Source organism: Pseudoduganella lurida (assembly GCF_007830455.1).
Classification (GTDB): Bacteria; Pseudomonadota; Gammaproteobacteria; order Burkholderiales; family Burkholderiaceae_D; genus Rugamonas; species Rugamonas lurida.
The window spans coordinates 1-230686 of record NZ_VLLB01000002.1 but is presented as its reverse complement, the minus strand read 5'-3'; the positions used below and the strand labels follow the sequence as shown (position 1 = coordinate 230686).

General features: G+C 67.6%; 175 protein-coding genes (1 of these 175 cut by a window edge). 106 read left to right on the top strand and 69 right to left on the bottom strand.

Annotated features, from left to right (window positions below; all coding sequences use genetic code 11):
* The 4 genes from galB to IP91_RS07685 form a co-directional block, all read left to right on the top strand.
* Positions 1 to 2212, top strand: the 3' portion of a protein-coding gene (gene galB / locus IP91_RS07700) for a beta-galactosidase GalB (RefSeq protein ID WP_229474090.1). It extends 599 nt beyond the left edge of the window; only the last 2212 of its 2811 coding nucleotides appear in the window; its start codon lies beyond the left edge, outside the window; its stop codon occupies positions 2210 to 2212.
* 29 nt (positions 2213 to 2241) lie between these two features.
* Positions 2242 to 5169, top strand: a complete 2928-nt coding sequence (locus tag IP91_RS07695) for a glycosyl hydrolase 115 family protein (protein ID WP_229474080.1) — start codon at positions 2242 to 2244, stop codon at positions 5167 to 5169.
* Positions 5170 to 5411: 242 nt separating this feature from the next.
* A complete protein-coding gene (locus IP91_RS07690; protein ID WP_145648295.1) occupies positions 5412 to 6371 on the top strand; it encodes an extracellular catalytic domain type 1 short-chain-length polyhydroxyalkanoate depolymerase in 960 nt (319 codons plus the stop codon).
* 111 nt (positions 6372 to 6482) lie between these two features.
* Positions 6483 to 6896 (top strand): response regulator, encoded by a 414-nt coding sequence (locus IP91_RS07685; RefSeq protein ID WP_145648294.1) that lies wholly within the window; start codon positions 6483 to 6485, stop codon positions 6894 to 6896.
* Between the two features lie 81 nt (positions 6897 to 6977).
* Here IP91_RS07685 and IP91_RS07680 read toward each other — a convergent pair whose 3' ends face one another.
* Positions 6978 to 8303, bottom strand: coding sequence for an MFS transporter (locus tag IP91_RS07680; protein ID WP_145648292.1), 1326 nt, complete (start codon positions 8301 to 8303; stop codon positions 6978 to 6980).
* A 113-nt stretch (positions 8304 to 8416) separates the two neighbouring features.
* Between IP91_RS07680 and IP91_RS07675 the strand changes: the two genes are divergently transcribed.
* The 4 genes from IP91_RS07675 (at position 8417) to IP91_RS07660 (ending at position 13091) form a co-directional block, all read left to right on the top strand.
* Positions 8417 to 10216, top strand: a complete 1800-nt coding sequence (locus tag IP91_RS07675) for an amidohydrolase (RefSeq protein WP_145648290.1) — start codon at positions 8417 to 8419, stop codon at positions 10214 to 10216.
* A 71-nt stretch (positions 10217 to 10287) separates the two neighbouring features.
* Complete coding sequence (locus IP91_RS07670; protein ID WP_145648287.1) at positions 10288 to 11064, top strand: MipA/OmpV family protein; 777 nt, start codon at positions 10288 to 10290, stop codon at positions 11062 to 11064.
* A 7-nt stretch (positions 11065 to 11071) separates the two neighbouring features.
* A complete protein-coding gene (locus IP91_RS07665; protein WP_145648285.1) occupies positions 11072 to 11797 on the top strand; it encodes a response regulator transcription factor in 726 nt (241 codons plus the stop codon).
* A complete protein-coding gene (locus IP91_RS07660) occupies positions 11790 to 13091 on the top strand; it encodes a sensor histidine kinase (protein ID WP_145648284.1) in 1302 nt (433 codons plus the stop codon). The genes IP91_RS07665 and IP91_RS07660 overlap by 8 nt, the downstream gene beginning before the upstream one ends.
* Positions 13092 to 13098: 7 nt before the next feature.
* On the opposite strand, the gene IP91_RS07655 is transcribed toward IP91_RS07660, so the two are convergent.
* Both IP91_RS07655 and IP91_RS07650 read right to left on the bottom strand, forming a co-directional pair.
* Positions 13099 to 14844, bottom strand: a complete 1746-nt coding sequence (locus tag IP91_RS07655) for a methyl-accepting chemotaxis protein (RefSeq protein ID WP_145648282.1) — start codon at positions 14842 to 14844, stop codon at positions 13099 to 13101.
* Between the two features lie 263 nt (positions 14845 to 15107).
* Positions 15108 to 15668 (bottom strand): Lrp/AsnC family transcriptional regulator, encoded by a 561-nt coding sequence (locus tag IP91_RS07650; protein ID WP_145648280.1) that lies wholly within the window; start codon positions 15666 to 15668, stop codon positions 15108 to 15110.
* A 393-nt stretch (positions 15669 to 16061) separates the two neighbouring features.
* On the opposite strand from IP91_RS07650, the gene astA reads away from it, so the two are divergent.
* The 7 genes from astA (at position 16062) to IP91_RS07615 (ending at position 27091) form a co-directional block, all read left to right on the top strand.
* A complete protein-coding gene (gene astA / locus IP91_RS07645; RefSeq protein ID WP_229474078.1) occupies positions 16062 to 17069 on the top strand; it encodes an arginine N-succinyltransferase in 1008 nt (335 codons plus the stop codon).
* 298 nt (positions 17070 to 17367) lie between these two features.
* Positions 17368 to 19593 carry a TonB-dependent receptor gene (locus IP91_RS07640; protein ID WP_145648276.1) on the top strand — a complete coding sequence of 742 codons (2226 nt, stop codon included), beginning with the start codon at positions 17368 to 17370 and terminating at the stop codon, positions 19591 to 19593.
* Positions 19590 to 21098 carry an APC family permease gene (locus IP91_RS07635; protein ID WP_145648274.1) on the top strand — a complete coding sequence of 503 codons (1509 nt, stop codon included), beginning with the start codon at positions 19590 to 19592 and terminating at the stop codon, positions 21096 to 21098. The genes IP91_RS07640 and IP91_RS07635 overlap by 4 nt, the downstream gene beginning before the upstream one ends.
* On the top strand, positions 21082 to 22521 hold the full coding sequence (locus tag IP91_RS07630) for an amidase family protein (RefSeq protein ID WP_145648272.1): 1440 nt from the start codon (positions 21082 to 21084) through the stop codon (positions 22519 to 22521). The genes IP91_RS07635 and IP91_RS07630 overlap by 17 nt, the downstream gene beginning before the upstream one ends.
* A 26-nt stretch (positions 22522 to 22547) precedes the next feature.
* On the top strand, positions 22548 to 24182 hold the full coding sequence (locus tag IP91_RS07625; protein ID WP_145648270.1) for an alpha/beta hydrolase fold domain-containing protein: 1635 nt from the start codon (positions 22548 to 22550) through the stop codon (positions 24180 to 24182).
* On the top strand, positions 24179 to 26377 hold the full coding sequence (locus tag IP91_RS07620) for a prolyl oligopeptidase family serine peptidase (protein WP_145648268.1): 2199 nt from the start codon (positions 24179 to 24181) through the stop codon (positions 26375 to 26377). Before IP91_RS07625 ends, IP91_RS07620 begins: the two co-directional genes overlap by 4 nt.
* 165 nt (positions 26378 to 26542) lie before the next feature.
* On the top strand, positions 26543 to 27091 hold the full coding sequence (locus tag IP91_RS07615; RefSeq protein WP_145648266.1) for a glutathione peroxidase: 549 nt from the start codon (positions 26543 to 26545) through the stop codon (positions 27089 to 27091).
* A 12-nt stretch (positions 27092 to 27103) separates the two neighbouring features.
* On the opposite strand, the gene IP91_RS07610 is transcribed toward IP91_RS07615, so the two are convergent.
* The 12 genes from IP91_RS07610 to IP91_RS07555 form a co-directional block, all read right to left on the bottom strand.
* The gene (locus IP91_RS07610; RefSeq protein ID WP_145648264.1) at positions 27104 to 28039 is read right to left on the bottom strand and encodes a type II secretion system F family protein; all 936 of its coding nucleotides are present in this window, start codon (positions 28037 to 28039) and stop codon (positions 27104 to 27106) included.
* Between the two features lie 9 nt (positions 28040 to 28048).
* Positions 28049 to 29023 carry a type II secretion system F family protein gene (locus tag IP91_RS07605; protein ID WP_145648262.1) on the bottom strand — a complete coding sequence of 325 codons (975 nt, stop codon included), beginning with the start codon at positions 29021 to 29023 and terminating at the stop codon, positions 28049 to 28051.
* Positions 29020 to 30390, bottom strand: a complete 1371-nt coding sequence (locus IP91_RS07600; RefSeq protein WP_145648260.1) for a TadA family conjugal transfer-associated ATPase — start codon at positions 30388 to 30390, stop codon at positions 29020 to 29022. The genes IP91_RS07605 and IP91_RS07600 overlap by 4 nt, the downstream gene beginning before the upstream one ends.
* A 32-nt stretch (positions 30391 to 30422) precedes the next feature.
* Positions 30423 to 31607: a CpaE/TadZ family protein gene (locus tag IP91_RS07595; RefSeq protein ID WP_145648258.1), complete on the bottom strand. Its 1185-nt coding sequence runs from the start codon at positions 31605 to 31607 to the stop codon at positions 30423 to 30425.
* A gap of 10 nt (positions 31608 to 31617) precedes the next feature.
* Positions 31618 to 31878 carry a hypothetical protein gene (locus IP91_RS07590; protein WP_145648256.1) on the bottom strand — a complete coding sequence of 87 codons (261 nt, stop codon included), beginning with the start codon at positions 31876 to 31878 and terminating at the stop codon, positions 31618 to 31620.
* On the bottom strand, positions 31875 to 33398 hold the full coding sequence (locus IP91_RS07585) for a type II and III secretion system protein family protein (protein ID WP_145648253.1): 1524 nt from the start codon (positions 33396 to 33398) through the stop codon (positions 31875 to 31877). Before IP91_RS07585 ends, IP91_RS07590 begins: the two co-directional genes overlap by 4 nt.
* Positions 33399 to 33402: 4 nt before the next feature.
* Complete coding sequence (gene cpaB, locus IP91_RS07580) at positions 33403 to 34251, bottom strand: Flp pilus assembly protein CpaB (protein WP_145648251.1); 849 nt, start codon at positions 34249 to 34251, stop codon at positions 33403 to 33405.
* Positions 34238 to 35626 (bottom strand): DUF8689 domain-containing protein, encoded by a 1389-nt coding sequence (locus IP91_RS07575; RefSeq protein ID WP_229474076.1) that lies wholly within the window; start codon positions 35624 to 35626, stop codon positions 34238 to 34240. The genes cpaB and IP91_RS07575 overlap by 14 nt, the downstream gene beginning before the upstream one ends.
* 2 nt (positions 35627 to 35628) lie before the next feature.
* The gene (locus IP91_RS07570; protein ID WP_145648249.1) at positions 35629 to 36192 is read right to left on the bottom strand and encodes an A24 family peptidase; all 564 of its coding nucleotides are present in this window, start codon (positions 36190 to 36192) and stop codon (positions 35629 to 35631) included.
* Between the two features lie 87 nt (positions 36193 to 36279).
* Positions 36280 to 36447, bottom strand: a complete 168-nt coding sequence (locus IP91_RS07565; RefSeq protein ID WP_145648247.1) for a Flp family type IVb pilin — start codon at positions 36445 to 36447, stop codon at positions 36280 to 36282.
* 353 nt (positions 36448 to 36800) lie between these two features.
* A complete protein-coding gene (locus IP91_RS07560; protein ID WP_145648245.1) occupies positions 36801 to 37487 on the bottom strand; it encodes a response regulator in 687 nt (228 codons plus the stop codon).
* Between the two features lie 24 nt (positions 37488 to 37511).
* Positions 37512 to 39218, bottom strand: a complete 1707-nt coding sequence (locus IP91_RS07555; RefSeq protein ID WP_145648243.1) for a sensor histidine kinase — start codon at positions 39216 to 39218, stop codon at positions 37512 to 37514.
* Positions 39219 to 39353: 135 nt separating this feature from the next.
* On the opposite strand from IP91_RS07555, the gene IP91_RS07550 reads away from it, so the two are divergent.
* The 3 genes from IP91_RS07550 to IP91_RS07540 are packed head-to-tail and all read left to right on the top strand — an operon-like array spanning position 39354 to position 41759.
* Entirely contained in the window at positions 39354 to 39818 is a 465-nt protein-coding gene (locus IP91_RS07550) for a TadE/TadG family type IV pilus assembly protein (RefSeq protein ID WP_145648242.1), read from the top strand.
* A gap of 8 nt (positions 39819 to 39826) precedes the next feature.
* Positions 39827 to 40420 carry a TadE/TadG family type IV pilus assembly protein gene (locus tag IP91_RS07545; RefSeq protein WP_158643108.1) on the top strand — a complete coding sequence of 198 codons (594 nt, stop codon included), beginning with the start codon at positions 39827 to 39829 and terminating at the stop codon, positions 40418 to 40420.
* Position 40421: 1 nt separating this feature from the next.
* Positions 40422 to 41759 carry a VWA domain-containing protein gene (locus IP91_RS07540; protein WP_145648239.1) on the top strand — a complete coding sequence of 446 codons (1338 nt, stop codon included), beginning with the start codon at positions 40422 to 40424 and terminating at the stop codon, positions 41757 to 41759.
* 7 nt (positions 41760 to 41766) lie between these two features.
* Here IP91_RS07540 and dctA read toward each other — a convergent pair whose 3' ends face one another.
* Positions 41767 to 43080 (bottom strand): C4-dicarboxylate transporter DctA, encoded by a 1314-nt coding sequence (dctA, locus tag IP91_RS07535; protein ID WP_145648237.1) that lies wholly within the window; start codon positions 43078 to 43080, stop codon positions 41767 to 41769.
* Between the two features lie 144 nt (positions 43081 to 43224).
* Positions 43225 to 44391: a mandelate racemase/muconate lactonizing enzyme family protein gene (locus IP91_RS07530; protein WP_145648235.1), complete on the bottom strand. Its 1167-nt coding sequence runs from the start codon at positions 44389 to 44391 to the stop codon at positions 43225 to 43227.
* A 117-nt stretch (positions 44392 to 44508) separates the two neighbouring features.
* Here IP91_RS07530 and IP91_RS07525 point away from each other — a divergent pair, with 117 nt between their 5' ends.
* The 4 genes from IP91_RS07525 to IP91_RS26625 all read left to right on the top strand — a co-directional run bounded on the left by IP91_RS07525 (position 44509) and on the right by IP91_RS26625 (position 50169).
* The gene (locus tag IP91_RS07525; RefSeq protein ID WP_145648233.1) at positions 44509 to 45408 is read left to right on the top strand and encodes a LysR family transcriptional regulator; all 900 of its coding nucleotides are present in this window, start codon (positions 44509 to 44511) and stop codon (positions 45406 to 45408) included.
* Between the two features lie 126 nt (positions 45409 to 45534).
* Positions 45535 to 46872, top strand: coding sequence for a family 43 glycosylhydrolase (locus tag IP91_RS07520; protein WP_145648231.1), 1338 nt, complete (start codon positions 45535 to 45537; stop codon positions 46870 to 46872).
* A gap of 260 nt (positions 46873 to 47132) precedes the next feature.
* Entirely contained in the window at positions 47133 to 49880 is a 2748-nt protein-coding gene (locus tag IP91_RS07515) for a TonB-dependent receptor (RefSeq protein ID WP_145648229.1), read from the top strand.
* 163 nt (positions 49881 to 50043) lie between these two features.
* Positions 50044 to 50169 carry a hypothetical protein gene (locus IP91_RS26625; RefSeq protein WP_259772444.1) on the top strand — a complete coding sequence of 42 codons (126 nt, stop codon included), beginning with the start codon at positions 50044 to 50046 and terminating at the stop codon, positions 50167 to 50169.
* Positions 50170 to 50184: 15 nt separating this feature from the next.
* On the opposite strand, the gene IP91_RS07510 is transcribed toward IP91_RS26625, so the two are convergent.
* The 3 genes from IP91_RS07510 to IP91_RS07500 are packed head-to-tail and all read right to left on the bottom strand — an operon-like array spanning position 50185 to position 53287.
* On the bottom strand, positions 50185 to 51198 hold the full coding sequence (locus IP91_RS07510; protein ID WP_145648227.1) for an EthD domain-containing protein: 1014 nt from the start codon (positions 51196 to 51198) through the stop codon (positions 50185 to 50187).
* On the bottom strand, positions 51195 to 52247 hold the full coding sequence (locus IP91_RS07505) for an Lnb N-terminal periplasmic domain-containing protein (protein ID WP_371860602.1): 1053 nt from the start codon (positions 52245 to 52247) through the stop codon (positions 51195 to 51197). The genes IP91_RS07510 and IP91_RS07505 overlap by 4 nt, the downstream gene beginning before the upstream one ends.
* Positions 52244 to 53287 (bottom strand): patatin-like phospholipase family protein, encoded by a 1044-nt coding sequence (locus IP91_RS07500; RefSeq protein ID WP_229474072.1) that lies wholly within the window; start codon positions 53285 to 53287, stop codon positions 52244 to 52246. Before IP91_RS07500 ends, IP91_RS07505 begins: the two co-directional genes overlap by 4 nt.
* A gap of 297 nt (positions 53288 to 53584) precedes the next feature.
* On the opposite strand from IP91_RS07500, the gene glf reads away from it, so the two are divergent.
* Positions 53585 to 54739 carry a UDP-galactopyranose mutase gene (glf, locus tag IP91_RS07495; RefSeq protein ID WP_145648226.1) on the top strand — a complete coding sequence of 385 codons (1155 nt, stop codon included), beginning with the start codon at positions 53585 to 53587 and terminating at the stop codon, positions 54737 to 54739.
* Between the two features lie 323 nt (positions 54740 to 55062).
* Here the strand turns inward: glf and IP91_RS07490 are convergent, their stop codons facing one another.
* From IP91_RS07490 to IP91_RS07480, 3 genes are all read right to left on the bottom strand, one after another.
* Positions 55063 to 56124, bottom strand: coding sequence for an AI-2E family transporter (locus IP91_RS07490; protein WP_145648224.1), 1062 nt, complete (start codon positions 56122 to 56124; stop codon positions 55063 to 55065).
* 100 nt (positions 56125 to 56224) lie between these two features.
* Entirely contained in the window at positions 56225 to 56752 is a 528-nt protein-coding gene (locus tag IP91_RS07485) for an arsinothricin resistance N-acetyltransferase ArsN1 family B (protein WP_145648222.1), read from the bottom strand.
* Positions 56749 to 57372, bottom strand: coding sequence for a helix-turn-helix domain-containing protein (locus IP91_RS07480; RefSeq protein WP_145648220.1), 624 nt, complete (start codon positions 57370 to 57372; stop codon positions 56749 to 56751). The genes IP91_RS07485 and IP91_RS07480 overlap by 4 nt, the downstream gene beginning before the upstream one ends.
* Before the next feature lie 184 nt (positions 57373 to 57556).
* Here IP91_RS07480 and IP91_RS07475 point away from each other — a divergent pair, with 184 nt between their 5' ends.
* Positions 57557 to 57913 (top strand): carboxymuconolactone decarboxylase family protein, encoded by a 357-nt coding sequence (locus tag IP91_RS07475; protein WP_145648218.1) that lies wholly within the window; start codon positions 57557 to 57559, stop codon positions 57911 to 57913.
* Between the two features lie 8 nt (positions 57914 to 57921).
* Here the strand turns inward: IP91_RS07475 and IP91_RS07470 are convergent, their stop codons facing one another.
* Positions 57922 to 58266, bottom strand: a complete 345-nt coding sequence (locus IP91_RS07470; RefSeq protein ID WP_145648216.1) for a hypothetical protein — start codon at positions 58264 to 58266, stop codon at positions 57922 to 57924.
* Positions 58267 to 58413: 147 nt separating this feature from the next.
* On the opposite strand from IP91_RS07470, the gene IP91_RS07465 reads away from it, so the two are divergent.
* The 6 genes from IP91_RS07465 to IP91_RS07440 all read left to right on the top strand — a co-directional run bounded on the left by IP91_RS07465 (position 58414) and on the right by IP91_RS07440 (position 64693).
* On the top strand, positions 58414 to 61131 hold the full coding sequence (locus IP91_RS07465) for a bifunctional diguanylate cyclase/phosphodiesterase (RefSeq protein ID WP_145648214.1): 2718 nt from the start codon (positions 58414 to 58416) through the stop codon (positions 61129 to 61131).
* Positions 61132 to 61237: 106 nt separating this feature from the next.
* A complete protein-coding gene (locus tag IP91_RS07460) occupies positions 61238 to 62470 on the top strand; it encodes a SpoIIE family protein phosphatase (protein WP_229474062.1) in 1233 nt (410 codons plus the stop codon).
* 23 nt (positions 62471 to 62493) lie between these two features.
* Positions 62494 to 63051: a SiaB family protein kinase gene (locus IP91_RS07455; protein WP_145648212.1), complete on the top strand. Its 558-nt coding sequence runs from the start codon at positions 62494 to 62496 to the stop codon at positions 63049 to 63051.
* Between the two features lie 27 nt (positions 63052 to 63078).
* The gene (locus tag IP91_RS07450) at positions 63079 to 63474 is read left to right on the top strand and encodes a DUF1987 domain-containing protein (RefSeq protein WP_145648210.1); all 396 of its coding nucleotides are present in this window, start codon (positions 63079 to 63081) and stop codon (positions 63472 to 63474) included.
* Complete coding sequence (locus tag IP91_RS07445) at positions 63467 to 64177, top strand: GGDEF domain-containing protein (protein WP_145648208.1); 711 nt, start codon at positions 63467 to 63469, stop codon at positions 64175 to 64177. Before IP91_RS07450 ends, IP91_RS07445 begins: the two co-directional genes overlap by 8 nt.
* Before the next feature lie 135 nt (positions 64178 to 64312).
* Positions 64313 to 64693, top strand: a complete 381-nt coding sequence (locus IP91_RS07440) for a cupin domain-containing protein (protein WP_145648207.1) — start codon at positions 64313 to 64315, stop codon at positions 64691 to 64693.
* Positions 64694 to 64708: 15 nt separating this feature from the next.
* Here IP91_RS07440 and IP91_RS07435 read toward each other — a convergent pair whose 3' ends face one another.
* Entirely contained in the window at positions 64709 to 65632 is a 924-nt protein-coding gene (locus tag IP91_RS07435) for a LysR family transcriptional regulator (RefSeq protein WP_145648205.1), read from the bottom strand.
* 99 nt (positions 65633 to 65731) lie between these two features.
* On the opposite strand from IP91_RS07435, the gene IP91_RS07430 reads away from it, so the two are divergent.
* Positions 65732 to 66985 carry an SGNH/GDSL hydrolase family protein gene (locus tag IP91_RS07430; protein ID WP_145648204.1) on the top strand — a complete coding sequence of 418 codons (1254 nt, stop codon included), beginning with the start codon at positions 65732 to 65734 and terminating at the stop codon, positions 66983 to 66985.
* 23 nt (positions 66986 to 67008) lie between these two features.
* Here the strand turns inward: IP91_RS07430 and IP91_RS07425 are convergent, their stop codons facing one another.
* Together IP91_RS07425 and IP91_RS07420 are read right to left on the bottom strand one after the other, a co-directional pair.
* The gene (locus IP91_RS07425) at positions 67009 to 69201 is read right to left on the bottom strand and encodes a TonB-dependent siderophore receptor (RefSeq protein ID WP_145648202.1); all 2193 of its coding nucleotides are present in this window, start codon (positions 69199 to 69201) and stop codon (positions 67009 to 67011) included.
* 164 nt (positions 69202 to 69365) lie between these two features.
* Positions 69366 to 70262, bottom strand: a complete 897-nt coding sequence (locus IP91_RS07420; RefSeq protein ID WP_145648200.1) for a LysR family transcriptional regulator — start codon at positions 70260 to 70262, stop codon at positions 69366 to 69368.
* Between the two features lie 103 nt (positions 70263 to 70365).
* Here IP91_RS07420 and metE point away from each other — a divergent pair, with 103 nt between their 5' ends.
* From metE to IP91_RS26195, 3 genes are all read left to right on the top strand, one after another.
* Complete coding sequence (metE, locus tag IP91_RS07415) at positions 70366 to 72657, top strand: 5-methyltetrahydropteroyltriglutamate--homocysteine S-methyltransferase (RefSeq protein WP_145648198.1); 2292 nt, start codon at positions 70366 to 70368, stop codon at positions 72655 to 72657.
* 77 nt (positions 72658 to 72734) lie between these two features.
* On the top strand, positions 72735 to 73826 hold the full coding sequence (locus IP91_RS07410; RefSeq protein WP_145648196.1) for a GDSL-type esterase/lipase family protein: 1092 nt from the start codon (positions 72735 to 72737) through the stop codon (positions 73824 to 73826).
* 261 nt (positions 73827 to 74087) lie between these two features.
* Positions 74088 to 74846: an MHFG family PEP-CTERM protein gene (locus IP91_RS26195; RefSeq protein ID WP_199754531.1), complete on the top strand. Its 759-nt coding sequence runs from the start codon at positions 74088 to 74090 to the stop codon at positions 74844 to 74846.
* 312 nt (positions 74847 to 75158) lie between these two features.
* Here IP91_RS26195 and IP91_RS07400 read toward each other — a convergent pair whose 3' ends face one another.
* Complete coding sequence (locus IP91_RS07400) at positions 75159 to 77966, bottom strand: glycosyl hydrolase (protein WP_229474060.1); 2808 nt, start codon at positions 77964 to 77966, stop codon at positions 75159 to 75161.
* Positions 77967 to 78311: 345 nt separating this feature from the next.
* Between IP91_RS07400 and IP91_RS07395 the strand changes: the two genes are divergently transcribed.
* The gene (locus tag IP91_RS07395) at positions 78312 to 80540 is read left to right on the top strand and encodes a family 1 glycosylhydrolase (protein ID WP_145648194.1); all 2229 of its coding nucleotides are present in this window, start codon (positions 78312 to 78314) and stop codon (positions 80538 to 80540) included.
* A gap of 268 nt (positions 80541 to 80808) precedes the next feature.
* Here the strand turns inward: IP91_RS07395 and IP91_RS07390 are convergent, their stop codons facing one another.
* The 3 genes from IP91_RS07390 to IP91_RS07380 are packed head-to-tail and all read right to left on the bottom strand — an operon-like array spanning position 80809 to position 85558.
* Positions 80809 to 82392, bottom strand: coding sequence for a family 43 glycosylhydrolase (locus tag IP91_RS07390; RefSeq protein ID WP_145648193.1), 1584 nt, complete (start codon positions 82390 to 82392; stop codon positions 80809 to 80811).
* A gap of 34 nt (positions 82393 to 82426) precedes the next feature.
* Positions 82427 to 85336, bottom strand: a complete 2910-nt coding sequence (locus IP91_RS07385; protein WP_145648191.1) for a TonB-dependent receptor — start codon at positions 85334 to 85336, stop codon at positions 82427 to 82429.
* A 30-nt stretch (positions 85337 to 85366) separates the two neighbouring features.
* Positions 85367 to 85558 carry a hypothetical protein gene (locus IP91_RS07380; RefSeq protein ID WP_145648189.1) on the bottom strand — a complete coding sequence of 64 codons (192 nt, stop codon included), beginning with the start codon at positions 85556 to 85558 and terminating at the stop codon, positions 85367 to 85369.
* A gap of 405 nt (positions 85559 to 85963) precedes the next feature.
* On the opposite strand from IP91_RS07380, the gene IP91_RS07375 reads away from it, so the two are divergent.
* The 7 genes from IP91_RS07375 (at position 85964) to galK (ending at position 95602) form a co-directional block, all read left to right on the top strand.
* Positions 85964 to 87661, top strand: coding sequence for a methyl-accepting chemotaxis protein (locus IP91_RS07375; protein ID WP_145648188.1), 1698 nt, complete (start codon positions 85964 to 85966; stop codon positions 87659 to 87661).
* A complete protein-coding gene (locus tag IP91_RS07370; protein WP_145648186.1) occupies positions 87658 to 88488 on the top strand; it encodes a CheR family methyltransferase in 831 nt (276 codons plus the stop codon). The genes IP91_RS07375 and IP91_RS07370 overlap by 4 nt, the downstream gene beginning before the upstream one ends.
* A gap of 10 nt (positions 88489 to 88498) precedes the next feature.
* A complete protein-coding gene (locus IP91_RS07365; protein ID WP_158643107.1) occupies positions 88499 to 89122 on the top strand; it encodes a chemotaxis protein CheD in 624 nt (207 codons plus the stop codon).
* The gene (locus IP91_RS07360; protein ID WP_145648183.1) at positions 89109 to 90713 is read left to right on the top strand and encodes a chemotaxis protein CheW; all 1605 of its coding nucleotides are present in this window, start codon (positions 89109 to 89111) and stop codon (positions 90711 to 90713) included. Before IP91_RS07365 ends, IP91_RS07360 begins: the two co-directional genes overlap by 14 nt.
* An 814-nt stretch (positions 90714 to 91527) precedes the next feature.
* Positions 91528 to 93198 (top strand): sodium:solute symporter family transporter, encoded by a 1671-nt coding sequence (locus IP91_RS07355; RefSeq protein ID WP_145648181.1) that lies wholly within the window; start codon positions 91528 to 91530, stop codon positions 93196 to 93198.
* A gap of 147 nt (positions 93199 to 93345) precedes the next feature.
* A complete protein-coding gene (locus IP91_RS07350) occupies positions 93346 to 94398 on the top strand; it encodes a UDP-glucose--hexose-1-phosphate uridylyltransferase (protein ID WP_145648180.1) in 1053 nt (350 codons plus the stop codon).
* A gap of 40 nt (positions 94399 to 94438) precedes the next feature.
* Entirely contained in the window at positions 94439 to 95602 is a 1164-nt protein-coding gene (gene galK, locus IP91_RS07345; RefSeq protein ID WP_199754530.1) for a galactokinase, read from the top strand.
* Between the two features lie 130 nt (positions 95603 to 95732).
* Here the strand turns inward: galK and IP91_RS07340 are convergent, their stop codons facing one another.
* The gene (locus IP91_RS07340) at positions 95733 to 98576 is read right to left on the bottom strand and encodes a glycosyl hydrolase 115 family protein (protein WP_145648178.1); all 2844 of its coding nucleotides are present in this window, start codon (positions 98574 to 98576) and stop codon (positions 95733 to 95735) included.
* A gap of 231 nt (positions 98577 to 98807) precedes the next feature.
* On the opposite strand from IP91_RS07340, the gene IP91_RS07335 reads away from it, so the two are divergent.
* The 9 genes from IP91_RS07335 to IP91_RS07295 are packed head-to-tail and all read left to right on the top strand — an operon-like array spanning position 98808 to position 111496.
* Entirely contained in the window at positions 98808 to 100196 is a 1389-nt protein-coding gene (locus tag IP91_RS07335) for an LLM class flavin-dependent oxidoreductase (protein WP_145648176.1), read from the top strand.
* Positions 100193 to 101974, top strand: a complete 1782-nt coding sequence (locus IP91_RS07330; protein ID WP_145648687.1) for an ABC transporter ATP-binding protein — start codon at positions 100193 to 100195, stop codon at positions 101972 to 101974. Before IP91_RS07335 ends, IP91_RS07330 begins: the two co-directional genes overlap by 4 nt.
* 4 nt (positions 101975 to 101978) lie before the next feature.
* The gene (locus tag IP91_RS07325) at positions 101979 to 102968 is read left to right on the top strand and encodes an ABC transporter permease (protein WP_145648174.1); all 990 of its coding nucleotides are present in this window, start codon (positions 101979 to 101981) and stop codon (positions 102966 to 102968) included.
* An 8-nt stretch (positions 102969 to 102976) separates the two neighbouring features.
* Positions 102977 to 103786, top strand: coding sequence for an ABC transporter permease (locus IP91_RS07320; protein ID WP_145648172.1), 810 nt, complete (start codon positions 102977 to 102979; stop codon positions 103784 to 103786).
* Position 103787: 1 nt separating this feature from the next.
* A complete protein-coding gene (locus tag IP91_RS07315; RefSeq protein WP_145648170.1) occupies positions 103788 to 105122 on the top strand; it encodes an SfnB family sulfur acquisition oxidoreductase in 1335 nt (444 codons plus the stop codon).
* An 11-nt stretch (positions 105123 to 105133) separates the two neighbouring features.
* Complete coding sequence (locus IP91_RS07310) at positions 105134 to 106777, top strand: ABC transporter substrate-binding protein (protein WP_145648168.1); 1644 nt, start codon at positions 105134 to 105136, stop codon at positions 106775 to 106777.
* Positions 106778 to 106794: 17 nt separating this feature from the next.
* Entirely contained in the window at positions 106795 to 107817 is a 1023-nt protein-coding gene (locus tag IP91_RS07305; protein ID WP_145648166.1) for an aldo/keto reductase, read from the top strand.
* Complete coding sequence (locus tag IP91_RS07300) at positions 107814 to 109679, top strand: ABC transporter ATP-binding protein (RefSeq protein ID WP_145648164.1); 1866 nt, start codon at positions 107814 to 107816, stop codon at positions 109677 to 109679. Before IP91_RS07305 ends, IP91_RS07300 begins: the two co-directional genes overlap by 4 nt.
* Positions 109676 to 111496, top strand: a complete 1821-nt coding sequence (locus tag IP91_RS07295) for an ABC transporter ATP-binding protein (protein WP_145648162.1) — start codon at positions 109676 to 109678, stop codon at positions 111494 to 111496. Before IP91_RS07300 ends, IP91_RS07295 begins: the two co-directional genes overlap by 4 nt.
* A gap of 39 nt (positions 111497 to 111535) precedes the next feature.
* On the opposite strand, the gene IP91_RS07290 is transcribed toward IP91_RS07295, so the two are convergent.
* From IP91_RS07290 to IP91_RS07270, 5 genes are all read right to left on the bottom strand, one after another.
* Complete coding sequence (locus IP91_RS07290) at positions 111536 to 112135, bottom strand: hypothetical protein (RefSeq protein WP_145648160.1); 600 nt, start codon at positions 112133 to 112135, stop codon at positions 111536 to 111538.
* An 83-nt stretch (positions 112136 to 112218) separates the two neighbouring features.
* A complete protein-coding gene (locus IP91_RS07285) occupies positions 112219 to 112815 on the bottom strand; it encodes a hypothetical protein (protein WP_145648158.1) in 597 nt (198 codons plus the stop codon).
* Between the two features lie 128 nt (positions 112816 to 112943).
* Positions 112944 to 113432: a hypothetical protein gene (locus tag IP91_RS07280; RefSeq protein ID WP_145648157.1), complete on the bottom strand. Its 489-nt coding sequence runs from the start codon at positions 113430 to 113432 to the stop codon at positions 112944 to 112946.
* A 148-nt stretch (positions 113433 to 113580) separates the two neighbouring features.
* On the bottom strand, positions 113581 to 114021 hold the full coding sequence (locus IP91_RS07275; protein WP_145648155.1) for a hypothetical protein: 441 nt from the start codon (positions 114019 to 114021) through the stop codon (positions 113581 to 113583).
* 494 nt (positions 114022 to 114515) lie between these two features.
* The gene (locus IP91_RS07270) at positions 114516 to 115439 is read right to left on the bottom strand and encodes a CysB family HTH-type transcriptional regulator (protein ID WP_145648153.1); all 924 of its coding nucleotides are present in this window, start codon (positions 115437 to 115439) and stop codon (positions 114516 to 114518) included.
* A gap of 283 nt (positions 115440 to 115722) precedes the next feature.
* Between IP91_RS07270 and IP91_RS07265 the strand changes: the two genes are divergently transcribed.
* Complete coding sequence (locus IP91_RS07265) at positions 115723 to 118053, top strand: TonB-dependent receptor family protein (RefSeq protein ID WP_199754529.1); 2331 nt, start codon at positions 115723 to 115725, stop codon at positions 118051 to 118053.
* Between the two features lie 9 nt (positions 118054 to 118062).
* Positions 118063 to 119331, top strand: a complete 1269-nt coding sequence (locus IP91_RS07260; protein ID WP_145648152.1) for an acyl-CoA dehydrogenase family protein — start codon at positions 118063 to 118065, stop codon at positions 119329 to 119331.
* Positions 119332 to 119428: 97 nt separating this feature from the next.
* On the opposite strand, the gene IP91_RS25990 is transcribed toward IP91_RS07260, so the two are convergent.
* Positions 119429 to 119569 (bottom strand): hypothetical protein, encoded by a 141-nt coding sequence (locus tag IP91_RS25990; RefSeq protein ID WP_158643106.1) that lies wholly within the window; start codon positions 119567 to 119569, stop codon positions 119429 to 119431.
* A 402-nt stretch (positions 119570 to 119971) separates the two neighbouring features.
* Here IP91_RS25990 and IP91_RS07255 point away from each other — a divergent pair, with 402 nt between their 5' ends.
* On the top strand, positions 119972 to 120391 hold the full coding sequence (locus IP91_RS07255; RefSeq protein WP_145648150.1) for a KGG domain-containing protein: 420 nt from the start codon (positions 119972 to 119974) through the stop codon (positions 120389 to 120391).
* Positions 120392 to 120535: 144 nt separating this feature from the next.
* Positions 120536 to 121366 carry a ferritin-like domain-containing protein gene (locus tag IP91_RS07250; RefSeq protein ID WP_145648148.1) on the top strand — a complete coding sequence of 277 codons (831 nt, stop codon included), beginning with the start codon at positions 120536 to 120538 and terminating at the stop codon, positions 121364 to 121366.
* Between the two features lie 39 nt (positions 121367 to 121405).
* Here the strand turns inward: IP91_RS07250 and IP91_RS07245 are convergent, their stop codons facing one another.
* Positions 121406 to 123184 (bottom strand): putative bifunctional diguanylate cyclase/phosphodiesterase, encoded by a 1779-nt coding sequence (locus tag IP91_RS07245; RefSeq protein ID WP_158643105.1) that lies wholly within the window; start codon positions 123182 to 123184, stop codon positions 121406 to 121408.
* A 211-nt stretch (positions 123185 to 123395) separates the two neighbouring features.
* Here IP91_RS07245 and IP91_RS07240 point away from each other — a divergent pair, with 211 nt between their 5' ends.
* On the top strand, positions 123396 to 124700 hold the full coding sequence (locus tag IP91_RS07240; RefSeq protein ID WP_229474057.1) for a sugar MFS transporter: 1305 nt from the start codon (positions 123396 to 123398) through the stop codon (positions 124698 to 124700).
* 69 nt (positions 124701 to 124769) lie between these two features.
* Here IP91_RS07240 and IP91_RS07235 read toward each other — a convergent pair whose 3' ends face one another.
* Both IP91_RS07235 and IP91_RS07230 read right to left on the bottom strand, forming a co-directional pair.
* Positions 124770 to 126929, bottom strand: coding sequence for a TonB-dependent siderophore receptor (locus tag IP91_RS07235; RefSeq protein ID WP_145648142.1), 2160 nt, complete (start codon positions 126927 to 126929; stop codon positions 124770 to 124772).
* Positions 126930 to 127119: 190 nt separating this feature from the next.
* On the bottom strand, positions 127120 to 127449 hold the full coding sequence (locus IP91_RS07230; RefSeq protein ID WP_145648140.1) for a hypothetical protein: 330 nt from the start codon (positions 127447 to 127449) through the stop codon (positions 127120 to 127122).
* A 183-nt stretch (positions 127450 to 127632) separates the two neighbouring features.
* On the opposite strand from IP91_RS07230, the gene IP91_RS07225 reads away from it, so the two are divergent.
* The 13 genes from IP91_RS07225 to IP91_RS07165 all read left to right on the top strand — a co-directional run bounded on the left by IP91_RS07225 (position 127633) and on the right by IP91_RS07165 (position 150556).
* Positions 127633 to 128292, top strand: a complete 660-nt coding sequence (locus IP91_RS07225) for a flavin reductase family protein (protein WP_145648685.1) — start codon at positions 127633 to 127635, stop codon at positions 128290 to 128292.
* A gap of 170 nt (positions 128293 to 128462) precedes the next feature.
* A complete protein-coding gene (locus IP91_RS07220; protein ID WP_145648138.1) occupies positions 128463 to 130679 on the top strand; it encodes an ATP-binding protein in 2217 nt (738 codons plus the stop codon).
* 125 nt (positions 130680 to 130804) lie between these two features.
* Entirely contained in the window at positions 130805 to 131020 is a 216-nt protein-coding gene (locus IP91_RS07215; protein ID WP_145648137.1) for a hypothetical protein, read from the top strand.
* 236 nt (positions 131021 to 131256) lie between these two features.
* Complete coding sequence (locus tag IP91_RS07210; RefSeq protein ID WP_145648135.1) at positions 131257 to 133638, top strand: TonB-dependent receptor; 2382 nt, start codon at positions 131257 to 131259, stop codon at positions 133636 to 133638.
* Between the two features lie 32 nt (positions 133639 to 133670).
* A complete protein-coding gene (locus IP91_RS07205) occupies positions 133671 to 137018 on the top strand; it encodes an exo-rhamnogalacturonan lyase family protein (RefSeq protein ID WP_199754528.1) in 3348 nt (1115 codons plus the stop codon).
* Positions 137019 to 137198: 180 nt separating this feature from the next.
* Positions 137199 to 139394: an NADP-dependent malic enzyme gene (locus IP91_RS07200; RefSeq protein WP_145648133.1), complete on the top strand. Its 2196-nt coding sequence runs from the start codon at positions 137199 to 137201 to the stop codon at positions 139392 to 139394.
* 182 nt (positions 139395 to 139576) lie between these two features.
* Positions 139577 to 141376, top strand: coding sequence for a family 43 glycosylhydrolase (locus tag IP91_RS07195; protein WP_158643104.1), 1800 nt, complete (start codon positions 139577 to 139579; stop codon positions 141374 to 141376).
* 80 nt (positions 141377 to 141456) lie between these two features.
* Positions 141457 to 143409, top strand: a complete 1953-nt coding sequence (locus IP91_RS07190) for a glycoside hydrolase family 2 protein (RefSeq protein WP_145648129.1) — start codon at positions 141457 to 141459, stop codon at positions 143407 to 143409.
* Positions 143410 to 143455: 46 nt separating this feature from the next.
* Entirely contained in the window at positions 143456 to 144898 is a 1443-nt protein-coding gene (locus IP91_RS07185; RefSeq protein ID WP_229474055.1) for an extracellular solute-binding protein, read from the top strand.
* A gap of 8 nt (positions 144899 to 144906) precedes the next feature.
* On the top strand, positions 144907 to 145758 hold the full coding sequence (locus IP91_RS07180; protein ID WP_229474053.1) for a carbohydrate ABC transporter permease: 852 nt from the start codon (positions 144907 to 144909) through the stop codon (positions 145756 to 145758).
* Positions 145755 to 146588, top strand: a complete 834-nt coding sequence (locus IP91_RS07175; RefSeq protein WP_145648126.1) for a carbohydrate ABC transporter permease — start codon at positions 145755 to 145757, stop codon at positions 146586 to 146588. The genes IP91_RS07180 and IP91_RS07175 overlap by 4 nt, the downstream gene beginning before the upstream one ends.
* Positions 146589 to 146740: 152 nt before the next feature.
* A complete protein-coding gene (locus tag IP91_RS07170; RefSeq protein ID WP_145648125.1) occupies positions 146741 to 149575 on the top strand; it encodes a TonB-dependent receptor in 2835 nt (944 codons plus the stop codon).
* Positions 149576 to 149584: 9 nt separating this feature from the next.
* Complete coding sequence (locus IP91_RS07165; RefSeq protein ID WP_145648124.1) at positions 149585 to 150556, top strand: glycoside hydrolase family 43 protein; 972 nt, start codon at positions 149585 to 149587, stop codon at positions 150554 to 150556.
* A 62-nt stretch (positions 150557 to 150618) separates the two neighbouring features.
* On the opposite strand, the gene IP91_RS07160 is transcribed toward IP91_RS07165, so the two are convergent.
* Positions 150619 to 150804, bottom strand: a complete 186-nt coding sequence (locus IP91_RS07160) for a hypothetical protein (RefSeq protein WP_145648123.1) — start codon at positions 150802 to 150804, stop codon at positions 150619 to 150621.
* Positions 150805 to 151119: 315 nt separating this feature from the next.
* Between IP91_RS07160 and IP91_RS07155 the strand changes: the two genes are divergently transcribed.
* Positions 151120 to 151437 carry a hypothetical protein gene (locus tag IP91_RS07155; RefSeq protein ID WP_145648122.1) on the top strand — a complete coding sequence of 106 codons (318 nt, stop codon included), beginning with the start codon at positions 151120 to 151122 and terminating at the stop codon, positions 151435 to 151437.
* On the opposite strand, the gene IP91_RS07150 is transcribed toward IP91_RS07155, so the two are convergent.
* The 5 genes from IP91_RS07150 to IP91_RS07130 form a co-directional block, all read right to left on the bottom strand.
* Positions 151434 to 153650 carry a xanthine dehydrogenase family protein molybdopterin-binding subunit gene (locus IP91_RS07150; protein ID WP_145648121.1) on the bottom strand — a complete coding sequence of 739 codons (2217 nt, stop codon included), beginning with the start codon at positions 153648 to 153650 and terminating at the stop codon, positions 151434 to 151436. The genes IP91_RS07155 and IP91_RS07150 overlap by 4 nt on opposite strands.
* Positions 153647 to 154105, bottom strand: coding sequence for a (2Fe-2S)-binding protein (locus IP91_RS07145; RefSeq protein WP_145648120.1), 459 nt, complete (start codon positions 154103 to 154105; stop codon positions 153647 to 153649). The genes IP91_RS07150 and IP91_RS07145 overlap by 4 nt, the downstream gene beginning before the upstream one ends.
* Positions 154102 to 155415 carry a cytochrome c gene (locus tag IP91_RS07140; RefSeq protein ID WP_145648119.1) on the bottom strand — a complete coding sequence of 438 codons (1314 nt, stop codon included), beginning with the start codon at positions 155413 to 155415 and terminating at the stop codon, positions 154102 to 154104. The genes IP91_RS07145 and IP91_RS07140 overlap by 4 nt, the downstream gene beginning before the upstream one ends.
* Before the next feature lie 169 nt (positions 155416 to 155584).
* Positions 155585 to 156979 carry a branched-chain amino acid transporter BcaP gene (gene bcaP / locus IP91_RS07135; protein ID WP_145648118.1) on the bottom strand — a complete coding sequence of 465 codons (1395 nt, stop codon included), beginning with the start codon at positions 156977 to 156979 and terminating at the stop codon, positions 155585 to 155587.
* Positions 156980 to 157211: 232 nt separating this feature from the next.
* Positions 157212 to 157412 carry a hypothetical protein gene (locus IP91_RS07130; RefSeq protein ID WP_145648117.1) on the bottom strand — a complete coding sequence of 67 codons (201 nt, stop codon included), beginning with the start codon at positions 157410 to 157412 and terminating at the stop codon, positions 157212 to 157214.
* A 309-nt stretch (positions 157413 to 157721) separates the two neighbouring features.
* On the opposite strand from IP91_RS07130, the gene IP91_RS07125 reads away from it, so the two are divergent.
* Complete coding sequence (locus tag IP91_RS07125; protein ID WP_145648683.1) at positions 157722 to 158426, top strand: Crp/Fnr family transcriptional regulator; 705 nt, start codon at positions 157722 to 157724, stop codon at positions 158424 to 158426.
* Between the two features lie 355 nt (positions 158427 to 158781).
* Here IP91_RS07125 and IP91_RS07120 read toward each other — a convergent pair whose 3' ends face one another.
* From IP91_RS07120 to IP91_RS07110, 3 genes are all read right to left on the bottom strand, one after another.
* On the bottom strand, positions 158782 to 160728 hold the full coding sequence (locus IP91_RS07120; RefSeq protein ID WP_145648116.1) for a bifunctional diguanylate cyclase/phosphodiesterase: 1947 nt from the start codon (positions 160726 to 160728) through the stop codon (positions 158782 to 158784).
* A gap of 3 nt (positions 160729 to 160731) precedes the next feature.
* On the bottom strand, positions 160732 to 160968 hold the full coding sequence (locus tag IP91_RS07115) for a hypothetical protein (protein ID WP_145648115.1): 237 nt from the start codon (positions 160966 to 160968) through the stop codon (positions 160732 to 160734).
* A 110-nt stretch (positions 160969 to 161078) separates the two neighbouring features.
* Positions 161079 to 161873 carry a response regulator transcription factor gene (locus IP91_RS07110; RefSeq protein WP_145648114.1) on the bottom strand — a complete coding sequence of 265 codons (795 nt, stop codon included), beginning with the start codon at positions 161871 to 161873 and terminating at the stop codon, positions 161079 to 161081.
* 256 nt (positions 161874 to 162129) lie between these two features.
* Here IP91_RS07110 and IP91_RS07105 point away from each other — a divergent pair, with 256 nt between their 5' ends.
* Genes IP91_RS07105 through IP91_RS07090 form a run of 4 tightly spaced genes read left to right on the top strand, consistent with a single transcriptional unit; the run spans position 162130 to position 166733 of the window.
* Positions 162130 to 162654 (top strand): Csu type fimbrial protein, encoded by a 525-nt coding sequence (locus tag IP91_RS07105; protein ID WP_145648113.1) that lies wholly within the window; start codon positions 162130 to 162132, stop codon positions 162652 to 162654.
* Positions 162654 to 163385 (top strand): fimbrial biogenesis chaperone, encoded by a 732-nt coding sequence (locus IP91_RS07100; RefSeq protein ID WP_145648112.1) that lies wholly within the window; start codon positions 162654 to 162656, stop codon positions 163383 to 163385. The genes IP91_RS07105 and IP91_RS07100 overlap by 1 nt, the downstream gene beginning before the upstream one ends.
* Positions 163386 to 163404: 19 nt before the next feature.
* Positions 163405 to 165726 (top strand): fimbria/pilus outer membrane usher protein, encoded by a 2322-nt coding sequence (locus IP91_RS07095; protein ID WP_145648111.1) that lies wholly within the window; start codon positions 163405 to 163407, stop codon positions 165724 to 165726.
* Positions 165723 to 166733 (top strand): Csu type fimbrial protein, encoded by a 1011-nt coding sequence (locus IP91_RS07090; RefSeq protein ID WP_145648110.1) that lies wholly within the window; start codon positions 165723 to 165725, stop codon positions 166731 to 166733. Before IP91_RS07095 ends, IP91_RS07090 begins: the two co-directional genes overlap by 4 nt.
* A gap of 128 nt (positions 166734 to 166861) precedes the next feature.
* On the opposite strand, the gene IP91_RS07085 is transcribed toward IP91_RS07090, so the two are convergent.
* Positions 166862 to 167116: a Csu type fimbrial protein gene (locus tag IP91_RS07085; RefSeq protein ID WP_145648109.1), complete on the bottom strand. Its 255-nt coding sequence runs from the start codon at positions 167114 to 167116 to the stop codon at positions 166862 to 166864.
* A gap of 466 nt (positions 167117 to 167582) precedes the next feature.
* On the opposite strand from IP91_RS07085, the gene IP91_RS07080 reads away from it, so the two are divergent.
* The 3 genes from IP91_RS07080 (at position 167583) to IP91_RS07070 (ending at position 173255) form a co-directional block, all read left to right on the top strand.
* Positions 167583 to 167891 carry a hypothetical protein gene (locus IP91_RS07080; protein ID WP_145648108.1) on the top strand — a complete coding sequence of 103 codons (309 nt, stop codon included), beginning with the start codon at positions 167583 to 167585 and terminating at the stop codon, positions 167889 to 167891.
* 241 nt (positions 167892 to 168132) lie between these two features.
* Positions 168133 to 172266 carry a PAS domain S-box protein gene (locus IP91_RS07075; RefSeq protein WP_158643103.1) on the top strand — a complete coding sequence of 1378 codons (4134 nt, stop codon included), beginning with the start codon at positions 168133 to 168135 and terminating at the stop codon, positions 172264 to 172266.
* On the top strand, positions 172263 to 173255 hold the full coding sequence (locus IP91_RS07070) for a diguanylate cyclase domain-containing protein (RefSeq protein WP_145648106.1): 993 nt from the start codon (positions 172263 to 172265) through the stop codon (positions 173253 to 173255). The genes IP91_RS07075 and IP91_RS07070 overlap by 4 nt, the downstream gene beginning before the upstream one ends.
* 202 nt (positions 173256 to 173457) lie before the next feature.
* Here IP91_RS07070 and IP91_RS07065 read toward each other — a convergent pair whose 3' ends face one another.
* Both IP91_RS07065 and IP91_RS07060 read right to left on the bottom strand, forming a co-directional pair.
* Positions 173458 to 174870, bottom strand: coding sequence for an amino acid permease (locus IP91_RS07065; protein WP_145648105.1), 1413 nt, complete (start codon positions 174868 to 174870; stop codon positions 173458 to 173460).
* Between the two features lie 33 nt (positions 174871 to 174903).
* Positions 174904 to 175947 carry an AraC family transcriptional regulator gene (locus tag IP91_RS07060; protein ID WP_145648104.1) on the bottom strand — a complete coding sequence of 348 codons (1044 nt, stop codon included), beginning with the start codon at positions 175945 to 175947 and terminating at the stop codon, positions 174904 to 174906.
* Positions 175948 to 176087: 140 nt separating this feature from the next.
* On the opposite strand from IP91_RS07060, the gene IP91_RS07055 reads away from it, so the two are divergent.
* Together IP91_RS07055 and IP91_RS07050 are read left to right on the top strand one after the other, a co-directional pair.
* Positions 176088 to 176936, top strand: coding sequence for a class I SAM-dependent methyltransferase (locus IP91_RS07055; RefSeq protein WP_145648103.1), 849 nt, complete (start codon positions 176088 to 176090; stop codon positions 176934 to 176936).
* A gap of 76 nt (positions 176937 to 177012) precedes the next feature.
* Positions 177013 to 178404, top strand: coding sequence for an MFS transporter (locus IP91_RS07050; protein WP_229474050.1), 1392 nt, complete (start codon positions 177013 to 177015; stop codon positions 178402 to 178404).
* 37 nt (positions 178405 to 178441) lie between these two features.
* On the opposite strand, the gene IP91_RS07045 is transcribed toward IP91_RS07050, so the two are convergent.
* Positions 178442 to 179029 (bottom strand): hemerythrin domain-containing protein, encoded by a 588-nt coding sequence (locus IP91_RS07045; protein WP_145648102.1) that lies wholly within the window; start codon positions 179027 to 179029, stop codon positions 178442 to 178444.
* A gap of 234 nt (positions 179030 to 179263) precedes the next feature.
* Here IP91_RS07045 and IP91_RS07040 point away from each other — a divergent pair, with 234 nt between their 5' ends.
* Positions 179264 to 180976 carry a putative bifunctional diguanylate cyclase/phosphodiesterase gene (locus tag IP91_RS07040; RefSeq protein WP_229474048.1) on the top strand — a complete coding sequence of 571 codons (1713 nt, stop codon included), beginning with the start codon at positions 179264 to 179266 and terminating at the stop codon, positions 180974 to 180976.
* A 191-nt stretch (positions 180977 to 181167) separates the two neighbouring features.
* On the opposite strand, the gene IP91_RS07035 is transcribed toward IP91_RS07040, so the two are convergent.
* Positions 181168 to 182517, bottom strand: a complete 1350-nt coding sequence (locus tag IP91_RS07035) for an MFS transporter (RefSeq protein ID WP_145648100.1) — start codon at positions 182515 to 182517, stop codon at positions 181168 to 181170.
* Positions 182518 to 182724: 207 nt separating this feature from the next.
* On the opposite strand from IP91_RS07035, the gene cyoA reads away from it, so the two are divergent.
* From cyoA to IP91_RS06960, 15 genes are all read left to right on the top strand, one after another.
* Complete coding sequence (cyoA, locus tag IP91_RS07030; RefSeq protein ID WP_145648099.1) at positions 182725 to 183777, top strand: ubiquinol oxidase subunit II; 1053 nt, start codon at positions 182725 to 182727, stop codon at positions 183775 to 183777.
* On the top strand, positions 183761 to 185761 hold the full coding sequence (gene cyoB, locus IP91_RS07025) for a cytochrome o ubiquinol oxidase subunit I (RefSeq protein WP_145648098.1): 2001 nt from the start codon (positions 183761 to 183763) through the stop codon (positions 185759 to 185761). The genes cyoA and cyoB overlap by 17 nt, the downstream gene beginning before the upstream one ends.
* A complete protein-coding gene (cyoC, locus tag IP91_RS07020) occupies positions 185754 to 186395 on the top strand; it encodes a cytochrome o ubiquinol oxidase subunit III (RefSeq protein ID WP_145648097.1) in 642 nt (213 codons plus the stop codon). Before cyoB ends, cyoC begins: the two co-directional genes overlap by 8 nt.
* Positions 186392 to 186841 (top strand): cytochrome o ubiquinol oxidase subunit IV, encoded by a 450-nt coding sequence (gene cyoD, locus IP91_RS07015; protein WP_145648096.1) that lies wholly within the window; start codon positions 186392 to 186394, stop codon positions 186839 to 186841. Before cyoC ends, cyoD begins: the two co-directional genes overlap by 4 nt.
* Positions 186842 to 186849: 8 nt before the next feature.
* Positions 186850 to 187728, top strand: coding sequence for an SURF1 family protein (locus IP91_RS07010; protein ID WP_145648095.1), 879 nt, complete (start codon positions 186850 to 186852; stop codon positions 187726 to 187728).
* On the top strand, positions 187697 to 189049 hold the full coding sequence (locus IP91_RS07005; protein WP_145648094.1) for an ATP-binding protein: 1353 nt from the start codon (positions 187697 to 187699) through the stop codon (positions 189047 to 189049). Before IP91_RS07010 ends, IP91_RS07005 begins: the two co-directional genes overlap by 32 nt.
* Before the next feature lie 35 nt (positions 189050 to 189084).
* Positions 189085 to 189657 carry a response regulator transcription factor gene (locus tag IP91_RS07000; protein ID WP_145648093.1) on the top strand — a complete coding sequence of 191 codons (573 nt, stop codon included), beginning with the start codon at positions 189085 to 189087 and terminating at the stop codon, positions 189655 to 189657.
* A 323-nt stretch (positions 189658 to 189980) separates the two neighbouring features.
* Complete coding sequence (locus tag IP91_RS06995) at positions 189981 to 191762, top strand: putative bifunctional diguanylate cyclase/phosphodiesterase (protein WP_145648092.1); 1782 nt, start codon at positions 189981 to 189983, stop codon at positions 191760 to 191762.
* 118 nt (positions 191763 to 191880) lie between these two features.
* Positions 191881 to 192708: a DeoR/GlpR family DNA-binding transcription regulator gene (locus IP91_RS06990; protein ID WP_145648091.1), complete on the top strand. Its 828-nt coding sequence runs from the start codon at positions 191881 to 191883 to the stop codon at positions 192706 to 192708.
* Positions 192709 to 193287: 579 nt separating this feature from the next.
* Positions 193288 to 194187, top strand: coding sequence for a DMT family transporter (locus tag IP91_RS06985; RefSeq protein ID WP_145648090.1), 900 nt, complete (start codon positions 193288 to 193290; stop codon positions 194185 to 194187).
* Between the two features lie 55 nt (positions 194188 to 194242).
* Positions 194243 to 195535, top strand: coding sequence for a D-tagatose-bisphosphate aldolase, class II, non-catalytic subunit (locus tag IP91_RS06980; RefSeq protein WP_145648089.1), 1293 nt, complete (start codon positions 194243 to 194245; stop codon positions 195533 to 195535).
* Positions 195532 to 196695 carry an SIS domain-containing protein gene (locus IP91_RS06975; RefSeq protein ID WP_145648088.1) on the top strand — a complete coding sequence of 388 codons (1164 nt, stop codon included), beginning with the start codon at positions 195532 to 195534 and terminating at the stop codon, positions 196693 to 196695. Before IP91_RS06980 ends, IP91_RS06975 begins: the two co-directional genes overlap by 4 nt.
* Complete coding sequence (locus tag IP91_RS06970; protein WP_229474036.1) at positions 196692 to 197660, top strand: N-acetylglucosamine kinase; 969 nt, start codon at positions 196692 to 196694, stop codon at positions 197658 to 197660. The genes IP91_RS06975 and IP91_RS06970 overlap by 4 nt, the downstream gene beginning before the upstream one ends.
* On the top strand, positions 197657 to 198757 hold the full coding sequence (locus tag IP91_RS06965; protein WP_199754527.1) for an amidohydrolase family protein: 1101 nt from the start codon (positions 197657 to 197659) through the stop codon (positions 198755 to 198757). Before IP91_RS06970 ends, IP91_RS06965 begins: the two co-directional genes overlap by 4 nt.
* Positions 198758 to 198921: 164 nt before the next feature.
* Positions 198922 to 199371 (top strand): carboxypeptidase regulatory-like domain-containing protein, encoded by a 450-nt coding sequence (locus tag IP91_RS06960; protein ID WP_145648087.1) that lies wholly within the window; start codon positions 198922 to 198924, stop codon positions 199369 to 199371.
* Positions 199372 to 199447: 76 nt separating this feature from the next.
* Here the strand turns inward: IP91_RS06960 and IP91_RS06955 are convergent, their stop codons facing one another.
* The 4 genes from IP91_RS06955 to IP91_RS06940 all read right to left on the bottom strand — a co-directional run bounded on the left by IP91_RS06955 (position 199448) and on the right by IP91_RS06940 (position 204865).
* Complete coding sequence (locus IP91_RS06955) at positions 199448 to 201238, bottom strand: PHA/PHB synthase family protein (protein ID WP_145648086.1); 1791 nt, start codon at positions 201236 to 201238, stop codon at positions 199448 to 199450.
* A 16-nt stretch (positions 201239 to 201254) separates the two neighbouring features.
* Positions 201255 to 202091 carry a universal stress protein gene (locus IP91_RS06950; RefSeq protein WP_145648085.1) on the bottom strand — a complete coding sequence of 279 codons (837 nt, stop codon included), beginning with the start codon at positions 202089 to 202091 and terminating at the stop codon, positions 201255 to 201257.
* 214 nt (positions 202092 to 202305) lie between these two features.
* Positions 202306 to 203760 (bottom strand): PA domain-containing protein, encoded by a 1455-nt coding sequence (locus IP91_RS06945; protein WP_229474033.1) that lies wholly within the window; start codon positions 203758 to 203760, stop codon positions 202306 to 202308.
* 22 nt (positions 203761 to 203782) lie between these two features.
* Positions 203783 to 204865, bottom strand: a complete 1083-nt coding sequence (locus IP91_RS06940) for a choice-of-anchor J family PEP-CTERM protein (protein WP_158643102.1) — start codon at positions 204863 to 204865, stop codon at positions 203783 to 203785.
* A gap of 385 nt (positions 204866 to 205250) precedes the next feature.
* Between IP91_RS06940 and msbA the strand changes: the two genes are divergently transcribed.
* On the top strand, positions 205251 to 207068 hold the full coding sequence (gene msbA, locus IP91_RS06935; RefSeq protein ID WP_145648083.1) for a lipid A export permease/ATP-binding protein MsbA: 1818 nt from the start codon (positions 205251 to 205253) through the stop codon (positions 207066 to 207068).
* 120 nt (positions 207069 to 207188) lie between these two features.
* Here msbA and IP91_RS06930 read toward each other — a convergent pair whose 3' ends face one another.
* Positions 207189 to 208052, bottom strand: a complete 864-nt coding sequence (locus IP91_RS06930; protein ID WP_145648082.1) for a c-type cytochrome — start codon at positions 208050 to 208052, stop codon at positions 207189 to 207191.
* 183 nt (positions 208053 to 208235) lie between these two features.
* Between IP91_RS06930 and IP91_RS06925 the strand changes: the two genes are divergently transcribed.
* Genes IP91_RS06925 through IP91_RS06910 form a run of 4 tightly spaced genes read left to right on the top strand, consistent with a single transcriptional unit; the run spans position 208236 to position 212410 of the window.
* Entirely contained in the window at positions 208236 to 208631 is a 396-nt protein-coding gene (locus IP91_RS06925; RefSeq protein ID WP_229474031.1) for a c-type cytochrome, read from the top strand.
* Positions 208628 to 209584: a cytochrome c oxidase subunit II gene (gene coxB, locus IP91_RS06920; protein ID WP_145648081.1), complete on the top strand. Its 957-nt coding sequence runs from the start codon at positions 208628 to 208630 to the stop codon at positions 209582 to 209584. The genes IP91_RS06925 and coxB overlap by 4 nt, the downstream gene beginning before the upstream one ends.
* Positions 209581 to 212097, top strand: a complete 2517-nt coding sequence (locus IP91_RS06915; RefSeq protein ID WP_145648080.1) for a cbb3-type cytochrome c oxidase subunit I — start codon at positions 209581 to 209583, stop codon at positions 212095 to 212097. The genes coxB and IP91_RS06915 overlap by 4 nt, the downstream gene beginning before the upstream one ends.
* A gap of 10 nt (positions 212098 to 212107) precedes the next feature.
* Positions 212108 to 212410 (top strand): hypothetical protein, encoded by a 303-nt coding sequence (locus IP91_RS06910; RefSeq protein WP_145648079.1) that lies wholly within the window; start codon positions 212108 to 212110, stop codon positions 212408 to 212410.
* Between the two features lie 145 nt (positions 212411 to 212555).
* On the opposite strand, the gene IP91_RS06905 is transcribed toward IP91_RS06910, so the two are convergent.
* Complete coding sequence (locus IP91_RS06905) at positions 212556 to 213302, bottom strand: DUF481 domain-containing protein (RefSeq protein ID WP_145648078.1); 747 nt, start codon at positions 213300 to 213302, stop codon at positions 212556 to 212558.
* A 213-nt stretch (positions 213303 to 213515) separates the two neighbouring features.
* Between IP91_RS06905 and IP91_RS06900 the strand changes: the two genes are divergently transcribed.
* Positions 213516 to 214745 (top strand): DNA topoisomerase IB, encoded by a 1230-nt coding sequence (locus IP91_RS06900; protein WP_145648077.1) that lies wholly within the window; start codon positions 213516 to 213518, stop codon positions 214743 to 214745.
* A gap of 83 nt (positions 214746 to 214828) precedes the next feature.
* Here IP91_RS06900 and IP91_RS06895 read toward each other — a convergent pair whose 3' ends face one another.
* Positions 214829 to 215857, bottom strand: a complete 1029-nt coding sequence (locus IP91_RS06895) for an alpha/beta hydrolase (RefSeq protein ID WP_199754526.1) — start codon at positions 215855 to 215857, stop codon at positions 214829 to 214831.
* 295 nt (positions 215858 to 216152) lie between these two features.
* On the opposite strand from IP91_RS06895, the gene IP91_RS06890 reads away from it, so the two are divergent.
* Positions 216153 to 216959 (top strand): hypothetical protein, encoded by an 807-nt coding sequence (locus tag IP91_RS06890; RefSeq protein WP_145648076.1) that lies wholly within the window; start codon positions 216153 to 216155, stop codon positions 216957 to 216959.
* Positions 216956 to 217918 carry an NAD(P)/FAD-dependent oxidoreductase gene (locus IP91_RS06885; protein WP_145648075.1) on the top strand — a complete coding sequence of 321 codons (963 nt, stop codon included), beginning with the start codon at positions 216956 to 216958 and terminating at the stop codon, positions 217916 to 217918. Before IP91_RS06890 ends, IP91_RS06885 begins: the two co-directional genes overlap by 4 nt.
* An 84-nt stretch (positions 217919 to 218002) precedes the next feature.
* Here the strand turns inward: IP91_RS06885 and IP91_RS06880 are convergent, their stop codons facing one another.
* The 5 genes from IP91_RS06880 to IP91_RS06860 all read right to left on the bottom strand — a co-directional run bounded on the left by IP91_RS06880 (position 218003) and on the right by IP91_RS06860 (position 227362).
* Positions 218003 to 219256, bottom strand: a complete 1254-nt coding sequence (locus IP91_RS06880) for a glycosyltransferase (RefSeq protein ID WP_145648074.1) — start codon at positions 219254 to 219256, stop codon at positions 218003 to 218005.
* A 102-nt stretch (positions 219257 to 219358) separates the two neighbouring features.
* On the bottom strand, positions 219359 to 221152 hold the full coding sequence (locus IP91_RS06875) for a glycoside hydrolase family 2 protein (RefSeq protein WP_145648073.1): 1794 nt from the start codon (positions 221150 to 221152) through the stop codon (positions 219359 to 219361).
* Positions 221153 to 221681: 529 nt separating this feature from the next.
* Positions 221682 to 222974 (bottom strand): NCS2 family permease, encoded by a 1293-nt coding sequence (locus IP91_RS06870; RefSeq protein ID WP_371860607.1) that lies wholly within the window; start codon positions 222972 to 222974, stop codon positions 221682 to 221684.
* A gap of 75 nt (positions 222975 to 223049) precedes the next feature.
* Positions 223050 to 224852, bottom strand: coding sequence for a phytase (locus IP91_RS06865; protein ID WP_145648071.1), 1803 nt, complete (start codon positions 224850 to 224852; stop codon positions 223050 to 223052).
* Positions 224852 to 227362 carry a TonB-dependent receptor gene (locus IP91_RS06860; protein WP_145648070.1) on the bottom strand — a complete coding sequence of 837 codons (2511 nt, stop codon included), beginning with the start codon at positions 227360 to 227362 and terminating at the stop codon, positions 224852 to 224854. The genes IP91_RS06865 and IP91_RS06860 overlap by 1 nt, the downstream gene beginning before the upstream one ends.
* Positions 227363 to 227646: 284 nt before the next feature.
* Between IP91_RS06860 and IP91_RS06855 the strand changes: the two genes are divergently transcribed.
* Together IP91_RS06855 and IP91_RS06850 are read left to right on the top strand one after the other, a co-directional pair.
* Positions 227647 to 228537, top strand: coding sequence for a GGDEF domain-containing protein (locus IP91_RS06855; RefSeq protein ID WP_145648069.1), 891 nt, complete (start codon positions 227647 to 227649; stop codon positions 228535 to 228537).
* Positions 228534 to 229562, top strand: a complete 1029-nt coding sequence (locus IP91_RS06850) for an AraC family transcriptional regulator (protein WP_145648068.1) — start codon at positions 228534 to 228536, stop codon at positions 229560 to 229562. The genes IP91_RS06855 and IP91_RS06850 overlap by 4 nt, the downstream gene beginning before the upstream one ends.
* Before the next feature lie 52 nt (positions 229563 to 229614).
* Here IP91_RS06850 and IP91_RS25985 read toward each other — a convergent pair whose 3' ends face one another.
* Both IP91_RS25985 and IP91_RS25980 read right to left on the bottom strand, forming a co-directional pair.
* Positions 229615 to 229767: a hypothetical protein gene (locus IP91_RS25985; RefSeq protein ID WP_158643101.1), complete on the bottom strand. Its 153-nt coding sequence runs from the start codon at positions 229765 to 229767 to the stop codon at positions 229615 to 229617.
* Positions 229768 to 230461: 694 nt separating this feature from the next.
* Positions 230462 to 230686, bottom strand: a 225-nt coding sequence (locus IP91_RS25980; RefSeq protein WP_199754525.1) for a hypothetical protein, incomplete at its 5' end; no start/stop codon positions are given.

The following is a 230686-nucleotide window of genomic DNA, read 5'->3' as shown; positions in this document are numbered from 1 at the left end:
GGACAAGGGCAAGTCCCTGTTCCTCGACGTGGATGGCGCCATGTCGTACGCCACCGTATGGCTGAACGGGAAGCTGGTGGGCGGCTGGCCCTACGGCTACACGTCCTGGCGGGTGGACCTGACGCCCTATGCCAACCCGGGCGGCCGCAACCAGCTCGTGATCCGGCTCGACAACCCGGGCGAATCGGCGCGCTGGTATCCCGGTTCCGGCATCTATCGCAATGTATGGCTGACGAAGACGCAGCCCGTGCACGTGGGCCAGTGGGGCACGGTGATCACCACGCCGCAGGTCTCGAAGGCAGCGGCGCAGGTGCGCCTGGCGGTCACCGTCGACAATGCCGGCAGCGATGCCGCAGCGGTCGATGTGGGCACGGACATCTACGCGCTGGACGACGCCGGTGCCAGGACCGGCGGCATCGTCGCACGCACCGCGCGCGCCAGGCTGGCCGTGCCGGCCGGCGGCAGCAGCGTCACGCAGGCCGCCGTCACCATCGACAAGCCGCGGCTGTGGGGACCGCCGCCCACGCAGCAGCCGCACCGCTATCTGGCCGTCACCACGGTGTACCGCGACGGCCGCGCGGTGGACCGTTACGAAACGCGCTTCGGCGTGCGCTCTTTGCGCCTGGATGCGAACGAAGGCCTGTCCGTCAATGGCGAGCGCCTGCCAATCCGCGGCATCAATGCGCACCAGGACCTGGGCGCGCTGGGCACCGCCTGGAACTACCGGGCGGCCGAGCGGCAGCTGGAGATCCTGGCGGGTATGGGCGTCAACGCGCTGCGCATGAGCCACTACCCGCATGCGCCGGAACTGATGGAACTGGCCGACCGGATGGGCTTCCTCGTGTTCGACGAAGTGTTCGATGCCTGGGAACGCCGCAAGACGCCGCTCGACTTCAGCCTGGTGTTCCCCGACTGGCACGAGCAGGACCTGCGCTCGCTGATCCGCCGCGACCGCAACCATCCATCCGTGATGGCCTGGAGCGTGGGCAACGAGGTGGGCGAGCAGTACACGGGCAAGGACGGCGCCGCGATCGGCGCGAAACTGGTCGCCATCGCCCATGCGGAGGATCCGACCCGCCTGGCCAGCAGCGGCATGAACTTCGCCAAGCCGGAGATGGCGCTGCCGGCCACGCTGGACTTCATCAGCCTGAACTACCAGGGCGAAGGCATCCGCCAGGACCCGGAATTCGAAGGCACGGACCGCATCCGCACGCCGCCGCAGTTCCCCCGCTTCCACGACAGATTCCCGGACAAGCCCGTCCTGTCCAGCGAATCGGCCTCCGCCTTCAGCAGCCGCGGCGTGTATCTCTTCCCCGTGACGCGGGCGAACAGCTCCATCACGCGCGATGGCCGTGGCGGCGATTCGGTCAACCACCAGGTCAGCGCCTATGAACTGTACGCGGTCGATTTCGGCTCGTCTGCCGACAAGGTGTTCGGTTCGCTGGACCAGCACCCGTTCGTGGCCGGCGAATTCGTCTGGACCGGCTTCGACTACCTGGGCGAGCCCACGCCGTACTACACCTCGCGCAGCGCGTACACCGGCATCGTCGACCTGGCCGGCTTTCCGAAGGACCGCTACTACCTGTACCAGTCGCGCTGGCGGGCCGGCCTGCCGATGGCGCACATCCTGCCGCACTGGACGTGGCCGGAGCGCCAGGGCGAGGTCACGCCCGTGCACGTGTTCACGTCCGCCGACGAGGGCGAGCTGTTCGTCAACGGCCAGTCGCAGGGCCGCCGCAAGAAGGGGCCGTCCGAGTACCGCCTGCGCTGGGACGACGTGGTGTACGCACCCGGCGAAGTGAGCGTCGTCACCTACAGGGACGGCAAGGAATGGGCGCGCGACCGCGTGGTGACGGCCGGCGCGGCGGCGCGGCTGGACCTGAGCGCCGACCGCACCGCCATCCGCAACGACGGCAGCGACCTGTCCTTCGTCACGGTGCGCGTGGTGGACGATCAAGGCAACCTGGCGCCGCGGGCGAACCAGCGGGTACGCTTCGAGGTCACCGGGCCGGGCGAGATCGTCGCCACGGACAATGGCGATCCGACGGACCTGGAAGCGTTCAAGGCGCCCGAGCGCCGCGCCTTCAACGGCCTGGCGCTGGCCATCGTGCGGTTCAAGCCGGGACAGGCCGGCACCGTCACGGTACGGGCCAGCGCGGATGGCCTTAAGTCAGGGACCGCGACGCTGCAGGCGGCACCCGTTCGCAAATAATTCCTACCCAATAAAAAGATGGAGACACCATGCACAATTCGACCCGCCGCCCCCAGCGCCGGTGGCGCAGCCTCGCACTGGGGCTGCTGCTCTCGGCCGGCGCCATGTCGGGCGCCCTTGCCATCGGCAGGGCGCCGATCGTCGTTGCCGACCAGCCGGGTGCCGATGGCCTGACGCTGTTCCGCGCCGGCTACAGCGCGACCCTGCAGGTGGATGCCGGCGAATCGGCCGGCGTGGCCCGTGCCGCGCGCGACCTGCAGAAGGATCTGGAGCGTGTCGGCGCCAGCGGCGTGCAACTGAAACGGGACGCCGCAGTGCAGGGGGGCGACGTGGTCCTGATCGGCACGCTGGGGCAGGGCGGCGCCATCGACCGGCTCGCCGCAGCCGGCAAGATCGATGTGGCCAGTCTCCGCGGCAAATGGGAAGGCTATCTGATCCAGGTGGTCGAGGATCCGCTGCCCGGCGTGCAGCGCGCGCTCGTGATCGCCGGCAGCGACCGGCGCGGCACCACGTTCGGCATCTACGAGCTCTCCGAGCAGGTCGGCGTGTCGCCCTGGTACTGGTGGGCGGACGTGCCAACGGTGAAGCGCAATGCCATCGTCGTCCCGGCCGGCACGCGCGTCACCGATGCGCCCGTGGTGCAGTACCGCGGCATCTTCCTCAACGACGAAGCGCCGGCGCTGTCGAACTGGGCGAAGGAGCGCTTCGGTGGCCTGAACCACGAATTCTACGAGCACGTGTTCGAGCTGATGCTGCGCATGAAGGCCAACTACCTGTGGCCGGCCATGTGGAACAATGCGTTCTACGACGACGATCCGCAGAACGGCAAGCTGGCCAGCGAGATGGGCATCATCATGGGCACCTCGCACCACGAGCCGATGATGCGCGCGCAGCAGGAATGGCAGCGGCACGGCAAGGGTGCGTGGGACTACCAGAAGAATGCGGCAACGCTGGAGCGCTTCTGGGCGGGCGGCCTGCGCAACACCCGCAGCTACGACAAGGTGATCACGCTGGCGATGCGCGGCGACGGCGACGAACCGATGTCGGACGACACCAATGTGGCGCTGCTGGAGAAGATCGTGGCGCGGCAGCGCGCGCTGATCCGGCAGGAGCTGGGCGTGGCGCCGGACCAGGTGCCGCAACTGTGGGCCCTGTACAAGGAGGTGCAGGACTACTACGAGCAGGGCATGAAAGTGCCGGACGACGTGCTGCTGCTGTGGTGCGACGACAACTGGGGCAACATCCGCCGGCTGCCCACGCCGCAGGAGCGCAAGCGCGTTGGTGGCGCCGGCATCTACTACCACTTCGACTACGTGGGCGGCCCCCGCTCGTACAAGTGGCTGAACGTGACGCAGATCGCGAAGGTGTGGGAGCAGATGCACCTGGCGCACGGGTACGGCGCCAACCGGCTGTGGATCGTCAACGTGGGCGACCTGAAGCCGATGGAGGTGCCCACCGAATTCTTTTTGACCTATGCGTGGAATCCGGACGCGTGGCCGGCCGAGCGGCTGCCCGCGTACCTGCGCGGCTGGGCGGCACGCGAATTCGGCGCCACGCACGCAGCGGACATCGCCGACATCGTCAACCTCTACACCCGCTACAACGCGCGGCGGCGTCCCGAGCAGCTGGAACCCGGCACCTACAGCCACCACTACAACGAGGCGGAACGGGTGGTCGCGGACTACAACGCACTGGCAGTCCGGGCGCAGGGCATCGCCGACCAGCTGCCGGCCGAGGCCAAGGACGCGTACTTCCAGCTGGTGCTGTACCCGGTGCGCGCCGCCGCCGCGGCAAACGACATGTACTACGCCGCCTACCGGAACCGCCTGTACGCCGCGCAGGGCCGGGTGACGACGAACGACATGGCGCAGCGCGTGCGCGAACAGTTCGACCTGAACCTGGCGCTGGCGCGCCAGTACCACCAGGACGTCGCCGGCGGCAAATGGAACCACATGATGTCGCAGACGAAGTTCGGGTACACGGGCTGGGACCAGCCGTTCCGCGACGTGGTGCCGGCGGTGAGCCAGATCCACATTCCCGCACCGTCCGCGGCCGGTGGCGTGCAACCGGCCAGCCAGATGGGCGTGGCGGTGGAAGGCTCCGAGATCGCCTGGCCGAAGTTCGGCATGAAGCCGCTGACCTTGCCGGCGCTGGACGGGTACGAGAAAAAGGCCCGCTATGTCGAAGTCTTCAACCGCAGTGCGGAACCGTTCGATGTCACCGTCACGGCGGACCAGCCATGGGTGAAACTCGCCCAGCGCGGCGGCAGGGTCGAGAAGGATCTGCGCATCCCTGTCGACATCGACTGGGCGCGTGCGCCGGCCGGTACGAGCAGCGCACAGCTCACGATTGCAGGGCCGCGCGGCGCGAAAGTGAACGTGGCCGTGCCCGTGTCGAACCGGCGCAGTCCCGGCGGGCCCCTGGTCGGCCACGTGGAAACGGGCGGCGTGGTGGCCATCGAGGCCGCGCATTACACGCGCGCCGTGGCGCCGGCCGGCCGCCGCTGGCTGGAGATCCCGGACTACGGTGCCACGCTGTCCGGCATGACCACGCTGCCGGCCGCGGCCGCCGCCCTCGAGGTGCGGGACGGCATGCGGCTCGAGTACCAGGTGAATCTGGTCAAGCCGGGCACGGTGACGGTGCAGGCGATCCTCGCGCCGACGCTGAAGTTCCAGCCCGGCGAAGGCTTCCGCTACGCCATCTCGTTCGACGACGAGGCGCCGCAGGTCGTGAACGTGCATCGCGACGCGTCCGCGCAGCATTGGGAAACGATCGTGTCCGACGGCGTCGCGAAGTTTGCTACCACCCACACGTTGGGGGGCAAGGGCCCGCACGTACTGAAATTCTGGGCCCTCGATCCCGGTCTCGTGCTGCAGAAACTGGTGGTCGACAATGGCGGCCTGCAGCCCAGCTACCTGGGCCCGCCGGAGAGCCCGTACGCAGGCGTGCGACGCTGATCCCGAATTGGGCGGGAGGCGCAATGCCTCCGCCCTGGGACGCGCAAGGGCGGGGATTGCCGCCGGACCAACATCAATTCCTTGTGGTAACATGCTGCACCGCAACGAGAGTTTCCCGCCGCATGTGCGCTCGGCATTCTCTCCTACAGGCACGCATGGCATCCACTGGCATGGTGCGATGCAGCATGCGGGGATAATCGACAAAAACCCGGAGACTCCAGCGCACTCGTAAGGAGCCTGAAATGATCAATACCATGATGGACGCATGGGCCGCCATGGCGTTCGGCGGCATGACCCTGCTGCCCCGCACCACCAAATCCGCACCGAAGCATCCGCCCGGCCGGTTCTCGGCCGGCGAGTATCGCAGCGCCGCAGGCACGCTGCGCTACAAGCTCTTCGTGCCCGGCAGCTGGGACGGCACGCCGATGCCGCTGATCGTCATGCTGCACGGCTGCGGCCAGGATGCCGACGATTTTGCGCTGGGCACCGGCATGAACGAGCTGGCCGAGGAATCGGGCTGCCTGGTGCTGTATCCGGAACAGTCGCGCAGCGCCAACTGGCACGGCTGCTGGAACTGGTTCGACGCCGCCCACCACGACCGCGGCCAGGGCGAACCGGCCCTGATCGCGGGGCTGACGCGCTCGATCGTGGACGTATACGCCGCGGATGAACGCTACGTCAGCGTGGCCGGCCTCTCGGCCGGCGGGGCCATGGCCGTCATCCTGGGCCGCACCTATCCGGACCTGTACACGGCCGTGGGCTGCCATTCCGGCCTCGCCCATGGCTCGGCGACCAGCGGCCACGATGCGCTGGCGGCGATGCGCGACGGGCTCCAGGGCCGCGCGCTGTCGGCCACCGTGCCGGCCAGCGCCGTGCCCATCATCGTCTTCCACGGCGACCAGGACGAGACGGTCCACCTCAGCCACAGCAGCGGCGTGGTGCGCCAGTCGATCGGCGCCTGCGGCACCTGCGGGGCCGGCAAGGCGGCCGAGACGGTGCATTCGGCCGGCGGCGGCACGTCGAAGCATGCCTTCACCTGCAGCATCCACCGCGACGAGGCCGGCGAAGTGCTGGCCGAGCAGTGGACCGTGCACGGCGCCGGGCACGCCTGGTCCGGCGGCAGCGTGCGCGGCACGTACACCGACTGGAACGGGCCGAATGCCAGCCGCGAAATGCTGCGCTTCTTCACCACCGCCAGGTGAGTACGGCACCCGCCGTCCAGGCGTGACGGCGTGGCTGCGCGGTGCAGGCTAGAATAGCCCCGGCCGACGCGCGGCGATGACGCCGGGCGCGCCCGGAGACTCCCTGGAACCATGAAAATTCTTGTCGTCGAAGACGATCCCATGCTGGCGATGATGGCCGAAGAGGCGCTCACCGATGCGGGCCACGCGGTGGCCGGGCCGGCCGCCACGGTCGCGCAGGCGATCGCGTGCCTGGCGGGCGAGGCGGTGGATTTCGCCATCGTCGACATCAACCTGGAAGGGCACAACGAAGGCATCGCGCTGGCGGCAGTGCTGAAGGAAACCTACGGCATCCCCTCCATGTTCCTGAGCGCGAAGGTGGAGGTACTGGCGGGCGAGGCACCGGCGGCGCTGGGCTTCCTGCCGAAGCCCTATGTGCTCGATGATCTCGTGCTGTGCGTGGAAGGCCTGCACGCCGTCGCGCGTGGCGAAACGCCGGCCCGGCCATTTCCCCGCGCGCTGAAGCTGTTCACGCCTGGCAGCTGATATTCAGCGGGCATCCGGCTGACACCGGGATGCTTACTCAGCCGGCACTGAGCCGACACGCAGCCGACACTGAGCCGACACTCATGCCGCGGCGCGGCGTCCGCGCATGCACAGCGCCGTCACCATCCCCAGCCCGCACAGGGCGATCACGTACCAGGCCGGCGCCAGGGGCTGGTGCTTCAGCATCAGCGTCACCATGATCGGCGTAAGACCGCCGAAGATCGCATATGCCAGGTTGTACGAGAACGACAGCCCGGAAAAGCGCACGGGTGCCGGAAACGCCCGCACCATCACGCTCGGCACCACGCCCACGACCCCCACGCTGAACCCCAGCACGGCATAGAGCGGCAGCAGCAGTTCGCGCTGCGTCTGCAGCGTGGTGTAGAACGCATACGTGCAGAGGGCCAGCAGCAGCGCGCCGCCGAACAGCACGCGGCGCGCCCCCAGCCGGTCGGCCAGCACGCCGGCCGTGACGCAGCCGACGGCCAGGCACAGCGTGGCCAGCGTGTTGGCGGCCAGCGCACTGCGCGCATCGTAGCCGTAGATCTTCTGCAGCAGTGCCGGCGTCATCAGGATCACCACCACGATCGCGGCGGACAGCATCCACGTCAGCAGCATCGACAGCGCCACGGCGCGGCGGTGCTCGCGCAGCACGGCTTTCAGGGGCAGTTCCGCGGCCAGCGCCTTGCGCTGCTGCAGCTCGGTGAAGACAGGCGTCTCGTGGAGCCAGCGCCGCAGGTACATCGCCCCCAGCCCGAACATCCCGCCCAGCAGGAAGGGGATGCGCCAGCCGAAGCCGGCTACCTGCTCCGGCGTGAATACGCTGTTGATCGCTGTGGCCATCAGCGACCCGAGGAGGATGCCCAGCGTGAGGCCGGCAGTGAGCGTGCCGCAGGCATAGCCGATATGCCGCGCCGGCACGTGCTCGGCGACGAACACCCAGGCCCCCGGCACTTCGCCACCCACCGCGGCGCCCTGCAGCACGCGCAGCAGCAACAGCAGCAGCGGCGCGGCCAGCCCGGCGCTCGCATAGGTCGGCAGCAGGCCGATCAGCAGGGTCGGCACGGCCATCAGCAGGATCGACAGGTTGAACATCTTCTTGCGGCCCAGCAGGTCGCCGAAGTGCGCCATCACCATGCCGCCCAGCGGGCGCACCACGTAGCCGGCCGCGAAGATGCCGAAGGTCTGGAACAGCCGCAGCCAGTCCGGCATGTCGGGCGGGAAGAACAGCGCGCCGATCGTCGTGGCGATGAACACGAAGATGATGAAGTCGTAGAACTCCAGCGCGCCGCCCAGGGCCGCGAGCGACAGCGTCTTGTAGTCCTGGCGCGAGAGCGCACGGGGACCGCCTTGCAGGTCGCCAGCGGGTGCGGCGGTGGTGGCGTCGAGGGAGTCGTTCCGGTGCATGGTGGCTTCTCGCTGGAAGGGGTGGCAGTGATGGGATAATCCGGGCTGCGGGCGCAGGCCATTATACAAAGCGCGGCCGCGCCGTCCGATGCATCCACCAGCCAGGGAGGGGTATGACCCGCAGCACGCACTTCGCAGCAGCCGCACTGTTCGCACTGTCCGCATCGATCGCCGGGCGTTCCGGCGCCGCCGAGGCGCCCGCCGATACCGTCTACCGCAACGGCTACGTCTACACGGTGGACCGCAAGGACAGCGTGCACCAGGCCCTGGCCATCCGCGCCGGCCGCATCGCCTACGTGGGCACGGACGCCGGCGCGAAAGCCCTCACGGGCAAGGCGACCAGGGTGATCGACCTGCGTGGCCGCATGCTGATGCCCGGCCTGATCGACGCCCACATGCACCCGCAGTCCGGTGGCAGTCGCCTGCTCAACTGCAGCCTCGATTACGCACCGCTGACGGTACCGCAGTTCCAGGCGCGCATCCAGGCCTGCCTCGACAAGGATGCCGATCCCGATCCGCATCGCTGGCTGCTGGTGGTGAACTGGTTCCAGCAGGGCATGCTGCCGGACGGCGTGGGCACCAGCGCCGCCACGCTCGACGCCCTGAAGACGGACCGGCCCGTCATCGTGCGCTCCTCGTTCGGCCATTCCGTGCAGCTCAATACGAAGGGCATCGCGGTGGCCGGCATCAAGGCGGAGACGCCCGACCCGATCGGCGGCCGGATCGTGCGCGATGCGAACGGCGCGGCCACCGGCCTGCTGGAAGACGCCGCCCAGGACCTGGCCATGAACCTGCTGCCGCCGCTCACCGAAGCGGAAAACCTGGCCGCCTCCGCGAAAGCCCTGGAAGCGCTGCGCCGGCAGGGCATCACGAGCTTCCTCGATGCCTACACGGATCCCGAAACGATGACGGCCTTCACGGCACTGCAGCGCGCCGGGCAGCTCACGGCACGCGCCCACTTCGCCGTGCTGATCGACCTGGACAAGGGCGCCACGCCGCAGTCGGCTGTCGCCGACCTGCTGAAGCAGCAGAAGCAGTTCGACCAGGGACCGGCCACCGTGGCGCCCACCCTGCAGGTGCGGCACGCCAAGCTGTTCATGGATGGCGTGATCGCCGCGCCCGCCTTCACGGGCGCGATGCTGGAACCCTATCTCGTCAACCGCGGCACCACGGCGCGGCCGGACTGGCAGCCGGGAACCAGCAACGGACCGGCCAGCTATTTTTCGCAGGACGCGCTGCGCACCACGCTGGCCGAACTGGCGCGGGCCCGCGTCGATCCGCACATCCACGTCGATGGCGACCGCGCCGTGCGCGAAGCGCTGGACGTGATCGCTACGCTGCGCGCTACGCCGGAAGGCAAGGCCATGCGGCCGGCCCTGGCGCATGACGAGATCGTGGCGCCGGCCGACTATCCCCGTTTCGCGCAGCTGGACGTGACGCCGGTGCTGTCCTTCCAGTGGGCCAAGCCGGCCGCCGATACGGTGGGCGCGCTGAAGGAGTATCTGGGGCCGGCGCGTTATGCGCTGGTCGAACCGCAGGCGCTGCTGCTCGCGGCGGGCGCGCGCATCGCCTACGGCAGCGACTGGCCCGTCGACCCGCTGGACGTGTGGTTCGCGCTGAAGGTGGGCGTCACGCGCACCGCTGCGCCGGATGCGGGCAAGGAATACGCGGGCCGGCTGACGGCGCAACCGGGCCTGCCGCGCGCCGCGGCCCTGCGCGCGATCACGCTGAACGCGGCCTACACGCTGCGCCAGGAGGCCACCACCGGCTCGCTCGAAGTGGGCAAGTTCGCCGACCTGGTCGTGCTGGACCGGAACTTCTTCACGATTCCGGCCGAGGACATCGCCAACATCAAGGTGCTGCAGACGGTCGTCGGCGGGAAGGTGGTGTACCAGGCGGAGGGCATGCAGTGACGGGTGGCGTTGACATTCCGGCGACATGCCTGGTGCATAGTGCGTGCACCCCCACTGACCGATGCCCATCCATGAAACCAGTCCTGCCAGCCCTGCTGATCTCCTTCCTCGCTTCCCACCACGCCATGGCGCAGCAGCAGCAACAGCAGCGCTGGGGCCTCGGCCTCGGCGCCGCCGTTTCCGACAGCGTGTATGCCGGCGAGGGCACCCGCGTGCGGGCCGTCCCCCTGCTGACGTATGAAGGCGAGCGCTTCTTCTGGCGCGGCATCGGCGGCGGTGCCCACCTGCTCCGGCAGGGCGGGCTGTCCCTCGATGCCACGCTGTCGGCCCGCTTCGACGGCATCGACCGCAAGGACTTCGGCACGGCCGAACTGGCCCGGCGCGGCGTCGACCGCGCGCTGGTGGACGACCGCGACGATGGCCTGGACCTGGGCCTGGCCGCCAGCTGGCGCGGCGCATACGGGCAGATCGAAGTGGCCGTGAAGGGCGACGTCACCAGCGCCAGCAAGGGCTACGAGGCCGGCCTGCGCTATGCATACCCGCTGCAGTTCGGCGGCACGCGCATCACGCCGAACGCCGGCGTGTCCCATCTGTCGAAGAAACTGGCGAATTACTACTACGGCACCCTGGCCGCGGAAGCGGCGCGCGGCGTGCCCGATTACGGGCCCGGCGGCGCCACGGTGCCCCGCATCGGCATCGACGTGTTCCACCCGTTCGCGGGCCGCTGGGCCGTCATCGGCAATGTCTCGTACCGCCGCCTGCCGGACCGCCTGCAGGACAGCCCGCTGGTGGAAGAGGGCAAGGACGGCGCGGCATCGGCCTTCATCGGCGTGGCCCGTCAGTTCTGACCAGGCCATGCTCCAGCAACCGCTCAGCATCCTGATCATCGAGGACAATGCCGCGCTGGCAGCCAATATCTACGACTACCTGGAAGCCTGCGGCCACGTGCCCGATGCGGCGCCCGATGGCGAAGCGGGCCTCGGCCTGCTGGCGCTGCACCGCTACGACGCCATCGTGCTGGACTGGATGATGCCGCGCATGGACGGCATGGCCATGCTGGCGCGGCTGCGCGGCGAATGGCAGTCGACGATTCCCGTCATCTTCATCACGGCGAAGGACCAGGTGGAGCACAAGATCGCCGGCTTCATGGCGGGGGCGGACGACTATATCGTCAAGCCCGTGGCGCTGGCCGAGCTGGAGATCCGCCTGCGTGTCCTGGTGCAGCGCGCCCGCGGTGCGGTGGCGCCGGCCCAGGTGCTGGTCGTGGACGACCTGCGCTTCGACCTCGCCACGCTGGCAGTCACGCGGGCCGGCAGGGCGCTGGCCATGACGCCGGTGCGCCGCAAGCTGCTGGAACTGCTGATGCGCCGCTCGCCCGGCGTGGTGCGGCGCGAGGAGCTGGAAGCGCTGATCTGGCAGGACGACGTGCCGGACAAGGACGTGCTGCGCTCCCACATGCACACGCTGCGCAAGGCCGTCGATGGCGTCGCGCCCCGCAAGCTGCTGCACACCGTGACCGGCAGCGGCTACCGGCTGGCCGTGGGGGACGATGCCAGTGCGCAGGATGCCGACGATGACTGACTCCACCAGCTCCTTGTGGCGCACCTATAGCCTGCAGCGCAAGATCGGCGCGCTGTTCGCGCTGTTCATGGTCGTGCTCATGCTTGGGTTGACGATCCAGGGCACGCTGAGCCAGCAGATGATCGTGCACCCCATGTGGCGCGACCTGCTGCAGTCGGCCACGGCCCGCTACCTGGCCGGGGGGCGGGCGGCGTCGCTGCCGGCCAGCGGCCCGTTGCGCGGCTGGCGCATCGAGGAGAGCGCCGTGCCGGCCGACATGCCGGCATTCTTCGCCACGCTGGCACCCGGCTACTACGACGAGGAGCAGACCGACCCCCATGAAAGGGAGCGCAGTCACGCGGTGCTGGTGACGCGCGATGGTACGGCGCGCGTGGTCATGGCGATCGACATCACGGACCTGGAGGACTACCAGAACCGTATTTCGCTGGCCAGCGTGCTGGTCGCGCTGGTGAGCGCCGCGATGATCGGCGGCTCGCTGCTGTGGCTGTACCGCAGCATGCGCGGGCCGATCCGCCTGCTGGCGCAGCGCATGGACGAACTGGATCCCGCGCAGCCGGCCCAGCGCCTGCGCACCGATTTCACGCTGGTCGAGCTGCACGACATCGCCGTCGGCGCCAACCGCCACCTGGACCGCGTGGAGCGCTTCATCGAGCGGGAACGCACCCTGCTGGACCAGGCCAGCCACGAATTCCGCACGCCGGTCGCCGTGATCGCCGGCGCGGTGGATGTGTTGCGGCTGCATCCGCTGCCGGCAGCGGCGGAAGCGCCCCTGTCCCGCATCGCGAACGCGGCCGATAACCTGGCCGAGATCATGTCCGCGCTGCTGTACCTGTCGCGCGAACCGGATGGCCGCGTGCTGACGGAAACCACGCGGCTCGACACCCTCGTCACCGTGCTGGTCGAAGACCACCAGCATCTGCTGGAAAGGAAGGAGGTTCGCTTCGTCGTGGGGCGGCTCGATCCGCTGAGCCTGGCGTGCCCGGAAGCGCTGGTGCGCATCGTGGTGGGCAACCTGCTGCGCAACGCGGCGGAGAACAGCTTTCGGGGGACGATCGCCGTGACGCTGGCGGATCGCCGCCTGGCGATCCAGGACAGCGGCAGCGGCTTCGACACGGTGGCCGCGGCACGGCGCTACACGCAGGCGCTGCGCGGCTCGACGCGGCTGGGCGGCGGGCAGGGTCTCGGGCTGTTCCTCACGCGCCGCGTCTGCGAGCGCTTCGGCTGGACGCTGGCCATCGCGTCCGACCCGGCGCGGGGCACGCTGGTGGAGATGCAGTTCCCCGCGCCGGACTGACGGCCTGTCAGAACTCTTCCCACTCCTCGTTCGACGCCAGCGCTTTCTGCTTCACCGGGGCCTTGGCAGCACTTGCTTTCGCCGCCGGCGGGACTGCGGGACGCCGAGAGGCCGGCAGGGCAATACGCGCCGGTGCCTTGGCGAATACCTGCTGCTTCGGCACCGGCAGCGCCGCCTGCGCGCCACCATCGATCCTGAACACGCTGACGATGCCGGCCAGGTGCCCCGCCTGGTGTTCCAGCGCGTCCGCGGCGGCGGCGGCCTGTTCGACGAGCGCCGCGTTCTGCTGGGTGACGGCATCCATCGTGCCGATCGCCTGGTTGACCTGTTCGATGCCGGCCGTCTGCTCGTGGCTGGCCGCGGAGATCTCGCTCATGATGTCCGTCACGCGGCGCACGCTGCTGACGATCTCCTGCATCGTCTCGCCCGCATCGTCGACCAGCTTGGCGCCGGCTTCCACCTTGTCCACCGAGTCGCCGATCAGCGTCTTGATTTCCTTGGCAGCCGTGGCCGAGCGCTGCGCCAGGCTGCGCACTTCGCTGGCCACCACGGCAAAGCCGCGGCCCTGTTCGCCCGCACGGGCCGCCTCGACGGCCGCGTTCAGCGCCAGGATATTGGTCTGGAACGCGATGCCGTCGATGACGCCGATGATGTCGACGATCTTCTTCGACGAGTCGTTGATCGAGGCCATCGTGTCGACCACGCGCTCGACGATGGCGCCGCCCTTGACGGCCACCTCGGACGCCGACAGCGCCATCTGGTTGGCCTGGCGGGCGTGCTCGGAGTTCTGCTTCACGGCCGAGGTCAGCTGTTCCATCGACGCGGCGGTCTCCTCCAGCGTGCCGGCCTGCTGCTCGGTGCGGCCCGACAGGTCCAGGTTGCCGGCCGCGATTTCCGCGGACGCCTGGGCGATCGTCTGGCTGCCGCTGCGCACCTGGGCGATGATGTCGACGAGGCTGTCGCGCATCACGCGCATCGCATGCAGCAGGCTGGTGGTGTCGCCCGGCCGCGTGTCGATGGCAACGGCGAGGTTGCCGGCGGCGATGCTGCCGACGATGCCGACCGCGTAGGCCGGTTCGCCGCCCAGTTCCTTCAGCAGAGCGCGGCTGATGCGCCACGCGGCGAACATGCCGACCGCGATCGCGGCCGCGCACAGCACCACCATGAACACGAGGAAGCTGCCGGCCACCGAACGTGCCCCGGCCGCCTGTTCCTGGCTCATCTTTTCTTCCAGGTCGATCATCACGTTGATGGAGGCCAGCCAGCCGAGGAAGGCCGGCGCGGCCTGCGCCTGCAGCACCGTGGTGGCACCGGCGATATCGCCCGCCTTGCGCAGGGCGATGATCCGGTCGAGCAGCGCCACGGTGCGGTTTTCGTTCTCCTTGATGGCGGCGAGGGCGGCACGCTCTTCCGGCTTCACGTCGCCGGCCTGGGCGAAGATGGCGTCCATCGGGCCGGCCGACTTCGCATAGGCGGCCGACAGCGTGGCGACCTTCGCCAGCTCGGCCTGCAGCGCCGCATCGTCCGGTGCCAGCACGATGTCGCGCGCGGCGATCGAGCGGTCATGCACGCTGCCGCGGAAGTTGATGGCATGGCGCTGCTTCACGCCATTGACGTCGCTGATGGTGGTCAGCATGCGGTCGATGCTCGAGACGCGGCCCGTGGCCAGCGTCGTCAGCCCGATCATCAGTGCAAACACGGCGCCGAAGCCGATGGCCAGGCGCGTGCCGATCTTCATGTCCTTGAACCTCATGGTTTTTCCTGTAGAAGGCAGGCGGCGAATGCCGGTGCCGGTCGTGTCGCGAATCGGAGAGCGCGGACCGAGGACCGCGCGGCCGACACGCATGCGCGCCGGCCGAAGATGGCGATCATACTACTGAAGTTGCGCTAAGGAAATGAAGATTGTGTAGGACAAATGCTCGTCATGCATTCCGGCGGCGCGGGTGTGGCGGATTTGCCCCGGCAGATGTTTCGAACGGCGTTCCCGGCGGGGCGCCGGGAACCGGGCACGGCGTGTCAGCGTGCGCCGGCCGTTTGCGTGCGGGGCACATGGGCCGCCGCCGGTTCGCCGGCCCGGGGCGCCTTCCGCGCCGCCGTCTCCGCCGTCGGCATCAGCTGGTAGCCGCAGAAGGACTTCATCTCGTCCATCAGGAAATGCGAAACGATCTTCTCGACGCCGAAGCCGCCATCGAGCAGCACCAGCATCAGGCGCTTCCATTCCTGCATGTCGTCGACGACGGCGCGCAGCATATAGTCGTACAGGCCGCTCACGCGGCAGGATTCCACGATCTCCGGCATCGCCGCCACGCAGTCGTCGAACGCGCAGAAGTCGTTCAGCGTGTGGCGCTCGAACGAGACCTGGGCCATCACGATCAGTACATTGCGCATCCGGTCCACGGCGATCTGCGCACGGTAGCCGGTGATGAAGCCCCGTTCCTCCAGATCGCGCACGCGGCGCAGGCAGGCGCTGGGCGACAGCGCCACGCGGTCCGCCAGGGCCTGGTTGGTGATGCGGGCATCCTGCTGGAGCAGATCCATAATCTTGCGATCGATGCGATCGATGTCTTTCTGTGTCATGCAGCGAGCTCCTGGTTAAAAGGCGCCTCCACGTGCGTGGTAGAACGGCAACCTCACTTTGTTTTATGCAAGAACTGTACCGGTCATGTCAAAGCGTCCAGACATGGCGGAAGACCGATTCTAGCGCCACGGACGAGTGCAGGAACTGCGAATTTGCCCGGACTTACACGTGGCTTCTGCGGTTGTTGCCCGTCCGGGCTGCCGGAATGTTGTGCGCCCATCAAATTCTTCAATGGAATCAGCAGCTTGGCGCTTCGACACCAGCAGCGTGCCGGCTGGACGGCGCTTTCCGCTCACTCTACAGTAGTGGATCGCCACCTCTGCAGGAGTTCCCATGGAGACCGCTCTCGTCCGACGCCGCTTGGCCTGTCATGGCAGGCGGCTGTGCTAGTCGTGCGGGCTGCCCGCGCCGCGGACCTCGATGCCGTGCATGCGCTGGCCCTCGCGGCCGGACCGGGCATGACGACGCTGAAGGCCGACCGGGCGGCGCTGGCCGAACGCCTCGCCATTGCGGAGGCTTCGTTCGCCGGTGCGCTGCCGTCCACCGCGCGCGATTACGTGTTCGTGCTCGAGGACCTGGCACACGGCCGCGTGGCCGGTATCGCGGCCATCAAGGCAGCCGTCGGCATGGACGAGCCGTTCTACAGCTTCCGCCTCGGCGCGCTGGTGCACTCGGCACCGTCGGTGGGCGTGTATGCCCGGCATGAGGTGCTGTACCTCACGCACGATCTCACCGGCTGCGCCGAACTGTGTTCGCTGTTCCTCCATCCCGACTACCGGCACGGCCGCAACGGCCGGCTGCTGTCAAAGAGCCGCTTCCTGTTCATCGCCCAGTTCCCGCAGTTGTTCACCCAGCCGGTGTTTGCCGAGATGCGCGGCTTCCAGGATGCCGCGGGCCGCTCGCCGTTCTGGGAAAGCCTGGGCCGCCAGTTCTTCGCCATGGACTTCGACCGGGCGGACGACCTCTGCCAGCCGGGCCGCAAGAGCTACATCGCCGAGCTGATGCCCCGTTATCCGATCTACACAGGCTTCCTGAGCGAAGCGGCGCGCGCGGCGATCGGCACCACGCATGTCGCCACGGCGCCGGCGCGCCGCCTGCTGGAACAGGAAGGCCTGGCCGCGGGCACCTACATCGATATCTTCGATGGCGGTCCGGTCCTGCAGGCGCAGGTGCGCGACCTGCGTGCCACGCGCGAGAGCGTGCTGGCAACGGTCGATCCGGCAGCGCGGGATGCCAGTCCCGGCGCGCCGGCGCTGGTGTGCAACGGTTCGATGACCGATTTCCGCGTGGCGCTGTGCGCGGTCGACGTTGGCGGGGGCAAGGCCGGGTTGCCGGAAGCGGCGCGGCGCGCGCTGGCAGTGGAGACCGGCTGCACCATTCGGGTGCTGGAAAACGCCTGATGGTCCATTCCGGGGCTCGGCTGCACCGTGGTGCAGGAACTGCTTATTTCGGCGCCTCCGCGCGCAAAATTTGCGTTTGACGGCCCGCGCGGAAGCAAATCTTGTGCAACACCGGAAAAAATCCAGGCAAGTCAGTGACTTAGCGAGGCAGCTGCGGCGGGGCGTCCGGTGGACCGGCTGGCGCTTTGCCCCTACAGTTGAGCAGTGCCCGGGTGGAACGACCCGCCGGCGACAGCCGGTTGACCCCTGCGGGCCCATTCACATCACGCTGCCCCACCGCTACGGAGAGTTGCCCAGAATGAAACCAAGATCCTCAATCCTGCTGCGCCGCAGCGCCATGTCGTTGGCCCTGCTGGGCGCGTTTGCCGGCGCTGCCCACGCGCAAACCGGCACCGTACAACCGGATGGCGCGGCCGCTGTCGAACCCGTTGCGGCCGATGGCGCCGCGCCGAAGGCCCAGGCCGTGGTCGTCGTCGGCAAGCGCGGCCAGACGGTCGCCAACACGCCCGGTGGCGCCAGCGCCGTGAGCGGCGAGGCGCTGACGAAGATCGGTGCCGAATCGTTTGCCGACTACCTGGGCAAGCTGCCCGGCGTGGTGTTCAACGCGGGGCCGAACGGCAATTCCACGGCCGTCATCCGCGGCGTGGGCACCACGGCCGGCCTGGACCAGGGGCAGGGCACCACCGGCTACTACATCAACGAAATTCCGCTCTCCGAAGTGGGCTACACGATCTCGATCCCCGACATCGACACGTTCGACGTGAGCCGCGTGGAAGTGCTGCGCGGCCCGCAGGGTTCGCTGTACGGCTCGTCCTCGCTGGGCGGCGCCATCAACTACATCGCCAAGGAAGCCGATACCAGCGGTCTCGATGCCGCGTTCGAAACCGTGTTCAGCAAGACGGCCCACGCCGGCGAGCTGGGGTTTTCGGCCAAGGCCATGCTGAACGTGCCGCTCATCCAGGACAAGCTCGCCGCCCGCGTCGTGATGGTCAAGCGCGAAATGCCCGGCTACCTGGACAACATCGGCATCGGCAGGAAGGGCAGCAACGACAACCGCGTGACCGATGGCCGCGTGTCGCTGGTGTGGACGCCGGATGCGCTGACCAAGCTGAGCTGGATGAGCCTGCGTCAAAGCTCCTTTGCCGACGACAGTTCGTACCGCATGACGCGCTACGGCGAACTGGCCCGCTCGACCACGCTGCCGACCAGCTTCGAGCAGGACTTCTCGCTGCACAGCGCGCGCCTGGAGCGCGACTTCGGCGCGGCGAAGCTGACGGCCATCGCCTCGTACAACAAGAAATCGCAGGAACTGCACGACGACTTCACGCCGTACTACGGCGGCTTCATGGGCACCAGCGACCCGCAGCTGTTCCGCCAGCTGGGCACCAGCAAGAACAAGAACTATGAAGTGCGCCTGGCCTCGCCGGATGGCGGCCGCTTCGAGTGGCTGGTGGGCGTGTCCTACCAGAAGACCGACAAGCGCTTCGACGAAGACCTGTCGGCACAGGGCGCCAACGCCGTGCTGGCCCCGCAGGTGCCGGCCGAGCAGCTGCGCGGCGACTATTACTACTGGGGCTACGGCGGCACGTACGGCACCGACAAGGGCCTGTTCGGCGAGGCGTCCGTCAACTTCGGCGATGGCTGGAAGCTCACGGCCGGCGGCCGCCGCTACGACACGCGCCTGAGCACCGACGGTGCGCGCGACGGCGTGCTGTACCCGGGCGGCGTGCTGCTGCCGGACGGCTACCAGCAGGAGAGCGGCTTCTCGCCGAAGATCTCGCTGAGCTACAAGCCGAACGCGCAGACGATGGTGTACGCGCTGGCTTCGGAAGGCTTCCGCTTCGGCGGCGCCAACATCCTGCTGCCGCTGGCCGGCTTCGACACGCCCACCGGCTGGGGCAGCGATTCGCTGCGCAACTACGAGATCGGCGTGAAGTCCTCGCTGTTCAACCGCCGCCTCACGTTCGACGTGGACGTGTTCAATATCGACTGGAGCGACCTGCAGGTGCGCCTGTACCGCCCGGACGACCTGAGCTACGGCACCAATGCGGGCCGGGCCCGCCTGCGCGGACTGGAATTCTCCGGCAACTTCCGCGCCACCGACCAGCTGGACGTAGGCCTGAACTACACCTTCCTGGACGCGAAGCTGACGGAAGACCTGCTGGAAGCGGCCGTGCCGCTGCACAAGGGCCAGCAGCTGCCCGGCTCGTCGAAGCACCAGCTGTCGACCACGGCGACCTATAAATTCGACGGCAAGTACAGCCCGACGGCCACCGTCAGCGGCCGCTACCTGTCGGATGCGCCGGCCAACCTTCAGGGCACGGGCCAGCGCATCAACGGCTTCGCCCAGTTCGATGCCCGCTATGCGATGTGGTTCGATAACCTGGAGCTGAGCCTGTTCGTCAACAATATCGCCGACAAGCGCGGCGTGACGTTCACCTACGGCAGCGACGCCAACCTGGGCAACCAGGAGTTCATCATCCGTCCCCGTACCGCGGGCGTGCGCCTGCACTGGCAGTTATGAGCGAAGCTGCAGCTTCCACCGGCAGCCTGCGCCCGAGTCTCGGCTGGGGCGGGCTGCTGGTGCTCGGCATCGCCAACATCCTAGGTGCCGGTGTCTACGTGATGACCGGCACGGCGGCGGCGCGCTTTGCCGGACCGGCCGTGACGGTGTCGTTCGCCATCGCCGGCGCGGCCTGCCTGCTGGTGGCGCTGTGCTATGCCGAGCTGGCGTCCAGCATGCCGGAATCCGGTTCCGCATACTCTTACTGCCGCCGCGCGCTGGGCGGCGGGCCGGCCTGGTCGCTGGGCTGGCTGCTGTTCCTCGAATACAGCGTGGCCGCCTCGCTGCTGGCGGTGGGCTTTGCCGGTTACCTGGGCAGCATGCTGGCCGATTTCGGCCTCCACTTCCCGGCCGCGCTGTCCACGCCACTGATCCATTCCGTGATCGTCGATGGCAAACACGTGCTGTCGCTCGGCGCGGGCTTCAATCTCGTCGCGGCGCTGGCCGTGCTGTGCGCCGGCGGCATCGCCGCGCTGGGCATGTCGCGCTATTCGCTCGTCAACACGCTGCTGGTGGTGGTGAAGGTGGGCGTGCTGGTGAGCTTCATCGTCGTCGGCGCCGGTGCCGTCAATCCCGCCAACTGGACGCCGTTCGTGCCGCCCAACGAGGGCGGCTTCGTGTATGGCTGGGAAGGCGTGGCGCGTGGCGCGTCGCTGCTGTTCTTTGCCTTCCTGGGTTTCGAGACGGTGTCCACCGCGGCGGCGGAAACCCGCAAGCCGCAGCGCGACGTGCCGATCGGGATCCTCGGTTCGCTGGTCGTCTGCACGACGCTGTATGTGCTGAGCGGCTTCGTGCTGACCGGCCTGGTGCCGTTCCGCGAACTGGGCGTGCCCGATCCGATCGCCATCGCGGTGGACCGCATCGGCTATCCGGCCATCGCGCTGGTAATCAAGATCGGCGCGCTCGCGGGCCTCGCCTCGGTACTGCTGGCCAATGCGTTCGGCCACTCGCGCATCTGCTATGCGATGGCGCGCGACGGCTACCTGCCGCCCGTGTTCTGCGCCGTGCACAGGACCCGCAACAGCCTTTGCTACGGCAACCTGCTGCTGGCCGGGATCGCCGCCGTCAGCGCGGCGCTGCTGCCGATCTCCGTGATGTCCGACCTGATCTCGTTCGGCGTGGCGTTCATGTTCGCGATGGTGGCCGTCAGCCTGATCCACATGCGCAACACGCATCCGGATCTGGAACGCAAGTTCCGCGTGCCGTTCGGCGGCGTGACGATCCGCGGCATGTGGATCGGCTACGTGCCGGTCGCCGCCATCGTCACCAGCTTCGTCATGACGCTGCCGGTGGCGCTGGACATCCTCGACCAGGCGCGCCGCGGCGACTGGCTGGCCGTGGGCCTGCTGGGCGCCTATGCGCTGATCGGCGTCTCGATCTACCAGTTCTATGGCAAGCCGCGGGCCCGCGCGCTGCTCTCATCCCTGAACCAGAAGGAACCACCGAAGTATGCTCAATCTCACTGACGCTTTCGCGCTCGGGCGGCTGGATGCCCATGACCAGGCCGCCCTGGTGCGCCAGGGCGAGCTGGCCGTTGCCGACCTGGCGGAAGCGGCGCTGCTGCGCATCGAAGCGCTCGATCCGGCGCTGCGCGCCACCAGCCACTTCGCGCCGGAGCTGGCGCGCTCGCGGGCTGCGCAACTGGCCAGGGATCAAGGTCCGAGCCAGGACAGTCCGATGCGCGGCGTGCCCTGGATGCCAAAGGATTCGCTGGACTATCCCGGCATGCCGACGCGTTCCTGCTCGCGCAGCCGCACCGGCGCGCTGGCCCATGGCGGCTATCCGTTTACCGCGCGGCTCGATGCGGCCGGCCTGGTCGCCGTCGGCAAGACGTCGATGCCGGAATTCGGCCTGCTCGGGTCCACCGAACCGCTGGCCGGCCCGATCCCGCGCAATCCCTGGTCGCTGGCCCATTCACCCGGCGGTTCCAGCGGGGGCGCCGGTGCCGCGGTGGCAGCCGGCCTGGTGCCGTTCGCGCAGGGGAGCGATGGCGGCGGCTCGATCCGGCTGCCGGCATCCTGCTGCGGCATCGTCGGCCTGAAGCCGGGCCGCGATGCGACCGTGCGCGTGCGGTCCCGCCACAACGTGGAAGACCTGCTGGTGGGCGACAGCCTGATGTCGCGCAGCGTGCGCGATACGGCGTGGGCGTTCGCGGCCACGCACCTGCAGCCGGACCGGCCGATGGTGAGGGGCCCCTCGACGCGGCGGCTGCGCATCGCCGTCATCGAGAACGGCCTGCGCGGCGCCGCGCCGCACGCCGACGTGGCGTCCACGATCCGCCGCACGGCCGACCTGTGCGCCGCGCTGGGCCACCACGTGGAAGCGGCGCAGTGGCCGATCGACGGCGGCGCCTTCCTGCAGTCGTTCGAGGACCTGTGGACGCACCTGGGTGCCGACTGCGTGGACGCGGTGCGGGCCGCCAGCGGCGGGCGCCGGCTGGAAGACCTGCTGGAACCGTGGACGCTGGCGCTGGGCCGCCGTGCCGAGACGCTGCCGACCACCGCGCTGGAAGCGGCGTTCCGGCAGCTGGCCGGCCTGCCGGTGCAATTGTCCGCCTTCTTTGCCGACTACGACGTGGTGCTCTCGCCCGTCGCCGCGACGCCGCCGCCCCTGCTGGGCACCTATGCGCCGTCGATCCCTGCCGACACCCTGATGACGACCATGTTCGAGTGGATCGCCTACACGCCGCTGCAGAACCTGGGCGGCACGCCGGCCATTTCGCTGCCCCTGTTCAGCAGCCCCGACGGCCTGCCGGTGGGCAGCCAGTTCGCCGCCGACCGCGGCCAGGAAGACCTGCTGCTGGCGCTGGCCTACGAGCTGGAAGTGGCGCTGCCGTGGCAGGCGCGCTGGCCGTCCGTCTCCGTGGCCACGCCACCGCAGGCCGCGTGATTTTCAACCGATTCCCTCCCCAAGCAATGACCGACAAGTTTTCTCCCCGCAGTCCCCAGGATCTCGCCGACCTGGTCCTTGCCCAGCCACTGGCCTGGATCGTGTCCGGCCCGGCCGACGCCCTGCAGGCCACCGTGCTGCCGATCCAGCTCGAATGCGACGAGGCCGGCCAGCCGCAGCGGCTGCTGGGCCACTTCGGCCGCAGCAATCCCCAATGGGAGCAGCTGGCGCAGTCGCCGCACGCCACCGTGCTGCTGATCGGCCCGCAGGGTTATATCTCGCCATCGTGGTTTGCCGACCGCACGCAGGCGCCCACCTGGAATTACACGACGGCCCGCTTCGATGTCGAAGTCGATATCTGCGACACGCCGGAAGACGCCGATGCGCTGCTGCGCCGCCTGGCCGGCCAGATGGAGGACGGCCGCCCGAACGCCTGGCATGTCGAGGACATGGGCGCGCGCTACCAGAACCTGTCGCGCGGCGTGGTGGGCTTCGATGCCCGCATCGTCGGCAGCAGCGCCCGTTTCAAGCTGGGCCAGGACGAGCGCGACGACGTGTTTGCCGACATCGTCCGCGGCCTGCAGGCCGGTGCCCAGGCGGGAAGCGCCGAGGTGCTGGCCGACTGGATGCGCCGCTTTGCCGACCGGCCCGCGCCCATCGTGGCGCCACCCGCGGTGCCCGCGCCGGCAGCGCTGGATCCGCACATCATGCGTTTCATCGACGACGTGCGGGACCGCGGACGTGCACTGACGGCCGGCCGCACGCTCGGCTGGCCGGAACGCCGCATCGTCGCCGAACAATCGCGCCTGCCATGGCAGGAGGGCGGTCCGGTCATGGCCAGCACCGTCGAACGGGTCGCCGACACCGCTGCGGGACCGGTGCGCCTGCGCTTCTACGATCCGGGGACTGCTGAGGGCGAAACGAAGCCGGCACTAGTCTACATGCATGGCGGCGGCTGGGCCCTGTTCGGCCTCGACACGCATGACCGCCTGATGCGCGAGTTCGCGGCACGCAGCGGCATGGTCGTGATCGGCGTCGATTATGCGCTGGCGCCGGAGGCCCGTTATCCGGTCGCATTGAACCAGGTCGTCGGCGTGGTGCGCTGGCTGCGCCAGCATGGCGGCGCGTTCGGTGTCGATGTGGACCGCCTGGCGCTGGGCGGCGATTCGGCCGGCGGCAGCCTGTCGATGGGCACCGTGCTGAAGCTGCGCGACGCGGGCGAGGGCGCTGCCGTCAAGGCCGTGCTCAGCATCTACGGGGCATTCTCGCCGTATTGTTCGCCCGCCTCCCGCCAGCGCTACGGCACGCCGCAGGACATGCTCACGGCGGACGAGGTGGACGAATTCTGGAACGTCTACGTCGGCAGCACGGCCGACCGCAACGATCCGTACCTGAACAGCGTGCTGGCGCCGCTGCACGGCCTGCCGCCCGTCTTCCTCATCGTCGGCGAATGCGACGTAGTGACGGAACAGAGCATGACGATGGCCGGCTGCCTGCTGGCCGCCGGCAACGCCGTGAAGCTGGAAGTGTATGCTGGCGCGCCGCACAGCTTCATCGAGGCGATGGCCGTCTCGCAGGTGGCCAGTGATGCCATCGACGATGGTGCCGCCTGGCTGCGCACCACGCTTTTCCATAACCCCCGTTCCAAGGATGCCGCATGACCGACCGCCGCAAGTTCCTCCTTTCCGCCACCGGCCTGGCCGCGAGTACGCTGCTGCCTGCGATACCGGCATTTGCCGCGGTCAGCCGGTCGCGCTGGCCGGTGCCGCCGCAGCACGCCCGCGTGCCGAAGGATGTGGGCGCGCTCGGTTACCACCGCATGGACGATTACGCCTGGTTCCAGCCGCAGGACTGGCACGCCGTGCTGCGCGCACCGGACGCGCTGGATGCGCCGGTGAAGGCCGTCGTGAAACTGGAGAACGACTACACGAACGCCATGCTGGCGCCCACCGGGCCGCTGCAGAACGTGCTGAGCGCACGCATGGCAACGCTGGAAGGCATCGCCGGTGCCCCTGTCGAGGTGCGTGCCGGCGACTGGCTGTATTACGAGCACACGCGTGCCGGCAGCGATCACCCGGTCTATGCGCGCAAGCCGGCAGGTGGCGGCGCCGAGCAGGTGCTGCTCGATGTGGGCAAGGAAGCGCAGGGCAAGAAGTTCTACAAGCTGCACTGGAACGGGCCGCAGCGCAGCCAGGACGGCCGGCTGGTGGGCTGGACGGCGGACCAGGCCGGCTCCGGCATCTTTTCCATCTATGTGCGCGACATCGCCAGCGGCAAGCTGCTGGTGGACGACATCGACGACACGCATGGCGAGATCACGTTCTCGCCCGATGGCCGTTACCTGTACTGGGTCGGCCGCAGCGACAAGGGCCGGCCGGATTCCGTGCACCGCCGCGAGGTCGGCAAGCCGGGCAGCACGCTGATCTACGAGGAAAAGGACCCGGCGTTCTTCATCGGCCTGCGCACCACGGCGGCCGGCGGCTACGTGGTGATCCGCATCTCGAACGGCGACATGGCCGAAGTGCGGCTGGTACCGATGAGCGAGCCGACCGCCGCCCCCGTGCTGGTCGAAGCGCGCACCGACAAGCTGCATTACGACGTGGAGGAGTGGAACGGCAAGCTGCTGATCCTGACGAATGCCGATGGCGCCACCGACTACCAGCTGAAGACGGCCACGCCCCAGGCCATCGGCCGCGCCGCCTGGCAGCCGTTCGTGGCGCACCAGCCGGGCCGCTTCATCGCCGCCATCCACCCGTTCGCCGGCTATCTGGTGCGCGAGGAATGGCGCGATGCGCTGCCGCGTCTGGTGGTAATGTCACCGGACGGCAAGGAGCGCGAGATCGGTTTCGACGAAGCGGCCTATGCGCTGAGCGTGCCGCCGGGCCAGGGCTGGCAGTCGCCCACGCTGGCCTTCAGCTACCAGTCGCCCCGTTCGCCGAACGCGCCTTGCGTACTGACCCTGGCCACCGCGCAGTACGCGCGGGTGGGCAAACCGGCCGCATCGAAAGCCTTCGACCGCGAGCGCTATGAAGTGCGCCGCCTGGTCGCGAAGGCGGAAGATGGCGCCCTGGTCCCCATCACGGTGCTGATGCGCAAGGGCCAGAAACTCGACGGCAGCGCGCCGCTGTTCCAGTACGGCTACGGTTCCTACGGCGCCACGTCCGAAGCTGAGTTCTCCCCGTTCGCGATCGCGCTGGTGGACCAGGGCTGGATCCACACCATCGCCCACGTGCGCGGCGGCGCGGAACGGGGCACCGACTGGTGGCGCTCGGTCCTGAAGCAGGGCAAGAAGAAGACCTTCACCGACTTCATCGCCTGCGCCGAACACCTGGTCGCGCAGCGCTATACCCGCAAGGGCCGCATCGTCGCGCACGGCTATTCGGCCGGCGGCCTGCTGATGGGCGCGATCTACACGATGCGCCCGGACCTGTGGGCCGGCGTGATCGCCCAGGTACCGTTCGTGGACGTGCTGAGCACCATCGAGCACTTCGACATCCACCCGCTGGGCACCACCTCGTTCCCGTTCTGGGGCGACCCGCGCGTGCCGGAAGACCACGCCTACATGGCCACCTATTCGCCGTACGACAACCTGCGCAAGGCGGCCTATCCCGCGCTGCTGGCGCAGGGCAGCGTGGCGGACGACCGCGTGGCGTTCTGGGAGCCGCTCAAGTTCGCGGCAAAGGCCCGCACGCTGACCACGGCGGGCAACCCGATCCTGTCGAAAACGCTGCTGTACGCGGGCCACATGGGCGATCCGGGCGCCACGGCGGTGCGCGCCCAGCATGCCACCTACGGCGCGTTCGCCATCTGGGCAGCCGACCGCAAGTGGGGCGACGTGCCGCAACGGCCCGCCTGAAACAGGAGGTCACTGCGCGGTGAGTGTCGATGCTGACTCACCGCGGTCGAGTTCGTGTCCACCCTGGGGTCAGACCCTGACATGGACACGAGCTCGACTGTCGGCGGGACGACGGCCGGTGGCGCGTTGGGGTAAAGTGGTGGTCCAACTTCTTGCGGGACGATCATGAGCCAACATCTGTACGACATTCCGCTGCGGCGGCTGGAAGGCGGGGCGGCCACGCTGGGCGAGTACCGGGGCAAGGTGCTGCTGGTGGTGAACGTGGCATCGCAATGCGGCCTGACGCCGCAGTACACGGGGCTCGAAGCCCTGTTCGGCAAATACGAGGAGCGCGGCCTTGTCGTGCTGGGCTTTCCCAGCAACGACTTCGGCGCGCAGGAACCGGGCACGTCGGAAGAGATCCACGATTTCTGCCAGCGCAACTACGGCGTGCGCTTCCCCATGTTCGAGAAGATCCCCGTCAACGGCAACAGCCGCCATCCGCTGTACGAGGAGCTGATCGCCGAACAGCCGGCCGCACAGCCGGCGGCCGGCGGCCAGCTGCTCGCCAAGCTGAAGGAGCATGGCCTGCAGCCGAAGGCGGCGACGGACGTGATGTGGAACTTCGAGAAGTTCGTGGTGGGCCGCGACGGCAAGGTCATCGCGCGTTTCGCACCGGATGTGCTGCCGGACGACCAGGCGCTCGTCGCCGCGATCGAGGCGGCGCTGGGCTGAGCTGCCGGGCCGTCAGCCGGCGGCCCCCATCATCGGCGTGATCGCCTTCATGATCTGCAGGATCGCCGGTCCCAGCAGCACCAGCAGCAGGCTGGGGAAAATGAAGAAGATCAGCGGGAACAGCAGCTTCGTCGCGATCTTGGCCGCCTGTTCTTCCACCATCTGGCGGCGGCGCGTGCGCAGCTGTTCCGACTGCACGCGCAGCGCCACGCCCACGCTGGTGCCGAAGCGGTCCGCCTGGATCAGCATCTTCGCCAGTGCATCCACGTCCTCCACGCCGGTGCGCAGCGCCAGGTTGCGCAGTGCCTTGTCCTTCGCGCTGCCGGCGCGCAGTTCCAGGGTGACGAGCTGCAGTTCGTCGGCCAGCACCGGGCTCTTCAGGCCGATTTCGGCGCCCACGCGGGACAGCGCCGCATCCATCGCCAGGCCTGCTTCCACGCACACGGTCATCAGGTCCAGCGCATCGGGGAACGACTCGAAGATCTCGCGCTGGCGCAGCGCGATGCGGCGCTTCAGGACCAGGTCGGGCAGGTAGTACCCCACGGCGGCGGCAATGACCAGCCAGAACAGCATGATGCTGCTGTCGCGCTGCGGATCCGCGCGCAGCACCAGCCAGGCGATCAGCGGCAGGCCGACGGTGAGGGCGGTTTTCCCCGCATGGAACAGGCCCGGCGTCGATGGCGCCCGCCAGCCCGCATTGATGAAGCGGCGGCGCACGGGCGAGTTCTCCCAGCCGTCCGCCGGCACCGACAGCTTGGCCAATGGCGCGGCCAGCTGCGACAGGCGCGCCAGCCAGTCCTCGCCGCGGGGCGCGGCCGTCTCGCGTTCGTCCAGGGCGGACAGGCGGCCCTTGACGGGGTCGCGGGTGAGCAGCAGCATCGCCAGCGCGACGACACAGAAGATCACGACGAACAGGCCGGCCAGGATAACGATTTGCATGGGGTTCATTGGAGAATCCTAGACGCGGATGCGCACGATCTTGCGGATCGAGAAAACGCCGATCAGCATCATGACGGCGCACGCGCCGACCATCTTGCGGCCGCCCGGGTCCGTGACGAGCAGGAGGATGGAGTCGGGACTCGTGAGGTACATGGCCAGGCCGGCGCCGAACGGCAGCAGGCACAGGATCCATGCCGACATGCGGCCCTCGGCGGACAGGATGCGCACCTGGCCCTGCAGGCGGTGCCGGTCGCGGATGATGCTGCTGATGGAGGTCAGCAGCTCCGTCAGGTTGCCGCCCGTCTCGCGCTGGATCAGCACGGCCACCACGAAGTACTGCAGGTCCATGCTGGGCACGCGTCCCGCCAGGTTGTTGAGCGCATCGCCCATGCCGATGCCGAAATTGACCTCGTCGAAGGCGGCCTTGAACTCTTCGCCGAGCGGCGCGTCCATCTCGTCGCCGACCAGTTTCAGCGCGGTGGGGAAGGCATGGCCGGCGCGCATCGCGCGGCTCATCATGTCCAGCGCTTCCGGCAGCTGGCGCTCGAAGCGGGCCAGGCGGGCATCGCGCGCGCGCGTCAGCTGCAGCAGCGGCAGGCCGGCACCGGCCAGGCCCAGGGCCGCCACGGCGATGCCGGGCAGCGCCAGGAACAGTCCGCCCAGCAGGCCGGCCAGGAAGCCGGTGCCGCAGTAGGCCAGCAGCCGCGCCACCAGGTAGCGTGCGCCGGCCTGCACCAGCATGCGGTCCAGCACGAGCGTTCCCGGCAGGCGGCGCAGCAGCACGTCCATCTCGGGACTGTCGCTGAGGCGGCGGGCCTTGACGATGGTCACGTCGGACTGGCGCACCTCGCCCCCGATGATGTTGCGCAGGCGGCGCGCCACCCGTTCCGCTTCCGGATCGCGGTGCGCGGCCCAGCCGGTCCAGACGCCCCAGACCAGCAGCATCACGGCCGCGAACAGCAGCGCGACGAACAGCACGAACGTCAGGTTCATCGCACGATTTCCCGACCGTGTTCGATCTTCGGCTCGAACACTTGCGGCGACAGGTGCACGCCGAAGGTGCGCAGGCGTTCGGCAAAGCGGGGCCGCACGCCGCTGGCGCTGAAGTGGCCGAGCACCGTGCCGTCTTCGGCCACGCCGGTCTGCTTGTACGAGAAGATTTCCTGCATCGTGATGACATCGCCTTCCATGCCCGTCACCTCCGAGATCGACAGCACCTTGCGCTTGCCGTCGGTGAGGCGCGAGACCTGCACGACGACGCCCACGGCGGAGCTGATCTGCTGGCGCATGGCGCGCGGCGGCAGGTTGCCGGCGGCCATGCTGACCATGTTTTCCAGGCGCGTGAGCGCGTCGCGTGGCGTGTTGGCGTGGATGGTGGCCATCGAGCCTTCGTGGCCCGTGTTCATGGCGCCCAGCATGTCCAGCGCTTCGGCACCACGGACTTCACCCAGGATGATGCGGTCCGGGCGCATCCGCAGTGCATTGCGCACCAGCGCGCGCTGGCTCACTTCGCCCTTGCCCTCGATATTGGCGGGCCGCGTTTCCAGGCGCACCACGTGCGGCTGCTGCAGCTGCAGCTCGGCGGCATCTTCCACCGTCACGATGCGTTCGGTCTGGTTGATGAAGCCGGAGATCACGTTCAGCATCGTGGTCTTGCCGCTGCCCGTGCCGCCCGAGATCAGGATGTTGACCTTTGCCTTGCCCAGGCCCTGCAGCACTTCGGCCATGTCGGCCGTCACGCTGCCGTAGGAGACCAGGTCGGCCAGGCGCAGCGGATCGGCCGAGAAGCGGCGGATCGACATCACGGGACCGTCGATCGCCAGCGGCGGAATGATGGCGTTGACGCGCGAGCCGTCCGGCAGGCGCGCATCGACCATCGGGCTCGATTCGTCGATGCGGCGGCCCACGCGCGAGACGATCTTGTCGATGATCTTCATCAGGTGGGCATCGTCCGTGAAGGTCACGTCCGTCAGTTCCAGCTTGCCGCGCCGCTCCACGTACACCTGCTTGTGCGTGTTGACCAGGATGTCGGAGACGGTCGGATCTTCCAGCAGCGGCTCCAGCGGGCCGAAGCCCAGCATCTCGTTCTGGATGTCGCGCGTGAGCGTCTTGCGTTCGGCGTCGTTGATGACGACCATCTCTTCTTCGAGCAGGCGCTCCACCAGCAGGCGCAGCTCCTGGCGGATCTGGTCCGGCGTCAGGCGCTGCATGCTTTCCAGGTCGATGCGGTCCAGCAGCGCCTCGTGGATGCGGCTTTTGAGCTGGTGATAGGCGCGGTTGTCGATCGGGCCGCGCTGGGCCGTGGCGCGCGGCGTGCCGCTGCCGAGGCGTTCGCGCAGGGAGGAGGAGGGCATGTTCATCGTGGGGTCTCGCTAGGTCGGGCTTGCCCGTATCAGGCCGCGGGCGCCGCGGCGCGGCGGCCGAACAGCCGCGACATCATGCCGGCACCCTTCTGGGGGGCCGTTTCGCCGGTGAGCGTGCGCGCCATGTCGGCCAGCGCGGCCGACAGCGGGCTGTCCGGCGCCAGCCGCGTGATCGGCACGCCCTGGTTGACGGACTTCGCCGCCGCATCGTAGTGGTTCGGCATGGTGCGCAGCGCCGTCGTCTCGAACGCATCCTCCAGGTCCTTCAGGCGGATGTCGCTGTTCTTGTCGTGGCGGTTGACGATCAGCTCGACCTTGTCCTTGCCGTAGTCCAGGTTGCGGAACACGGTCAGCAGGCGCTTGCCGTCGCGGATGTACGGCAGCGTCATCTGCAGCACCGGATAGATGGTGTCCGCATGGTCCAGCGCGCGGATGCTCACGGGGTCCAGGCTGCGGCCCACGTCCAGCACGATGAAGTCGTACTGACGGCGCGCCAGCTTGACGATCGCGTCGATGTGTTCGGGCTTCACGTCGCTGGCATGGGCCGGATCGGACGGCGCGGCCAGCACGCTGTAGTTCGGCGTCACGCTGACCATGCTCGAGGCCAGGAACGACGGGTCGAGGCGGTGGATCTGGGTGGCGACATCGGACAGCGTGGCCAGCGGTTTGACGTCGGAGACGAACAGCGAGGCGTCGCCGAACTGCAGGTTCATGTCGATCAGCGCCACGCGCTTGCTGCCGCCCGCCGACAGCGCGTACGCCAGGTTGGTGGCCAGGAACGTGGAACCGCTGCCGCCCTTGCAGGAAATGAACGCCAGCACCCGGCCGTTGGCGCCGCCCTGGTTGCCCAGCTTCTCGGCAATGCGGTCCAGCGCCTGTGCCAGCACGGCCAGGGCCGGGGCAGCGGGCAGCACTTCGCGCACGCCGGCACGCATGGCGCGCAGCAGGAATTCCTGGGACAGGTCGCTCGACAGCACGATGAAGGCCATGCGCGGGAACAGGTGGCCCAGCCGTTCCAGCTGGTCCAGGTCACCTTCTTCGGCGCGCGGCTGGTCCACCACCAGCACATCGGGCACGGCCTCGTCGGCCAGCGTGGTCAGGCGCTCGGGGGTACCGGCGATCATGTCCACCTCGTCGGCGCCGGGGCGCGAACGCAACTGGCGGGCCAGCTCGATCAGGTGGCGGTCGTCGCGCGACAGGACTGCAATTTTCATGGGTGGTTCCTTACTTGCCGAAGCCGGAGCCGACCATGGCGCTGCCATTCTGCGGCGTGGGCGACTCGTACGAGCGCTGGTAGTTGGCGTAGCCGGCAACGGCGGGCCCGGCTTCGGTGCCGCCCGGCTCGTGCGGCTGCGGCGGCACGATCTGGCTGGCCATGACGGCGCGCACGGTGTGGCCGTTGGCGGAGCGTTCCGGCGCGGCGCAACCGGCGAGGGCCACGCTCATTGCCAGTGCCAGCGTGGTGGCGGAGTGGAGATGCTTCATGGGGTTTCCTTCACGTCTTTGGCGGCGTCGGGGCGTGCCTTGCCTTCCTGCTGTCCGCCCAGCAGGAACTCGTTGCGCGTCGGCTGCACGTAGTCGTCCGTCGGCAGGCGCGGCTGCGCCGGCAGCGGCTTGGCCAGGTGCGGCGTCACGATGAACACGAGCTCCGAGCGGTCGTTCTGGAAGTCGCTGCTGCGGAACAGGGTGCCCAGCACCGGCACGTCGCCGAGGAAGGGGAAGCGCTTGATATTGCTGGTCACGTTGTTGCGTATCAGGCCGCCGATGGCGAAGCTCTCCCCATCCTGCAGCTGCACGGTGGTGCTGGCGCGGCGCGTGGTGAACGCCGGCAGGATCGCGGTGGCGTTCGACGTCGAGGTACTGAGGCCGATGCCTTCGCGGTTCAGCTCCGAGACTTCCGGCGCCACGCGCAGGTTGATGCGCCCGCCCGCCAGCACGGTCGGCATGAACTTCACGGCCACGCCGTATTCCTTTTCTTCCAGCGTGATGGTGGGTATGCCGCTGGAATTGTTCTGGGCCACGGGGATGAAGATCTTGCCGCCGGCGAGGAAGCTGGCCTCCTGGCCGCTGATGGCCATCACGGTCGGCTCGGCCAGGATTTTCACGAGGCCGTCGCGCTTCTCGCCGTCGATCATCAGGCGGGCCGACGCGGTGGCGGCGTTCTTCACGGCGCCCAGCGTGTTGCCCGTGTCGGCCAGCAGGCTGGAGAGGATGCCGTACGTCCAGCTGCCATTGGTCTTCGAGTAACCGAGGCTGGCACCCAGCTGGTCCACCAGCGACTTGGATACCTCGGCGATCTTCACCTCCAGCAGCACCTGCTGCGGCGCCGCGATCTGCAGCATGTTCAGCACCTTGGGCGCCGATGCCGATGCCGATGGTGCTGCCGACGCCGCACCGGCCGGGGTAAGCGTGAGGGTGAGGCCACCGGCCGGCGGCGAACCTGCGCCGGCAGCCGGTGCGCCGGCCGCCTGCGTGCCGGCTTCCTGGAACGCCGTCGCCAGGGCCATCAGGGAAGCCGCCGTTGGCGCGTCGCTGACCACGCCGGACAGCACCAGCGCATTGCCGGCGCTGCCGATATGGATGTCCTTCTCGGCCGGGAACAGCGCGTCGAACTGGGTACGCAGCGGCGCGGTGTCGATGGTGACGGCGATGTCGAACACGGTGGAGCGCTTGTCGCGGGTCGACACGATCAGGTTGGTCGTGCCCACGCTGCGCGCCACGATGACCACTTCCGTTGCATTCGGCACCACCACGTTGGCGATGTCCGGCGCGCCGACGGTGACCTGCGCAGCCGGCGTGCAGAAGCGCTTCAGCATGGACTTGCCGCGCACCAGTTCCAGGCGCTGCACGGTCTCGCCGCGGCCCAGCAGGTCGATGCAGTCCGTCGCCGCGGCCGGTTTCGCCGTCATCACGGGCGCGGCCGGCGCGGCTTTCGCCGCCAGGCTGGCGTTCGCTGCCAGCGCCAGTGCGCAGGCCAGCAGGGTTTTATTGTAAGCGTGCGTCATGGTCTCAATGGAATGCTTGCGGTGCGGCGTCGAGGCCGCGGATCACGAGGACACCTTCGCTCGCGCGGGGAGCGGGAACGGAGGCCGGCGTGGCGGGACGGGCAGGGGCTTCGCTGCGCGCCGGCGCGGCCACGACCGCTTTCTGCGGCGGCAGGCCGAGCACGGATTCGCGCGTGGCGCCCGTGGTATTGGCCGGCTGCGGGTCGATCTGGTTGCGCAGCACGAGCGACAGCGAACCGATGCTGCGTGCCAGGTCGAGCTTCTCCACCTGGTCGGGCGTCAGTTCCAGCGTCACGGCATTGACGACCTTCGGCTTCGTGTCGTCGCGGTTCGATTCCTGCGCCACGGCCAGCACCACGATCCGCTCCAGCACGATCTTCGAGATCGGCTGCTGCTGCATGCCGTTGTCGCCACCCTGGCCCTGCAGGTTGACGAGGATGTCCACGTAGTTGCCCGGCAGCGCGAAGCCGGCCACGCCGACCACGTCGTTGACGCGCACCGTCATGGCCCGCTTGCCGGCACCGACGACGGCGGACAGGCCGCCCGTGGTGCCCGGCGGCGCCAGTTTCGTTTCCAGCACGGGTTCGCTGCGACCGATGTCGGTGCGCGTGATGCGGCCTTCCAGCAGCTTCGGATCCGTGATGGCGCCGGCCGGCACGGCGCCGGCCGGCCATTCGACCAGCTGCACGCTGGCAGCCGTCAGTCGGCTGCCCTGGCCGATATCGGCAGCGGCCACCGCAACGCGCGTGCCGGCGGCACCCTGGTCGCCCATCCATTTCGCGGCCACCAGCACCGCGCCCAGCGCCAGCAGCAGCGCCACGCCGATGATCAGCAGTGATTTAGAATTTCGCACGCGTGTTCTCCATGAGGTTTCCGTTGTCCATCGTGCCGCGTTCGCGGCGTTCCAGTTCCAGTGCGACGCCGGCCTGGCCGGCTGCCGCGAAATAGTTTTCCCACGCCCAGTCCAGCGTGCGCCGGCTCAGTTCCGCAGGGCGGTCTTCGTAGCGCGCCAGGTCGCGCAGCTGGCGCACCAGGTCGCGCGGATAGCAGGCCAGCAGCGGCACGCCGCGCTGCGCATGGCAGTCCAGCAGGTAGCCGAAGACCTCGGCATCGAACGCCACGCCGGCGCCGGCGCAGGCCTGGCGGAACAGCTGGGCGTATTCGTCGGTCGAGGCGGGCGGTACCTCGATCTTGTAGCCGAGGCGGCGCAGGAAGGCGCCATCGGACAGGCGGTGCGGCACGAAGTTCGACGAGAACACCACGATCACGTCGAACGGCACCTGGAAGGTGTGGCCCGTGTGCAGCGTGAGGTAGTCGACGTTGCGGTCCATCGGCACGATCCAGCGGTTCATCAGCGCTTCCGGCGAGCAGCGCTGGCGGCCCAGGTCGTCGATGATGAAGATGCCGTTGTTCGACTTCAGGTGCGGGGGCGCCTGGTACATGCGGGTGTGCGGATCGAAGCGCAGGTCCAGCATGTCCAGCGTCAGTTCGCCGCCGGCCAGCGCGGCAGGGCGGCGCACGCCGCGCACCCAGCGCATGTCCGGCGCGCTGCCGCGGTCCAGGCCCAGGCTGGCAGCGACGGTATCGTGTTCGGCCAGGTGCTGCACGGCGTCGAAGAAGGGAATGACTTCGCCGTCCACCATCAGCGCGTGCGGCACGGCGATGGTGCCGGTCAGCAGGTCGCGCAGGCGTTCGGCCAGGTAGGTCTTGCCGCTGCCGGCCAGGCCGTGCAGGAACAGCGCGCGGCCGGAATTCATCGCCGAACCCAGTTGCGCCAGCACGTGCGGGTTGGCGACGATGCCGCCGAACGCCGCGGCCATGTGGGCGCGCGTGACCTGCACGCCGGCCACGCTCTGCGCCGCCACCTGCGCCGTGTAGGCGGCCAGCGTGACGGGTGCCGGACCGGCGTAGGCATTGCGGCCCAGCGCCGCGGCGGCGCGCAGGCGGCCCGTTTCCGTCAGCAGGTAGGAGATGTCGGCATCCGTGCCGCTACTGCCGATGCGCACGACCTCGCACAGCTTCTCGGCGCGCAGGAACACGATCAGCGGATCGATCACGCTGACATTGAGTTTCAAGTGCGCGGCCAGTTCGGCCAGGCGCAGCTGGCCGCGCTGGTGCAGCACCTTGGCCAGCAGCTCGGCCAGGAACAGGAACGGCAGGCCGGTGTCATCGACGGTGCGCGGCGCGCGCGCATCGGCCGGGGCCATCGGCGGGTTCGGCAGGCTCACGCTCACAGCGGCAGCTCCCCGAAGACGCGCAGCCACAGCACGCAGGCCAGCGCGCCGGTGGCGATGGCCACCGCGTAGGGCAGCCGACCGCTTGCCGCGGTGGGCACGGGGATCGCGCCATGCACGCCGGACAGCGTGGCATGCAGCGCCGTGTGCACCGTATTGCCCACCAGGCTGCGCAGCCGGCGCTGCCTGCCCGCCACGGCCAGTGCCAGCACGGCGCCGGCCAGCAGCGTGACGACGGTGACGGCGAGGATCTGGCCGGCACCCACGAAGGCGCCAACCATCGCCAGCATCTTCACGTCGCCGGCACCCATCATGCGCAGCGCGTACAGCGGCAGCAGGAAGGCCAGGCCCAATGCGAAACCGCCCAGCGCGGACAGCACGCCCAGCCCGCCCATCGGTGTGCCGAACAGCCCGTCGCCCGCCGGCAGCAGCGCATGCAGCGCGATCGCGAGCAGCGCGCCGGGCAGCACGACCGCATTCGGAATGCGGCGCGCGCGCAGGTCGTGCCAGACGGCGGCAGCGAGCAGTGCGCACAGGAGGATCAGCGGGAGCAGGGTCATGATGGATTCGGTTCAAACGAAAAATCCGGAGCGGGCGAACCCGTTCCGGACTGGTGCCCCTGCGGGAGCGGGGCGGGAATACGGCGATTACGTGATCTTGATCTTGGCAGCCAGGGCCGTGAAGGAGTCCGACAGGCCGCTGCCCAGCGCCTTGGCGCCCACCAGCATGACCACGGCGATGACGGCTGCCAGCAGTGCGTATTCGATGGCGGTGACGCCGTCTTCGTCCTTGATGAAGTTTTTGATGAAGTTCATGTTGATTCCTTTGAGTTGATTGGCTGGGCGGTGCCGGCGCATTGCCGCCGATTCACCGCCGATGCATTGCTTGTTTATGCGCTCGTCCATGCGGCCATGACCGCGATGAAGCTGACGACTGCCACGAGAGCCCCGAGGACCACGTACGACATCATCGGGCTTCCCTTGCGTTCGTAATGCTGCTCGGGGAATTCTTCTCTGTCGTACACGTTTGCTCCTGTCGGTTGCCTTCGCGCCGCATGTTCGATGCGCAGCGCATGAACAGAATCTTACGCACCGGCCCGCACCGCCACATCCGTCAAAACTCCCTTTTTGCGTGGGACTTGCGGCCGTGGCGGCCTGGGACTTATGTCCTACGGCCCGCCATTTGCGTCGCTTGCGCCGAGGCCATTGCGGGTGGCGTACACATACAGTTCCAGGCGATTGGCCACGTCCAGCTTCTGGTAGATCGCGGTCAGATGGTTGCGCAGCGTGCGCTCCGAGATGAAGGCGCGTTCGGCCAGTTCCTTGTTCAATGCGCCGTTGCCCTGCACGATCATGCCGATCACTTCGCGCTCGCGCGCCGTCAGCGAGGCAATGCGCTGCGCTTCCGGGCTGGCGGGCGCCGGCGGCGCAGCGGGTGTCATCAGCTGGCCGAGCAGCGCCTGCATCAGCGACTGGTCGAGCCACAGCTCGCCGCCCGCGACCTTGCGCACGGCAGCCAGCACATCCTCGGTGGGCGCTTCCTTGCTGACCACGCCGCGCGCGCCGAGGCGCACCGCGCCCGTCAGCGTGGCCTGGTCGCGGTTGGCGGACAGGATCACCACCTTCGTCGCGCCGTTGGCCAGCAGGGCCGGCAGGAAGTCCAGCGAGCTGCTGCCCTTCAGGTCCAGGTCCAGCAGCACGATGTCGGGCCGGTGCTGTTCGCACAGTGCCACGGCTTCCGTGCCGGCGCTGGCGCTGGCCACCAGTTCGAAGGCGGGGGCTTCGGCCTGGATCAGCCGTTCCAGGCCCCACAGCATGGTCTTGTGATCGTCGACCAGCATGATGCGGATGGCCATGTTTGCTCCTGAATTCGGGTCGGGTCAGATGGGAACGCGGATGCGCAGCAGGGTCTGGTAGCGGCCGGCATCGACGGCAAGCTGGCCGCCCATCGCTGCCACGCGCTCGGCGATCGAGACGGGCAGGAAGGGGGCCGTCGCGCGGCTGGCCGGATTGGCGATATCGATCGCCAGCTGGCTGCCGTCCAGGGCCAGTGCCACCGTGGCGCTGCGCGCATCCGTGTGCTTGCAGATGTTGCTGATGCCTTCGCTGACGATCTGGAACACCTCGGCCGCCATGCGGTCGTTGATGGCCGGCGCGGTGGCGGCATCGAGCGTGACCTCGACGTCGTAGAACGCCGAGACCTTGCCGAGATGCCGGCGCAGCGCGAACAGCAGTTCCGGTTCCTGCTGGCGGCCGTTCTTGAAGCTGTGCGCGAACTGGCGCATGTCGGCGATCACCTCGGTGCACATCGCGGTCAGCCGGTCCAGGTCGGGACTGACGGCATTGTCGTCGCCGGCCTGGCTGCGGATCGCCGCCACGGCATGGCGCAGGCCGATGTAGGGCTGGATCGTGCTGTCGTGCAGGTCGCGCGCGATGGTCTGCCGTTCGCGGAACGCCGCTTCGGAGGCCAGGCGGTCCAGCAGGTCGATCGTCTCGATGACGGGGAAGGCCTGGTGCACGATGTGGCTCAGGAAGGTGGCATCGGCGCGGCGCAGGCGGTGTCCTGCCGTGATGAACATGCGGCCTGACCCCTTGCGCAGCGGCAGCGCGGTGCTGATGAAGAACTCCGTGTCGAGCAGGTCGGCGATGCCGGCGCAGGTGGCCGGATCGATGGCGCACCAGCCGGTCTGGCCGGCCGGCAGCCGCACGGCGCGCGCGGGCACGAAGCGGCGCGCGAGGCCGTGGTACAGCACCGCGCCATCGCCCAGCCCGAGCAGCGGCAGCACGGCATCCTCGCGCATCGTGTTGCGGCTGACGGCGCGGCCCGTTTCCGGATGGTGCACCGTGTTGAGCATCCAGCGCCCGCCGGCATCTTGCATCAGCAGCACGCAGGTGCTGCCGCCGTAGAAGCGCAGCGCTTTTTCCATCAGCGAGTCCAGCGTGTGCTGCACGCCGAAGCGGGGGTTGGAGAGGAAGCTGACATCGCGCAGCAGCGCCAGGCGCCGGCGCTGGTCGACCGCCAGGCCGCCCCAGTAGGCGATCATGTAGCCCAGGCCCAGCACGAACGTGGCGCGCAGGAGCAGCAGCTGGATGTTGACCAGCCCGTGCGCGCACAGGGTAGCGACGATCACGGCAGCGGCGGAGCCGAGCGTGAGGCGCGCGCCGTAGTCGAAGCCGCGCCGGAACGAGGCGGCCAGGATCGCAAAGAAGAAGAACGAGAAGAACGGGCTGCGTGCGCCGCCCGTCGCGAACACCATCAGGCCGTACCAGGCGATGTCGATCCAGTACACCACGCCGCCATGCCAGAAGCCGGCGCGCAGCGCCACGGACAGCAGGATGACGCTGTGCAGCGCATAGGCAACGAAGATCAGCCAGGCCCACGGACCCTCGCGCAGCACGCCGAAAGGACCGATGTACAGCGTCAGCAGGGCGGAGACGGCGAGCAGCACCCGCATGCCGAACACCATCCACGCCTCGGCACCGGGAGCGGCGCTGCGCTGCCCGGCCAGGCTGCCCGTCGTGACGGCCTCCGGGGCGACGGCACCGGTCAGGTACTGGGTCCAGCGCTGCAAGGGAATGTCGATCATGTCTTGGATTTAACCTTCGTTGTTCCAGCCCGACAGCTTGAAGAATGAGATTTGTTAAACCCCACCGCAAGCATTGTTGCCATGTAGAATCGTTAGCTTAATGCATGCGCAGTCAAAAAACGGTAAAAATAGCAAATGATTATTAAATCTCGTCAGTCTGGCGCCACAATTGTCGAAATGGCGATCGTGGCGCCGGTATTCATCCTGCTGCTGCTGGCAATCGTCGAGTTCAGCATGATGTTCTTCGCGCAGCTGTCGATGCAGTACGCGGTGCGCGAGGCCACCCGCTATGCCATCACGGGGCAGAGCAATCTCGATCCCAACAGCAGCAACCAGCAGCGCTACGCCGCCGTGGTGCAGAAGATGAAGGACAGTTCGCTGGGCATGTACGGCAAGGTCGCGCCGGTGATCTCGGTGAACGGCACGTCCTATGCGCCGGCCAGCTACAGCAACGGCATGTTCGGTGCGGCCGGTGCGCTGATCGTGGTGCAGATGGACTGCGACTGGACCTTCACGACGCCGATCATTTCAAAGCTGTTCACGAACGGGAAGTACCACTTCGTGGTGGCCGCCACCATGCGCAACGAGCAATTCCCATGAGGCTGCCGATGACCAACCGCCGGGGCCAACGGGGCGTCGCGGCCGTCGAGCTCGCGCTGCTGCTGCCGATGCTGGTGTTCCTGCTGTTCTGCATGATCGAGGCGGCCAGGGCCCTGCAGGCCAACTTCATCGTCATCAACCTGAGCCGCGAGGGCGCCAATCTCGCCGCGCGGGGCAGCGTGCCGCTCGACACCAACAGCCAGGACCTCATCTATGCGCTGATGGCCAGCGCGCCGCCGCTGGACGTGAACAAGAAGGGCATGGTGTACATCACCCGCGTGATGGGGGTTGTCAGCGGTGGTGTGTCGCGCAGCGTGATCGTGGATCAGTACCGCTGGGACGATGCCGCGCGCGGTCTCGGCTACCGCAACAGCGGCTACGCGCCCGACAGCAAGATCTACAACTGCAGCGGCTGGAATGCAGGCATGTGCACCAGTATCAGCAGCAGCTCGCGTCCGGCGTCGACGGTGATGAGCGGCCAGCTCGACGATGGCGAGGTCGTGTACGTGGTCGAGACCTTCTTCAAGTTCACGCCGCTGCTCACGACCGGCCTGAACCTGCCCACGTTCGGGCCCAACCTGTATTCGATGACGATTTTCTGACATGCACCCAACTTATCAACGACAGCGCGGCGCGATCGCCGTCATGGTGGCCGTGTCCATGCTCGTCCTCATCGCCGCGGTCGGCCTGGTGGTCGATGGCGGGCTGGCCTACATGGTCAAGGCGCGCCTGAATGCGGCGGTCGATTCGGCGGCGCTGGCGGCGGCGCGTGCCGTTCCGGCCGGGAACAACCAGGCCGAGCAGATCGCCAGCGCGCAGGCTGCTGCGGCGCAATTTTTTGCCGCGAACATCTCGGATGGTTACCTGCTGTCGAAGCCCAAACTGCTCAGTACCAGCGTCGTGTTCGACGGCGGCACGGCCATCATCGATGTCAAGGCCGAAGCGCCCATGCCGGTGTCGCTGATGCGGGTTCTGGGATTCACATCGATGACGCCCGCGGCTGCGGCGCAGACGATTCGCAAGGATCTGGACATGGCGTTCGTGGTGGATACCTCGAGTTCACTCAGGTCGGCAGGGACTGGCGTGAAGACCGCCGCCAAGAGCTTCCTGAATAAATTCAATGTCACACAGGATCGTGTGAGCCTGATCCATTTTGCGACCGGCGCCGAAATCGACAACGCGTTCAAGGGCACCAGCCGCGGCTTCGATCGCGCCTCGATGCTTCGTAACATCGACGGACTGAGTTTCGATGGCCCTACTGCCTCGCCGGAAGGGATGTGGAACGCGCGCGAGCAGCTTAATGGCATTCCGCTCGTGAATCGTTCCAGCCTGCGCGTGATTGTCTTCTTTTCGGACGGTTTGCCGAACACGTTCGCGTCGTATCTCACCTTTAAGAACGGTGCCTGCAATACCGCCGGCAGTTTCAATTATGTGGAAGGGCTGTTCCGCCTGGACGACAGCGCCAGAAACTCTGTTACGGATCCCAACTGCGCGATACGGAACTACCTTGCTGACTATGTGAGCGCACTGCCGGACTGGTACAACGGCCACGCTGCCAGCGCAAAAGATACCAGCCGGCGCGAGTTCAGGGTCGCCGGAGGCACTCCGCGAACGGTCACTTCCAGCCTGACCCGTTCGAATGGGACCACCCTCGTAACCCGCGCCGCACGTAATCTTGCCGAAGCGATCGCACAGAAGGCCAGGGAAGAGGGGATCTTTGTCTTCACCTTGGGAATGGGATCGGAACTGCGCGATACCGATGATGTCGACGGCGAAATCGGCGAAAACATCCTCAAATGCATGGCGAACACGCCGGACAGCCTGTCGCGCTGCTACAAGCCGGCCCAGCCCGTCGGCATGTATTGCTACGCCGCCACCGAAGCCGACCTCACGCCATGCTTCTCCCGCCTGGCCTCGGCGATCCTGCGCATCTCCAAGTAAGCGCTGATCAGCTGCCTTTCACCGTGGCCACGACGAGCGGTTCCGCCGGCGTGGTGGCCACCCCGTCACCGCCACCCGCCAGCACCCTGCGCGCAGTCTCGACATCGAGCGTGCGCTCCCAGCGCGCGACGGCAATCGTCGCCACGCCATTGCCGACCAAATTCGTCAGCGCGCGCGACTCGTTCAGGAAGCGGTCCACGCCCAGCAGCAGCACCAGTCCCTCGACGGGAATCCGGTGCATCGACGCCAGCGTGGCGGCCAGCGCCACGAAGCCGGCACCGGCCACGCCGGCCGATCCCTTCGACGTGAACAGCAGCACGCCCAGCAGCACGACCTGGTCCCACAGCGACAGGTCGATGTTGAGCGCCTGCGCGATGAACAGCGCCGCCATCGTCAGGTAGATCGCCGTGCCGTCCGCGTTGAACGCATAACCGGTCGGCAGCACCAGGCCGGCGACCGGTTTCGGGATGCCCATCTTCTCCAGCTTCACCAGCATCTGCGGCAGCACCGCCTCGGTGGACGCCGTGCCGAGCGTGACGAGCAGCTCGTCCTTTATGTAGCGCAAAAACTGGAAGATCGAGAGGCCGCAGAAGCGCATCACGGTGCCCAGCACCACGAAGATGAACAGGGCGGAAGTGAGGTACAGGCACAGGATCAGTTCTCCGAACGAGACCAGCGTGCCGATGCCGTACTTCCCGACCGTGAACGCCATGCCGCCCAGCGCGCCGAGCGGCGCCACGTACATGGCGATGCGCACCACGCCGAACATCCCCTGCAAAAACATGTCCAGCATGTCGACGAACGGCTCGACGGGCTTGCCGAGCCGCGCCAGCGCGATCGCCAGCAGCATCGAGAACAGGATGATGGGCATCATGTCGCCGTTGGCAAACGCGCCGACCACGCTGTTCGGCACGAGGTTGAGAAGAAAATCCAGCGCGCCGCCCTGCTGGTGCGCCTTGGCGGCGTAGGTCGCCACCGACGATCCGTCCAGGTGGGCAGGGTCGATGTTCATGCCGTGGCCCGGCCGGATCACGTTGACGACGACCAGGCCGATCGCCAGCGCGAACGTCGACGCGATCTCGAAATACACCACGGCCTTCAGGCCCACGCGGCCGGCCGCATGGATATTGTTCATGCGCGCGATGCCGACCACGATGGACGCGAAGATGATCGGCGCCAGCAGCATCTTGATCAGCTTGATGAACAGGTCGCCCAGGGGTTTCAATTGGGTGCCGAAGTCCGGCTGGAAGTGGCCGATGAGGATGCCGGCAACGATCGCCACCAGCACTTGCACGTACAGTTTCGAGAGGTGTTTTCGCATGGTTGTCTCCGGTTGCGAATCTGTCCTGCAACGGCACGCATGACCGACGGGGATGCCTCGTGAGCGTCCCGATGGCCATGGCCGTGCCATTCAATGTGTTCGGGACCGCGCCTCTTCTGCCTGCGGGCGCTGTGGTCCGGGCGGTCAGGCGGAAAGGGCCTGCATGACGCTGTACAGGTCCGCCTTGCCTTCGAAGCCGATGCCCGGCAGGTCCGGCATCGTGATGTAGCCGTTGTCGACCTTGACGCCGTCCGGGAAGCCGCCGAACGGCTGGAACAGGTCCGGATACGATTCGTTGCCGCCCAGGCCCAGGCCGGCCGCAATGTTCAGCGACATCTGGTGGCCGCCGTGCGGAATGCAGCGCGCCGGTGACCAGCCATGCTCGCGCAGCATGTCGAGCGTGCGCAGGTATTCCACCAGGCCGTACGACAGCGCGCAGTCGAACTGCAGCCAGTCGCGGTCCGCGCGCATGCCGCCGTAGCGGATCAGGTTGCGCGCATCCTGCATCGAGAACAGGTCTTCGCCGGTCGCCATCGGGTTCGGGTAGTAGTTGCGCAGCGTGGCCTGCAGTTCGAAGTCCAGCGGATCGCCCGGTTCCTCGTACCAGAACAGGTCGTATTGCGACAGCGCCTTGGCATATTGCACGGCCGTGTCGAGATCGAAGCGGCCGTTGGCATCGACCGCCAGCTTCTGGCCATCGCCCAGCACGGAGAGGATCGAATCGATGCGGCGCAGGTCTTCGTCCAGCGAGGCGCCGCCGATCTTCTTCTTGACCACCGTGTAGCCCCGGTCGATGTAGCTCTTCATCTCGTCCTTCAGCTTCTGGTGATCCTGGCCCGGGTAGTAGTAGCCGCCGGCCGCGTAGACGAAGATCTTGCGGTCCGGCTGGCCGTTGCCGTAGCGGTCCGCCAGCAGCTGGAACAGCGGCTTGCCTTCGATCTTGGCCACTGCATCCCACACCGCCATGTCGATGGTGCCGATCGCCACCGAGCGCTCGCCGTGGCCGCCCGGCTTTTCGTTGGTGAACATCGTGTTCCAGATCCGGTGCGGATCGAGGTTGGTGCCGGCATCGTTCACCAGCGACGCGGGATCGGCTTCCAGGATGCGGGGGATGAAGCGCTCGCGCATCAGCGTGCCCTGGCCGTAGCGCCCGTTCGAGTTGAAGCCGTAGCCGACCACCGGCTTGCCGTCGCGGATCACGTCCGTGATCACGGCCACGAGGCTCAGCGTCATCTTGGAAAAGTCGATGTAGGCGTTGCGGATGGGCGAGCTGATGGGAAGGGTTTTTTCGCGGATTTCTACGATTTTCACGGTCTGTCTCCTGGCGGGATTGGGAACGAAGGCGGCTGGTGCGCCTTGGATGCCCGTAGATTAAGCCAGTGACAGCCGTCTATAATTTCCTAACAGTGAATTCTCAAGTGAAAATAGATGAAGAACGACGCCACCGCCGACATGCAGCTGTTCACGCTGATCGCCCGCCACGGCAGCCTGGCCGCCGCGGCCCGCGCCGTGGACCTGACGCCGCCGGCCGCGACGAAACGCCTGGCGGCGCTGGAAAGCCGCCTGGGTGTGCGCCTGCTGAACCGCACCACGCGCAGCCTCAGTCTTACCAGCGAAGGCGAAACCTATCTGCAGCATGCCACGCGCATCCTGGCCGAGATCCGCGAGATGGAGGATGCCGTGTCGCAGGGCCGTGCCACGCCGCGCGGGCTGCTGCGCGTGAACGCCACGCTGGGCTTCGGCCGCACGGCGATCGCGCCGCTGGTGTCGGCCTTCTCGGCGCGCTATCCGGAGGTGGAAGTGCAGATGGAAGTGACGGACCGCCCGATCGACCTGGTGGACAGCGGCTTCGATCTCGCCATCCGCTTCGGTGCGCTGCCGGATAAACGGCTGAACGCGCGCCGCATCCTGTCGAACCGGCGCTTCCTGTGCGCCTCGCCCGGCTACCTGGAACGGCACGGCACGCCGGCTACCCTGGCGGACCTGGCGCAGCACCGCTGCATCACCCACCGCCAGAACGACGACGCCTATGGCATCTGGCGCTTCCTCCACCACGACCACACGGAGGTGGTGAAGGTGCACGGCATGTTGTCCAGCAATGACGGCGACATCGTGCTGGGCTGGGCGCTCGATGGCCACGGCATCCTGATCCGCTCCGAATGGGACCTGGCGAAGTACCTCGACAGCGGCCGCCTGCGCATCGTGCTGCCCGAATTCACGCTGCCCGACGCCGACCTGTTCGTGTATTACCCGAGCCGCCGCAACCAGACCATCCGGGCACGGGCCTTCATCGATTTCCTCGTCGAGCATTTTCGCGCGCCAGTGTGAGCGATGCGCGGTCCGATACCGGAACCCATATCATTCCGATCATAAAAACGATCACGCTGCCGAAAAGGCCGGGCCTATACTCTGGCCTTTCCGCCTTTCGCCAAACTCAAGAAGGAACGCCACCCGATGCTTCGTCAAGCCCGTCCTGCTCTCGTTCTTGCCAGCCTCCTTGCCACCAGCGCCTTCGCCGCCCAGCCGGCCTGGCAGGACGATGCCTGGGCGCTCCCCGTGGTGGCTGACGATGGCGTGCACCTGACCATCAGCGACGACGGCGAAGCGTGGCGCGACACGGGCCGCGTGCTGGTCAAGGCGGCGCCCGGCGCGACGCTGGCCGATCCACGGCTGACGCGCGGGCCGGACGGCATCTTCCAGCTCGAATGGCGTGCGGGGCAGGGCGGCGCCTACACGCAGTCGACGGACCTGGTGAACTGGAGCGAGCCGCAGCCCATGCCCGGGACCCCCAGCGGCACGGCCGGTAAATTGTGGGTGCCGCCCTGGCTGGTGAAGGAGATGCTGGCCGCGCAGCCCACGGTGACGGCGCCGCCGCGGCCCGCGCCGCCGCCCGCGCTGGAAGGCTTTACGGCCGACCCGTCGATCCGCGTGTTCGGCGACACCTACTACCTGTACCCCACGTCCGACAAGCCGCACTGGCAGACCACCGATTTCTCGGTGTGGTCGTCGAAGAACCTCGTCGAGTGGAAGAAGGAACGCATGGTGCTGGACGTGGCGCATGACGTGAAGTGGGCGAATATCGAAGCCTGGGCGCCGGATGCCATCGAGCGCAATGGCAAGTACTACTTCTACTTCTGCGCGCAGGGGCAGATCGGCGTGGCGGTCGGCGACAGCCCGCTCGGGCCCTTCAAGGATGCGCTGGGCAAGCCGCTGGTCGGCAAGGGCATGGGCATCCAGTCGAACACCATCGATCCGTATCCCTTCATCGATGCCGACGGCCAGGCCTATCTGTACTGGGGCAACGGCAAGCTGGCCAATGTCGTCAAGCTCAAGGCCGACATGGTCACGGTGGACGGTCCGGTGGCCACCATCGCATTGCGCGATTTCCGCGAAGGGATCGTGGTCTTCCGGCGCGCCGGCAAGTTCTACTTCATGTGGTCGATCGACGATGCGCGCAGCCCGAACTACCGGGTGGGCTGGGGCACGGCCGATTCGCCGCTCGGCCCGGTGCGTTCGCCGGAGAGCGGCTTCATCGTGCTGCAGCGGCATGGCGCGGCGGTGGGCACGGCGCACCACAGCGTCGTCAACGTGCCGGGCACGGACCGCTGGTACGCGGCCTATCACCGCCACGCGCTGCCGGTCGGTGGCGGCTACCAGCGCCAGACGGTGCTGGCGCGGATGACGTTCGATGGCGCCGGCAAGATCGAGCCGATGGACCCGCTGGCCGTGCCGTTCAAGCCGGGCGACACGGGCGAACCGATCGTGGGCGGCAAGGGCGCACCGGGTGCCTGAGCCGGCCACGCCTGCCGATGACCTCTTTACAGGGCCGACTGTCGGTTGGCAAGTGAGGTGTCGTGTATTGGCGTATTTGCAACAGCGTGGCAAAAAACCAACCTGTTTATGGTAACGTCGTCATGCTGCCGGCTGTCCTGTTCAATGGTGCGGACGGGTGGGTTGGCAGCCGGAGGGAAGCGTCAAAACAAGATGAGCCGTCACGCCAGCACCGACGGACTCGCGCAATTAAAAATAAAACCAAAGGAGACAACGGAAACATGAAAGCCAAGCTCAGCAAGACCGTCCTGGCCGCGCTCATCGCGGAAATGTGCCTGCCGCTGTACGTGCATGCGCAAACGGCGGATACCCCCGCAGTCGACGATTCGGCCCGCGTGGTCGTCAGCGGCATCCGCGCCTCGCTGGCCTCGTCGCTGAACACCAAGCGCATGCAGGAAGGCGTCGTCGATGCCGTGTCCGCCGAGGATGCGGGCAAGTTCCCGGACACGAACATCGCCGAGTCGCTGCAGCGCGTGACGGGCGTGCAGATCCAGCGCAACAACGGCGAAGGCCGCTATATCTCGGTGCGTGGCCTGGGCCCCGAATTCAACAACGTGCTGGTCAACGGCCGCACGCTCACCAGCGATACGGGCGGCCGCGAGTTCTCGTTCGACCTGCTGTCCTCGGACCTGATCTCGAAGGTCCTGGTGTTCAAGACCTCGCAGCCGTTCCTGCCCGAAGGCGGTATCGGTTCGACGGTGGACATCCAGACGGCGCGTCCGCTGTCCGGCAAGGCCGGCCACACCTCCGTCGTCAACGTCTCGCACTCGTATGACACGAATTCGAAGGAGCACACGCCGAACCTGGCCGGCATGTACTCGTTCGCCAATGCCGACAAGACGTTCGGTGTGACGGCCTCCCTGTCGTACACGGACCGCGCCTCGCGCCAGTACAAGGCGGTGACGGACGACTGGCTGTACCGCGATGTCGACGTCATCAACGGCAACCTGAGCTCGGTGGGCCTGACGCCGGCCAACGTGACGACGAAGAAGCTGTACATGCCGCAGAGTTACGGCTTCCAGGAAGAACGCGAAACGCGCAAGCGCGTGGTCGGCAACGTGACGGTGCAGTACAACCCCACGCCGGACTGGAAGATGACGGCCGATGCGCTGTATTCCCGTCTCGACCAGCGCAACTCGGTGATCGCGGTCAGCGACTGGATCAACCCCGTGCAGCTGGGCGTGGCGACGGATTCGAACAACCAGATCACCAGCCTGCTGCGGCCCGGTTCCGCGTTCTACGCGAACAACCCGGCGATTGCCGGTCCCGGCAAGCTGCTGGGCGAAGCCAATTCGAACGACATGATCGTCAAGGGCGGCGACCGCCTGTCCGAAACCAAGGCGTTCGGCCTGAACTCGAAGTGGAACCTGGGCGAGGAGTGGAAGCTCGAAGGCGACCTGTCGCACTCGCGCACGACGTCGAAGTCGCCGAACATGTGGATCGTGGCCGGCTTCGTGCCGAAGAACGGCGACGTGCTCACCTTCGACGGCATGCCGACCGTGACCTTCGGCGACAACATCGCCGATCCGACGGCGGTGCGCGCCCACGCCGTGTCGTACGGCGACATCCGCAACTTCGACACGCTCAACGAAGGCCGCGCCAACCTGTCGTGGAACCACGAGATCGGCGCCTTCAAGGGCATCGACACGGGCCTGGCCTATTCGCAGCGCGAAGTGGAACGCACCTCGTGGAACAACGATGCTTGGAATACCTTCAGCGGCTACCACGTGGGCCTGCCATCGTCGCTGTTCACCGTCACGCCCTTCGAGGGCAAGTTCGCCGGTGCGCCGGCCAACTACCTGCGCTTCGATCCGTACCAGTACATGGCCTACCTGAACCAGCCTTCCGTGGTGGCGCAGTCGAACGATCCGGCCCTGTACCTGAACCCGCAGGAGTATCCGGGCGGTCCGATGGCGATCGAATGGAACAACCCGTCGATGTGGCGCGTGAAGGAGAAGGTGTCGAGCTTCTTCGTCGATTCGAAGTGGGAAGGCTCGCGCTGGTCGGCCAATGCCGGCATGCGCGTGGTGCACGTGAGTTCGACCTCCACCGGCATCAGCCGCGAGCTGCTGTCGGCCACCAAGAGCCCGAACGACACCACGTACATCCTGAACTGGGGCACGGCGCAGACCAACTCGGTGAGCAACAGCTACAACAGCTTCCTGCCATCGGCGAACCTGAAGTTCGACCTGACGCCGGAAATGCTGCTGCGCTTTGCCGCATCGAAGACGGAAACCCGTCCGACCCTCAGCCAGATGGGCGTGGAGAACACCTACGGCGGCCGCTATGGCGACGTGCAGACGGGCGGCGGCAACCCGTACCTGAAGCCCATGCGCTCGAAGAACTTCGACGTGTCGTGGGAATGGTACCTGTCGCGCACCAACTACGTGAGTGCGGCCGTGTTCTACAAGGACGTCTCGGACTTCCTGGAAACCACGCTGGTCGACCTGCGCATTCCGCAGTATGACGAGGTGGTGCACGACACGCGCGTGCGCAACGGCCAGAAGGGCAAGATCAAGGGGGCCGAAATCGCCGGCCAGTACGCCTTCGATACGCTGGCCCCGTGGCTGCGCGGCTTCGGCGTCTCCGCCAACTTCACCTACGTCGATGCCAGCGCCCAGCGCGCGGCGGGCACGCCGGCCTGCGGCTATCCGGGCCTGTCGCGCCAGTCGTACAACGGTTCGCTGTTCTACGAGAACGAGAAGTTCCAGGCGCGGGCCAGCTACAACTGGCGCAACCACTTCTCCGTCAGCTGCGGCGGCGGCAGCACGCTGCCCCGCACCCGTGATGCATATGGCCAGCTCGATGCCAGCCTGCGCTACAACCTCACGGACACGATCGCCATCTACGCCGATGCGATCAACATGACGAACGAGAAGATGCATGAGTACGCGGAGATCGAAAGCCGCTTCCTGACCCTGGAAGACGTGGGCCGCCGCTACAACGCGGGCGTGCGGATCGCTTTCTAAGACGGGACGTTCCGGTCGGGCCCTGTCCTTCGCAGCAGCACGCTGCGGCGGGCGGGGCCCGTTTTCATTGGTACCCGCGGCGTTAACCCGCGCTTAACGTGTTCTTTACCTGCCGTTGCACCCCGTGCCGCTATCGTTGCGGTTTGCCCGGCAGGAGGTGGTCGTGAGGTTTTTCGGTATCGGCGTGGCGGTGGCGGCATTGCTTGCCCTGAGCGGCAAGCGCGAGGCGGCGTTCTGGGCCGCGGCCATCGGGCTGGCCGCGATGCTACTCGATGTGGCGATCGACTGAGTCAGCGGGCTGCTCTCACCCCGTCGCTTCGTTCAGATCGGTTGCCAGTTCCGGCATCAGCCGGTTGATCACGCTGTAGTTGATGCCGGTCCACCACTCCGACCCGTCGCCCGTCAGCGCCGCGAGCGATTGGGCGATGGCGGCATACCCGTCGCTGACCAGGTAGTCTTCGACGTCGTTCAGCGACGCGAACGACAGCACCGACACGGCATCGATCCTGCTGCCTTCCGGATCCTTTTGCGTCGACCCGATATTGTGCAGCTGCGCGTAGCGGCGCACGAATTCCTTCGTGGCCGGGTTCGCAAGCACCAGCTGCGCGTGCTCGTCCAGCAGCCGGCGCTGGAAGTCTTCCCGGCTCAACCCTTCGGCGCGCATGTGGATCATCACGAGGCTGACCGCATCGCGGTGCCGCTCGCTGGGGATCAGGATGTACTCGCGGGTAATCTCTCGCGTGACCATGCGGAAGGCCACTTGTTCATCCGCCACGATGCGCTGGTCGAATTTTTCCTGGCCCAGTGTGCGCTCGATATCCGCTTCCTCCGCGTAGGTGATGTACGCAAAGCCGTCCCAGCGCGGGCGGCGGTATTCGGGCACGTGCTTTTCGGGATCGGACGGCAGGCGGCCATCGTCGCCGATCATCGCGCGGTACGGCGGCGGGAACAGCGAGGAGGGGCCGGAGGCGATGCGGTGCACCTGGTCGTAGCGCAGCACCAGGTCCGACGAGCTGCCCGGTTCGTCCCATGCGAACTTGGGGCCGTGCACCTTGCGCCAGTATTCGTCCCAGTGTTCGAACGCCAGGTTCTGGTTGCCTTCCAGTGCCAGCGCGCCCGGGCGCCAGTTGGGGAAATGGATCTCGTGGCCGTGGCGGCTCTTCGATGCGCCGCTGTCCTGCGGGCGTTCGCCGCGCGGCGTGGCATCGACGCGGCTGACGAAGGTGGGTGTGACGATCAGCGGCTTCGTGGTGGAACCCCTGGTCTGGCCAAGGGGCGGGCGGTGCAGGTTGTCGCTGCGGTCGAAATCGGTGCTCATGGTGTTCCTTGAGATTGGGGTGAGGAGATGCCCGGCACGCCGGCGCGGATCGCGGCCGAAAAATCGGCGCCATCCGCATCGGCCTGCGTGGCACGGGCGTTGATGTGGCCGCGCTGCTGCAGCTGGGCGTAGGTGTAGCCCGGCGCCAGCGCGCCCTGGTCGTAGGCATATTCGGCGAAATGGCCGGAGGCCAGCAGGCGGTAGTCCATCGGCAGGCCCGGCGCGATCTGGCGCGCCAGGTCGAACACGACGGTGGTGCAGTTGCTGGTGAGCGTGTTGTAGAACGCCGGTGCGTGGCGCAGCTTCGCCGCTTCTTCCAGGTAGGCGAGGAACACGGCGCGCAGCTGCGCCTTGCTGGCCTTGACGCGGTAGATGTAGACCTGTTCGTGGCGGGCGTTGCTGCGGGTGCGGATGATGTCGCGCTCGTCCGAGGCGATCATCACTTCCTCGAATTCGCGGAAGAAGCCGCCGATTGCCGAAAACGATTCCTGGCGTTCCTTGCGGATCTCCAGCGAGAACGCCAGCTTGCGGCCATCGGCAAAGCCGAACGACACCAGCGTGTGCGCGATGTGCGGGCCCATCCAGTAGGACAGGTACAGGTCGGCCGACTGCAGCTGGCGCAGGTCGTACTGGCGGGTTTCCCAGCGGGGCGCGTAGTCCGTTTCGGTGCGCCAGTCGAAGTTGCGCACGTTGCGCAGCGTGACCTGGTCGCCGTGCACTGCCGATTCCAGCAGCCGCGCCACGTCGTCGGCCCACTGGCGGTCGTGCGAAGGTGCGATGCCATGCCACCAGCCGGCCATGACGAATACGGCCAGCATGGTGGACGCGATGACGGCACGCCGATGCCGCACGCGGCCGGCGCGCCACAAGGTCACCGTGCCTGCAAGACCGGCCGCGCACCAGGCCGCGATCGCGGCGATGGCCAGGCCGCCGGACAACTGGAACCATAGCGCCAGCGCGCCCCACGCGGTGACGAGCAGGGCAGCTATTGCCAGCAGCAGCCACGGCAGGCGCCGCAGGCCGGCCGGGGGAGACGACGACGCCGTCACGCGGAGGCGGCCCGGTCCGGGTAGAACACGGGCACCTTGTCCACCGTGGTGCGCACGCCCAGGTTGGCGCCGTGTTCCTGCAGCCAGGTTTCGGCGGCGGCCACGCCGGCATCGTGCAGGTGCTGCAGGAAGGCCATCTCCGCATTGAACTTGCTGGAGATCTCGTACTGCGCCAGCAGTTCGGCGCCGCTGATCAGGTGCACGCGTACTGGCGCGAACGTCATCGTCGCGCCGCGCCCTTCCTCGGGCACGCCGCCCGCATTGAGCAGCGTGCTCATCTCGCGCGCGAAGCTGATGTTGAAGGCGATCTCGTTGGAGCGGTTGGCGATGTCGGCCTGGCTGCGCGGCGCGGTGGCGCGGGCGATCGGGTTGTTCTGCACCACGATCACGTCCCGCGCCGGACGCTCCAGCAGCGGTGCCAGCGGCGGATTCGCGACATAGCTGCCGTCCCAGTAGCTCTCGCCGTCGACCTCGGCGGCGGCAAACACGGTGGGCAGGCAGGCCGAGGCCAGCACGCGCTGCGGATCGAGTTCGGCGCGCGTGAACATGCGGCCCAGTCCGGTCTTGACGTTGGTGGCGGCGATGAACAGCTGCAGTTCCTCGCAGCCGCGCACGCGGTCGAAGTCGACCATCGTCGTCAGGAAGTTGCGCAGCGGGTTCATCGACAGGGGCGTTTCCAGCGTGGGACCGGCCAGCGCACCGGCCATCTCCAGCAGGTGATACGCCGGCGACAGGTCCATGGCCCAGCCGCCCAGCAGGCGGTCGAGCGGCGTGCGGCCCATCGGGCTGAACGTGGCAAGCGAACCGAGCGTGGTCCAGAAGCGCGTCAGTGCTGCCCGCGCGCCCTGCCGGCCGCCGCCATGCGCATAGCCGTCGGCCAGCACGACGGCATTGATGGCGCCGGCGCTGCTGCCGCTGAAGCTGTCGAACTGCAGGTGTTCTTCGTCCAGCAACCGGTCCAGCACGCCCCACGTGAAGGCACCGTACGTGCCGCCGCCCTGCAGGCCCAGACTGACGGGCCTCGTTTCCCTGATCAACAAGCGAACCTCCCTGGCATTGGCACCGCGCGATGCGGTGCCGTTCGCCGCAGTGTAGCGAAAGCGCCGCCGTTCGCGCGCAGTCTACGGAGCTGCTCAGCTATGTGCGCAAGCGAACGGACGCCCGGAGGGTGTTGGTGTTATCTTTCAACCAAGGCTGATTGAATCGGGGCGCTGGGTGCATGCGGCGCAGGTATATGGATGAGGCAGCCGCCGGCGCGATCCGTGCCGGCACGCTCGAGTAACGTCCCGTCACGATCGGCACGGCAGAATTCCTTCAACTACTATCACTAGAGCGTAATGAACAAAAACGTCGCAATCATTGGGGCAGGTTTCTCCGGCGCGGTCATCGCGCATCAGCTTGCCAAGGCAGGTTATCGCGTCGAAGTGTTCGAAGCGCGCGCACATGTGGCAGGCAACTGCTACTCGGAACGCGACCAGGAAACGGGCGTGATGGTCCATAAATATGGGCCGCATATCTTCCACACGGATAACGAGAAAGTGTGGGAATTCATTAACCGGTTCGGCGAATTCAAGTCCTACGTCAACCGCGTCAAGGCCATCACCAACAACCAGGTGTACACGCTGCCGATCAACCTGCTGACGATCAACCAGTTCTTCGGCAAGACGCTGCGCCCCGCGGAAGCCCAGGCATTCCTGGCCGAGCAGGGCGACAAGACCATCGAGAACCCTGTCACCTTCGAAGACCAGGCTCTGCGCTTCGTGGGCCGCGGCCTGTACGAGGCGTTCTTCAAGACCTACACGATCAAGCAGTGGGGCTTTGACCCGACGCAGCTGCCGGCCAGCATCCTGAAGCGCCTGCCGGTGCGCTTCAACTACGACGACAACTACTTCAGCCACAAGTTCCAGGGCATGCCGAAGGACGGCTACACGCCGCTCGTCGAGAACATGCTGGACACGGAGGGCATCACGCTGCACCTGAACACGCCGTTCGACCCGGCCCGCAAGGCCGAGTACGCGCACGTGTTCTACAGCGGCCCGATCGATGCGTGGTTCGGCTACAAGGAAGGCCGCCTGCCGTACCGCACGCTGGACTTCAAGGAACTGCGCGCCGACGGCGACTACCAGGGCAATGCCGTGATCAACTACTGCGACAATGCGCAGCCCTACACGCGCATCACCGAGCACAAGCACTTCGCGCCGTGGGAGCAGCACGAGAAGACCATCTGCTACTTCGAGTACAGCCGCGCCTGCGAGCCGGAAGACACGCCGTACTACCCGATCCGCATGGCGGACGACAAGGTGCAGCTGGAGAAATACCTGAAGCTGGCGAACGAGGAACCGAACGTCACCTTCGTCGGCCGCCTCGGCACCTACCGCTACCTGGACATGGACGTGACGATCGGCGAAGCGCTGGACGTGGCCGACAAGTTCCTCGGCACCGCCGACGGCCAGGCCAAGATGCCGGCCTTCGTGATCAATCCCCTGGGCTGATTCGCGAGCCGAACGCGGCGTCGTCTCGACGGCCGCAAGCAAAAGACCGGCGCTGGTGACAGCCCGGTCTTTTTTACGTCATCAACTGTCGAGTCCGTGTCCTGGTGCCAGGCACCGTGCCAATCACCCCGTGTCCTGGTGCCTGGCACCGTGCCACTGGCACCGTGCCATGGAATGCACCCGTGGCGTCGTGACGTCCATAAAAAAGACCGGCGCTGGCAGCAGCGCCGGTCTTTTTACATGGGGCCTTCCAATGCCGAGCCTTTGTGCTCGTGTCACGGATTCACGGGCGCAGAACTGCGCGCCGTGGAATCGCCAGGTGCTCAGCCCTCGACGTGGAACTCGTTCTCGCGCGCAAACAGCTCCCAGCAGGCCAGGAACAGCGCGGCGATGACGGGGCCGATGACGAAGCCATTGAGCCCGAACAGTGCCATGCCCCCGATGGTGGACAGCAGCACCAGGTAGTCCGGCATCTTGGTGTCCTTGCCGACCAGCAGCGGGCGCAGCAGGTTGTCGACGAGGCCGATCACGGCCACGCCGTACACGGTCAGTCCGACGCCCTGCCAGATCGAACCGGTGACGAGGAAGTAGACGGCGACCGGGCCCCAGACGATGGCCGCGCCGATGGCCGGCAGCAGCGACAGGAACGCCATCACGACGGCCCACAGCAGCGGACCCGGCACGTCGAGGAACCAGAACGCCAGGCCGCCCAGGGCGCCCTGCGCCATCGCCACCAGCACATTGCCCTTGACGGTGGCGCGGATCACGGTGATGAAGTTCTCGAACAGCGGTGCCTTGTAGCGCTCGCTCAGCGGCACGGCACGGCGGATGCGCGCGGCCATGGTGGTGCCATCGCGGAACAGGAAGAACAGCAGGTACAGCATCACGGTGAGGCTGACGAGGAAGTCCATCGTCTTGCTGCCGAAGCTGATCGCGTACTTGGCGGCGGACTGGCTGATCTGCGCGGCGCCCGCCGTCAGCTTGGCCTGCAGCGCGGCGATGTTGGTCAGCTCGAAGCGCTCCAGCAGCGACACGGCCCACGAGGGCAGCGCATGCACCACCTGGCGGAACATCGCGCCGAAATCGATCTGGCCGGAATTGATCATGTCGTACACCGATGCCGCCTGGTCGACCAGCGAGATCGTGATCAGCGTGACGGGCAGGATCACCATCAGCACGATCAGCAGCAGGCCGGTGAGGGCGGCGGCGGTGGGGCGGTTGCCCGTCATGTTCAGCAGGCGGTAATGCAGCGGCGCGAACACGATGGCAAACACCATGCCCCAGAACACGGCGCCCGAATACGGGACGAGAATCCAGAAGAAGGCCAGCGTGATGAGGCCCAGCAGCAGCAGGAACGACGTTTGCGGCAGAGTGTATTGCTTCATATTTTCCTAGTCAGTAAATGCCCGTTCGGCGCCGGGCCATCTTAGACGATCGCTACGCTGTTTCGTAGCACGATGTGGCGTTTCGGTGACCTGCCAAACATTAGCGTGCGGCTGCCGTACCTTCCTCTGGCGCGGAGTGCAGCTGCAGCTCCCAGTAGCCGACATCGACCCAGCGGCCGAACTTCTGCCCCACGTTGGAAAAGTGCGCCACCTTGACGAAGCCGAGCGACTCGTGCAGCCGCACGCTGGCCGCGTTGGGCTGGGCGATGCCGCCGATGACCACGCGCAGTCCCCGTGCGCGCAGTTCGTCGAGCAGGGTACGGTACAGGCGCGCGCCGATGCCCCGGCCCGTGCGGGCAGCGTCCAGGTACACCGAGGTTTCGACGGAAAACCGGTAGGCGCTGCGCACCCGCCAGGGCGTGGCATAGGCATAGCCGACCACCGCATCGTCCTGCAGGCAGACGTACCAGGGCAGCCGCTGGCCCACATCGGCGATGCGTTGCGCCATCGCGTCGGCGGACACCGGCACTTCTTCGAAGCTGATGGTGGTCGTGCCGATGTAGTGGTTGTAGATGGTGGCGATGGCCGCCGCATCGGCCGCCGTGGCGAGCCGGATCGTTTCGTTCATCTGTCGCTCCTGGTCGTCCGGTTCGTCTTTTTCATCCCGCTCTGCGCACTCATCTGCGCACTCATCTGCGCACTCACCTGCGCCATCAGATAGCGTGCCGCGACGCAGCCCGGATTGTGATACGCGATCGGGCCGTCCAGCCGCAGTGCCAGGCAGTCGCCGGCCTGCAGCGAGAACGGCGTGTCGCCCAGCGTGATTTCCATCGCGCCTTCGATGATCCACACCTGGCGGTGGATGTCGATCTCGCGTTCCGCCGTCTCGTAGGCCACGCGCTGGCCGGGCGGGAAAACGATCTCGACCAGCTGGATCGGCGACGGCACCGGCGGCGACAGGCTGCGGCGCACGTAACCGGATGCCGGGTCCTGCCACACCGGCTGTGCCGCCAGCCGCGCGACCGGCGAAGTGTCGTCGGCCGCCCGTTCGAACAGCGAAGCGACGGGCACGCCCAGCGCCGCAGCCAGCTTGTCCAGCACGGTGGCCGTGGCACTGCTTTCGCCACGCTCGATCAGCGAGATGTTGGAGCGGCTCACACCACTTTGCCCGGCCAGCGCCGCCAGCGAGAGCCCTCTCGTCTCGCGCAGGCCGCGCACGCGCTGGGCGATCAGTTCGTTGATATCCATGCGTCCATTATACCGGACGATTTATGCTTGTATACTGGATTGGTGGGCGATGCAACGCGTGCCAACGGGCGTCCGATGTCTGACTGGCAAGTGCCATTGAGACGCCGCAAACACACTGGCGGCGCACGGAGCGAAACGCGCGGCGGGGCATCCAACCTTGTTTCTGCCGCCAACGGAGGACGTCATGATGCAGGACTGGAATGCCTATCGCAGCGCGCTGCTCGACCGCATCGGTGAGTTAGGGCAGCTCAACCCGGACGTGGTGCGCGGCGTGCGCACGCTGGACGGCGCGGCGGCCGCCTCCGGGAAGCTGGAGCCGAAGATCCATGAGCTGATCGCACTGGCGGTGGCTGTCACCACCCGTTGCGATGGGTGCATCACGATCCACACGCGCAATGCGCTGGACGCTGGGGCCACGAGGGAGGAGATCGCCGAGGCGCTCGGCGTGGCGATCGCGCTGAATGCGGGCTCGGCAATGATCTATTCGGTGCGCGTGCTCGATGCCGTGGCGGCCACGGAGGACGCCTGGCAGCCCGACTGAAGCGGGACTTACTCGTCGAACTCTTCGGCCAGGTTCTTCCAGCCGCGGCTCTTGGCAAACGCGGCAAACTCCTCGGGCGCTTCCAGCACGATGAGTTTGCTTTCCTGCAGGCCGGCATCGCTGAGGCCGAAGTCCGGGCCCTTGTAGCCGAGCGCGCGCAGGCGTTCGACGATCGCGCGCAGCAGGACCGGATCCTTGTGCCCGCCGTCGAGCGGCTTGGCGAAGTCCACGTACACGTCGATGATGCCGTAGCCTTCGTCGAAGATGCGGATGGCTTTCACGTCCAGCGCCTGGCCGCCGCCATCGGTGGCCTTGAACGGGCCGGAGAGTTCAATATCGGTATCGGTAGTCATGGCCGCAGCATAACAGGCGCGGGCGCATCGCGGCGCACCGTGCAGCGGCCCGGGCAGGCAGCCCGGCTGGTTGAGCGGCTGTTGTGGCGCAGTCTTCCGATCCCGTGTCATTGCCGTGTAACATCGCTCGCATAGGATGCCGGGCATATGTGCCGCCACGTTTCCCATGCCTGCCGCGCCCTTGCGGCACTCTTCCCGGCGCGCCTGCTCCCCGCCTCCCCGAAGCTGCTTCCCTTCCTCTGGCCGGTGCTGGCGCTGCTCGGCAGCGGCCTGCACTGGCTCGTGCTGCAGAACGATCTCGACGAGGCGAAGGTGCGGGCCGAGCAGGGCGCCTTGCGCGAGGTGCGTTCGTACGCGGAAGGCTACGAACGCTATCTCACCCGCTCGCTGGCGGAATTCGACCAGATCTCCATGCAGCTGCGGCAGAGCTGGGAGCAGGGCAGCGGCAGCCTGGACCTGGCCGAACTGCGCCGCCAGGGCATGTTCACGGACAGTGCCTTCCTCCAGGTGGCGGTCATCGGCCCGCGCGGCCAGGTGGTGACGGCACTGCACCCGAACCGCGCATCGGACACCGGCCGGGACACCGCCTTCGCCTACCATCGCGACAACAACTCCAGCGCCATGCGCATCGGCGTTGCGCCCGGCGACAGCGGTGCGCGCCAGCACACGCTGCGCATCACCCGGCGCCTGGAACATGCGGACGACCGCTTCGGCGGCATCCTGTCCCTGCTGATCGACAGCCGCTACCTGACGGGCTTCTACAACGACCGCGCGCTGGGCACGCATGGCCTGCTGGCCGTGCTGGCGGCGGAGGGCGACCTGCGCCTGGAGTCCCATGGCGCCACGGATGCCGGCGCCACCCGGCACTCCCTGTTCAGCAGCGCACCGGCGATGTCGGGCGATGCCGGGGCGACCCAGCTGCCCGCGGCCGATTTCAGCGATGGCCGCGCGCGGCTGGTGGCGTGGCACCATTCCAGCGCCTATCCCGTCGTCGCCGTGGCCGGCGTCGCGGCGGACGAAGCGCTGGCCGCGGCGGGGGCCGAGGCAGCACACGAGCGCCGTTCCTGGGCCGTACTTGCTTCCGGGCTGCTGGCCAGCAGCATGGCGCTGGCCGAGCTGACGCGCCGTGTCCAGCGCCGCCGCGGCGAGGAGCGCGACATCCGCCGTGCCTACCGCGCCGCCACCGAAAACGCCAAGGACGGTTTTTATATGGCCAGCGCGGTGCGCGACAGCGCGGGCAGGGTGGTCGACTTCGACATGGTCGACTGCAACGAGCGGGGCGCCTCCTTCTACGGGCTGGAGCGGGCGGACCTGGTGGGCCGGCGCATCGCCGCCATCGAGCAGGAATACGGCGGGACGCTGCTCGACGCCTGCCACGAGGCGATGCGCACCGGGATCTTCGAGGACGAGCACCAGATGCCGGGCGGGCGCCGCATGCAGATCGGCTGGGGCAGGCGCCGGCTGGTCCGCATCGGCAATGGCCTGGCCATCACGCTGCAGGACGTCAGCGACCGCAAGGCCTACGAGGAAGAACTGCTGTACCTGGCCAACTACGATGTGCTGACGGCGCTGCCGAACCGCACCTGGCTGACGCGCCACCTGCCGCGCGCGGTGGCGGATGCGGCGCAGAACGGCACCGCCTTCGGCTTGCTCTTCCTGGACCTGGACGACTTCAAGCATGTCAACGACACGCGCGGCCACGGCGTTGGCGACGAGCTGCTCAAGCAGGCCGCCGGGCGCCTGGGCCGGCTGCTCCGGCCGGGCGACACGGTGGCGCGGCTGGGCGGCGACGAATTCGTGGTGCTGATCGACCCGGCCGGCACGCAGGGCGAGCTGGCCACGATCGCCGGCCGCATCGTCACGGCCCTGACGGAGCCGTTCACCATCGCGGCCGAACAGCACCTGGTCAGCGTCTCCATCGGCATCAGCCGCTTTCCCGGCGATGGCGCCGATGCGAACACGCTGATCAAGCACGGCGACATCGCCATGTACGCGGCCAAGGCGGAAGGCGGCGGCCGGCACCGGTTCTTCGATCCCGAGCTGTACCGGGCCACGGCGGCGCGCATCGAACTGCGCCAGTACCTGCAGCAGGCCGTCGAGCGGGGCGAGCTCGAACTGCATTACCAGCCGCGCGTGGACCTGGCCACGGGCCGTCTGAGCAGCATGGAGGCATTGCTGCGCTGGCACCACCCGCTGCTCGGCACGATCGCGCCGGTGGTCTTCATTCCGATTGCCGAGGAGAGCGGACTGATCGCGGCGATCGGCCGCTTCGTCGTCGAGCGGGCCTGTGCCCAGCTGGCCGACTGGCGCGCGCGCGCCCTGCCGCTGGTGCCGCTGTCGATCAATGTCTCGCCGCAGCAGTTCGAACGGGGCGGCGTGCATGCCCACCTGGCCATGCTGCTGGCCAAGCACCACCTGCCGCCGGCGCTGCTGGAGGTGGAGATCACCGAGTCGGCCATCATCGCCGAGGGCAGCGACGTGCGCCAGGAACTGGCGTCGCTGCGCGCGCTGGGCGTGCGGCTGCACGTGGACGATTTCGGCACCGGCTACTCGTCGCTGGCGCAGCTGCAGCGGCTGCAGATGGACGTGCTGAAGATCGACCGCGCCTTCACCACCGAGCTGACGGTGTCGCGCGAGGGCCGCGCGCTGTTCGAAGCGATCGTGTCGATGGCCAAGGCGCTCGGCATGGGTGTCGTGGCCGAAGGGGTGGAGACACGCGCCCAGCTCGATGCGCTGATGGCGCTCGGCTGCGAGGAGGCGCAGGGCTACTTCTTCGCGCAGCCGATGCCTGCCGCGCGCGCCGAACAGCTGTTGCTGGCGCCACAGCTGCTGCTCACCGGGCCGCCCGCGTTACGCTGCATGTGAGCCGCGCCAGCGTCGCCTGTTTTCGCTCGATGGCACCGATGTCACCCTTCCGTCATCTTTCAGTCACAAACTCTTTGTAGAATTCAGGCAACTGTCAGAGAGTGCCATGACCCATCCCTTCAACGCCTCGCGCCACCACCTGCCGCGCCCCCGCCAGCGCACCGCCGGCGAGCTGTGCGTGCCCACCATCGCCATGCCCGTGGAAAGCACGAACGCCGATGTGCTGCAGCTGTTCACGGAGCGCCGCGACCTGATGACGGTGCCCGTGGTGGAGGAGGGCCACCCCATCGGCCTGATCAGCCGGAATATCTTCATGTCGCAGATGTCCAAGCCGTTCTACCAGGAGCTGTACGGCCGCAAGAGCTGCATCGCCTTCATGGACAAGGAGCCCCTCGTCGTCGAGGCGGACCTGTCGATCGAGGCGCTCACCTTCCGCGCCGTGGAGTCGGGCGAAAAGGCGCTGGCGGACGGCTTCATCATCACCCGCGACGGCGTGCTGCAAGGCGTGGGCTTCGGCCTGCAGCTGATGAACGTGGTGGCCACCATGCAGGCCGAGAAGAACCGCCAGGTCATGCTCAGCATCGAATACGCCAGCGTGATCCAGCGTGCGCTGCTGCGCTCCTCCAACGAAGCGCTGGCCGCGGCCCTGCCGGATGCCGCGCTGGTGTGGGAGCCGCGCGACGTGGTGGGCGGCGACTTCTACCACTTCGCGGCCGGCGACGATGGCTGGTGCGCCGTGATCGCCGACTGCACGGGCCACGGGGTGCCGGGCGCGTTCATGACGCTGATCGCGTCGTCGCTGCTGAACCAGGCCCTGCAGACGCACGGCCCGCGCGAACCGGGCCTGCTGCTGGGAGAGCTGAACCGTGGCGTGAAGGCGATGCTGGGCCAGCACGGCAGCGAGGTGGCGGACGCCGAATCGAACGACGGCCTCGATGCCGCCGTGCTGTGGTTCGATGCCGAACGCCGCGAGCTGGCCTATGCCGGCGCGCGCATCGGCCTGTTCCTGCTGGCGCCGGACGCGGACGACTGGCGCGAAGCGGAACCGGGCCGCATGGGCGTTGGCTACGGCGACACGCCGGCCGCGCATGTGTGGCCCACGCAGCGCATCGCCATGGCGCCAGGCACGCTGCTGTTCGCCACCACGGACGGCCTGACCGACCAGATCGGCGGTCCGCGCGACATCTCGTTCGGCAAGCGCCGCGCCCGCGACCTGCTGGCGGGCCAGCGTGGCCTGCCGGCACCGGAGCTGGCCACGCGGCTGCAGGCCGAACTCGCGGCATGGCAGGGGCAGCAGCCGCGCCGCGACGACGTGACCTTCTTCTGCTGCCGTCCATGACCGTCAACCAGGAGCCACTCTTCATGCATTACACGCAGTTCCAGGAGTTCTGGCATGCCGCCAGCAAGCGGCAGGTCATCTTCTTCTATTCGGGATACTTCTCGCAGCACGTGGTGAGCGCGATTGCCGAGACCATCAAGGCGCGCCTGAACGCGGCCGGCACGGCAGGGCCCACCAGCCGCCGCATCTTCTCGTCGTTCGTGGAGATGTCGCAGAACGTCATGCACTACTCGGCCGATGCGCTCACGCCGGCCGACCAGCGCGATGGCCAGATGCGCGGTGGCGCCGTGTGCATCGGCCGCCAAGGCGAGGCGTTCTACATGCTGTGCGCGAACCCGATCGCCAGCGACAGGGTGGAAGACCTGCGCGCCCGCCTGGAACCCTTGCGCGCCATGACGGTGGACGAGATCCGCGCCGCATACAAGGCCGCGCTGCGCGCCCCCACGCCGGAAGACAGCAAGGGCGCCGGCATCGGCTTCCTGACGATGGCCCGCGAAGCCAGCGGCCCGCTCGACTTCCACTTCCTGCCCGATGCGGACGATGCCTCGCGCACCGTGTTCTGCATCGCCGCCACCATCTGATCCGCACTGCCCCCTGCCCGCATGACTATGGAATCGCTCTACATCCCCGCCACCGCCACTTCGCCGGAAGTCTCGTTCGAGTTCGACCAGCACCGCCTGTCGATCCGCGGCGAGTCCTATCCGGAAAACGCCGCCGCCTTCTACGGCCCCGTCATCCACGGCGTGCGCGCCTACCTCGACAGCTGCGAGTCCTGTCCGATCGAGGTCAATGTGTCGCTGGCCTACTTCAACAGCTCCAGCACCAAGATGCTGTTCGGCTTCTTCGACGCGCTGAACGAGGCGGCGCTGGCCGGCAATACCGTCACGCTGAACTGGTACCGCGACGAGGAAGATGAAGTGAGCCACGAATTCGGCGAGGAACTGCGCGAGGACTGCCCGGCGCTCCACTTCGTCGAGCGCATGCTGGACCGCAAGGATGGTTGAGCCGGACCTGTTCGCCGCCGAGTACCAGGCCCTGGTGCGGGCCCGCGAGACGTTTGCCGTGGCGGACGGCGGCGAGCAGCACCGCCGCATGCTGGGCGAGCTGATGACGCACTACGAACGGCTGATGCGCGAGACGCGCCGGCTGATCCAGCGCAGCGACCGCGCGGAACGGGAGATGCAGCAGCTGAACCGCGAACTGCAGCAGCTCGCCAGCCAGCTGCAGCACCGCGCCAGCCACGACCCCATGACGGGCGCGCTGAACCGCGGTGCACTGATCGACCACGCCACGCACCTGCTGCAGGTCGAATCGGTGGGCCTGATCGTGCTCGACATCGACCACTTCAAGCGCATCAACGATGAATACGGCCACCCGGTCGGCGATGCCGTGATCTGCGCCGTCGTCGACTGCCTGCAGGGCCACCTGCCACGCACGGCCGTGATCGGCCGCGTGGGCGGCGAGGAGTTCTCCATCGTCTGCCCCGGCATCGGCATGCCGCAGGTGGTCCAGCTGGCCAACACGCTGTGCAGCGCCGTCGCACAGGTGCAGCACGCCTGGCCGATCACCCGTCCCGTCACGGCCAGCCTCGGGGCCGGCTGGTACCCATGCGGCACCACCTTCCCGGTGGCGTACAGCCGCGCCGATGCGGCGCTGTACCGCGCCAAGCGCGACGGCCGCAACCTGGTGCGGCTGGACATGCATTGACGGGCGCGGTGGTGTCGCCTGGCGGGGCAGGCATCCTCTACCATCCTCCTGACAACCTCCTGCTGCCGACAGTCTCCTGCTAACATCGTCCCGACCGCAATACCCGATGCGTTGACTTTCTTCGACGGAGGCACCATGTCCCTGAATCCCCAGCAAACCTATGTGCACCTGGCCGACAGCGGCGCGGCCCGCGAGCTGCCCGGTGGCGATGCCTTCTGGCGCCTGCCCGAAGCCGAGATGGACAGCTGCGGCAGCGGCTGGCTCGTGACGGAGTTCGCATTCACGGCGGACTGGCCGAACTGGGAAATGCACCCGCATGCCGACGAATTCGTGTACCTGCTGTCCGGCGCGATGGAGCTGCACCTGGAAGAAGCGACCGGCCTGCGCAAGGTGGCGCTCGAAGGGAGCGGCGCCGTCGTGGTGCCGCGCGGCGTGTGGCATACGGGGAAGGTGCTGGCGCCCAGCCGCATGCTGCACGTGACGCGCGGCGAGGGCACGCAGCAGCGTCCGGCCTGACCGGGACTGGTGGCGTCAGGCGCGCGCGGTTCGCGCCGCTGGCTTGCGGAAGCCCGGCACCCCGTGAAACCCCTCGGCAATGAAGTCGATGAACAGCCGGGTGCGCTCGGGCTGGTAGCGGCGCGACGGATACAGCAGGTGCAGGTCCTGCGCGCTGGCAGACCAGCCGGGACACACGCGCACCAGCGTTCCCGCCTGGATCAGGTCGTGCACCAGCCATTCCGGGCACAGGCCGATGCCGGCGCCCATGACCAGCGCCTCGCGGATCGCCAGCGCATTGTTGACCCGGAAGCGGCTGTGGACGGCCGCCTTCACGACCTGCCCGCGCCGGTGCATGTCCACGCTGGTGCCGGGCGACCAGGCGAAGCGCACGAAATCGTGTGACGCCAGGTCCTGCGGGGCGCGCGGCATGCCGCGGCGCTGCACGTAGTCCGGCGCGGCGACGAAGAAGCGGGGCACCACGGCCAGATGGCGGGCGATGGCGCTGGGCGGCAGCGGCGCACCGAGCCGCAGGGCGATATCGATGCCTTCCTCGACCAGGTCGGCAAAGCGGTCATCCAGGATCAGCTCCACGCTGATGCCGGGATGCCGCGCCAGGAAGGCCTGCACCAGCGCGTTGATGCGGAACTGGCCCAGCGCCACCGGTGCGCAGATGCGCAGGAACCCGGTGGCCTGGCCGTTGGCTTCCTGCACGCTGCCCAGCGCCGCTTCGTACCGCTCCAGCACGCCGGTCGCATGATCGTAGAAGCGCAGGCCCTGTTCGGTGGGCACCGGCCCCTTCGTGCTGCGCTCGAGCAGCCGCACGTTCAGTTCCCGTTCCAGGCCGGCCAGCACCTTGCTGACGGTCGGCTGCGTGGTGCCCAGCTCGCGGGCCGCCGCCGACAGGCTGCCCAGGTCCATCGTCCGCACGAAGAAGCGTAGGGCGCGCAGTGTGTCCATGGTTTATCTCATTCCAGAATGGCATGAAGTATATGATTTTTTGCCGCCTACCGCGCGAAAAAGGCATGGGCTATCGTGGTCTTTTCCCAAGGAGCCACCATGCCAGTTTTCTCCCAGCGGTCCGCCGCACTGCTTTGCGCCTTTACCCTCGGCCTGCCATTCGCCGCCCACTCCGGCGAACGGTGGGCGACCTCCTGGTACGCCAGTCCGCAGCCCGTGTGGGGCGCGGATTTCCTGCTGCCCACCGGCGTGCCTGGGGCGCTGGACGACGAGACGGTGTGCGAGTCGCTGCGCCTGAGCGCGGGCGGCACGCGGCTGCGTCTCGTCTACTCGAACCGCTACGGCAGCGCGCCGGTCGCGCTCGGCGCCGCGCGGGTGGGGCCGGCATCCACTACCGGGCAGGCCGTCACCTTCGGCGGCCAGCCCGGCGTGGTCATCGCACCCGGTGCGCAGGTGACGAGCGATCCGGTGGCGCTGGCGGTCGCGCCGTTGTCCACCTTGACCGTATCGAGCTACTTCCCGCGGCACACGCCGGTGACGACGTTCCACTGGGGCGGCCAGCAGACGCTCGCCATCGCAGCGGGCAACCGCACTGCGGCCGCCCCGCTCGTGCACGGCACGCAGGTCAACGGCCGCCTGTTCCTCGCTGGCGTGCTGGTGGAAACGGCCGGCACGCCGCGCACCGTCGTCACGCTGGGCGATTCGATCACGGACGGCAACGGGTCGACACCGGACCGCAACCGCCGCTGGCCGGACGTGCTGGCCGAACGGCTGGCACCGCACGGCGTGGCCGTGGCGAACGCGGGCATTTCCGGTGCCCGCCTGCTGCACGACGGCATGGGCGAACGGGCCATGGCGCGCCTCGGTGCGGATGTGCTGGAGCAGCCCGGCGTGACGAACCTGGTCGTGCTGCTGGGGACCAACGATATCGGCTGGCCCGGCAGCCCGTTCGCACCCGGCGAGCCGATGACGACGCTGGCGCAGCTGCAGGCCGGTTTCCGGCAGGTGATCGCGGCGGCCCATGCGCGCGGCGTGCGGGTGACCGGCGGCACGCTGCCGCCATTCGAGCATGCGCTGGAAGGCACGCCCTACGCAGGGCACTACAGTCCGGAGAAGGAAGCGCTGCGGCAGCGGCTGAACGACTGGATCCGTCTCGGCGCCGCGTTCGATGCCGTCGTGGACTTCGATGCGGTGCTGCGCGATCCGGCCAGGCCGCAGCGCATGAAGGGGAACTACGATTCGGGCGACCACCTGCATCCGGGCGATGCCGGCTACCGCGCGATGGCGGCAGCCGTCGTGATCGGGGCCTTGCAGGCGCAGGACCGGGAGGCCGCGGTAGTCCCGCGGCCTTGACCTGCGCCCGACCTTCGACTACATCAGAACTTGTACTTCAACACCAGCGTGGCGCCGCGCGGCGCACCGTACGTGATCTGGTTGTACGCGGCGAACATGGCGAAGTACTTCTTGTCGAACGCATTGTTCACGTTCAGCTGGGCGGACAGCTGGTGGTTGAACTCGTAGCGCGCCATCAGGTTGACGAGCGCGTGCGATTCCTGTTCCAGCAGGCCGTTGGTGTTGGCCGGCGCGGTCGGATCGACCGTGTAGGTGCGGCCTTCCCAGTTCACGCCGCCGCCCACCGTCAGGCCGGCCAGCTGGCCCGGCACCTTGTACGTGACGAAGGTGCGCAGCAGCTTGCGCGGGTAGATGCTGTTGAAGTCCACGCCGGTGGCATCCTTGGCGCGGAACTGCGAGTAGCCGGCGCTGGCGTTCAGGCCGCGCACCAGTTCGCCGGACACTTCGGCCTCGAAGCCTTCGCTCTTGGCGCCCTTGGCGGCGCGGTAGTAGGTCTCCGGCAGGCCGTTGGCGTTCAGGCGGGTGCCGGCAGCCTGGCCCAGGTTGTCCTGCTTGATCTGGAACACGGCCAGCGAGGTGTTGACGCGTTTGTCCAGGAACTCGCCCTTGATGCCGATCTCGCTGCTCTTGCCGACGATGGCTTCCAGCTGGTCGCCGTTGAAGTCCTTCAGGTTCTGCGGCTGGAAGATGTCGGTGTAGCTGGCGTACGCGGAATAGGTCGGATTGATCTCGTAGACCAGGCCCGCGTATGGCGTCACTTCATGGTCGTTCTTGATGCGGTACTCGGCCGTGTAAAGTCCGACACCGGTCTTTTCGTAGTTGGTGGACCGCGCACCCACGATCAGCTTGAGCGGATCGGTGATCGAGAAGCGCGCCATGGCGTACAGGCCGTCCTGCTTCGTCGTGCTGCTTTCGTAGAAGGTCGGTGCGCCGAAGGTCGGACGGGGATAGGCCGCGCCGTTCCAGTTGTTGAAGTCGACGATCGACTCGTCGGCATTGCCGAAGTCGGCCGCCCGGTTCTCGGACAGGAAGTCCTGCTTCATGTGCAGGTAGCCGAAGGCCGCTTCGTGCTGGCGGCCGGCCAGCGTGAACGGGCCGCTGACGTGCACGCCGGCGTCTTCCTGCTTGGTGCCGGTCTTGTAGGCGCCCGTGAACGGGAACAGGCCGGCGCCCGTGGTGCGGTCCGGCGTGCCGGACAGGTACAGCAGGAAGGAATCGCCCTTGCGGTCGCCGCGCGAGTAGGTGGCACGCACCTTCCAGCCGTTCTCGAAGTTGTGCTCCACTTCGGCGAACGCGTTGTTGTAGGTGGTGTGCCAGTGGGTCCACTCGGCTGCCGTCGTCTTCGAGCGGTCCCAGTTGGCCACCGTGCCGTCCGTGTACCAGTAGGGCAGGCCGCCCCAGGTCGGGCCTTTCGGGTCATCGTCCTGGCGGCTGAAGCCGGCCGTCAGCAGCGTGTTCGCGCCCAGGTCCGCTTCCACCGTGGCGTAGATGGTCTTGCTGTCGGTCTTGCCGAAGTCGAGCCAGCTGTCGCCCTTCTTGATCTCGCCCACCACGCGGGCGCGGATGGTGCCATCCGCATTGAGCGGCATGGCGACGTCGGCCGCGGCGCGACGCTCGTCCCAGCTGCCGATGCCCGCTTCGGCGGAACCGGTCAGCACCTTGCTGTTGGCGCGCTTGCGCACCAGGTTCAGCGCGGCGGAAGGATTGCCGGCGCCCGTCAGCAGGCCGGTGGCGCCGCGCACGATTTCCACGCGGTCGTACAGCGCCAGGCTGCTTTGCGTTTCGCCGCCGCTCCATTGCGCCTGCCAGGTCGTGGGGATGCCGTCGATCTGCAGGTTGTCGATGTCGAAGCCGCGCGCCGTGAAGCCGGCGCGGTGCGATTCGTACTGGTTGACGGAGACGCCGGTGGCGTTGTTGACCACGTCCGTGATGGACTGCAGGTTCTGGTCTTCGATGCGCTGCTGCGTGATGACGGTGACGGACTGCGGCGTTTCGCGGGCGGACAGGCTGAGTGGCGTGGCGGTGCGCGATTCGCGGGTGATGTAGGCGCCGGCCGTGTCGCCCAGCTTCTCGGCCGTGACTTCCACCTGCTGCATCACGGCCTGGTCGCCGCTCTGTGTCTGGGCCTGCGCGGCGGCCAGGGGCAGGGCGAGGCCCGCATACATCGTGAATCGGCCCAACTTGCGGCGCCGGCCGGCGCTTCCGTACTTGTTCATTGTCATCCCGGTGAGTGAAGATCCTGACTGCAGATCGTGACAATCACCGTCCGCGCGCGGCGCGCAAGGGGCGATTGTCGTCAAAAGAAACGAAATGATAACGATTCGCATTTAATTGTCAATGAAAACCTTGCAACCACAAGGTTTTATTGCTGAGCTGACGGTCAGGCGCTGGACGGCAAGGGCGCGCGTGCCAGCGCGATGAACGCCTTCAGATAATCCGTGGCGAGATCGGCCTCGCGCGAGCCGACGAAGATCTGCTTGGCGATGCCGGCCTCGCCCAGCCGGACCGGCACCACTGCCATCCTTCCCGCGTATTCCTCCACCAGCCAGCGCGGCAGGGCGCCCACCCCGCGGCCGCTGGCCACCATCTGCAGCATGATGTCGGTGGTCTCGATGGTCTTGTGGCGGCGCGGGGTGACACCGGCCGGCACCAGGAAATGGTTGAAGATGTCGAGGCGGTCGGTGGCCACGGGATAAGTAATGAGCACTTCGTCGGTCAGGTCGGTCGGCTTGACGTAGGGCGCGCCGGCCAGCCGGTGGTCCGCTGCCACCACCAGCACCTGTTCGTAGTCGAACACGGGTTCGAATTGCAGGCCCGGCTTGTACAGCGGGTCGGGCGTGACCAGCAGGTCGATCTCGTAGCCGAACAGCGCGCCGATGCCGCCGAACTGGAACTTCTGCTTCACATCGACATCCACCTGCGGCCACTCGGCCAGGTAGGGTGTGACGACCTTCAGCAGCCACTGGTAGCAGGGGGAGCATTCCATGCCGATGCGCAGCGTGCCCCGTTCTCCCTGGGCGAACTGGCGCAGGCGTTCCTCGGCCAGTTCCAGCTGCGGCAGCAGCCGCTGCGCCACGGCGTGCAGGTACTGGCCCGCCTGCGTCAAGCGCAGTTGGCGGCCTTCGCGCAGCCATACGTCCGTGCCGAGTTGGCCTTCCAGCTTCTTCATGCTGTGGCTGAGGGCGGACTGGGTCACGTGCAGCACTTCGGCGGCAGCCGTCAGCGAACCCTGCTTCTCGACTTCGAGCAGCACGGCGAGGTGGATCCGTTCGAGCATGGGCTTCCTATGAGAAGAACTCATCGATGTGTGAGAAAAGACCATTTTACGTCATCGATTGTCATCTCTACCATGGCGCCATCGATCACAGAACGGAACACACATGACCACCATCCACAACCTGGGCTTCCCCCGCATCGGCGCACGCCGCGAACTGAAATTCGCTTTGGAATCCTACTGGAAGGGCGAAACGTCCCGCGAGGCATTGACGACGCTGGGCGCCGCACTGCGCCGCCGCCACTGGGCGGACCAGGCCGGCCTCGACCTCGTGCCGGTCGGCGACTTCTCGTTCTACGACCAGGTGCTGGACATGAGCTTCGCCCTCGGCAACCTGCCGGAACGCGTGCAGGACTTCCACGGCGACCCGCTGGACAATTATTTCCGCGTGGCGCGCGGCCGCTCCGCGCAGGGCGGCGAAGCACACGCTGCCTGCTGCGGCGGCGTCGCGGCCGGCGAGATGACGAAATGGTTCGACACCAATTACCACTACATCGTGCCCGAGTTCACGGCGCAGACGCCATTCACGCTGGATGCCTCGCGCCTGCTGGCGCAGCTTGCCGAAGCCCGGGAGCAGGGCGTCGATGCCAAGCCCGTCATCATCGGCCCGCTGACCTACCTCGCGCTGGGCAAGGCGAAGGATGGCTCCAGCAAGCTCGATCTGCTGCCCCGTATCCTGCCGGCCTACGCCCAGCTGCTCGACGCGCTGGTCGAAGCGGGCGCACAGTGGGTGCAGATCGACGAGCCGGTCCTGGTCACGGAACTGGACGCCGACTGGCAGCACGCCTTCAATCTCGCCTATCACGAGCTGAAAGGCTGCCGTGTGAAAATCCTGCTGGCCACCTACTTCGGCCAGCTGCAGGACAACCAGTACCTGGCCGCGAACCTGCCGGTGGCCGGCCTGCACGTCGATGCCATCAACGGCCGCGACGATATCCGCCCGCTCCTGAACCTGCTGTCGCCGCACAAGGTACTCTCCCTGGGCGTGATCAACGGCCGCAACATCTGGAAGACGGACCTGAACGCGGTGCTGGACTGGCTGGAGCCCCTGGCCGCGCAACTGGGCGAGCGCCTGTGGATCGCGCCATCGTGCTCGCTGTTGCACGTGCCGGTCGACCTGGCCAACGAGACGAAGCTCGATGGCGACATCAAGTCCTGGCTGGCTTTCGCGCTGCAGAAGCTCGATGAGCTGCGCCTCCTCGGCACCGCGCTGCGCGATGGGCGCGACGCCGTCAAGGAGGCACTGGCCGGCAATGCGGCGGCCCTCGCCGCGCGCCGCAGCTCGCCCCGCGTGCACGCTCCGGCCGTGCAGGCGGCCGTGGCGAAGATCGATGCGAACCTGGGACGCCGCGCCAGCGCCTACGCGCAGCGCGCACGGAAGCAGGCGGCCCTGCTGCGGCTGCCGGCCTATCCGACCACGACGATCGGCTCGTTCCCGCAAACGCCCGAGATCCGCCATGCGCGCAGCGCCTTCAAGGCCGGCACGCTCGATAGCGCCGGCTACCAGGCCGCGATGCAGGCCGAGATCGCCCGCAGCGTGCGCGAACAGGAAGCATTGGGACTGGACGTGTTCGTGCATGGCGAGGCGGAACGCAACGACATGGTGGAATACTTCGGCGAGCAGCTGGAGGGCTACGCGTTCAGCCAGAACGGCTGGGTGCAGTCGTACGGTTCGCGCTGCGTGAAGCCGCCGATCCTGTTCGGCGACATCAGCCGCCCGCAGCCGATGACGGTGGCCTGGACGGCCTATGCGCAGTCGCTCACGGACAAGCCGATGAAGGGCATGCTGACGGGGCCCGTGACGATCCTGAACTGGTCCTTCGTGCGCGACGACCAGCCGCGCGCCGCCTCGTGCCGGCAGCTGGCGCTGGCGATCCGCGCGGAAGTGCTGGACCTGGAGCGGGCCGGCGTGCGAGTCATCCAGATCGACGAGGCGGCATTGCGCGAAGGCCTGCCGCTGCGCCGCGCCCAGTGGGGCGAGTACCTGGACTGGGCGGTGGAGTCGTTCCGCATCGCGGCCAATGGCGTGCGCGACGAAACGCAGATCCACACGCACATGTGCTATTCCGAGTTCAACGACATCATCGCCTCGATCGCCGGCATGGATGCGGACGTGATCACGATCGAGACCTCCCGCTCGGACATGGAGCTGCTCGACGCCTTCGACCATTTCAGGTACCCGAACCAGATCGGCCCGGGCGTGTACGACATCCATTCGCCGAACATCCCTTCGCGCGAACACATCGTGGGACTGATGACGAAGGCGGCGCAGCGCGTGCCGGCCGAGCGGCTGTGGGTCAATCCCGATTGCGGCCTCAAGACGCGGCAGTGGGCCGAGGTGCTGCCGGCACTGGCCAACATGGTAGCGGCGGCGAAGGAGCTGCGCGCGGCAGCGTAGCGCGCGCGGCGGGGCTACAATCGCGGTCATCACGATAGAGTTCACGACAACAATGGCCGCGCTGCCACGGGAGACCCATGCAATCCAGACCACGTTCCTTCGCCGGCGCGCTCGCGCTGGCCACGTTCCTCTGCGCGGGGCCGTGCAGTGCCGCCGTCACGGTTGCGCCGTCCGACCCGAAGCTGCAGTACACGGGGCGCATCGACTTCGCCGATCCGGCCGCGCCCGTGCTGTCCTGGCCCGGCACCGGCATCGCCGGCACGTTCACCGGCAGCACGCTGGCGCTGAAACTCGATGACCAGCGCGGCCGGAATTACTTCAATGTCTTCATCGACGGCGACGTGGCCAGGCCGCAGGTGGTGCACGCGGCGAAGGGCAGCGGCACCTACACGGTGGCGAGCGGCCTGGCCGCCGGGCCGCACCGCTTCCTGGTCACGAAGCGCACCGAAGGCGAGGAAGGCGCCACCGTGTTCCGCGGTCTCGAACTGGCCGACGGCGCCACGCTGGGGGACCCGCCGGCGCGCCCGCAGCGGCGCATCGAGTTCTATGGCGATTCGATCACCAGCGCGATGGGCAACGAGGCGCCGGACGACGGTCCGGACGACCTGCCGGCGCAGAAGAACAGTTTCCTGTCCTACGCCGCCATCGCTGCGCGCGCGGTGGACGCGGAGGCGCACTTCATCTCGAAGAGCGGCATCGGCGTGATGATCAGCTGGTTCCCGTGGACGATGCCGCAGTACTTCGACCAGCTGGACGCGGTGGACGACAATGCCTCCGCGTGGGACTTCGGGCGCTGGACGCCGCAGGTGGTGGTCATCAACCTGATGCAGAACGACAAATGGTTGATCGACCGCGAGAAGCGGCTGCAGCCGGTGCCGGACGACGCCGAACGCGTGCGCCGCTACCGTGCCTTCGTGGCACAGATCCGCGCACGTTATCCGCAGGCGCATATCGTGTGCGCACTGGGCAGCATGGATGCCACCGAAGCCGGTTCGCGCTGGCCCGGCTACGTGGCGACCGCGGTGGCGCAGCTGCGTCAGGACGGCGACCGGCATCTGAGCACGCTGGTGTTCCCGTTCACCGGCTTCGCCAAGCACCCCCGCTTGCGGCATCACCAGGCCAATGCCGTGCTGCTGGAGAAGCACCTGCGCGAGCAGATGGGCTGGTAGGGGCGGGCCGCCGCAGGGCAGGGCCTTGCTGGAACGTGGCAGGGCGCCGGGGTTCCGTTCAGCGCTGGCGCCGCGGGGATGGCGATCGCGTTCCTTCGCCGGCCCCGCGGCAGCAGATAAGGACACAGCGTGCCGCGGCAGCAGGACATGGCGGCGTGCTCATTGTGTGTCGAGTCAGCAACAGGCGCATATTGCAAAATTGCAATTCGGCTACTGCCGGGCTAGAATCGGCCGCTCATCCATATCCGACTGGCAGTCACCATGTCCACCCTCGTAGCCGGAGCCATCGCCGCCACAGCGATGCTGTCGAGCTGCTCCTGGAACCATCCGGGACGCAATCCTTACCGTGGCAATATCAGCGAGGCCGTGTCCCGTTATGTCGATATCCCGGTGGACGTGCGCCGGCAGCTGGTCGCGAAAATGCGCGCCGGCCAGGCGGACGACCAGGTGACCATCACCCGCGACGCCATCCTCGGCAAGTACCAGTACGATCCGGCCCTGACCTCGATGCACTTCGGCCAGCGCACCGTGTGCGACTACGTCACGCGCGACCAGTGGGCCGCCAGCGCCCGCGAACCGGCGGCCGTCTACTGCGTCGACGAGCAGTGCCTGATCGTGCCGAAGATCTGCGGCAATGTGAGCCGGGTGCGTCGCTCGGTCGCGAGTGCCGGCGGTACCAGGGAGCGCGGTGCGGCGAAGGGATATCCTATGCCGGGCTGGGTGGCGCCGCGCGCCGTGCCGGCATCGCCGGACACGGTTGCCGTGGCGGACGCACTTGCGGCGCCCGCGCCCGACTACGGTGCCGAGCCAGACACGTTCATGTCGCCATTCGGCGGGTCCGGTGCACGCACCGCCGGCCGGCTCGAAACGCCCCTGGTGCCGGACACGGGCACCGAGACCACACCGCCCGTGGCGACGCCTGTGCCGGAGCCGGGCACGTATGCGATGTTCGGCGCGGGATTGGCCTTCCTGGCCGGTGTGATGCGGCGGCGATCGCTGCGGGACAGCAGGGGCGCTTGACGCCCGCGCCGGTTTCCGGCTGCCGTGACGGCGGGAGCGCCTGCAGGACCGGCGCTCTCTCGTCGCGCACCCGGCGCCCGCCAGGTGTCTGACACCGGTTTTCGCCAGCGTCTTCCGGCGCTACGCTACCCCACAGCACTTCGACCAGACAAAAAAAAGCCGGCTCAGGGAGCCGGCTGAATCCAATTCTCTAGGAGAGTTGGAGGAGACAGGTGCATCATCGCACCCCGAACCCGATCAGACCACTTTATTTCCCGAATGTAAGTTATCCATGTGCTGAATATCTCCGTGCATGGTACTTGCCGCACCTGCTCATTGCACGCTCTCTCCCACCAGCGTCACGGGCCCCAGCAGGCCGGCCGGCTGCGGCGCGATGTTCTTCGTGTCCTGCAGTTCGAAGCGCTTGCCATACAGCGCGTTGAGCAGCGTGAAGTCGGGCAGGGCGCGGCCGGCCAGCGTGTTCACGCCCAGGTTCCCCACTTTGACCTCGATGTCGTTGGCGCCGGCCTTGAGGTAAGGCGTGACATCGAGACGATACGGCGGATGCCACAGCGCGCCGGCACGCTGGCCGTTGACGGTGACGATCGCCACGTCGCGCAGCGCGGGCTCGTACATCGCGCGCATGCCCGTGTGGTGCGCGTGCGTGCTGGCTTCCGGCAGCGCCGTGCCGGTGCCGAAGTCCAGCGACACGCGCCGGCCCGCCAGCTCCGGCGCCTTCACGGTCACCTGCTTGCGGTAGACGGCCTGGCCCGAGAAGTAGCGCGTCGCCTCGTTGTCCGTCCACGACTGCAGCTTCGCCAGCGTGGCCGGCTTCTGGCCGGGGAAGGTCAGCTGCCAGCCGGACGACAGGTCGGCCAGCACGGCAGCCGGCGCGCTTCGCACGGCCGGCCGCGCGCCCGGCAGCGGCGCATCGCTCAGCACGTACACCACCGATTCGTACGGTGCCAGCTGCAGGGCCGGGGCCGCGTCGGACTGCGTGGCGCGACCATCGTCCGGATCGATGCGCACCGTGTTCGCGCGCGGCTGGCGGAACGTCAGGCTGGCATTGACCGGCTGGTTGCTGGTGTTGGCGATGAAGTAGATATCCGCATCGGCCAGCTTGCGGCGCACGAAGCTCACGCGCGCCTGGCCGTCCGACACGCGGATATCGCCCGGCAGCGCGGACTGGAGTGCAGCGCCCAGCTCCGCCTCGCTGGCGACCGTCTGCACGTTGCGGCCCCTTGCGAACAGCTTGGCGGCGGCCCGCCTGACGTCGGCCGTGATGCGGTCGGCGTTCCGGTAGCCGGGTGCCAGCGAGGGCGTGCCGCCGATGGCGATGATGCGGCCGCCGGCTTTTTCATAGGCGTCCAGTTTTGCGATCACCTCCGGCGCCAGGCGGCGCACGTTCGGCATCACCAGCACCGGATAGCGTGCCAGGCCCACTTCCAGCACCGCTTCCGGATCGACGTAATCGAGATTGTGGCCGGCATCCATGATCTGCTGGATCAGTTCCGGCTTGACGAAGTTGGTCATCTCGCCGGACAGCGTGGTCTTGCCGGGCCGGTTTTCCGCATACACGTCGTCGTTCGGCAGGAACACGGCGACCTGGTTGGCCGGCTGTCCCTGGCGCAGCAGGAAGCTCACGCGCGCCAGGTAGCCGGACACCTCCGGCATCACCATGTACCAGGGCTGGTGGTGGTTGAAGACGGCCGCCGCGTACAGCTGGTAGCCGGGTTCCGGCGCGTTCGGCGGGGTGTACGGCCAGCCATGGCCGATGATCTGGGTGACGCCCTGCACGAACATGCGGTCCGCTTCGGCCTTCATGTCCAGCGGGCTGGCCGTGTGGGCCGGGGAGCGCAGCCAGGTCCACGTTTCGGCCGACACGACGGAGCGGCCGTACAGGTGGGCCGCGGACGAGGCCAGCCGCGTGAACGAGAACTGGCGGTACTGCGCGCCTTCGCCTTCGAATAGTGCCTGGTGTCGGAAGCTCGACAGGGAGACGGGCGGCTCGCCATAGGTCTGCGAGCGGAATTGCGTGCCATGCTGTTTCGCCCACGCCGTGACGGGCTTCAGGTAGTTGTCCTCCACGAGTTCCGTCTGCGTCTGCGCCCAGTCGTGGCGCAGCGCCGGGGCATTGTCGCCCTTGCCGCTGAAGACCAGCGGCAGGTAAGGGCGCAGGTCGTAGCCGCGGCGGCGCTGGAACTCGGCCAGGAAGTCCGCGGTCCAGTCGCTGCCGTAGCCTTCCAGGCTGTCCGAGAAGATGGAATAGGGCGGCTTGTCGCCGAACGCCTTGAGCAATGGCTCACCGACATTCTTCAGGTGGTTGTCGATGGCGCGGCGGCTCATGTGGTCCAGCACATAGCCTTCGCCGCCCACGGCGGGGCGCTTGACCTGCATGCCGGAATGGCTGGCGATGTAGTACACGGCCACGCGGGCTTCTCTGGCCGGTGTCACGCCGCCGCGGCCGTTCTGCACTTCCTTCGACTGCAGGGGTTTCAAGCGGGTCGCATCGTAGCTCTTCGCGTTGCCGTCGCCGAGGAAGGCCGCCTCGATCTTTTCGCCTTCCGTCACCGTGGGCAGCGGATAGGTGGCCGCGCCGGCCGGGATCTCCACCGGCACCACGCGCATCTTGCCGATCGAGTCCGTGATGCCGATGTGCGGGCCGCCGAACGGCCAGCCGCTGCCCAGGGTCAGGTCAACGCGCAGGCCGGCATCGCGCGCCGTCTCGTTGGCGAAGCGCAGCGCGTCCAGGTATTCGGGCGACAGGTAGGGCAGGTTCTTGACGCCGCGCGACGGATCGTCCAGCGCCATCGGGTACACCGTCTGGATCTCCACGCCGCCGATGCCGCCTTCCTTCATCCGGCCGATCTCGTAGGCCAGCTGCTTTTTCTCGACGGCGGGACCGAACCACCACCAGCGCATCATCGGCCGCGCATCGGCCGGCGGCGTGGCCAGGTGGTTCGCCACGTCGGCCAGGCGGTCGTACACCAGCGGGCCGGGTGCTGCGGCCTGCGCCAGGCCGGACAGCAAGGCGGCTGCGAGGGCGGTGCGGCGCAGGGTGCAGGAAGTTGGAAAAGACGTGGCGCTGGCAGGCATGGCTGCAGCGAGCCGGCCGTCGTGCGTGGCAGGCTGGTGGGGCATGGTGCGGTCTCCTGAAGGGCTTGAATGATCTTGCTCAGCCGCCATGGTGACCGAACGGCCGGGAATGCGCGACCGTTTTCCCGCGTGCGGGCCGGCAGGGTAATGAAATAATCAGGCTGCTGAGCGGGGAGGGCATGGCTGCCCAGATCGAGCCCGGGTAGGAGCGCGCCTACTGGTTGCTGTGCCATTGTGAGGGCTGGTGACTGTCGTGGGCAGGCGCACGCTTATAGGAGACATTCGTGCAAGCCTGCGGCGTGTTGTCCGACAAGGCAGCAGCAGGTTCGCCCACTCCGGACCCGACCGTGCGGCCATAAGCTAGGCACGGATCAACAACGGAGAAAAACAATGGGCGGGAAAAACCAGCAACCGGAACGCGGCGCAGGCCTGGAACTGTGGGGCGGCCTCGAGTGCACCGTGAACCGTGTGTCCGACCAGTACTTCAGCCAGATGGAGCGCAATGGCCATATCGACAGGCCCGGCGACATCGAGCGTTTCGCATCGCTCGGCATCCGTGCGGTGCGCTATCCGGTACTGTGGGAATGCACGGCGCCGGACGGCATCGAGAGCGCCGACTGGTCCTGGTCCGACGAACGCCTGCCGCGCCTGCGCGAGCTGGGCGTCGAGCCCATTGCCGGCCTGGTCCACCATGGCAGCGGTCCGCGCCATACCAGCCTGGTCTCCCCTTGCTTTGCCGAGAAGCTGGCCGAATACGCGGGCGCCGTCGCGCAGCGCTATCCGTGGCTCACCTATTACACCCCCGTCAACGAACCGCTCACGACGGCCCGTTTCTCCGGCCTGTCCGGCGTGTGGTATCCGCATGGCCGCTCCGAGGCGCTGTTCGTGCGGGCGCTGCTGAACCAGTGCCGCGGCACCGTGCTGGCGATGCGCGCCATCCGCGCCGTCAATCCGGACGCGAAGCTGGTGCAGACCGATGACCTGAGCCGCACCTACGGCACGCCGGAGATGGCGCACCTGGTCGATTTCTTCAACGAGCGGCGCTGGCTGGCCTGGGACCTGCTGTGCGGGATGGTGGGGCCGGAGCACGCGCTGTACGGCTTCCTGCTCGATGCCGGCGCCAGCGCCGAGGAGCTGCAGTGGCTGCAGGAGAATCCGTGCCCGCCCGATATCGTGGGCGTCAATTACTACATCACCAGCGAGCGCTGGCTGGATCACCGGGTCGAGAACTTCCCGGCCAGCCATGTGCATGAATACAAGGGCGTCAGGCACGCCGACATGGAAACGGCGCGCGTGCTGGCCAACCCCACGCCCGGCATCGAGCCGCTGCTGGGCGAGGTGTGGGAACGCTACCGGCTGCCCGTGGCGATCACCGAAACTCACATCGATGCGCACCGCGAAGACCAGCTGCGCTGGCTGCGCGAGACGTGGCAGGCCGCCCAGTCACAGCGCAGCAAGGGTGCCGACATCCGCGCCGTGACGGTGTGGGCGCTGCTCGGCTCCTTCGACTGGAACTGCCTCGTCACCGCCTGCCACGGCTACTACGAGCCGGGTCCGTTCGACGTGCGCGGCGCCGAACCACGCGCCACGGCCGTCGCGGCGCTGATGCGCGAGCTGGCCAGCGGCCGTGCCGCCCATCATCCGGTCCTGCGCGGCAGCGGCTGGTGGCATCGCCCCGGACGCTTCCTGTGCAAGCCCGTGGCCGCGCCGGCCGTGACGACATCGCTGACGGAACGCCAGCAGGCGCGCGGTGCGATGCCGCCGCTGCTCGTCGCCGGTGCCGGCGGGGCGCTGGCGCGGGCCTTCTCGGCCCGCTGCCAGACGCGCAACCTGCCGTGCGTGCTGGCGGGACGGGACACGATGGACGTGACCGATCCGGCCGCCGTCGACCGCATGATCCGCGAGCACAAGCCGTGGGCCATCGTCAATGCCGCCGGCGCGCGGCCGCCGCTGCCGGGACTCGTCGATGCGGCCGAAGAAGAAGCGGCGCACCAGGCGCTGATCGTGGGTGCCAGCGTGCTGGCCGCGGCGGCGGTCCGCCATGGCATTCCCTACCTGATGTTCTCCAGCGCCGCGGTGCTGGGGGGTGCCGCTGGCATGCGTGACGAGTCGGCTGAACCGGCACCGGACGATGCCTTCGGCCGCGCCCAGGCGGAGGCCGAGGCCCGTGTCCTGCGCGCCAATCCGCGCGCGCTGATCGTCCGCAGTGGCCACTTTTTTGGTGCCGATGGCGATGTCGGCCTGCTGGGCCATGCGCTGGCCGCGCTGCGCGAGGGGCATTCCGTCGCGCTGCCATCGGACCTGATGCTGGCGCCGGCCTACCTGCCGGACCTCGTCGACGCCTGCCTGGACCTTGCCGTGGATGGCGAGGAGGGCGTCTGGCACCTGTACAACGACAGCGGCGTGTCGGCATCGGCCTTCGTGGCGCGCGCCGCGAGCCTGCTCGGTCTCGCCACGATGAATGTCGATGTCGAAGAAGACAGCACGCCGGTGCTGTCCACCCGCCGCGGCAAGCTGCTGCCGTCGCTCGACTACGCCCTCGACCGTTTCACCGCCGCCATGCGCGCCCGCGCCGCCGACGTCGAACGGCGCGAAGCCCCGCGGGTCGGCCGCGGCTGACCGCGGCTGCCACAGCCGAGCTCGTGTCACATGCTGGGGTCAGGCGTAGTGACACGAGCTCTACTGTAAAGAGGACTTGCGCCGAATTGCTGCGACTTTGCGGTTAAAAACCGATAAATTCGTCGATAGCTGCGTTAATGATGAGCTCGTGTCACTACGCCTGGAAGGAGTAATCGCTTGCAAGCGATCACTGCTTCGTCGGCGTAGAGCTGCGCTCTGCGAAACCCCGACTCCGCCCCCACCGTGTGACACGAGCTCATCAGTTGGGTCAGGCGAAGGCGCGGTAGACGAAGTTGCGGAAGCGGACAGTGCCGGTGCCGGTGGCGTACAGGGCGGGCTTCAGCGACATGAAGCCGCCGCGCACGTTCTGGTGGTAGCCAGAGACTTCGTAGCCACGCGGGCCGCGCAGCCAAGTCCTGCCGTCGCCGGAGAGGTGGATGCTGACGATGTGCTTGCGGTTGCGGATGCGCAGGAACACGCGCTTGCCGAACGCATTCGCTGGCGTGCCGTGCTCGGTGCCGTAGCGGTGCAGCACGAGGTTCTGCTCACCGAACCCCATGCCGCAATACAGCTTGTGGTCGTAGAACAGCACGATGCCGCCGCGTGCGCCGCCTTCCACTTCGATCTCGCATTCGACTTCGTAATCCTGGTCCGGCACCACGAACAGCAGCGGCGACGAATCCGACGGCTGCGTGCCGCTGGCGCGTAAGGACAGCACGCCATCGCGCCGCGACAGCCGCTTGCCTTCATCGGGCGACGGATTGAAGAAGCTCCACTGCACGCCATACTTGTCCGTACTGAAGTCATCGGACAGCGCCATGCCGTGCGGCCCCGCCTTGCCGCCCGCCGGCTTCTTCAACGGCTGCGACAGATCGCCGCCACCGAAGTCCGGCCAGCCATCCTTCGACCAGGTGACGGGCGCCAGCAGCGCCTGCCGGCCCAGCGTCCAGAAGCCGTTCTCGTAGCCGTGGTAGACGCCCCACCAGTCGCCGGCAGGTCCTTCGACGAGGGTGGCATGGCCGCGCGACCACCATTTTTCCTCGTTCCTCACCGTGCGCACCAGCGGATTGCGGGGATGGTGTTCCCACGGCCCGTGGATGGACTTCGAGCGCGCCGCGATCACCATGTGCCCCGTCGGCGGGCCGGACGTGCCGCCCACCGCCAGCACGAGGTAGAACCAGCCGTCGTGGCGCAGGACCTTGGGGCCCTCCGGCGAGAAGGCTTCCACTTCCCAGTCGTCCGGATAGCGCCACGGGTCGTACACGTGTTCCGGCTTGCCGACTGTCGACAGGCCATCGTCGGCCAGCCGCACGCGGTCGACGCCGGACAGGAACAGCCAGCGCGAGCCATCCTCGCCCACGGCATGGCCGGGATCGATGTTGCGCGGCAGGTCCAGGTCGATAGGGTCCGACCAGGGGCCACGGATGTCGTCGGCCCAGATCACCCACGATGTCGTCTTCGATCCGGGCACCGCCGTCTTCTTGGTCGGGATGTACAGGAAGTAGCGGCCCTTGTGCTTGCACAGCTCCGGCGCCCACACCGAGCCGATGTTGCGCGTCAGCGCGGCCGTGACGGGCTGCCAGTTCACCAGGTCCTGCGAATGCCAGATCACGAGGCCGGGATAGGCATCGAAGGTGGAGAACGTCATGTAGTAGTCGTTCCCGTCCTTCAGGATCGACGGATCCGGGTGGTCGCCCGCCACGATCGGGTTGAGGAACGTTCCGTTGCCCAGGTCCGGCTTGCGCTGGCCTTCCACATTGCTGCCCCAGGCCGGGGCCGTGGCAGGAACACAGGCCGCCGCACTTACCGCCTGTGTGCCGAAAACCAGCGAGCCGAGGCCCGCCGATTTCATCAGGTTACGTCGCGATACCAAGGTCTCGCCCCGCTCAGAACTTGTAGCGGGCGCCGAGCAGGTACTCGCGGCCGGTGACGTTGTGGACGTTGACGCTGTTGCGTGCGCGGCCCACGAACTGGTCGCTCGCCTCGTTCGTCAGGTTGACGCCTTCGAACGTGAACTCCAGCTTGTCGTTCCACTTGTACGACAGGGACAGGTCGACGTTGGTCGTCTCGTTCTTGCCGGCGACATCGTTGTTGTTCGCGGCCGGCACGGTCTGCAGGTAGGCCGAGCGGTAGGCGCCGGTCAGGCGGGCGCTGAACTTGCCGTCGTCGTAATAGAACGTGGTGTTCCACGACTTCGGCGACAGGTTCACCAGGTCGTCGCGCACCGTGCCGCTGTTCGCCGCCGTGGCCGAGATGATGTAGTCGATCTTCGAGGACACCTTCGTGTAGTTGGCGATCACGCCGAAGTTGCGGCTCCAGGTCGGGAACGACGCCGGCAGGAACGTGAACGGCTGCTGGTAGTTCAGCTCATAGCCGCGCAGCTTGCCGCCCGGCGTGTTCTGGAAGCTCGTCACGTCGAACACTTCGGTGCCGTTGAAGTTCGCCGGCAGCAGCGACAGCGGCAGGCCGGTCTGGTTGTACGGCATCGACTGGCGCACGCCCTGCACATAGCTCTCGATATTCTTCTGGAACAGGCCCAGGCCCAGGAAGGCCTTGTTCTTGAAGTAGTACTCGAAGGAGGCGTCGAAGGTCTTGGCGCGGAACGGTTCCAGCAGCGGATTGCCCGACGAGATGCCCAGCGCGCCGACGGTGCTCACGCTGCCGCCCGGATTCAGGTTGCCCAGCGGTGGACGCGACAGCACTTTCGCGGCGGCCAGGCGCACCAGGAATTCCGGCGTGATGTTGGTCGTCACGTTGAAGGCCGGCAGGAAGTCCTTGTACTCGTTGTCCGCCGTGACGGAGGCGCCATTGCCGACGGACGTGTAGCCGGTGGCCGTCAGCTTGGTCTGCACGTAGCGGCCGCCCAGGTTGCCGCGCACGCCGTAGCCCCACAGTTCCGTCTCGAAGTCGCCCTGCAGGAAGATGCCGTTGTCCTCTTCCTTCACGGCGCGGTTGTTGCCGCGTGCCGCCGTGTTGGTGAGCGACGTGAGCGTGTAGTCGCCGGGGCCGCCGACCGGACCCGATTTCAGGCAATTGCAGAACGCGTCGTACAACGACGTGATGGCGGCGATGTTCGGCATGATCCAGCCGTTCGGATTGCCGGCCGGGATGTCCTGGCCGCGGCCGAAGTCGGTGAGCAGCGTGGACAGGCCGGCGATGTCGGTGCCGGCCGGCAGCCCGTACATCGTCTCGTTGTTGCGGCGCGATTCCCAGGTGCGGAATTTATAGCGCTTGATGTTCACGCCGCCCTTGACGGTCCACGTGTCGCTGGCGCGCCAGGCGAGATCGGTGCTGAACACGTCGTTGACGTTCTCGGTACCGGCCGGGCGGATGCGGATCTCGCTCGGCAGCGCATTGGCCGCGGCGGTGGCGCCGGCCGGCACGCCGTAGATGCTCAGCACGCCGGGCTTGGTCACGTCGAACGGATACGTGATGACGGGCAGCCGGTCGTTCTGGCGGAAGTCCACCGTGTAGCCATTGACGTTCGGCGCATCGAGCGTCACGGTGGTCTGCACCGGGTTGTCGAACATCGACTTGGCGCGGCCCAGCGCGGCAGTCAGGCGCAGGTTCTCGCTGATCTGATGCGACAGGTTCAGCGTCGGCTGGATGAACTTTGTCGTCATCTCGTCGTAGCGCGACTCGGAGCGGATGTCCACGCCGTTGAACACGCCGTAGGTCATGCGGCCCAGCGAGTCGTACTGCACGTCGACGACGGAGGTCTGCGGCTTGCCGCCCGAGCTCAGGTTGCGGCTGAACGAGAAGCCTTCGATGTAGTTTTCCTCGCGCGTGGCATCCAGGTCCGCATACAGCAGGTCCAGCGAGATGCGGGTGCCGCGCTGGGGCTTCCATTCGAACGAGGTGGTCACGCCCAGGCGGTCCTGGTCGTGCACCATGCGGCCGTAGCGGGGGAAGCGCGGGTGGAAGTTCGCGGCGCTGCTTGCGGCATTGTAGGCGGCCACGTTGGCGGGCGTGTTCGGCAGGCGGTTGGTCGTCGTGAAGCCGGGCGCCGTGGTGCCGCACGTGGTCGACGTCGACGGGCCCACGCCCATCGGCGCGCACCAGCCGCCGACGGACGGGCCGTTGTCCCAGCGGCCGGTGGAGAAGCCGTCCTCGTACAGGTTGCGGCGGCCCCACGCGACGGAGACCAGGTAGCCCATCGTGTTGTTGTTGAAGGTGTCGCTGAACATGATCGCGCCGCGCGGATCGGTCTTCTTCGACAGGTCGTTGTAGCGGCCCTTGATCATGGCGGTGGCATTGAAGCCGCGCTTGGCCAGGTCGAACGGGCGCAGGGTCTGCAGGTCGACAGTGGCGCCCAGCGAACCTTCTTCCACGTCGGCGGCGGAACTCTTGCGCACGGTGAGCGAGGAGAACAGCTCGGAAGCAAACACGTTGAAGTCGAAGCCGCGGCCGCGGTTGGTGCCGCCGCTGTTGTCGCTGCCGCCGGTGGTGGCCAGCGCCTCGATGCCGTTGATGCGCACGCGCGTGAAGTCCTGGCCCAGGCCGCGCACGGTGATGCTGCGGCCTTCGCCGGCGTCGCGGTCGATCGCCACGCCCGGCACGCGCTGCAGCGATTCGGCCAGGTTCGTGTCGGGGAACTTGCCGATGTCTTCGGCCTTGATCACGTCGACGATGCTGTTCTCGGTGCGCTTGGCGTTCAGGGCGCTCTCGAGCGAGGCGCGCAGGCCCGTCACGACGACCTTCTGGGTCTCGTCGGCGGTTTCCTGTGCATGAAGTGGGGTGCCGATCGCCAGGATGGCAGAGGCGAGCGCGGTCAGTTGCAGTCTGCTGCGTTGCATTGATGATCTCCGGTTGTTTTTATAAGTGCTCTACGCTGAGGCGCCGATCGGGACCTGAGGGTCGCCGACGAGCGTCACCGCAATGATTAACCAACCTTGTGTCGAAACACAAATCATCAAAAACCATGGGTGGCGGCCAAAAAACGATATCAGAAATGCCAATGTCCGCCAATTACCGGCTTTTTCGCGCAATATTGGTGGATCCTGCATGTTGCGGCTCATCACTTATTTGTATATCCGGTCGGGCCACCTTTCATTCAGTCCGACCAGTGACGCATTCTTGCAACAAGTGGTCAGGCCGCTTGATGGCTTGGAGTTAAGTTTTTCGGTTTGGTGATTGTTAAATTGAGGAAGGAACATCCGCTGGCGGGGCGTGGGATTATTACGAGCACAAGTTCAGGGCGTGGGATTCGGTGAGAATTGGCTGCCGAAGCACGGTCGTTCGCCCCAATAGTGTCTACGATTTACTACAAATCGGCAAAATCAGTAATTTACATTCCCCAACCTATTTACATACGGCAACTAACGCGTAGAATACGTTCCTGAGCCGACCCAACCAATGTCGCCGAACATCGCCGCCCGAACTTGAGCGGTTTCTTCAGCCACCAACGACATCAGGAAAGCTCCATGCACACCAATCAGCACGCCGTCACCACCGCCGAACACGACCTGCACGCGATCAACAGCGCGCTGAACCGGGTACAGGCCGTTATCGAATTCCAGCTCGACGGCACCATCACCCACGCAAACGAGAATTTCCTGAACACGGTCGGCTATACGCTGGAAGAAGTGGTGGGCCGCCACCACTCGATGTTCTGCGACGCCGAATACGCCGCCTCGGCCGCCTACGAAGCCTTCTGGACGAAGCTGCGCCGCGGCGAGTTCGAGTCGGCCCAGTACCGCCGTCTGGCCAAGGGCGGCCGCGACGTGTGGATCGACGCTTCGTACAACCCGATCCTGGGCGCCGACGGCGTGCCCTATAAAGTCATCAAGTTCGCCACCGACATCACGCGCTACAAGGTCGAGGCCAACGAGCACGCCGGCCTGGTGCAGGCCATCGAGAAGTCGCAGGCCGTCGTGGAATTCGACATGAACGGCATCCTGCTGAGCGCCAATGCCAATTTCCTGTCACTGCTGGGCTACCAGTTGGCGGACGTGCAGGGCGAGCACCACCGCGTGTTCTGCGACGACGAGTACGCGTCCAGCCTGGAATACCGCAAGTTCTGGCAGAAGCTCAACCGCGGCGAATACGACAGCGGCCGCTACAAGCGCCTCGGCGCCGACGGCCGCCCCGTGTGGATCCAGGCGACCTACAACCCCATCTTCGACCTGAACGGCAACCCGTACAAGGTCGTGAAGTTCGCCACCGACATCACCGAGCAGGTGGAGCTGGAAGTGTCCGTCGAGCAGAATGCCGCGGCCGACCGCCGCAAGGTGTCGATGCTGCTGGATCACGTGGAACGCGCTTCGGCGGGCGACCTGACGGCCACCATCGACATCGAAGGTTCCGAGCCGATCGACATGCTGGGCGCCGGCGTGGCCAAGATGATCAGCGACCTGCGCGGCGTGATCGCCCACGTGGTCTCCGAAGCGAACAACCTGTCCAACTCGGCCGGCACGATCGCCGAACGCTCGAACGTGGTGGCCGGCGGTGCGCAGGCGCTGGGCGCGACCGTGGAGGAAATGAACGCCTCGATCGACGGTCTGACCACGTCGATCACGACGATTGCCCGCGGCGCCCAGGAAGCGAACGTGCTGGCGCAGACGACCAAGGATGCCGCCGAAACGGGCGCCAAGGCCGTGGCCCGCTCGATCGAATCGATGGCCCTGATCAACCAGTCGTCGGAAGACATCGGCGAGATCGTGAAAGTGATCGGCGAGATCGCCAGCCAGACCAATATGCTGGCCTTCAACGCGGCCATCGAAGCGGCCCGCGCCGGCGAGCATGGCCTGGGCTTCTCGGTGGTGGCGGACGAAGTGCGCAAGCTGGCCGAACGCTCGTCGCAGGCCACCAAGGAGATCTCCAAGCTGATCGCCGAATCCGTCAAGCGCGTGGCGCAGGGCAGCGAGATCTCGCGCCATGCCAGCGACGCGTTCGACCGCATCGCCCAGGGCGTGGGCCGCACCTCGCTGGCGATCGCCGACATCTCCGCCTCGGCCAGCGAGCAGTCGCTGACGGCGCGTGAAGTGAGCATCGCCATCGCCCACATCGCCGAGGAAGCGGAGAAGTCGGCCGGCTCCTGCGACAGCATCGCCCGCCAGACCGAGACGCTGAACGAATCGGCCAATGAACTGAACCAGACCGTCTCCGGCTTCACCGTATGATGATGGAACGCGACTCCCTCCAGGATCTGGCCGGTGACTCGCTGGCCGCCATGATCTCGCTGGTGAAGGAACACACCGGCATCGCGATGGACGAACGCAAGGGCGTGCTGCTGCAGGGCCGCCTCCGTCCCCGCATCCGCGCGCTGGGCCTGGCCGGCTACCGCGCCTATATCGACCACGTGAAGAAGGGCGCCGAAGTGCCGGCCTTCATCAGCCTGGTGACCACGAACGACACGGCGTTCTTCCGCACGCCGGTGGTGTGGGACTACCTGGCCGGCGACTTCCTGCCGGCGTGGCTGCGCGACCAGGGCAGCCAGACGCTGCGCATCTGGTCCGCCGCGGCGGCCACCGGCGAGGAAGCGTATTCGCTGGCGATGCTGTGCGTCGACTTCCAGCAGGCCAATCCTGCCTTCCGCTTCCGCATCGATGCGACGGACATCTCGCCGGACGCGCTGGCCGTGGCCCAGGCCGCGCGCTACCAGGGCCGCTCGGTGCAGCGCTTCGAAAGCGATCGCCCGGCGCAGTTCGCGCGCCACATGGTGGCCGACGAGAGCAGCTGGGCGGTGCGCCCGGACGTGACGCGCCATGTGCGCTTCGCCAGCCACCACCTGCTGCGCGAACGCAGCCGCAGCACGTATGACCTGATCCTGCTGCGCAATGTGCTGATGTACTTCACGGATGACGACCAGCTGCGCGCGCTGACCGGCGTGAGCGCGGCTCTGGCACCGCACGGCCGCCTGGTGCTGGGCGAGCAGGATTCGCTGACGCGGCTGGCGGTACCGTTCCGCCTCGTCAAGCCCCATGTCTACGAACTGTCCGGAAAATAAAGGTAGTGTCATGAATGCACTGGCGAAGTCCCCTGAAATGCATGTGCTGAGCGGCGAGTTCAAGGTCGGCAGCGGTGCCGACGTGCTGACCTGCCTGCTGGGCTCCTGTGTCGGCATCGGCATCTTCTGGAAGCGCGGCGGCCGCTGCGGCCTGGCGCACTGCCTGCTGCCCGAAAGCGCTGCCGGCAGCCGCGAGCGCAGCACCCGCTACGTCACGGCCGCGATTCCCGCGCTGCTGATGGCGATGGGCGTGCGCCGCGAGCAGTACGGCGAAGTGGAAGTGGTGATCGCCGGCGGCGCACGCATGCTGGCGCTGGCCCACTCGGCCATCGGCGCGAAGAACGTCGCCACGGCCGAAGAGCAGCTGTCGCGCTCCGGCCTGTCGATCCGTTTCGCCGATACCGGTGGCTACCAGGGCCGCCGCATGCGCATCGAGTGCCAGAGCCAGCATCACACCGTCACGAAGATCGCGCCCGTCGAGCGCTGCAGCGACGCCGACATCGAAGCCCGCAATGAAGCACGTCTGGAAGCCCGCCTGGCCGCGAAAGTGGGCCACCGCCTGCCGCAGCCGGCCCGCACGCCGGCCTTCCGTCCCGCCGTCGCCCGCAAGGAGATGAACCATGCATATGCTTGACATGCCCGCCGCACTGGCGTCCGGTAGCAACCCCCATGGCCCGGCCGCGCAGGCTGCGCTGGCCGCCATGGAATCGGCCCGCGCCGTGGCCGCGAAAGCCCTGGTCGAAGCGGCCGGGATGGAACTGTTCGGCACCTTCCTGCTGGGCGAGGAAGAATTCGCGCTGCCCGCTTCGGCCATCCGCGAAGTGGTGGCCTACCCGGAGCGCGTGACGCCGATGCCGCTGTCGCCGTGCTACCTGGAAGGCATCTTCACGCTGCGCGGCACCGCGATCCCGGTCGTCAACCTGGCGCGCATCTTCCACCCGGACGCGCCGAAGGCCGGCGCCGGCCAGAAGATTGCCATCCTCGACCATGACGATGTCCTGGTCGGCCTGGTGTTCGACGGCACGGGCGAAGTGCTGCGCGTGCGTCCCGAGCAGCGCAGTACCGTCAGCTATGGCGATGGCCATGCCGCTCCCGTCATCGGCGGCACGATCCTGCTGGCCGACGGCGCGCGCCTGCTGCAGGTGCTGGTACCGGAAGCGCTGATCCGCATCGAGAATGTGCCGCAGGTGCGCTCGATGTCGGCCGCCAGCCGCGCCGCCGAGCGCACGCGCTTCCTGCGTCATGCGGAAGCCAAGAAATGCCTGTGCTTCACGGCGGGCAGCACGTCGTTCGCATTCGCCATGTCGGCGGTGCAGGAGATCATCAACGTGCCGGCACTGCGCACGTCGGTCATGATGGGCCCCCTGTGCAAGGGCTGGATCAACTTCCGCGGCCGCGCCGTGGGCGTGATCGACTTCGGTGCGCTGATGCGCTGCGCGCCGGAAGAAGCGGCCGACCCGGCGGACCGCCGCATCCTGATCGCCCGCATCGGCGACGAGCTGCTGGGCTTCCTGGTGGACGGCGTCGATACGATCAATCCTTACTTCGACAGCGATGTGCTGCCGATCCCGCTGCTGGGCACCCAGCGCGGCGCCATGTTCCGCGGCTGCCTGCCGCGCACGAATGGTCCGGACACCCTGTTCCTCGACCACGAGAAGGTGCTGGCCGATGCGGAACTGAAGGAAGTGTGCGCGGGCCACCGCCGCATCTACCAGGACGAAGCCGCCGCCGAAGCGGGCCGCTGCGCCAGCAACGCCGCCGCAGCGCGCCGCCAGGTGTACCTGGCGTTCGGCCTGGGCAGCCCGTGGGCCAGCGACATCTGCCAGGTGCGCGAGATCATCCCGTACACCGGCGCGCTGACCCGCACGCCCGGCACGCCGGCCTGCGTGCAGGGCATGCTGAACCTGCGCCAGCAGATGATCTCCGTGATCGACCTGCGCAAGCTGTACGACATGCCGCCGCTGGAAGACAAGAGCGAGTGCCGCATCCTCGTGCTGGAGCGGGGCGCCGAGCGCTACGGCGTGATCGTCGACAGCGTGCAGAGCATCGTCAACCTGCCGGCCAGCGCACGCCGCCCGTCGCCCAAGCTGCTGCGCGTGGGCGCCACCGAGGCCGACATGCGCTCGGACGTGAAGGAAGTGCTCGAGCTGCCGGATGCCACCGTGCTGTCCCTGTTCGACCGCGATGCCTTCTTCGCCAAGCTTGAAAGCGTCCTGAGCGCCTGATCCAGCGCGCCACCGCAGAGGCCGTGTCCATGTCGGGGTCAGACCCCGACATGGACACGGCCTCTGCCATTTCGGGCGCCAGTTTTACTGCCGAGTTCATGTCACATGGTGCCAGGCACCGTGACACGGACTCGGCAGGTCTGGCGCTACCTCCGAACGATGGTCAGCAAAACCGGAGTGGATCGGCGGCAGGCGCAGTCACTGCCGAGCTCGTGTCACAGTGCCTGACTCCGTGTGACACGGCCTCATCTATGCGCAGAGATGCGAGTCATGCCGCCACGGCAGTGCTTGTAGCCAATCCGACATCCATGCGCCTCCGATCTGCTTCATTACGCTGCCGCCGCGCTAACCCTCAAGGTAACTTTGCTACAAAGCGCGCCGTGTCGCGCTGGCTGGTTGAAGGGCGCGCCGCAACCACCGCTAGGTTTCCCGCCAAGATCCTCTCCTTGGACCGCCAGCATGGTCACGCAACCAATGTCGCCGCACCGCAGCCCGACAAGTGCCCGCCAACGCCGCAGTTCCCAAATTTCGCTACGTGATTACGAGAAAGAATGATGTAAAATTGCTTCATCGTTGCTACACTCGCAACGTCTTGATCCGTTTGTAATCATCTTGATGATTAGAACGGAGCCAGGTGGTGGCGTCAGGCACCAACTGGGGCATCCTGTCGCCGCTGGGGAAGTAGTGGCGCCAGGCACCATGGACTGCTGCGGCTGGCAGGAAGCGGTGAAGGAGGCGGGGCGCCTTGCGGCCATGGGGACCCAGCCGGAAACGGGCAACAAGTCCGTCATATTATTAGAGACAAAAAACATCGATGAATCACTTTTCAACGCTCGACACTATCGTCTTCCTCGTCTATTTCGTCATCGTTGCCGCCTACGGCATCTCGGTGTACCGACGAAAAAGTGCCACCTCCGGCCAGGCTTCGCATGATTACTTCCTCGCCGAAGGGTCGCTGACCTGGTGGGCCATCGGCGCTTCGCTGATCGCTTCCAATATCTCTGCTGAACAATTCATCGGCATGAGCGGCTCCGGCTACAAGATCGGCATGGCGATCGCCGTGTACGAACTGATGGCCGCCGCGACCCTGATCATCGTCGCCGTGTTCTTCATGCCCGTGTACCTGAAGAACCGCATCTACACCATGCCCCAGTTCCTGGAGCGCCGCTACGGCAAGACGGTCGCCACGACGATGGCGCTGTTCTGGCTGGGCCTGTACGTGGTGGTGAACCTGACGTCGATCCTGTACCTGGGCGCGCTGGCGATTTCCAGCGTGGCCGGCCTGGACGTGTTCCCCTGCATGCTGTTCCTGGCCGTGTGCGCCGCGATCATCACGCTGGGCGGCATGAAGGTGATCGGCTACACGGACGTGATCCAGGTGCTGTGCCTGATCATCGGCGGCCTGGTGACGACCTGGATCGCGCTGGACCTGGTGGCCACGCTGGGCGGCAAGAACGGCGCCTTTGCCGGCGCCAGCGAGCTGTTCGTGCGTGCCGGCGAGCACTTCGACATGGTGCTCGCGCGCGACAACCCGAACTACATGGACCTGCCGGGCCTGACGACGCTGATCGGCGGCATGTGGATCGTGAACCTGAACTACTGGGGCTGCAACCAGTACATCACGCAGCGCGCGCTGGGCGCCGACCTGCCGACCGCCCGCAAGGGCCTGCTGTTCGCCGCCTTCCTGAAGCTGCTGATGCCCGTCATCGTGGTGCTGCCCGGTATCGCCGCCTTCGCACTCGACAAGTCCGGCGCGCTGGGCGATGCCATGCGCCCGAACGGCGAGCTGAATCCGGACCGTGCCTACCCGGTCCTGCTGGCCATGCTGCCGGCCGGGATCAAGGGCATTGCGTTCGCGGCGCTGACCGCGGCGGTGGTTGCCTCGCTGGCCGGCAAGGCCAACTCGATCGCCACGATCTTCACGCTGGACATCTACAAGCAGCACTTCAACAAGAGCGCCACGGAGCAGAAGCAGGTGTGGATCGGCCGCGTGTCCGTGGTGATCGCCATCGGCCTGGCCGTGCTGATCGCGCCGTTCCTGGGCATCGACAAGAAGGGCGGCTTCGCCTACATCCAGGAATACACGGGCTTCGTCTCGCCGGGCATCCTGGCCATGTTCCTGCTGGGCTTCTTCTGGAAGAAAACGACGCACGCCGCGGCGATGTTCGCCACGGTCGGCGGCCTGATCCTGTCGGTCGTGCTGAAGTTCCTGCCCGACTTCATGAACCTGGCGTTCCTGTCGCCGATCGGCTTCTCGGTCGACAACGGCAAGGGCGTCTACGAGATCCCGTTCCTGGACCGCATGTTCATCGTGTTCTGGGTCGTCGTGGCCGGCATGGTACTGATCAGCAAACTGAGTGCCGTCGACGGCGAAGCCAAGCGCATGATCATCGACCGCAGCCTGTTCAAGGTGGACCGCGGCTTCGCGCTGGGCTCGGCCGTGATCGCCGTGCTGCTGATCATCGTGTACGCCGCCTGGTGGTGACCTGACGGCGCACATCGCCCGGCAATTTTCAAAAAAAGCCCGCGCACCGTTGTGAAGGACGGTGCTGCGGCGCTATCATCCGACTTGGCCCCCGTCTAGCACCTAGAGCCGGGGGCTTTGTCCACCATCGACCAGTTCAGGAGAAGCATGTTCAATCCCACAGACGATCCGCATCGCCGTTACAACCCCCTCGCGGGTGAATGGGTGCTGGTCTCCCCGCACCGCGCGAAGCGGCCCTGGCAGGGCGCGCAGGAAGCCGTCGACCACGCGGCACGGCCAGCGCACGATCCCAGCTGCTACCTGTGCGCCGGGAACACCCGCGTCAATGGCGAGAAGAATCCCGACTATACGGGCACGTTCGTCTTCGAAAACGACTTTGCCGCGCTGATGGCCGATACGCCGGATGCGCCGGCCAATACGGATCCGCTGTTCCAGAGCGGCAGTGCGCGGGGCCGCAGCCGCGTCATCTGCTTCTCGCCGGACCATGGCAAGACGCTGCCCGAGCTCACGCAGCCGGCCATCGTCGAAGTGGTCAACACCTGGTGCGCGCAGGCGGCCGAACTGGGCGCTACGCACCGCTGGGTGCAGGTGTTCGAGAACAAGGGCGCCGCGATGGGCTGCTCGAACCCGCACCCGCATGGCCAGGTCTGGGCCACCAGCTTCCTGCCGAACCTGCCCGCGAAGGAAGACGTCACGCAGCGCGACTACCTGGCGCAGAACGGCCGGTCGATGCTCCTCGATTACGCCGAGCGCGAAGCGGCCGCCGGCGAACGCGTCGTCGTGAAGACCGACCACTGGCTGGCCGTGGTCCCTTACTGGGCGGCGTGGCCGTTCGAGATCCTGCTGTTGCCGCGCTTTGCCGTGCAGCGCCTGGAAGACCTGCAGCCGGCCCAGCGCGAAGACCTGGCGCTCGCCCTGAAGCGCGTCACGACCAAGTACGACAACCTGTTCCAGGCCTCGTTCCCGTACTCGATGGGCTGGCACGGCCTGCCGTATGGAGAGGGCGATGCGGATGGCAAGGAAGCCTGGCAGCTGCACGCCCACTTCTACCCGCCGCTGCTGCGCTCGGCCACCGTGCGCAAGTTCATGGTGGGCTTCGAGATGCTGGCCGAGTCGCAGCGCGACCTGACGCCGGAGCAGGCCGCCGAGCGCCTGCGCGCGCTGCCGGACGTGCACTACCTGCAGGCCGACCAGTCCTGATCAAAGCCCCGCTTTTAAAGCCCAACTACCGAGCATTAACATGATGAGTGAACTGATTTCCCGCACCCGCACCGCCTTCGAGAGCGCCTTTGGCGCCGCGCCGGCGATCGTCGTGCAGGCCCCCGGCCGCGTCAACCTGATCGGCGAACACACGGACTACAACGACGGCTTCGTGCTGCCGTGCGCGATCGATTACCGCACCGTGATCGCCGCCCGCGAGCGCGACGACCGCACCGTGCGCATCATCGCCGCCGACTACGCCGGTGCCGTGGACGAGTTCTCGCTCGACCAGCCGCTGGAGCGCGTGGCCACGCCGATGTGGGCGAACTACGTGCGGGGCGTGATCGACGAGCTGCTCAAGCGCGGCCTGCCGCTGAAGGGCATGGACATGGCCGTCTCCGGCGACGTGCCGCAGGGTGCCGGCCTGTCGTCGTCCGCCTCGCTGTCGGTGGCGGTGGCCAGCCTGTTCGCCACGCTGCCGGGCCTGGAACAGCTGAGCCCCATCGACCTGGCGCTGATCGCCCAGGCGTCCGAGAACAACTTCGTCGGCACCCAGTGCGGCAATATGGACCAGATCATCTCGGCCGCCGGCATCGAGGGCAATGCGCTGATGATCGACTGCCGTTCGCTGCAGACGCAGCCGGTGCCGATCCCGGCCGGCGCCGCGATCATGATCCTGCACTCGCACGTGGAGCGGGGTCTGGTCGACAGCGAATACAACACGCGCAGGAAGCAGTGCGAAGCGGCTGCCAGCCACTTCGGCGTGAAGGCGCTGCGCGACGTCGACCTGCCGCTGCTGGAGCAGCGCGGCGGCGAGCTGGATCCGGTCGTGCTGCGCCGCGCCCGCCACATCGTGACGGAAAATGCGCGCGTGCTGGCCGCCGCCGATGCGCTGGGCCAGGGCAACCTGCCGCGCATGGGCGAGCTGATGCAGGCCTCGCACGTGTCGATGCGCGACGACTTCGAGATTACCGTGCCGCTGATCGACCAGCTGGTGGACATCGTCAAGAACGTCATCGGCACGGCCGGCGGCGTGCGCATGACGGGCGGCGGCTTCGGCGGCTGCGTGGTGGCGCTGGTGCCGGAAGCGCTGGTGGCGCCCGTGCAGGCCGCGGTGGCCGAGCAGTATCGCGGGCCGAAGGGCCAGCAGTCGACCATCTATGTGTGCCGTGCTGCGGCGGGCGCGGGCGAAGTCGCTGCCTGAGTGTTGTTGCTGCTGGACCGGGAAGGGCCGCCGCTGGCGGCCCTTTTTATTCGCGGAACGCTTGCCGATCGGCTGCGGTCAGGACACACCGGTGTTTACGCGCAGCTGGCGAACGGCATCCGCCCGCCCGTCAAGGCGCCTTGCCGTAATAAACCGGTGCCCCATCGAACACGACTTCGATCCGGTCGAGAATGAAGCCCGGGTCGAGTGGGATCACGCGCAGCCGATGTGCGCCGGGCTTCAACGATGGCAACGGCACCGTGCGTACCGCGGTATTGCTCAGCACATTCTGCTTCCACGCGTCGCTGCGGCCCACGGTCGCGAAATCCAGCGCGACAGGCGCGGCATCATCGAGCGCAACTGCGATGCGCAGCTGGTTGGCCGACGTGAGCGCGTGGACCGGCACGGCAACGATCTTCAACCGTGCCGCGTCGGTCGAGCGGGTGTGGAACGCGTACTCCAGCGCCGCCGCATCGGCCGCTGGCACCTCCTGCAGCTCCCGCGACGCGAGGTGGAGGTCCGCGCGCAGCGCCGTTCCGAAGCTGCCCAGCTCCACCGCAGACCATCCGGCTGCCCGCGCAGCGGTGGCCGGCAGCGTGACGATGCGTTCGCGCTCCGTCGGCACCTTGGCGCCACCGGTTGCCATCAACTTCGCTTCCGGCACCTCGGCACCCCCCGCCGCCGTCACCTTCACGGCCAGCTTCTGCGCACCGCACGTGAACTGCAGCCCATTCACGGCACCCCGCCCGTCGTAGCTGACGGCCACGCGCTGCTCGAAACCGTTCGATGCCGCCAGCGATCCCTCGGCCAGCGCGACCCGCAACCCTGCCGGTACCGATGATGCGGACCAGCGCAGCGGCGTAGCGCCATACTGGATGACGGTCACCGTCTTTGTCTCCGGCACGCCCCGTGTGAAGGCCAGCGATCCGCCCTGTTGCGACAGCGGCGTGGGGTAGGCGAGGCCACAGTCCTTGCGGACCGGGGTGCCGTAGACGGGAAACGCGGGCGCATCGAACACGGGCAGCCGGCGTGGCGCCGCATCCATCATGCCGCGCCACTTGCCGCCGCCCAGCGCGTTGTACTGCGCCGTATCGGCCACGATGGCGGCCTGCGCGGCCCGTGCCTGTTCCGCATACAGCGATGCGGACGGGCGTCCGGCGCGGGCATACTGGGCCGCGAGATCGAGCTTCAGGATGCGCGCGTTCAGGTTCGCGCTCGCCCGCACCGGATACAGCACCAGCTGGAAGAACGCGTCCTGGCGGTTGGCGGGCAGGGCGGCGGCAATCGCCTGGGCCCGCAGCGCCAGTGCCGCATAGCGCGCCAGCCGCTGCTCGGCCTCTTCGCCGCCCGATTGCAGGTAGTCCGTCTGCCGCGTGGGCGTGGTGGGCTCGGTCTGGCTGAAGCCCATGAATTCGGGCCGGCGCGCCCAGGCCAGCGCGTAGTACTCGGTCAGGATCGCGGCAATCGCCTCCCCGTGCTCGCGGCCGAACTGCGCGGCCGACCAGGCGGACAGGTGTTCCGCGGCGCTCCGGTCGAGCACGCGCCGGTCAAAGGCGGCGTCGAGGAAGTACTGCGTCAGGTATTCGCCCGGCTTGATGTCGCCCACATTGGCGACCCACACGCGGTCCGTGCCGGTAGCCAGCGCGCGCTGCAGCTGGTCGCGGACCAGGCCCGGCGCCGTCGTCGCCAGCCACAGGTAGTCGTGCGGCCGGCCCCAGTAGGACAGGTGGTAATACAGTCCCGTGCCCCCGCTGCGCGCGGCCTCGCGCGGGGTGCTGAGCTGGTGCAGGTAGCCGTAGTTATCGTCCGGCCAGATCAGCGTGATGTCGTCCGGCACCTGCAGGCCGCTGTTGTAGATGTCCAGCACTTCCTTGTATACGGTCAGCGCCTGCGGGATCTGCGCCAGCGGGCGCTTCTGCGCCGCGGCGAGGAGGCCACGCTGCACGCCGATCACGTCCGCCACGCCACTGCGGGCTTCGTCCAGCGTGTTGGCGCCTTCCATGGCCGAGTCGTGCACGCCGCGGATGCCCATCGAGTAAAAATTCTCGTAGCCCCGGCCGGCGTCGACACGGTCTTGCCAGTAGCGGGTCAGCGCATCGCGGTTGGTGAACCAGTTGAACGCGCCGTCGCGCTTCTGCCATTCGCGCACGTTATTGCGCATCATCGGTTCGGCATGGGACGTGCCCACGATGATGGCGTAGTCGCGTGCCTTGTCCGCGTTGCCGGGGACCTGGTAGAACGGTTTCGTGGAGTCGTGCATCGCCGGCCAGATCAGGTTGGCCTTCAGGCGCCACATCAATTCGAAGATCCGGCCATAGGTCTTCGGTCCGATGTCGCCGGCCGGATCGAACGTCCTGGCGGCCCACGGCTGCAGGCCCCAGTCCTCGTCGTTCAGGAAGATGCCGCGGTAGCGTACGGACGGTGCCGCCGAGACGATGCGCTCGCCATTCACGACGACCCGGTCTTGCACGGCCGGCGTGACATCGGCCCACCATTCCCAGGCCGAGACGCCCAGCTCGCGCGACAGGTCCACCGCGCCATACACGGCGCCGCGCGTGTCGGCACCGGCGATCACCAGCAGCCGCGTACCGGGCTTCTTGCGCGAGGCCACACCCACCCGCACGTAGCGTTCGTATTGGCCCGCCAGCGCGGAGAAATCGAGGCCTTCGTCCTGTGCGATGGCGCGCAGCAGCGGCGCATCATGGCGGCCGATGACGATGCAGACCTCACGGCAGTCGGCCAGCTTGCCGGTGCGTGCCGGTGCGGCGCCCGTGACGGCACGCAGGTCGCCGCTCACGAGGTCGGCCGCGAGCCGCATGGTCGTATCGTCGTCGGCCAGCACGCTCACCGGGACCGGCGTCCTCGCACCGCCCAGAGCGAAGTCGGCCGCCCTGGCACTACCGGCGAATCCAGGCAGCGAGAAAGCGAGGGACACGGGCAGGAGCAGGGGCAGGAATAGACGGTGCAGTGTCATGGCGGCGAACGGGAGTGGGGACGTGCGCAGGATACTAGCGCACCGCCGCCGGCACCGGAGGGGGCAAGCACTCATGTTGATGAGCATTCGCGCCGCGCCACGAGAACGCTATCCCGTCCTGCTGCTTTGCTTATCACGAAACGCCGCATTAACAATCGCGAAATGGTTCGTTTTGCCTGGCGAACCCCGCTGCTATTCTCGGCCATCACTCGAGACTCACTCAGCGGGAGCATGGAATTGACGAAGCAGATACGCCTGAACGCCTTCAACATGAACTGCGTGGGACACATCCACCACGGCATGTGGAAGCACCCCCGCGACAATTCCGTCGACTACACCAAGCCCGAATACTGGATCGAACTGGCGCAGCTGCTCGAACGCGGCCTGTTCGATGCGGTCTTCCTGGCCGACATCATCGGCGTCTACGACGTGCTCGGTGACGGCATCCGCGTCACGGCAAAGGAAGCCGTCCAGCTGCCCGTCAACGATCCGAGCTACGTGGTGCCGCTGATGGCCCACGCGACGAAGCACCTCAGTTTCGGCATCACCGCCAACCTCACGTACGAGCATCCCTACCTGTTCGCCCGCCGCTTCGCCACGCTGGACCACCTGACGAACGGCCGGGTGGGCTGGAACATCGTCACCGGCTACCTGGACAGCGCCGCGCGCGGCGTGGGCCTGAAGCAGCAGATCGACCACGACGACCGCTACGACCGGGGCGACGACTTCATGGACGCGTTCTACAAGCTGCTCGAAGGCAGCTGGGAAGACGATGCCGTGCGCAAGGATCGCGAGGGCGCCGTGTATGCCGATCCGGCGAAGATCCACCGTGTCAACCACGACGGCCCGTTCTACAAGATCGACAATGTGTACAACCTGACGGAGCCTTCGCCGCAGCGCACGCCCGTGCTGTTCCAGGCCGGCGCCTCGCAGCGCGGCAACCGGTTCGCCGGCCGCCATGCCGAATGCGTGTTCACGGGCGGGCCGGACAGGGCGGCGCTGGCGAAGGTCGTCTCCAGCATCCGCGGCCAGGCCGTCGAAGCAGGCCGCAACCGCGACGACATCAAGGTGTTCTCGGGCCTCACCGTGATCACCGACCGCAGCGAAGCGGTGGCGCGCGACAAGCTGGAAGAATACAAGCGCTACGCCAGCGCGGAGGGCTCGCTGGCGCACCAGGTGAGCGGCATGGGCGTGGACCTGGAGCTGTTCGGGCTGGACGAGGAAATCACCGAAGCAAAGCTGGAAGGGCTGTACCCGAACCGGCTGCAGCGGGTCGGCGAGGCGCGCGGCCGCCGCTTCCCGGAAGGCAGCACGCGCCGCAAGCTGCTGGAGCAGCGCGCCTTCGGTGCCTACCAGAGCGCCATCGTCGGCACGCCGTCGCAGGTGGCGGACGAGATCCAGAAACTCGTCGAAGAGACGGATCTCGACGGCTTCAACGTCACGCGCACCGTGGCGCCGGAAAGCTACCGCGACTTCATCGACCTGATCATCCCGGAGCTGCAGGAGCGCGGGCTGTACAAGACGGCCTACGAAGAAGGCACGCTGCGCGAAAAACTGTTCGGCGCCGGTGCGCGCCTGCCATCGAACCACCACGCCGACAGGTACCGCACATGGAAATGACCGAACTGTGGCACGGCGCCCGCATCGACCATGCCCGCGCCGAGGCCGGCCCCGCGCTGCTGCAGGTGCGCGGGCTGGACGTCTGGTATCCGGGCGGCCCGGCCGTCCAGGGCTTCGACCTGGATGTGCGCAGCGATGAGGTGGTGGCGCTGGTCGGCGAATCCGGCTGCGGCAAGTCCACCGCGGCGGCCGCCATCGCCGGCCTGCTGCCCGACAAGGCCCGGGTGGGCGGCGAGATCCTGTTCGACGGCTACGATCTGCTGGCGGCGCCGGAAAGCACGTTGCGCGACCTGCGCGGCAACCAGATCGGCATGATCTTCCAGGAGCCGATGACGTCCCTGAATCCCGTGCTGACGATCGGCGAGCAGATCACCGAGGTGCTACGGCGCCACCGCAAGCTCACTGCTGCCGCGGCGCGGGCCCGCGCGATCGAGCTGCTCGACCTGGTGCGGATTCCGGAGCCGCAGCGCCGCATCGACGACCATCCGCACAATCTCTCCGGCGGCCAGCGGCAGCGCGTGATGATCGCCATTGCCGTCGCCTGCGAACCGCGGCTGCTGATCGCCGACGAACCGACCACGGCGCTGGACGTGACGATCCAGGCCCAGGTGCTGGAACTGCTCAGCACGCTGCGCCGCGAGATGTCGATGGCGCTGCTGCTGATCACGCACGACCTGGCCGTCGTTGGCCAATGGGCCGACCGCGTGGCCGTCATGCAAAGGGGACGCAAGGTGGAAGAGGGCACGCGCGACCAGGTGTTCTTCGCACCGCGCCACCGCTACAGCCAGGGGCTGCTGGAAGCTTCCCTGCATGTCGAGCCGGAGATCCACTACACCAGGGTGAAGCTGGCCGAGATCCGCCAGGGTGTCGACGAGACCACCGGCGAACATTCCTTCAGCTTCACGCACCAGGAACGGCGCACGCTGCCGGCGGTGCGCGAGGCCGTCATCCATCCGGCGCCGGTGCTGGACGTGCGCAACCTGGTCGCGCAGTATTCGTCCCGCTACGGCACCATCTCGGCTGTCAAGGACGTGTCGTTCCAGATCGGCCGCGGCGAGACGCTCGGCCTGGTGGGCGAATCGGGCTGCGGCAAGTCCACGCTGTCGAAGACGATCGTGGGCCTCAATCCCGCCGTGCAGGGCCAGGTGATCCTCGATGGCACCGACATCGCCCCTTTGCGCGGTCGTGCGCTGCGTGCGCACCGTGCCAATGTCCAGCTGGTGTTCCAGGATCCGTATGCGTCGCTCAATCCGCGCCTGTCCGTGGAATCCACACTGGACGAAATGCTGGTGGTGCAGGGCGGCCACCACCGCAACGAGCGCCGGCGCCGCGTGCTGGCGATGCTCGATGCCGTGGGCCTGCCATCCAGCGCCCTGAAACGGTATCCGCACGAGTTCTCGGGAGGGCAGCGGCAGCGCATCGGCATCGCCCGCGCGCTGATCCTGCGGCCGAAACTGCTGATCTGCGACGAGCCCGTGTCCGCGCTCGATGTGTCGGTGCGGGCCCAGATCCTGAACCTGTTCGTGGACCTGAAGCAGGAATTCGGGCTCTCGTACCTGTTCATCTCGCACGACCTCTCCGTGATCAACTATATCGCCGACCGCGTAATGGTGATGCAGAAGGGCGTCGTCGTCGAGACGCTGGAACGCGATGCGCTGTTCACTTCCGCCTCCCACCCGTACACGCAGACGCTGATCGCCGCCACGCCAGGCTGGCCCGAACCCGGCATCGTGCAAACCGATGTGCCGAGTGAACCCCTGCTGGTACGCACCGCCTGAGCCCATGAAAAACTACCTGAAACGCCGCCTGCTGCAGTTCCTTCCCGTGGTGCTGGGCATCTGCATCCTCAACTTCGTGCTGATCCGCCTGGCGCCCGGCGACATGGCCGAAGTGATGGCGGGGGAGACGGGCATGTCCGACAGCGCCGCGGATGCGGGCCAGCAGGTCGAGCACCTGCGCGAATCCTTCGGCCTGAACATCCCGGCGCACGAACAGCTGTTCCTCTACCTGAAAAAGCTGCTGTCCTTCGATCTCGGTTATTCCTACCGTTTCAATGCGCCCGTGTCGGAGCTGATTGCCGAACGGGTGGGGGCCACCGCACTGCTGGGCCTCACCAGCCTGCTGCTGGCGGTCGCCGGCGGCGTGCTGCTCGGCGTGCTGTGCGCGCGCTGGCGCAATGGCCGGCTGGACCGGGCCGTGTCGGCATTGATGGCGCTGTGCTACTCGGTGCCCGTGTTCTGGCTGGCGCTGATGCTGGTGGTGCTGTTCGGTGTCACGCTGCAGTGGTTCCCGATCGGCGGCATGCAGGAGGTGGGCGTCGAGGCGGGCGGCCGCTGGGCGCTGGCGCGCGACATCGCCTGGCATCTGGTACTGCCCGTCAGCACGCTGGCGGTGTACTCGCTGGCCGTCTACACCCGCTTTACGCGCGCCTCGATGGTCGACACGCTGCAGGAGGACTACATCCGCACGGCGCGCTCGAAGGGGCTGTCGGACCGCGTGATCTATTTCCGGCACGCGCTGCGCAACGCCATCCTGCCGGTGCTGACGATGATCGCCGCAAACTTCGGCGAGCTGCTGGCCGGCAGCATCGTCATCGAGACGGTGTTCTCCTGGCCGGGCCTGGGCAAGCTGACGTACGACGCGGTGCTGAACCGCGATACGAACCTGCTGCTGTCGATCCTGTTCCTCAGCTCCCTGCTGGTGATGGCCACCAGCGTGGTGCTGGACATCCTGTACGCGAAGCTCGATCCCCGCATCGAACTGCAATCCTGAATCCGACGATGAAAACCTCCCTGCAAGGCCGCGCCGGCGCGGTCATCCTGCTGTGCGTGATCCTGGCCGCCGCGCTGGCGCCGTTCCTGTTCCCCGGCGACCCGCAGGAGATGAGCGCCACGCCGTATCTATGGCCGGGCGACGACTGGGCGCATCCGCTGGGTTCCGATTTGATGGGCCGGGACATCGCCGCTGGCCTGCTGCATGGCGCCCGCGTGTCGCTACTGGTCGGCGCTTCCGCAGCGGGGCTGACACTGCTGATCGGCGTGGTACTCGGCACGCTGGCCGGCTATTTCGGCGGCTGGCTGGACAACCTCCTGATGCGCCTGACGGACTTCTTCCAGATCGTGCCGCGCTTCCTGCTGGTGATCATCCTCGTCTCGCTGCTGCAGCCGTCGATCTGGGTGGTGGTCGTGGCGCTCGGCACGACGTCGTGGACGCACACGGCAAGAGTGGTGCGTGCCCAGGTGCTGGGCCTGCGCAACCGCGAATACATCCAGGCCGGGCTGGCCGCCGGCATGAGCCACCTGCGCATCATCCTGCGCCACATCCTGCCGAACGCGCTCACGCCGATCCTCGTCAGCACGTCGATCGTGGTGGCCGGCTGCATCCTGGCCGAATCGGGCCTGGCCTTCCTGGGGCTGGGCGATCCGAACGCGATCAGCTGGGGCGCCATGATCGGTACGGGCCGCGAAGCGATCCGCACCGGCTGGTACATGATCGCCATCCCCGGCGTGGCCGTGATGCTCACCGTCTGGTCGCTGAACGTGCTGGGCGACGCATTGAACCAATATTTCAACCCGAAGCTGAGAGACTGATATGAATGCCGCCGTACCGAAGGAAGTACAGAACGCCGTCCCGACGAGCACCGGCAGCGTGCACGTGATCCGCGACGATGCCGAAGCGCTGGAAGTGGCTGCCCTGCTGGCAGCCCGCTTCGCACCGGGCGCCGCCGAACGGGACCGCGAACGCCGCCTGCCGGTGGCCGAGCTGCGCCAGCTGCGCGAGAGCGGCCTGTGGGGCATCACCGTGCCGCGCGAATATGGCGGCGCGGGCGTCTCGTATGCCACGCTCGCAAAGGTGTTCACCTTGCTGTCCGCCGTGGATGGCTCGATCGGCCAGATCCCGCAGAACCATTACTTCATCCTGGAGATCATCCGCCATGAGGGCAGCGAGGAGCAGAAACGCTTCTTCTTCGACCGCGTGCTGGCCGGCGACCATTTCGGCAATGCGCTGGTGGAGCCGGACGTGCGCAAGGGCGAGGACCGCAAGACCAGCCTGACCCGCAATGCAGACGGCAGCGGCTACCGCGTCAACGTGCGCAAGTACTACTCGACCGGCGCGCTGTTCGCCGACTGGGTGCCCGTCTCGGTGACGGACAATGAGAAACGCCACTTCCTGGCGATCTATCCCCGCACCGCCGACGGCCTGCGCATCGTCGACGACTGGGCCTCGTTCGGCCAGCGCACCACGGCCAGCGGCACGGTGATCGCCGAGAATGCCTACCTGAAGGCCGAATGGCTGGTGCCGCACACGGTCGATGCCGATCACGTGAAGCCGGTGGGTCCTGTGGGCCAGATCATGCATGCGGGGATCGACACGGGCATCGCCCGCGCCGCCTTCGAGGCGACGATTGCCTTCATCCGCGAACGCAATCCAAGGGCGGACGATGCGCCGGCCGGCACGGCGTGGGAAGAAGACCAGCTGACGATCCGCGAGATCGGCGACCTGGCCGTGGCGCTGCATGGCACGGAAGCGCTGCTGGAGCGGGCCGGCCTGCTCATCGACCGCGCGTACGCCACCAAGCAGCGCGACGACTGGACCCGCGCCGCCATCGCCGTCTCGGAAGTACGCGCCGCCAGTACCCACAGCGCGCTGCTGATCACCAATAAGCTGTTCGAGCTGGCCGGCACGCGTTCGACCGCGCCGCAGCATGGCCTGGACCGCCTGTGGCGCGATGCGCGCACGCACACGCTGCACGATCCGGTACGCTGGCGCCTGTTCGACGTCGGCAATTACTACCTGAACGACAAGGTGCCGCTGCGCCGTCCCAAACACCTGGCCGACAGCCGGGAAACGCCGAAGGCGACGCCGGAAGGGCCGGAACCGGTCGTCGGCGAACTGCCGCAACCGCGCCTGGCCGCCGGGCTTTGAGGAGCGCGCCGATGGTCGATACAAGCAACCCGGTCTACGCATCCCTGCCGGTTCCCGCGCGTCGCCAGCTGCTGCGCATGGGCGGTGCCGCGCTGGCGGCAGGCATGCTGCCCGGCGTGGGCTTCGCCGCGCCGAAGCCTGCCGCGGGCCCGTCCGAAACGCCGGTACGCGGCGGCACGCTGACGGCGATCTGCTTCCCGGAGCCGTCCACGCTGGCCACGCACATCAATGGCGCCAACCCGATATCGCTGGTCACGTCGAAAATCTACGACCGCCTGTTCGTGGACGATAACAACGGCGGTTTCGAACCGCGCCTGGCGACCTCGTTCGCCACGTCGCCCGATGGCCTGGCGCTCACGCTGAAGCTGCGCGAGGGGGTGCTGTGGCACGATGGCCACCCGTTCGACTCGGGCGACGTCAAGTTCTCGATCGAGAAGATCTGGTCGATCAGCATGAGCACGATCCTGTCCGTGATCGACAGGATCACCGCGCCGGACAAGTACACCGTCATCCTGCACCTGAAGCAGAAGTGGCCCGTGCTGCAGCGGCACCTGACGCAGGCCAGCGTGATCCTGCCGCAGCACCTGTACGAAGGTACCGATGTGGTCACCAATCCGCACAACGTGAAACCGGTCGGCACGGGACCGTTTCGTTTCAAGGAATGGCAGCGGGGCAGCCACATCATCCTGGAACGCAATCCGGACTACTACATCAAGGGCCTGCCGCACCTGGACCGCATCGTCTGGAAGGTCATTAACGATTCGGCCAGCCGGGCGGCGGCGCTGGAGACGGGCGCCGCCCAGTACGCGGCGCGCAATCCTGTCACGTTCAGCGACGCGGCGCGGCTGGCCAAACGGGGCGACCTGGTGATCGACACGAAACAGTACGAGCCGAATACCTACTGGCTCGAGTTCAACCTGAAGGATCCCATCGTCGGCAAGCTGGCCGTGCGCCAGGCCATCGCCCATGCCGTGGACCGCGCTGCGCTGGTGAAGACGGTGTGGGGCGGCTATGGCGCGCCGCTCGATGCGCCGGTGCCGAGCGTGATCCCGGAATACTTCACGAAGGACGTGCCGAAGTACCCGTTCGACCTGAAACGCGCCGAGCAGCTGCTCGACCAGGCGGGCTATCCCCGGGGCGCGGGTGGCTGGCGCTTCAAGCTGGTGCACGACTTCATTCCGTTCGGGGACGACTACCGCCGCACGGGCGAATTCGTGCGGCAGGCGCTGCGCCGCGTGGGCATCGATGCATCGCTGGGCGCGAAGGACCTGTCGACCTGGACGCGCGACGTTTTCACGAATCGGAACTTCCAGGTCATCAGTTCCTGGGGCGGCTGGTCGCGCGACGTGCAGCTGAGCCTCGATTCGCGCTATACCAAGCGGGGCGACAAGCCGGGTGTACCATGGTCGAAGGTCTCCGGGTACAGCAATCCGGAGGTGGAAAAACTGCTGGAGCCCACGCGGTCCGGCGCCGATCCCGCGCTGCGCAAGGCGAACTACAAGCGCGTGCAGCAGATCGTGGCGGCGGACCTGCCCACGCTGCCGCTGCTGGAGGTGTACTTCTTCTCCGTGTACAGCAAGCGGGTACGCAATATCGATGAGCTGCCGTACCAGACCCGCAACAACTGGGCCAATGTGTGGCTGGCCAAGGCATAGGAACTTCAGGAAAGCAGATGAGCGAAACGAAGCAACGGTATGAAACCCTAGGTCGCAGCGGCGTGCGCGTGTCCCCGCTGTGCCTGGGCACCATGATGTTCGGCGGCGCCACGACGGAAAACGACGCGCGCACCATCATCGACGACGCGCAGGACCACGGCATCAACTTCATCGACACGGCGGACATCTACACGGGTGGCGAGTCGGAACGCATCGTCGGCCGCGCGATCGCAAAGCGGCGCGACCAATGGGTGCTGGCCACGAAGGTCGGCAACACGGTCGGACCCGGCCCGAACGATGGCGGCCTGTCGCGCCGCCGCGTGCTGCAAGCCGTCGAGGCAAGCCTGCAAAGGCTGGGTACGGACTATATCGACATCTATTACCTGCACCGGCCCGATGCCGCCACGCCGCTGGAGGAAACGCTGCGCGCGCTGGGCGACCTGGTCGCGCAGGGCAAAATCCGCTATTACGGCGTGTCGAACTTCCGCGCATGGCAGGTGGCGGACGCCGTGCACCTCGCGCGGCAACTCGGCATTCCCGGCCCGGTCGTCTCGCAGCCTTACTACAATGCGGCGAACCGCATGCCGGAAGTGGAGCACCTGCCGGCCTGCGCGCATCACGGGCTCGGTGTCGTGCCTTTCAGCCCGCTGGCACGGGGCGTACTGACCGGGAAATACCAGCCGGGTGCCGCGCCGGATCCGACCAGCCGCATCGGCCGGCAGGATGGCCGCGCGCTGCAGACCGAGTGGCGGCCCGAAACGCTGGTGCTGGCGCAGACGGTGGCGGAAGAAGCGAAACGGCGCGGCATCACGACAGCCGAATTCGCGTTTGCATGGGTGCTCAACAACCGGCTGGTCACGAGCGTGATTGGCGGGCCCCGCACGCTGGAACAGTGGCAGGGCTATCGCGCCGCGCTCGAGTACCGGTTCACGGCGGAAGACGAGGCGCTGTTCGACCGCCTCGTGCCGCCCGGCCATCCCAGTACGCCCGGCTACACCGACCCTGCGTTCCCCGTGACGGGCCGGGTACCGCGCGCATGAGCGCCGCGCCCGCCGACACCAGCGCGCCACCACAGTTCTCCGAAACCGTCGACGTGCAGGCCATGCCGCGCGTGCTCGCCCGGCTGACGCGGCTGGCCGCGCGCCACCCGGGCCGGGCCGCCGCGGCGGTCGCCTGTGCGCTGGGCGCTGCCATCTTCAACCTTTTCATGCCGCGCCTGCTGGGCCAGGCGGTCGACCAGGCCGGTCACTTGCTGGGCGATGCGCACGCCGCGGCAACCACCACGCAGCAGACGCTTGCCATCACCGCGCTGCTGATCGTGGGCGCCTGCACGGTGCGCGGCCTGCTCACCGGACTGCAAGGCTATTACGGGGAAACCCTGGCACAGCGCGTGGCGTACGACCTGCGGCTGGGGTTCTACGACAAGCTGCAGCAGCTGTCGTTCGGCTACCACGACCGCATCCACACGGGCGAACTGATCGCGCGCGGCATGCTGGACCTGGAGGGTGTGCGCGCCTTTCTGGAATTCGGCGTGCTGCGCTTCATCACGCTGGCGCTGCTGCTGGGCGTGGGATCGTGGCGCCTGCTGGGCGTGGACTTCAGCCTTGGCCTGCTGGCGCTGAGCTTCGTGCCGTTCGTGCTGGTAATCGCGGTGGGCGCCGGGCTGCGCCTGCGCGTAAGCTGGCAGCGGCTGCAGAAGATGATGGCCGAGCTCACGCTGCGCATGGAGGAAAACCTGCAGGGCATGCGCGTGGTGCGCGCCTTCCACGCACGTCGCTTCGAGATGGGGCGCTTCGATGCCGTGTCCGGGCCCGCGCTGCGCCTGTCCAACGCGCGCATCACGGAGCGGATGGGCTCCGTCAGCCTGATGAATTTTATTTACTACATCTCTATGGGACTGGTGCTGTGGGTCGGCGGGCGGCGCGTCGCCAGCGGCGAGCTGTCGGTCGGCGCACTCACGGAATTCCTCACCTTCATCACCATCCTGCAGCAGCCGCTGCGGCAGGTGGGCATGATCGTCAACGCCAGCGCACGGGCCACGGGCTCCGGCGCGCGGCTGTTCGAGGTGCTCGATGCGCAGCCCGAGATCGCGGATGCGCCCGGTGCCGCCGAACTGCCCGCCGGACCGAAGACACTGCGCTTCGAGAACGTGAGCTTCCGATACGGCGAAGGCAAGCGCCAGGTCCTCGACGGCGTGAGTTTCGAGGTTGCGCCCGGCAAGGTGCTGGGTATCGTGGGCGTGCCGGGCAGCGGCAAGTCGACCATCGCCCACCTGGTCCCGCGGTTCTATGACGTTGGCAGCGGCCGTATTACGCTGGGCGGGCACGACCTGCGCGACATCACGCTGGCGTCGCTGCGCCGGGAGGTCGCGCTGGTCCAGCAGGAGAATTTTTTGTTCGACACGACGGTGCACGACAACGTGGCCTATGCGGCGCCGGATGCGCAAGGCGAAGACGTTGCCGCCGCCGCGGGTGTCGCGCAGATCCATGAGCACGTGGCGCGGCTGCCGCAGGGCTATCGCACCCGCGTGGGCGAACGGGGCGCGGCGCTCTCCGGCGGCCAGCGGCAGCGCATGACGATCGCGCGTGGGCTGCTGGGCAATCCGTCCGTCGTGATCCTGGACGATTCCACGGCTGCCATCGACACCGTCACCGAGCGGAAGGTGCGCGAGGCGGTATCGCATGCCTGCCGCGATGCCGCGACCATCATCATCGCCCACCGGCTGGGCGCCCTGCGCCATGCGGACGAGATCATCGTGCTGGCCGAAGGGCGTATCGCGGAGCGTGGCACCCATGCGCAGTTGCTGGGCCATGACGGGCACTATGCGGCACTGTGGCGTCTGCAGCAGAGCGAACGGGATGAAGCCGAAGCACCGCTCGAATTCAGGAAGGTGGGCACATGAGCACCGCGACCGTGGAAGATGGCGGCAAGCTGGCCAGCGAGCGGGGCGACGAAGTGTTTGCACGCTTCGACCGCAGCGTGACGGCGCGGCTATGGCAGTTCATGCGCCCGCATCGCGCGGCGCTGGCCGTGGTGCTGCTGCTGGTCGGCCTGTACACGCTGGTGCAGGTGCTGATTCCCGTCGCCGTGCGGCATGCGGTGGACGGCGCATTGGGACGCTCGCCATATCCGTTCGACCTGGTGCTGGCCGGCTTCGCGGTGCTGATCGTCTTGAATGCGGCCGTGACGTTCCTGCAGGAGTGGCTGGCGGCGCGGCTGGCGCAGACGGTGATCTTCAACCTGCGCCGCGAGATGTTCGCCCATCTGCAGCGCGTGTCGTTCTCGATCCTGGACCGTACGCATGTGGGGAGGTTGATGTCGCGGCTGCAGGGCGACGTGAATGCGCTGCAGGAGTTCATGGAAACGTCCGTGTCCGCACTGGGCGACCTGTTCCTGCTGGTCGGTTATGTCGTGCTGCTGCTGACGCTGGACGTGAAGCTGGGCGCGCTGACGCTCGGCGTGCTGCCGGCGATGCTGCTCATCCGTCATCTGTGGCTGCCCCGCGCGCGGCGGGCGTTTGCGCGGGCTCGCGAGGCGTCGTCTAGCGTCAATGCGGCGCTGGCGGAAAACATCAACGGCATCCGCACGGTGCAGGAGAGCCGCCGCGAGGCCGTCAACTTCGCGCGCTTCGATGTGAAGGCGCGCGAGAACCTGGCCGCGCAAACGGAATCGTCCCTCGTCTCGCAGGTGATGGTGCCGACCGTCGACCTGCTGACGGGACTCGCCATGGCCATCGTCGTCGTTGTCGGTGGCCGCGCCGTGCTGGCGGGCGAGCTGGACGTGGGCGTCATCGTCGCCTTTATCTTCTGCGTGCAGCGCTGCTTCGACCCGGTGCGCACGCTGACCATGCAGTACACCGTGATGCAGCGGGCGATGGCATCCGGTCAGCGCATCTTCGAAGTGCTGGAAGTGCCGGTGACGCTGGACGACAAGGCCGGCGCGCACGCGCTCGAAGTGGGCGCAGGCGTGCCGCCTTCCATCGTGTTCGAGGGCGTAACGTTCGGCTACCGGACCGGCCAGCCGGTGCTGCACGACCTGGCTTTGCGCATCGACCCGTACCAGACGGTGGCGCTGGTGGGCCCGACCGGCTCCGGCAAGACCAGCATCGCGTCGCTCATCCACCGCTTCTACGATGTGTGGGATGGCTCGGTGACGGTCGGTGGCCAGGATGTGCGCGACGTGACGCTCGATTCGCTGGGCCGCTGCGTGGGCATGGTGCTGCAGGAGCCCTTTCTGTTCAGCGGGACGGTGGCCGACAATGTGCGCTACGGGCTGCATGGCGCGACACGCGAACAGGTGGTCGAGGCGTGCAAGGCCGTGCATGCGCACGCCTTCATCACCGCGCTGCCGGATGGCTACGACACCCAGCTGGGTCAGCGGGGCCGCAACCTGTCGGTCGGCCAGCGGCAGTTACTGAGCTTTGCACGGGCGCTGCTGGCAGCACCCAAGATCCTGATCCTGGACGAGGCCACGGCCAACATCGACAGCTTCACGGAACTGGAGATCCAGCGCGCACTGAATCTGGTGCGCAAGGGCCGCACCACGATCATCATCGCCCACCGGCTGGCCACGATCCGGGATGCCGACAAGATCGTGGTGCTGAACCAGGGGCGGATCGTGGAGCAGGGCACGCACCGGGAGCTGGTGGGGCGCGGGGGGATGTATGCCGCGCTGCATGCGAGCGGGAGTGCTTCGTTTGATGAGGTGGGGGGGAGGTAATGCAGGCGCTGGAATCGATCTCTGTCCAAGGCCACCTTTTTACCATTTGTGAATCAGATTTGCAGCCCACACCAGCAAATCTCGCTTCGGATGATCGTTCTGAACGATTGCTTCCGCAGCTTGAAAAATCAACTCGTTCTTCAAGTCTGACGTTCCCAGCTCGTTTATCCATAATGCTATGGAGTTCGATGTGCTGTGATCAGCGCCTGTCAGCGGCACTATGTCGATCATCGTTCTAAGGCCCTCTTCGACATTGCCATTTTTCAATAAGAATTCGGCGACCGTCATGGCAAGCATGTAATGCCTGGGCGATCGATAGGTTTCGATCAGCTGGTCGCGTTCCGCTGCGCTACTTGTATTCAGCAAATAACGAAGTGGGTAAGCCGGACAAGGCCGGCTTTTATCTTCGGCGTATTCATCAAGCGCTCGTCCTGCCAGATTTCGCAGTTCCTCTGCAGGCTCGGACAGTTCCGCAGTCGCCCATAAGTATGCAGACTCCTCTCCCTCCAGGTCAGTGCGTGCAAGATGGGCGGCGACTGCGAGCCGTTCTGTTGCGGTCAAAGGCGCTGCGACGCCGGTATGAATTTCCTCCATCAGCTTGGCAAGCTTTTTAACGTCCTTAATTGGAATTTTCCTCATTGATCGGTGTACCTTTCCGGCGCCCGGCGCCTGACACCGGCTTGGCGAATGTAATTATTGAGGTCCAGGGTGGGCGCGAATAGTTAGTCCGGAATGCATGAGCTCAGCCATTTAGCGCTTTCAGCTCTGACCAAATCGCCGGCCAATTCGGATTTTTCTGCCTCCGCGAGGAGCTCCAATTTGATTGCCGGTGTTCCGATAGCGTTGAAGGTCAGCGTGATATTGTCGAAGCTTGCGTGATCAGTACCGGTGTTCGGAAGCACGTCCAGCATCAGCCACAGGCCTTCACGTACGTGCCCGGTTTCGACGAGATAGTCAGCAACAGCGCGCCGTAGAAGGACAGGGCCGATGTTCGAAAATTCCATGATGCACTGCTTACTCAGCGGCGATTTGCGCAGTAGATACCCCAGCACTTCCGGAAGTGCAACAGCATGAATGGTCGCATCCGGCGAGTGCCGATAATGATCGAGCAGAGACATCGCCAGCTTGATCGCTTCCGCATCGGGTATGGCGTGGTACAGGATCTGCCACAGTTGCGTATCCATATGGTCATAAGCGTTAGCCCGAAGCCGACCGATGACAATGTTTTGTTCATTCTGGTCGATAGTGATCGAACCGTTCATCAGGTTGACCAGGAATTGCTCGGTCTTGACCCGACTGGCGAAGTCACGTGCGCGCATCGACCTCATCCTGCCCGGTTACCAGATATGTGTATTAGACAAGCATAGGAGATTCATCGCCGGATCGCGATAGTAAATCCATGCTCCATATGGCTCAACAACTTCAAAACAGGGCGCAATGTTATTTTTTAAAATCCATCGGTCACTGCGTGGTCAGTACCATAGGTCGACAGGATATGCACCATGAGGTTCAGTCCTTCATTTACCAGATCTCGGTCAATCAGATTCTCCGCGACAGCCATGCGAAGGCGCTTGTCGCCGCTACGTTCAATCAAGTGTAGAAGATTTGCTGTAACGCGATCATAACCATGACTGAGGAGAGGGCACAGTGTGCTGTCCAAGGCATTTGAATAAACGTACAGCTCATTCTTTCCTTCGCGCGTACCGATGAGTGCGGCAAATTTTTCATGCAGGTATTCGGTCGAATCTGATGCGGCAAGGATTCCCCATACTGCTTGACTAAAGTCGCGGCTGCAGTCTCGCTGGTCGAAATAAGTGGAAACGGCGTCCAATTCCGCGGAAGTGAGAGCCCTCGGCTTGACTTTCAGCCCTTGCAGTAGAGTTCGCGCGGATCGCAGGTTTTTTGTCGCAATGATCTTGACTAGTCGGTTCTGCATTATTAAATCGTCCATCAATCTGCCAACCTAAGCTCTAAAGTTGCGTGTCAACTGGTAGCCAATCGGGAAAATCAAGGTGAAAGTATTACGAGTCACTCCTTGGCACGAGGAAAAATCTAACTCGCTTGAAGCAGTTCGCCGCAACTGTTCAATGCCGCCATCCGTGCCTGCGCCACCTGATGCCAAGGCCTACACTTTGGGCCTGAAGTGAAGCGGTACATTGCAGACTGCCCCATGTGTAATTGAATGTGATGGCGTTGAATCGCTGCTCGTCCGGTTCCCGGCCCAGATACTGGACGAAAAAACTGCTCAGTCTTGCCAGATCTCCCATCAAATCGTCTTCAGTTGCGTCATAACCCTTTACCCCGGACCCGCAGCTTCCCCATGCCACTGACACAACCTCCAACGTTTGGTCATGGTAGGCGAGAATCAGTCCGAAAGCTTCGGTGCCTAGAAAAACCGGCAGGCTATAGTTTGCACGGTTCGTCATTGGAATACGTTTGCGTGGATGCAGTTTCGCGCGCTCGGCACTGGCTAAAAAATCGTACTCTGGCAAGGGAGCGATGAGTGCGCCGTCCAGGAGAATCATTCCACTTTCGGTATCGATGAGTAAGTTGCTCACTGAAAGGCCCCAGAATGACTCCTGTCATGGCAGCGTGTAGTGTATTGGATAATCCGCTAAAAGCTCAGCAGCACTGAAGGCTGCGTCGATGATTGATAAGTATAGGACGTGTTGTTCGTAATTCCATACTTATCCATCAGCGCTGCATACCTTCGCATTGCGCCCGTACGACATACATGCTGCGCGCATCACTTTTGGATGCCGGATACCGGCGCAAGTTCGTATAGGGACAAAGTATTGGTCAAAGGTGATCGGCGAACCCTGGCTGTGCAAGGTGGACTTGCTCCCTTTGCTGACGAAAGATCTCGCCGTTTGTGACACATACAGGTCGGGCGGCCAATGTCTGAAGAGGGTACCCACCAGTCGAGCAAGAGGGCTGCGAAGCCGGCTTGATGGAATTGGCGGAGCGGCATCCAAGTGCGTGGAGGATGGGCCCGCCCTTGTATCGGGAAAACGTCGAGTTACTCCACCTCCTCCAGCGCCAACTGCTCCGCCCGCACCCCCGGCGCAAACATCTCGATGAACCGGTTCGCAAAACTGGGCAGGAACACCCCCTTGCGCGTGGCCAGCATCGTGGTGCAGTTGCCGAACAATTCCCCATCCGTCTCCAGCACCACCAGGCCATCCCGTTCCAGGTCTTCCAGCGCCATCTCGGCAACGATGCCGACGCCCAGGCCGCGGCGCACGTAGGTCTTGATCACGTCCGCATCCATCGCGGTGAGCCGCAGGTCGGGTACCAGGCCCGCCTCGTTGAAGGCGGCGTCGACGCGCTTGCGGCCCGTGAACTGTTCGTTGTACGTCACCAGCGGGAAGGCGGCGATGTCGGCCAGCGTGGCGGGTGTGCGTGCCAGCAGGGGGTGGCCGGCGGGGACCACGACGCAGTGGCTCCATGTGAAGCACGGATAGGCCTGCAGGTCGCCAGCCTGATCGAGTGCTTCGGTGGCGATGCCGATGTCCGCATCGCCGTCGGCCAGCATCGTGGCAACCTGGCGCGGCGTGCCCTGGTGCAGTTCCAGCGTCACCTTCGGGAAGGCGCGGTTGAATTCCTCGACCACTTTCGGCAGCGTGTAGCGGGCCTGCGTGTGCGTGGCGGCGATGACGAGGCGGCCGCTGTCCACGCCGGCGTACTGGCTGGCGTAGCGGCGCAGGTTTTCCGTCTCGCGCAGGATGCGGCTGACGATCTGCACGGCGCCATCGCCGGCCCGCGTCACGCCCGTCAGACGCTTGCCGGAGCGGACGAACAGTTCGATGCCCAGTTCGTCCTCCAGATCCTTGATCTGCTTGCTCACGCCCGACTGGGATGTGTACAGCACGGCCGCCACTTCCGTCAGGTTCAGGTTGTTCCGCACGGCCTCGCGCACGAAACGCAACTGCTGGAAATTCATTCTCACTCCAATGCGGTGGGTCACGGCACCATCATTCAGGATTCTGGCGGTTATAACAACGAAGTCTTCCGTATATGCATATCGAAACCGTGATGCTTCGGCATTGCAAAGGGCGGCGCGGCATGGAGCTTTCGCTGCGCGGTCTGCAATCCTTATATCGCTTTCGTTCATATGGTTCGCAGTTTTGATTGTTTGTGCATTGCCGCACGGGGCGCTACCTTTCGTGCCACCCCGGGCTGCGGCCCGATGTCACCATCAAAACGACAACACGAAAGCGCAATCAATGACAGAGCACGTGCACCACGCAGCGCAGCAGCGTTCCTCCCGCAAGGCCCCGCAGTATCCGATCACCCGCACCGCCATCGCTGCCGGTGCGGCCATGCTGTGCTTCGCCAGCGGCATGGCCGCGGCAAACGGGAACGCCGTGGCAGTGGCCGTGGCCGCGATCGACCCGGTGGCGCTGGCCGCTGCCGAAGCGCCCGCAGTTGCGGCAGAGGCGAGCGGCGAAGCACAGGCGGCAGTGGCGGGTACCTCGGCGGCGGCGGTCGTGTCGGACGGCGATGTGGTCGGCACGATGGCCGGCGCGGTGCACATCCGCGGCAAGGCACTCAATGGTGCCACGAAGGCGAAGCTGCGCCTGGAAGAAGTGCCGGGCGGCGTGTCCGTCGTCAGCGCCGAGCAGGTCGAGAAGGGCCGCGTGTTCACCAGCGAGGATGTGCTGGCGTTCCAGCCCGGCGTGTATGCGCAGGCGGCTGGCGGCACGGACGGCATCAAGATCTCGATCCGCGGCTCGGCCATCAACCGCGGCACCAACTTCTTCCGCTCCGGCACGCTGTTCCTGTTCGACGGGCTGCCCGTCACGGGACCGGGCGGCACGCCCTATGAACTGTTCGAGCCATTGGGGCTGTCGCGCACGGAGATCCTGCGCGGTGCCAATGCCTTCGACCAGGGTGCGCTGATGCTGGGCGGCGCGATCAACTACGTGACGCGCACCGGCCACGATGCCGCGGCCTTCGAGGCGCGCGTGGAGGCGGGCAGCTTCGGCTACAAGAAGGTGTCCGTCAGCTCGGGCCAGGTGATCGGCAACTGGGATTACTACGTGCAGGCGATTGCCTCGGAACGCGATGGCTACCAGACGCTGTCGAGCGGCGAATCGCGCGCCTTCATCGGCAACCTCGGCTACAAGTTCGGCCCGGACGTGGAGACGCGCTTCTACTTCCGCTATCGCAAGACGGACAACTACCAGCCCGGCGCGCTGACGGTGGCGCAGGTCGAACAGGATCCGCGCCAGGCCAACCCGACCTCGGTCGCGCAGGACGCCCACCGCAACCAGCCCGGTTCGCGCTGGCTGGCCAACAAGACGCTGTGGAACATCGACGGCGACTCGTCGCTGGAGTTCGGCGCCGTCATTCACGACTATCCGATCGACCAGCAGCTGGGCGTGAACGTGGGCTCCTGGGGTTTCACGGACCTGTCGTTCTCGCTGAACTACCAGCGCCGCGAAACGCTGTTCGGCCTGCGCAGCGAAACGAAGCTGGGCGCGCTGAGCACGAGCCACAACAACCACGGCTGGCTCGACACGCGCGTGCGCATCCCGAGCGGCGCCACGGCCGGGCTGCCGGTCGGCACGCTGATCCGCCGCGCCGAATACGATGGCGAGGACCACATCCTCCACGCCGGTAACGACCTGGAGATCGCCAGGGACCTGTGGCTGACCACCGGCGTCTCCGGCGTGAAGACCAAGCGCTTTACGGAGGTGGTGTACCCGGTCGTGAACGAGCCGTATGCGCGCAGCACCACGGCATTGGCGCCCCGTGCCGGCCTGCGCTACACGTTCCCGAACGAGGTACAGGTATTCGGCAATGTCAGCCGCTCGATCGAACCGCCGAACAGCTGGGCCTTCCTCACCACGCCCCCGGCCTTCACGACGGGGCCGGCCACCGGCCTGTCGCGCCATGGCCTGGACCTGAAGGACCAGACGGCCAACACCTTCGAGCTGGGCACGCGCGGTGCCGCGTACGGATCGAACTGGAGCCTGTCCGTCTATCGTTCGTACGTGAAGAACGAGCTGCTGTCGGTGGAAGTGGTTCCGGCGACGGCCACCACGGCCGCGGCCACGGCGGAATCGAACGCCACTCCCACCATCCACCAGGGCATCGAGGCGGGCCTGGAATCGCGGCTGTGGGACGGTGGCGCGAACGGCACGCTGGCGGCGCGCCAGTCGTTCACGCTGAACGATTTCTACTTCCGTGGCGACAGCCGCTTCGGCAGGAACACGCTCCCCGGCATCCCGAAGCGCTTTTATCAAGGCGAGCTGTCCTACGAGCACCCGTCCGGCTTCTACGGTGGGCTGAGCGTGCAGGCGGCGTCGCGCATCGATGTCGACTACGCCAACTCGTTCCGCACGCATGGCTACGGCATCGTCAACGCCAGCTTCGGCTACGAACATCCCACCCAGGGCTGGAAGCTGTTCGTCGACCTGCGCAACCTGGCCGACAAGCACTATGTATCGAGCGTCTCGCCGGCCTACAACGATGCGGGCACGGACCAGCGCCGCTCCGCGCCGGGCGAAGGGTTTGCCGTGTATTCCGGCCTGCAGTACGCATTCAAGTAAAGGAACGACATGAGCGACGGATCGAACGACATTGGCGCAGCGGGTCAGGCATGGGCGACGGACCGCGACCCGACGGATGCGGAACTGCAGGCGCGCTTCCGGCCCATCTTCGCGCGCATCGCGGCGGGTGCCGTGGAGCGCGAAGCGGAACGTAAGCTGCCGCATGAAGAAGTGCAGTGGCTGCGCCAGGCGGGCTTCGGCGCGGTGCGCATCCCGCGCAGTTATGGCGGACTGGGTGCCACGCTGCCGCAGTTCTTCGGTTTGCTGCTGGAGTTGGCGACGGCCGATTCGAACGTGTCGCACCTGCTGCGGGGCCATTTCTCGTTCCTGGAGAGCCGGCTCAATCACGAGGACGAAGCCACGCGCGCATTCTGGTTTCCGAAAGTGGTCGACGGTGCGCTGATCGGCTATGCGATGGCCGAACAGAGCGCGGTGACGGGTACCAGCGCCACGATCGTGCGCGATGGCGAAGGCTGGCGCCTGAATGGCAAGAAGTACTACAGCACCGGCACCATCTACGCCGACTGGATCGTGGCCACCGTGCTGGACGGCGAAACGCTGACCAGCGTGGCCTTCCCGGCGACCCTGCCGGGCGTGACGCGGCTGGACGACTGGGACGGCTTCGGCCAGCGCATGACGGGCAGCGGCACCACCGTGTTCGAGAACGTGCGGCTGCGCGACGACCATATCGTGCGGCGTTTCGACGGCAAGTTCGCGCCGTCGTACCACAAGGCCTTCCTGCAGCTGGTGCTGCTGACGAGTATCGCAGGCGCCGGACGCGCAGCCCTGCAGGATGCCATCGCCTTCGTGCAGCGCAAGACGCGCGCGTTCGATGTGAAGGGCGAATCGAGTCCGCGCCACGATCCGCTGGTGCAGCGCGTCGTCGGCCGGCTGGCCAGCCTGTCCTATGCGGCGGACAGCATCGTCGACAATGTCGCCCGTACGCTGGAAGACACGCGCCGGCAGTCGGTAGCCGGTACAGCGGACGAGGCGCTGTTCGTGGCGGCGGACATCCGTGCCTTCCAGGCGCAGCAGGTGGTGATCGACCTGGTGCTGCAGGCGAGCACGCTGCTGTTCGAGGTAGGGGGCGCATCGGCCACCAGCGAATCGCGCCGGCTGGACCGGCACTGGCGCAATGCGCGCACGGCGGCATCGCACAATCCCGCCATCTTCCGCGAGCGCATGATCGGCGATTACTACCTGAATGGCACGGTGCCGCCGGTGGGGCCATGGACCGCGCCCGCAACACCGGTGGAAGAGGGCGCGCCGAAGCAGTAGCAGACCCATGACGGTGCAGCTGCCGTCCCAATGCAAAAAGCCTCCGACCAGCGGAGGCTTTTTGCATTGGGCGCCGGATGGATCCGGCACTGCCTGCTTACATCGGCGGCACTGGACCGTTCATGTACGGTGCACCAGCCAGTTCGACGGCGCGGCGCACTTCGGCCAGGAAGGCGTTCAGCAGGCGGGTGAAGTTGCCGGTCGATGCGTTGGTCAGGGTAGCGGTTGCGGTCGTCATGTTGGTGTCCTTGAATGGGTTGCTTGCGTTGGCGTTCAGCGATGATGGAATCTTACCGAGCACAAAGATATAAATCCAATTTTGAATTCGGATCTCCGGCATGCATAACTCATATAACTGGAGAGGTCGTCATACAACTTGCTGCACACCAATATCACCGCTCGTGATAACTGTGGAAGCGTTGCGAAATGCAACGAGCGTTGTTTTTGCTGAGTGATCCCTCCGACCCGCCAGTAGCGCGCTCTCCTACGCGCCTGTGGGCGGCGTACTGATAAGCGTCGCGCCGCTCGCCCCGTACCATGACTTCACCTTTTCGTGACACGCCGGCCCCGACGGCAGCGGCGGTCGCAGAAAGGATGTGCAATTCGATGATTCGACATCCAACCGATACAGGAGATCCTCATGGTAAATCGCAGCAATAACCCGGAAGGCAAGAACCAGTCCTCGAACGCCAGCAAGGGCAACAGCCAGTCCGGCACCAGCACGCGCGGCTTCGCATCGATGGACCCCCAGCGCCAGCGCGAGATCGCTTCCCAGGGTGGCCGCGCCGCCCATGCCTCTGGCAATGCGCATGAATTCACGTCGGAGGAGGCGCGCCGCGCCGGTTCGATGAGCCACAAGAATGACGGCAACCGCCAGTCCGGCAATGCCGGCAACGCCAATAACAGCCAATCGGGCAATGCCCAGTCGGCCACCTCGCGCTCCGGCAATGGCCAATCCGCCAGCCGTGGCAACAGCCAGTCCGCCAGCCATGGCGTACAGGGCGGCACCCCGGCGCAGCACGCAGCCGCCGGCCGCCAGAGCCACAAGAATTCCCGCTGACCCCTGAATCGTTTCACCGTCTTATCCTGTGAGTGTAGTTTCCGCCCTTCGGGGCGGTTTTTTTTGCGTAGTCATCCGGGGCCGCGGCCGCCGACGGGTTCGAAGGCACCTGCTAAACTTGCGCCTTTTTCGCGGGACGGACGGATGGCGCAAACGACAGACCAGGAATTCGACCCGGTGCGCACGGGCGAACTGCGGGCCGGCGCACTGCGCTGCCTGCTCGACACCGATCCGGTGCGCAAGACGGACGCCGTGGCGGCGCTGGCGCTGGCGTTCCGGAGCGGCGCCATCACGGCCGATCCGGCCGCTGCGATCGCGGAGCCACCCGGCATCCCGGGGCGGCCGGCGCTGCCCGAGCTGGTGGCGCCGAAGCTGGTCGGCCGCCGCTCGATGGCCACGCCGGAAGGGCGGGCGATGCTGGTGCACGCGCTGGCGCATATCGAGTTCAACGCCGTCAACCTGGCGCTCGATGCGCTGTGGCGCTTTGCCGGCATGCCCTCCGCTTACTACGCCGACTGGCTGCGCGTGGCGGCCGAGGAAGCGACCCACTACCGGCTGCTGGCCGATCACCTGGCCACGCTGGGCCACGTGTATGGCGACTTCGCTGCGCATGACAGCCTGTGGCAGATGGTCGAGCGCACCAGCGCCGACGTGACGGCGCGCATGGCGCTGGTGCCGCGCACGCTGGAGGCGCGCGGGCTCGATGCGATCCCGCCCCTGCGCGCCAAGGTGGCGCAGGCCGGCGACCTGGCCGCGGCGGCGATCCTGGACATCATCCTGCGCGACGAAGTAGGGCATGTGGAGATCGGCAACCGCTGGTATGGCTGGCTGTGCGAGCGGCAGGGACTGGAGCCGTATGCCACCTATGACGCGCTGGTGGCGCGCTATCGGGCGCCGGTGCTGAAGGGCCCGTTTAACCTGGAGGCGCGACGAAGGGCGGGATTTACGGAGGAGGAGTTGAGCAGGTTTGTTTGATGGACGGCGCGGACCGGCGGCTGGCGCTTGCCGGTGCTGTCACGCGATGGCGCGCTTGCGGATTTCGGCCTGGACGCCGTCCGCATCGAGGGGGCGGGCGATCAGGTAGCCCTGCAGCTCGTCGCAGCGCAGGCGCGCCAGGATGTCGACCTGCTCGGGGCGCTCGACGCCCTCGGCGACCACCTTCATGCCCAGCGCATGCGCCATCGTGATGATGGCGGCGAACAGGATCTCGCCCTGGCGGTCGGCGCCCAGCAGGCGGGTAAACGATTTATCCACTTTCAGGATGTCGAAGTCCAGCTGCTGCAGCATCCACAGCGACGAATAGCCGGTGCCGAAGTCGTCCACCAGCAGCCGGATGCCCAGCGCGTGCATCGCGTTCAGGTGGGCGGACGTGCGCTGCGGATCATGCAGCATCGCCGATTCCGTCAGCTCGATTTCCACGAAGTGGGCCGGGATGGCATGCCGGTCCAGCGCCTGCAGGAACAGCGCATGCATGTCGCGTTCGTTGAACTGGCGGCTCGACACGTTGATCGAGACGGGTACCGGCGCCAGGCCGGCGCGCGTCCAGGCGGCGATCTGGGCGCACACGCTGTCCACCACCAGTTCGCCGAGCGCCACGATCTGGCCGGTCTCCTCGGCCAGCGGAATGAATTCGTCCGGCCGCACCAGCCCCGCGGTGGGGTGGTTCCAGCGCACCAGCGCTTCCAGGCTCACCACCTGCCGCGTGATGGTGCTCACGCGCACCTGGTAGTGCAGCACGAACTGGTTCTCGCTGATCGCCGCCTGCAGCTCCTTTTCCAGCTGCTGGCGGGCCTGCAGCGCACCGTAGAACGCCGGGTCGAAGAAGCGGTAGCCGTTCTTGCCGCCCGTCTTGACGTCGTACATGGCGATATCGGCGTGGCGCAGCAGCGTGTCCGTATCGTGCGCGTCGCCCGGACAGATGCTGATGCCCACCGACGCGCCAATCGATGCGGTGCCTGCCGCAATGCCCACCCCCTTGCCGAACGCGGTCACCACGCGGGCGGCCACCTGGCCCGCCTCGGCCCGGTCGTGCAGGTGTTCCAGCATGACGATGAATTCGTCGCCGCCCAGGCGCGCCACGCGGTCGCCCGGCCGCACGGCCACCTTCAGGCGGCGCGCCACAATCTGCAGCAGCTCGTCGCCGGCTGCATGGCCGAAGCTGTCGTTGACGGCCTTGAAGCCGTCCAGGTCCACGAACAGCACGGCCAGCAGCCCGTCATGGCCGTTGGCGCGTGCGACGGCCTCCGGCAGGCAGCGGCTGACCCAGGCGCGGTTCGGCAGCCCCGTGAGCGGGTCCTCGTAATTCGTTCTCTCCAGGCGTGACAGGTGGGCCCGTTCCATCGTCACGTCGCGCAGGGTCACCGACAGCACGTCGCCGGAGCGGCGCGCCTTGAGCTCCACATGGCGCAGGTCCGCACCGAGGCCGATCTCGATATCCCCCGTCGCGCTGCCGTGCGCCATGGCGCGGGCCAGCAATGCCATGGCGGGAGCAACGGGCACGTCGTTCCCCAGGCCCGTCAGGCGCTTGCCGATCAGTTCCTCGCGCGTGCGGTGGGACAGGGCGGCTCCCTGCTCGTTGCAATCCACGGTGATGTAGTCGACGATGCGGCCGGCGCCATCGAACAGGGGCTGCGTGATGAAGAAGCCTTCCGTACTGGCCTCGGTGGCCTTGCGGTAGGCCTCGTGGGCGGCGGTCAGGCGCCGGTGCTGCATCGCCACGCGGGTTCCCAGCAGGTAGGGGCGCAGCGCCGCCAGCGGCGCCGGCCGTGGCAGGGAACACCGGAGACGGTTCATCACTTGCATCACTGTCGCGCCCTTGCACAAGACAAGCCAGCATACTCCAGGCAGCGCCGTACAGCGCCCGCTTGCCGCGTCCCCGCGCTGGCACGACGGGCTTACCGCCAGTGCGACGGCAATGTAATTAACGGTTAATGTATTTTTGTTATTGGCAATATTCAAACGTGCGCTCTACGATGGCGCCTTTCGTGTTGAAAGGATGCACTTCGTGGCTGGACCTATTTCATCAAACCGCAGCGCCACGGCCGCCCCGGCCGCCGGACCCGCCAACTACACCTCGGCGCTGTCGCTGCTTGCCAGCCTGTTCTTCGTCTGGGGCTTCATCACCGTCATCAACAACACGCTGCTGCCGCACCTGCGCAGCGTGTTCGAACTCAACTACACGCAAACGACGCTGATCGAATCCGTGTGGTTCATCGCCTACTTCATCGCATCGATCCCGTCGGCGCGCCTGATCGAACGGATCGGCTACAAGAAATCGATGGTGGTCGGCCTGTGCATCATGGCCGTCGGCGCGCTGGGCATGATCCTGGCCGCGCAGCTGCCTTCCTATTATGTGACGCTGGTCGCGCTGTTCACGATCGCCTGCGGCATCACGCTGCTGCAGGTCGCCGCCAATCCCTACGTGGCGGTGGTGGGCCCGCAGCAGACGTCGTCGGCGCGCCTGAACCTGGTGCAGGCCTTCAATTCGCTGGGCACCATGTTCGCGCCGCTGTTCGGCGGCTACCTGATCCTGGGCCGCTCCACCGGTGGCACGGCCGGCACCGACCAGGTGCTGACGCAGGCCGAACGCCTGGCCGACGCCCAGGCCGTGCAGCTGCCTTACCTGATCGTGGCCGTGGTGCTGGTGCTGCTGGCCGTGGTCATTACCCGCTATCCGCTGCCGGCTCTTACCCGGTCCCGTGTCGCGAAAGCGGACCGCGGCGCCCACTCGCTGTGGCGCCACCGTAACCTGGTGTTCGGCATTCCGGCGATGTTCATCTACCTGATCGCCGAGATCGGCGTGGCGAACCTGTTCATCAACTTCGTCTCGCAGCCGCACATCGGCAATCTCACGCACGAGGGCGCATCGCATTACCTGTTCCTGCTATGGGGCGGCATGATGGTGGGCCGTTTCGTGGGCAGCATCCTGATGCGCTCGATCTCGGCCGAGAAGGTGCTGGGCGGCTGCGCGATCGGTGCCTGCATCGTGATGCTGGTCGCCACCTTCACCACCGGTCCCACGGCCATGTGGGCACTGGTGACCGTGGGCCTGTTCCACTCGGTGATGTTCCCCACCATCTTCACGCTGGGCATCCGTGGCCTGGGTCCCCTGACGGAAGAAGGCGCCGGCCTGCTGGTGATGGCGATTGCCGGCGGCGCGCTGGTCGTGGTGCAGGGCTGGCTGGCCGACATGTACGGCCTGCAGATGTCGTTCCTGCTGACGGCGGCGTGCGAACTGTACGTGCTGTTCTATGCGGTGTGGGGCGCCAAGCCCACCAACGCGTTCCCGGACGAGCCGGCGCAGGGCTGAGGCCCGCGCCACCGGGTTGGGGGTCCTCCGGACGAGGTGCCACTTCGGTAGCACTTCGCCCGGCACATCTCAGAAGCGGTACTGCGCGCTGGCGCCGAGGGTGCGCGTGCTGCCCGGCGCCACCCACAGGCGGCTGTACGAGCTGGCGTAATAGCGGCGGTCGAACAGGTTGTCGACATGGACGGCCAGGCGCCAGCGCGGCTGCGGCAGCCACGTCGCCAGCAGCCGCGCCGTCGTGTAGCCCGGCAGGCGGAAATCGCTGGAGGCCGCCACGTCGCCGAACCGTTCGCCCACATACGTCAGGCCGCCACCGACCGATCCGCGGGCATCGCCTGCCACCAGCAGCAGGCTGGCGCCGTGCCGGGGCACGTTCGGGAAGCGGCTGCCGGTGCGGATGGTGTTGTCGCCCCGGGTCACGCGCGCATCGGTGAACGCATACGCGGCGGAGAGGCGCACGCCGCGCCGCAGTTCCCCCGATACGTCCAGCTCCACGCCCTTGCTGGCCACCGAGCCGGCCGGCAGCGCGTAATCCGTGTTGAGCGGATTCGATGTCAGCACATTGTCCTTCTCGATGCGGTACACGGCCAGCGTGGCCGCCAGGCCCTTCGGCATGTCCACCTTCGCACCGGCTTCCACCGAACGGCTCGTCTCGGCCGGGAAGGCGGCGTTGTCGATGCCGATGCCGCTGTTCGGCCGGAAGCCGCGCGCCACGCTGGCATACAGCGACCACGCATCGTCCGGCTGCCAGACGATGCCGGCACGCGGGCTGGTGGCGCCCAGTTCCTGTTCGTTGACGCTGGCCGTGCGGTGGTTGATCACGGTCTGGCGGTAGCGGTCGTGGCGCACGCCCACCAGCGCTTTCCAGCCCGGCGCCAGGGTCAGCTGGTCCTGCGCATACACGGCGTGGGCGCGCTGGTGTTCCAGCGTGTCGACGGACAGCGCAAGCGGCGCCGCGCTGCCGCCGTACACCGGCTCGTAAAGATCGATGGCGTACGGCGCGGCGGCGGACGGGTTGCGGCGCAGCTGGATGCGGCTGTCGTCGAAGCGATACGCGTCGACGCCGAACAACAGCGCATGCGTGATGCCCCACGTGCTCACGCTGCCCAGCAGTTCGGCGCGGGCCGAGCGGTCCGTGGCGGACCAGTCCCGATACCGGCGCTGCCGGCGCAGCGTGCGGTTATCGGCCAGCAGGTCGTTGGCCTCGGTCGAATAGCCTTCCAGCGAGCTGTCCCGGTAGGAAGCGCCGCCCTGCAGCGACCAGCCATTGCCCAGCGCATGCTGCACGAAGAGCTGGTGCCCCAGGGACTTCCCGGTGATGCTGCCGTCGCCCGGCTCGCCGAGAAAACGGGAGACCGGCACTTCCGGTGCGCCGTTGGCCAGTACCGGAATGCCGCGGTCGAACGGGGAGCGCTGGCGCGCCGCCTCGATTTCGTAGGATACCGTGGTGTCCGGCCCGGCATGCCACAGCAGCGAGGGCGCCACCAGGTCGCGCGTGGTGTGCACCGTGTCGCGGAAGCTGTCGCCGCCCTGGTGCGCGACGTTCAGGCGGTAGGCGACGTCGGCCGACAGGGGACCGGTAAGATCGGCCGCCGCGCGGTGCGTGGCGTGGCTGCCGACGCCGGCATCGATCGTGTAGTGCGGCGTGAACAGGGGTTTCTTCGTCAGGATATTGACGGTGCCGCCCGGCTCGCCGCGGCCGTACAGCGCGGCGGCGGGGCCCTTCAGGATCTCGATCGACTGGGTGCCGGCCACCTCGCGCAGGCCGTTGTAGCCGCGGCTGGCGGCAAAGCCGTTCACCATGTAGTCGGAGCCGAAGTTCGGGTCGCCCGTGAAGCCGCGCATCGCGTAGCTGTCCCACAGGCCACCCAGGTCGCTCTGGCGCGTGATGCCGCTGGCCAGTTCCAGCGCGCCGGCCAGCGTGGTGACGCCCGCATCGTCGAGCAGGCCGGCCGTCAGCGTGCGCACGCTTTGCGGCAGGTCCTTCGGCAAGGCATCCGTCTTGGTGGCGCCGGCCACGGCCAGCGTGCGGTAGGCGGCGCGCTGGCCGTCGATGACCACGGTGTCGGCTTGTTGTTCAGATTGTTGTTCAGATTGTTGTTCGGCTTTTTGTTCGGCCTGCTGCGCGAGGGCGGTGCAGGGCAGGGCAAGGCAGGGCAGGGAAGACAGCGCGACCAGGCGCAAGGCGGCCAGTGCCAGCGGGTGCCGGGGAAAATCGGTGTTTGTTTGCATGGTGTCCGCATCGCCACCGGTTCGTTGGCGCGTGCGCGCGGCCGCGTGCTGCCGGCTTGCGCGGGCGGACGCTGGCCGCGGTCCGCGCGGACCGGGCGATGATCAATAATGTCGATGAATGTCCACCGAGGTCGATGGAGGTTCGACCTGGTGGTCGATGGATGGCCGGCGCACGCAGGCGCGGCCGGTATCACTGGCGATGCAGGAAAGAAGGCGGGGCGTGCGGGGGCGGCAGAAGCCAGCGCGCGGCTTGCGCGGCAGGCGCAACCCGGTCGACGGTGAGGACCGGATGCAGCAGCATCCAGCCGGCCGGTGCCGGGTGTACCGCCATGGCCGGCGGTGCCGCATGCGGCTGGGCGTGCAGCGCGCACGACACGCAGTGCAGCGATTTGGCCGCCACCTCGTGATCGTGATGCGTGGCGCCCAGCATCTGGAACAGGAACAGCAGCGCGACGATCCACAGCACGGCGCGGCCGCGCGTGGCGGCGGGTCGGCAGTGGCGTGGTGGCGCAGCGTTCATGTGGCGGAGGCGGGCAGTCGATGGAGGTCAGCGGCGATTGTACTGTACGAGTCGCGTGCGGGTATAGCCGGAAAGGTGCCGGCAGCGGGAGCGGGCACGGATGCGCTGCGGTGCTAAGCTGCTGGCCTCACATTGCAGAGGATTTCCAACATGGCGAATGAAGATGGTGGCATGACACGGCGGATGGACGATCACGTCGCGCCGGTCGATCTGGCGAAGGCCTACCGCCTGCTCAATCATGGTCCCACGGTGCTGGTCTCGGCGCGCCATGACGGTGTCGATGACGTGATGGCGGCGGCATGGGCCTGCGCGCTCGATTTCAGTCCGCCGAAAGTGACGGTGGTGCTGGACAAGGCCACGCGCACGCGCGCGCTGGTGGAGGCGAGCGGCCTCTTCGTGCTGCAGGTGCCGACGGCGCGGCAGGCGGATCTCGTCTACGCCGTAGGTTCGCGCAGCCTGGCCGATGACCCGGACAAGCTGGCGCGCTGCGGTGTCGAGCTGTTCGTGGCCGATTGCGTTGAAGCGGATGATGGAATTGAAGCGGCCGATGGAAATGATGCAGGCAAGGGAATCGGTGCGGTCGATGCCCCGCTGGTGGCGGGCTGCTCGGCGTGGCTGGCGTGCCGCCTGGTGCCCGAGCCGCACAACCAGCAGGCCTATGACCTGTTCATCGGCGAGGTCGTTGCGGCGTGGGCCGATACGCGCGTGTTCCGCGACGGTCACTGGTATTTCGACGCAGCCGGACCGGGGTGGCGCAGCCTGCACTACATCGCCGGCGGACAGTTCTATGCGATCGGGGAGTCGGTGCTGGCAAAGGACGCTGGCGGGACGCGCGCTGATTAGTCCGCGGGACAGGTTTGGTTCCGCGCGGCCGGTATGGTCGGTTCGGCGCCGGAGCGCCGGGCGATACTGAAGCGCCGCGGCCGCGCCGTGGGCCGCAGATTGATACCGACGAGAAAGTACCGACCGGCCGGCGCAGCTATAATCAGGGCTTTCCACTGCCGGGCCCTCTCATGCGTGTACGCCGCGGCATCACCCTCAGCCTGCGCCACCTGCTGATCCTGCTGACTGCGATCGGCTTCCTGCCGCTCGCGCTGCTCGGCACGTGGAGCCTGAAGGAGGCGGCCGACGTGCGCCTGCGCGAGCAGGAACGCTCGATGATCGAGCTGGCGCGCGCGCTGTCGAGCGTCGTCGATGCGGAACTCGACGGCGCCGCGGCGGCGCTCGGGGGACTGGCCAAGACGCCGAAGCTGGCGGCGGGCGACCTGCGCGGCTTCCATGAGCTCGCGAAGCAGCAGGCGGCCGGGCAGCCGGAGTGGCTGGGCGTGATCCTGACCGATGAACGGGGCCAGATGGTGTTCCGCACGATGGCGCCGTTCGGCGCGCCGCCCGCGCCGGTTGCCGATCCGGACAGCCTGCGCATGGCGATGGCGGGCCGCATCCCGGTGGCCGGACGGGTGGCGCGCGGCAAGGGCGGCCGGGCCGCCTTCACCGTGCGGATTCCCGTCGACGGTCCGCAGGGCAAGCCCTATGTGCTGTCGGCCGTGATCGCGCCGGGTCGCATCCAGAACGTGATCGGCCGGCAGCGCGCGCCGCTGGACTGGATCCTCGTCGTGATCGACGGCAGCGGGCGGCGCGTGGCGCGGTCGAAGGACCATGAACGCTACGTGGGCAGCGCCGTCAGCGTGCCGCTGCAGCGGCTGATGCGCAGCGGACCGGAAGGCACCGGCGCGTCGCAGACGATCGAGAAGATCGACGTGCATTCCGCCTTCACCACATCGCGCTGGGGCTGGTCCGTGGTGGTCAGCGCGCCGACGTCGTCGCTGCGCTATCCAGTGCTGCAGGGCGCCGTCGTGTATGGCGCCGGGCTGGCAATCTCGCTGCTCGTCTGCATTGCCGGTGCCATCCTGCTGGCGCGGCGCATCGTGCGGCGCATCGACTCCCTGGTGGCCGGCGCCGCCGCGCTGGGGGCCGGCACGCGCGTCGATGTCGAACCGTCGCGCATCCGCGAGATCGCGCAGATGGGGCAGGCGCTGGCCGCCGCCGCGGACCAGCTGGACCACCACGAACGCGAACGTTCCGGCCTGTTCGCATCGCTCGAAAGGGCCCTGGCGTCGCGCGAAGCGGCACTGGCCGAGGCACGCAGCGCCGCACTGGCGAAGGACGAGTTCATGGCCGTGCTCGGCCACGAACTGCGCAATCCGCTCAGCCCCATCGTCGCGTCGCTGGACCTGATGGACCTGCGCGGCGAGACGGGCGCGCAGCGCGAGCGCGCCGTGATGCGCCGCCAGGTCACGCACCTGAAGCGGCTGGTCGACGACCTGCTCGATGTCTCGCGCATCGCATCGGGCAAGCTGACGCTGGACCTGCATCCCGTCGACCTGGCCGAGATCGTGCGCCAGTGCGTGAGCGCGGCGGCCGGCATTCGCGTGGTGCTGCATGCGCCGGCAGCGCTGTGGGTGAATGGCGACGACAGCCGGCTGTCGCAGGTGCTGGGCAATCTGCTCACCAACGCGGCGCGCTTCGGCGGCGCCGAAGTCACCGTCACGCTCGCCGAACAGGAAGGCAAGGCGCGCCTGACCGTGGCCGACCGCGGCGTGGGGATGGCGCCGGAACTGCTGGCCCATGTGTTCGAGCCGTTCTACCAGGCCCCCCAGCAGCTGGCGCGGCGCACCGGCGGGCTCGGACTGGGCCTGGCGATCGTGCGCAAGATCGTCGAGCTGCATGGCGGCCATGTCACGGCGCACAGCCCCGGCAAGGACCAGGGCAGCACGTTCGAGGTAGTGCTCCCCGCCGTGCTGCCAGCGGTGCTCCCGGCTGCGCAGGCGGCCGGCGCAACACAGCCTGCCCCTGCACCGGCCGCCACGGCGCACCCCGGCCTGCGCGTGCTGCTGGTGGACGACAACGAGGATGCGGCCCGCGCCAGCGCGCTGATGCTGCGCCACATCGGGCTGGACGTGCGGGTGGCCCACACGGCACGCGACGCGCTGGCTGTCTTCGACGAGCACGAGGTGGATGCCGCACTGCTCGACATCGGCCTGCCGGACATGGACGGCTACGCACTGGCGGCCGCGCTACGGGGGGCGGCGGAGGGCCGCGCGCTGCGGCTGGTGGCGCTCACCGGCTACGGCCAGAAGGGGGACGTGGTGCGCGCCACGGCGGCCGGTTTCGACCTGCATCTCACCAAGCCGGCCTCGCTGGAAGAGCTGCGGCGCGCGCTGGCGGCCTGACGCGAAGCGAGCGCCGGCTGGCATGCGGCAACCGGCGGGCGCTGTCGTTCGATGAAACGAATACAACGCGTGCGACTGCAACGTTGTCATTTCGTGTAAACTAACCGGTTTCTTGGAGACGGGTGGTGGTCATGGTCGATCGCGGCACGACGAGGTCGCGCGCCGACGCTGCAATGGCGGCGCGCGTGGAAGATGCGTTGAAGATCGTCGAGGCGGATGGCATCCACCCCGCCCTCGAGTACATGGAAGAAGCCGGCGTGCCGCGCGATATCGCGCTGCGCGTGCTGTGCGCCCCGAATTTCCACCGCCATGGCGACGAGCGCCGCCGCGGCCCCCGCTGAGCGGTGCATCGCATCAAGACGATTCGTACCGCACCGCACAGCACCTTATCGTCATCGTCATCGTCATCGTCATCGTCATCGTCATCGTCATCGTCCTCAGCATGCCGGAATCCCCGGTGACTTTCAAAGACGATTTTGGAGCAACGATAATCGAAATGGTTCGTTTCGCAAGCTTGCAGGTCCGTCTATAGTCGGCGGTCCTTCACAGTGGCCGGGCATCCCGGCAGATCCACGAAATGAATCCGGTACCACGACGCGCCGCGCCATCGGGCGCACCATTCGCCGCAGCTGAACTCACGCCTCCCTGCCGTCACGCCATCCCCGGCACCGATCTTCCTCGCCAGCGTGCGCTGCTGGCGTCCGCTGCCGCGCTGGTCATGCTGGCCGCCATGCCCTGTGCCGCCAAGGCGGGAACCGTGCCGGGACCCGCCGACGAGCCGGCCGACGCGGCCCCTGCCGCGGTCGTCACCGTCAGCGGCAGCCGGCAGGAGCGCAGCACCGTCGAGGACGACCCGCGGCGCACCCCCACGTCGGCCTACCGCGTCACCGGCGAACAGTTCGAGCAGCAGAACGTCACGTCGCTGGAAGACCTGCAGCAGCTGGTGCCCGGCCTGAACGTGCAGAGCACCGACCCGGCGGACATGCAGATCACCTTGCGCGGCATCGGCGATGGCGGCGGCCAGACGAGCGGGGAGCAGAACATCGGCATGCCGGGCAGCGTGGCCGTGTATCTCGACGGCGTCTACCTGGCGCGGCCCGGCATGCTGTCCAGCCTGGGCGACCTGGCCTGGGCCGATGTGCTGAGTGGCGCCCAGGGCACCATGTTCGGCGCCAATTCGACCGGCGGTGTACTCGACCTGCACACGAAGGAGCCCACCTTCGTGCCGGAGGCGTCGATATCCGCGTCGGTCGGCCAGCATGACTACGAACGTGTGCGCGCCGTCGTGTCTGGCCCCCTGTCGGAGCATTGGGCGGGGCGCCTGAACCTCATCAGCAGCAGCAACGGCGGTGCCGTGACCAATGTCCGCAACGGCCACCAGCTCAATGGCGCGCGCTCGAACGGCGCGCGTGGCCAGCTGCTGTTCCGCGACGGCGACCGCTTCCGGCTGCGCCTGTCCGCCGACTACAACAATGCCAACAGCGAGCCGACGCCGGTGCTGGTCGCCACGCATGCGGTGAACGGCACCGATGCCTATCTGGTGCGGTCTGCGCGCGTCGGCAACAACGTGCTGTACGGGTCCACCGTGGACCTGGACGACGAGACCAGCACCCATATCGTGCAGGGCGGCGTGGCGGCACGCGCCGAGTGGCTGCTGGGCAGCGGCTGGCGGCTGCGCTCCATCACCTCGTACCGCTACTTCCATTCGGCGCCCTCGCTGGCGGACTACCAGTCGGTGCAGCTCTATGCGAACAGCGGCTTCCAGCAGCACGACCGCAGCTGGTCGCAGGACCTGCGTGTGGATGCGCCCACCGGCGGTCCGGTCGACTACGCGTTCGGCCTTACGTACCTGGGACAGAAGCTGGAGATCGAAGCGCATACCCGCTATGCCGATACCACGCTGCCCGACATCTGGCTGGGCACCGCCACCGGCGTCTCGCGCAAGCTCGACGTGATCCGCCAGGGCCTGCTGCGCGACCGTTCGCTGTCGCCATTCGCCCAGGGCACCTGGCACGCGCGCGAGGACATCGACATCACGGCCGGCGTGCGCTTCAACCATGAGGAGCGGGGCGGCAGCTTCGTCCGCTACAACCGTTCGCCGTTCAATTCGGGCTACCTGCAGATCACGAACAACCTGCCTTCCGCCACCGTGGCCGCGACCTGGCGTGCCGCACCCGGACTGAGCACCTATGCGGCCGCGTCCTATGGAGAGAAGGCCGGTGGCCTGAATATTTCGTCCGGCGCCGCCGCACAGGCCGGGCTGGACTCGCTGATCATCCGGCCGGAAAAGGCCCGCAGCGGCGAGCTGGGCGTGAAGGCCGACCTCGCGGACAACCGGCTGAACCTGAAGGCGGACATCTTCCTGTCGCAGGTGCGCGACTTCCAGACGCAGGGCTATGACCCGGTCGACCAGCAGGTGTACCTGTTGAACGCGGGCGCCTACATCTCGCGCGGCGCGGAGGCCTCCGTGCACTGGACGCCGACGCGGGCATGGCAGATCGATGCCTCGGCCGTGTTCAACGACACGTACTACACGGACTACAGGACCGCACGCTGCCCGCCGGAGGTGCTGCTGGCGCCTAACGCGCCGAAGTCCTGCGACCTGTCCGGCGAGGGCGTGTTCAACGCGCCGCGCGTGACGGCTAACGCCAGCGTGCGCTATGAGTGGAACGCCGCGGGCCTGAAGAACTTCGTCGCCGGCCGTTACGCCTGGCGCAGCTGGATGTACGGCACGGTGGACAACTCGCAGTTCTCGCGCGTGCCCGGCTACGGCCTGGCCGCCTTCTCGGCCGGCACCTCGGGCAGGACGGACAAGGGCGAATGGACCGCCTCCCTGTGGCTGAACAATGCCTTCGACAAGACCTACTACAAGCGGCTGGTGAACAACGAGTACGGTTCCGTGACGGGCTACCTGGGGGAGCAGCGTACACTGGGCGTCACGCTGGGCTACCGCTACTGAATAGCAAAACCTGGAAAAACCTAGAAAAACCGATGGATCGACGAGACCTGCTGAAATTATCCGCGCTGCTGGCCGGCGCACCTGCCCTGGCGCCGCTGCAGGCACTGGCGGCCAAGCCTTCCTCGCGGAGCGCGACAAAATCCGGCACCGGTACTGCGCCGCTGGACACCGCGCTGCACTGGCTCGATGGCGCCGCGCCGGCCAGCTTTGCCGGCACAACGTTCGGCGTACCGTGGCCGCTGGGCCGGGCGCCGCAGGGCAGTGGTTTCGTGCTGCGGCCGGCCGATGGCACGGGCGTCGCCCCGTCGCAATCGTGGCCGTTGGCATACTGGCCGGACGGCTCGATCAAGTGGAGTGCGCATGCGGTGGGGCCACAGGCGGGGCCGGATTCCACTGCGGTGGCTGCCGCTTACCAGGTATTCCCGATCGGGCAGGAGGCACTGGCCGGCAGCGTGAATTCTGTCACCCATCTGGTCACCCGCGCGGACGGCGAGATCGTCGTCGACACGGGCCGCCTGCGGGCCCGCGTGCCGCTGTCCGGCAACACGCTGTTCGCCAGCCTGGCGCTCGAAGGCCGCACGTCCTTGCAGGACGGCGAACTGGTGCTGCTGACGGCGGGCGTGACGGATGACGAAGCGGCCAGCGAAGGGCGGCTGCGCTGGCGCGGGGCGGTCGAGAAGGTGGAAGTCGAGCAGGATGGCCCGGTGCGCGCCGTACTGAAACTGACCGGTGCGCATCGTGCGCCCGATGGCGCGAAGCTGCTGCCGTTCACGCTGCGGCTGGAGTTCTACCGCGGCAGCGATGCGGTGCGCGTGCTGCACACCTTCCTGTATGACGCCGATCCGCTGAAGGTGACTGTGCGCGGCCTGGGCGTGCGCTTCGGCGTGGCGCTCGACGGTGCGCCGCATGACCGGCACGTGCGTTTCGTCTCCGAAGCCGGCGGCGTGTTTGCCGAGAGCGTGCGCAGCATCACGGGCCTGCGCCGCGATCCGGGCGAGGCGATCGCCGCGGCGCAGGTGGCGGGCCGGCCGCTGCCGCCCGTCGAAGGGTGGCCAAAGAACGTGCGCGACGGCCTGCCGTACATCCCCGCATTCGGCGACTACCGCCTGCTCCAATCGAACGCGGACGGGTTCACGATCACCAAGCGCACCTCGTCCGGCCACGGCTGGATCCCGTCGAACGGCGGCACGCGCGCCGGCGGCACCGGCTATGTCGGCGGCACCACCGGCGGTGTCGCGTTCGGCGTGCGCCACTTCTGGCAGAGCCACCCGGGGCAGCTCGATATCGCCGGCGCCGCGGGCGACCAGGCCAGCGTCACGCTGTGGCTGTGGGCCCCTTCGGCACCGGCGATGGACCTGCGCTTCTACCATGACGGCATGGGCCAGGACACGTTCGAGAAACAGCGCGCCGCCCTCGACATCACGTACGAGGACTTCCAGCCGGACTACGGCACGCCGTATGGCGTGGGCCGCACCAGCGAGCTGGCGCTGCAGTTGCTGCCGGCGACGCCGACACCGGCGGAGCTGGTGGCGATCGCGCGCCGCATCGAGCAGCCGCCGCGCCTGCTGCCATCGCCCGAACGCCTCCACGCGGCGGGCGTGTTCAGCGACTACTGGGCGCCGGCCGGGCAGGGCGGCGCGCGTGCCAGGCCCTATGAAAAGCGCCTCGGCGAACTGTTCGATTACTACCGGGGGCAGGTCGAGCAGCGCCGCTGGTACGGTTTCTGGGACTACGGCGACGTGATGCACACCTACGATCCGCGGCGCCACCAGTGGCGCTACGACGTGGGCGGCTTCGCCTGGGACAATTCGGAACTGTCCACCGATATCTGGCTGTGGCATTACTTCCTGCACTCGGGGCGCGCCGATGCGTTCCGCCTTGCCGAGGCGATGACGCGCCATACGGGCGAGGTCGATGTCTACCACATCGGTCCATTCAGCCCGCTCGGCACGCGCCACGGCGTGCAGCACTGGGCCGACAGCGCCAAGCAGGCGCGCATCTCCACGGCCATCAACCGCCGCTTCATGTACTACCTGACGGCGGACGAGCGCATCGGCGACCTGCTCACCGAGCAGCTCGATGCCGTGACGCGGCTGCAGGACATCGTCCCCGGCCGCAAGATCGGCGCGAAGGGGGCAGACGCGCCGGGCACCGCCCTGGTCGGCTTCGGCACGGACTGGGGCGCGGTGGCCGGCGCATGGTTCACCGCCTGGGAGCGCACGGGCGACAAGGTATGGCGCGACCGGCTGCTGGCCAGCATGGCGTCGATCGCCGCGCAGCCGCATGGCTTCTTCACCGGCAGCGCGGTGATGGACCTGAACACGGGGCGCTTCGCGATCGATACGAAGAAGGAGGCCAATGCATCGCACCTCTCCGCCGTGTTCGGGCTCACGGAGATCTGTTCGGAGCTGCTGCGCACCTTGCCGGAACTGGCATTCCGCGCCGCCTGGCTGCAGTACTGCCGGCTGTACAACGCCGATGGCGCCACGCAGAAGGCGGAGCTGGGCAGGGACCTGGGCAAGCTGAACCTGTCGCAGGGGCACGCGCGGCTGCTGGGCTACCTGGCGGCGCAGACGCGCGATCCGCAATTGATGGCGCAGGCCTGGCGGCAGTTCGAAGAAGGCAAGGCGGGATTGAAGGACGCCGATTTCGTGGTGCATCGCGTGCGCGCGCCGGCGGTGCTGAACGAGCTCGATGAAGCGCCCCGCATCTCCACCAACGCGGCGGCGCAGTGGGGACTGGGTGCCCTGGGCCTGCTGGCGCTGGAAGCCCGGGCCGCAGCGCCGGGACCGGTGCTGTTCCGCGACGATTTCCGCACCTTCGACGGGAAGCGCTGGCGCGTCGAGGCGGAGGCGGGCAATGCGGCCGGTGCCGCCACCGTCAGGGATGGCGCGCTGGTGCTCGATGCGCCGGCCGGCCTGACAGTCTGGTTCACCGAGCCTCTGTCGGGTCACTACGAGATCGCGTTCACGCGCACGGTGCCGCTTACGGGAACAACGGGCGAGCGGCTGTCCGACCTGAACGTGTTCTGGCAGGCCAGGCCCGCCGGCGCCGTGTCCGGCAAGCTGGCCGACTACGACGGGATCCCCATGTTCTATGCCGGCATCGGCGGCAATGCCAATACCACCAGCCGGTTCCGCCACTACGACGGCTCCGGCAAGCGCATCCTGCTGCAGGAGTACCTGGATGCGCCATGGCTCCTGAAGGCCAACCAGCCTTACCACGTGCGCATCGTCGTCGATGGCGGCGGCACGCGCCTCTATGTCGACAACGTGCCGTACTTCGCTTCGCCGGAGCGGCTCGGGCCGGGGCTGTTCGGGCTGCGCACCACCCTGTCGCGGCAGCTGGTCTCGGACTTCACCGTCCATCGCTTGCCGTGACGGTGCCAGGCTGATGGCAGCCGGCAGGTACTTCCCGGCTTCCCGGTGACGTTTGTCGCAAATGTTCGATTCCGGTTACTATTGTCGGTTCCACACGAAGAGCCGGGGCTTCCGGACTGGCGTGTAGACCCTTGAACTGCGCTTGGACGCACCGAATTCGAACACTGGAAGGAGTACCGCATGACCCACCCGAGCAACGACGACGATCAGCGCCGCGAACAGCAGCTGCGCACCGATGCGCTGGATTACCACCGCTTCCCGACCCGCGGCAAGATCGAAGTCGTGCCGACGAAACCGCTGTCGAACCAGCGCGACCTGTCGCTGGCGTATTCGCCCGGCGTGGCGTACGCGTGCGAGGAAATCGCCGCGAATCCCGCCACGGCCGCCGAATACACCTCGCGGGCCAACCTGGTGGCCGTGATCACCAACGGCACCGCGGTGCTCGGTCTCGGCAATATCGGCCCGCTGGCCTCGAAGCCCGTCATGGAAGGCAAGGGCTGCCTGTTCAAGGCGTTTGCCGGCGTCGACGTGTTCGACATCGAACTGGCCGAGAACGATCCCGATAAACTGGTGGACGCCATCGCCATGCTGGAACCGACCGTCGGCGGCATCAACCTGGAAGACATCAAGGCGCCGGAATGCTTCTACATCGAGCAGAAGCTGCGCGAGCGCATGAACATCCCCGTCTTCCACGACGACCAGCACGGCACGGCCATCATCTCCAGCGCCGCGCTGATCAACGCGCTGAAGGTCGCCAATAAACAGATCGGCGACATCCGCCTGGTGGCTTCCGGCGCCGGTGCCGCCGCGATCGCCTGCCTGGACATGATGGTGAACCTGGGCGTGCGCCGCGAGAACATCTTCGTTACCGACTCGCGCGGCGTGATCTGGCAGGGCCGCGAAGCGAACATGGAAGCGAACAAGGCGCGCTACGCGCAGGCGACCGACGCACGCACGCTGGCCGACATCGTCAACGGTGCCGACGTGTTCCTGGGCTGCTCGACGGCCGGCGTGCTGACCGGCGACATGGTCAAGACCATGGCCGAACGTCCGATCATCCTGGCGCTGGCCAATCCGGAACCGGAGATCCGTCCCGAAGTGGCGCTGGCCGCGCGGCCGGACTGCATCATCGCCACCGGCCGCTCGGACTATCCGAACCAGGTCAACAACGTGCTGTGCTTCCCGTACATCTTCCGCGGCGCGCTCGATTGCGGCGCCACCCGCATCACGGAAGCGATGAAGGAAGCCTGCGTGCTGGCGATCGCGGAACTGGCCGAAGCGGAAGTGCACGAGAACGTGGCCGCCGCCTATGCCGGGCAGACGCTCACGTTCGGTCCCGACTACATCATCCCGAAACCGTTCGACCAGCGCCTGATCGCCGCGATCGCGCCGGCCGTGGCCCGCGCCGCCGCCGAATCGGGCGTGGCCACCCAGCCCATCGCCGACCTGGATGCCTATCGTGCCCAGCTCGAACAGCAGGTCTACCACACGGGCCTCGTGATGAAGCCGCTGTTCACGGCCGCCAAGGGCGCGAAGAAGCGCGTCGCGTATGCCGAGGGCGACGAGCCGCGCGTGCTGCGCGCCGTGCAGACGATCGTGGACGAAGGCCTGGCCCATCCGGTCCTGGTGGGCACGCCGGAACTGGTGGGTGGTGCCATCGCGGCGGCCGGCCTGCGCCTGCGCGCCGGTACCGACTACACGCTGGTCGATCCCGGCACCGCGGACGCTACGGCCTTCACGCTGGAACTGCTGAACAAGGGCGACGTGGATGCCGTGCTGTGCGGCCTGCGCGGCAATGTCGACACGCACCTGCAGCAGGTGCGCGACGTGATCGGCCTCGCGCCGGGTGCGCAGGTGCTGGCCACGATGAATGCGCTGGTGCTGGAAAAGCACACGCTGTTCGTGGCCGACACGCACGTCAACGACGATCCGACTGCTGCCGAACTGGCGGCGATTGCCCGCCTGGCCGCCGAACAGGTCCGTCATTTCGGCCTGGAGCCGAAGGTGGCCATGCTGTCCCATTCGACCGCTGGCGCTTCCGAGCGGCCGTCGGCACGCAAGATGCGCGAAGCGGCCGCGCTGCTGGCGCAGGCCGAGCCGGAACTGTCCGTGACCGGCGAAGTGCAGGGCGACGTGGCGCTGGCCGGCGCCGGCGTGATCCCCGGCTTCACGGGTGACGCCAACGTGCTGGTGATGCCGTCGCTGGACGCGGCGAACATCGCCTTCAACCTGCTGAAGGTCACCAGCGGCAAGGGTGTCACGGTCGGTCCCGTGCTGCTGGGCGCCGCGCGGCCCGTGCACGTGCTCGGACCTGGCGCCACCGTGCGCCGTCTGGTCAACATGACGGCCGTTGCGGTCGCGGCGGCAGCGCGCTGATCGCCTTTCTGCGCTGACGTTGCGCCGACCTGGCGTCCGACCCGCCGTGGCTGTCCTGGCCCGGCGGGTCTTCTTTTATGGAGCGGCGGCGCGGCCCACGCGTGCAGCGCTCCGGCCCGCTCCGTGCTACCGTTGCCCTTTCCGTTCGACCTTTGTCCCGGACCTGTCACAGGGAGTTCCGAGTGCGTGCATCTCTGCTGTTGGTACTGGCGTTGGCCAGTCCCGTCGCGATCGAGGCAGCCGAAGGCGAGGCCACCTATCGCAATCCTCTGCCCCTGACCCTGGCCAGCGGCGAACTGGCAGAGAACTGCGCCGATCCCGCCGTGCTGCGCGATCCGCAGGCCGCAGCACCCACCTGGTACCTGTACTGCACCAGCGATCCCGTCAGCCGCAAGGAGCGGCAAGGCGATGGCTGGCGCTTCCGGCTGATGCCGATCTACCGCTCGAATGACCTGGTGCACTGGACCTTCGTGGCCGACGCATTCGCCGAACGCCCCGCGCCGGCCGCGCCCACTTCCTGGCTGTGGGCGCCCGAGCCGCACTATCACGACGGGCGCTACTACCTCTATTACACGATCACCGATGTCGCGGATGCCGCCAGCCCGCGACCTGGCTGCACCAACGACTCCGCCATCGGCGTCGCCAGCAGCGCCTCGCCGGCCGGGCCCTGGCAGGCCAGCGGCAGAACGGTCGTGGCGCCACGGGCCAGCGGCGCCGGGTGCCAGTTCGACTGGACCTTCGACCCGGACGTGGTCACCACTGGCGACGGCGTCCGCTACCTGTACTACGGCAGCTACGGCGGCGGCATCTTCGTGCAGCGGCTGGCGGCCGATGGCCTGGCGGTCGAAGGCGAGCCGCGGCGCGTCGGCAGTGCCGGCCGCTACGAAGGCGCGGAGGTGGTCCGGCATGACGGGCTGTGGTACCTGTTCGTGTCGGCGACCGACTGCTGCGCCGGGCCGCTCACCGGCTACTCGCTCAACGTAGGGCGCGCCGCCACGCCGGAAGGCCCGTTCCTGGACCGCCTCGGCAACGACATGGCCGCCGTGCGCGCCGGCGGCACGCCGGTGCTGCCGCAGAACGGCAACCGCTGGACGGGACCGGGCCACAACACCGTGCTGCAGGACGTGGCGGGACAGTGGTGGACGCTGTACCACGCGGTCGACCTGGGCGACCCGTACTTCAGCCCCGGCCTGACGCGCCGCCCGGTGCTGATGGACCGCGTGGACTGGATCGATGGCTGGCCGGTCGTGGCGGGCGGCGGCGGGCCGTCCGACGAAGCGCTGCCGGCGCCGGCCACCACGGGCGCGGCGAGCCGGCCCCCGGTGCAGCTGCCGGGCAGCGGTGTCGGCCTCGCCTTGCGATGGCGCGAGGGCTTCGGCGGCCCGACCCTGGGGCGCGACTGGTGGTGGCGCCGCAGTCCCGGCACATGGCGGGCAAGGAACGGCACGCTGGCCTGGAGCACGCAGCCGGGCGACCTGCATGCCGGCACGAACACGGCGCCGCTGCTGCTGCGCCGCCTGCCGCCCGGCGACCTGCGCATCGAAACGAAACTGCAGCTCGATGCACCGGACGACTGCTGCGCCACGCACGTCCAGGCCGGCATCGTGGCGATGCGGGACGACGACAACTACGTGAAGCTGGCCGTGCTGGCGGACGCCGGCCTGCACCAGGTGGAGTTCGCAAAGGAACAGCTGCCGGTGGCCGCCGGCTATCCACGGTACGGCAACACGGTCGCCGGCACGCCAGCGGCGAGCGGCGCATGGACCTGGCTGCGGCTCGACGTGGTCCGCAGCGGGACGACGGAACGCTGGCGCGCCTGGTCCAGCGAGGATGGGCGCCACTGGACCGGCGGCGGCACCTGGACGCACGCGCTGGGCGCGCAGCCGCACCTCGCCCTGTTCGCGATGGGCGGTAGGGGCCGCGCCGTGGCGTTCGGGCCGGTGACCGTCAGCGCGCTGCAAAGTGCAACCAACCGCAACTAAGTGCAACCAAGCGCAACTAGCGTAACGAAGCGCAACGGTCTCACTGCCGGGCCATTTAAACCTTATCATTGGGAGATCAAATGACCGCAAGGAGAGACGACACCGTGGACCACCCCCGACCGCAGCTGCGGCGCCCCCAGTGGCTGAACCTGGACGGCGCCTGGCAGGCCTACCTCGACGACGCCGCCGAATACCAGGAACCGTACAACGTGCCGTTCGACCGCATCATCACGGTGCCGTACCCGCCCGAGGCCATCGCCAGCGGCGTGCACGACACGGGATTCCGGCGGCGCGTCTGGTACCGCCGCGTGGTGGGGCTGGACGACAACCTGCTGCCGTCGTCGGACGAACGGCTGATGCTGCACTTCGGCGCCGTCAACCACCGCGCCCGCGTGTGGATCAACGGCCGCTTCGCCATGCAGCACAAGGGCGGCCACAGCCCGTTTTCCATCGACGTCACGCGCCATCTCACGGGCCACAGCGTGGAGATCGTGGTGCAGGCAGAGGATGATCCCCACGACATGCACAAGGTGCGCGGCAAGATGGACTGGGAGCTGGAGCCCCATTCGATCTGGTACCCGCGCACCACCGGCATCTGGCGCACCGTGTGGATGGAGAAGGTGGCGCGGGCCCACGTGTCGCACGTGCGCTGGACGGCCGACGTGTTCACGTGGCAGATCCGCCTGGATGCCGACGTGGCGCACCTGCCGAAGAACAGCACGCTCAACATCGTCATGCGCCTCGGCGACAAGGTGCTCGTCTCGGACCGCTGCATGCTGCTCGATGCGCGCCTGTCGCGCCTGTTCCAGCTGCCCGACCCCGGCATCGACGACGCCCGCGCCCACTGGATGTGGAGCCCGGAAAGCCCGCAGCTGATCGACGTGGAGATCACGCTGCATGCCGAGGACGGCCTGGTGCTGGACCATGTAATCAGCTACACGGCGCTGCGCACGGTCTCGGTGGACGGCGACCGGTTCCTGCTCAACAGCCGCCCGTACTACCTGCGCATGGTGCTGGACCAGGGCTACTGGCCGGACAGCCTGATGGTCGGTTCGGCCGACCAGCTGCGCGAGGATGTCATGCTGATCAAGGAGCTGGGCTTCAACGGCGTGCGCAAGCACCAGAAGTCCGAAGATCCGCGCTGGCTGTACTGGTGCGATGTGCTGGGCCTGTGCGTGTGGGCGGAGATGCCTTCGGCCTACGGCTTCTCCAGCGAGACGGTGCACGGCGTGATGGAAGAGTGGCGCGAGCTGGTGGACCGCGACATCTCGCACCCGTGCATCGTGGCCTGGGTGCCCACCAACGAATCGTGGGGCGTGCCGGAACTGATGCACGACCGACGCCAGGTGGACTTCGTGCGCGCCATGTACCACATGACCCGCGCGCTCGATGGCACCCGTCCGGTGGTCGGCAACGACGGCTGGGAGATGCCGTGCGGGGACTTCGTCAACGTGCATGACTACCATGCCGATCCGGAGGAGCTGTATGCCCGCTACGGCACCCGCGAGGGCCTGCAGTACACGTTCGAACACGTGCGGCCGGCGCGGCGCCGCCTCGTGATCGACGGGTTCGATGGACAGGGCAAGCCGCTGTTCCTGTCCGAATTCGGCGGGATCGCCTGCATGGACGAGGGCGACCCGAAAGGCTGGGGGTATTCGGTGGCCCGCGACGGCGCGGAGCTGCTGGAACGCTACCAGCGCCTGATGGCGGCGATCCACCGCTGCCGGCCGCTGTCCGGCTTCTGCTACACGCAATTGACGGACACGTTCAACGAGAAGAACGGCCTGCTCACCGAGCACCGCGTGCCGAAGGCGCCGATCGCCGCGCTGGCCGAGGCCACGCGCGGGCCGGATGCCCGGCTGCACGACTGGTACACGGATCCGCTGGGCCACAGCGAGATGTGGCGCGGCAAACGTGCGCCGGAGCTCACGCCACCCACTGCACAATCGTCCCATGCGGGCGCCGGGCCGGAAGACCAGCCGGGCATGGCGTCCCCCGAGCCGGGGCATCGCGAACCGACCGAAGCCACGTAGCAAACGACCGGCAGCCCACTGCCGGCACAGACGACTGGAGGAGACGATGGCGCTGGCTGTCATGGCGCTGCGCGCGCCGGTGCTGGCCCTTGCCCGGATATTCGCGGCAGGCGGGGTACTTGCCGTTGGCCGGGTATTCGCCGTTGCCCGGATATTCGCCGTTGCCCGGGTACTCGCCGTTCGGCGCGTACTCGCCCTTGGCTGGGCACTTGCCTTTGCCGGCATGCTGGTGCTGCCGGCCCGTGCCGGCGGCGGCGCCCCGGCCAATGTGCAGGTGGTGCGCATGTGGACACTGCTGTCCGGCGGCGATGGCGCGCGCATGCGGGCCCTGGTCGACGGCTTCAATGCGTCGCAGCGTGAAGTGCGCGTCGAAAGCACCACGCTCAAATGGGGCGAACCCTTTTACACGAAGCTGATCACGGCGGGCGTGGTGGGCGAGGGGCCCGATGTCGCCACCATCCACCTGTCGCGTCTGCCCAACCTGGCCGGTGGCGGCGTGCTGCGCCCGATCACGCCGGCCGAGCTGGATGCCGCCGGCCTGGCCGGCACCGACTTCCTGCCGCGCCAGTGGGACCGCTCGCAGTACGGCAACGGTACGTATGCGATCCCGCTCGACATCCACCCGCTGGTCCTGTACTACAACAAGACGCTCGTCGGCCAGGCCGGCCTGCTGGACGGCCAGGGGCGGCTGAAACCCATCGTCGGCATGGCGGCACTGACTGCGGCGTTCCGCGCCGTGAAAGAGCGTACCGGCAAGGACGGCCTGGCGATGGAGGCGGCGCAAAGCACCTATGCGATCTGGCGCCTGTGGCTGTCGCTGCTGGCGCAGCAGGGTTTGCAGGTCGTGGACAAGAACCGCTTCGCGTACGGACCGGCCGGCGAGCACACGCTGGCCGCGATCGCGCACTGGTTCCAGGCCGGGTACGCGACGCCGGGCCTGAACTATCCGGCCTCCACCAGCCAGTTCATGGCCGGGAACGCGGGCTTCATGCTCAACGGCGCCTGGGAAGTGCCGGAGCTGGTGCGCGGCACGCGCGACGGCACGCTCGGCTTCCGGTACGGGATCGTGCCGCTGCCGGCGCTCTACGGCAACGCCAGCGCATGGGCCGATTCGCACGGTTTCGCAGTGCCTGCCAATACCGGCAGGCCGCTCACGCCCGCCAGGATGCAAGCCGTGCTGCGCTTCGTGGCCTACGTGAGCCGTCACTCGCTGGGCTGGGCCGAAGGCGGCCACATTCCTGCGTATCGGCCGGTGGCGGAATCGGCCGCGCTGCGCACGCTCATGCCGAACGCGGAATACGCCGGCGCAGCACCGAACGTGGTCTACGACCCGCCCGGCTGGTACATGGGGGCGGCCGGCCCGGTGGAGGCGATCGCGTCGAAGTTCCTGCCGGCGCCGCTGTCCGGGCAGCTGACGCCGGCCGATGCGCTGCGCCGCTTCGAGACGGAGGCGCAGCGCCTCGTCGACAAGCGCCCACCCCAGTATTAGGAGGGATGATGCGGCGCCGTACCGAGACCCTGTCCGCCATGCTGCTCCTGCTGCCGTTCATGGCGGCCTGGGTGCTGTTCTTCCTCGTGCCGGCGTGCCAGACCCTGTACCTGAGCCTGACCGAGAGCAGCCTGACGCGCACCAGCGGCATGGTCGGCCTCGACAACTACGCCATGCTGGTCCGCGACCCGGCGTTCTGGTCCTCGCTTGGCAATACCTTCCGGTTCGCCCTGCTGACGGTGATACCGCTGACGATCCTCGGCCTGGCGATGGCGCTGCTGGTCGACCGGTTCAGCAAGGCGGGCGCGTGGCTGCAGGGCGCCTTCTTCCTGCCGTATGTGCTGCCGATCTCCGTGATGACCCTCATTGCGGACTGGATGCTGCATCCTTCACTCGGTATCGTCAACCAGCTGCTGGGCATCCGGCGCGCCTGGTTCGGCGACGTGGTGTGGGCGATGCCCGCCGTGGCGATGGCCACCGTGTGGTGGACCGTGGGATTCAACATGCTGATGTTCGTGGCCGGCCTGCGCAATATCCCGCGCGAGCAGTACGAGGCGGCCGCCCTCGACGGCGCGCGCGGCTGGACGCTGTTCCGCCACATCACCTGGCCGGCGCTGCTGCCCGTGACCGTCACGGCGCTGGTGCTGCAGCTGATCGCATCGCTCAAGGTGTTCGGCCAGACCTACATCATGACGACCGGGGGGCCGTTCAACACCACGCGCGTCACGCTGCACTACATGTACGAGACGGCGTTCACGCAAAGCGATGCGGGTTATGCGGCGGCGATCGCAATGGCGTTCGTCCTTGTCGTGGTGGCCCTGTCGCTGCTGCAGGGCTGGCTGTTGCGGAGGCGCGCATGACCCGCGGGCACACGCTGCACTGGACCGCGATCGCCGTCGTGTCGGCCACGCTGCTGGCCATGCTGTGGGTCGCCCCGCTGCTGTGGGCCGTGTCGACGGCGCTGCGGCCCGAGTACGAGACCATCTCGCCCGTGCTGCACCTGCTGCCGCAGCACTGGACGTTCGCATCGTTCGCGAAGGTGCTCGGTGCCGGCAACGTCACGCGCTGGCTGTTCAACAGCGCGCTGGTGGCGCTGCTGGTCACCGTCATCACGATGTTCGTCAGCCTGCTCGCTGCCTTTGCCTTTTCCCAGCTGCGCTTTCGTGGCCGCGACCTGCTGTTCGCGCTGGCGATGCTGGCGCTGCTGCTGCCGTTCGAGGCGCTGCTGGTGCCGCTGTTCCGCACCATGAACCAGCTCGGTCTCATCAACACCTATGCCGGCATCGTGCTGCCGCAGGTGGTGTCGCCCGTGGCGATCTACGTGTTCCGCCAGTTCTTCGACCAGGTGCCGGACGATTTCCGGGAGGCCGCCGTGCTCGATGGCGCATCGCCGCTGCGGGTGCTGTGGAGCGTGTACCTGCCCATGTCCGGCAATATCGTCTGGGCGATGGCGATCGTCACGTTCATCGGGGCCTGGAACAATTTTTTGTGGCCGTTCATTATCGTCACCTCGAACGACATGATGACGATCCCGCTGGGCCTGACGCAGACCTACGATGCCTTCGGCGTGCAGTATGCGCACCTGATGGCGGCCGCGCTGGTGGGCGCGCTGCCCGTCGCGCTGGCGTATCTGGTGTTCCAGCGGCGCGTGACGCAGGGGCTGCTGGCCGCGACGGGACTGAAAGGATAGCCGTGGCGAGCTGCTGCTGAGTCGCATCCCCGCAACCTTTGCGGCAGGCGCGGGCGCAAACGCGTTGGCATCGCCGCCGGCTTGTGACTAAGATCGGACAGCTCACCCAGGCGGAGCAGCGAGCCTGGCCCATCATAAGAACGGAGACCGCCATGAGTTCAACGAGGGTCGCGCCACGCCGCGCCGCCGCATCGCTATGCCTGCTCGCCGCCGTGCCGGCGCTGGCCCAGGAACCACCCACGCAGCCCGCCGAACCGGCGGTGCAGCAGGCCGCTGCCGCATCACAGTCCTCAGCACAGTCCGCAGCACAGTCCGCGCCCCAGTCCGCGCCACCTGAGGCCGGCGTGCAGGGCGGACCGATCGCCACCGTGGAAGTGACCGGCATCCGCCGCAGCATCCGCACCGCCGAGCAGATCAAGCGCGATGCGATGCAGGTCGTCGATTCCATCAATGCGGACGACATCGGCAAGTTCCCCGACCGCGCCGCCGGCGACGCGCTGCAGCGCATCGCCGGCGTGCAGGTGGGCCGCGACCGGGGCGAGACTTCGTCCGTCACCATCCGCGGGCTGCCGGACGTGGTCACCACGCTCGACGGCAACGACATCTTCACGGGGCGCGGGCGCCGGCTCGCCTACCAGGACCTGCCGGTGCAGTCGATCGCGGGACTGGACGTGTACAAGTCCGCCACCGCCAACCAGCTGGAGGGCGGCATCGCGGGCGCCGTGAATATCCGGCTGCGCGCGCCGTTCGATTATCCGGGACTGACCGCCACCGGCTACGCGGAGAACCGCCGGCAGAAGGTCAATGGCAGCTCGGCGGCCGAGACGCGCAACAGTCCCGGCGGCGGCTTCTTGCTCAGCAACCGCTGGAACACGGGCGCGGGCGAGATGGGCCTGCTGTTCGATGCGGCCTACAACAAGGACCGCTGGGGCTATCCGGTGCAGTGGGTGGACCGGCCGGACCGGCTGTTCTCGGTGGGCCAGGATGGCAACGCGGTGCGCCTGAACGACAACCAGCCGGTGGCGCCGCTGCAGCCGGGCGACCGGCTGGGCAGCCTGCCGAACGTGGGCGGCATCTACAACGGCGGCGACCGCGAACGCTTTTCCGCGCACGGTGCCTTCCAGTGGAAGATCAACCCCAGGCTGGAATTCACCACGCAGTACCTGGGCACCGGCTACCGCTCGCGTGCGGAAGTGGACTACATCCTGGCGATCGTCGGCTGGGCGCCGCGGCTGAACAATGTGGTGCTGGGCGAGCGGGGCTGCGCCACGCCGGAAGGCACCATCTGCCCGATCGTCTCGGCGAATGCGCCGGCCGCCCAGTTCGGCGGACCGTACGACTGGGACCCCTACGTGGCCACCAGCGCCTGGGGCGTGAAGGAACATACCAACACGCACAACCTGAACCTGTCGCTGCGCTGGCGCGACGGACCGTGGGATGTGACGTCGGCGCTGGCGTTCACGCGCACCAAGTTCGTCAACGACACCGTGATCGTCGACCAGCAGATCCCCCAGGCCGACGTGGGCGTGTTCACCTATGGCCGTGATGGCCACGGCGGCTACAACTACGTGAGCTCGCCCGGCAGCGCGACACCGCTGCGCGATGCCAGCCAGTTCGTGCTGCGCGGCCTGGTGCAGAACTGGGAAGTCTCCGAAGGCCGGCAGACGCAGTGGCGCACCGATGCGACGTATAAACTGGGCGATGGCTTCGTGCGCGCGCTGAACGTGGGCGTGCGGCTGTCCTCGCGCGAGACCGACTCGCACTCGGCGGAAGGGCACAGCGATGTCGATGCGGCGGCGCGGCCCAATCCGGTGGCGCTGTTCGGGCCCTCGTTCGAGAGCCTCAGTCCCGGCCTCGACCGCCTCGGCGGCCAGTACCTGGTGCCGTCGCGCGACTTCCTGATCGACCAGGCGGACGTGGTGCGGGCCGGCTACGGCGCCGCGGCGGGCCGCGTGCCGGATGATCCGACGCGTCAGTTCGACCAGCGCGAGCGCAGCGGCACCGTCTACCTGAACGGCCGCTGGCAGACGGTGCTCGGCGGCGTGGAAGTGAGCGGCGATGCCGGCGTGCGCGTCATCCATGTGAAGCGCCGTCTGCAGGGCACCAGCCGGGTCGGCGAGGTGATCACGCCGGTCAACCTGGAGACGTCCGAGAACAACGTGCTGCCCAGCGTTTCGGCGCTGATCGGCTGGCGCGACAACCTGCAGTCGCACCTCTCGATCGGCAAGACTATCACGCGACCGGACTTCCAGCGCCTCAATCCGGCGCTGTCGCTGATCCCGCCGACCGTCAATGCGCCCGGCACGGGCAGCGCAGGCAACGCGAACCTCGATCCGACCAAGTCGGTGAACACGGATGCCACGCTGGAGTACTACTTCCGCAACAACGGCTACGCGCAGATCGCGCTGTTCCACCGCGATATCGACGGCTACCTGCAGAACTTCACGCAGGACGAAGTGATCGGGGGCCAGACCTACCGCGTGACGCGGCCGCAGAACTCCGGCAAGGGCACGCTGAAGGGCGCCGAATTCGGCATCCAGAAATTCTTCGATTTCCTGCCCGGGTTCTGGAGCGGCTTCGGCGCGCAGTTCAACTACACGTGGATCAGCGGCGACAACGAAACGCGCCTCGATCCGGGCTCGCCGGTGCTGACGAAAACGCGGCTGATCGACGTGGCGAAGAAGAGCCACAACGTCGCACTGCTGTACGAAGGCCATGGCCTGACGGGCCGGCTGGCCGCCACGCGCCGCGGCGACTACGTGGAGCAGATCGCCGAGCTGCGCTTCCTGCAGGACCGCTTCGTGAAGGCCTCGACGTACGTGGACCTGTCGCTCTCCTACGAGATCACGCCGCGCATCTCGGTCTCGTTCGACGCGATCAACCTCACGAAGGAAAAATTCGAGAGCTATCTGGAAGATACTTCGCGCCCGCGCGACATCCGCTACACCCCCACGACCTACGGCGTGGGCCTGCGCTTCAAGATGTAAGGATCCGTCATGCCCGGCACGTTCACCAAGCCCGCAACCTTTACCAATCCCGTCTACCCGCACACGATGGCGGATCCGTTCGTGCTGAAGCACGAAGGCTTCTACTATGCGTACGGCACGGCGCCGGGGGGCGCCGACGGGCGTGCCTTTCCCGTGCTGCGCTCGGCGGACCTGGTGCAATGGGAGCCGCTGGGCTTTGCCCTCGTGCCGCCGGGTGGCACCGATTTCTGGGCACCCGAAGTCGCGTACCGCGACGGCACGTTCTACCTGTACTACTCGGCGCAGGGCATCGAGGGCCGCGACCACCAGCTGCGCGTGGCCACCAGCACGGACCCGGCCGGTCCCTTCCTCGATGCCGGCGTAGTGCTGGTGCCGGACCAGCCGTTCTCCATCGACGCGCATCCGTTCCAGGACGACGACGGCACGTGGTACCTGTTCTACTGCGTCGACTTCCTGGAACTGGAAGACGATCACCGCGTGGGCACCGGCATCGTCGTCGACCGCATGATCGACATGCAGACGCTGGAGGGCAGGCCGCGCATGGTCGCCCGGCCGCACGAGGACTGGCACCTGTTCCTGAAGGAGCGCGCCATGTACGGGGATGTCTACGAATGGCACACGGTGGAAGGCGCCTCGGTGCTCAGGCATGACGGGCTGTATTACTGCTTCTATAGCGGCGGGGCCTGGGAGCGCGAGAACTACGGCGTGAGCTGGGTCGTGGCGGACCATCCGCTCGGACCGTACCGCCGGCCGGCCGATGGCGGACGGGCGCTGCTGATGTCCACGCTGCCCGGTGCGCTGATCGGACCGGGGCACAACTCGTTGGTGCAGTCGCCGGGCGGGAACGAGACCTGGATCGTCTACCACGCGTGGGGGCCGGACCGCACGGGGCGGCGCATGTGCATCGACCGGCTGCGCTGGGAGGATGGCCGGCCGGTGACGGACGGGCCGCTGGCATCGGCGCAGGCCGCGCCGGATTAGTGTCCTGCCATCCGGCGAAAACAAGCCACCAACAAGAACGGGCGCCGCGGCGCCCGTTTCGCTTACAGCCCGCGGCGGTCGCCAGGGCAGGCCAGCACCCGCTTGATCGTGGCAGCCTTGATGCGCTTGCGCGTCAGGAACGTGTGGGCATCCTTCAGGCCGGTCGATTGCTGCAGCAGCAGCGCGCGGTTGATCAGCAGTTCGGTATCGACATCGGTTCGGGAATAAGCGCGGCGGACGGTGTACATCGTGTCTCTCCTTCGGTGGTGGCTTGTTGCGGATGAATGTTGGGTTCATCGTAGGGTCCGGCGGCGGACGCGACCGTGCGCCAGTTCACGTAATTGTTAAATGTTCAAGCAGGGCAACACTGATTCATATCATCCCGGCATTTCACATTTCCACGACAATTTCCTTGAAGTAATTGCTCTGTGGCACAATATGCTGCAATATTGCAGCTGTCCCCAGCCTTTTTGCCAACCCTTTACAGGCCGTTGCCCGCGCGGCGGCCGGCGTTTGCCTTCCTGCGTCCCGGGAGGACGCGCCAAACCGCTCTGGAGCCTCACATGAAATCCGAAAACGACCAGCTGCCCAACGTCGCCGCCGACGACGACGGACTGAGCTACAACCCGAACCGCCTGATCGATGCGCTGCTCGACATCATGCGCCTGAAGAACGATGCAGCGCTGGCCCGCTCGCTGGAAGTGGCGCCGCCCGTGATCAGCAAGATCCGCCACCTGAAGCTGCCGGTCGGCGCGTCGCTGCTGATCCGCATGCATGAAGTGAGCGAGCTGTCGATCCGCGACCTGCGCTACCTGATGGGCGACCGCCGCAAGAAATTCCGCATCAGCCCCACGCACTTCAAGCCGGAAGAGGGCATCTAAGCAGGTCGCCCGGCGTCCGGGGCCGTGCCCGCGGCGTCGCGCACCCGCATCCGTGACAGGGGCAGGTCGCGGATGCGCAGGCCGAGCGCATCGGCCACGGCATTGGCGATCGCCCCCGCCGTCGGTCCCTGCGCCGCTTCGCCGGTGCCGAGGAACGGCGCGCCGGGACGGTCGACCAGGTGGACTTCCACGCGGTCCGGCACCTGCCCGAAGCGCAGGATCGGATACGCTGCCCAGTCCACCGTGACGGGACCCTGTTCGCCGAGGCGCGCCTGCTCGATCAGCGTCCAGCTGCAGGACTGCAGGATGCCGCCCTCGATCTGGTTGCGCACGCCATCCGGATTGACCACTTCGCCGCAATCGACGGCCGCCACGCAGCGCGTGATGCGCACGTAACCCGTATCCGCCGAGGCTTCCACTTCCAGCGCGATGGCCGCGAAGGCGGCGAGATTCTTGTAGCGCGCGAACGCGAAGCCGCGCCCCCGTCCCGCCTGTCTTTTATAGCCATTCCAGCCGAACCGTTCGGCCGCCAGCCGCACCACGGCCACCGCACGCGGGTCGGCGAGATGGCGCAGCCGGAAGGCCACCGGATCGGCGCGCGCGGCGCGGGCCAGTTCGTCCATGAAGCTTTCGATGGCAAACACGTTGCCGTAGGCGCCCAGCGAACGGAGGGCCGAGGTGCGCACCGGTGCCGTGGCCTGGAAATGGTGCACCACGCGCGCCGCCGGCAGCGTGTAGTACGGAATGGCGTTGCGGTCGCCAGCGCCTTCCGGCTGCGGCGACGGTTTTGCCGGCGGCGGCGTGAACGGCTCGGCGAGCAGCGTGCCAGCCAGCAGATTGCCGGCCTTGCCGGGCCGCGTGTTGTGCGGCGGGCTGTAGACATCGTGGCGCCACGCCGCGATGCTGCCATCCGGCGCCAGCGTGGCACCGAGGTCGATGGCCATCGGCGGACCGTGGGGCTCCCAGGCGTGTTCGTCTTCTCGCATCCACTGCACGCGCACGGGCCGGCCGGGCAGGGCGCGCGCCAGCAGCACCGCATCGGCGGCCACGTCGTCGGCACCGTTGTGGCCATAGCATCCGGACCCTTCCACGTGGATGCAGCGCAGCGCTTCTTCTTTCACGGCGAGCAGCTCGGCCAGCGCCTTGCGCAGCGGGTAGACGCCCTGGCTGTGCGTCCACACGGTATAGGCGCCGTCGCGGTACAGGGCCAGCGCGCAGGACGGGCCGATCGAGCCGTGCAGCTGGAATGGTTTCGTGTAGCTGGCGGCATGCCGCAGTGGCGCGGCGGCGAGCTCGCCGCGGTCAAGGATCATCACGTCCTGCGACGCGCGCTCGCGCAGCGGTGGCAGGGCAGGCAGCGGTGGCACGTGCCATTGTGCGGCCCGCTGTAATGCCGCCGCGGCCTTGACGGCGCGGTACTCGCGGTCGGCGATCACGCCCAGGAAGCGGCCATCGCGCACCACTTTCAGCACGCCCGGCAGGCGCTCGACGGCGGCGGCATCCAGTGAAACGAGCGTTGCCAAAGCGGAGGGCGGCCGTACGATGCGGGCATGCACCATACCTTCCGGCCGCAAGTCCTGCAGGTAGGCGGCGCCGCCGGAGACCTTGGCGGGGATGTCGACTCTGGCCAGCGAGCGGCCGGACACGAACCGCGCGCTGCCGCCGCGCAAGGGCGCTTCCGGCGTGGCACGCAGGTTCAGCTGGCGCCCGGCCAGCAAGGCGCCGTAGGACAGCTTGCGGCCGTCCGGCGCATGGACCACGCCATCGACGATGCGCAGTGCGCTGGCCGGCATGGCGAGCTGCCTGGCCGCCAGCGCGACGAGCGTCTCGCGCACTTGCGCCGCGGCGTGCCGGATCGCCATGCCGCTGTCCTGCATCGAGTGGCTGCCGGCCGTGTAGCCTTCGTCCGGCGTGCGGTCCGTGTCCGCGGTGATCAGATGGATGCGGCCTGGCGCCACCACCAGCTGCTCGGCGGCGACCTGCAGCAGCGCGGTGCGGATGCCCTGTCCCAGTTCTGCCTTGCCGGTGCGGACCGTGACGGCGTTGTCCGCATCGATGCGGATCCAGGCGTCCAGCATCGGTGCCTTCGCCAGGCTGCCGGGCAGTTGTTCCCCTGCCACGGCGGCCATGGCGGGGCGCAGGCTGAACGCCAGCACCAGCGCGCCGCCGCCGGCCAGCACGCGGCGCCGGGACGGCGACCGGGGGCCTGTCATGCGCTCCGCCCCTCGTGCAGCGCCCGTTCGATGGCGCGCATGATGCGCATGTGCGTGCCGCAGCGGCACAGGTTGACGGCCATGTGGCGGCGGATCTCGGCCGCCGACGGCGTGCCGCCCCGCTCCAGCAGTGCCTGCGCGCGCACCATCATGCCGGCGATGCAGTAGCCGCATTGGGCGGCCTGCTCGTCGACGAAGGCGCGCTGCAGGGCGCCGTTGGCCAGCGATTCGACCGTGCGCACCTCGCGCGTGCCGATGGTGGCGACGGGAACGAGGCAGGACATGACCGCTTCCTTGTCCAGCAGCACGGTGCAGGCACCGCACTGGCCCAGGCCGCAGCCGAACTTGGCGCCGTTCAGTTTCAGGTCGTCGCGCAGCACGTACAGCAGCGGCGTGTCGCTGTCGGCGTCCACGCTGTGCTGGCGGCCGTTGACGTTCAATCGGAAAGTGGTCATGGGCGCTCCGTTGGGCGGAACGATTCCGCGACATGGGTGGACAGGTACGGCCAGGCCGGCGCCCCGGCGCCATGGCGGCGCAGGTAGGCGGCCAGGGCGGCCACCTGGGCTTCTGTGAGGATGCCGCGGAAGGCGGGCATGGTTCGGCCAGGCGTGCCTTCCGGTGGCGCGATGCCGTCGCGGACGATGCGCAGCAGGCTGCGCGGATCGGGATCGTGCAGCGCCACGCCCAGCGGCAGGCGCAGGCCGCTGCCGGAGGACGCGGTGCGGCCCAGGTCATGGCAGCGCGCGCAGGCATCGGCATACACGCTGGCGCCCAGGCGCATCTGCGCCTCTTCGGTCGCGGCCGGTGACGGCAGGGTCGGTGCCGCCGCCCGTCGCGCCGCATCGGCCACGCGCGCGGCCGGCGGACTGCCCATCAGCGTGACGATATAGCCGGCGATGGCCCGCACGTCGCGTTCGTCCGCACGGGCCAGGCTGTGCACCACCTCCTGCATCGGGCCGCCGGCGATGGCATGGTCCGGCGCGATGCCGGTGCGCAGGTAGGCCGCCAGCTGGCCGGCGGTCCAGGGCACGGGCGAGGGCGACGACCGGTCCAGCGCCGGCACGTACCAGCCAGCCGCTTCACCGCCGGCGAACGGCCGTTTCAGGTCTTCGGCGCCCAGCATGTTGCGCGGCGTGTGGCAGGCGCCGCAGTGGGCCAGCGCATCGGCGAGGTAGGCGCCGTGCTGCAGTTCCGCCGATCCCGTCGCGGCCGGCCGGGGTGCATCGCGATCCAGGAACAGCAGGTTCCAGCCGGCCAGCAGCGGCCGGACGTTCAGCGGGAACGGCAGCTCGTTGGCGGCTGGCGGCGCATGGAACGGCGTGCGTGTCATCAGGTAGGCATACAGCGCATCGATGTCGCCGTCGGCCAGCCGCGAGAAATGATCGTAGGGGAACGCGGGATACAGGTGGTGTCCGTCGCGCGACACGCCCTTGCGCAGCGCGCGGGTGAAGGCGGCGCGGCTCCAGGTGCCGATGCCGGTCGCCACGTCCGGCGAGATATTCGTGCCGTGGATGGTGCCGAACGGCGTATCGACCGGATAGCCGCCGGCGAACGGCCGCGCCGCATCGACCGTGTGGCAGCCCATGCAGTTGCCCACCGCCGCCAGCCGGGCGCCCTGCGCCACCAGTGTCGGCGCGAAGTCCTGCGGTGCCGCGACGGGCGCGATCGGCGGCCGCCAGGCCAGCAGGAACAGGCCGGCAAGGAGCAGCACGGCGCCCAGGATCGCCCAGGGGGCCTTGCTGCGGCGTGGCGGTGCTGCCTGCATCGATGGTCCTTCGGCGGTGACGGGATGCCGCAGCTTGCCGGACCAGCCGCCATGCGTCTGTTAGCGTTCGCACAATCCCGAGGCGCGTACACGTCAACGCAGCCGGCGCCGAGTGCCCGCCAGCGAGGCGGACAGTCGGCGCCGGAAAGGCGCACCGCGCCGGCGGCGCTTACTGCTTGTTCAGCAGCGAGTGGTGGCGCGCGTAGGTGAAGTACACCACCAGGCCGAGTGCCAGCCAGACGCCGAAGGCGATCCAGGTGGTCAGGGACAGGTAGGCCATCAGCACGAAGCAGAACGCCACGGCCAGCAGGGGGATCACCGGCACGCCCGGGCAGCGGAAGGCGCGGTGCAGGTCCGGACGCTTCTTGCGCAGCACGATCACGGCGATCGAGACGAGCGAGAACGCGGCCAGCGTGCCGATGTTGATCAGCTCCGTCAGCACGTCCAGCGGCACCAGCGCGGCCAGCAGGCCGAACACCACGCCCACGATCCAGGTGGCCAGGTAGGGCGTGCCGTGTTTCGGGTGGATCGAGGACAGGCGCTTCGGCAGCAGGCCGTCGCGCGACATGGCGAAGATGATGCGGGTCTGGCCGTAGGCCATCACCAGGATCACGGTGGTCATGCCGAGGATGGCGCCCAGGTCGACGAAGCCGGCCACCCAGTTCTCGCCGGCGTACTTCAGCGCCAGCGAGACGGGATGGTCGACGCCCTTGAACTGCGCGTAGGGCACGATGCCCGTCATGATGGCCGAGACGATCACGTACAGGATGGTGCAGCCGGCCAGCGAGCCGATGATGCCGATCGGCAGGTCGCGCTCGGGTCGCTTGACTTCCTCGGCGGCGGACGTGACGGCATCGAAGCCGATGAAGGCAAAGAACACGATGGCCGCGGCGGACAGCACGCCGGTGTGACCATACGGCATGAACGGCTGCCAGTTGGCCGGCTCGACGTGGCGCGCGCCGACGACGATGAACAGCAGCACGACGGCCACCTTGATCGCCACCATCACGTTGTTCAGGCGGGCCGATTCGCGCATGCCCCACGACAGCATCGCCGTCAGCACGATCATGATCAGGAAGGCCGGCAGGTTGAAGTAGGTGACCGCGCCCGGCACGGCGCCCGGTGCGGCCGTCAGCGCCGTCGGCAGGTGCAGGCCGAAGCCGGAGATCAGCGACTGGAAATAGCCGGACCAGCCGACCGACACGGCGGACGTGGCCAGGCCGTATTCCAGCATCAGGTCCCAGCCGATCATCCAGGCGACCAGTTCGCCCAGCGTGGCATAGCTGTAGGTATAGATGGAGCCAGCGACCGGCACGGTGGAGGCGAACTCCGCGTAGCACATGGCGGCGAAGCCGCAGGCGAGGGCGGCGATGATGAACGACAGCGTCAGCGCCGGGCCGGCGGTCAGGGCGCCGGTGCCCGTCAGCACGAAGATGCCGGTGCCGACGATGGCGCCGATCCCCATCAGGATCAGGTCGAACGGACCCAGGACTTTTTTCAACCCGCCAGGCTTGCGGGCGGCCGCAACCATGTCGTCGAGGTTTTTGGTTCTGAAAATGCTCACTGCTTCTCCAATGGTGTGGGTTCGTCTCCGGCGCCGCGCGTGCCGGATAGGCCGCAGCGGTTCTTTCGGTCCGGCAAGCTGGCTTGCCGCCGCCGCATACTAGCACACAGGGAGTAGGGTGAAAATGGCAAGGCCGAGGCTGCTGCTACCGGCTTTGCGGGCTTGCCCTTGCGGCAAGCCGGGTGAAATTAATACAAGGGAAGAGAAGGGGACCGAACTGGCGCGACCGGGATCAGTGCAGCAAGCGACCGCGGCTGTCGACATAGCGCGGCGCTTCGGCCATGCGGTCCAGGCGGGCCTGCACCAGGCGGTGCCAGGCATCCACCCACTTCGATGCTGCTTCGCTCTCTTCGGCGGAACGGGCGTACAGCGTGCGTTCCACGGCGCGTTGCTGGCGTTGCAGGGCGTAAGACACTTTGAAGATGCTGTTCATAAGTCGCTGTCGTTCCGTTGGCTGGCGTGATTGCCTTGAGACGTATTCTCGCCAATCGGGTCCGTTTTGAATGTGCGCCATTTCACGTAGGACTGAGATTACATGGCGATATGTTCCTGTACTACATAGCGTCCTACCCTTGTCCGACTGTCAGGAATGAGGGGAAGCAATACAGTGGAGGAAATGACAACAGCACACAGGATAACGAAAATGTTCAAGACCATCCAGACCCTCCAGAACGACAACGCCACGCTGCCAGCCACCCTGATCCCGGTGACGAAAGCGCCACGCAAGCTGGTGCCACAGGGCATGAGCGTGACCGGCCTGCAGCAGAACGAACTGCTGCGCGCCCTGCCGATGGCGGAACTGGAGCGCCTGATGGACGACCTGGAACTCGTTGCCCTGCCAGCCGGCAAGCATCTGTACGACTTCGGCGACAAGGTGGAATACAGCTACTTCCCGACCACCGCCATCGTCTCCCTGCAATATGTCAACGAAGACGGCATCACGACCGAGATCGCCGTGGTCGGCCGCGAAGGCGTTGCCGGCATCACCATGTATAAAGGCGAGCGCGCCAGCAACACGGCTGTCGTGCAGGCCCCGGGCTACGGCTACCGCATGCGCACCGATGCGCTGCGCGCCCTGTTCGGCGAAGGCGGCATGCTGGCCCAGCAGCTGATGCGCTATACCAGCTGCCTGTTTGCCCAGCTGGCCCAGAACGTGGTGTCGAGCCGCCACAGCAGCATCGAGCAGAAGCTGTGCCGCTGGCTGCTGGAACGCCTGGACCGCTCCCCATCGAACGAACTGAAGGTGACCCAGGAAATGATCGCCAACCTGCTGGGTGTGCGCCGCGAAAGCATCACCGCAGCCGCCGGCAAGCTGGCCACCGACGGCCTGATCCAGTGCCGCCGCGGCATGATCGTGGTGCTGGACCGCGAGAGCCTGGAGCGCTATGCCGGCGCCTGCTACTTCGCCGCGCGCGGTACCGCGCAGATGCTGCAGAGCAGCCACTAATCAATAGGCGCGAATCGACAACCGCAGCCAATCGCCGGCGCCACTCGGCGCCGGTGACGGGTGCGCACCGGTGTCTGGTACCCCTGGAGAGACGAACCTCCGGCGGATGCCGAACACCGGTTTTTTTTGCGCATGCAGGTTGGTGACGCATCATGATCCCGGCGCAGCCCCCTGGCTGGTGCCTGACACCCGTTGCGACATGAACGTTAGGGGCGGGTGCCTGATACCGGTTTTAGTTGGGCGAGTCCATCTGCTTCGGCATGCGGCCAGCCTTCAGGCACCTCCCGCCGGATGAGACGCCCGGCGCCGGATGTCGGACACCAGTGCTCGGCGGCCACTGGTGATCTGCATGCGGCTATTCCTCGCCGCGCGGCCGGATGCTCCCGCGTCCCGCTTCCTTGGCCAGGTACATCTGCCGGTCCGCCTCGCGCAGCAGGTCGGCCGGCGTCGTCGCATGGTCCGGCGCGTTGGCGGCGATGCCGATGCTGGCGCCGACCTGGGCGGTGCGGCCGGCCACTTCCACCGGTTCCGACAGCGCCGCGATCAGCTTGCGCGCCACGCTGCGTGCTTCCACCAATGTATACGGCACCCCTTCGAGCAGCACGATGAACTCGTCGCCGGCCAGGCGCACCACGCTGTCGTTCTGCCGCACGGTGGCGCGCAGGCGGCGGGCCACGTGGCGCAGGAGCTCGTCGCCGGCGTCGTGGCCGAGGCGGTCGTTGACGGCCTTGAAACCGTCCAGGTCGATGAACAGCAGGGCAAAACCGAGGCCGTGGCGCTGGCTGCGCGCCTGCGCCTGGGGCAGCAGCTCGCCGAGCGCGCGGCGGTTCAGCAGCCCCGTCAGCGGATCGTGGCGGATATCGTGCTCGCGCTGCACCTCCTCGGCCTTGCGGTCCGAGATATCGTGCAGGAAGGCGGAAAACGACAGATGGCCGTCGATCTCGTTGGCATGCACGCGCACTTCCACCGTCAATCCGCTGCCATCCTTGCGCACGGCCGGCAGTTCCAGGCGGCGCGCCAGCGTGCCGCCATCGCGCGTGGCCCGGAAACGCGTGATGCCCAGGCGGTCCTCGGCGCACAGATCCGGCGGCATGATCAGCTCGGGGAGGGTGCGCCCGGCCGCTTCGCCCGGCGTCCACTGGAAGGTGCGTTCGGCCTGGCGGTTCCAGGCGATCACGCGGCCGGCCTCGTCGAGCCCGATATACGCGTCGTTGGCGAATTCGAGCACGCTGGACAGTTCCGCCTCGCGTGCCCGCAGCGCCTGCTCGGCCTGTTCCTGCCGGGCGATCGCCTGCTTGAGGTGCTGGTTGGCCGCCACCAGCTCGCAGGTGCGTTCTTCCACGCGCGCTTCCAGCTGCATGTGCAGCGTGGCCAGCTCCTGGTCGGCCATCTTGTGGTCCTGGATGTCGATCACGGCGATGATGAAATACTCCGGCCGCCCGTCCTCGGCCGCCTTCATGCTGACGTTGGTGTGCACCCAGACCGTGGCGCCATCCTTCCTGATATAGCGCTTCTGCCGCTCGAACTGCGTGATCCGGCCCGCGACCAGTTCGCGCAGCGCCGCCGTGTCGCCGGCCACGTCGTCCGGATGGGTGATGTCGCGGTAGGTGCGGCTGCGGAATTCCGCTTCCGTGTAGCCCAGGATCGCGCAGGCCGCCGCGTTCACGGCCAGCCAGTTGCCATGCGCGTCGGTGAGCGCCATGCCCACGCTGGCCAGCTCGAAGATAGCGCGCAGCCGCGCCTCGGTGCCGCGCATCGCCGCATCGACGTTGCGCAGGTCGAACCGGGCCTCGGCCAGCTGTTCGCGGCGGTGGATCTCGTCGGCGATGATGCCGGCCAGGTCCTGCAGCGCCTGCAGGTCGGCCGCCTCCAGCGTGTGCGGCCGCGTGTCGATGGCGCACAGCGTGCCGAGCGCGTGGCCCTCCTGGCTGCGCACCGGCACGCCGGCGTAGAAGCGCACGTTCATCTCGCCGCGCACCAGCGGGTTGTCGGCAAAGCGGGGATCGAGCCGGGCGTCGTTCACGACCAGCGGCTCGTCGTGGATGATGGCGTGCGTGCAGAACGAGATGTCGCGCGGGCTTTCCAGCACGTCCAGCCCCACGCGGGACTTGAACCACTGCCGCTCCGTGTCGACCAGCGAGAACAGCGTGATCGGCGTGCCCAGCAGCCGGCTGGCCAGCCGCGTCACGCGGTCGAACACGGCCTCGGGCGGCGTGTCGAGCAATGCCAGCGCGTGCAGCAGGGCGATGCGCCCGGCTTCATCGGCGGGCAGGGACGCTTGCGAAGGAATACGGTCGGTCATGCCTCATTGTAACGGGGCAGGCGGCGCGGTGGCGCCCCGCGTGCGGCGTGGCGCGCTGCCTTCCCCCGGCGCCGCCAGCACCCGCAGGATCAGCGCGGGCGGCACGCCGTGCCGGGCCAGGAAGGCCCAGGCGATCGTGGCGCCGCAGTCGGCATCGAAGCCGATTCCCTGGTCGATCAAGGCGGCCAGTGCGGCATCCGTGCGGCGTTCCCCGCCGGCGCCGCCACCATCCTGTTCCATGCTTCCTCCGCTGTCGTCATGACAGCATGGATCGCTTGCAACCGGCTAGTCAAGCACATCCCATTCGGGCGCCCCCAATGAGGCCGGCCAGCCACGGCGGCGCGGCCGTTCTACGTACCGGGCTGGTCGGCGTCAGGGCCCGCACCGCGGCGCAGGGTGTCGCGGTACGCGCTGGGTGTCGTGCCCATGCGGTCGCGGAAGGCGGTGGAAAAATTGCCCGGCGAGCTGAAACCGACCAGTTCGGCAATATCGCGCACCTCCATGGCCGTCTCCTTGAGCAGGGCGACGGCGCGGCTGATGCGGAGCTCGCGCACATATTCGAAGACGCTCACGCCCAGCTGCTGCCGGAACAGCCCGTTGAGCCGTTCGCGGTAGGTGCCGACGCGGCGGGCGATCTCCGTCAGGCCGGGCAGCTGCGCCAGGTTGTCGGCGATCACCCGCTGCGCGGCCGTCACCAGCACCAGGTCCGGATCGGTACGGCCCGGTTCGGCCGGCGCCACCTCCGCAGCGGCGCGGGGCCGGCCCAGGGCCAGGTGGATGCGGATGCGCGCCACCAGTTCCTCGCCCGTGAACGGCTTGCCCACATAATCGACACCGCCGGCACTCAGCCCTGTCACCCGCTCGGCCGGCGTGTCGGCGCTGGACAGGAAGATCACGGGAATCGCCTGCGTTGCGGCATTCGCCTTCAGCAGCCGGCAGCAGGCGATGCCGTCCAGGTCCGGCATGCGCACATCCATCAGGATCAGGTCCGGCCGCGTGGCCAGCGCCAGTTCGTAGCCCTGGGTGCCGGTCGATGCCACGTCGACTTCGTAGCCGTGGTCGGTCAGCAGGTCGACCAGCATGCGCTGTTCGAAGCGCGCGTCATCCACGACAAGGATGGTGGGCGGGGTGCTGGCAGACGTCATGGTGCTCCAGGCAGGTGGCGGGAGGAATCGCCCGCATTGTTAAAAATAAAAGGCGTCATATCGAGCGTGCTCATAGTGCGCTGTTGCGTATTATGCCCATGGCAGAAAATATTTTTTCACATTTCTCCGCGATCAGAAGCACTTTCGCCTCGGGCAAAATCAGTAAAATCAGTAATCGTACATAATTCACTCACACATTGGCACAAGGCAACAAAACTTGCCCGCCTCGACCGACCTTTCTGTGACTGGAGAAATCATGTTCAACGTCCAAGCCCGCCGCGCCCTGATCGCCGCAACCATCGCTGCCACCACCCTGGCAGCCTTCCCTGGCCAGGCCGCTGTCTACAGCAACGGCAACAAGCCTGCCACGTTCGACGTGACGATGGGCATCATTGCCGACTGCACGATTTCTGCAGCCGCCATGAACTTCGGCGCCGCCCGCGGCGTGCTGGCCACCGCCGTGAATGCCACGTCGAACATCACCGTCACCTGCACCAACACCACGCCGTTCAACCTGGGCCTGGACCAGGGCACGGGCACCGGTTCCTCCGGCACCGACCGCTACCTGACGGGCACCGGCGCGAGCCCGGCCTCGGTCAAGTTCAACCTGCTGCAGGCCAGCGGCGGCGCCCAGTGGGGCAACACCCAGGGCACCGACACGCTCGGCGGCACCGGTACCGGCGTGCAGCAGACGCTGACCGTGTACGGCGAGATCCCGGCCCAGGCCTCGCCCCGTCCGGACACCTACAAATCGACCATTACCGCGACCGTCTACTTCTGATGCGAACCATCCGCCCCGTCGTCCTAGCTTGTGCATTTGCCTGCGCACTGACCAGCGCCGGGGCGGGTGCCGCCAGTCTGCAGATCTCGCCCGTGTCCATCGCCTTCAAGGCGGGGCAGGGCGCGGCCGCGATCTCCCTGCAAAACCAGGGCGACACCCCCGTTTACGGCCAGGTGCGCGCGTACGCGTGGAGCCAGCGCGACGGCGAGGACGTGCTGGTCGAGACGACCGATGTCGTCGTCAGCCCGCCGATCATCGAAGTGGCGCCCCGTGCGACGCAGATGATCCGCCTGATCCTCAAGTCGAACGCGCCGAGCAATGTCGAACGCAGCTACCGCCTGCTGGTGGACGAGATTCCCCGCGGCGGCAGCGAAGCGTCCGGGGTGGACATCCGCCTGCGCTATTCGGTGCCGGTGTTCGTGGCGCCGAGCGGCGACGCGGCGCCCGTGCTGGCGTGGACACTGTACCGCCAGGGCAACACCGCCAATGGCGCGTGGATGATGCGCGTGTCGAACACCGGCCGCATCCATGCGCAGCTGGGGGCGACGGCGCTGCGCAATGCGGCCGGCACGGATTTCGAGCTCAGCAAGGGCCTGTTCGGCTATGTGCTGCCCGGCCAGCAGCGCGTGTGGAAGCTGCCGCTGGCGCAGGATGCCAAACTACAAGGGCAGGTGACGGTGCAGTCCACCGTCAACGCGCGGCCGGAGACGGCCGACGCGGCAACACCGTAATGCCCGGCGCGGCAGGCCGATGAGCACCCGCGCGCTGGCCGGCCTGATGCTCGCCATGGCCGTGCTGCCCGCCGGGAAAGCGTGGGCCCAGGCCGTGCCGGCTGCCGCGCCGGCGCCCGGGCTCGGGACCGAGTTCTACCTGGAGGTGGCAGTGAACGGCGAAAGCAGCGGCAAGGTATTGCGTTTCACCCAGGGGCCGCGCGGCCTGCGCAGCACCGCGCAGAACCTGCGCGATGTCGACCTGGACCCGGCCATGTTCGGCCTGGGCGGCCAGGAAGAATTCGACCTGGCCGCCGCCAGGGGCCTCGCGCACCGCTACGACCCCGCCGCCCAGACGCTCGACCTCACGGTTGCCGCCGAGCTGCGCGCGGCCACGTCGATCGCCGCCCGCCCGATCCGCGAACTGGCCACGGCCGCCGGGGCCTCGCGCGGCGCACTCCTGAATTACCAGCTGTATGCCCAGGCGGGGCGGGGCGGCCGCACCAGCGGCATGCACGAACTGCGCCTGTTCGATGGCAACGGCGTGTTCTCGTCCAGCGGCATCGCCACGCTGCGCGGCGTCGGCCGCACCTATACCCGCCTGGATTCCTGGTGGACCCGGTCCGACCCCGTCAACCTGGAAACCGTGCAGGTCGGCGACTTCGTCAGCAATGCGCTGCCGTGGAGCCGCTCGCTGCGCATGGGCGGCATCCAGTACCGCAAGAATTTCGACCTGCGGCCGGACCTCCTGACGTATCCGGTGGCGGCGCTGAGCGGCACGGCCGTGGTGCCCACCGCCGTCAGCCTGTATGTGAACGGCATGCAGCAGCTGACGACGGAGGTACCGAGCGGCCCGTTCACCATCGGCCAGATCGCCGGCCTGAACGGCGCCGGCCAGGCCAGCATCGTCACGCGCGACGCGCTGGGCCGCACCGTCTCCACCACCCTGCCGCTGTATGTCGACACCCGCCTGATGGCGAAGGATCTGACCGATTTCTCCGTCGAGGCCGGCGTGCTGCGGCGCGATTACGGCCTGCGCTCGTTCAGCTATGCGCACACGCCGTCGTTCAGCGCGTCGGCCCGGCGCGGCATCACCGATACCTGGACGGTGGAGGGGCACGCCGAAGCGGGCCGCGGCCTCGTCAACCTGGGCGGCGGCAGCCTGCTGCGGCTCGGCAATATCGGCGTGGTCAACGGTTCCCTGGCGGCCAGCGCCGGGCGCAGCCGCGGCGTGCAGGGCAGCGTTGGCTACCAGTACATTTCGTCGCGCTTTTCCGTCGATGCGCAGACCGTGCGCGCCAGCCGCCGCTATGCCGACCTGGCCAGCGGCGAGGGCACGCCGCCCGCCACCCGCACCGACCGCGTGAGCCTGAACCTGGCGCTGCCGCTGGGGCAGACGGCCGGCATCAGCTATGTTGCCTACCAGGTGCCCGGCCAGGACCCGGGCCGCATTGCCGCACTGGCCTGGTCCGCCGCGCTGCCGCGAGGTACCTATGCCAGCCTCAGCGCCTTCAAGGACCTGGACAAGCCGGCCGCGCGCGGCCTGTCCTTCAGTCTCAGCATGTCGTTCGGCGAGCGCACCTCGGCCAGTGCCACGGCCGGGCGGCAGCAGGGCCTGCGCAACCGCAACCTGTCGCTGGTGCGGTCGGCCGATTATGGCGGCGGTTTCGGCTGGGCGCTGCAGGGCGGCGGCGTGGAAGAGAACCGCTACGCGCAGGCCCAAGTGCAGTACCTGGGCAGCGCCGGCCAGGCCACGCTGATCGGCCAGCGCAATGGCGACGTGAACGCACTGGCGCTCGATGCCAGTGGCGCCCTCGTCATCATGGACGGCACGTTCGCGCCGGCGCGCCAGGTGGGTGCCGGCTTCGCGCTGGTGTCCACCGGCCTGCCGGACGTGCCGGTGGTGCATGAAAACCGCCCGCTGGGCCGCACCAACGGCGGCGGCTACCTGCTGGTGCCGAACCTGATCCCGTTCACCAACAACCAGCTGTCGATCGACACCACCGAGCTGCCGGTCGACGTGCGCGTGCCCAGCACCAGCCTGACGGCCGTGCCGCAGCGGCTTGCCGGCGTGCTGGTGCGCTTCCCGGTCGAGAAATACGTGGCCGCGACCGTCATCCTGCGCGGCACCGACGGCAAGCCGCTGCCGGTCGGCACGCCGGTGCACGATCCCGCATCGGGCCGCACCACGCTGGTCGGCTACGACGGCATGGTGTTCGTCGAGGACCTGCAAGAAAACAACCGCCTCCAGGTGGGCAGCGGCGCCGCCGCCTGTGAAGTCCGATTCACGATCAAGCCCGAACAGGGTGCACTGCCGACCATCGGTCCGCTGGTGTGCCGTCCGGCAGGAAACCCGCCATGAAACTCCCATTCCGTTATCTCTTCCTCTCCCTGCTGGCGCTGCTGCTGTTCTGCGGCGCAGCGCGCGCCGACAGCTGCACCGCCGCCATGACCGACGTCAACTTCGGCACCGTCAGCCCGGTGGCCGGCGGCGACTACTACGCCAACGGCACGCTGACGGTCACCTGCACCTGGACGCAGCTGGGCGCGCTCGGCGCCGTGCTCAGTCCGAACGCCAGCATCTGCATCAATGCCGGCGTGGGCGGCGGCGGCACGGCCATCACGGCGCGCGCCATGGCGGCCGGCAGCGGCCGGCTGCCGTACAACCTGTTCCGCGACAGCAGCTATGCCGCCACCTCGGTGTGGGGCTCCGGCGCCGTGGCCGGGACCCAGCCGGTGGTGACGACGATCGGCGGCCTGCCCAACCTCGGTTCCCTGACCCAGACGTTCACGATCTACGGGCGCATCTCCGCGGCGGACCTGGCCGGCGTGCCCACCATCGGCGGCGCCGATACGCCGTACGTGGCCGACTTCGCCGGCTTCGGCACCGTGCAGTACGCGTTCTACGGCGTCCTGGTCCCGACGGTGGACTGCAAGACCGGCGCCAGCACGTCGTTCGCGTTCAAGGCCAAGGCCAACGTGACGAACAACTGCTACATCAGCGCCAGCCCGCTGGCCTTCGCCGCCGACACGCGCGTGCTGACCTCCGCCAAGCGCACCGTCGGTTCGCTGTCGGTGCAGTGCACGGCCAACAACCCGTACCAGATCGCGCTGAATGGCGGCATCGTTTCCGGCAATCCGGCGGCGCGGCAGATGCGCAATGCCACGACCGGTGAAAAGGTGACCTACGAAATCTCGTCCACGCTGGACGGCCCGCTGTGGGGCGACGGCACGGGCGGCACGTCGATGACGACCGGCACCGGTTCGGGCGGCATGCAGACGCTGCGCATGTACGGCCGCGTGCCGGTACAGCGCACGCCGTCGCCGGGCAGCTACAAGGACACGGTCACGGCCACGATCTATTTCTAGGACCGCCGCCGGCAGCGGTGGCCGCCAGTCCCGGCGGCCGCACCGGCGCAAAAAAGCCCGCCGACCGGCATGACCGGTGGGCGGGCTTTTTTTGCAGGCGGTTGTTGGTGCCGCGACTGCTGGTGAAATCAGAAGTAGACGACGGTCGGTTCGCCTTCGGCGCTGATGTTCGTGGAGAGGTTGGTGGCGGCGGCTGCCGGCCTGGCCTGCAGCTGGAACGGCGTATTGGCGGTGCACTCGACCTGGGCACCCTTGCCGGCGCTCTGCACGGTGCAGGCTTCGGTAACGGTGAAGCTCACCTGCATCGTTGCGCTGGCGGACTTGCCGGCCGCATTGCAGAGCAGGGGGGCACAGGCCAGGATCAGGAAAGCGATTTTCTTCATATCGTTACACGTTGTTTTGGTGTGACTGCATGGGCGGTCCGCCACGGGATTGGGTGGCGGGGTGCTGACAGCATACTGTCGCACCGCCGAAGGTGGCGCGAGATTTCGTACTATACACGAATATTGCCAACAATCAACTTCTATTTGTGTTTCGGGTGAAGGCGTCTGGCGCGCGACACACGGTGCGTTCAGTCCCGATCCGGCAACAGCTTGAAAACAACACTGCGTACCACGAAGATAAAAAATCCTTGAAGCAACCTATTGCCTATAAAGAATTTATGAGGCAACATATGCATTGTCCGCCGCCCCCAACATCCTGCCGCGCGGACAGAGTTCCCTTCCGCACCTCCGCGGGGACGCCACTCCTGGCGCATCTCACTTCCACCGGTTCCGATATCGACGCACCCCCTGGGTCCCTCGCGCTCGCCCGGTTTTTCCGTGAACTGCATTTCCCTTGGAGAACACCATGACGACCCTACATTCCCACGATGGCCTGCTGAACTACGATCCGAACCGCCTGCTGGACCACCTGATCGACCGTCTCGACCTGAAGAACGATGCCGCGCTGGCGCGCCTGCTGGAAGTGGCGCCCCCCGTGATCAGCAAGATCCGCCACTACCGCCTGGCCATCGGCGCCTCGCTGCTGATCCGCATGCATGAAGTCTCGGACATCACCATCGGCGACCTGCGCCTGCTGATGGGCGACCGCCGCGGCAAGTTCCGCGTGGCGTTCTCGCAGAACGACCTGCCGGACATGAGCCTGCACGCGGCATGACTTTCTGGTTCGTGACGTTGCAGCACAGCAACGTCACGACGCGCCAGCCGCAATTTGTTTCAGTTCCTGAGGTAAACTGGCGGTCGCCGATGCTGCTTACCCGCGTCCGCCACGTTCTTCCTTGCGAACCCCCGCCCCCGGTTCCTGCACTACTCCAGTCTGGTCAGGAAATGCCGATGTCCGTCTCGCCGGCGGCGGTTCACAGAACCCCGCACCCATCCCGATGCAACGCAGGTGCGCAATGATGCCGCATCCGGCTCCGCATCCGCTGCCCCGCCGCCGTCTCGGCACCTTCATTGCCGCCTGGCTGTCGCTGTCCGCGCTGCTGCTCACGGCTGCCCTGGTGCTGCTGCTCGGCTATCTCGCCACCGGCGAGCTGAAACGCACGATCGGCACCGGCCTGTCCGAGCGCGCCCGCTACGCGGCGCAGCAGCTCGACGCCACGATGTACGAACGCTACCGCGAAGTGCAGCTGCTGGCCGCGCGCCGCGACTTCACCGCGCCCGGCATCACGCCGGCCGAGCGCCGCCGCATCATCGAACGCCTGCAGGAAAACTATCCGCTGTATGCCTGGATCGGCCTGGCCGGGACGGACGGCAAGGTCATCGCCGCCACCGGCGGCCTGCTGGAGGGAGCCGACGTATCGAAGCGCCCGTGGTTCAGCGGCGCGCCGGCCGGCCAGCATGTGCATGACGTGCACGATGCCAAGCTGCTGGCGGCGTTGCTGCCGAAGGAGGAGGGCGCGCCGGCGCGTTTCGTCGACGTGGCGTTTCCCGTCACGGGCAGCGACGGTGCGCCGCGCGGCGTGCTGGCCGCCCACCTGAACTGGCGCTGGGCCGAGCAGATGCGCCGGCGCCTCGATGCCGCCGGCGGCGGCGACGCGCAGACGCTGATCGTCAGCCGCGACGGCAAGGTGCTGGCCGGACCGCCCGCGGCAGCCGGCACCACCGTCAGTTCCGCCATCCTGAAGGCCGTCCTCGATGGCCAGCCGCGCTATGCGGAGGAACGCTGGAACGACGGCCACGGCTACCTGATCGGCGCCGCCGCCACGCGCGGCCACGAAGGCTACCCGGGCCTCGGCTGGGTCGTGCTGACCCGCCAGGACACCGAGGCGGCCTATGCGCCGGTGCGCCGGCTGCAGTTGCAGGTATTCGGTGCCGGCTTCGTCGTGGCCCTGTGCTTCACGCTGCTGGGCTGGCGCGTGTCGCGCTACATCACCCGGCCGCTGCAGCGTGCCGCCACGCTGGCCGCCGACATCGAGCAGGGCGGCCGGCATTCGATCGACGTGCGGCAGGACGGTTTCCTGGAACTGGCCGCGCTGACGGGCGCCGTGAACGCCAGCCTGCAGCGGCTGAAGGACAAGGAACGCCAGCTCACGCTGGTGAACGCGGCGCTGGAAGAGCGCGTGGTGCAGCGCACGCAGGACCTGGAACGCTCGCTCGACACGGTGCGCCTCAGCGAGGCGCGCACCCGCGCGATCCTGGAAACCTCGCAGGATGCCTTCGTGGGCATGGACCGCCAGGGTCGCATCATCGACTGGAACCCGCGCGCCGAGCAGGTGTTCGGCTGGCGCCGCGACGAAGTACTGGGCCAGCCGTTGCAGGACGTGATCATCCCGCCCGACCTGCGCGCCGCCCACCAGGCCGGCATGGACCACTATCTGTCCGGCGGTGCGCCCCGTGTGCTGGGCCGGCGCCTGGAGATGATGGCGCTGCGCCGCGACGGCAGCCGGTTCCCTGTCGACCTGACGATCGGCGAAGTGGACGTGGCCGGCTCGCGCTCGTTCGGCGCGTTCATGAACGATATCTCGGAACGCCGCGCGATGGAGCAGGAGCTGGCCGACCGCGAACGCTTCCTGCGCGCCATCACCGACCACACCACGGTCCTGATCAGCTATGTCGACCGCGACCAGTTCTACCGCTTCGCCAACCGCCGCTACCAGACGCTGCTGGGCATCGACCCGGAGTCGATGATCGGCCGGCGCGTGGGCGACGTGGCCGGCCCGGCAATGTACGAGGAGATGCAGCCGCACATCGACCGGGTGCTGCGGGGCCAACCGGTGCACTTCGAGACCAACCTGGACCTGCCGGGCTGGCCGCGCCATTACATCTGCGACTTCATCCCCAGCCTGGCGCCGGACGGCACGGTGCTGGGCTTCCACGCCATGTGCATGGATATCACGGACCGCAAGATGGCCGAGCTGGCCCAGGCCCGCAACGAGCGCCTGGCCCAGGCGGCCAGCCGGGCGAAGAGCGAATTCGTGGCCAACATGAGCCACGAGATCCGCACGCCCATGAATGCCGTGCTGGGCCTGGCGCACCTGCTGGAAAACTCCGCGCTGGCACCGCAGCAGCGCGAGTACGTGCAGATGCTGCAGTCCTGCGGCAAGACGCTGGTGGGCATCATCAACGACGTGCTGGACTTCTCGAAGATCGAGGCGGGCCGGGTCGATATCGCGGCGCTGCCATTCCCGCTCACCGAGCTGGTCGAAGCGGCCGCCACGGCGATGCGCGCCAGCGGCAAGTCCCTGGAGCTGGTGGTGGACGTGGCGCCGGACGTGCCATCGGCGTACATCGGCGATGCGGTACGGCTGCAGCAGGTGCTGCTGAACCTGGTCGGCAATGCGCTGAAATTCACCGCCCGGGGCCAGGTGGTGCTGGCGGTCAGCCGCGTCGCCCAGCATGGCAGCACCGCCACGCTGCGCTTTGCCGTGCGCGACACGGGCATCGGCATCGCGTCGGACCAGCTGGCCCGCCTGTTCTCGCCATTCGAACAGGCCGACGCGGGCATCTCGCGCCGCTTCGGCGGCACGGGCCTGGGCCTGGCGATCGCGCGCCAGCTGACGGAACTGATGGGCGGCCGCATCGCCGTCACCAGCCGGCCGGGCGAGGGCAGCGAGTTCGTCGTGACGATCCCGCTGACCTGCGCGCCGCCCCAGGCGGCGGTCCTGCCGGGACCCGCGACGGCGCAGGAGGCGCCGCTGCGCCTGCTGGTCGTCGAACCGGCCCAGGACAGCCGCGCCAGCCTGGCCGGCGCCATCGAGGCGCTCGGCTGGATCGCCAGCTGGGCCGACACGGCGGCCGGTGCGCTGGCGGCGGCCGAGGCACCGGTCGACGCCGTGCTGGTCGATGGCGATGCCGCCACCGTGGCCGCGCTGCAGGCGGGCCTGGCGCAGCGCTGGCCCGGCTATCCGGTCACGCTGCTGCAGTTGTCCGGCGGCGCGCAGGGCCGCCAGGCCGCGCCCGGCACCACGGCGCTGGTGCGGCCCGTCACGGCGCAGAGCCTGCGGGCCGCGCTGGCCACGCTGGTGGACAGCGTGACGGCCGCGCCGCGCGCATATCCGGCCGGTCCGGCGGCACCCGCGCAGCCCGCGGCGCAGCTGGCCGGCGTGCGCATCCTGCTGGTCGAGGATAACGCGCTCAATCAACTTGTTGCAAAGGGTATACTGGAGCCCGCCGGTGCCGTGGTGACGACGGCCGACGACGGCCAGCAGGCCGTGGACCTGATGACGGCGCAGCACGAGGACAACCGACGCGACTTCGACCTGGTGCTGATGGACGTGCAAATGCCCGTCATGGACGGCTACACGGCCACGCGCATCCTGCGCACCCGCCTGGGACTGCGCCTGCCGATCGTGGCGATGAGCGCCGGCGTGACGGCGGCCGAAAAGGAACAGTGCCTGGCCGCCGGCATGAACGACTTCATTCCGAAACCGATCGACGTGGAACAGATGATGACACGCTTGCTAGAAAACCTGCGACAGGCCCCCGGCGCCGCCGCGCCCGCTCCCGCCGCGGCGCCGGCACAGCGCTTCAACGTGGAGCGCCTGGCCGCGCTGTCGGCGCGCGACCCGGCGCAGCGCCAGTCGCTGGTGACGCTGGTGGCGCGCATGGCGCGCGAGGCCCCGGCCGAACTGATGCGGGCACGCCAGAGCTTCGGCGACGGCGACGGTGCCGCTGCCGGCAAGATCCTGCATGGCCTGCGCGGCTCCGTCGGCAGCCTGGGCGCGCGCGCGTTCGCGGCCGCCACCATCGAGCTGGAGACGGCGCTGCGCGAGGCCCGTCACGACGATGCGATGCGCCTGTTCGACACCGCGTCCCGCGAACTGGAAGGCACCACGAGCGCGGCGCGTGCCTGGCTTGCCGGCCAGGAGGGCGCACCGACGCTCGTCGCCCAGCCGGACGATGTGCGGCGCTGGCTCACGTTGCTCGCGCAGCGCGACCTGGATGCCACCACCGTCTACGAATCGCTGCGCACCTCGCTGGCCGCGCTGCTGGACACGCGGCAGCAGGCCGCCGTGGCGGCCGGCATGGCGGCACTCGATTTCGACGCCGTGCTGGCCGCGCTGCCGCCCGAAGTGACGGAGGTCCGGTGATCCCGAATCCGGCCGACAGTACCATCCTGATCATCGACGACAATGCGGACACGATCCGGCTGCTGTCCGCGATGGTGCGCGACCAGGGGCGCGTCTTGTTCGCCACCAGCGGGGCGGCCGGCGTGGAACTGGCGCGGCAGCAGCGCCCGCAGCTGATCCTGCTCGATGTGGAAATGCACGGCATGGACGGCTTCGCGGTGTGCGACATGATCCGCCGCGATTCGGACCTGCGCAGCAGCGCGATCATCTTCGTCACCGCGAAATCCACGCCGGAAGCGGAGATCGCCTGCCTCGACGCGGGCGCCGTGGACTTCATTCCGAAGCCGCTCAACTCGGCCGTCGTGCAGGCGCGCGTGCGCACGCACCTGCGCCTGCAGGCCGCGCTGGCAACGTTCGATGGCCTGGCCAACCAGGACGGCATGACGGGGCTGTACAACCGCCGCTACTTCGACCGCCAGCTGGCCGTCGAATTCGCCCGCCACCGCCGCCATCAGCTGCCGCTCGGCCTGGCGCTGATCGACGTGGACGACTTCAAGCGCTTCAACGACCGCTTCGGCCACCAGCAGGGCGACAGCTGCCTGCGCCAGGTGGCCGAGGCGCTGCGCGACGGTTCGCGCCGGCCCGGCGAGATGGCGGCCCGCTACGGCGGCGAGGAATTCGTGATCCTGCTGCCGAACACGGACGCCGGCTCGCTGGAGCGCTATGGCCGGTGGCTGTGCTCGCGCATCGTGGCGCTGGACATCCCGCATCCGACCGCCACGGCCGCGCCGCACGTCACCGCCAGCATCGGCCTGTGCGCGCTGCTGCCGGGCGAGCAGGACACGCCCGAAGCCATGCTGCATGCGGCCGACATGGCGCTGTACCAGGCCAAGCGCGCCGGACGGAACCGCAGCGTGCTGGCACCGGCACCGGGGACCGGGGAATCGGAAGCGGCGCCCGATGTCGCAGAGAACGCCAGCGTCACGGGATCTGGCCCACAGCTCCGATAGCGCAAGCGTCACGGGGTCTGACCCACAGCGCCGATAGCGCTCGCGCTTGCCGTTGCAGCGATCGCGGGTCTGACCCCAGCAGTTTGCCGGCATCACGGGAGCGCTCGCAAGCTACTGCAGCCAGACCCGCGATGCCGTCGACACTCACCTGCGCGGCAGGCGCCGTGGGTGAGCCCCCGCCACTCTGCCGCCATCGCTTACATCAAACAGCCGCCTTCACTGCGGCCGCTCCGCGGTTCTTCACCCAGTATCCCACGCATAGCGCCAGCAGCCACACGGGAATCAGGTACACCGACAGCCGCAGCGCCGGGGTCATGAACATCACCACCAGCACGGCCGCCAGGAATGCCAGGCACACCCAGTTGGTCAGCGGCGCCAACGGGCTGGGGAAACCGGTGGCCTGGCCGGCGGCGCGCTTGGCGGCGCGGAAGCGCAGGTGGATCCAGCTGATCAGCGCCCAGTTGATGAGCAGTGCCGACACGACCAGGCCCATCAGGAAGCCGAACGCCTGGCCCGGCATCACGTAGTTGACGCACACGCAGACCAGCGTGGCGAGCGCCGAGACGCCCAGCGCCGCCAGTGGCACGCCGCGCCGGTTCACCTTCAGCAGCGCGCGCGGCGCATTGCCCTGGCGCGCCAGGCCGAACAGCATGCGGCTGTTGCAGTAGACGCAGCTGTTGTAGACCGACAGCGCCGCCGTCAGCACGACCACGTTCAGCGCGGCGGCCACCCAGTTGGCATTGAGGGCCTGGAAGATCAGCACGAACGGGCTGCCGCCGGTGACCACCTTCTGCCACGGGTACAGCGACAGCAGCACGGCCAGCGCGCCGATGTAGAAGATCAGGATGCGGTAGATCGCCTGGTTGGTCGCCTTCGGGATGGTGCGCGACGGATCGTCCGCCTCGGCGGCCGTGATGCCCACCAGTTCCAGGCCGCCGAACGAGAACATCAGCACGGGAATCGCCATCACCAGGCCGGCCACGCCGTTCGGGAAGAAGCCGCCGTGCTGCCACAGGTTGGCGACCGTCGCTTCCGGCCCGGCGCCGCCGGAGACCAGCAGCCACAGGCCGAAGCCGATCATGCCCACGATCGCCAGCACCTTGACGATGGCGAACCAGAACTCCATCTCGCCGAACGCCTTCACGTTGCTCAGGCTGATCGCATTGATGATGACGAAGAAGGCCAGCGCGGACACCCACGTCGGCATGTCCGGCCACCAGAACTGCACGTAGATGCCGACGGCGGACAGTTCCGCCATGCTGACCAGCACGTACAGCACCCAGTAGTTCCAGCCCGACAGGAAGCCGGCCAGGCTGCCGCAGTACCTGTCGGCGAAGTGGCTGAACGAGCCGGCCACCGGCTCGTCGACGCACATCTCGCCCAGCTGGCGCATGATCAGGAAGGCGATGATGCCGGCGATGGCATAGCCCAGCAGCACCGACGGCCCGGCCATCTGGATGGTCTGCGCGATGCCGAGGAACAGGCCGGTGCCGATCGCGCCGCCCAGCGCGATCAGCTGGATGTGGCGGCTCTTCAGCCCCCGTTTCAGGTCGTTGTGCGCATGGCGGTGCGCCTTGTCGTCCTGGTGGTGCTCCTGGTGTTCCTGTGCTGCCATGGTCCCCGCCGATCGTGTTCAAAGAGCACGATTCTAGCGTATCGGGGCGGTGGCGGAGACATCGGCGGCACCGCGCCAGCGCGACGGCGGCATGCCGGCCACGCGGGCAAACGCGCGGGTGAAGGCGGCCTCCGATTCGTAGCCCACTGCCAGCGCGATGGCGGCGACGGGGGCGCGGCTCTGCCGCAGCAGTGCGCCGGCGCGCGCCATGCGCCAGCGTGCCAGGTAGCGCGCCGGGGCCGCGCCGACCAGCCGGGCGAAGCGCTCGCAGAAGGCCGAGCGGGACAGGGCCGCCGCGCGCGCCAGCGCGTCGACCGTCCACGGCCGCTGCGGTTCGGCGTGGATCAGCGCCAGCGCGCGGGCGATCTGCCGGTCGCGCAGGCCGGCCAGCCAGCCGGTGGCGCCGTCCGGCAGGCGGGCCGCGTGGCGCCGCACCGTATCGATGAACATGGTCTCGCCCATGCGCTCGGCCAGCGCGCAGGCGCCCGGGCCGGCACCTGCCGACGCCTCGATCGCCTGGCGCATCAGCTGGCGCAGCCAGGCGCCGTCGCCCTCGGCCGGCACATGCAGCATGCGGGGCAGGGCATCGAGCAGCGGATTGAAGGGGCCGTGGTCGCAGCCGAGGAAGCCGCACGCCACGCTGCTGCCGCCATCGGTCGAATCGGGAGGATGCTCGTCGGGACGGGCGGACGCCCCCCATGCGAACGCGCCACCAACGCCCGGCGCGACGGCGAACGGCGTGGCCAACTGCTGCGTGGCGCGCACCCATTCGGGCGAGAAGCGCAGCGGCGGCACGCCGGGCGCGCTGCACAGCAGGTGGGCATCGCCCTGCGGGAACAGCACCACGTCGCCGGGTGCCAGCCGCGCCAACGGCCCGCCCGGCAGGCCGGCCCAGGCGGCGCCGTCGATCAGCACGTGGTAGGCCATCACGTGGCCGGCACCGGGCAGGACCGCTTCGGCGATCTCGACGGCCGGCGGGGCTGCCACGGCCCAGTCGGCGCCGGCGCGCACCGCATAGAACGCGGCGCCGCGCAGGCGGACGGTGCGCAGCACGTCGGACAGCGTGTCGGTCGCCATGGCCGGATTCCTCCCGCTTCAATGCCGGACGATCGGCCAAGCATGAACGACGCGGGAGCAAGCGTCAAGCGGCGGGCCGGGGCAATAATGGGACGCCGCGCGGCACCATCCATCACGCCAATCCACCGAAGGAGCCCATCATGACGCAGACCGCCGAAGCGACCCGTTCCACCGCTGCCACCGCGCCGCCGCCCGACCATGCCGCCATCAAGGCGCGCCAGCAGGCGACATGGGCCAGCGGCGATTTCGCCATCGTCGGCGTGACGCTGCAGATCGTCGGCGAGCAGCTGGCGGAAGCCGCGGACGTGTGCGCCGGCGAACGGGTGCTCGATGTGGCCGCCGGCAACGGCAACGCCACGCTGGCCGCGGCGCGCCGCTTTGCCCATGTCACCTCCACCGACTACGTGCCGGCGCTGCTGGACAAGGGCCGCCGCCGCGCCGAGGCGGAGGGCCTGGACGTGACGTTCCAGGTCGCCGACGCCGAAGCGCTGCCGTTCCCGGATGCGCTGTTCGACTGCACGCTGTCCACCTTCGGCGCCATGTTCGCGCCTGACCAGCGCCGGTGCGCGGCCGAGATGCTGCGCGTGACGAAGCCGGGTGGCCGCATCGCCCTGGCCAGCTGGACGCCGCGCGGCTTCATCGGCCAGATGTTCCGCCTGGTGGGCAGCTACGTGCCGCCGCCGGCCGGGCTGTCGTCACCCGCGCTGTGGGGCGACGAGGCACACCTGCGCGACCTGTTCGGCGATGGCTGCGAGATCCGCTGCACGCGCCGCCAGTTCAACTTCCGCTATGCGTCGGCCGACCACATGGTGCAGGTGTTCCGCGACTTCTACGGGCCGGTACTGAAGGCGTTCGGGGCGCTGGACGACGAGCGCAGGGCGGCGCTGTACCGCGAGATGGTGGTGCTGGCCGACAGCATGAATGCATCGGGGCGGGCCGCGCTCGTGGCGCCGGCCGAATACCTGGAGGCCGTCATCGTGCGGCAGTGACGCAGCGCGGAGGACCAGGCAGGACTGCGGGCGGCCGCATCGGCTATATTGCTGTCTTTGTCCCTCGATCGTCCTCGTGCCGCTGCCCGACAGTTCCCGCCACGCCCGCGCCGTTCCCTGGCTGGTCGCCACCGCCTTCTTCATGGAGATGCTGGACGCGACGGCCATCACCACCTCGCTGCCGCAGATGGCGGCCAGCTTCGGCACGCAGCCGGAACGGCTGTCCGTCGGCCTGTCCGCCTACCTGGTGGCGCTGGCAGCGTTCATTCCGGCCAGCGGCTGGGTGGCCGACCGCTATGGCCCCCGCCGCGTGTTTGCCGGGGCGATCGGCGTGTTCACCTTGGCCTCCTTGCTGTGCGCGCTGTCCGGTTCGCTGGCCGCCTTCACCGCGGCGCGCATCCTGCAGGGCATCGGCGGGGCGCTGATGGTGCCCGTGGGGCGGCTGGCCGTCCTGCGCAGCACGCCGAAGGACCAGCTGGTGCGCGCCATCGCCACCATCACCTGGCCGGGCCTGGCGGCGCCCGTGATCGGTCCGGCACTGGGCGGCTTCATCACCGAGACCTGGAGCTGGCACTGGATCTTCATCGTCAACGTGCCGCTCGGCCTGGTGCTGCTGGGCGCCGCGCTGGCGATCGTGCCGGCCGCCGGCACCGCGCCGCGCCCCTTCGACCTGCCGGGGTTCATCGGCAGCGCGCTCGCCTGCAGCCTGCTGATGATCGGCGTGGAGCTGCCCGGCCATGGCGCGTGGCCGGAGGCGGGCGTGTCGCTGGCGGCCGGCGTCCTGCTGCTATGGTGGTCGGTGCGGCACTTCCGCCGCGCGCCCGCGCCGCTGATGGACCTGCGGCCGATGCGCAACCGCAGCTTCGCCGTCACCGTCTGGGGCGGTTCGCTGGCCCGCATCGCCATCGGCAGCGCGCCGTTCCTGCTGCCGCTGATGCTGCAGCTGGCGTTCGGGCTGCCCGGCACCACGGCCGGCCTGCTGCTGCTCGCGCTGTTCGCGGGGAACCTGTCGATGAAGCCGGGCACGAGCTGGGTGATGCGCCGCTTCGGGCTGAGGACGGTGCTGGTCGCGAACGGCATCCTGCTGGGCGCCGGGTTCGGCCTGTGCGCGCTGCTGCGGGCCGACACGCCGTTTGCCGTCACGGCGGCGCTGCTGTTCTTCTGCGGGATGTCGCGTTCGATGCAGTACACGGCGCTCAATACGCTGGCCTTCGCGGAGATCCCGTCGGAACAGATGACGGGCGCCTCGACGCTGTTTTCCGTGCTGGCGCAGGTCAACGCGGGACTGGGCATTGCGGCCGGCGCGGTGATGCTGCAGGTCGCGGCCATGCTGGGATGGGGCTCGCACGATGCCGCCAGTTTCCGGCTGGCCCTGTGCGCGATGGGGGTGATGGCGGCGCTCAGCATAGTGGACAGCCTGCGGCTGCCGCCGGATGCCGGCGCGCAGGTAACGGGGCACGCCAGCTAAGATGCGACGCTGGCCGGTCGACCGGCCAGCACCTTCCTTACGCGTGCGCTTCCTTCTTCGGCAGCAGCTTCAGCGCGGCGAACGCGGCACCCGCCACGCCCAGCACCATCGCGGCGGTACTGCCCGAGAAGCCCACCGCGGTGTTCTTGGCGATCTTGCCTGCCTGCGGCGTGACGAGCTGCAGGCGGCGGCGCGTCATCTCGGCGCCCAGCTCGCTCAGGCGGTCGCGCGTCATCAGGCGTTCGGCGTCCGGCAGCAGCACGGTTTCTTCGTCGGCCACGTGATGGATCACGTCGCGCATCAGTTCATGGACCAGTTCGTCGTGCTTCGGATCGGTGGCGCTGGTGGCGCGCAGCTGGGCGATCACGCGGCGCATCTCGTTGTGTTCCGGTTCCGATTTCAGCAGCGTCGGGTCGGCCGCTTCAAGCTGGCGCATGGCCGGATAGAACACCTCTTCCTCCAGCGTGGCGTGGATCTCCAGGGCCAGGCAGATGGTTTCGGCCAGCGCCTTCTTCACCTTCGGCTTCTGCGCATTGGTGTACTGGTGGAAGGTGAGCATCGTGTGCGAGTGGTCGAAACGGATCATGTCCGTGATGGTCGGGCTCAGCTTGGCTAGTGAAAACATGGCGCTCTCCTGTTGGTTGATGCGCCATCTTAGCCCTGCCGCCAGTAGGGATACGTAGGAGTACCCCGCACCGGCCTGTCGGCGCACGACGCGAAATGCCCTGGATGCGGCCATATGCCGTTTCATGCCGGGTGGCTCGCTTGCATGATGGCTGGTTACAAAGTGCACACGGCGCCGGTGACTAAGGGTTATAGTGCAGTCGAGACCGCCGAACGGACCCGCCCAGGACTGCCCATGCGCCCCTTCCACCGAGCCCCGACGCGCAAGACGCTACCCATGCAGGGCAGGGGCTGGCGCAGCCGGCGTCCGCTGACGCGCTTCGACGACCTGTTCCAGGACCATCCGCAGCCGATGTGGATCTACGACCTGACAAGCCTGCGCTTCCTGCGCGTGAACGCGGCGGCCTGCCGCCATTACGGCTACACGCAGGCCGAGTTCCTGCGCATGACGATGCATGACATCCGGCCGCCCGCCGCCGAGGGGCAGGGCACGCTCCGCCCCGCGGAACCGTCGGCCGTCCGCACGCACATCCGGCGCGACGGGCTGCCGATCTCCGTGCGCATCTCGTCCCACGCGCTGATCTACGAAGGGCGCCGCGCGCGTCTCGTGTTCGCCCTCGACGTCACCGAGCAGATGACCGCCGAGCAGGAACTGAAGCGCCAGTCGACCCACGATGCGCTGACGGGGCTGCCGAACCGGAACCTGTTCCAGGACCGCCTGGAGCAGGCCATCGCCTACGCCGTGCGCTACGGTCACCAGCTGTGGGTGGTGGTGCTCGACCTCGACAACTTCAAGCTCATCAACGACACGCTCGGCCACGCCAGCGGCGACACGCTGCTACAGACCGTGGCAGCGCGGCTGAGAGCGGCGTTGCGCGAATCCGAGACGGTGGCGCGCCTCGGCGGCGACGAATTCATCCTGCTGCTGCTCGACCAGCCGGCCGGTTCGCTGTCGCACCGCACCGTGCAGGCCGTGCTGGAAGCGGTCAGCGCGCCGATGCGCGTGGATGCCCACGAGCTGGCGCTCACCTGCAGCATGGGCGTGGCCACCTATCCGCGCGATGGCGACAGCGGACCGGCGCTGTTCAAGCATGCCGACATCGCGCTGTACCGGGCCAAGGACGGCGGGCGCAACCAGCTGCAGTTCTATACCAGCGAGATGAATGCGCGTGTCACGGAACGCACGCTGATCGAGGGCCACTTGCGCAATGCCCTGGTACGGCAGGAGTTCGTGCTGTACTTCCAGCCCCGCATCGACTGCGTGTCGGGCCGCGTGGTGGGGCTCGAAGCGCTGCTGCGCTGGCGGCAGCCGGAACTGGGGCTGGTGCCGCCGGACCGCTTCATCGGCGTGGCGGAGGAAACCGGCCGCATCGTCGAGATCGGCGAGTGGGTGCTGTACGAGGCCTGCCGCCAGGTGAAGGCCTGGCAGGATGCCGGCCTGCCGCGGGTGCCGGTGGCGGTCAACGTATCGGCGCGCCAGTTCCGGCAGAGCGGCTTCGTGCAGGAGGTGAATGGCGCGCTGCTGGCCAGCGGACTGGAACCCGCTTACCTGGAGCTGGAGCTGACGGAGTCGCTGATGATGCAGAACGTGGAGGGCGTGGTGGCGGCGATGTGCGAGCTGAAGGAAAGCGGCGTGCGCCTGTCGATCGACGATTTCGGCACCGGCTACTCCAGCCTGTCCTACCTGCGGCGTTTTCCGCTGGACTACCTGAAGATCGACCGCAGCTTCGTGCGCGACATGCTGCACGACGCGCCGGGCGGGGCCATCGTCCGCTCGATGATCACGCTGGGCCACAGCCTGGGCTGCCGGATCATCGCCGAGGGCGTGGAAACGCCCGACCAGCTGGGTTATCTGGCCAGGGAAGGGTGCGACGAAATCCAGGGTTTTCTGTGCAGCCGGCCGGTGCCCGTGGAAATGGCCCAGGTTTTATTGACCGCGGGCGGCTGATTCCTGGTAATCCACCAGGGCATTTTTGAAACGGCTTGTCGATATTCCCCTGACACCAACCGATGATAATCGGCCCGGGAATAATGGCCGAAATACGGGCGCCGAAACTTTTCCGGGGCTCCCATCAATGAAAACGGCGGGCTTCGCGCCCGCCGTTTTCACGACGACGTATTACTCGGGATAAGTGATTATCAGTCGCGAATCTCCAGCGCCCGATTGACCGACAGCGCGGCCAGCGAACCGACGGCGCCGGACAGCAGATACAGGCTGACATAACCCATGCCGAAATTGGCCGACAGGCCCAGTGCCACCAGCGGTGCGAAGGCGGCACCGGCCAGCCAGGCCAGATCCGACGTCAGCGCGGCGCCGGTATAACGGTGGCGCGGCGAGAAATTGGCCGTCACCGCGCCGGCCGCCTGGCCGTACGACAGGCCCAGCAGGGCGAAGCCGACCAGGATGAAGATGTTCTGGCCCGCTTCGCCGCCCTGCATCAGCGACGGCACGAAGCCGGAGAAGATGGCGATCAGCGCGGCCAGCGTGCCCAGCGTGGTGCGGCGGCCGAAGCGGTCGGCGATCAGGCCGGACAGCACGGTGCCCACGATGGCCAGCGCGGCGCCCCACATCTGCAGCACCAGGAAGTCGTCCAGCGGACGGGTGGAATACAGCTGCACCCACGACAGCGGGAACACCGTCACCAGGTGGAACAGCGCGTAGCTGGCCAGCGCGGCGAGGGCGCCGATCAGCACGTTGCGGCCCTGCGTGCGGCCCAGTTCGGTCACCGAGGTCGGTTCCAGCTCGCGCTCGTCCAGCAGGCGGGAGTATTCAGGCGTGGACACCAGGCGCAGGCGGGCGAACAGCGCCACCACGTTGATGGCGAAGGCCACGAAGAACGGGAAGCGCCAGCCCCAGTCGAGGAAGTCCAGCGCCGACAGGTTGGCCAGCATGTAAGCGAAGATGCCGGCGGCGATGATGAAGCCGACCGGCGCGCCCAGCTGGCCCAGCATGGCGTACCAGCCGCGCTTGTTGTGCGGGGCGTTCAGCGCCAGCAGCGACGGCAGGCCGTCCCACGAGCCGCCCTGGGCCACGCCCTGGCCGACGCGGAACAGCGCCAGCAGGATCAGCGCCGTCGTGCCCGAGTTGGCATAGGAGGGCAGGAAGGCGATGCCGACCGTGGAGCAGCCCAGCAGGAACAGCGCGCCGGTCAGCTTCGCTTCGCGCGAGTAGCGCTGCTGCACCCACATGAAGAACAGCGTGCCGAACGGGCGCGCGATGAAGGCAAACGAGAACACCACGAAGGAATACAGGATCGCGTTCAGGCGGTCTTCGAACGGGAAGAACAGCGAAGGAAACACGAGCACCGAGGCAATTGCGTACACGAAGAAATCGAAATATTCCGACGCTCGGCCAATTACCACACCGACCGCAATTTCGCCAGGGTGGATTTCGCCGTCGCGCGCATTAATGTTGCGTGCGCCGCTGCTGGTGGGACTTGACTGATAATTCGCCGGGATGTTGCCGTCAAAAGGTGTCGTGGTTGCCATTTTCGTCTCTCTGTCGTGTGTGCACAGGTTCATGCGAAAGCATAGGAACGGTATTGAACACTCGGCTGAATCCCGGTCTGGCACCGATTTACTCACCTGTTACCACAGTTAATGCCAGCGGGGGTGAGACAAAGTGTCCAATTCCATTTCGCATACCTGTGACGGTACAGTAGCATGTTCTCAATCCTCTGTAGCGCACATAACTTAATGAAACGATCAATTGTTCGCATGGGACTTGGTCTTCTCCCCCTGCTGTGGCTCTCGGGCTGCAACACGGTGGTGTTGAATCCGTCCGGTGACATCGCGGCGCAGCAGGCCCATCTGGTAATGGTTTCCGTCTACCTGATGCTGCTGATCGTCGTTCCCGTCATCTTCCTGACGCTGTTCTTCGCATGGCGTTATCGTCAAGGCAACACGACGGCCAAGTACGATCCCGACTGGGACCACTCCACCAAGCTGGAACTGGTGATCTGGGGCGTGCCGCTGCTGCTCATCATCGTCCTGGGCCTGATCACCTGGATCAGCACCCACCTGCTCGACCCTTACCGTCCGCTGCAGCGCCTGGACGAGAAGCGGCCGATCCCCGCCGGCATGCAGCCGATGGAAGTGCAGGTCGTGGCGCTCGACTGGAAATGGCTGTTCATCTATCCGGAGCAGGGCATCGCCACGGTCAATGAACTGGCCACGCCGATCGACCGTCCGGTGAAGTTCCGCATCACGGCATCTTCCGTCATGAACGCGTTCTACATTCCGGCCATGGCCGGCATGATCTACGCAATGCCATCGATGGAAACGCAGCTGAACGCGGTCATGAACAAGGTGGGCACGTATGACGGCTTCTCGTCGAACTACAGCGGCGCCGGCTTCACGCACATGAAGTTCAAGTACCACGCCATGACGGACGGCGACTTCCAGGCCTACGTGGCCAAGGTCAAGGCCGGTGGCGGCGCACTGAACCGTGCCGACTACATGCAGCTGGCCAAGCCGAGCGAGAAGGATCCGGTGCGTCGCTACGCGGCCGTCGACGGCGGGCTGTACGACGCCATCGTCAACCTGTGCGTCGAGCCGGGCACGAAGTGCATGGCCCACATGATGCACGAGGATGCGCACCGCAACGCCGCTGCCCACGCGCACAAGGAAGCCCGTGCCAAGGGTGCCGACGAGGTCGCGCGCCTGGCGCAGGCCGAAGCGGAAATCTGCGTGACGCCTGCCGACAAGAACACTATTTCCATGAAGAGTAACAATGCAAGCGCCAACTGAAACCGATCTGATCTTCGGCCGGCTGAGCTGGGAAGCGATTCCGTTCCATGAGCCGATCCTGCTGGCCACGTTCGCCGGTGTCGCCCTGGGCGGTATCGGCCTGCTGGCCGCCCTGACGTATTTCCGCGTCTGGGGCAATCTGTGGCGGAACTGGATCACCAGTATCGACCACAAGAAAATCGGGATCATGTACATGATCCTGGGTCTCATCATGCTGCTGCGCGGCTTCGCCGACGCGCTGATGATGCGTGCCCAACAGTCCATCGCCTTCGGCGACAATGCCGGCTTCCTGCCGCCGCACCACTACGACCAGGTCTTCACCGCCCACGGCGTGATCATGATCTTCTTCGTGGCGATGCCGCTGGTGACGGGCCTGATGAACTACGTGGTGCCGCTGCAGATCGGCGCGCGCGACGTGGCCTTCCCGTTCCTGAACAACTTCTCGTTCTGGATGACCGCCATGGGCGCCGTGCTGGTGATGGCCTCCCTGTTCGTGGGTGAATTCGCCCGTACCGGCTGGCTCGCTTACCCGCCGCTGTCCGGCATCCTCGCGTCGCCCGATGTCGGGGTGGACTACTACATCTGGTCATTGCAGGTGGCCGGGGTCGGCACCTTGCTGTCCGGCGTGAACCTGATCGTCACCATCGTCAAGATGCGTGCGCCGGGCATGGAAATGATGAAGATGCCGGTGTTCACGTGGACCGCGCTGGCCACCAACATCCTGATCGTGGCCGTGTTCCCGATCCTGACCGTCACGCTGGCCATGCTGTCGATGGACCGCATGCTGGGCATGCACTTCTTCACCAACGAGCTGGGCGGCAACGCCATGCTGTACGTGAACCTGATCTGGATCTGGGGCCACCCGGAGGTGTACATCCTGATCCTGCCCTGCTTCGGCATCTTCTCGGAAGTCGTGTCGACGTACTGCTCGAAGCGCCTGTTCGGCTACACCTCGATGGTGTACGCGACCTGCGTGATCATGATCCTGTCCTACCTCGTGTGGCTGCACCACTTCTTCACGATGGGTTCCGGTGCGAGCGTCAACTCGTTCTTCGGCATCACGACGATGATCATCTCGATCCCGACGGGCGCCAAGCTGTTCAACTGGCTGTTCACGATGTACCGCGGCCGGATCCGCTTCGAACTGCCGATGATGTGGACCATCGCATTCATGGTCACCTTCACGATCGGCGGCATGACGGGCGTGATGCTGGCGATCCCGCCGGCCGACTTCGTGCTGCACAACTCGCTGTTCCTGATCGCCCACTTCCACAACGTGATCATCGGCGGCGTGCTGTTCGGCCTGTTCGCGGGCATCAACTACTGGTTCCCGAAAGCGTTCGGCTACAAGCTGGACGAATTCTGGGGCAAGGTCTCGTTCTGGCTGTGGGTGATCGGCTTCTACGTCGCCTGGATGCCGGTGTACGCGCTGGGCTTCATGGGCATCACGCGCCGCCTGAACCACTTCGAGGATCCTGCGCTGCAGCCTTACTTCGTGGTCGCCTTCATCGGCGTGGTGATGATCGCCGGCGGTATCGGCGCGATGCTGATGCAGTTCTTCGTGTCGTTCATGCGCCGCAAGCAGCTGCGCGACGTGACGGGCGACCCATGGGGCGGCCGTACGCTGGAATGGTCGACGTCGTCGCCACCGCCGGACTACAACTTCGCGTTCACCCCGGTCGTGCATGACAACGATACGTGGGCCGACATGAAGAAGAACGGCTACCAGCGTCCGCTGAAGGACTTCGTTGCCATCCACATGCCGTCGAACACGGGTGCGGGCTTCATCATCGCCGCGCTGTCGGCCGTGATCGGCTTCGCCATGATCTGGCACATGTGGGCACTCGTGGTCGTGGCGTTCCTCGCGATCCTGACGGCCATCATCGTCCACACGTTCAACTACAAGCGCGACTACTACATCACGGCGGAAGAAGTCACCCGCACGGAAGAGCGCCACACCGCACTGCTGGGAAGCCATGTCTGATATCCACGTAACCTCTGTCAACGGCGGCGCCCTGGGCGCCGACCCGGGCGCGCGCTATCTGGTGCGCGAACACCATCCGGAAAACGGCACCATGCTGGGATTCTGGATCTACCTGATGAGCGACTGCCTCATCTTCGCGATGCTGTTCGCCGTGTACGCCGTGATCGGCCGCAATTACGCGGGCGGTCCGGGCGGCGCCGAACTGTTCGACCTGCCGCTGGTGGCGATGAACACGGCGTTCCTGCTGTTCTCGTCGATCACCTACGGCTTCGCGATGCTGCGCGCCAAGGTGAAGGACAAGTCCGGCACGCTGATCTGGCTGGGCATCACGGGCCTGTTCGGCGTGGCCTTCCTGTCGCTGGAGATTTACGAGTTCCTGCACCTGATCCACGAAGGCGCCGGTCCGCAGCGCAGCGCGTTCCTGACGGCGTTCTTCTCGCTGGTCGGCACGCACGGCCTGCACGTCACGTTCGGCGTCATCTGGCTCGTCACGCTGATGGTGCAGATCTCGAAGCACGGCCTGCATCCGGCCAACCTGCGCCGCCTGAACTGCCTGTCGCTGTTCTGGCACTTCCTGGACGTGATCTGGATCGGCGTGTTCACCTTTGTCTACCTGATGGGAGTCCTGCCATGAGCGACCACAATCACCACGGTCACCACGGCCACGCGCACCACGACGACCACGGTCACGGCGACCACGACGCCCATCACGATGGCTCGGCCATCCACGGCTCGATGCGCGATTACGTGATCGGCTTCGTGCTGGCCGTGATCCTCACCGCCATCCCGTTCTGGCTCGTGATGAACAACGTGATCAAGGATTCGGCCACCGCCGGCTTCGTGCTGCTGGGCTTTGCCGTCGTGCAGATCGTCGTCCACATGGTCTACTTCCTGCACATGAACTCGAAGTCCGAGGGCGGCTGGAACATGCTGGCGCTGCTGTTCACGATCATCACCGTCGTCATCGCGATGGCCGGTTCGATCTGGGTCATGTTCCACATGAACCACAACATGATGCCGACCATGCCGACCGCACCTGAGGGCAATACGCCCCAGCAGATGCACGACATGCCCATGTAAGGAGCGTCATGAACGACACGCCACGCAGCCTGGAAGGACGTGGCGCGATCGAAACGCCGCAGCGTGGCGGGAAGGTGAAATTCCTTCTCGCCGTCGCTGCGGCGTTTTTCTTTTGCGCCTTCGTTGCCCTTGGAACCTGGCAGGTGAAACGCCTGCAATGGAAGGAAGACCTGATCGCGCGCATCGACGCGCGCGTGCATGCCGAACCGGTGGCCGCGCCGCCGCGCGCGCGCTGGCCGCAGGTCACGGCCGAATCGGACGAGTACCGCCGCGTGCGCGTAGCCGGCACCTTCCTGTACGACTTCACGACGCGCGTGCAGACCACCACCAGGCTGGGCATCGGCTTCTGGCTGATGACACCCCTGTGCACGGCGGACGGCATCGTCTTCGTCAACCGCGGCTTCGTGCCGATGCGGTCGGGCGACCTGCAGTTGCCGGCGCCGCCGAAGGCTTCCGGCGACGTATGTGCCGCGGTGCCCGGGAGGAAGCCGGCCGTGATCACCGGCCTGCTGCGCCTGCCCGAACCGAAGGGCCGCGTGCTGCGCGAGAACGACCCGGCGGGTGACCGCTGGTATACGCGCGACATCGGGCCGATGGCCGCCGCGCGCAACCTGCGTGACGTGGCACCGTTCTTCGTGGACGCGCCGGCCGGCCAGGAGTATCCCGCCAGCGCCGCCGAACGGCCGACCGGCGGGCTGACCGTCATCGCCTTCCCGAACAACCACCTGGTGTATGCCGGCACGTGGTTCGCACTGGCCGCCATGATCGCGGGCGGCTATTATCTCGTCCTGCGTTACGATCGTGCCTCCGCGCGAGCACGCAGAAGGGGAACGAGTGCAAGGACAGGGAACGACGATGGCAGCAGCGCGGGACACCCGGGGGACTGAGCTGGCGGAGCGGCGCCGGCCGGACGGCCAGCGCGAGCGGGTGGCGGCCGCCGGCGTGGAGTACGCGGCCGGCCACAAGAACATGATGCAGCTGATCCAGCTGCGCTGGATCGCCGTGATCGGCCAGGTGGCCACGATCGCCGGTGCGACCTATGTGTACGGCATCCTGCTGCCGCTGGTGCCGATGCTGCAGGTGCTGGCCTGCCTGATCGCGTTCAACGTGGCCAGCCACCTGCGCTGGCACGAAGTGCGCTATGTGCGCCACACCGAGCTGTTCATGGCACTGCTGGTGGACGTGGCCATCCTCACGTCCCAGCTCTATCTGTCCGGCGGCGCCACCAATCCCTTCGCCTTCCTGTACCTGCTGCAGGTGATCCTGTCCGCCGTGCTGCTGCAGCCCGCGTATGCGTGGACCTTCGTGCTGATCACGGCCGGCTGCCTGGCCGGCCTGTCCCGCTATTATCTGCCCCTGCCGCTGGCGGCCGACCACGAGCGGGGCATCCTGTCGCTGTACGTGCAGGGCATGCTGATCTGTTTCATGCTGGTCGCCGCGCTGCTGGTGTTCTTCATCACCCGCATCACGGACAACCTGCGTGCCGGCGATGCCCAGCTGGCCAACCTGCGCCAGCGTGCCGCGGAGGAGGAGCACGTGGTGCGGATGGGGCTACTTGCCTCCGGCGCGGCGCATGAACTGGGCACGCCGCTGGCCACGCTGTCCGTCATCCTGGGCGATTGGAAGCGCATGCCCGAGTTCACGAAGAATCCCGAGCTGCTGGAGGAACTGGCCGAAATGCAGGCCCAGCTCAAGCGCTGCAAGGCGATCGTCTCCGGCATCCTGCTGTCGGCCGGCGAGACGCGCGGCGAATCGTCCGTGAAGACCACGCTGTCCACCTTCCTCGACGAACTGGCCCGCGAATGGCACGCCAGCCGTCCCGTGCAGTCGTTCCGCTACGCGAACCGCATCGGCACCGACCTGCCCGTGGTGTTCGACGAGACCCTCAAGCAGATGATCTGCAATGTGCTCGACAATGCGCTGGAGGCATCGCCTGCCGCCGTGATGCTGGATGCCACGCGCGAAGACGGCCACCTGATCCTGTGCGTGACGGACGCGGGGCCGGGCTTCGAGCCGGCCATCCTGGCGCAGCTGGGCAAGCCGTATAATTCCACCAAGGGGCGGCCGGGCAGCGGGCTGGGCCTGTTCCTTGTCGTGAACGTGGCGCGCACGCTGGGCGGTACGGTCGGCGCCCGCAACCGCGAGGAGGGCGGCGCCGAAGTGGTGATCCGCCTGCCGCTGTCGTCGATTGCCTATGCCTCGTCCTGATGCCCGTTCACGCCACCGCCATTGCAGATTGCCCCATGTCCGACAGCCCGTCCACATCACCGCCTGAACCTTCGACCGATCCCCGCTGCCTGCTGATCGTCGAGGATGACGAGGCGTTCGCGCGCACGCTGGGCCGCTCCTTCGAGCGGCGCGGCTACCAGGTGCTGCATGCCGCGAACGTGGACGAAGCAGCCGCGCTGCTGGACGAGCACGCGCCCGGCTACGCCGTCGTGGACCTGAAACTGAAGGGCAATTCGTCCGGGCTGGCCTGCGTGCAGATGCTGCACGAGCACGATCCGGAGATGCTGATCGTCGTGCTGACGGGTTATGCCAGCATCAACACGGCCGTGGAAGCCGTCAAGCTGGGCGCCTGCCAGTACCTGGCCAAGCCGTCCAACACGGACGATATCGAGGCCGCGTTCGCGCACGTGGCCGGCAATGCGGAAGTGGAACTGACGGGCCGTGCCACGTCCGTGAAAACGCTGGAGTGGGAGCACATCCACGCCGTGCTGGCCGAGACGGAGTTCAACATCTCGGAAGCGGCGCGCCGCCTCGGCATGCACCGCCGCACGCTGGCGCGCAAGCTGGAAAAGCAGCGGGTGAAGTAGGGGCCTGCCGTTCGGCCGGCACGGGGCGCGCATCCGGCAGTCGGTCGCGATGCATGCCGGTGGGATTCATGCCGGCTGATTCATGCCGGCTGATTCATGCCGGTTGATTCGTTCCGATTGGTTCATGCCGATTAGCTGCGAAATAACAACGAATGGTATATTGCTATCCGGCCGATTGGCATCGGTGCAAGCGCGCGCAGTGTTTCCAAGATACAATGTCCATTCCCGTCGGCTCAACAGGTCCCGCGGGATCCCGTTCCCCGGTGCCCAATCCCCGCATCGACTAATTCAACGCGCCGACCGGCGTCCCACTGAGTTGACCGATGATCTGTCAAAATGAATTCGTGCGCATCGATGCGCTGCGCAAGCTCGACCTCCTCGACACGCCACCGTCCGAAGCCTTCGACCGCATCACGCGGATGGCGGCGCGGCTCTTCGACCTGCCGGTTGCCGCCGTCTCGCTGACGGACACGGACCGCCAGTGGTTCAAGTCGCGCGTGGGCGTCGAGCACGATTCCATCCCCCGCATGCATGCACCCTGCTCGGAAGTGGCGGAGCAGTACGCCTTCGTCGTGATTCCCGATCTCGCGGCCAGCGAGCGCTATCGTGACAGCTTGCTGGCGCAGCAGGGCGTGCGGTTCTATGCCGGCGCGCCGCTGGTCACGCGCGACGGCCATGCGCTGGGCGCGATGTGCGTGCTGGGCACGGAACCGCGCCAGATCACCGAAGAAGAGCGTGATGCGCTGACGGACCTGGCGGCGATGGTGATGGCGCAGATCGAACTGCAGCACGCGCTGGGCCGCATCGATCCGATCAGCGGCCTGCCCAACCGCAACCAGTACATCGACGATTTCGCCGATCTGGAGAAGGACTGGCCGCGCGGCCAGCAGCGCCTGGCCGCGCTGGTGCACCTGGCCAGTCCGCAGCAGCTGGGCAATGCGGCGCGGGTGATGGGCAGCTCCTATCTCGACGGCCTGGTGGCCGAAGCGGTGCGCTCCTTCCGCGAGGAGTTCGGGTCCGATGGCAAGATGTACCACGTGGCGGCCACCCAGTTCATCGTGCTGCTGGCGCCGCATGTGGGCCTGGCGTCGTGCACGCTGCGGCTGCAGCGCTGGCTGGACGGCAGCCACAGCTGGTCCACCTCCCGCTTCGTCACGTCGCCCGCGGTGGGCATTGCCCCGTTCGAGCTCGGTGCCGCCGATTCGCTGGACGTGCTGCGCATGGCGCAGGGCGCCGCGCACGATGCCTTCGCCAATGGCACGCAGCTGGCCGTGTACTCGTCCACCGAGGATGCCGCTTACCGCCGCCGCTTCACGCTGGTGACGGAATTCGGCCGCGCGCTCGAGCACACCAGCCAGCTGCGCCTGAACTACCAGCCGCGCATCGACCTGGACACCGGCGCCTGCGTGGGCGCCGAGGCGCTGCTGCGCTGGGTGCACCCGGAGATGGGCAATGTGTCGCCGGCCGAGTTCATGCCGGTGGTGGAGCAGACGTCGATGGCACGGCCCGCCACCGCCTGGGTGATCGATGCGGCGCTGACCCAGCTGCGCGCCTGGCAGGACGCCGGCATCGATACGCTCACCTTGTCCGTCAACGTGGCGGCGCCGAACCTGCTGGAGCCGGATTTCGCCGCGATGGTGCGCGCGCAGCTGCGCACGCATGGCGTGGCGCCGGCATGCCTGGAACTGGAAATCACGGAAAGCGCGGCGATGGAAAACCGCGCCAGCGCCGACCGCATGCTGGCGCAGCTGCAGGACGTGGGCGTGCGCATCGCCATCGACGATTTCGGCACCGGCTACAGCAGCCTGTCCTACCTGCAGAGCATCCCGGCCCACGTGGTCAAGATCGACCAGAGCTTCATCCGCGGCATCGAGGACGACGAGCGCAAGCAGGCGCTGGTGACGGCGATGATCACGCTGTCGCACGACCTGGGCTACCGCGTGGTGGCCGAAGGGGTCGAGACGGCGGCAGCGCGCGACGTGGTGCGCCTGGCCGGCGCCGACGAAGCGCAGGGCTGGCTGTACGCGAAGGCGCTGGAGCCGGACGCGCTGGCGCAGTGGCTCGCCCTGCACGCCGCCGATGTCGCCCACGCCATCCCGGCGTGACCGCTGTGCCGCCCGGGCGGCAGACGCCGAATTTTTGCGTTGAAAGGGTCGCCATCACGCTCACCGCGGGCGCCGTTGCCGTTATACTGGCAGCAACTGAACAAGCCCGCACGAAGACATGGCAAAGCAAGCGGCCGTCAAGCAGACCGCCCGGACCACCCGTCCCCCCGAGAAAACCCACCTGCTGGAAGAGCGCCGGCGTCTCATCGTCGACCTCGTCAACGAGCAGGAGCAGGCCACCGTCGACGAACTGTCGGCGCGCTTCGGCACTTCCGTCGTCACCATCCGCAGCGACCTGAAGGCGCTGGAAGAGCAGGGCGCGCTGGTGCGCACGCACGGCGGCGCGCTGGCGCACCGCGATGCGGACGACGACGTGCCGCTGGCCGTCAAGGAAAGCCGCCACCATCCGGAGAAGATGCGCATCGCCGCCGCGGCCGTGGCGCTGATCAGGGATGGCGACACGCTGATCCTCGATTCCGGCACCACGACGGCGGAGATCGCCAAGCTGATCCGCACCCTCAAGGTGAAGTCGCTGAACGTCATCACCAATGCACTGAACATCGCCGTGCTGCTGGCGAACGCGCCGCACGTGCAGCTGATCATGCTGGGCGGGCAGCTGCGCTCGCGTTCCTGGTCGCTGTCCGGCCCGCAGGCCGAGGCCGCGCTCGAGCACCTGCATGCGGACTGGCTGTTCCTGGGCGTCGACTGCCTCGATCCGGAAGTGGGGCTGATGACGCCGCACCTGATGGAAGCGCAGCTCAATGCCCGCATGATCCGCAGTGCCCGGCAGGTGGTGGCCGTGGCCGATTCCTCGAAACTGCTGGGCCGTAATCTTTCCGTGATCGCGCGGGTCGATGCGCTGGACCGGCTGATCACGGACCGCAAGGCCGATCACGGCGTCGTCGATGCGCTGCAGCGCCACGGCGTCGAGGTGGTGCTGGTCTAGGAGGGTACCCGGTGCCTGCGCACCGGGTACCACCATCCGGCCGTCTTTCATGGGCGGCCAGCACGGCCGCTGCCGCAATCATGTCGGCATGCGTGCCCCGCAGCCCGGCCCGGGCGAAGTCCCATGCCCTGGCGTTGCTGTCATCTTCGCGCAACAGTCGCCTGTCAATCCGACAAAGATAATCGAAGCAAAACGAAAGAATACGAAAGTTCTTGTTCTTTCGTATTTCTTGCCATAACATTCGTCCATCAGCCACTTGCCCGCGCACGGAGGGGTTTGCCGATGCATCGTACGAATGTCAGGAAAGCCAGCGACAGGGAACCGGTCTCCGGGCGGGGCCTGGCGGTCGCGCGGATCGACCTGGCACCGTGCGGGCACGCCGGGAAAACGGAAGCTGCCGGCAGCGCATCCTGCCGATCCGTCGAAAGCGAAAGAAAAAGAAAGTTCATTCCCGGCGGCCGGCGTGGCACCTGAGCGGCGCCACAGTCGCGTTCCGACCCTGCGCGCGACGCGCGTTTTTGCAAGCACGATGGCGGCCGGCGCACCCGCGCCGGCGCCGTCATGAAAGAAAGGATGGGCATGAAATCCACCAACTGGCTGGTCTGGGCCGGCAGCTCGATGCTGCTGTGGGGCGTGTGGGGCGCCTTTGCCGGCGCGCCCGCCGAGCGCGGTTTCCCGGAGACGCTGATCTACGTGGTGTGGGCATTGACGATGATCCCGCCGGCGCTGTATGTCCTGGCCCGCAACGGCTGGCGCCTGCAGCGGGACCGGCGCTCGCTGTGGCTGGGCGCGGCGGCCGGCATCCTCGGTGCCGGCGGCCAGATGGTGCTGTTCCACGCAGTGAAGGTGGGGCCGACGTACCTGGTGTTCCCCATCGTGTCCCTGTCGCCGGTGATCACCATCGCGCTGTCGTACTTCCTGCTCAAGGAACGCGTGGGCAAGCTGGGCATGGCCGGCATCGTGCTGGCCGCCTGCGCGCTGCCGCTGTTCGATTTTTCCAGCGACGGTGGCGGCGCCGGCATCGGCTGGTGGTTCGTGCTGGCGCTCGGCATCCTGGTGGCGTGGGGCCTGCAGTCCTACTTCATCCGGCTGGCCAACGAAACGATGGATGCCGAAAGCATCTTCTTCTACATGATGCTGTGGGGCCTGGCCTTCATTCCCGTCGCGCTGGCCATGACGGATTTCAGCAAGCCGATCAACTACGGCCTGACGGGACCCTGGCTGGCCGCCGTCACGCAGGTGCTCAATGCGGCCGGCGCGCTGATGCTGGTCTACGCGTTCAGGTACGGCAAGGCGATCGTCGTCTCGCCGATGGTCAATGCCGGCGCGCCGCTGCTCACCGCGATCATCTCGCTGCTGGCGGCGGGCACGATGCCGAGCAACACCAAGCTGGCCGGCATCGTCCTGGCGCTGGTGGCCGCACTGCTGCTGGCGCTGCCCGACAGCTCGGCACCCGATGCGGCGGCCGATGCCCCCTGATCTTTTCTAGCGAACGCATGTACGACTCATTTACTGGATCAACCACGGAAATCCCATGAAAGAACTCCTGAACATCATCCGCCGGCACAAGGCGGGCGAGGCGGTCGGCATCTATTCCGTCTGCTCGGCCCACCCGGTGGTGCTGGAAGCGGCGATGCGGCGTGCCCAGGCGGCCGGCACGCCGGTGCTGATCGAGGCCACGTCGAACCAGGTCAACCAGGACGGCGGCTACACCGGCATGACGCCGGCCGACTTCTTCGCCTTCGTGAGCGGCATCGCCGCGCGCGTGGGCCTGCCGCCCGCGCACCTGCTGCTGGGCGGCGACCACCTGGGCCCGAACGCATGGCAGCGCGAACCGGCCGCACAGGCGATGGACAAGGCCGACGTGCTGATCGAACAGTACGTGGCGGCCGGCTTCCGCAAGATCCACCTGGACTGCTCGATGGCGTGCGGCGGCGATCCGGTGCCGCTGGCCGAGGACGTCGTGGCGGCGCGCGCGGCACGCCTGTGCGCCGTGGCCGAACGCACCTGGGCGCGCGTGGGCGGCGAGGCGCCGCTGTACATCATCGGTACCGAAGTGCCGGTGCCGGGCGGCGCGCAGGAAGACCTGCACGAACTGCAGGTCACGCCACCGGCCGCGGCCGCCGGCACCATCGCGGCGCACCGCCAGGCCTTCCTGGCCGCCGGCCTGGACGACGCGTGGACACGCATCATCGGCCTGGTCGTGCAGCCCGGCGTGGAGTTCGACCACCACAAGGTGATCGACTACCGCCCCGCCGCGGCGACGGCGCTGTCGCAGTACATCGAGAACGAAAGCCTGATGGTCTACGAGGCCCACTCGACGGATTACCAGACGCCGGCGAACCTGCGCGCGCTGGTGCGCGACCACTTCGCCATCCTGAAGGTGGGCCCGGGCGCCACCTTCGCGCTGCGCGAAACGCTGTGGGCGCTGGCCGACATCGAACGCGCGTGGCTCGGCGCGGAACGCAGCGCGGACCTGAAAGGCGTGATGCTGCAGGCGATGCGCGACAAGCCGAAGTACTGGCAGGGCTACTACACGGATCCGGCGCGCGAACACATCGACCTGCAATACAGCCTGTCCGACCGCATCCGCTACTACTGGCCGGAGCCGGCCGTGCAGGAAGCCTGCCGGAAAATGCTGGCCAACCTGGACGAGAACCCGCCGCCGCTGACCTTGCTGTCGCAATACCTGCCGGGCCAGTACGCGGCGGTGCGCGAGGGCGCGCTGGCGCCGGACACGAATCAACTGCTGCAGGCCGGCGTTTCGGCCCTGCTGGCGCAATATGAACAGGCATGCGCGGACCAGCGCGCGGAGGTGGTGCAATGAGTGTTACGCAGTCGAGCAATGTCGGTTTCCCCGCAGGTGAATTCGAGGCGCGCGGCGCCACCTGGACGGCGCGCGAGATCGCCCAGCAGCCGGGCGTCTGGACGAAGGTGCTGGCCCTGGTGCAGGAACGCAGCGCGGCCCTCGATACCTTCCTCGGCCCGCTGCTGGCCGACCCGGCACTGCGCATCGTGTTCACGGGCGCCGGCACGTCGGCGTTCATCGGCGAGTGCCTGGTGCCAGCGATCCGCCGCCACGGCAAGCTGCGCGCCGAAGCCGTGCCGACCACCGACCTGGTGGCCGGTCCGGACCGCTGGCTACGGCCCGACGCGCCGACGCTGCTGGTGTCGTTCGGCCGCTCGGGCAGCAGCCCGGAAAGCGTGGCCGCGTTCGACCTGGCCGAGCAGACGGTGCCGGGCGTGCACCACCTGGTCGTCACCTGCAACAAGGATGGCGAGCTGTATCGCCGCTGCCAGTCCCAGTCGAACGCCTGCGCGCTGCTGCTGCCGGACGAGACGCATGACCGCGCGTTCGCGATGACGTCCAGCTTCACGTCGATGCTGCTGTCGGCCGGCGTGATCTTCGGCGCGATCCGGCCCGGCCCCTCGTATGCGGCCGCCGCGCAAGCGCTGCTGGGCAGCGCGGCGCCGCTCGTCAACGCGCTGGTGGACGGGGACTTCGAACGCGTCGTCTACCTGGGCAGCAACGAGCTGGGCGGCCTGGCCCGCGAAGCGGCACTGAAACTGCTGGAACTGACGGACGGCGGCATCGTTTCCGGCTTCGACACGCCGCTGGGCTTCCGGCACGGGCCGAAGAGCGTCGTCAATGCCCGCACGCTGGTGGTGCTGTTCCTGTCGAACGACCCGCACACGCGCCGCTACGACCTGGACCTGCTGCGCGAGCTGCGCAACGACGGCCGCGCCGGCCGCGTGCTGGCGTTGTCCGCCACGGCCGATGGCACGGCGCCGGGCGACGTGCTGCTGGCCGGCATGGAAGCGGCAACCGACATCGAACTGGCCTTCCCGTACATTGCCTTTGCCCAGCTGTTCGCGCTGTTCGCATCGCTGAAACGCGGCGTGACGCCCGATACGCCGAGCGCTTCCGGCACCGTCAACCGCGTGGTGGCGGGCGTCACGATCTACGGCTGGCAGGACCGCGCATGATGTACCTGGGCGTGGATGGCGGCGGCACCAAGACCGCCTATGTACTGCTCGATGACGACGGCACGGTGCGGGCCCGTCACGAAGGCGGCGGCAGCTATTACCTGGAACTGGGCATGCCGGCCACCGCGGCACTGCTGCGCGAGGGCGTGGCGGCCACGCTGGCCGCGGCCGGCGCGACGCCGAACGACGTGGGGCTGGCGTTCTTCGGCCTGCCCGCGTATGGCGAGGACAGCAGCCTGCAGGCCGATCTGGACGCGCTGCCGGCCGGCGTGCTGCCGCGCTACGCCTGCGGCAACGACATGGTATGCGGCTGGGCCGGTTCGCTGGCCGGCGGCGATGGCATCAGCATCGTGGCCGGCACCGGCTCGATCGCGTACGGCGAGTACCAGGGCCGCGCGGCGCGCGCCGGCGGCTGGGGCGAACTGTTCAGCGACGAGGGCTCGGCCTACTGGATCGCCCGCGAAGGCCTCACGCTGTTCTCGCGCATGAGCGACGGCCGCGCCGAACCGGGACCGCTGCTCGACCTGTTCAGGGGCGAACTGAAGCTCGCGCAGGACCTCGACCTGTGCGGCGAAATCTATACGCGCCGCGGCGGCGAACGGAGCCAGGTCGCCCAGCTGGCGCGCCTGGTGTGGCAGGCCGCATCGGGCGGCGACACGCAGGCGATGGCCATCTTCGAACGGGCCGCCGCCGAACTGGCCGACATCGTGCACGCGGTGGGCCGCCAGCTGGCCGCGCCGGCCGGCATGGCGCTGCCGGTCTCCTACAGCGGAGGCGTGGTCGGCGACGACTCGCTGGTGCTCGCCCCCTTTACGCGCGAACTGGCCGCGCGCGGCGCCTACACGCTGGTCCAGCCCCGCTTCGCACCGGCCATCGGCGCCGCCCTGCATGCCGCCCGCCTGGCCGGCACCCCGCTCAACGAGGCCGCGCTGGCGCGGCTGCAATCCCACGGAGATACCCCATGACCGTCATGACCCGCCTTGCTGTCTCGTTTACCGTCTCCTTTGCCACCGCGCTGCTGTGCGCTGGCGCGTCCGCGGCACCTGCCGACACGTACACGGATGCCGACTTCGCGAAAGTGGAAAAGATCGACGCCCACATGCACCTGCACGGCGCGCTGCCGCTGTTCATGCAGCGCGCGCAGCAGGACAATGTGCGCATCCTGACGATCAACGTCGACTACCCCGACTTCCCGGCGCTGCCGGAGCAGGAGCGCGTGGCGCTGGACCTGCACAAGCGCTATCCGCATGACGTGGCGTTTGCCACCACGTTTGCGACCGACAAGTTCGAAACCCCTGGCTGGGCCAAGGCCACCAATGCGCAACTGGACCGCACGCTGGCCGCCGGCGCAGTGGGTGTCAAGGTGTGGAAGAACCTGGGCATGCACCTGCGCGACCATGCCGGCAAGGCCGTGCTGATCGACGACCCGCGCCTGAAACCCGTGTTCGATCACCTGGAAGGGAAGGGCACGCTGGTGCTGATCCACCAGGCCGAGCCCCTGAACTGCTGGCTGCCGGTCGAGAAGATGACGACGGCCAGCGACCGCGAATACTTCACCAAGCACCCGCAGTACCACATGTACGGCAAGACGGAATGGCCGTCGCACGAGCAGCTGCTGGGCGCGCGCGACCACCTGCTGCAGCTGCATCCGAAGATGCGCGCCGTGGGCGTGCACCTGGCCTCGCTGGAATGGGACGTGGACGAGCTGGCCAAATTCCTGGAGCGCTTCCCGAAGGCGAGCGTGGACCTGTCGGCCCGCATCGCCCACCTGCAGCACCAGGCGATCGCCAACCGCACCAAGGTGCGCGACTTCATGATCCGCTACCAGGACCGCATCCTGTACGGCACCGACCTGGCCAGCTCGGGCAGCCAGCCCGATGCGGACTTCGCGGCCGATGCCCACAAGGCGTGGGTGAGCGACTGGGCGTTCCTCACGTCGGACCGCCAGCTCACGTCGCCGGAACTGGCCAAGCCGTTCCAGGGCCTGGCGCTGCCGCGCGCGGTGGTCGACAAGATCTACGCGAAGAACGCGCGCCGCGAGTTCCCGCAGGCCTGGCATTGAGCCAGCCACTGGGCATGGCGCCAGGCGCCGCCGTCTTAGCGGCGTCTTAAAATCCCCCGTGCAGAGGTTCTCATCGGGTGACAAGTATGGCAAGCTTGCATCCGATGAAGTTCCGATCACATGACGGCGGCCTTCCGTGGCGGCTGTTTCAACGGGAGAAATGCATGAAGCCGATCCGCACGATGGTCACTTTCGCCCTGGCCTGCGGCCTGCAGCTGGGCATGGGCAGCGCCTGGGCACAGGAAGATGGCCTGGTCACGGGCAGTGCAGGCGCCGTCACCTATGCCAGCGGCGGCGTGGGCGATGACCAGCGCGCGGCGCTGGCCGCCATGAAGCCCGACTTCAACCTGCGCCTCACGTTTGCCACGCGCGGCTCGGGCGACCTGAAGGCCGGCGTGGCGCTGGCCATCACGGACAGCAAGCGCAAGCCGATGATGCAGCTGGCCGACAGCGGCCCGAACGTGTACGTGAAACTGCCTGCAGGTACCTACTGGATATCGGCCACGCTCGATGGCCAGGAGCAGAGCCGCAGCGTGACCCTCGGCCGCAACGGCGCCGCGCGCGACGTGCTGTTCTACTGGGGCGAGCCCGCCGACCAGGCCACCGTGCGCTGATCGCCGCTTTCTTCTCGCCGTTATCTTCTCGCCCCTTTTCCTCGCCCCTTTTCCTCGCCGCCCACCGGCTGCGCCCTCAGCGCTGCAGCACATAGGTGCCGGGCGCCGGGCCGGCAGATGGTCCGCTCGCCGGTACCGGCACCAGCGGCCCGGCCCGCTGCGCCAGCCACGCTGCCCACTCGGGCCACCACGATCCCCCTTCGACGGGTACGCAGGCATGCCAGCGCTCGGCATCGATATAGGCCGTGTTTTCGCGATGCGTGGCCACCTGGTAGCTGCGCGCGCCGCTGTCCGGCGGCGCCACCACGCCCACGTTGTGGCCGCCGGAGGTCAGCAGGAACGTCACGTCCGTATCGGCCAGCAGCACCAGCTTGTAGACGGAGCGCCACGGCGCCACGTGGTCGGTCAGCGTGCCCACGGCGAACACGGGCACCTCGATGTCCGTCAGCGCGACGGGCCGCCCGCCGACCAGGTAGCGGCCATTGGCCAGGTCGTTCTGCAGGAACAGCCGGCGCAGGTACTCGGAATGCATGCGCGCGGGCAGCCGCGTGGCGTCGGCATTCCACGCCATCAGGTCGGTATCGCGGTCGGGCAGGTCGAGCAGGTAGTGCTTCAGGCGGCGCGACCACACCAGGTCGTTGGAGCGCAGCAGCTGGAACGCGCCGGCCATCTGCCGCGTGTCGAGATAGCCCTGCGCCCACATGGCCGCTTCCAGGTAGCTGACGGCGCTCTCGTCGATGAACAGCGACAGCTCGCCCGGCTCCGTGAAGTCCACCTGGGCCGCCAGCAGGGTCAGGCCGGCCAGCCGGTCGTCGCCGTCGCGCGCCATCGCGGCCGCGGCGATGGCCAGCAGCGTGCCGCCCAGGCAGTAGCCGCAGGCGTTGACGCGTTCGGCACCGGTCTGGGCGCGGATCGCATCGAGGGCCGCCATCACGCCGAGCTGCCGGTAGTCGTCCATGCCGAGCGCGCGGTCGTCCGCCCCTGGGTTCTTCCACGAGACCATGAACACCGTGTGACCGCGCGCGACCAGGTAGCGCACCAGCGAATTGTGCGGCGACAGGTCGAGGATGTAGTACTTCATGATCCAGGCCGGCACGATCAGCAGCGGGGCCGCATGCACCACCGGCGTGACGGGATCGTAGCGCAGCAGTTCGATCAGGCCGTTGCGCAGCACGACCCGGCCCGGCGTGACGGCCACGTCGCGGCCCGGCAGGTAACCGGTATCGGCCGGCTTGCCGGCCAGCGCGCGGGTCCAGTCCGTCGCGGCGCGGGCGCTGCCGGCCAGCAGGTTGCCGCCGCCGCTGCGCAGCGTGGCCGCCTGCACGACCGGGTTGGTGGACAGGAAGTTCGAGGGCGCCGCGCAGTCCAGCAGCTGGCGCGCGAGGAAGGTGACGACTTCGCTGTGGTGGCGCGAGACGCCGCGCACGCCCGTCGTGGCGCGGTGCCACCATTGCTGCTGCAGCAGGAAGCCCTGCGACAGCACGGTCCACGGCCACTGCCGCCAGGCCGGATCGTTGAAGCGGCGGTCCTGTGCCAGCGGTTCGATCAGGGGCGCCGCCGCCCCTGCGCCTGCCAGGGCGGTGTGCGCCGCATACTGCAGCCAGCGCGCGGCACCGGCGCCGCCATGCAGCCACAATTCCGCCACCTTCGACGGTGCCAGCAGCAGATGGCTGGCCCAGTCGAACCAGGCGGTGCCGAGCGCGGCGGGCGAGAGGGAACCCGTGATGCGCGCGAGCAGCGCGTTCAGCAGCAGGTCGGCCGCCGCGTTGTCCGTGCCGCGCTCCGGGTCGTCGTGCAGCGTGCCGCCCTGCCATGCGCTGCCTTCCGGCTGGTATGCGCACTGCGCTCTCAGCGGCACCCTCGTCATGGCCGGTCCGGCGGCATCAGTGCGCCATCAGCAGGGGCACCGTCATCCGCTCGAGCAGCGCGCGCGTGACGCCGCCGGCGATCCATTCGCGGTAGCGGCTGTGCCCATAGGCGCCGGCCACCACCAGGTCGGCCCCGGCATCCTGCGCAAGACCCAGCAGCGCCGGGCCGGCGCCGGCATCGCTGCGTTCGCGCACCACCTCCACCCGCACGCCATGGCGCGCCAGGTAGGTGGCCAGGTCGGCGCCGGGCTGCTCGCCATGCCGCTCGCTCATCTCTTCCGGATTGACCAGCGCCAGCAGCACGGAACCGGCACCCTTGAGCAGTGGCAGTGCGCCGGCGATCGCCCGCGTCGCTTCCATGCTGGCATTCCAGCCGACCACGATGGTATTGCCCACGCAGTCGGTGGGGTGGTCGTCCGGCACCACCAGCACCGGGCGGCTGCAGTGCAGCGCCACGTATTCCGGCAGGTCGGTGGCCAGGCGCAGGCGCGAACGGGCCGGGCTGCCGCGGCTCAGCACCAGCAGGTCGGCATAGCGCGATTCCAGCAGCAGTGCGCGTTCCGCATCGTCCTCGACGATGCGCCCCTCCCACGACACGACACCCTGCCGCTCCATCTGCGTGGTGAACGCGCGCAACTGGTCGCTGGCGCGCTCGCGCAGCCGTTCGAAATCGGGATCGGGCAGGGCCATCATCGGCGACGTGTCCAGCAGCAGGTAGTCGCGCCGGCTGATGCCGGTGACGGCGCTGCCCACCAGGTGGCCGTCGTGCAGCGTGGCGAGGCGGGCGGCCACGGCCAGGCGCGGCGCCAGTTGCGGGCTGTCGTCGACATGCACGACGATGGTCTTGTACATGGTGGCTCCTCTGCGCGGACGGGCGGTGGCGGGCCGCGGCCTGCGGCCCTTGCGCAGTCAGTGTAGGAGGGATGCCAGCGGCTGGCGGCTTTCGTCTTTGAGGTGCGTCAAACGATGGAGGAATTGCCGGCGTGTGCGGATGAGGCCGGTCAAGGAAGCGGCAATGAAAAAGGCCGGGCAAGCCCGGCCTTTGAGACTGCGGTGCAGCACTCGATTACCAGCCGATATCCTTCAGCAGCGGCAAGGTCAGGTCCTTCGGCGGCACCACTTCATGCGTCAGGTCGCCGTTGATGGACGGTTCCATCAGCTGGTTCGGCGACGCGGCGGTCGTGTAGTGCGAGACGGACGAACCGGGCTGGAACGTGGTCGGCGTGAACATCAGGATGCGCTTCTGGCTGTCCGCACCGGCCAGCTGCGACGCGTCGCCGAACAGCGTGGCAACCACGTTCGACGCGGTACGGGTGCGGTAGGCCAGGCGCGCCTTCACGGCGATGCCGTCCGCCTGCGAGATGCGCACGGAAGGAATCGTGATGGTCGGATCGTCGCCGCTCATGCCGGCCGGGTCGCCCGGCGCGTTGTCGGCCACGATCATCGCGATCGCGCCGGCCGCCTGCACATTGGCCGCCTTCAGCGCGAAGTTGCAGGTGCCGCGGTCGACGAGTGCCACGTGGCCCTTGACCGCCTTGGCGTTGGTGGCGTTCAGCGTCGTGCAGGCCAGGCCGGTACCATTGGCCTGGTCGACCACCGGGAAGATGTCGCCGGAGACGTTGTTGTCGGTGATGCGCGGGCCGAAGCTCGCTTCGCCGAAAGCCTTGCGGCCGGCGGCATTGCCGGCGGACGAGCCGCTGATCGCCACCACGCCCGCGGCACCCAGCACGCCCGGCACGGCGGCATTGACGTTCGGGCCGTCCCACGACAGGCCGTTGCCGCTCACGGCGTTGGCGACGCGCGCTTCTTCGCTCAGGTCGATCCACTTCGTGTTGGTGCGGTTGTCCGTCATGAAGTGGTCCCACACGGCCGGGGTGCCTGCGAAGTATTCGCCGGTTTCCTCGTCGGTGAAGCTCTGGAAGCCCAGGCCGTGGCCCATCTCGTGCAGCAGCACCGTGACGAAGTCCGTGGCGGCGCCATGCTGGCCGTCCAGGCCCAGGTAGAAGCCCGAGGTGGGCAGGCAGTCAGGGAACAGGCCCAGGCGCGAATTGAAGCGGGCGCGGATGTCGGCCACGGTGGGGCTCTGGTCGACGCCGGACAGCTTGTTGGCCAGTGCGGCCGGATACCAGGTGTCCGCTTTCGGCGCGTTCGGGAAGTCGGAGAACACTTCCAGTGCGCCGGCCGAACCGAGCGTGGCGCTGCTGGCGGTGCAGCTGAGCGGCTCGAAGCTGGCCTGGATGGTGATCGGCACCGAGCTGTCCAGCTTGGCGCCCCACAGGTTGGCGGCATAGGTGAACGCGATCAGGCGCTGCTGGCCCAGCGTGGTGCCGTTGTTGCCGCCGACCGGCGTGGCGGGCGTGGTTTCGTTGAAGCCCACGCCCGGCGCGTTGGCATTGATGATGACGATCTGGGCAGCGGCCTGGGCGCTGCCCGCGGCAGCCAGCGAACCGACGGCGACGGCGACGGCGGCAACGATCTGCTTCAGGTTCTGCATTGGACGGTGGAAGGAAGTGCGCTTCATGGCGTGATCGACCTTGAAAAAATTATTGGGCGTCATAGCGGCGGCCCTCGGTGGCTTGCGCGGTCTGCGCGGTGTTGACGGCGTTCTGTCCTGCTGCCTGGCTGACGGCCTTGTCCGCGGCAGCCTGGCCGGTCACGCAGGCTTCGTCGAGCGAGCCGTCGGCGGCGCGCGTCACGACCGAGTACACGGCCTTGTCGGCCACGCTGACCTTGCGCACGCCGGATTTGGTGATCGTCACCTGTGGTGCCGGCGCGGCCACGCCTCGCGCCATGCGCGCATTGGCGGCCGATGCGGCCTTCGGCACGAGGGCGCGGTATTCCTCCGCGGTCGGCGCGCGCAGCTGGCCCGTCTCGGCATCGCGCACCACGACCAGGCCCTTGTCCATATTCCTTGCGGCGGGCTGCTCGTCGCCGGCCATGGCGCTGCCCGACATGCCCAGCGCGGCGAGGGCCAGGCCGGCGCCGGCGGCCGCGCGGCGGCTGCGGCGCGCCATGAAGCCCACGCCGGCCAGGCCCAGGCCCAGCATCATCCAGGTGGACGGTTCCGGCACGGCGGATACGCTCACGCTGTCGATGCCGATGAAACCTGCCGTGTCGTAGTTGCCGGAGTAGTGGAATGCGAAGCGGCCGGTGTTCGTGCCGCTGACCTGCGCCGTGTACTTCGTCCAGCCGTCCGTGTAGTCGCCCGCGCCGATGGTCAGCAGCGTGTTCGTGTAGCCGGACGCAGCGGTCCCGGTACCGAACAGCACTTGCAGCGTGTCTGCGCTGCCGTAGTCCGGCGCATTGCGCGTGTAGAACGTCAGCACGGTGGTGCCGCCGAGGGTGACTTCCGGCGTCAGCAGCCAGCTGTCGAAATCGCCGCCGGTGGCCTGGCCAACGGCAAACGAGCTACCGATGTAGGAACCGGCAGCGCCGGCCTGCGCATCGAACACTACTGCATCGCCCGGCACCCAGGAAGCGGCACCGATGCTGCCGCTCAGCACCCAGCCCGTCAGTGACGTACCGCTGTCGAACCCTTCGGTCAGGGAGGTCGGCGGGGTGGCCGCATGGGCGGTGGCCGATAGTGTCAGCACCGCGGATGCAAAGAGAGTGAGGAAGGTTTTCATTGATTCACTTTCGTTGACAATGTGGAAGAGGACGCAAAAAATTTTTGCATATTGCAAGATGAGTATAAGACCAATAATTGCCGAGATGATCATGCCTCCCTTACAATTTGTAATGTTTTGCTGATCCGTATCGAAAACACAACCCAACACTCGTTTCCTACGTGAAAGCCCAGTATCCATGCGGGTTTGCGGGGTGCTGCGAAGTACGGCGCTGTCCGCGCGCCATTTCGATATTGACAAACTTTTCGATTAATGGAAGGTAAGGCGGATTTAACACTTTATTTGTCGTTCCCTTGTCCCGAATGGAAGCGCGGGAAGGAATGCGAGTTGCCGGTACGCTATTGAAGGCGGGTACAATGCTGCCTTTATCCTGACCGGCCGAGACGTGACGAACCGCCAACTGTACTTCCGCCTGATGCGGCAATTCACCCCTTATAACGGCGTGCTGCTCGTCACGTTGTGCGCAGTCGCCGTGGCGTCGCTGACGGACGTGCTGCTGATCAGCCAGCTGAAGAATGTCGTCGATTCGCTCAGCCCGGGGGGCATCGCCCACGGCGGGGTGGCCAGCAGCGGCGTGCTGGCAACCGTGCAGGGCTGGATCAACCGCCTCGTGCCGGTGAATGCGGCGCAGGCGGCACTGTGGACAGTGCCCGCCATCATCATGGCCCTGGCCATCCTGCGCATGGTCAGCAGCTTTTCCGGCGACTACGGCTCGGCGTGGCTGAGCAACCGCGTGCAGGCCGATCTGCGCGGCAGGATGTTCGCGCGCATCCTGCGGCTGCCGAACGGCTTCTTCGACGTCTCCTCGACAGGCACCACGCTGTCGCGCGTCACCTACGATGCCAACCAGGTCTCGCAGGCCGGCCTGAATGTCGTCAACGTGGCGGTGCGCGATTCGGTCGCCACCGTGGGCTATCTGGTGTCGATGTTTGCCTACGACTGGCAACTGGCCGTGTTCTGCCTCAGCCTCCTGCCGCTGGTGGCGGCCGTGGTCACCTTTGCCGGCCGGCGCATGCGCCGGTTGTCGGAAAGCGCGCAGCACGCGATGGGCGAGCTGACGCGCGTGCTGGACGAGAGCATCAGCGGCCAGCGCGTGGTGAAGATCTTCGGCGGCCAGGCGTACGAGGAGGAGCGCTTCGGCGCGGTGGTCAAGCTGAACCGCCAGCTGGCCGTCAAGCAGGCCGCCACGGCCGCGATGAATTCCGGGATCATCATGATGCTGGTGGGCGCCACGCTGTCCGCGGTGATCTACTTCGCACTGCTGCGCGCCCAGGCCAACGAGCTGTCGGCCGGCGACTTCGTCTCCTTCATGGGCGCGCTGCTGGCGATGCAGTCGCCGATCAAGAACCTCACCAAGATCAACGAGCCGCTGCAGCGGGGCCTGGCCGCGGCGAAATCCGTGTTCGGCCTGATCGATGCGCCCGTCGAGGACGACGCCGGGAAGCAGCCGCTGGCGCGCGCGCAAGGCCGCATCGAGCTCGATGCCGTGGCCTTCACCTACGGCGTGCAGGCCGATGCCGCACCGGCGCTGGCCGGCGTGTCGCTGGACATCCGCGCCGGCGAAACGGTGGCGCTGGTGGGCGGTTCGGGCAGCGGCAAGACCACGCTGGCCAGCCTGCTGCCGCGCTTCTACGACGTGACGGGCGGGCGCATCCTGCTCGATGGCGTCGACGTGCGCGACTACCGCCTGGCGGACCTGCGCGCCCAGATCGCGCTCGTCAGCCAGGACGTGGTGCTGTTCAATGACACGCTGGCCGCCAACATCGCCTACGGCGACCCGGCACCGGACCAGGCGCGCATCGAAGCAGCCGCCCATGCCGCGCATGCCCACGAATTCATCGTGCGCCAGCCGCAGGGCTATGCCACGCAGGTGGGCGAGAACGGCCTGCGGCTGTCCGGCGGCCAGCGCCAGCGCCTGGCCATCGCCCGCGCGCTGTACAAGGACGCGCCGATCCTCGTGCTGGACGAGGCCACCAGCGCGCTGGACACGGAATCGGAGCGCCTGGTGCAGGCGGCGCTGGAGCGGCTGATGGAGGGCCGCACCACGGTCGTCATCGCGCACCGGCTGTCCACCATCGAGAACGCCGACCGCATCGTCGTCATGCAGGGTGGCCGCATCGCCGAAAGCGGCACGCACGAGGCCCTGCTGGCGCAGGGCGGCATGTATTCGCGGCTCTACCAGACGCAGAAGCAGGCGACGTAAGCGCCAGCAGGACCGGCCAATGTCCTGGTGCCAGGCACCGGGACATTCAGACGCGGAAGCAGCGCGTCTCGGTGCCCGGCACGGGAACGCTGGCACACAGGCAGCAGGACACTGGTTGCATCACTTCGTCATCAGGTAAGCCGCCATGTCGCGCGCATCCCGTTCCGACACGCCCAGGTTCGGCATCGTCGACTGCGGGTCGATGTCCTGCGGCTGGCGGATCCAGTGCACCAGGTTGTCCGGCGTGTTCGGCAGCATGCCGGCGACATACTTGCGCTGGCCGAGTCCCTTCAGCGGCGGGCCGACCGAGGTGTCCGGCCCCGTCACGCCGGGGATCTTGTGGCAGGCGTGGCAGGCGTACTGGGCGAGCGCCGTGCGGCCCCGTTCGAGATCCGGCTGGGGCGCGGGCGGCAGGGCGGGCGCCGGCGTCAGGCCTTCCTCCACATTCGCCACCTGCGCCTTGTAGTCGGCCGCGGTCAGGGTCGGCATGCGCCCCAGGAAGGCGGTCAGCGACCACAGTTCCTGGTCTGTCAAATGAAATTCCCAGGCCGGCATGCCGGCCATCTTGATGCCGTGGCGCGTGATCCAGTACAGCTCCGCCGGCCGCCAGCGCCGCGCCGCATCCACCAGCGGGCCGGGTACGGGCTGCGTGCTGCGGCCGATCGGATCGGGCGCCACGCCGGGGCCGCCGTGGCACTGCTGGCAGTGCTGGCCATACAGGCGCGCGCCGATGCGGACCTGCGCGTCGGCCCGGGCGGCCGGCAGGGACGGCGGGTCGGGGATGTCGCGCGCGTGGAACCGCACCGATTCCTTCAGGCCCTTCTCGAGCAGCGTGTGGACGAACTGGAAATGGGTGCGGGTGGCGGCCACGTTGTACCAGCCGGCCTCCATCACGGTGTAGCCCACCAGGGCGGCGCCGGCGCCCAGCACGCAGGTGGTGGCGGCGGCGGTCTTGGCGATGAGGCGGAAGCGGTTGGAAGTCATGCAGCAGTCAGGGGTGTGAAGTCAGGGGCGTGAAGTCAGGGTCGTGAATCGTGGTTCATGCGTGGCCATGCCATGTCGTGGCGATGCGCCATGATGCCGCAGCCGGCCGCGCGCACCGTTGAAAAAAGGATCATATTGTTTCTTGTATTATATGGATTCCCCCGGTTCCTGCAGGAAGAGTGCGTGCGCGCTACAGAACAACGTCCGGTGCATGCGGCCTGCTGCGCGCTGCTCCTCATTTCCACCCTGATGCTGGCCGGCTGCGGCAAGGATGAACCGCCCGTGCAGCGCGTGGCCGGCGGCGATGTCGCGCGCGGCAAGCAGCTGCTGGTGCAGTTCCAGTGCGGCGCGTGCCACACGATCCCCGGTGTCGAGGCGGCGCGCAGCACGGCGGGACCGCCGCTCGAGCATTTCGGCATCCAGAGCTATGTCGCCGGCCGCCTGCCGAACTACCCCGATCCGCTGGTGCGCTGGATCGTCGATCCGCCGGCCGTCAAGCCGGGCACGCTGATGCCGAACCTGGGCGTCTCGCCGGAAGATGCGCGCCACATGGCGGCCTACCTGTACACCCTGCGATGACGGCAGAAGCGTTGCCGCCGCCCGCCCTGCAGTCGGTCCTGCAGTCCGCTCTATCTCCGGCCGGTCCGGATGCCGCCGTCATCCACCAGCTGGGCTGGGTGATGACGGTGGGCGCGACCGTCATCCTGGTTGCCGTCATGTGGCTGGTGTTCCGCGCACTGCGTGCCCGCAAGCCGGTGCGCAACCGCGTGTGGATCATCGGCGGCGGGCTGGTGTTCCCGCTGGTGGTGCTGACGGCGCTGCTGCTGTGGAGCCTCGTCAGCACGTCGCGGCTCACACAGCCTTCATCGCAGGATGCGCTGCGCATCGCCGTGACCGCCAAGATGTGGTGGTGGGAGGTGCGCTACACGGACCCGGCGACCGGCCGCGACATCGTGCTGGCCAACGAGATCCGCATTCCGGCCGGCCGCGCCGTCTACCTGGGCCTGACGACGAGCGACGTCATCCACTCCTTCTGGGTGCCCGCGCTGGCCGGCAAGGTGGACATGGTGCCGGGCCGCGTGCATGGCCTGAACATCCGCGCAGAACGGCCCGGCATCTGGCGCGGCCAGTGCGCCGAATTCTGCGGCCAGCAGCATGCGAAGATGGCGCTGCACGTGGTGGCGCAGCCGCCCGCCGAATTCGACACGTGGTTGACGGCGCAGGCGCAGCCCGCACCCGAACCGGCATCCCCGCAGCTGCTGCGCGGCCGGCAGGCCTTCCTGGAGCGCCGCTGCCAGGCCTGCCACACCGTGCGCGGCGTGGCCGAAGGCGGCAGCGGCGGGCCGGACCTCACCCACGTCGGCAGCCGCCTGTACCTGGCTGCCGGCACCATGCCCACCCACCAGGGCACGCTGGCCGGCTGGATCGCCGATCCGCAGGCCGTCAAGCCCGGGGTGCGCATGCCCGCCGCCACCGGCCTCGCCGGCGCCGACCTGCGCGCGATGGCCGACTGGCTGGCGTCGCTGAAATGACCGCCATGCACAGACTCCCCAGCACGACACCACGCCCGCCCGAGGAGCTGAAGCAGCTCGAGGACGTCTGGCGCACGCCCACCGGCTGGCGCGTGTTCTCGGCCGTGAACAACACGACGGTCGGCCTGCTGTACATCGGCACGTCGCTGCTGTTCTTCCTGCTGGCCGGCGTGCTGGGGCTGATGATCCGCGCCCAGCTGGCCGTGCCGGACAACACGCTGCTGTCCGCCGCCACCTACAACCAGGTGTTCACGATGCACGGCACCGTGATGATGTTCCTGTTCGCGATCCCCGTCGTGGAGGCGATCGCCGTCTACCTGCTGCCCAACATGCTGGGCGCGCGCGACCTGCCGTTCCCGCGGCTGTCGGCCTACGCGTTCTGGGCCTATGCGCTGGGCGGTCTCGGTTTCTTCTGCACGCTGTTCGTGGGCCTGGCGCCGGATGGCGGCTGGTTCATGTATCCCCCGTTGACGGGCAAGGCGTATTCGCCGGGCCTGAACGCCGACTTCTGGCTGCTGGGCATCGGCTTCATCGAGATCTCGGCGATCGCCGGCGCGATCGAGCTGATCGTCGGCATCCTGTTCACCCGCGCGCCCGGCATGACGCTGTCGCGCATGCCGGTGTACGCGTGGGCGATGCTGGTCGTCGGCGTGATGATCGTGTTTGCCTTCCCCGCCGTGATCGCGGGCACCGCGCTCCTCGAACTGGAGCGGGCGTTCGACTGGCCGTTCTTCATCGCCGAGCGGGGTGGCGACCCGATCCTGTGGCAGCACCTGTTCTGGTTCTTCGGCCATCCGGAGGTGTACATCATCTTCCTGCCGGCGGCCGGCATGGTGTCGACGATGATTCCCACGATCGCCGGCACGGGGCTGGTGGGGCGGCGCGCCGTCATCGTCGCCGTGGTGGGCGTGGGCTTCTTCAGCTTCGGGCTGTGGGCCCACCACATGTTCACGGCGGGCATCGGCACGCTGGAAGCGGGCTTCACGTCGGCGGCCAGCATGGCGGTGGCCGTGCCGACGGCGATCCAGCTGTTCGCCTGGCTGGGCACGATGTGGAAAGGCCGCATGCGGCTCACGCCGCCGGCGCTGTTCCTGCTCGGCTTCCTGTTCATCTTCGTGCTGGGCGGGCTGACGGGCGTGATGGTGGCCGTGGTGCCGTTCGACTGGCAGGTGCACGACAGTTATTTCATCGTCGCGCACTTCCACTACGTGCTGATCGGCGGGATGGTGTTCCCCATGTTCGCGGCGCTGTGCTACTGGCTGCCGCTGGTGAAGGGGCATGTCATCGACACGCGCTGCGCCACCTGGTCGTTCGGGCTGATGTTCGGCGGCTTCAACCTGGCGTTCTTCCCGATGCATCTCACCGGGCTGCTGGGCATGCCGCGGCGCGTCTACACGTATCCGTCGGGCCTGGGCTGGGAACTGCTCAACATGCTCTCGACGGTGGGCTCGTTCGTGTTCGCCGCCGGCGTGCTGCTGTTCTTCCACGGGATGATCCGGTCGCTGCTGCGGCCTGAAAAGGAGCCCGGGAATCCGTGGAACGCGGGCACGCTGGAATGGCTGCCGAACGACTGCTACGGCGTGCGCAGCATCCCGCAGGTGGAATCGAACGATCCGCTGTGGGACCACCCGGCGCTGGCGCGCGAGGTGGAAGAGGGCGCGCACTGGTTGCCCAACACGGCGACGGGCAAGCGCGAGACGATCGTCACCACGCCCGTCGATGCGAAGCCGCGCTACCTGCTGGTGCTACCGACGGACAGCTGGCTGCCCTTCGTCTGCGCCGCCGGCACCGCCGGCTTCTTCCTGCTGTCGACGGCGAAGTTCACGGTGTCGGCCTGGCTGTGCGGCGCCGTGGCCATCGTCACGCTGCTGATGTGGCTGTGGGAGTCGGACCGCCCGCAGCCGCTGCGCATCGCCAGGGTGGCGGACGACGTCACGCTGCCGGTCGGTGCCAGCGGCACGGCCAGCCACTCATGGTGGGCCACCGTGATCATGCTGATCGTCGACCTGGGCATCTTCCTGTCGTTCCTGTACGCCTATGTGCACGTGTCGATGCGGATGGAGATCTGTCCGCCGCCCGGCATGCGGCTGCCCGATCCATGGCGGCCGGTGCTGGCGACGGGGCTGCTGCTGGCCAGCGCGGGCCTGGTCGCGCTGGCGCGGCGCCGTCCGCTGGAAGGCGGGCAGGGCGTGCTGCGCTGGGCCCTCGCGCTGGCCATCGCGCTCGGCATCGGCGGCTTCGCGCTGGAGCTGACGGGGCAGATCGCCGGCGGCCTGAACCCGGTGCGCAACGCCTGGGGCGCGGCAGTGGCGACGATGCTGGCCTACCAGGGCATGCACCTGCTGCTGTGCACGGCCGCCGCCGGCTGGGTAATCGCCCGCTCGCTGTGCCGCCACCTGACGCCGCACAGCCGCGGCTCGCTCGATAACGCCGCGCTGATCTGGTACTACACGGTGCTGCAGGGCGCCATCATCGCCGCTGCCGTGCACGTGTGGCCGCGGCTGATGGCGTAAGGAGAGGACGATGGGTGACGGCTTCTTCGTGAAACTGTGGCGCGGCACGGCGCCGCTGGTGCTGTGGGCGGCGCACTTCTTCTTCTGCTACCTGTATTCGGCCGCGCAGTGCGGCAGGGGGACGTGGCTGGTGCTGGGTATCGCGACCGTGCTGGCGCTGGCTGCCGCCCTCTGGCTGCTGTGGCGGGCCTGCCGCCGCGAGGGAACGGCCAGCGAAGGGATGCTGCCGCTGGCCGAAGGCGCCAGCGCGCTGCTGGCCGTCATCGGCATCGGCTGGGGCGCGTTGCCGCTGGTCTTGCTGGAACACTGCTGAAGAGCTACTGGAGTACCTTGCCGCGGCAAGGGCGCAGCCATGCGGGGTCGCACTTCTTCCAGACACCCCGATACGGCCGGACGCCATTACTGCCGCGTTCGTGTCACGGTGCCTGGCACCATGACACGAGCTGGACATTAGAGGGCTAGAAGGAATACACCAGCGTCACGGAGGTCTGGGTATCCGTGTTCTTCTTGTCCTCGGGGACGTTGGAGTCGCTGCGGGCGCTGAACGCGGCCTTCATCTGCATGGTGCCGTTGATCTTGGTGGACAGTGCCGTCTCGGCCGTCGAGTGCACGTTCGACGTGCCCCGTTCCACGGCCACCGACTGCGAGAACGACGCCGACGGGCTGATCTGCCAGCGCACGTTGGCGGCGCCGCGCACCGTCATGCCGTCTTCTTCCTCGCCCGTGGAACGGGTGCCGGAGAAGTAGCCGGGGCCGACTTCCACCTCGACCAGCTTGGTGGGGGTGCGGTACAGCTGCCGGCCGTGACCGATCGATACGGACGAATAGCGCGTGTAGGCGCCGAAGCGGTCGTTCACGTGCGAGCCCAGGAAGTACAGGCGCGAGCCTTCGTTCATCAGCTTGTACGCGGCCTTGGCGGACAGCGCAAAGCGTTCCGCCGAGCGCACGTAGGCCTTCTGGCCGTCGTCGTCGTGCGTCTGGTCTTCCTTGAAGAAGCCGCTGAGGATGTACTGGTTGCTCCAGTCCTCCAGCTCCTGCCGGGCATCGATCTTGCCAGTGATGGAGGTGCCGGTGGTATTGCCGCTGGTGCTGATCGCGCCCAGCTCGGCGGAGGTGTTCCAGGTGCGTTCTTCGAAGGTGTCGGCGGCGAACGCGGCGCCATGCCCGAGGGCGAGCGCGGTGATGAGTAGATGCTTGGAGTTCATAGGCTGACTGTTGGGGCGGAGTACGCCGTGTGAAAACAGTAGAGGCGACATTGTACCCCAGCGGACCCGGCGGCGCCCGCACGGCGCACCGCTATCCCATCGGTATCGCATCGGTATCGCACCGGTGCGGTGCCCTGTTGCGGCCGCATGTTGGATGGCGAACGGAGCGCAACGGACCCCGCTGCCACACTGGGCATATTACGAGGAGATCCGATGAAACCCGACGAACTGGTGACCGATCCGCCGGCCGCGGCCCGCGCCGCGGGGCTGCGTTATGTGAGCGATGCGAAGCCCGGCATCACGCGTGCCGGCGAGCCCGGCGCGTTCCGCTACCTCGGTGCGGACGGCGCGAAGGTCGCCGACGAGGCCACGCTGGCGCGCATCAAGTCGCTCGTCATCCCGCCGGCCTGGACGGATGTGTGGATCTGCGCCCAGCCGGCCGGCCACCTGCAGGCCACCGGCCGCGATGCGCGCGGCCGCAAGCAGTACCGCTACCACCCGACATGGCGCAGCGTGCGCGACGAAGTGAAGTACGAGCGCATGATCGCGTTCGGGCAGGCGCTGCCGGGCATTCGCCACGCCGTCGACGCGGCGCTGTCGCTGCCCGGGCTGCCGCGCGAGAAGGTGCTGGCCACCGTCGTGCACCTGCTGGAAGCGACCATGATGCGCATCGGGAACGAGGAATACGCGCGCGAGAACAAGTCCTTCGGGCTCACCACGCTGCGCAACCGGCACGTGCACGTCGACGGCAAGGAAGTGGAGTTCCGCTTCCGCGGCAAGAGCGGCGTGTTCCACGACGTGAAGGTGGCCGACCGCCGCCTGGCGCGCATCATCGACCGCATGCGCGACCTGCCGGGCCAGGAACTGTTCCAGTATGTCGACGGCGACGGCACCACGCACGCCATCGATTCCTCCGATGTCAACGAGTACCTGCGCACCATCACGGGCGAGGACTACACGGCGAAGGACTTCCGCACCTGGTCGGGCACCGTGCTGGCCGCGCTGGCGCTGCAGGAGTTCGAGAAGTTCGATTCGGAGACGCAGGCCAAGAAGAACATCGTGCGCGCCATCGAATCGGTCTCGAAAAAGCTGGGCAACACGCCATCGGTCTGCCGCAAGTGCTATGTGCACCCGGTGATCCTGGAGGCCTATCTGGACGGCACCGAGCTGGCGGCCCTGCGCGCGCGCGCCGAGGCGGAATTCAGCAAGGAGCTCCATACGCTGCAGCCGGAAGAGGCGGCCGTGCTGGCACTGCTGCAGCAGCGGCTGCGGCAGGCCGCGCAGGAGATCAAGCCGAAGCAGGGCGCCACGCGGAAAAGGGCGGCGAAACTGGCGCCCGGATCGGAAACAAGTGCGGTGAAAAGCGCAGATAAGAGCGCACAAAAAAGCGCGGCGGCAAAGAAGCCGAGGACGCGTGGCACCGCACGCACCACCGCAGCCTGACCTTCCGATGTGCCATGCAAAACGGCGCTGCATGCAGCGCCGTTCTGTCGTGCGCAGCGCCCCGGGCGGCGCTGGCAGAACGCTTACTTGGCGAACGCCTTCTTCAGGCCTTCGTTGGCGAAGTTCTGGGCATCCATCGCCTTCGGCACCACGGCGCCCATGCCGAAGAACTCGTGGGTCACGCCATCGAACTGGCGATAGTCCACCTTCACGCCGTCCTTCTTCAGGCGCTCGGCATACATCGCGCCTTCGCTGTTCAGCGGATCGATCTCGGCCGTGATCACGGTGGCCGGCGGCAGGCCCTTCAGCGATGCGGCCTTGCCCGGCAGTGCGTAAGGGCTCTTCGGATCGGCGCCGTAGTGCTTGAAGAACCACTGCATCATCGGCTTGTTCAGCGGCTTGGCGTTGGCGTTGCGCTGGTACGAAGGGGTGTTCATGTCGTCGCCCACGACCGGATAGATCAGCAGCTGGTGCACCGGCAGTTTCACCTGCTTGTCGCGCGCCATCAGCGACACGACGGTGGCCAGGTTGCCGCCGGCGCTTTCGCCCGCGACGGCCACGCGGCTGGCATCACCGTTGATCTCCTTGGCATGGCCCAGCACCCACTGGTAGGCGGCGAAGGCATCGTTCGGCGCGGCCGGGAACTTGTGCTCGGGCGCCTGGTGGTATTCGACGGAGACCACGACGGCCTTCGATCCGGCGGCAATGGCCTTGACCGACGATTCGTACGTCTTCGTATCGGCGATCACGAAGCCGCCGCCGTGGAAGTACACCACGACCGGGAACGGACCGCTGCCCGGCGGCGTGTAGACGTACAGGGGGATCTTGCCGGCCGGGCCGTCGATGCTCATCTGCTTCATCGTCACGCCATCCTTCGGCGGCGCCTTGCCTTCGTCCTTCATGACCTTCATCGTCGCATCGGTGGCGGTCGGCTGCTTGCGGGCTTCTTCGGGAGTCAGGGTTTCGATCGGCTTCCCGCCCAGCGACGCCAGCGCATCGAGCACCTTCTGCATCTTCGGCTCGGCCTTCGGCGGCTCCTTGCTGTCCAGGGCGAAGGCGGTGGTGGTGGCGATCATGCCGGCGATGGCCAGCGAAATGGTATTGAATTTCATTGTCACTCCTTGATTGATGTGGCCCCATGATCGGAGATACGGTCGCGTTGCTTGGTGCGACAGCACACGCATACCAGGGACATCCGCTGGAAATGTGACGCGCAGCGTGCGTCGTTCAACAAAGCGTGCGACTGGAGCCTTTGTCCATGCAGGCATGCTCCTACGTCCTGGACAAATACTTCTGGCTATCGTGGTTTCCGGGCACGCTTCCGACCTGCGCATGCGCCGTGCTCCTACGACCGGCCCGGTCGCACCATGCAACAATAATCACTCTTTACAGACGAAGGAGCATGCCATGAAGCTCAAGACATCAATGAAGCTCGACACTGCACTGCTGTTGGCCGCCGCCCTCGGTTCGGGTGCCGCCATGGCGCAGACCGTCACGACGCCTGCCGGTGGCGGGGTGGCCAGTGGCCAGGTCAATACCGGGGTCAACACTGCCGTGAATACGGGGTCGTACAACGCGGGAAGTCCCGGCACGACGCAGTCGACCACCCGCAGTGCCCCGGCACCCGCGCCTGTGGCAGCCACCGTGCCGCAGTCCGGCGCGATCGGCACGCCCGGCGTCACGGCACCGCTCGGAACGATCGGCAGTCCCGCCGGCACCATGACCACGACCGGGACGCCGATGGCCGGCACGCCCCCCACGAATGGCGCCACCGGTGTCGGCACCGTGAACGGCAATACGGGTGCGTACAACGGCAGCGCTGCCAACACTTATAACGGCGTAACGGGTACCAGCAGCGGCGTGACGACGACGGGCACCAACCGCACGACCAGCACGCGTGGCGCGGTGGGGAGCCAGGCGGGCGGTACCAGCTACGGCAGTTCCACCATCGGCACGACGGGCGGCGGGGCAATGACCGGCACGACCGGTACTAGCGGGGTGACCACCGGCACGAGCGGCATGACCAACGGGACAAGCGGAACCACCACGGGTGCGAGCGGCACGGGCCTGGGCACGAGCGGCACCACCACGGGCACCAGTGGTACCGGTACTGGCACGAGCGGCACCACCACCGGCACCAGCGGCACGGGCGCAGGAACGGGCGCAGGAACGGCGGCAGGCACCGGCACTACTGGCGGAACGCCCGGCCGGTGAGCGCGCTCCGACGCTGCGAAGTGCTGGTGATCGGCGGCGGTCCGGGCGGGCTGACCGCCGCGATCTACCTGCGCCGCTTCCGGCGCGACGTGATCGTGGCCGACAAGGGCAACAGCCGCCTGTCGCTGATTCCGATCAGCCATAACTATCCCGGCTTTCCGGGCGGCGTGCCGGGCACCGAGCTGCTCGGACGGCTGCGCGAGCAGCTCGGCTGCTATGGCGGCCGGGTCGAGCACATGGACATCACGGCCGTGCGCAAGGAAGGCGACATCTTCATCGCCAGCCATGCGGACGGCGAGATCCACACGCCCGTCATTGTGATGGCCACCGGCGTGGCGGACGAAGGCCTGCCCGTCGAGCGCTGGCACGAAGCCGTCGCCAGCGGCGCCGTGCGCATGTGCCCCGTGTGCGACGGCTACGACATTCTCGACAAGAAAGTGGCGGTCGTCTCGCAGCCGCACAACCGCACCGGCCACGCCCTGTTCATGCGCACCTTTTCCTCCGACGTCACCCTGTTCGAACGCGATCCCGATCATGATGGCCATACCGAGCCGCTGTCCGGCGAGGAAGCGGAGAAGCTCCGGCTGGCCGGCGTACGTTACGTGGACGCGCCGCTGCAGGGCGTGACGCTGACCGATGGGCTGCTGCCCGTGCTCCACACGGCCGACGGCACCGATGAAACCTTCGATGTGCTGTACCCGATGCTCGGCGAGAACGCCCGCTCCACGCTCGCGGCCAGCCTGGGCGCGCAGTGCGGCGACTGCGACAAGGTGATCGTCGACGACCACCAGCGCACCACGGTGCCCGGCCTGTACGCGATCGGCGATGTCGTCGTGGGCCTGAACCAGATCAGCGTGGCGACCGGTCACGCCGCGGTGGCCGCGACGGCGATCCACAACGCGCTGCCCTGGCAGTTCCGCAAGCAGGCCCAGGACTCCGATCCCGGCGAGGTGCCATGAAAAAACGGCGGCCAGTGGCCGCCGTTTGCGCGTGCGTGCACGTCCTGCATCACCGGCCCGCGAAGGCCGGCAACGCAAGTGCCGTCAGCCTGCCGTGCCGGCACCCGCGGTGGCGGCGCTCAGCTTCTGCGACGTGGCTGGTGCCAGCGCGGCGCCGGAGGCCGGCGTCGGCAGCGGGCTGACCTTCTCGGACGTCACGCCGTACGACAGGTCTTCCGGCGTCGTCAGGCGCGCGAAGTTGCGCGAAGGTTCCGTCGTTTCGATCAGTTCGCGCATGCGTTCCGCGGTCTTCTCCCACGAGGTGTTGGCCACCACGTCGCGCATCTTCTGCACCATCTCGGCCGTCTGTTCCGGCGTCTGTGCCAGGGCAGCTTCGCAATGGGCCACGAATTTCGCGGCGCTGTGGCCGATCGCGACCACGTGGCCGTAAGGCTGCACCACGTCCTTGATCGGGGTCGAGACGATCGGCAGTTCGGCGGCCATGTATTCCAGCACCTTGGTCGGGCTGATGAACTTGGTCGCTTCGTTCAGCGCGAACGGCATCATCGCCACATCCCACCCGGCCAGGAATTTCGGCAGCTCGTCATAGGTGCGCTGGCCCATGTAGTGGATGTTGGTGCGCTGTGGCAGGTGCGCCGGATCGATCTTCACGACCGGGCCCACCAGCACGATCTGCCATTCCGGATGCGCGTCGGCGACGGCCGCGGCCATGTCCAGGTCGAAGCGCTCGTCGATCACGCCGTAGAAGCCCAGGCGCGGATGCGGAATGTGTTCCTGGTCCGGATGCGAGGCGCTGCGGTCCAGGGCGTGCGCAAAGTGCTTCGCATCGACGGAGCTGGAGAAGCAGTGCGCGTTCGCATGGCGGGTGCGCTTCGCCTCGTACAGGCTCGGGCCGCCCGTGAACACCAGGTCGGCGATGCTGAGCAGGGCGCTTTCGCGCTGCAGCAGCTGGCGCGGCGGGTTCTTGAAGGCGGACAGTTCGTCCATGCAGTCGTAGATCACCAGGCTGGCGTGCAGCTGCGGCAGCAGCGGCAGGGCCATCGGCGTGTAGAACCACACGATCGGATCTTCGCCTTCCGGCACCAGTTCGGCGACCATCGGCTGCAGCAGCGGGATCTGGTCGTCGTGGAAGCCCCACTGATGGACCGGCGTGTGCGGCTGGCACACGGTGATGTTCGGCGCGGGGTTCCACTTCTTCATGAAGCTTTCGCCATCATGGTGGATCGGCTCTTCCACCAGCACGATATTGTAATGTTTGGCCAGGCGCGTCAGCAGATGCTGCGGGCGCTGGAAAACGAAGTCCCAGCGCAGATGGCAGAACACGATAATGGTCGACATAGCTTCTCCCTTGCCCGATACGGGTCGATAGTAGTGTTTAAAAATGGTCGCGCTTCCGGTACTGCAGGTGCTGCAATTTCTTGTTGTAATGCGTAGCGCTTGTTATGTTTCCGTCGACTCCGGCGGTTCGGGAACGACCAGCTGCACGCTGCGCGTGGCGGCACTGATCTGTTCGAACGGTATCTTCGGCGTGCGGTCCGCGTTGAGCAGGCCGTTTGCTTCCTGGTACGTGTCGGCGAACTGCGTGTAGCAGAAGCCGGAGAACATCTGTGTTTCGTTGACGACCTTCAGCAGTTCCGTGTAGGCCTCGTAGAACGCTTCCGGCGTGTTCGCCCGCGAATAGCCCCAGGTGTGCGTCTCGGGCTTCTGCGTGTCGAAGGCGATGCCGCCGAATTCCGTCAGCACGATCGGCTGGCCGCGGTGCGGGAAGCCATCCAGCGTCAGGATGCGGCCGCCGGGACGGCGCTGGTCGAACAGCGTGCGGGCCGGGTCCTGCACTTCGTAGCGCGCCTTGATGCGCTGCGGGTCGCTGTCGTAGTCGTGGATGCCGAGGATGTCGGTGGCCGACGCTTCCCAGCCATCGTTGCCGATCACGGGGCGGGTCGAATCCATCATCCGCGTCATGTGGTACAGCGCCTCGACGGCATTGCGATGCGCCTGCATCGACGTCAGGTTCGGCACGCCCCACGACTCGTTGAACGGCACCCACACGATCACGCAGGGGTGGCTGTAGTCGCGTTCGATCGCTTCCTGCCATTCCTTGATCAGGCGCGTCATCGATTTCGGGCTGAACGCGTAGGCGGAAGGCATTTCTTCCCACACCAGCAGGCCCAGCTTGTCCGCCCAGTACAGGTAGCGCGGATCCTCGATCTTCTGGTGCTTGCGCACCCCGTTGAAGCCCATCAGCTTGGCCAGTTCAACGTCGCGCTTCAGAGCCTCGTCGTTGGGTGCCGTGATGCCGCTGTCCGGCCAGTAGCCCTGGTCGAGGACCAGGCGCAGCGGGTAAGGGCGGCCGTTCAGCATGAAACGGTCCCGGTTGATCGTCACCGAGCGCAGCGCCGTATAGGATCGTACCGTTTCCAGCACGACGCCGTCGCACCGCAGCGTCAGTTCCACGTCCAGCAGCGTCGGCCGTTCCGGGCTCCACAGCAGGTCGTTGCGGGAATCGTCGATGCCCGGGTCGGAGATGGCGATCTTGCGATGGGCTTCGTTCCCCATCAGCTTGTATTCGTCGTCGGCCAGCAGCACGTCGCCGTGCATCAGCTTGACTTCGACGGTCAGTTTTTCGCAGCGGTCGCCGGCGGCCAGGATGTCGCAGCCGATCTCGAAGCCGTCGAAGTGCGGCGTCCAGCGCACGCCTTTCAGGTAGGTGGCGGGCACATGCTCCAGCCACACCGTCTGCCAGATGCCGGTGGTACGGGGATACCAGATCGAATGGGGTTCCAGCTGCCAGTCCTGCTTGCCGCGCGGCTTGGCGAGGTCGTGCGGATCGTCTTCCGCCCGCAGCACGATGACCTGGCGCGTGCCGTCCACCAGCGCATCCGTGATGTCGGCGCTGAACGAGGTGTGGCCGCCCTGGTGCTGGGCGACCAGCCGGTCGTTGACCCACACTTTCGCCTCGTAGTCGACCGCGCCGAAGTGCAGCATGGTGCGCTCGCCGCGACCTGCCATGTCGAATTCCAGGCGGTACCAGGCCACCGTGTGGAAGCCCGTGTCGTGGATGCCGGAGAGCTTGGTCTCGGGCGCGTAAGGCACCTCGATCTGGTGCGTCCACGCGATGTCCTGGTCCGGCCGGCAGTAGCGGCAGTCGTCGTCATAGGCGAACTGCCAGGTGCCGTTCAGGTTCTGCCAGTTGTCGCGGACCAGTTGCGGTCGTGGATATTCGAAATCGCTCATCGGTTCCTCGTTGTTATGGATGCGTGATGGCGAACCCCGCGATGGCCGGCAGGCCGTGCGCGATTGCCATGGAGTCGATGCCCCCGGCCGGGGCCGGAAGCGGAGCGCGCACTCGCGGTGCGGCGCCGGCACATGCCCTGGACACTGCGCCCCGCCCCGGGCCGCCAGCCTTGCCCGCCTGCAGCAACGCCGGAGCAGGGCTCCTGCGCTGCCGCATCGCGGGGCGGCCGGCCGGCGTGGCCTGGGACGTGTGGGGCATGAGGCGGTATCCAGTCTTGAAAAGCGTGAAGAAAACTGCACGGGAGTGGATATCTTAACAAGTGTTCCACCGGCCGTCGGACGGTTCCGTGCGGCAATTTCCTTGCCGACAGCTCAGCAGTTTGTAACTCCCGGTCCATCGAAGGGGCGCCGGGGCGGCACCGTAGGCAACCGACTACCGCTGGTCACCAGAATGTAGGACTAATCCGGCAGATTGCTTGGTAGCCTGCTGACAGTCACAGAAGGAAGTTCCGAAGAGACAGCACGCGTTTCAGGCGCCGATCCAGACGTACTTGAAGATAAAGACGAGTGCGATGAGCCAGACGATGGGACGCACTTCGCGCACCCGGCCCGTCAGCAGCTTCAGCGCGGCGTACGTGATGAAGCCGAAGGCGATGCCATGGGCGATCGAATAGGTGAACGGGATCAGCAGCGCCGTGACGGCGGCGGGGATGCTCTCGGTCGTCTCGTTCCAGTCGATCCCGGCCAGGTCGCGCAGCATCAGGCAGGCAACGAACAGCAGCGCCGGTGCCGTTGCGTAGGCGGGCACGGCACCGGCCAGCGGCGAGATGAACAGGCACGCCAGGAACAGCAGCGCGACGACGAGCGCCGTCAGGCCGGTGCGGCCGCCGGCCTGCACGCCCGCAGCGCTTTCCACATACGCCGTGGTGCTCGACGTGCCGAGGGCCGAACCGGCCACGATGGCACAGCTGTCGGCCAGCAGGGCGCGGTTCAGGCGCTGCATCTTGCCTTCGACGAGGAGGCCGGCGCGCGCCGCCACGCCCATCAGCGTGCCGGTCGCGTCGAACAGCTCGACGAGGAAGAACACCAGCACCACGTTCAGGATGCCGGTATGGAAGGCGCCCAGCACGTCGAGCTTGCCGAAAGTCGGTGCCAGCGAAGGCGGCGCCGCGACGATGCCGTGGAAGGTGTTCCCGCCGAAGAAGAACGACAGCACGGTGACGGCCACGATGCCGATCAGGATCGCGCCGCGCACGCGCAGCCGGTCGAGCGTGACGATCAGCAGGAAGCCGACGATGGCCAGCAGTGCGCCGGGCTTGTGCAGGTCGCCCACGGTGACCATGGTGGCCGGGCTGGCCGCCACGATGCCGGCGCTCTTCAGGGCGATCAGGCCGAGGAACAGCCCCAGGCCGACGGTGATCGCGGTGCGCAGCGACGTGGGGATGCCCGTGACGATCATCTCGCGCAGGCCGAACACGGAGACCAGCACGAACAGGCAGCCTGAGATGAACACGGCGCCCAGCGCCACGGTCCACGGCACGCCCATGCCGACCACCACCGCGTACGCGAAGTAGGCGTTCAGGCCCATGCCGGGCGCCATGCCGATCGGATAGTTCGCGTACAGCGCCATGATGCCGGTGCCGAGGGCCGCGGCCAGGCAGGTGGCCACGAACACCGCATCCTTCGGCATGCCCGCATCGGCCAGGATGGTGGGATTGACGAAGATGATGTATGCCATCGTCAGGAACGTGGTGACGCCGGCGATCACCTCGGTGCGCACATCCGTGCCGCTTTCCTTCAGCCTGAACAGTTTTTCGGCGATCGACACGGTGGTTCCCCTGCAATGATAAAGGCGGAGGATACCACCGGGCCGGCCGCGCCGTGGCCGGGCTGGAAATCAGCGCGGCAGGTCCAGGGCCCTTTCGATATCCTCCCAGGCCACCAGCTTGAAGTTCTGCGGGCCGTCTGGCAGGCGCTTGAAGCCATCCTGCACCACGAGCATGCCGCGCGCATAGGCGCCACCGAGGCTGGCCGAGGTCACTTCCAGGCCATCCGTCTCGGACGTGCCGTCGATGCCATCGGCCGCATTGAGCCCGATACGGAACGCACCGCGCACCCGGTAGGGGGCCCTGGCATCGAGCACGACATAACTGTTGCTGCCCTGGCTGGACACGACCAGGTAGCTGCCGCCCGGTGCCCGGTAGATGCCGACACCTTCCACATCGGCCGCCAGCAGGCCGCCGACCGGCAGCACCATCGACAGCTGCGGCGCGCGCTCCGCATCGGCCGGCAGCACCCACAGGCCGCGCCGCTCTTCGCCCACGAACAACTGGCCGCTGTCCTCGTCCGCCACGCAGCCCTCCGGCTGGCTGGCGGTGCGGAAGCGCCGCACCACGCGCGCCGCAAAGCGGCCGTCCTGCCGCTCGATGCGGTAGTGCAGGTAGCGGCCGTCCTTGTCGTTGACGAAGGCATCCAGCCCGCCGCTCGCGGGCCGGTACAGGCAGGTGCCGTAGATCTCCGCCAGTTCGGTGGGCAGGCGCGCCGCTTCGGTCACCACGCCGTCGCCGCCGATGGCAAACAGCACCATGGCGTTCTCGTCGCGGTTCGTCGCCAGCGCCAGGTCGAAGCGCTCGGCGCCGAACGCCACGTCCTGCCGCACGTCGACGTTGTTCAGGCGGCCCGCTTCCAGCAGCTGCGTCTGGCGGCCCTGCAGGTCGTACACCAGCAGGCCCTGTTTCTTGTTGGTGCCGAGGATGCGCGATTGCGCCGGGTCCCGCTGATTGCGCCAGATGGCAGGATCGTCCGCCGCATCGCCGGCCCGCGCCACCGGTTCCGTCTGCGCGCGGGGGAGCACGACCGGCAGTGCTGCCGGCAGGGACGGCGCCTTCAGGCCGAGCGGGACACTGCGCCAGCCGCTGGCATCCTGCGCGAGGAGTCTGCCTTCGCCATCGACGGCAAGGTGCCCCCGTTTGCCCGCCTGCGGGGGAAGCCGAAGCCATCGGCCATCGGCATGGCGCCATGCGTGCAGGATCCCCTTGTCATCCAGTGCGGCGACACCGCCGGGCAGCACGGCCAGTGCGCCGGCGCCGCCAGCCAGCCGGCCGAACGGCGCCGTCAGGTCGACGATCTGCCGCGCCGGCGGACCTTCCGCATCGGCGCGATAGGCCCACAGGCCGGCGCCTTCCTCGGCCACGTACAGCGTGGCGTCCGCATCGTCGACGCGGCAGTGCTTCACGTTCGGCGGCAGCGCCAGCCGGCGCATGCGGCGCGCCGGTGCCGCACCGTCGCCCAGCAGCCACTGTTCAGCCTGGCCATCCTTCGCCACGAGGAACACGTGGACCAGCCGCTGCGCATCGCGGTACAGGCAGGCGGCCTCGATGCCGAAGCCCGTTTCCGGCAGCGGCGGCAGGGCCTGCAGCGTGCCGCCGGCAACCCGCACCGGCACGGCGCGTTCGGCATTGGCGTCGATGACGATGGCCAGCGCGCCATCGCCGTCACGCCGCACATCGAGCTGGCGGCCGCGGATCGGCAGGCGCGCCCGCGCATCGCCGCCGACCAGCTGCAAGGCGTTTTTTTCGAGCGCCAGCCAGCCGCCAGGAACGGCGGCGACGTCACGCGCACCGGGCGGTATCGTCGGGAGGACTTGCGCACGTGCCGCGAACGCGGCGGCCAGGGCGACCACGGTCAGTACGGCGCGCATCAGAAGAGGCTCGCTTTCAGGCCGATCTTGTAGGTGCGGCCATACTGTTCGTACTGCATGTTGTGGGCCTTCACGCCCTGGTAGACGTAGTATTTTTCGTTATTGAGGTTGCTCGCTTCGAACGACAGCTGCCAGCGCCGGCCGAACTGCCAGGCCAGCGACAGGTCCACCTGCTTCTGGCTGTCGACGATATGGTCCTGCATCGGATCGAGCACGTCGCCGCCCAGTTCCAGCAGGAACGGCGACTTGTAGTTCACCGCCACCCGCGTGCTGACGGGACCATATTCGTAGCCGACCATCACGTTGGCCATGCGGTTCGACTGGCCCGGCATGCGGATCTTGCGCGTCACGCGCGCGCCGGCCTCCGCGCTGAAGCTGTCGATGATGGCATCGGACGAGGTGATGGCGCCGTTCACGCCCACCAGCAGGCCGTTGAACGGCGCCGGCAGCATGCGCAGCGGCTGCTGGTACGACAGCTCGATGCCTTTCACCTTTGCGCTGGACCCGTTCGCATACGAGGTGGCGGTGGTGTAGTCGGCCCACTGTCCCGTGCCGGCCAGGTTGGTCGCGTAGGTGAAGTTCTTGATGTCCTTGTGGAAGACATAGGCGGACAGCGTGCCGTCCTTGCCCAGGATGCGTTCGATGCCCAGGTCGAGATTGTGCGACTTCAGCGGCGCCAGGTCCGGATTGCCGATGGTCGCTTCGGTGGACGAGTCCAGGCTGATGCCGGGCGCCAGCTGGCTGAAGTTGGCGCGCACCACCGCATTGCTCCAGGCGGCGCGGATGCTCGTGGCGCCGTCGACCTCGAAACGGCCCTGCAGCGTGGGCAGCCAGTTCGTGTACGAGCGGCCCGCGCGGTGCGCCGAGATCGTGTCGCCGTCGACCTGCTGGCCGGCGGCCGTGAAGCGCGTGTGCTCGGCGCGCACGCCGGCCAGCACCGACCAGCCCTCGCGGCCGAAGGTGCCCTGCAGGTAGCCGGCGTCGATGTCTTCCTGCATGGCGAAGTCGTCCAGCGCCGATTCGGCCGCAAGCTGGGCGCCGGCGCGCGGCAGGCCGGCGATGCGGGCGCGCACCGCGGCAGGATCGATGGCCTGGCCGATCGGGCCGAAGGCGTAGTCCAGCGTATCGGGCCGCACGAAGGCGCTCAGGGACGTGCTGCCGGCGCCCCAGTAGTTGGCGCTGCTGCTCTTGCTGCTGTTGTAGGCCCACTGGTTGGTGTCGTTGTCCTTGTCGCGGCGGCTGGCCTTGGCGCCGAACTTGATGGCACTCTTCCAGTCGCCCATGTCGAGATCGCGGCCCAGGTCAAAGCGCGCCTGGGTGGCCTTGTCTTCCGAGTAGCGCTGCTGCAGCGTGATGGTATTCAGCGCATAGGACGACGCGTCGAACGCGCTGGCCGGCGCCACCAGGCGCGGTGCGACGGTGTTCGTGAAACCCACCCCGTTCGCGCTGCTGCGGAAGCGCGCATCGTTGATCGATTCCGGCGTGTCGTCGGTGGCGCGGCTGGCGGCCGCTTCCAGGTGCAGCTTCCACGCATCGAAACGGTTGTCCGCGCTGGCCGTCAGCGAACCGATCTCCTGCGTGACCTTGCGCTGGCGCAGACGGCGTTCCAGGCGCGCCTTGGCCGTCTCGCCTTCGGCCAGCGCTTCCGCGTCATTCGAAATGCTGCTGACAGTCAGGCGGTCGCGCACTTCGTCGTCCGAGAAACGGCTGACGAAGCCGCGCAGCGCGTAGCTCGACGCCGCATCGGGACGCCAGTCCAGGTTCAGCGCCGCGGCATGGCGTTCGCGCACCGGCAGGTAGTCGCGCAGCTCGAATCCTCCGAGGCGATTGCCGGACCAGGCGCCGCCCGTCTCCACATTGTCCGAACCGAACTTGCGTTTTTCGCCCGACAGGCCGGCCGCCACGCCCACCGTGTCGTTGGCGAAGCGCTGGGCCCACAGCAGGTTGCCGGAAGGGCTGGTCCGGTCCGTGTTGGTGTCGCGGCTGGCGGCCGCGCCCACCGTCAGCACCTTGCCCGGCAGGTCGAAGGCGGACAGCGTCTTGATTTCCACGGTGCCGCCCAGCGAACTGGCATCCTGGTCGGGCGCGAGCGTCTTCGACACTTCCAGCGAGCGGATCAGGCCGGCCGGCAGCACGTCGAGCGCGACGGCCCGGCGGCCGGCTTCCGGCGACGGTACCAGCGCACCGTTGATCGTGACGGCATTCAGGTCCGCATCCAGGCCGCGCACCACCACATAGCGGCCTTCGCCCTGGTCGCGCTGCACGGCGACCCCGGGCAGGCGGGCCAGTGCCTCGGCCGCGTTCTTGTCCGGCAGGCCGCCGATATCGTCGCTGGAGACGACGCTGACGATGTTGTCGGCCTTTTCCTGGGCCGCGATGGCGCGCGCCAGGCTGACGCGCTGGCCGGCGATGACGACCGTGTTGTCATCAGCTCTGGCGTCGCCGGCGGCGTACGCGCTGGCGGTGGCCAGGGCCAGGACGGTGAGGGCGGGGAGGGGGAGGTGGCGCATGGTGGATGGGTGGAAGTGGAAGACGGCCGGATTCTAGGGAGGCAATGTGACCGATCGGTGACAGCGTGGCCGCAACCGGCAGTGTGCCGGTCCCCGATCGGCGCCGGTGAGCTGAATTGACCCGGCGATCGCGCCGCGCAGCCTGCGCACCGCTGCGGCTGCGGCGCCTTCTCATGAAAACCGTGAGCCGTTTGCACCCGGGCCGTGGCGCAACGGCCGGCCTGCCTGTCATGCACGTGTCATCTCCGCACGCTAAGCTGCAGGGTCGATCCTATGCCTCCGCCATGAACACCATCCAGCGCCACGCCTGCGTCGCCACCGCCATCGCCTGCGGTGCCTGCTTCCTCCTGTATGCCGGCATCGGCACCCATAAACCGTTCGACACCTGGCACTGGATGGATATCTTCGGCGAGGGCGGCACGGCGGTGATGGCGATGACCTGGTGCCTGATCGTGCTGGGCAGCCGGCCGGACGGGCGCGTGACGCGACTGCTGGCCGGCGGCCTGGCCGCCATCATGTTCGGCTCGTGGGCCGACTGCATGGACGAGTTCTACCGCATCGACAAGGCCGCGCTGTGGGACAACGCACTGGAAGCGCTGGTGCCGTTCGGGATGCTGGTCCTGACCGCCGGCCTGCATTACTGGAAGGCCGAACAGGCCAGCCTGAACGACCACCTGAAAAAACGCGAGCGGCTGTTCCGCGACCACCGTGGCCTGGACCGCGTGACGCAGCTGGCCGATGCCCGCTACCTGCGCGCCCAGCTCAAACGCGAGCGGGCCAGCAACGGTGGCGTGTGCGCGCTGGTGCTGCTCGACATCGACGGCTTCCACCGCGTCAACCGCGAGTTCGGCCAGGACGAAGGCGACCGGGTCCTGCAGGCCGTCAGCCACATGCTGCTGCTGAACCTGCGCAACGACGATCTGCTGTGCCGCTACGCGGGCGACCGCTTCGCCGTGCTGCTGCCCGGGCTGGACGAGGCGGCCGCGCGCGACGTGGCCGTGCACCTGTGCCGCATGGTGGCCATGATGCGCCACCATGCGGGTGGCCGGGCGGTGGCCCTGTCGCTGCGGCACGGCTGCGCACTGACGGACGGCACCGCCACCGACGGCGGCGCGGACGGCATCTTTCCCGACAACCTGCTGGCAGCGCTGTGCCGCCAGGTGGACGCCGCGTGATCGCCTGGCACGCCGCCAGCGAACCATCGATCCCGGCGCAGCAGCAGCCGGCGCTGGCGCTGGCCTTCGCCCGCGGGCGCGACGACCGCGACAGCCTGCTGTTGCGCGGTACGGCCTGGTCGGGCGATGCTGCGCCGGGCGACCTGCTGGCGCCGGCCCAGTACCTGCAGCTGCTGGCCAATACCTTCAAGGTGCTGGACAGCAGCGACACCAGCTTCATGCTGGGGCAGCAGCTCCTGCCGGGCCATGACGGCGCCGTCAGCAACGCGCTGGTGCAGGCACCGGACCTGCGCACGGCGCTGGCGATCCTGTGCCGCTGGCATGCCCGCCTGACGCCGCTGCTGCGGCCCCGCGTGGAAACCTGGGGCGGCGTGGCGGCACTGTACTGGGTGGACAGCCATGGTGCGCCGGGCCTGCGGCCAGCGCTGGTGGAGATGCACATGACGGCCGTCGTGGCGCTGTGCCGCTGGCTGGGCGGCGAACGCCTGCCGTGGCGCTTCTGCTTCAACCGCGCGGCACCGCGGCACGTGGAGCAGCACCAGGTGCACCTGGGCAGCGCCCTGCGCTTCGACTGCCATTTCGATGCAATGCTGATCGATGCGGCGCTGCTCGACCAGCCGTGGCCGCGCGGCAGCGCCCTGGCCGCGCAGCTGGCGCTGCGCGCGGCGGAAGGCGAACCGGTGCGGCCGGCGGGACTGCTGGCAGCGCTCTACGACTACCTGCTGGAGCGGGTTCGGCTGGCACCGGCGCTGGAAGCGACCGCCGCCGATTTCGGCGTCAGCCTGGCCACCTTCAAGCGGCAGCTGGCGCGGCACGGCACGCACTTCCAGGCCGAACTGGACCAGGTACGCACGCACGTGGCGTTGTGGCTGTTCCAGTCGCAGGATGCCGACAACGATGCCGTGGCACGCTACCTCGGCTTCCACGACGCGGCCAACTTCCGCCGCTCGTTCAAGCGCTGGACCGGCCAGCCGCCACTGCTGCTGAAGGCCGCGCTGGCCGGCGCGCTCGGCGGGGGCGGCTGAGCGGCCTGTGGAGCCGCCTATTTAGAGCGGCTATATAGCGGCTATATAGCGGCTATATCACGGCCATAAAAACGGCGATAAACCCGCGATAAAACGGCGATAAAGCGGCGATAAAGCGGCGATAAACCGGCAGGTACTTTGTAAAGTGCTCGGTCAGTTTGACCAACGCGGCGGGTGCCAGTCCCACAGCCGTCATGTAACGCATCTCCATTTCCTGGGCGGGATGCTCTATCGCCCGCAAATGCCCTCGAAAGCCTTTAAATGTACGACTCGGCAGTCGCGAAAGAGTTCAATCCAGGCCATTGGAGAGCGAAAGAGGGCAACGTGCAGCAATCGGAGAAAATTTCCCAGAGGGGTAACTACATTCCAGCTGTTCACAAGCTGCGGCGTGATGCGTGAATGCCGAATTGGGACGGGGAATGCCGCGCAGGCTTGCTGGGATCACGTCATGCGGCGTGTAAACCCAAAGCGTGCTGTTCGCGAATACCTGACGGCATGGCTTCACCGGAAAACGTCAAACAGGTGATACAGCGCGGACTGGCAGCGCCTGATGGAGAATACGCATCAGCCCGTTCCAGATGGCCGCTGGCAAGGAAGACCAGGCAGCGAAAATAAGTCGGAAGAGGAACTGGTTCAGTCATGAAAATGTTACCCCTCTGGGAAACTTTTTCCAATTTTGAGTCGTGGCGCTCTTTTGCGCTCGATTGCCCTCGAATGCTCTCCAGCGGCTCCGGCGTAGAGGGCAAAAGAGGGCGTTTGACGGCAAAAAAGCGGAAGGCTGGAAATATGAAGAAAATTCACTTGACGGAGTTGGGCAGGACACCCACCCTGTTCGTGGCGCGACGAACTCGACTGTGGTGACGAATCGGCGGTCCGTGTCCGCGCCGAACTGCTTCCTTTCAGCTTCTGCCGCTGCTACCGCCGCTGCCGCTGCCGCTGCCGCTGCCGCTGCCGCTGCCGCTGCCGCCGTTGGCGCCGCTACCGCCGCTGCCGCTGCCGCTGCCGCTGCCGCTGCCGCCGTTGGCGCCGCTACCGCCGCTGCCGCTGCCGCTGCCGCTGCCGCCGCTGCCGCCGCTGCCGCTGCCGCTGCCGCTGCCGCTGCCGCCGCTGCCGCTGCCGCCGCT

Excerpts from the sequence above, each read along its gene's own strand:
- IP91_RS07695 (WP_229474080.1), top strand. The coding sequence starts at position 2,242 with ATGCACAATTCGACCCGCCGCCCCCAGCGCCGGTGGCGCAGCCTCGCA.
- IP91_RS07690 (WP_145648295.1), top strand. The coding sequence starts at position 5,412 with ATGATCAATACCATGATGGACGCATGGGCCGCCATGGCGTTCGGCGGC.
- IP91_RS07685 (WP_145648294.1), top strand. The coding sequence starts at position 6,483 with ATGAAAATTCTTGTCGTCGAAGACGATCCCATGCTGGCGATGATGGCC.
- IP91_RS07680 (WP_145648292.1), bottom strand. The coding sequence starts at position 8,303 with ATGCACCGGAACGACTCCCTCGACGCCACCACCGCCGCACCCGCTGGC.
- IP91_RS07675 (WP_145648290.1), top strand. The coding sequence starts at position 8,417 with ATGACCCGCAGCACGCACTTCGCAGCAGCCGCACTGTTCGCACTGTCC.
- IP91_RS07670 (WP_145648287.1), top strand. The coding sequence starts at position 10,288 with ATGAAACCAGTCCTGCCAGCCCTGCTGATCTCCTTCCTCGCTTCCCAC.
- IP91_RS07665 (WP_145648285.1), top strand. The coding sequence starts at position 11,072 with ATGCTCCAGCAACCGCTCAGCATCCTGATCATCGAGGACAATGCCGCG.
- IP91_RS07660 (WP_145648284.1), top strand. The coding sequence starts at position 11,790 with ATGACTGACTCCACCAGCTCCTTGTGGCGCACCTATAGCCTGCAGCGC.
- IP91_RS07655 (WP_145648282.1), bottom strand. The coding sequence starts at position 14,844 with ATGAGGTTCAAGGACATGAAGATCGGCACGCGCCTGGCCATCGGCTTC.
- IP91_RS07650 (WP_145648280.1), bottom strand. The coding sequence starts at position 15,668 with ATGACACAGAAAGACATCGATCGCATCGATCGCAAGATTATGGATCTG.
- IP91_RS07640 (WP_145648276.1), top strand. The coding sequence starts at position 17,368 with ATGAAACCAAGATCCTCAATCCTGCTGCGCCGCAGCGCCATGTCGTTG.
- IP91_RS07635 (WP_145648274.1), top strand. The coding sequence starts at position 19,590 with ATGAGCGAAGCTGCAGCTTCCACCGGCAGCCTGCGCCCGAGTCTCGGC.
- IP91_RS07630 (WP_145648272.1), top strand. The coding sequence starts at position 21,082 with ATGCTCAATCTCACTGACGCTTTCGCGCTCGGGCGGCTGGATGCCCAT.
- IP91_RS07625 (WP_145648270.1), top strand. The coding sequence starts at position 22,548 with ATGACCGACAAGTTTTCTCCCCGCAGTCCCCAGGATCTCGCCGACCTG.
- IP91_RS07620 (WP_145648268.1), top strand. The coding sequence starts at position 24,179 with ATGACCGACCGCCGCAAGTTCCTCCTTTCCGCCACCGGCCTGGCCGCG.
- IP91_RS07615 (WP_145648266.1), top strand. The coding sequence starts at position 26,543 with ATGAGCCAACATCTGTACGACATTCCGCTGCGGCGGCTGGAAGGCGGG.
- IP91_RS07610 (WP_145648264.1), bottom strand. The coding sequence starts at position 28,039 with ATGAACCCCATGCAAATCGTTATCCTGGCCGGCCTGTTCGTCGTGATC.
- IP91_RS07605 (WP_145648262.1), bottom strand. The coding sequence starts at position 29,023 with ATGAACCTGACGTTCGTGCTGTTCGTCGCGCTGCTGTTCGCGGCCGTG.
- IP91_RS07600 (WP_145648260.1), bottom strand. The coding sequence starts at position 30,390 with ATGAACATGCCCTCCTCCTCCCTGCGCGAACGCCTCGGCAGCGGCACG.
- IP91_RS07595 (WP_145648258.1), bottom strand. The coding sequence starts at position 31,607 with ATGAAAATTGCAGTCCTGTCGCGCGACGACCGCCACCTGATCGAGCTG.
- IP91_RS07590 (WP_145648256.1), bottom strand. The coding sequence starts at position 31,878 with ATGAAGCATCTCCACTCCGCCACCACGCTGGCACTGGCAATGAGCGTG.
- IP91_RS07585 (WP_145648253.1), bottom strand. The coding sequence starts at position 33,398 with ATGACGCACGCTTACAATAAAACCCTGCTGGCCTGCGCACTGGCGCTG.
- IP91_RS07570 (WP_145648249.1), bottom strand. The coding sequence starts at position 36,192 with ATGACCCTGCTCCCGCTGATCCTCCTGTGCGCACTGCTCGCTGCCGCC.
- IP91_RS07565 (WP_145648247.1), bottom strand. The coding sequence starts at position 36,447 with ATGAACTTCATCAAAAACTTCATCAAGGACGAAGACGGCGTCACCGCC.
- IP91_RS07560 (WP_145648245.1), bottom strand. The coding sequence starts at position 37,487 with ATGGCCATCCGCATCATGCTGGTCGACGATCACAAGACCATGCTGTGG.
- IP91_RS07555 (WP_145648243.1), bottom strand. The coding sequence starts at position 39,218 with ATGATCGACATTCCCTTGCAGCGCTGGACCCAGTACCTGACCGGTGCC.
- IP91_RS07550 (WP_145648242.1), top strand. The coding sequence starts at position 39,354 with ATGATTATTAAATCTCGTCAGTCTGGCGCCACAATTGTCGAAATGGCG.
- IP91_RS07545 (WP_158643108.1), top strand. The coding sequence starts at position 39,827 with ATGACCAACCGCCGGGGCCAACGGGGCGTCGCGGCCGTCGAGCTCGCG.
- IP91_RS07540 (WP_145648239.1), top strand. The coding sequence starts at position 40,422 with ATGCACCCAACTTATCAACGACAGCGCGGCGCGATCGCCGTCATGGTG.
- dctA (WP_145648237.1), bottom strand. The coding sequence starts at position 43,080 with ATGCGAAAACACCTCTCGAAACTGTACGTGCAAGTGCTGGTGGCGATC.
- IP91_RS07525 (WP_145648233.1), top strand. The coding sequence starts at position 44,509 with ATGAAGAACGACGCCACCGCCGACATGCAGCTGTTCACGCTGATCGCC.
- IP91_RS07520 (WP_145648231.1), top strand. The coding sequence starts at position 45,535 with ATGCTTCGTCAAGCCCGTCCTGCTCTCGTTCTTGCCAGCCTCCTTGCC.
- IP91_RS07515 (WP_145648229.1), top strand. The coding sequence starts at position 47,133 with ATGAAAGCCAAGCTCAGCAAGACCGTCCTGGCCGCGCTCATCGCGGAA.
- IP91_RS07510 (WP_145648227.1), bottom strand. The coding sequence starts at position 51,198 with ATGAGCACCGATTTCGACCGCAGCGACAACCTGCACCGCCCGCCCCTT.
- glf (WP_145648226.1), top strand. The coding sequence starts at position 53,585 with ATGAACAAAAACGTCGCAATCATTGGGGCAGGTTTCTCCGGCGCGGTC.
- IP91_RS07490 (WP_145648224.1), bottom strand. The coding sequence starts at position 56,124 with ATGAAGCAATACACTCTGCCGCAAACGTCGTTCCTGCTGCTGCTGGGC.
- IP91_RS07485 (WP_145648222.1), bottom strand. The coding sequence starts at position 56,752 with ATGAACGAAACGATCCGGCTCGCCACGGCGGCCGATGCGGCGGCCATC.
- IP91_RS07480 (WP_145648220.1), bottom strand. The coding sequence starts at position 57,372 with ATGGATATCAACGAACTGATCGCCCAGCGCGTGCGCGGCCTGCGCGAG.
- IP91_RS07475 (WP_145648218.1), top strand. The coding sequence starts at position 57,557 with ATGATGCAGGACTGGAATGCCTATCGCAGCGCGCTGCTCGACCGCATC.
- IP91_RS07470 (WP_145648216.1), bottom strand. The coding sequence starts at position 58,266 with ATGACTACCGATACCGATATTGAACTCTCCGGCCCGTTCAAGGCCACC.
- IP91_RS07465 (WP_145648214.1), top strand. The coding sequence starts at position 58,414 with ATGTGCCGCCACGTTTCCCATGCCTGCCGCGCCCTTGCGGCACTCTTC.
- IP91_RS07460 (WP_229474062.1), top strand. The coding sequence starts at position 61,238 with ATGACCCATCCCTTCAACGCCTCGCGCCACCACCTGCCGCGCCCCCGC.
- IP91_RS07455 (WP_145648212.1), top strand. The coding sequence starts at position 62,494 with ATGCATTACACGCAGTTCCAGGAGTTCTGGCATGCCGCCAGCAAGCGG.
- IP91_RS07450 (WP_145648210.1), top strand. The coding sequence starts at position 63,079 with ATGGAATCGCTCTACATCCCCGCCACCGCCACTTCGCCGGAAGTCTCG.
- IP91_RS07445 (WP_145648208.1), top strand. The coding sequence starts at position 63,467 with ATGGTTGAGCCGGACCTGTTCGCCGCCGAGTACCAGGCCCTGGTGCGG.
- IP91_RS07440 (WP_145648207.1), top strand. The coding sequence starts at position 64,313 with ATGTCCCTGAATCCCCAGCAAACCTATGTGCACCTGGCCGACAGCGGC.
- IP91_RS07435 (WP_145648205.1), bottom strand. The coding sequence starts at position 65,632 with ATGGACACACTGCGCGCCCTACGCTTCTTCGTGCGGACGATGGACCTG.
- IP91_RS07430 (WP_145648204.1), top strand. The coding sequence starts at position 65,732 with ATGCCAGTTTTCTCCCAGCGGTCCGCCGCACTGCTTTGCGCCTTTACC.
- IP91_RS07425 (WP_145648202.1), bottom strand. The coding sequence starts at position 69,201 with ATGAACAAGTACGGAAGCGCCGGCCGGCGCCGCAAGTTGGGCCGATTC.
- IP91_RS07420 (WP_145648200.1), bottom strand. The coding sequence starts at position 70,262 with ATGCTCGAACGGATCCACCTCGCCGTGCTGCTCGAAGTCGAGAAGCAG.
- metE (WP_145648198.1), top strand. The coding sequence starts at position 70,366 with ATGACCACCATCCACAACCTGGGCTTCCCCCGCATCGGCGCACGCCGC.
- IP91_RS07410 (WP_145648196.1), top strand. The coding sequence starts at position 72,735 with ATGCAATCCAGACCACGTTCCTTCGCCGGCGCGCTCGCGCTGGCCACG.
- IP91_RS26195 (WP_199754531.1), top strand. The coding sequence starts at position 74,088 with ATGTCCACCCTCGTAGCCGGAGCCATCGCCGCCACAGCGATGCTGTCG.
- IP91_RS07400 (WP_229474060.1), bottom strand. The coding sequence starts at position 77,966 with ATGCCCCACCAGCCTGCCACGCACGACGGCCGGCTCGCTGCAGCCATG.
- IP91_RS07395 (WP_145648194.1), top strand. The coding sequence starts at position 78,312 with ATGGGCGGGAAAAACCAGCAACCGGAACGCGGCGCAGGCCTGGAACTG.
- IP91_RS07390 (WP_145648193.1), bottom strand. The coding sequence starts at position 82,392 with ATGAAATCGGCGGGCCTCGGCTCGCTGGTTTTCGGCACACAGGCGGTA.
- IP91_RS07385 (WP_145648191.1), bottom strand. The coding sequence starts at position 85,336 with ATGCAACGCAGCAGACTGCAACTGACCGCGCTCGCCTCTGCCATCCTG.
- IP91_RS07380 (WP_145648189.1), bottom strand. The coding sequence starts at position 85,558 with ATGAGCCGCAACATGCAGGATCCACCAATATTGCGCGAAAAAGCCGGT.
- IP91_RS07375 (WP_145648188.1), top strand. The coding sequence starts at position 85,964 with ATGCACACCAATCAGCACGCCGTCACCACCGCCGAACACGACCTGCAC.
- IP91_RS07370 (WP_145648186.1), top strand. The coding sequence starts at position 87,658 with ATGATGATGGAACGCGACTCCCTCCAGGATCTGGCCGGTGACTCGCTG.
- IP91_RS07365 (WP_158643107.1), top strand. The coding sequence starts at position 88,499 with ATGAATGCACTGGCGAAGTCCCCTGAAATGCATGTGCTGAGCGGCGAG.
- IP91_RS07360 (WP_145648183.1), top strand. The coding sequence starts at position 89,109 with ATGCATATGCTTGACATGCCCGCCGCACTGGCGTCCGGTAGCAACCCC.
- IP91_RS07355 (WP_145648181.1), top strand. The coding sequence starts at position 91,528 with ATGAATCACTTTTCAACGCTCGACACTATCGTCTTCCTCGTCTATTTC.
- IP91_RS07350 (WP_145648180.1), top strand. The coding sequence starts at position 93,346 with ATGTTCAATCCCACAGACGATCCGCATCGCCGTTACAACCCCCTCGCG.
- galK (WP_199754530.1), top strand. The coding sequence starts at position 94,439 with ATGATGAGTGAACTGATTTCCCGCACCCGCACCGCCTTCGAGAGCGCC.
- IP91_RS07340 (WP_145648178.1), bottom strand. The coding sequence starts at position 98,576 with ATGACACTGCACCGTCTATTCCTGCCCCTGCTCCTGCCCGTGTCCCTC.
- IP91_RS07335 (WP_145648176.1), top strand. The coding sequence starts at position 98,808 with ATGGAATTGACGAAGCAGATACGCCTGAACGCCTTCAACATGAACTGC.
- IP91_RS07330 (WP_145648687.1), top strand. The coding sequence starts at position 100,193 with ATGACCGAACTGTGGCACGGCGCCCGCATCGACCATGCCCGCGCCGAG.
- IP91_RS07325 (WP_145648174.1), top strand. The coding sequence starts at position 101,979 with ATGAAAAACTACCTGAAACGCCGCCTGCTGCAGTTCCTTCCCGTGGTG.
- IP91_RS07320 (WP_145648172.1), top strand. The coding sequence starts at position 102,977 with ATGAAAACCTCCCTGCAAGGCCGCGCCGGCGCGGTCATCCTGCTGTGC.
- IP91_RS07315 (WP_145648170.1), top strand. The coding sequence starts at position 103,788 with ATGAATGCCGCCGTACCGAAGGAAGTACAGAACGCCGTCCCGACGAGC.
- IP91_RS07310 (WP_145648168.1), top strand. The coding sequence starts at position 105,134 with ATGGTCGATACAAGCAACCCGGTCTACGCATCCCTGCCGGTTCCCGCG.
- IP91_RS07305 (WP_145648166.1), top strand. The coding sequence starts at position 106,795 with ATGAGCGAAACGAAGCAACGGTATGAAACCCTAGGTCGCAGCGGCGTG.
- IP91_RS07300 (WP_145648164.1), top strand. The coding sequence starts at position 107,814 with ATGAGCGCCGCGCCCGCCGACACCAGCGCGCCACCACAGTTCTCCGAA.
- IP91_RS07295 (WP_145648162.1), top strand. The coding sequence starts at position 109,676 with ATGAGCACCGCGACCGTGGAAGATGGCGGCAAGCTGGCCAGCGAGCGG.
- IP91_RS07290 (WP_145648160.1), bottom strand. The coding sequence starts at position 112,135 with ATGAGGAAAATTCCAATTAAGGACGTTAAAAAGCTTGCCAAGCTGATG.
- IP91_RS07285 (WP_145648158.1), bottom strand. The coding sequence starts at position 112,815 with ATGCGCGCACGTGACTTCGCCAGTCGGGTCAAGACCGAGCAATTCCTG.
- IP91_RS07280 (WP_145648157.1), bottom strand. The coding sequence starts at position 113,432 with ATGCAGAACCGACTAGTCAAGATCATTGCGACAAAAAACCTGCGATCC.
- IP91_RS07275 (WP_145648155.1), bottom strand. The coding sequence starts at position 114,021 with ATGATTCTCCTGGACGGCGCACTCATCGCTCCCTTGCCAGAGTACGAT.
- IP91_RS07270 (WP_145648153.1), bottom strand. The coding sequence starts at position 115,439 with ATGAATTTCCAGCAGTTGCGTTTCGTGCGCGAGGCCGTGCGGAACAAC.
- IP91_RS07265 (WP_199754529.1), top strand. The coding sequence starts at position 115,723 with ATGACAGAGCACGTGCACCACGCAGCGCAGCAGCGTTCCTCCCGCAAG.
- IP91_RS07260 (WP_145648152.1), top strand. The coding sequence starts at position 118,063 with ATGAGCGACGGATCGAACGACATTGGCGCAGCGGGTCAGGCATGGGCG.
- IP91_RS25990 (WP_158643106.1), bottom strand. The coding sequence starts at position 119,569 with ATGACGACCGCAACCGCTACCCTGACCAACGCATCGACCGGCAACTTC.
- IP91_RS07255 (WP_145648150.1), top strand. The coding sequence starts at position 119,972 with ATGGTAAATCGCAGCAATAACCCGGAAGGCAAGAACCAGTCCTCGAAC.
- IP91_RS07250 (WP_145648148.1), top strand. The coding sequence starts at position 120,536 with ATGGCGCAAACGACAGACCAGGAATTCGACCCGGTGCGCACGGGCGAA.
- IP91_RS07245 (WP_158643105.1), bottom strand. The coding sequence starts at position 123,184 with ATGAACCGTCTCCGGTGTTCCCTGCCACGGCCGGCGCCGCTGGCGGCG.
- IP91_RS07235 (WP_145648142.1), bottom strand. The coding sequence starts at position 126,929 with ATGCAAACAAACACCGATTTTCCCCGGCACCCGCTGGCACTGGCCGCC.
- IP91_RS07230 (WP_145648140.1), bottom strand. The coding sequence starts at position 127,449 with ATGAACGCTGCGCCACCACGCCACTGCCGACCCGCCGCCACGCGCGGC.
- IP91_RS07225 (WP_145648685.1), top strand. The coding sequence starts at position 127,633 with ATGGACGATCACGTCGCGCCGGTCGATCTGGCGAAGGCCTACCGCCTG.
- IP91_RS07220 (WP_145648138.1), top strand. The coding sequence starts at position 128,463 with ATGCGTGTACGCCGCGGCATCACCCTCAGCCTGCGCCACCTGCTGATC.
- IP91_RS07210 (WP_145648135.1), top strand. The coding sequence starts at position 131,257 with ATGAATCCGGTACCACGACGCGCCGCGCCATCGGGCGCACCATTCGCC.
- IP91_RS07205 (WP_199754528.1), top strand. The coding sequence starts at position 133,671 with ATGGATCGACGAGACCTGCTGAAATTATCCGCGCTGCTGGCCGGCGCA.
- IP91_RS07200 (WP_145648133.1), top strand. The coding sequence starts at position 137,199 with ATGACCCACCCGAGCAACGACGACGATCAGCGCCGCGAACAGCAGCTG.
- IP91_RS07190 (WP_145648129.1), top strand. The coding sequence starts at position 141,457 with ATGACCGCAAGGAGAGACGACACCGTGGACCACCCCCGACCGCAGCTG.
- IP91_RS07185 (WP_229474055.1), top strand. The coding sequence starts at position 143,456 with ATGGCGCTGGCTGTCATGGCGCTGCGCGCGCCGGTGCTGGCCCTTGCC.
- IP91_RS07180 (WP_229474053.1), top strand. The coding sequence starts at position 144,907 with ATGCGGCGCCGTACCGAGACCCTGTCCGCCATGCTGCTCCTGCTGCCG.
- IP91_RS07175 (WP_145648126.1), top strand. The coding sequence starts at position 145,755 with ATGACCCGCGGGCACACGCTGCACTGGACCGCGATCGCCGTCGTGTCG.
- IP91_RS07170 (WP_145648125.1), top strand. The coding sequence starts at position 146,741 with ATGAGTTCAACGAGGGTCGCGCCACGCCGCGCCGCCGCATCGCTATGC.
- IP91_RS07165 (WP_145648124.1), top strand. The coding sequence starts at position 149,585 with ATGCCCGGCACGTTCACCAAGCCCGCAACCTTTACCAATCCCGTCTAC.
- IP91_RS07160 (WP_145648123.1), bottom strand. The coding sequence starts at position 150,804 with ATGTACACCGTCCGCCGCGCTTATTCCCGAACCGATGTCGATACCGAA.
- IP91_RS07155 (WP_145648122.1), top strand. The coding sequence starts at position 151,120 with ATGAAATCCGAAAACGACCAGCTGCCCAACGTCGCCGCCGACGACGAC.
- IP91_RS07150 (WP_145648121.1), bottom strand. The coding sequence starts at position 153,650 with ATGACAGGCCCCCGGTCGCCGTCCCGGCGCCGCGTGCTGGCCGGCGGC.
- IP91_RS07145 (WP_145648120.1), bottom strand. The coding sequence starts at position 154,105 with ATGACCACTTTCCGATTGAACGTCAACGGCCGCCAGCACAGCGTGGAC.
- IP91_RS07140 (WP_145648119.1), bottom strand. The coding sequence starts at position 155,415 with ATGCAGGCAGCACCGCCACGCCGCAGCAAGGCCCCCTGGGCGATCCTG.
- IP91_RS07130 (WP_145648117.1), bottom strand. The coding sequence starts at position 157,412 with ATGAACAGCATCTTCAAAGTGTCTTACGCCCTGCAACGCCAGCAACGC.
- IP91_RS07125 (WP_145648683.1), top strand. The coding sequence starts at position 157,722 with ATGAGCGTGACCGGCCTGCAGCAGAACGAACTGCTGCGCGCCCTGCCG.
- IP91_RS07120 (WP_145648116.1), bottom strand. The coding sequence starts at position 160,728 with ATGACCGACCGTATTCCTTCGCAAGCGTCCCTGCCCGCCGATGAAGCC.
- IP91_RS07115 (WP_145648115.1), bottom strand. The coding sequence starts at position 160,968 with ATGGAACAGGATGGTGGCGGCGCCGGCGGGGAACGCCGCACGGATGCC.
- IP91_RS07110 (WP_145648114.1), bottom strand. The coding sequence starts at position 161,873 with ATGACGTCTGCCAGCACCCCGCCCACCATCCTTGTCGTGGATGACGCG.
- IP91_RS07105 (WP_145648113.1), top strand. The coding sequence starts at position 162,130 with ATGTTCAACGTCCAAGCCCGCCGCGCCCTGATCGCCGCAACCATCGCT.
- IP91_RS07100 (WP_145648112.1), top strand. The coding sequence starts at position 162,654 with ATGCGAACCATCCGCCCCGTCGTCCTAGCTTGTGCATTTGCCTGCGCA.
- IP91_RS07095 (WP_145648111.1), top strand. The coding sequence starts at position 163,405 with ATGAGCACCCGCGCGCTGGCCGGCCTGATGCTCGCCATGGCCGTGCTG.
- IP91_RS07090 (WP_145648110.1), top strand. The coding sequence starts at position 165,723 with ATGAAACTCCCATTCCGTTATCTCTTCCTCTCCCTGCTGGCGCTGCTG.
- IP91_RS07085 (WP_145648109.1), bottom strand. The coding sequence starts at position 167,116 with ATGAAGAAAATCGCTTTCCTGATCCTGGCCTGTGCCCCCCTGCTCTGC.
- IP91_RS07080 (WP_145648108.1), top strand. The coding sequence starts at position 167,583 with ATGACGACCCTACATTCCCACGATGGCCTGCTGAACTACGATCCGAAC.
- IP91_RS07075 (WP_158643103.1), top strand. The coding sequence starts at position 168,133 with ATGATGCCGCATCCGGCTCCGCATCCGCTGCCCCGCCGCCGTCTCGGC.
- IP91_RS07065 (WP_145648105.1), bottom strand. The coding sequence starts at position 174,870 with ATGGCAGCACAGGAACACCAGGAGCACCACCAGGACGACAAGGCGCAC.
- IP91_RS07060 (WP_145648104.1), bottom strand. The coding sequence starts at position 175,947 with ATGGCGACCGACACGCTGTCCGACGTGCTGCGCACCGTCCGCCTGCGC.
- IP91_RS07055 (WP_145648103.1), top strand. The coding sequence starts at position 176,088 with ATGACGCAGACCGCCGAAGCGACCCGTTCCACCGCTGCCACCGCGCCG.
- IP91_RS07045 (WP_145648102.1), bottom strand. The coding sequence starts at position 179,029 with ATGTTTTCACTAGCCAAGCTGAGCCCGACCATCACGGACATGATCCGT.
- IP91_RS07040 (WP_229474048.1), top strand. The coding sequence starts at position 179,264 with ATGCGCCCCTTCCACCGAGCCCCGACGCGCAAGACGCTACCCATGCAG.
- IP91_RS07035 (WP_145648100.1), bottom strand. The coding sequence starts at position 182,517 with ATGGCAACCACGACACCTTTTGACGGCAACATCCCGGCGAATTATCAG.
- cyoA (WP_145648099.1), top strand. The coding sequence starts at position 182,725 with ATGAAACGATCAATTGTTCGCATGGGACTTGGTCTTCTCCCCCTGCTG.
- cyoB (WP_145648098.1), top strand. The coding sequence starts at position 183,761 with ATGCAAGCGCCAACTGAAACCGATCTGATCTTCGGCCGGCTGAGCTGG.
- cyoC (WP_145648097.1), top strand. The coding sequence starts at position 185,754 with ATGTCTGATATCCACGTAACCTCTGTCAACGGCGGCGCCCTGGGCGCC.
- cyoD (WP_145648096.1), top strand. The coding sequence starts at position 186,392 with ATGAGCGACCACAATCACCACGGTCACCACGGCCACGCGCACCACGAC.
- IP91_RS07010 (WP_145648095.1), top strand. The coding sequence starts at position 186,850 with ATGAACGACACGCCACGCAGCCTGGAAGGACGTGGCGCGATCGAAACG.
- IP91_RS07005 (WP_145648094.1), top strand. The coding sequence starts at position 187,697 with ATGGCAGCAGCGCGGGACACCCGGGGGACTGAGCTGGCGGAGCGGCGC.
- IP91_RS07000 (WP_145648093.1), top strand. The coding sequence starts at position 189,085 with ATGTCCGACAGCCCGTCCACATCACCGCCTGAACCTTCGACCGATCCC.
- IP91_RS06995 (WP_145648092.1), top strand. The coding sequence starts at position 189,981 with ATGATCTGTCAAAATGAATTCGTGCGCATCGATGCGCTGCGCAAGCTC.
- IP91_RS06990 (WP_145648091.1), top strand. The coding sequence starts at position 191,881 with ATGGCAAAGCAAGCGGCCGTCAAGCAGACCGCCCGGACCACCCGTCCC.
- IP91_RS06985 (WP_145648090.1), top strand. The coding sequence starts at position 193,288 with ATGAAATCCACCAACTGGCTGGTCTGGGCCGGCAGCTCGATGCTGCTG.
- IP91_RS06980 (WP_145648089.1), top strand. The coding sequence starts at position 194,243 with ATGAAAGAACTCCTGAACATCATCCGCCGGCACAAGGCGGGCGAGGCG.
- IP91_RS06975 (WP_145648088.1), top strand. The coding sequence starts at position 195,532 with ATGAGTGTTACGCAGTCGAGCAATGTCGGTTTCCCCGCAGGTGAATTC.
- IP91_RS06970 (WP_229474036.1), top strand. The coding sequence starts at position 196,692 with ATGATGTACCTGGGCGTGGATGGCGGCGGCACCAAGACCGCCTATGTA.
- IP91_RS06965 (WP_199754527.1), top strand. The coding sequence starts at position 197,657 with ATGACCGTCATGACCCGCCTTGCTGTCTCGTTTACCGTCTCCTTTGCC.
- IP91_RS06960 (WP_145648087.1), top strand. The coding sequence starts at position 198,922 with ATGAAGCCGATCCGCACGATGGTCACTTTCGCCCTGGCCTGCGGCCTG.
- IP91_RS06955 (WP_145648086.1), bottom strand. The coding sequence starts at position 201,238 with ATGACGAGGGTGCCGCTGAGAGCGCAGTGCGCATACCAGCCGGAAGGC.
- IP91_RS06950 (WP_145648085.1), bottom strand. The coding sequence starts at position 202,091 with ATGTACAAGACCATCGTCGTGCATGTCGACGACAGCCCGCAACTGGCG.
- IP91_RS06945 (WP_229474033.1), bottom strand. The coding sequence starts at position 203,760 with ATGAAGCGCACTTCCTTCCACCGTCCAATGCAGAACCTGAAGCAGATC.
- IP91_RS06940 (WP_158643102.1), bottom strand. The coding sequence starts at position 204,865 with ATGAAAACCTTCCTCACTCTCTTTGCATCCGCGGTGCTGACACTATCG.
- IP91_RS06930 (WP_145648082.1), bottom strand. The coding sequence starts at position 208,052 with ATGACTTCCAACCGCTTCCGCCTCATCGCCAAGACCGCCGCCGCCACC.
- coxB (WP_145648081.1), top strand. The coding sequence starts at position 208,628 with ATGACGGCAGAAGCGTTGCCGCCGCCCGCCCTGCAGTCGGTCCTGCAG.
- IP91_RS06915 (WP_145648080.1), top strand. The coding sequence starts at position 209,581 with ATGACCGCCATGCACAGACTCCCCAGCACGACACCACGCCCGCCCGAG.
- IP91_RS06910 (WP_145648079.1), top strand. The coding sequence starts at position 212,108 with ATGGGTGACGGCTTCTTCGTGAAACTGTGGCGCGGCACGGCGCCGCTG.
- IP91_RS06905 (WP_145648078.1), bottom strand. The coding sequence starts at position 213,302 with ATGAACTCCAAGCATCTACTCATCACCGCGCTCGCCCTCGGGCATGGC.
- IP91_RS06900 (WP_145648077.1), top strand. The coding sequence starts at position 213,516 with ATGAAACCCGACGAACTGGTGACCGATCCGCCGGCCGCGGCCCGCGCC.
- IP91_RS06895 (WP_199754526.1), bottom strand. The coding sequence starts at position 215,857 with ATGAAATTCAATACCATTTCGCTGGCCATCGCCGGCATGATCGCCACC.
- IP91_RS06890 (WP_145648076.1), top strand. The coding sequence starts at position 216,153 with ATGAAGCTCAAGACATCAATGAAGCTCGACACTGCACTGCTGTTGGCC.
- IP91_RS06880 (WP_145648074.1), bottom strand. The coding sequence starts at position 219,256 with ATGTCGACCATTATCGTGTTCTGCCATCTGCGCTGGGACTTCGTTTTC.
- IP91_RS06875 (WP_145648073.1), bottom strand. The coding sequence starts at position 221,152 with ATGAGCGATTTCGAATATCCACGACCGCAACTGGTCCGCGACAACTGG.
- IP91_RS06865 (WP_145648071.1), bottom strand. The coding sequence starts at position 224,852 with ATGCGCGCCGTACTGACCGTGGTCGCCCTGGCCGCCGCGTTCGCGGCA.
- IP91_RS06860 (WP_145648070.1), bottom strand. The coding sequence starts at position 227,362 with ATGCGCCACCTCCCCCTCCCCGCCCTCACCGTCCTGGCCCTGGCCACC.
- IP91_RS06855 (WP_145648069.1), top strand. The coding sequence starts at position 227,647 with ATGAACACCATCCAGCGCCACGCCTGCGTCGCCACCGCCATCGCCTGC.
- IP91_RS25985 (WP_158643101.1), bottom strand. The coding sequence starts at position 229,767 with ATGCGTTACATGACGGCTGTGGGACTGGCACCCGCCGCGTTGGTCAAA.